Annotated in this window: 163 protein-coding genes and 2 pseudogenes; 81 read left to right on the top strand and 84 right to left on the bottom strand. The window is 70.9% G+C overall.

The features are described 5' to 3' along the window. The first annotated feature begins 11 nt into the window (after positions 1-11). Positions 12-974 (top strand): electron transfer flavoprotein subunit alpha/FixB family protein, encoded by a 963-nt coding sequence (locus ACFY1L_RS47915; protein ID WP_388840515.1) that lies wholly within the window; start codon positions 12-14, stop codon positions 972-974. 59 nt (positions 975-1,033) lie between these two features. Here ACFY1L_RS47915 and ACFY1L_RS47910 read toward each other — a convergent pair whose 3' ends face one another. Continuing rightward, entirely contained in the window at positions 1,034-1,981 is a 948-nt protein-coding gene (locus tag ACFY1L_RS47910; protein WP_388840492.1) for an endonuclease/exonuclease/phosphatase family protein, read from the bottom strand. Between the two features lie 211 nt (positions 1,982-2,192). Between ACFY1L_RS47910 and ACFY1L_RS47905 the strand changes: the two genes are divergently transcribed. Further along, a complete protein-coding gene (locus ACFY1L_RS47905) occupies positions 2,193-3,491 on the top strand; it encodes a DUF6986 family protein (protein ID WP_388840489.1) in 1,299 nt (432 codons plus the stop codon). 96 nt (positions 3,492-3,587) lie between these two features. Next, the gene (locus ACFY1L_RS47900) at positions 3,588-5,582 is read left to right on the top strand and encodes a protein kinase (protein ID WP_388840486.1); all 1,995 of its coding nucleotides are present in this window, start codon (positions 3,588-3,590) and stop codon (positions 5,580-5,582) included. On the opposite strand, the pseudogene ACFY1L_RS47895 reads toward ACFY1L_RS47900, so the two are convergent. Further along, positions 5,528-6,349: pseudogene (locus tag ACFY1L_RS47895) on the bottom strand (hypothetical protein). The gene ACFY1L_RS47900 and the pseudogene ACFY1L_RS47895 sit on opposite strands and share 55 nt — an antisense overlap. A 7-nt stretch (positions 6,350-6,356) precedes the next feature. Next, positions 6,357-7,466, bottom strand: a complete 1,110-nt coding sequence (locus tag ACFY1L_RS47890) for a LacI family DNA-binding transcriptional regulator (RefSeq protein ID WP_388840483.1) — start codon at positions 7,464-7,466, stop codon at positions 6,357-6,359. A 187-nt stretch (positions 7,467-7,653) separates the two neighbouring features. On the opposite strand from ACFY1L_RS47890, the gene ACFY1L_RS47885 reads away from it, so the two are divergent. Beyond that, complete coding sequence (locus ACFY1L_RS47885) at positions 7,654-8,601, top strand: ROK family protein (RefSeq protein ID WP_388840480.1); 948 nt, start codon at positions 7,654-7,656, stop codon at positions 8,599-8,601. A gap of 73 nt (positions 8,602-8,674) precedes the next feature. On the opposite strand, the gene ACFY1L_RS47880 is transcribed toward ACFY1L_RS47885, so the two are convergent. Continuing rightward, positions 8,675-10,696 carry an NPCBM/NEW2 domain-containing protein gene (locus tag ACFY1L_RS47880; RefSeq protein ID WP_388840477.1) on the bottom strand — a complete coding sequence of 674 codons (2,022 nt, stop codon included), beginning with the start codon at positions 10,694-10,696 and terminating at the stop codon, positions 8,675-8,677. Positions 10,697-10,963: 267 nt separating this feature from the next. Here ACFY1L_RS47880 and ACFY1L_RS47875 point away from each other — a divergent pair, with 267 nt between their 5' ends. From ACFY1L_RS47875 to ACFY1L_RS47865, 3 genes are read left to right on the top strand one after another with little or no spacing between them, the layout of a single operon-like run. Next, positions 10,964-12,232: an ABC transporter substrate-binding protein gene (locus ACFY1L_RS47875; protein ID WP_388840474.1), complete on the top strand. Its 1,269-nt coding sequence runs from the start codon at positions 10,964-10,966 to the stop codon at positions 12,230-12,232. A gap of 19 nt (positions 12,233-12,251) precedes the next feature. After that, complete coding sequence (locus ACFY1L_RS47870; protein WP_388840471.1) at positions 12,252-13,169, top strand: carbohydrate ABC transporter permease; 918 nt, start codon at positions 12,252-12,254, stop codon at positions 13,167-13,169. Beyond that, a complete protein-coding gene (locus ACFY1L_RS47865) occupies positions 13,166-14,098 on the top strand; it encodes a carbohydrate ABC transporter permease (RefSeq protein ID WP_388840467.1) in 933 nt (310 codons plus the stop codon). Before ACFY1L_RS47870 ends, ACFY1L_RS47865 begins: the two co-directional genes overlap by 4 nt. Before the next feature lie 10 nt (positions 14,099-14,108). On the opposite strand, the gene ACFY1L_RS47860 is transcribed toward ACFY1L_RS47865, so the two are convergent. Beyond that, positions 14,109-14,453, bottom strand: coding sequence for a hypothetical protein (locus ACFY1L_RS47860; RefSeq protein WP_388840464.1), 345 nt, complete (start codon positions 14,451-14,453; stop codon positions 14,109-14,111). Between the two features lie 82 nt (positions 14,454-14,535). On the opposite strand from ACFY1L_RS47860, the gene ACFY1L_RS47855 reads away from it, so the two are divergent. Both ACFY1L_RS47855 and ACFY1L_RS47850 read left to right on the top strand, forming a co-directional pair. Beyond that, positions 14,536-14,751, top strand: a complete 216-nt coding sequence (locus tag ACFY1L_RS47855; protein WP_388840512.1) for a hypothetical protein — start codon at positions 14,536-14,538, stop codon at positions 14,749-14,751. A gap of 138 nt (positions 14,752-14,889) precedes the next feature. Next, a complete protein-coding gene (locus ACFY1L_RS47850) occupies positions 14,890-15,933 on the top strand; it encodes an NUDIX domain-containing protein (protein WP_388840460.1) in 1,044 nt (347 codons plus the stop codon). 4 nt (positions 15,934-15,937) lie between these two features. Here the strand turns inward: ACFY1L_RS47850 and ACFY1L_RS47845 are convergent. The 3 genes and pseudogenes from ACFY1L_RS47845 to ACFY1L_RS47835 form a co-directional block, all read right to left on the bottom strand. Further along, positions 15,938-16,930, bottom strand: a pseudogene (locus tag ACFY1L_RS47845) (protein kinase family protein); the annotation flags it as partial. Positions 16,931-16,940: 10 nt separating this feature from the next. Continuing rightward, the gene (locus ACFY1L_RS47840; RefSeq protein ID WP_388840457.1) at positions 16,941-17,645 is read right to left on the bottom strand and encodes an MBL fold metallo-hydrolase; all 705 of its coding nucleotides are present in this window, start codon (positions 17,643-17,645) and stop codon (positions 16,941-16,943) included. Positions 17,646-17,706: 61 nt separating this feature from the next. Next, on the bottom strand, positions 17,707-19,062 hold the full coding sequence (locus ACFY1L_RS47835; protein ID WP_388840454.1) for a dipeptidase: 1,356 nt from the start codon (positions 19,060-19,062) through the stop codon (positions 17,707-17,709). 132 nt (positions 19,063-19,194) lie between these two features. Here ACFY1L_RS47835 and ACFY1L_RS47830 point away from each other — a divergent pair, with 132 nt between their 5' ends. Beyond that, positions 19,195-20,436: a geranylgeranyl reductase family protein gene (locus tag ACFY1L_RS47830; RefSeq protein ID WP_388840451.1), complete on the top strand. Its 1,242-nt coding sequence runs from the start codon at positions 19,195-19,197 to the stop codon at positions 20,434-20,436. A 6-nt stretch (positions 20,437-20,442) separates the two neighbouring features. Here ACFY1L_RS47830 and ACFY1L_RS47825 read toward each other — a convergent pair whose 3' ends face one another. Next, positions 20,443-20,949 carry a nitroreductase/quinone reductase family protein gene (locus ACFY1L_RS47825; RefSeq protein ID WP_388840447.1) on the bottom strand — a complete coding sequence of 169 codons (507 nt, stop codon included), beginning with the start codon at positions 20,947-20,949 and terminating at the stop codon, positions 20,443-20,445. Continuing rightward, positions 20,946-21,413 (bottom strand): nitroreductase family deazaflavin-dependent oxidoreductase, encoded by a 468-nt coding sequence (locus tag ACFY1L_RS47820; protein ID WP_388840444.1) that lies wholly within the window; start codon positions 21,411-21,413, stop codon positions 20,946-20,948. The genes ACFY1L_RS47825 and ACFY1L_RS47820 overlap by 4 nt, the downstream gene beginning before the upstream one ends. Before the next feature lie 171 nt (positions 21,414-21,584). Here ACFY1L_RS47820 and ACFY1L_RS47815 point away from each other — a divergent pair, with 171 nt between their 5' ends. The 3 genes from ACFY1L_RS47815 (at position 21,585) to ACFY1L_RS47805 (ending at position 24,302) form a co-directional block, all read left to right on the top strand. Further along, entirely contained in the window at positions 21,585-22,295 is a 711-nt protein-coding gene (locus ACFY1L_RS47815) for a TetR/AcrR family transcriptional regulator (RefSeq protein WP_388840441.1), read from the top strand. A gap of 103 nt (positions 22,296-22,398) precedes the next feature. Next, positions 22,399-23,640, top strand: coding sequence for a sensor histidine kinase (locus tag ACFY1L_RS47810; RefSeq protein WP_388840438.1), 1,242 nt, complete (start codon positions 22,399-22,401; stop codon positions 23,638-23,640). Then, on the top strand, positions 23,637-24,302 hold the full coding sequence (locus ACFY1L_RS47805) for a response regulator (RefSeq protein WP_388840435.1): 666 nt from the start codon (positions 23,637-23,639) through the stop codon (positions 24,300-24,302). Before ACFY1L_RS47810 ends, ACFY1L_RS47805 begins: the two co-directional genes overlap by 4 nt. Here the strand turns inward: ACFY1L_RS47805 and ACFY1L_RS47800 are convergent. Further along, positions 24,263-24,547 carry a DUF6332 family protein gene (locus ACFY1L_RS47800; RefSeq protein ID WP_388840432.1) on the bottom strand — a complete coding sequence of 95 codons (285 nt, stop codon included), beginning with the start codon at positions 24,545-24,547 and terminating at the stop codon, positions 24,263-24,265. The genes ACFY1L_RS47805 and ACFY1L_RS47800 overlap by 40 nt on opposite strands. Positions 24,548-24,618: 71 nt before the next feature. Beyond that, the gene (locus tag ACFY1L_RS47795) at positions 24,619-26,109 is read right to left on the bottom strand and encodes an MFS transporter (protein ID WP_388840429.1); all 1,491 of its coding nucleotides are present in this window, start codon (positions 26,107-26,109) and stop codon (positions 24,619-24,621) included. A gap of 85 nt (positions 26,110-26,194) precedes the next feature. Here ACFY1L_RS47795 and ACFY1L_RS47790 point away from each other — a divergent pair, with 85 nt between their 5' ends. After that, complete coding sequence (locus tag ACFY1L_RS47790; RefSeq protein ID WP_388840426.1) at positions 26,195-26,596, top strand: MarR family winged helix-turn-helix transcriptional regulator; 402 nt, start codon at positions 26,195-26,197, stop codon at positions 26,594-26,596. A gap of 17 nt (positions 26,597-26,613) precedes the next feature. On the opposite strand, the gene ACFY1L_RS47785 is transcribed toward ACFY1L_RS47790, so the two are convergent. Further along, complete coding sequence (locus tag ACFY1L_RS47785) at positions 26,614-27,354, bottom strand: maleylpyruvate isomerase family mycothiol-dependent enzyme (RefSeq protein WP_388840423.1); 741 nt, start codon at positions 27,352-27,354, stop codon at positions 26,614-26,616. Between the two features lie 275 nt (positions 27,355-27,629). Between ACFY1L_RS47785 and ACFY1L_RS47780 the strand changes: the two genes are divergently transcribed. From ACFY1L_RS47780 to ACFY1L_RS47765, 4 genes are all read left to right on the top strand, one after another. After that, complete coding sequence (locus ACFY1L_RS47780) at positions 27,630-28,238, top strand: DJ-1/PfpI family protein (RefSeq protein ID WP_388840420.1); 609 nt, start codon at positions 27,630-27,632, stop codon at positions 28,236-28,238. A 107-nt stretch (positions 28,239-28,345) separates the two neighbouring features. After that, the gene (locus ACFY1L_RS47775) at positions 28,346-28,945 is read left to right on the top strand and encodes a sulfite oxidase-like oxidoreductase (protein ID WP_388840509.1); all 600 of its coding nucleotides are present in this window, start codon (positions 28,346-28,348) and stop codon (positions 28,943-28,945) included. Between the two features lie 2 nt (positions 28,946-28,947). Further along, the gene (locus ACFY1L_RS47770) at positions 28,948-29,673 is read left to right on the top strand and encodes a ferredoxin reductase (protein ID WP_388840417.1); all 726 of its coding nucleotides are present in this window, start codon (positions 28,948-28,950) and stop codon (positions 29,671-29,673) included. 12 nt (positions 29,674-29,685) lie between these two features. Continuing rightward, positions 29,686-29,958, top strand: a complete 273-nt coding sequence (locus ACFY1L_RS47765; protein WP_388840414.1) for a DUF6510 family protein — start codon at positions 29,686-29,688, stop codon at positions 29,956-29,958. Between the two features lie 30 nt (positions 29,959-29,988). Here the strand turns inward: ACFY1L_RS47765 and ACFY1L_RS47760 are convergent, their stop codons facing one another. From ACFY1L_RS47760 to ACFY1L_RS47750, 3 genes are all read right to left on the bottom strand, one after another. Then, the gene (locus ACFY1L_RS47760; protein ID WP_388840410.1) at positions 29,989-30,951 is read right to left on the bottom strand and encodes a MerR family transcriptional regulator; all 963 of its coding nucleotides are present in this window, start codon (positions 30,949-30,951) and stop codon (positions 29,989-29,991) included. Positions 30,952-31,037: 86 nt separating this feature from the next. Continuing rightward, complete coding sequence (locus tag ACFY1L_RS47755; protein ID WP_388840407.1) at positions 31,038-31,592, bottom strand: hypothetical protein; 555 nt, start codon at positions 31,590-31,592, stop codon at positions 31,038-31,040. Positions 31,593-31,663: 71 nt separating this feature from the next. Further along, on the bottom strand, positions 31,664-32,866 hold the full coding sequence (locus ACFY1L_RS47750) for an Ig-like domain-containing protein (protein WP_388840404.1): 1,203 nt from the start codon (positions 32,864-32,866) through the stop codon (positions 31,664-31,666). A gap of 145 nt (positions 32,867-33,011) precedes the next feature. Here ACFY1L_RS47750 and ACFY1L_RS47745 point away from each other — a divergent pair, with 145 nt between their 5' ends. Then, positions 33,012-33,374, top strand: coding sequence for an alpha-hydroxy-acid oxidizing protein (locus tag ACFY1L_RS47745; RefSeq protein WP_388840401.1), 363 nt, complete (start codon positions 33,012-33,014; stop codon positions 33,372-33,374). Here ACFY1L_RS47745 and ACFY1L_RS47740 read toward each other — a convergent pair. Next, positions 33,349-34,521, bottom strand: coding sequence for an MFS transporter (locus ACFY1L_RS47740; RefSeq protein WP_388840506.1), 1,173 nt, complete (start codon positions 34,519-34,521; stop codon positions 33,349-33,351). The two genes, ACFY1L_RS47745 and ACFY1L_RS47740, sit on opposite strands and share 26 nt — an antisense overlap. Positions 34,522-34,669: 148 nt before the next feature. On the opposite strand from ACFY1L_RS47740, the gene ACFY1L_RS47735 reads away from it, so the two are divergent. Beyond that, a complete protein-coding gene (locus tag ACFY1L_RS47735) occupies positions 34,670-36,208 on the top strand; it encodes a CHAD domain-containing protein (RefSeq protein WP_388840398.1) in 1,539 nt (512 codons plus the stop codon). Positions 36,209-36,237: 29 nt separating this feature from the next. Here ACFY1L_RS47735 and ACFY1L_RS47730 read toward each other — a convergent pair whose 3' ends face one another. The 5 genes from ACFY1L_RS47730 to ACFY1L_RS47710 form a co-directional block, all read right to left on the bottom strand. Then, complete coding sequence (locus ACFY1L_RS47730; RefSeq protein WP_388840395.1) at positions 36,238-37,404, bottom strand: ABC transporter substrate-binding protein; 1,167 nt, start codon at positions 37,402-37,404, stop codon at positions 36,238-36,240. Between the two features lie 68 nt (positions 37,405-37,472). Continuing rightward, positions 37,473-39,998, bottom strand: a complete 2,526-nt coding sequence (locus ACFY1L_RS47725; protein ID WP_388840392.1) for an ATP-binding cassette domain-containing protein — start codon at positions 39,996-39,998, stop codon at positions 37,473-37,475. A 12-nt stretch (positions 39,999-40,010) separates the two neighbouring features. Next, on the bottom strand, positions 40,011-40,880 hold the full coding sequence (locus tag ACFY1L_RS47720) for a branched-chain amino acid ABC transporter permease (RefSeq protein WP_388840389.1): 870 nt from the start codon (positions 40,878-40,880) through the stop codon (positions 40,011-40,013). A gap of 163 nt (positions 40,881-41,043) precedes the next feature. Next, complete coding sequence (locus tag ACFY1L_RS47715; protein WP_388840386.1) at positions 41,044-42,402, bottom strand: FAD-dependent oxidoreductase; 1,359 nt, start codon at positions 42,400-42,402, stop codon at positions 41,044-41,046. A gap of 119 nt (positions 42,403-42,521) precedes the next feature. Then, the gene (locus ACFY1L_RS47710) at positions 42,522-43,532 is read right to left on the bottom strand and encodes an NAD(P)-dependent alcohol dehydrogenase (RefSeq protein ID WP_388840383.1); all 1,011 of its coding nucleotides are present in this window, start codon (positions 43,530-43,532) and stop codon (positions 42,522-42,524) included. A 127-nt stretch (positions 43,533-43,659) separates the two neighbouring features. Here ACFY1L_RS47710 and ACFY1L_RS47705 point away from each other — a divergent pair, with 127 nt between their 5' ends. From ACFY1L_RS47705 to ACFY1L_RS47625, 17 genes are all read left to right on the top strand, one after another. Continuing rightward, entirely contained in the window at positions 43,660-44,454 is a 795-nt protein-coding gene (locus ACFY1L_RS47705; RefSeq protein ID WP_388840380.1) for an SDR family NAD(P)-dependent oxidoreductase, read from the top strand. Positions 44,455-44,572: 118 nt separating this feature from the next. Beyond that, positions 44,573-45,706 (top strand): acyl-CoA dehydrogenase family protein, encoded by a 1,134-nt coding sequence (locus tag ACFY1L_RS47700; RefSeq protein WP_388840377.1) that lies wholly within the window; start codon positions 44,573-44,575, stop codon positions 45,704-45,706. Between the two features lie 104 nt (positions 45,707-45,810). Continuing rightward, entirely contained in the window at positions 45,811-46,599 is a 789-nt protein-coding gene (locus ACFY1L_RS47695) for an enoyl-CoA hydratase/isomerase family protein (protein WP_388840374.1), read from the top strand. Further along, positions 46,584-46,955, top strand: a complete 372-nt coding sequence (locus ACFY1L_RS47690) for a Zn-ribbon domain-containing OB-fold protein (RefSeq protein WP_388840371.1) — start codon at positions 46,584-46,586, stop codon at positions 46,953-46,955. The genes ACFY1L_RS47695 and ACFY1L_RS47690 overlap by 16 nt, the downstream gene beginning before the upstream one ends. Next, the gene (locus ACFY1L_RS47685) at positions 46,952-48,100 is read left to right on the top strand and encodes a thiolase family protein (RefSeq protein ID WP_388840368.1); all 1,149 of its coding nucleotides are present in this window, start codon (positions 46,952-46,954) and stop codon (positions 48,098-48,100) included. Before ACFY1L_RS47690 ends, ACFY1L_RS47685 begins: the two co-directional genes overlap by 4 nt. 10 nt (positions 48,101-48,110) lie before the next feature. Then, positions 48,111-49,322, top strand: a complete 1,212-nt coding sequence (locus tag ACFY1L_RS47680) for an acyl-CoA dehydrogenase family protein (RefSeq protein ID WP_388840365.1) — start codon at positions 48,111-48,113, stop codon at positions 49,320-49,322. Next, positions 49,319-50,290 (top strand): phosphotransferase family protein, encoded by a 972-nt coding sequence (locus ACFY1L_RS47675; RefSeq protein ID WP_388840362.1) that lies wholly within the window; start codon positions 49,319-49,321, stop codon positions 50,288-50,290. The genes ACFY1L_RS47680 and ACFY1L_RS47675 overlap by 4 nt, the downstream gene beginning before the upstream one ends. A 12-nt stretch (positions 50,291-50,302) precedes the next feature. After that, on the top strand, positions 50,303-51,517 hold the full coding sequence (locus ACFY1L_RS47670) for an acyl-CoA dehydrogenase family protein (protein WP_388840359.1): 1,215 nt from the start codon (positions 50,303-50,305) through the stop codon (positions 51,515-51,517). Continuing rightward, positions 51,514-52,290 carry an SDR family oxidoreductase gene (locus ACFY1L_RS47665; protein ID WP_388840357.1) on the top strand — a complete coding sequence of 259 codons (777 nt, stop codon included), beginning with the start codon at positions 51,514-51,516 and terminating at the stop codon, positions 52,288-52,290. The genes ACFY1L_RS47670 and ACFY1L_RS47665 overlap by 4 nt, the downstream gene beginning before the upstream one ends. After that, positions 52,287-53,057, top strand: a complete 771-nt coding sequence (locus ACFY1L_RS47660; RefSeq protein ID WP_388840354.1) for an SDR family NAD(P)-dependent oxidoreductase — start codon at positions 52,287-52,289, stop codon at positions 53,055-53,057. The genes ACFY1L_RS47665 and ACFY1L_RS47660 overlap by 4 nt, the downstream gene beginning before the upstream one ends. Beyond that, positions 53,054-54,067, top strand: a complete 1,014-nt coding sequence (locus ACFY1L_RS47655; protein ID WP_388840351.1) for an enoyl-CoA hydratase/isomerase family protein — start codon at positions 53,054-53,056, stop codon at positions 54,065-54,067. The genes ACFY1L_RS47660 and ACFY1L_RS47655 overlap by 4 nt, the downstream gene beginning before the upstream one ends. 477 nt (positions 54,068-54,544) lie before the next feature. Beyond that, on the top strand, positions 54,545-55,171 hold the full coding sequence (locus ACFY1L_RS47650; RefSeq protein ID WP_388840348.1) for a TetR/AcrR family transcriptional regulator: 627 nt from the start codon (positions 54,545-54,547) through the stop codon (positions 55,169-55,171). A gap of 109 nt (positions 55,172-55,280) precedes the next feature. Then, entirely contained in the window at positions 55,281-55,631 is a 351-nt protein-coding gene (locus ACFY1L_RS47645) for a nuclear transport factor 2 family protein (RefSeq protein WP_388840345.1), read from the top strand. Next, positions 55,628-56,008 carry a hypothetical protein gene (locus ACFY1L_RS47640; protein ID WP_388840341.1) on the top strand — a complete coding sequence of 127 codons (381 nt, stop codon included), beginning with the start codon at positions 55,628-55,630 and terminating at the stop codon, positions 56,006-56,008. The genes ACFY1L_RS47645 and ACFY1L_RS47640 overlap by 4 nt, the downstream gene beginning before the upstream one ends. A 9-nt stretch (positions 56,009-56,017) precedes the next feature. After that, positions 56,018-56,338 (top strand): EthD domain-containing protein, encoded by a 321-nt coding sequence (locus ACFY1L_RS47635; protein WP_388840338.1) that lies wholly within the window; start codon positions 56,018-56,020, stop codon positions 56,336-56,338. A 79-nt stretch (positions 56,339-56,417) separates the two neighbouring features. Beyond that, positions 56,418-57,971: a class I adenylate-forming enzyme family protein gene (locus tag ACFY1L_RS47630; protein ID WP_388840335.1), complete on the top strand. Its 1,554-nt coding sequence runs from the start codon at positions 56,418-56,420 to the stop codon at positions 57,969-57,971. After that, positions 57,968-59,020, top strand: coding sequence for an MBL fold metallo-hydrolase (locus ACFY1L_RS47625; protein WP_388840332.1), 1,053 nt, complete (start codon positions 57,968-57,970; stop codon positions 59,018-59,020). The genes ACFY1L_RS47630 and ACFY1L_RS47625 overlap by 4 nt, the downstream gene beginning before the upstream one ends. A 22-nt stretch (positions 59,021-59,042) precedes the next feature. Here ACFY1L_RS47625 and ACFY1L_RS47620 read toward each other — a convergent pair whose 3' ends face one another. The 3 genes from ACFY1L_RS47620 to ACFY1L_RS47610 form a co-directional block, all read right to left on the bottom strand. After that, on the bottom strand, positions 59,043-59,792 hold the full coding sequence (locus tag ACFY1L_RS47620; protein WP_388840329.1) for an SDR family NAD(P)-dependent oxidoreductase: 750 nt from the start codon (positions 59,790-59,792) through the stop codon (positions 59,043-59,045). Between the two features lie 46 nt (positions 59,793-59,838). Then, on the bottom strand, positions 59,839-60,642 hold the full coding sequence (locus ACFY1L_RS47615) for an SDR family NAD(P)-dependent oxidoreductase (protein ID WP_388840326.1): 804 nt from the start codon (positions 60,640-60,642) through the stop codon (positions 59,839-59,841). 247 nt (positions 60,643-60,889) lie between these two features. Beyond that, positions 60,890-61,216 (bottom strand): antibiotic biosynthesis monooxygenase family protein, encoded by a 327-nt coding sequence (locus ACFY1L_RS47610; protein WP_388840324.1) that lies wholly within the window; start codon positions 61,214-61,216, stop codon positions 60,890-60,892. On the opposite strand from ACFY1L_RS47610, the gene ACFY1L_RS47605 reads away from it, so the two are divergent. Then, positions 61,215-61,901 carry a formylglycine-generating enzyme family protein gene (locus ACFY1L_RS47605; RefSeq protein ID WP_388840321.1) on the top strand — a complete coding sequence of 229 codons (687 nt, stop codon included), beginning with the start codon at positions 61,215-61,217 and terminating at the stop codon, positions 61,899-61,901. The two genes, ACFY1L_RS47610 and ACFY1L_RS47605, sit on opposite strands and share 2 nt — an antisense overlap. Positions 61,902-61,907: 6 nt before the next feature. On the opposite strand, the gene ACFY1L_RS47600 is transcribed toward ACFY1L_RS47605, so the two are convergent. The 16 genes from ACFY1L_RS47600 to ACFY1L_RS47525 all read right to left on the bottom strand — a co-directional run bounded on the left by ACFY1L_RS47600 (position 61,908) and on the right by ACFY1L_RS47525 (position 78,740). Next, the gene (locus tag ACFY1L_RS47600; protein WP_388840318.1) at positions 61,908-62,855 is read right to left on the bottom strand and encodes an NADP-dependent oxidoreductase; all 948 of its coding nucleotides are present in this window, start codon (positions 62,853-62,855) and stop codon (positions 61,908-61,910) included. 52 nt (positions 62,856-62,907) lie between these two features. Next, a complete protein-coding gene (locus ACFY1L_RS47595; RefSeq protein WP_388840315.1) occupies positions 62,908-63,204 on the bottom strand; it encodes a DUF2218 domain-containing protein in 297 nt (98 codons plus the stop codon). 46 nt (positions 63,205-63,250) lie between these two features. Beyond that, positions 63,251-63,925, bottom strand: coding sequence for a GTP cyclohydrolase II (gene ribA / locus ACFY1L_RS47590; RefSeq protein ID WP_388840312.1), 675 nt, complete (start codon positions 63,923-63,925; stop codon positions 63,251-63,253). A 135-nt stretch (positions 63,926-64,060) separates the two neighbouring features. Then, the gene (locus tag ACFY1L_RS47585) at positions 64,061-65,131 is read right to left on the bottom strand and encodes a Gfo/Idh/MocA family protein (protein ID WP_388840309.1); all 1,071 of its coding nucleotides are present in this window, start codon (positions 65,129-65,131) and stop codon (positions 64,061-64,063) included. 2 nt (positions 65,132-65,133) lie between these two features. Next, positions 65,134-66,147: a Gfo/Idh/MocA family oxidoreductase gene (locus ACFY1L_RS47580; protein ID WP_388840307.1), complete on the bottom strand. Its 1,014-nt coding sequence runs from the start codon at positions 66,145-66,147 to the stop codon at positions 65,134-65,136. 24 nt (positions 66,148-66,171) lie between these two features. Beyond that, positions 66,172-67,122, bottom strand: a complete 951-nt coding sequence (locus ACFY1L_RS47575) for a TIM barrel protein (protein ID WP_388840304.1) — start codon at positions 67,120-67,122, stop codon at positions 66,172-66,174. Positions 67,123-67,154: 32 nt separating this feature from the next. Continuing rightward, the gene (locus ACFY1L_RS47570; protein ID WP_388840301.1) at positions 67,155-68,651 is read right to left on the bottom strand and encodes a CoA-acylating methylmalonate-semialdehyde dehydrogenase; all 1,497 of its coding nucleotides are present in this window, start codon (positions 68,649-68,651) and stop codon (positions 67,155-67,157) included. Positions 68,652-68,680: 29 nt separating this feature from the next. Beyond that, entirely contained in the window at positions 68,681-70,564 is a 1,884-nt protein-coding gene (iolD, locus tag ACFY1L_RS47565; RefSeq protein WP_388840297.1) for a 3D-(3,5/4)-trihydroxycyclohexane-1,2-dione acylhydrolase (decyclizing), read from the bottom strand. Next, positions 70,561-71,448 (bottom strand): 5-deoxy-glucuronate isomerase, encoded by an 888-nt coding sequence (iolB, locus tag ACFY1L_RS47560; RefSeq protein WP_388840294.1) that lies wholly within the window; start codon positions 71,446-71,448, stop codon positions 70,561-70,563. Before iolB ends, iolD begins: the two co-directional genes overlap by 4 nt. Next, positions 71,445-72,317: an aldolase gene (locus ACFY1L_RS47555; RefSeq protein WP_388840292.1), complete on the bottom strand. Its 873-nt coding sequence runs from the start codon at positions 72,315-72,317 to the stop codon at positions 71,445-71,447. The genes iolB and ACFY1L_RS47555 overlap by 4 nt, the downstream gene beginning before the upstream one ends. 4 nt (positions 72,318-72,321) lie before the next feature. Next, a complete protein-coding gene (gene iolC / locus ACFY1L_RS47550; RefSeq protein ID WP_388840288.1) occupies positions 72,322-73,296 on the bottom strand; it encodes a 5-dehydro-2-deoxygluconokinase in 975 nt (324 codons plus the stop codon). Positions 73,297-73,437: 141 nt separating this feature from the next. Beyond that, a complete protein-coding gene (locus ACFY1L_RS47545; RefSeq protein ID WP_388840285.1) occupies positions 73,438-74,355 on the bottom strand; it encodes an ATP-binding cassette domain-containing protein in 918 nt (305 codons plus the stop codon). Positions 74,356-74,359: 4 nt separating this feature from the next. Next, positions 74,360-75,436 (bottom strand): ABC transporter permease, encoded by a 1,077-nt coding sequence (locus tag ACFY1L_RS47540; protein WP_388840282.1) that lies wholly within the window; start codon positions 75,434-75,436, stop codon positions 74,360-74,362. Continuing rightward, positions 75,436-76,440 carry a substrate-binding domain-containing protein gene (locus ACFY1L_RS47535; protein WP_388840278.1) on the bottom strand — a complete coding sequence of 335 codons (1,005 nt, stop codon included), beginning with the start codon at positions 76,438-76,440 and terminating at the stop codon, positions 75,436-75,438. Before ACFY1L_RS47535 ends, ACFY1L_RS47540 begins: the two co-directional genes overlap by 1 nt. 382 nt (positions 76,441-76,822) lie before the next feature. Beyond that, positions 76,823-77,839 (bottom strand): zinc-binding dehydrogenase, encoded by a 1,017-nt coding sequence (locus tag ACFY1L_RS47530; protein WP_388840275.1) that lies wholly within the window; start codon positions 77,837-77,839, stop codon positions 76,823-76,825. A 76-nt stretch (positions 77,840-77,915) separates the two neighbouring features. After that, positions 77,916-78,740, bottom strand: coding sequence for an IclR family transcriptional regulator (locus ACFY1L_RS47525; RefSeq protein WP_388840272.1), 825 nt, complete (start codon positions 78,738-78,740; stop codon positions 77,916-77,918). Between the two features lie 50 nt (positions 78,741-78,790). Here ACFY1L_RS47525 and ACFY1L_RS47520 point away from each other — a divergent pair, with 50 nt between their 5' ends. Further along, the gene (locus ACFY1L_RS47520) at positions 78,791-80,503 is read left to right on the top strand and encodes an IlvD/Edd family dehydratase (RefSeq protein ID WP_388840269.1); all 1,713 of its coding nucleotides are present in this window, start codon (positions 78,791-78,793) and stop codon (positions 80,501-80,503) included. Between the two features lie 20 nt (positions 80,504-80,523). Here the strand turns inward: ACFY1L_RS47520 and ACFY1L_RS47515 are convergent, their stop codons facing one another. Then, on the bottom strand, positions 80,524-81,150 hold the full coding sequence (locus ACFY1L_RS47515; RefSeq protein WP_388840266.1) for a LysE family translocator: 627 nt from the start codon (positions 81,148-81,150) through the stop codon (positions 80,524-80,526). A 102-nt stretch (positions 81,151-81,252) separates the two neighbouring features. Between ACFY1L_RS47515 and ACFY1L_RS47510 the strand changes: the two genes are divergently transcribed. Next, positions 81,253-82,209, top strand: a complete 957-nt coding sequence (locus ACFY1L_RS47510) for a LysR family transcriptional regulator (RefSeq protein ID WP_388840263.1) — start codon at positions 81,253-81,255, stop codon at positions 82,207-82,209. Positions 82,210-82,231: 22 nt separating this feature from the next. Here the strand turns inward: ACFY1L_RS47510 and ACFY1L_RS47505 are convergent, their stop codons facing one another. The 9 genes from ACFY1L_RS47505 to ACFY1L_RS47465 all read right to left on the bottom strand — a co-directional run bounded on the left by ACFY1L_RS47505 (position 82,232) and on the right by ACFY1L_RS47465 (position 90,666). After that, positions 82,232-82,867, bottom strand: a complete 636-nt coding sequence (locus tag ACFY1L_RS47505; RefSeq protein ID WP_388840260.1) for a CoA transferase subunit B — start codon at positions 82,865-82,867, stop codon at positions 82,232-82,234. Further along, entirely contained in the window at positions 82,864-83,619 is a 756-nt protein-coding gene (locus tag ACFY1L_RS47500) for a CoA transferase subunit A (protein WP_388840257.1), read from the bottom strand. Before ACFY1L_RS47500 ends, ACFY1L_RS47505 begins: the two co-directional genes overlap by 4 nt. Before the next feature lie 19 nt (positions 83,620-83,638). Next, positions 83,639-84,382, bottom strand: a complete 744-nt coding sequence (locus ACFY1L_RS47495; protein ID WP_388840254.1) for an SDR family NAD(P)-dependent oxidoreductase — start codon at positions 84,380-84,382, stop codon at positions 83,639-83,641. Then, the gene (locus ACFY1L_RS47490; protein WP_388840251.1) at positions 84,379-85,350 is read right to left on the bottom strand and encodes a fumarylacetoacetate hydrolase family protein; all 972 of its coding nucleotides are present in this window, start codon (positions 85,348-85,350) and stop codon (positions 84,379-84,381) included. The genes ACFY1L_RS47495 and ACFY1L_RS47490 overlap by 4 nt, the downstream gene beginning before the upstream one ends. Before the next feature lie 100 nt (positions 85,351-85,450). Continuing rightward, positions 85,451-86,389, bottom strand: coding sequence for a VOC family protein (locus tag ACFY1L_RS47485; RefSeq protein WP_388840248.1), 939 nt, complete (start codon positions 86,387-86,389; stop codon positions 85,451-85,453). A 14-nt stretch (positions 86,390-86,403) separates the two neighbouring features. Next, the gene (locus ACFY1L_RS47480; protein ID WP_388840245.1) at positions 86,404-87,414 is read right to left on the bottom strand and encodes an amidohydrolase family protein; all 1,011 of its coding nucleotides are present in this window, start codon (positions 87,412-87,414) and stop codon (positions 86,404-86,406) included. Next, on the bottom strand, positions 87,411-88,547 hold the full coding sequence (locus ACFY1L_RS47475; protein ID WP_388840242.1) for an FAD-dependent oxidoreductase: 1,137 nt from the start codon (positions 88,545-88,547) through the stop codon (positions 87,411-87,413). The genes ACFY1L_RS47480 and ACFY1L_RS47475 overlap by 4 nt, the downstream gene beginning before the upstream one ends. Positions 88,548-88,723: 176 nt before the next feature. After that, positions 88,724-89,686 carry a cyclase family protein gene (locus ACFY1L_RS47470; protein WP_388840239.1) on the bottom strand — a complete coding sequence of 321 codons (963 nt, stop codon included), beginning with the start codon at positions 89,684-89,686 and terminating at the stop codon, positions 88,724-88,726. Continuing rightward, the gene (locus tag ACFY1L_RS47465; RefSeq protein ID WP_388840236.1) at positions 89,683-90,666 is read right to left on the bottom strand and encodes a fumarylacetoacetate hydrolase family protein; all 984 of its coding nucleotides are present in this window, start codon (positions 90,664-90,666) and stop codon (positions 89,683-89,685) included. The genes ACFY1L_RS47470 and ACFY1L_RS47465 overlap by 4 nt, the downstream gene beginning before the upstream one ends. Positions 90,667-90,788: 122 nt before the next feature. Here ACFY1L_RS47465 and ACFY1L_RS47460 point away from each other — a divergent pair, with 122 nt between their 5' ends. Beyond that, entirely contained in the window at positions 90,789-91,700 is a 912-nt protein-coding gene (locus tag ACFY1L_RS47460; protein ID WP_388840233.1) for a LysR family transcriptional regulator, read from the top strand. 108 nt (positions 91,701-91,808) lie between these two features. Here the strand turns inward: ACFY1L_RS47460 and ACFY1L_RS47455 are convergent, their stop codons facing one another. From ACFY1L_RS47455 to ACFY1L_RS47440, 4 genes are all read right to left on the bottom strand, one after another. Then, the gene (locus ACFY1L_RS47455) at positions 91,809-93,080 is read right to left on the bottom strand and encodes an MFS transporter (protein ID WP_388840230.1); all 1,272 of its coding nucleotides are present in this window, start codon (positions 93,078-93,080) and stop codon (positions 91,809-91,811) included. 249 nt (positions 93,081-93,329) lie between these two features. Then, on the bottom strand, positions 93,330-94,601 hold the full coding sequence (locus ACFY1L_RS47450; protein ID WP_388840227.1) for a sugar ABC transporter permease: 1,272 nt from the start codon (positions 94,599-94,601) through the stop codon (positions 93,330-93,332). Positions 94,602-94,605: 4 nt separating this feature from the next. Then, positions 94,606-95,379: an ATP-binding cassette domain-containing protein gene (locus ACFY1L_RS47445; RefSeq protein ID WP_388840224.1), complete on the bottom strand. Its 774-nt coding sequence runs from the start codon at positions 95,377-95,379 to the stop codon at positions 94,606-94,608. Positions 95,380-95,436: 57 nt separating this feature from the next. Beyond that, entirely contained in the window at positions 95,437-96,528 is a 1,092-nt protein-coding gene (locus ACFY1L_RS47440; protein WP_388840221.1) for a substrate-binding domain-containing protein, read from the bottom strand. A gap of 472 nt (positions 96,529-97,000) precedes the next feature. On the opposite strand from ACFY1L_RS47440, the gene ACFY1L_RS47435 reads away from it, so the two are divergent. Genes ACFY1L_RS47435 through ACFY1L_RS47420 form a run of 4 tightly spaced genes read left to right on the top strand, consistent with a single transcriptional unit; the run spans position 97,001 to position 101,920 of the window. Next, the gene (locus ACFY1L_RS47435) at positions 97,001-99,544 is read left to right on the top strand and encodes a SpoIIE family protein phosphatase (RefSeq protein ID WP_388840218.1); all 2,544 of its coding nucleotides are present in this window, start codon (positions 97,001-97,003) and stop codon (positions 99,542-99,544) included. Then, positions 99,544-100,623 (top strand): sugar ABC transporter substrate-binding protein, encoded by a 1,080-nt coding sequence (locus ACFY1L_RS47430; RefSeq protein WP_388840504.1) that lies wholly within the window; start codon positions 99,544-99,546, stop codon positions 100,621-100,623. The genes ACFY1L_RS47435 and ACFY1L_RS47430 overlap by 1 nt, the downstream gene beginning before the upstream one ends. A 59-nt stretch (positions 100,624-100,682) precedes the next feature. Beyond that, on the top strand, positions 100,683-101,531 hold the full coding sequence (locus ACFY1L_RS47425; RefSeq protein ID WP_388840215.1) for a bifunctional methylenetetrahydrofolate dehydrogenase/methenyltetrahydrofolate cyclohydrolase: 849 nt from the start codon (positions 100,683-100,685) through the stop codon (positions 101,529-101,531). A gap of 26 nt (positions 101,532-101,557) precedes the next feature. Continuing rightward, positions 101,558-101,920, top strand: a complete 363-nt coding sequence (locus ACFY1L_RS47420; RefSeq protein ID WP_388840212.1) for a cupin domain-containing protein — start codon at positions 101,558-101,560, stop codon at positions 101,918-101,920. A gap of 26 nt (positions 101,921-101,946) precedes the next feature. On the opposite strand, the gene ACFY1L_RS47415 is transcribed toward ACFY1L_RS47420, so the two are convergent. The 10 genes from ACFY1L_RS47415 to ACFY1L_RS47370 form a co-directional block, all read right to left on the bottom strand. Further along, entirely contained in the window at positions 101,947-102,648 is a 702-nt protein-coding gene (locus ACFY1L_RS47415; protein WP_388840209.1) for a gamma-glutamyl-gamma-aminobutyrate hydrolase family protein, read from the bottom strand. Next, positions 102,645-104,135: an aldehyde dehydrogenase gene (locus tag ACFY1L_RS47410; RefSeq protein ID WP_388840206.1), complete on the bottom strand. Its 1,491-nt coding sequence runs from the start codon at positions 104,133-104,135 to the stop codon at positions 102,645-102,647. The genes ACFY1L_RS47415 and ACFY1L_RS47410 overlap by 4 nt, the downstream gene beginning before the upstream one ends. Before the next feature lie 129 nt (positions 104,136-104,264). Next, a complete protein-coding gene (locus ACFY1L_RS47405) occupies positions 104,265-105,722 on the bottom strand; it encodes an APC family permease (RefSeq protein ID WP_388840203.1) in 1,458 nt (485 codons plus the stop codon). Positions 105,723-105,938: 216 nt separating this feature from the next. Then, the gene (locus ACFY1L_RS47400; protein ID WP_388840201.1) at positions 105,939-106,568 is read right to left on the bottom strand and encodes a TetR/AcrR family transcriptional regulator; all 630 of its coding nucleotides are present in this window, start codon (positions 106,566-106,568) and stop codon (positions 105,939-105,941) included. Positions 106,569-106,603: 35 nt separating this feature from the next. After that, a complete protein-coding gene (locus ACFY1L_RS47395) occupies positions 106,604-107,449 on the bottom strand; it encodes a fumarylacetoacetate hydrolase family protein (RefSeq protein ID WP_388840198.1) in 846 nt (281 codons plus the stop codon). Between the two features lie 11 nt (positions 107,450-107,460). After that, on the bottom strand, positions 107,461-108,366 hold the full coding sequence (locus ACFY1L_RS47390) for a 3,4-dihydroxyphenylacetate 2,3-dioxygenase (protein ID WP_388840195.1): 906 nt from the start codon (positions 108,364-108,366) through the stop codon (positions 107,461-107,463). Continuing rightward, positions 108,359-109,822, bottom strand: a complete 1,464-nt coding sequence (locus ACFY1L_RS47385) for an aldehyde dehydrogenase (protein WP_388840193.1) — start codon at positions 109,820-109,822, stop codon at positions 108,359-108,361. Before ACFY1L_RS47385 ends, ACFY1L_RS47390 begins: the two co-directional genes overlap by 8 nt. Before the next feature lie 99 nt (positions 109,823-109,921). Then, the gene (locus ACFY1L_RS47380) at positions 109,922-110,734 is read right to left on the bottom strand and encodes an acetoacetate decarboxylase family protein (RefSeq protein WP_388840190.1); all 813 of its coding nucleotides are present in this window, start codon (positions 110,732-110,734) and stop codon (positions 109,922-109,924) included. A 12-nt stretch (positions 110,735-110,746) separates the two neighbouring features. Next, complete coding sequence (locus ACFY1L_RS47375) at positions 110,747-111,955, bottom strand: NAD(P)/FAD-dependent oxidoreductase (protein ID WP_388840187.1); 1,209 nt, start codon at positions 111,953-111,955, stop codon at positions 110,747-110,749. Positions 111,956-111,960: 5 nt separating this feature from the next. Beyond that, the gene (locus ACFY1L_RS47370; protein WP_275774798.1) at positions 111,961-112,149 is read right to left on the bottom strand and encodes a ferredoxin; all 189 of its coding nucleotides are present in this window, start codon (positions 112,147-112,149) and stop codon (positions 111,961-111,963) included. A gap of 211 nt (positions 112,150-112,360) precedes the next feature. Here ACFY1L_RS47370 and ACFY1L_RS47365 point away from each other — a divergent pair, with 211 nt between their 5' ends. From ACFY1L_RS47365 to ACFY1L_RS47315, 11 genes are all read left to right on the top strand, one after another. Beyond that, entirely contained in the window at positions 112,361-113,716 is a 1,356-nt protein-coding gene (locus ACFY1L_RS47365; protein ID WP_388840183.1) for a glutamine synthetase family protein, read from the top strand. 16 nt (positions 113,717-113,732) lie between these two features. Beyond that, entirely contained in the window at positions 113,733-115,016 is a 1,284-nt protein-coding gene (locus ACFY1L_RS47360; protein WP_388840180.1) for a cytochrome P450, read from the top strand. Positions 115,017-115,110: 94 nt separating this feature from the next. Next, the gene (locus ACFY1L_RS47355; protein ID WP_388840177.1) at positions 115,111-116,070 is read left to right on the top strand and encodes a LysR family transcriptional regulator; all 960 of its coding nucleotides are present in this window, start codon (positions 115,111-115,113) and stop codon (positions 116,068-116,070) included. A 155-nt stretch (positions 116,071-116,225) separates the two neighbouring features. Beyond that, positions 116,226-118,142 carry a collagenase gene (locus tag ACFY1L_RS47350; RefSeq protein WP_388840174.1) on the top strand — a complete coding sequence of 639 codons (1,917 nt, stop codon included), beginning with the start codon at positions 116,226-116,228 and terminating at the stop codon, positions 118,140-118,142. An 80-nt stretch (positions 118,143-118,222) separates the two neighbouring features. Next, the gene (locus ACFY1L_RS47345; protein ID WP_388840171.1) at positions 118,223-121,429 is read left to right on the top strand and encodes an amidohydrolase family protein; all 3,207 of its coding nucleotides are present in this window, start codon (positions 118,223-118,225) and stop codon (positions 121,427-121,429) included. 68 nt (positions 121,430-121,497) lie between these two features. Then, the gene (locus ACFY1L_RS47340) at positions 121,498-123,909 is read left to right on the top strand and encodes a SpoIIE family protein phosphatase (protein ID WP_388840168.1); all 2,412 of its coding nucleotides are present in this window, start codon (positions 121,498-121,500) and stop codon (positions 123,907-123,909) included. Positions 123,910-123,911: 2 nt separating this feature from the next. Then, positions 123,912-124,865 carry a LacI family DNA-binding transcriptional regulator gene (locus ACFY1L_RS47335; RefSeq protein ID WP_388840166.1) on the top strand — a complete coding sequence of 318 codons (954 nt, stop codon included), beginning with the start codon at positions 123,912-123,914 and terminating at the stop codon, positions 124,863-124,865. A gap of 60 nt (positions 124,866-124,925) precedes the next feature. Then, the gene (locus ACFY1L_RS47330; protein ID WP_388840163.1) at positions 124,926-126,176 is read left to right on the top strand and encodes an extracellular solute-binding protein; all 1,251 of its coding nucleotides are present in this window, start codon (positions 124,926-124,928) and stop codon (positions 126,174-126,176) included. Beyond that, a complete protein-coding gene (locus ACFY1L_RS47325; protein WP_388840160.1) occupies positions 126,173-127,135 on the top strand; it encodes a carbohydrate ABC transporter permease in 963 nt (320 codons plus the stop codon). The genes ACFY1L_RS47330 and ACFY1L_RS47325 overlap by 4 nt, the downstream gene beginning before the upstream one ends. Further along, complete coding sequence (locus ACFY1L_RS47320; RefSeq protein ID WP_388840157.1) at positions 127,132-127,959, top strand: carbohydrate ABC transporter permease; 828 nt, start codon at positions 127,132-127,134, stop codon at positions 127,957-127,959. The genes ACFY1L_RS47325 and ACFY1L_RS47320 overlap by 4 nt, the downstream gene beginning before the upstream one ends. An 8-nt stretch (positions 127,960-127,967) precedes the next feature. Beyond that, entirely contained in the window at positions 127,968-130,040 is a 2,073-nt protein-coding gene (locus ACFY1L_RS47315; RefSeq protein ID WP_388840154.1) for a TIM-barrel domain-containing protein, read from the top strand. Positions 130,041-130,123: 83 nt separating this feature from the next. On the opposite strand, the gene ACFY1L_RS47310 is transcribed toward ACFY1L_RS47315, so the two are convergent. The 5 genes from ACFY1L_RS47310 to ACFY1L_RS47290 all read right to left on the bottom strand — a co-directional run bounded on the left by ACFY1L_RS47310 (position 130,124) and on the right by ACFY1L_RS47290 (position 135,034). After that, positions 130,124-131,038 (bottom strand): helix-turn-helix domain-containing protein, encoded by a 915-nt coding sequence (locus tag ACFY1L_RS47310; RefSeq protein ID WP_388840152.1) that lies wholly within the window; start codon positions 131,036-131,038, stop codon positions 130,124-130,126. Positions 131,039-131,104: 66 nt separating this feature from the next. After that, positions 131,105-132,337, bottom strand: a complete 1,233-nt coding sequence (locus ACFY1L_RS47305) for a CynX/NimT family MFS transporter (RefSeq protein WP_388840149.1) — start codon at positions 132,335-132,337, stop codon at positions 131,105-131,107. Between the two features lie 78 nt (positions 132,338-132,415). Next, complete coding sequence (locus ACFY1L_RS47300; RefSeq protein ID WP_388840146.1) at positions 132,416-133,534, bottom strand: hypothetical protein; 1,119 nt, start codon at positions 133,532-133,534, stop codon at positions 132,416-132,418. Between the two features lie 181 nt (positions 133,535-133,715). Then, positions 133,716-134,453, bottom strand: coding sequence for an isochorismatase family protein (locus ACFY1L_RS47295; protein ID WP_388840143.1), 738 nt, complete (start codon positions 134,451-134,453; stop codon positions 133,716-133,718). Between the two features lie 2 nt (positions 134,454-134,455). After that, on the bottom strand, positions 134,456-135,034 hold the full coding sequence (locus ACFY1L_RS47290; protein ID WP_388840139.1) for a cysteine hydrolase family protein: 579 nt from the start codon (positions 135,032-135,034) through the stop codon (positions 134,456-134,458). Between the two features lie 152 nt (positions 135,035-135,186). Between ACFY1L_RS47290 and ACFY1L_RS47285 the strand changes: the two genes are divergently transcribed. Continuing rightward, positions 135,187-136,182: a GlxA family transcriptional regulator gene (locus tag ACFY1L_RS47285; protein WP_388840136.1), complete on the top strand. Its 996-nt coding sequence runs from the start codon at positions 135,187-135,189 to the stop codon at positions 136,180-136,182. A gap of 75 nt (positions 136,183-136,257) precedes the next feature. After that, entirely contained in the window at positions 136,258-137,628 is a 1,371-nt protein-coding gene (locus tag ACFY1L_RS47280) for a Fic family protein (RefSeq protein ID WP_388840133.1), read from the top strand. A gap of 45 nt (positions 137,629-137,673) precedes the next feature. On the opposite strand, the gene ACFY1L_RS47275 is transcribed toward ACFY1L_RS47280, so the two are convergent. Both ACFY1L_RS47275 and ACFY1L_RS47270 read right to left on the bottom strand, forming a co-directional pair. Next, positions 137,674-139,122: an arabinose isomerase gene (locus tag ACFY1L_RS47275; protein WP_388840130.1), complete on the bottom strand. Its 1,449-nt coding sequence runs from the start codon at positions 139,120-139,122 to the stop codon at positions 137,674-137,676. Positions 139,123-139,156: 34 nt separating this feature from the next. After that, positions 139,157-140,455: an MFS transporter gene (locus tag ACFY1L_RS47270; protein ID WP_388840127.1), complete on the bottom strand. Its 1,299-nt coding sequence runs from the start codon at positions 140,453-140,455 to the stop codon at positions 139,157-139,159. 267 nt (positions 140,456-140,722) lie between these two features. Here ACFY1L_RS47270 and ACFY1L_RS47265 point away from each other — a divergent pair, with 267 nt between their 5' ends. Next, positions 140,723-144,664, top strand: coding sequence for a glycosyl hydrolase (locus tag ACFY1L_RS47265; protein WP_388840124.1), 3,942 nt, complete (start codon positions 140,723-140,725; stop codon positions 144,662-144,664). On the opposite strand, the gene ACFY1L_RS47260 is transcribed toward ACFY1L_RS47265, so the two are convergent. Then, complete coding sequence (locus tag ACFY1L_RS47260; protein WP_388840121.1) at positions 144,647-145,666, bottom strand: LacI family DNA-binding transcriptional regulator; 1,020 nt, start codon at positions 145,664-145,666, stop codon at positions 144,647-144,649. The genes ACFY1L_RS47265 and ACFY1L_RS47260 overlap by 18 nt on opposite strands. 203 nt (positions 145,667-145,869) lie before the next feature. Between ACFY1L_RS47260 and ACFY1L_RS47255 the strand changes: the two genes are divergently transcribed. The 5 genes from ACFY1L_RS47255 to ACFY1L_RS47235 all read left to right on the top strand — a co-directional run bounded on the left by ACFY1L_RS47255 (position 145,870) and on the right by ACFY1L_RS47235 (position 151,593). Next, on the top strand, positions 145,870-146,283 hold the full coding sequence (locus ACFY1L_RS47255) for a DUF6069 family protein (RefSeq protein WP_388840118.1): 414 nt from the start codon (positions 145,870-145,872) through the stop codon (positions 146,281-146,283). A 79-nt stretch (positions 146,284-146,362) separates the two neighbouring features. Continuing rightward, positions 146,363-146,686: a putative quinol monooxygenase gene (locus ACFY1L_RS47250; protein WP_388840115.1), complete on the top strand. Its 324-nt coding sequence runs from the start codon at positions 146,363-146,365 to the stop codon at positions 146,684-146,686. Between the two features lie 61 nt (positions 146,687-146,747). Beyond that, positions 146,748-147,545 (top strand): hypothetical protein, encoded by a 798-nt coding sequence (locus ACFY1L_RS47245; protein ID WP_388840113.1) that lies wholly within the window; start codon positions 146,748-146,750, stop codon positions 147,543-147,545. Next, complete coding sequence (locus ACFY1L_RS47240) at positions 147,542-148,918, top strand: alpha/beta hydrolase (protein WP_388840110.1); 1,377 nt, start codon at positions 147,542-147,544, stop codon at positions 148,916-148,918. The genes ACFY1L_RS47245 and ACFY1L_RS47240 overlap by 4 nt, the downstream gene beginning before the upstream one ends. Positions 148,919-149,181: 263 nt before the next feature. Beyond that, the gene (locus ACFY1L_RS47235) at positions 149,182-151,593 is read left to right on the top strand and encodes an MFS transporter (RefSeq protein WP_388840501.1); all 2,412 of its coding nucleotides are present in this window, start codon (positions 149,182-149,184) and stop codon (positions 151,591-151,593) included. A 139-nt stretch (positions 151,594-151,732) separates the two neighbouring features. Here the strand turns inward: ACFY1L_RS47235 and ACFY1L_RS47230 are convergent, their stop codons facing one another. Continuing rightward, complete coding sequence (locus tag ACFY1L_RS47230) at positions 151,733-152,716, bottom strand: Lrp/AsnC family transcriptional regulator (protein WP_388840107.1); 984 nt, start codon at positions 152,714-152,716, stop codon at positions 151,733-151,735. A gap of 43 nt (positions 152,717-152,759) precedes the next feature. Next, a complete protein-coding gene (locus ACFY1L_RS47225; RefSeq protein ID WP_388840104.1) occupies positions 152,760-153,218 on the bottom strand; it encodes a MarR family winged helix-turn-helix transcriptional regulator in 459 nt (152 codons plus the stop codon). 93 nt (positions 153,219-153,311) lie between these two features. Here ACFY1L_RS47225 and ACFY1L_RS47220 point away from each other — a divergent pair, with 93 nt between their 5' ends. Next, positions 153,312-154,106, top strand: a complete 795-nt coding sequence (locus tag ACFY1L_RS47220) for an SDR family NAD(P)-dependent oxidoreductase (protein ID WP_388840102.1) — start codon at positions 153,312-153,314, stop codon at positions 154,104-154,106. A gap of 38 nt (positions 154,107-154,144) precedes the next feature. Here the strand turns inward: ACFY1L_RS47220 and ACFY1L_RS47215 are convergent, their stop codons facing one another. The 3 genes from ACFY1L_RS47215 to ACFY1L_RS47205 form a co-directional block, all read right to left on the bottom strand. Then, positions 154,145-155,968, bottom strand: a complete 1,824-nt coding sequence (locus tag ACFY1L_RS47215; RefSeq protein WP_388840099.1) for an RICIN domain-containing protein — start codon at positions 155,966-155,968, stop codon at positions 154,145-154,147. Positions 155,969-156,006: 38 nt separating this feature from the next. Further along, the gene (locus ACFY1L_RS47210; protein WP_388840096.1) at positions 156,007-156,150 is read right to left on the bottom strand and encodes a hypothetical protein; all 144 of its coding nucleotides are present in this window, start codon (positions 156,148-156,150) and stop codon (positions 156,007-156,009) included. Positions 156,151-156,313: 163 nt separating this feature from the next. Beyond that, the gene (locus ACFY1L_RS47205) at positions 156,314-156,886 is read right to left on the bottom strand and encodes a hypothetical protein (RefSeq protein WP_388840093.1); all 573 of its coding nucleotides are present in this window, start codon (positions 156,884-156,886) and stop codon (positions 156,314-156,316) included. Positions 156,887-157,164: 278 nt separating this feature from the next. On the opposite strand from ACFY1L_RS47205, the gene ACFY1L_RS47200 reads away from it, so the two are divergent. From ACFY1L_RS47200 to ACFY1L_RS47175, 6 genes are all read left to right on the top strand, one after another. Beyond that, positions 157,165-158,205 carry a LacI family DNA-binding transcriptional regulator gene (locus tag ACFY1L_RS47200; RefSeq protein WP_388840090.1) on the top strand — a complete coding sequence of 347 codons (1,041 nt, stop codon included), beginning with the start codon at positions 157,165-157,167 and terminating at the stop codon, positions 158,203-158,205. 141 nt (positions 158,206-158,346) lie between these two features. After that, positions 158,347-159,588, top strand: a complete 1,242-nt coding sequence (locus ACFY1L_RS47195) for an extracellular solute-binding protein (protein ID WP_388840087.1) — start codon at positions 158,347-158,349, stop codon at positions 159,586-159,588. A gap of 10 nt (positions 159,589-159,598) precedes the next feature. Then, positions 159,599-160,570: a carbohydrate ABC transporter permease gene (locus tag ACFY1L_RS47190; RefSeq protein ID WP_388840084.1), complete on the top strand. Its 972-nt coding sequence runs from the start codon at positions 159,599-159,601 to the stop codon at positions 160,568-160,570. After that, positions 160,567-161,397, top strand: a complete 831-nt coding sequence (locus ACFY1L_RS47185) for a carbohydrate ABC transporter permease (protein ID WP_388840081.1) — start codon at positions 160,567-160,569, stop codon at positions 161,395-161,397. The genes ACFY1L_RS47190 and ACFY1L_RS47185 overlap by 4 nt, the downstream gene beginning before the upstream one ends. 49 nt (positions 161,398-161,446) lie before the next feature. Continuing rightward, positions 161,447-163,207, top strand: coding sequence for an amylo-alpha-1,6-glucosidase (locus ACFY1L_RS47180; protein WP_388840079.1), 1,761 nt, complete (start codon positions 161,447-161,449; stop codon positions 163,205-163,207). A gap of 127 nt (positions 163,208-163,334) precedes the next feature. Next, on the top strand, positions 163,335-164,813 hold the full coding sequence (locus tag ACFY1L_RS47175; RefSeq protein ID WP_388840076.1) for a glutamate--cysteine ligase: 1,479 nt from the start codon (positions 163,335-163,337) through the stop codon (positions 164,811-164,813). Between the two features lie 14 nt (positions 164,814-164,827). Here ACFY1L_RS47175 and ACFY1L_RS47170 read toward each other — a convergent pair whose 3' ends face one another. Further along, complete coding sequence (locus tag ACFY1L_RS47170; protein WP_388840073.1) at positions 164,828-168,169, bottom strand: BTAD domain-containing putative transcriptional regulator; 3,342 nt, start codon at positions 168,167-168,169, stop codon at positions 164,828-164,830. Positions 168,170-168,252: 83 nt separating this feature from the next. Between ACFY1L_RS47170 and ACFY1L_RS47165 the strand changes: the two genes are divergently transcribed. After that, on the top strand, positions 168,253-168,621 hold the full coding sequence (locus ACFY1L_RS47165) for a hypothetical protein (RefSeq protein WP_388840070.1): 369 nt from the start codon (positions 168,253-168,255) through the stop codon (positions 168,619-168,621). A gap of 49 nt (positions 168,622-168,670) precedes the next feature. On the opposite strand, the gene ACFY1L_RS47160 is transcribed toward ACFY1L_RS47165, so the two are convergent. After that, positions 168,671-169,564: a DUF1963 domain-containing protein gene (locus ACFY1L_RS47160; RefSeq protein ID WP_388840067.1), complete on the bottom strand. Its 894-nt coding sequence runs from the start codon at positions 169,562-169,564 to the stop codon at positions 168,671-168,673. A 265-nt stretch (positions 169,565-169,829) separates the two neighbouring features. Here ACFY1L_RS47160 and ACFY1L_RS47155 point away from each other — a divergent pair, with 265 nt between their 5' ends. Next, positions 169,830-170,336, top strand: a complete 507-nt coding sequence (locus tag ACFY1L_RS47155; RefSeq protein ID WP_388840064.1) for a SigE family RNA polymerase sigma factor — start codon at positions 169,830-169,832, stop codon at positions 170,334-170,336. On the opposite strand, the gene ACFY1L_RS47150 is transcribed toward ACFY1L_RS47155, so the two are convergent. After that, positions 170,317-170,538, bottom strand: coding sequence for a hypothetical protein (locus tag ACFY1L_RS47150; RefSeq protein ID WP_388840061.1), 222 nt, complete (start codon positions 170,536-170,538; stop codon positions 170,317-170,319). The genes ACFY1L_RS47155 and ACFY1L_RS47150 overlap by 20 nt on opposite strands. A 393-nt stretch (positions 170,539-170,931) precedes the next feature. Here ACFY1L_RS47150 and ACFY1L_RS47145 point away from each other — a divergent pair, with 393 nt between their 5' ends. Beyond that, positions 170,932-172,164, top strand: a complete 1,233-nt coding sequence (locus ACFY1L_RS47145; protein WP_388840498.1) for a glycosyltransferase — start codon at positions 170,932-170,934, stop codon at positions 172,162-172,164. An 83-nt stretch (positions 172,165-172,247) separates the two neighbouring features. After that, positions 172,248-173,432: a hypothetical protein gene (locus ACFY1L_RS47140; RefSeq protein WP_388840496.1), complete on the top strand. Its 1,185-nt coding sequence runs from the start codon at positions 172,248-172,250 to the stop codon at positions 173,430-173,432. On the opposite strand, the gene ACFY1L_RS47135 is transcribed toward ACFY1L_RS47140, so the two are convergent. Further along, complete coding sequence (locus ACFY1L_RS47135; RefSeq protein WP_388840058.1) at positions 173,429-174,589, bottom strand: FAD-dependent monooxygenase; 1,161 nt, start codon at positions 174,587-174,589, stop codon at positions 173,429-173,431. The two genes, ACFY1L_RS47140 and ACFY1L_RS47135, sit on opposite strands and share 4 nt — an antisense overlap. A gap of 116 nt (positions 174,590-174,705) precedes the next feature. Beyond that, the gene (locus ACFY1L_RS47130; protein ID WP_388840054.1) at positions 174,706-176,700 is read right to left on the bottom strand and encodes a helix-turn-helix domain-containing protein; all 1,995 of its coding nucleotides are present in this window, start codon (positions 176,698-176,700) and stop codon (positions 174,706-174,708) included. Positions 176,701-176,833: 133 nt separating this feature from the next. Here ACFY1L_RS47130 and ACFY1L_RS47125 point away from each other — a divergent pair, with 133 nt between their 5' ends. The 3 genes from ACFY1L_RS47125 to ACFY1L_RS47115 all read left to right on the top strand — a co-directional run bounded on the left by ACFY1L_RS47125 (position 176,834) and on the right by ACFY1L_RS47115 (position 180,006). Then, positions 176,834-177,193 carry a VOC family protein gene (locus ACFY1L_RS47125; RefSeq protein ID WP_388840051.1) on the top strand — a complete coding sequence of 120 codons (360 nt, stop codon included), beginning with the start codon at positions 176,834-176,836 and terminating at the stop codon, positions 177,191-177,193. Positions 177,194-177,304: 111 nt separating this feature from the next. Then, positions 177,305-179,062, top strand: a complete 1,758-nt coding sequence (locus tag ACFY1L_RS47120) for an FAD-dependent oxidoreductase (RefSeq protein WP_388840048.1) — start codon at positions 177,305-177,307, stop codon at positions 179,060-179,062. A gap of 32 nt (positions 179,063-179,094) precedes the next feature. After that, positions 179,095-180,006 (top strand): YceI family protein, encoded by a 912-nt coding sequence (locus tag ACFY1L_RS47115; RefSeq protein WP_388840045.1) that lies wholly within the window; start codon positions 179,095-179,097, stop codon positions 180,004-180,006. 23 nt (positions 180,007-180,029) lie between these two features. Here ACFY1L_RS47115 and ACFY1L_RS47110 read toward each other — a convergent pair whose 3' ends face one another. Continuing rightward, on the bottom strand, positions 180,030-180,620 hold the full coding sequence (locus ACFY1L_RS47110) for a TetR/AcrR family transcriptional regulator (RefSeq protein WP_388840042.1): 591 nt from the start codon (positions 180,618-180,620) through the stop codon (positions 180,030-180,032). Between the two features lie 129 nt (positions 180,621-180,749). Between ACFY1L_RS47110 and ACFY1L_RS47105 the strand changes: the two genes are divergently transcribed. The 3 genes from ACFY1L_RS47105 to ACFY1L_RS47095 all read left to right on the top strand — a co-directional run. Beyond that, a complete protein-coding gene (locus tag ACFY1L_RS47105) occupies positions 180,750-181,655 on the top strand; it encodes an NAD(P)-dependent oxidoreductase (RefSeq protein ID WP_388840494.1) in 906 nt (301 codons plus the stop codon). After that, positions 181,652-182,434 (top strand): enoyl-CoA hydratase/isomerase family protein, encoded by a 783-nt coding sequence (locus tag ACFY1L_RS47100; RefSeq protein WP_388840039.1) that lies wholly within the window; start codon positions 181,652-181,654, stop codon positions 182,432-182,434. Before ACFY1L_RS47105 ends, ACFY1L_RS47100 begins: the two co-directional genes overlap by 4 nt. A 164-nt stretch (positions 182,435-182,598) precedes the next feature. Further along, on the top strand, positions 182,599-183,227 hold a 629-nt coding region (locus ACFY1L_RS47095), incomplete at its 3' end, for an MBL fold metallo-hydrolase (RefSeq protein ID WP_388840036.1).

Raw genomic sequence — 183,227 nt, 5'->3', positions numbered from 1 at the left:
GTTTCGTTCCCATGGCTGAAGTTCTCGTCTACGTCGACCACGTGGACGGTGCCGTCCGCAAGCCCACCCTGGAGCTGCTGACCCTGGCCCGCCGCATCGGCGAGCCGGTCGCCGTCGCGCTCGGCGCGGGCGCCGCCGACACCGCCGCCGCGCTGGCCGAGCACGGCGCCGTCAAGGTGCTCACCCACGAGGCGTCCGAGTACGCCGACTACCTCGTCGTACCCAAGGTCGACGCGCTGCAGGCCGCCGTCGCCGCCGTCTCCCCGGCCGCCGTCCTGGTCCCCTCCTCCGCGGAGGGCAAGGAGATCGCCGCCCGCCTCGCGCTGCGCATCGGCTCCGGCATCCTCACCGACGCCGTCGACCTCGAGGCGTCCGACGAGGGCCCGGTGGCCACCCAGTCGGTGTTCGCCGCCTCCTTCACCACCACCACCCGGGTCAGCAAGGGCACCCCGGTCATCACCGTCAAGCCCAACTCCGCCGCCGTCGAGGCCGCCCCCGCCGCCGGTGCGGTCGAGGCCCTGACCGTGTCGTTCTCCGAGCAGGCGACCGGCACCAAGGTCACCGCCCGCACCCCGCGCGAGTCCACCGGCCGCCCGGAGCTGACCGAGGCCGCGATCGTGGTCTCCGGCGGCCGCGGCGTCAACGGCGCCGAGAACTTCCCGCTCATCGAGGCCCTCGCCGACTCCCTGGGTGCCGCGGTGGGCGCCTCCCGCGCGGCGGTGGACGCCGGCTGGTACCCGCACACCAACCAGGTCGGCCAGACCGGCAAGAGTGTCTCCCCGCAGCTGTACATCGCCAACGGCATCTCCGGCGCCATCCAGCACCGGGCCGGCATGCAGACCTCCAAGACCATCGTCGCGGTCAACAAGGACCCGGAGGCCCCGATCTTCGACCTGGTCGACTACGGCGTCGTCGGCGACCTCTTCGACGTCGTCCCCCAGCTCACCGAGGAGATCAACACCCGCAAGGGTTGATCACCCCCGCACCGGGCCGAGGCCCCCGCGACTGCACGAACAGTCACGGGGGCCTCGGTTCATTCCAGGCTGAGCGACGCCTCCACCGGCAGATGGTCGCTGGGGAACTGCCCGTTCACGGAGAAGGTGTTGACCGACGCCCGGTGCGTCGTCACCCACGGCGAGGTGAGGATCCAGTCGATGCGCTCGCCGTTCGGCGTGAGCCCCTTGTAGCCGTGGAACGTCCCGTACAGGGCACTGCGCCGCGCCGCCGCGTCCCAGGCGTCGACGAGTCCCGAACCCGTCAGCGTGTCGTAGACCGGGTTCTCGTGCGCGGCGACATTGAAGTCACCCGTCACCACGACCGGCAGCGAGTGGTCGAGCTGTGCGATCCGCTGGATCATCAACGAGGCGCTGCGCTCGCGCGCGTACTGGCTCGCATGGTCGAAGTGCGTGTTGAGGACGTAGAACTCCCGTCCGTCGTCGGCGAGATCGCGGAAGCGGATCCAGGTGACGATGCGGGGGAAGGCGGCGCCCCAGGTGTTCGACCGGATGACCTCCGGGGTGTCGGAGAGCCAGAAGGTGTAGTGCTCGACCGGGGCCAGGCGCCGGGTGTCGTAGAAGATCGCCGTGGACTCGTCGCGGCTGCCGCCCTCCCGGCCGGTGCCGATCCACGCATAGTCCGGTCCGAGGTCGTAGTCGATGTCGCGCAGTTGCTGATAGAGGCCCTCCTGCGTGCCGATGATCTGGGGGTGCGCGCGATGCAGCAGTTCGCGCATCACCGGTCTGCGGTCGCGCCAGCTGTTGGGTTCGGTGGTACTCGCGAAACGCAGGTTGAAGGTCATGACATGGAGACGGGGCGCCCGGCGTCCCTTCGCCGAGGGGGACGGGTCGGACCGGGCGGGCGAAACCCATACGGGCGAGGCGGACGAGGCGGGGATCGCGGCACTGGAGAGGGGCACCGTGACCGCCGCGGCTAAGAGGGCCTGGAGACCCAGACGGCGGGTGACTCGGCGGTGGATCGGCACGGCGGCTCCTTCGGTGGCGACAGCCGGACGAGTCGTGTGTGGGGCGAGTTGTGCGTAGGGAAGTGTCATACCCGTGTGTGAGATGAGCGTGAACATGCCGAGATCACAGCCTTGCTGCCCGTGGACATGGTGTTGACCATCCGGAAGGTGCCCGGATAACTTCGTTCTACGGATTGTTGATTCCGTACAGTGGAAAACAGGAGGGTATGGGATGGGCCAGCAGGAGAAGGTGGCGACGAGCCTCGCGGGTGCGATCAGCGAGGAGATCAGCGCCTCCCTCGCGCCGGTCGACGCCGAACTGGAGCGCCGCTACCCCGGTGACCCCGGCACCCGGCAGCCCGTCCACACCGTCTATGTCCCCGGTGACGTCTTCGCCGCCGACACCATCCGCTCCTGGGGCGACCAGGCTCTCGCCGCCCTAGACGAACACGCCCCGGACGCCGCCTCCTTCGCCGCGGTCCTCGGTCTGTCCGACGAGCTCGCCGAGCCCGTCTACGCACGCGTGCGCGCCAAGCTGGAGCGCGAGCCCATCGAGGACCTGCGCGTCGACTTCGAGGACGGCTACGGCCCGCGCCCGGACGCCGAGGAGGACGAGACCGCGGCCCGCGCGGCCCGGCTGATCGCGGAGGCCTACGAGAAGGGGACCGCGGCCCCGTACATGGGCATCCGTATGAAGTGCATGGAGGCGCCGGTACGCGACCGGGGCATCCGCACCCTCGACATCTTCCTCAGCGGCCTGATGGAGGCCGGTGGTCTGCCCGACGGGCTGGTGCTGACGCTGCCCAAGGTGACCTACGCCGAGCAGGTCACCGCCATGGTGCGGCTGCTGGAGGAGTTCGAGAAGGCGCGCGGCCTGGAGCCCGGCCGGATCGGCTTCGAGATCCAGATCGAGACCAGCCAGTCCATCCTCGCCACCGACGGCACCGCGACCGTCGCGCGCATGATCCAGGCCGCCGAGGGGCGCGCCACCGGACTGCACTACGGCACCTTCGACTACAGCGCCTGCCTCGGCGTCTCCGCCGCGTACCAGGCCAGCGACCACCCGGCCGCCGACCACGCCAAGGCGATCATGCAGGTCGCGGCGGCGGGGACCGGGGTCCGGGTGTCGGACGGTTCGACGAACGTGCTGCCGGTGGGCCCGACGGCGAAGGTCCACGACGCATGGCGCCTGCACTACGGCCTCACCCGCCGCGCCCTGTCCCGCGCCTACTACCAGGGCTGGGACATGCACCCCGGCCACATCCCCACCCGGTACGCGGCCGTCTTCGCCTTCTACCGCGAGGGCTTCGAGCAGGCGGCCGAGCGTCTCGCCCGGTACGCGAACCAGGCCGGCGGCGACGTCATGGACGAGCCCGCCACCGCCAAGGCCCTCAGCGGCTACCTGCTGCGCGGCCTGGACTGCGGTGCGCTGGACATCGCCGAGGTCGCCCAGGTGACCGGTCTGACCCGGGCCGATCTGGAGGGTTTCGCATCGCCCCGGCGCGGCGACCTGACCGTCTCCGGCAAGTAGCGGGCCTGTCACAGCCGTCGCCGACGGCTGGCGTTGTCACCCCCGCCCCGTAGTGTGTACGGCACGCATTGACATGTCACAGGAACGGGGCGGGCGGTGTCTTCGGGGGAGACTTCGGCAGGAAAGGGCCAGGGCGACGGGACCGGTCGGCTGCTGGTCGGGCGCTATCGCGTCGTGTCCCAGCTCGGGCGCGGCGGCATGGGCGTGGTGTGGAGAGCAGTCGACGAGGTCCTCGGCCGCGAGGTCGCCGTCAAGGAACTGCGCACCTACACCGACGCCGCCGGGCCCGAACTCGCCGATCTGCGGCTGCGGATGCAGCGCGAGGCCCGCGCGGCGGCCCGGGTGCGCCATCCCGGAGTCGTGGCCGTGCACGACGTGGCCGAGGTCGACGGCCGCCCGCTGATCGTCATGGAGCTGGTCGACGGGCCGTCCCTGGACGACGTGCTGCGCGAGCGCGGCACGCTCGACGCGCGCGAGGCCGCCGACATCGGCGCCAAGGTCATGGACGCGCTGGCCGCCGCCCACCGGGCCGGCGTCCTGCATCGCGACGTGAAGCCCGGCAACATCCTGCTCGACCGCTCCGGCCGCGTCGTCCTCACGGACTTCGGCATCGCCACCATGGAGGACCCGGGCGACGGCTCGGCCACCCACCTCACCCGCAGCAGCGAACTCGTCGGTTCCCTGGACTACCTGGCCCCGGAGCGCGCACAAGGCTCCGATCCCGGCCCGGCCTCGGACGTCTGGGCGCTGGGGGCCACGCTGTACGCGGCGGTCGAGGGCTCCTCGCCCTTCCGCCGTACGTCGACGTACTCCACGCTCGCCGCGATCGTCACCGAGCCGCTGCCGGAACCCCGCCACGCCGGTTCCCTCGCCCCCGTCCTGCGCCGCCTGATGGACAAACGGCCCGACGCCCGCCCCGAGGCCGAACAGGCCCGTGAGCTGCTGCAGGCGGTGGTCGACAGGGCGGGTACGGACACGCCGACGACGATACTGCGCGGCGCACCAGCTCCGGTGCGGGAGGAGACCGAACGGGGCGTTCCGTCGATGCCGCCGGGGTTCGGGCCGGTCGAGCCTGCGGGGCAGGGCTTCGGGCCGCCGGGGACAGAGGTCGCCGGCGCGCAGGGGGAGCAGGCCGATCAGGGGGCCGGTTCCGCCGAGCGGGACGGACGGACGACGCCGGGCTTTGATTCCGCGGAGCAGGCCGGACAACAGGCATCCGGTTCCGCGGAGCACCCCGGGCAGGGCGCCCAGGGTTTCGGGCCCGCTCAGCAGGGCGTGCAAGGCTTCGGTGCTGCGCAGCAACCCGGCCGAGCAGGGCCGGACTTCGGTTCCGCGGAGCCCGCCGCGCACGCGGCCGGGGGCTTTGGTCCGCCCGTGCCCGCAGGTCCGACCTCGGCTTCCGCCCCCACCGACCTCATCCCCACCCAGAGCTCACCCCGCCGCAAGGGCCGTGCCTTCCTCGCCGCCGCAGCCGTCACCGTCGTCCTCGCGGCGGCCGGTGCCACCGTAGCTCTGATGAACAACTCCGGGGACGCGGAAGCGAATGCGCAGCCCTCGTCCAGTACGCGCACGGAGAACTCCTCGTCGGCGTCCGGCCGTACCGACGCGGACCGCTCCGACGACGCCAAGCCCACTCAGCAGGGCCACGAGAAGACCCCCACGGCGACGGAGAAGACGCCGAGCCACCAAGGGGCAACCACGCCCGCGGGCAAGGCCACCTCGTCCGCCCCGACCAACGCCTCGGGCGGCGGTTCCGGCAACGGCGGTACCCCGACGGCCGGGAGCTCCGGCGGCGCGACCACCCAGGCGCCGGCCTGTCAGTCCATCGGCGGCGGCAAGTACAACTGCACGGTCTGGCGCACCGCCAAGTCCTACACCGCCTCCGGCACCGAGGTCGGCGTACTCGGAGCGGGCACCAACTACTTCTTCTGTCAGCAGAACCTGGGCCGCCGCGAGACATACGGCCAGTGGACCAACGTCTGGTGGGCGAAGACGGACGACGACAGCGGCAACACGAACGTCTACGTCAGCGACGTCTACATCAAGGGCGGCGACAACGACGAGCCGGTCCCCGGCCTGCCGGTCTGCTGACGCTCACGCGTCCGCCACTCTCACATCTCCGCCACGTACCGCTCCAGCCCCGAGGTCGTCACCAGCTTCTCCTCGGCGAACACCCGGGTGCCCCGCTCGCACAGCGCCGCGTCGGCCCGGGCCCGCGCACAGAACTCCTCGGGCGTGGCACCGAACAGCTCCCTCAACCGGGGCGACTTGACGAGGAGTTCGGTGATCAGCGGCCGCTGGCCGGGATGCGTGCGCGGGGTGCCGCTGCCGTTGCGCAGCACGCCCCGGCGGTTGACGTAGATGTACGCACCGGGCAGCCGAGTACCGTCCGCCAACTCCACCCGCACCTCCGGCGCCGGCAGCCAGGCGCGCCGGAAGTTGCCGTACGGCAGCGGCACGCCCTCGCTCGCGTCGATCACCGCGAGCTGCTCGGCGTCGAGCCAGGTGAGGAACAACTCCCGTACGGCGCCGGGCGCTTCGACCGGTGATGCCGACACGTATCCGAGGCGGCTCACATGCCCGGAGACGCCCACCCCGATCCCGGCGACCCTGGTGCGCACCATCGGGATGGGCGAGGTGATGCCGGACTCGGCCATCTTGTTGCGCAGTTGGCCCGGGCAGGCGTTGGAGCCGACCGCCAGAACGGGGGCGCGGTCCTCGTACACCAGGCGGTCGAGGGGCAGCAGCCGGTCGCCGTCGAGGAGCCCGGACTCCGACGGCCAGGCACCCGGGTAGAGCAGCGGATGGTCCCGCGGGGCCTCGGCCAGGCCCAGTGACTCCAGTGTGCGGTCGGCCACGGCCGGCTCAGTCCGCCGGCGGCAGCTCGCCCGAGCCGCGCGTGATCAGCCGCGTCGGCTGCTCGATGCGTTCCGGAGTGATCAGGGTCCCGTCCAGCTGCCGGAAGAGGCGCTCGGCGGCGGTGCGGCCGAGCGCCGCCGCGTCCTGGGCGACGACGGTGACGCCCGGCTGCAGCAGGTCGGCGAGCTCGAAGTCGTCGAACCCGACCAGGGCGACACGGCGGGACTGCTCGGCGAGCACGCGGACCACGGTGACCGTCACCCGGTTGTTGCCCGTGAAGATCGCGGTGACGGGATCCGGTCCGGAGAGCATCTCCTCGGCGGCCCGGCGCACCCGCTGCGGGTCCGTGACGCCCAGGGACGTCCAGGAGTCCTCGACCGCGATGCCCGCGTCCTCCATGGCGGCCCGGTAGCCGCGCAGCCGCTCGGCGGCCGTGTGGATGCGGGGCATGTCGCCGATGAAGCCGATCCGGCGGTGGCCGTGGGCGATGAGATGGGCGACGCCGTCGCGGGCGCCGCCGTAGTTGTCGGCGAGGACGACGTCGGCGTCGATCTTCCCGGCCGGGCGGTCGACGAAGACCGTGGCGACGCCCGCCTTGATCTCGGGCTCGAGATAGCGGTGGTCGTCACCGGCGGGAATGATCACCAGGCCGTCCACCCGCCGTGCGCACAGGGCCAGCGCCAGCTCCTGCTCGCGGTCCGGGTCCTCGGCGCTGGAGCCGTTGATCAGGAGGGCGCCATGCGCGCGGGCCACTTCCTCGACGGCGCGGCTGAGGGGGCCGTAGAACGGGTCGGCGAGGTCCTCCAGGACCAGGCCGATGCTGGCGGTGCGGCCCTTGCGCAGGACCCGGGCGCTGTCGTTGCGGCGGAAGCCCAGCGCGTCGATGGCCTCCTGGACGCGGCGCTCGGTCTCCGGTGTGACACCGGGCTCGCCGTTGACCACACGGGAGACGGTCTTCAGGCCGACTCCGGCGCGCGCCGCCACGTCCTTCATGGTCGGACGGTTGCCGTAACGCGTTCCGGTGAGGGGGGCTGTTCGGCGAGCGGTCTCGGGCACGATGCGCTGTCCTGTCCTGTCTCGTCCACGGGTCTCGTTCACGGGGATGCGTCGGACCATGAGTTTGTATGAGGATGTGGCGTCGAGCATAGAGCCTGGACAACGTTGTCATATGCAAGAGAGACTGTCCACCGCAATCTCCGGCCTGCGCCCCCACCGCCAGACCGGCTCACCTTCTCCATGGTTGAAGGGGGAACTTCCCCTGGCTGACCGGAGATCCGATGGTTGACGGGGAGATCCGACACCGATGCAGACCGACCTCGTGGCAGCGCTCGACATCGGCGGCACCAAGATCGCCGGGGCGCTGGTGGACGGCCACGGCCAGATCGTGGTGCGCGCACAGCGTGCGACGCCCGCGCAGCAGGACGGCGAGACCGTGATGGGCGCCGTGGAGGAGGTCCTCGGCGAGCTGACCGTCTCGCCCCTGTGGGGGCGGGCCACGGCCCTCGGTATCGGCAGCGCCGGTCCGGTGGACGCCTCCGCGGGCACGGTGAGCCCGGTGAACGTGCCGGGCTGGCGCGACTACCCGCTCGTGGCGCGGGTCCGGGCGGCGGCCGGCGGCCTGCCCGTCGAGCTGATCGGCGACGGCGTGGCCATCACGGCGGCCGAGCACTGGCAGGGCGCGGCCCGCGGCCACGACAACGCCCTGTGCATGGTGGTCTCCACGGGTGTCGGCGGCGGCCTGGTCCTGAACGGCCAGCTGCATCCCGGCCCCACCGGCAACGCGGGCCACATCGGCCACATCAGCGTCGACCTCGACGGCGACCCGTGCCCGTGCGGTTCGCGCGGCTGCGTGGAGCGCATCGCGAGCGGGCCGAACATCGCCCGCCGGGCGCTGGAGAACGGCTGGCAGCCCGGCCCCGACGGCGACACCTCGGCCGCCGCGGTCGCTGCCGCCGCGCAGGTCGGCGACCCGGTCGCGCTGGCCTCCTTCGAGCGGGCGGCCCAGGCGCTGGCGGCCGGTATCGCGGCCACGGCGACCCTCGTCGAGATCGACATCGCGGTGATCGGCGGGGGAGTGGGCAAGGCGGGCGACGTACTGTTCACGCCGTTGCGCAAGGCGCTCGGCGACTACGCGACGCTCTCCTTCGTGCAGCGCCTGGAGATCACGCCGGCCCAGATGGGCACGGACGCCGGGTTGGTCGGGGCGGCCGCGGCCGCGCTCGCCAAGCGGGCGGACACGGCCGCGGTCTGAGCGCCTCGGCAGCAGCGGAGGCGCTCAGCGGTGCAGGAACGTTCAGGCGGGCTGCTGGGCCCTTCGGTGGGGCTCAGCAGGTCAACTGTGCGTTCGCCCAGTCCGCGTGGTCCGAGTCGATGCCGTCGCCGCCGTCGGTGACGACCAGGCGGACGACCTGGGCGCCGGTCACGTCCGCGGTGAGTGGCTGGGCCGGCATCGAGTTGGTCAGGACGCCGGTCGAGGCGACCTTGGTGCCGTCGGCCCAGATCTCGAAGGCGACGGTGCCGTTGGCGCCCTTCTCGTCGTCGACGCCCACGTCGGCGGTGACCGTCCTGCACGCCTTGCCGGTGTAGTACTCGACGGCGCTCTCCGCGTGGACGCCGAGCCCCTTGCCGTACACCACTCCGCCGATGGTGATCGGATGGCCGTCGCCCGCGGCGCTCTCCCCGTTGCTGGTGTTGCGCTCGACCGGACCGTAGCCGTTGGTGGCCGACAGCCAGGGCAGGTCACCGAGCCCGGACGTCCCCGAAGGCGGCGGTACGACGACGGATGCCGTCAGCGGCACGGTGCTGTCGACACGGACACCGGTCGGCGAGCGGTAACTCGCCTTCAGCGTCAGGTCGTACGAACCCGTCGGCGTCCCTTGTGGAGCGGTGACGGACCACGTGGTGCGCAGGGAGTGGCCTGTCGGGACCACGGCGGAGGTGGTCCGCGAAGTCGCCTTCACCGTCCAGCCCTCGGGGCCCGACAGCTTCGCCGAGACGTGCAGAGCGGGTGAACGGCCGAGGTCGGTTACCGCAGACGTCAGCGTGGCCGGCTTGCCCGCCTCCATCAACGGGCTGCCGTCCAGGCCGAGTTCGACGGCGGGCGGGTACGCGGCCCACTTGCGGTCGGCGGAGACCCGTACGAGAACCGTTCCGTGGGCGGGGACGGTCGCCGAGATGGTGCCCGCGGTGTTGTAGCTGTTGTGCTGCCACAGATCGCGCAGGGTGTAGGCGGGGGTCTCGGGCAGGCCGATTGCCTTGGCGGTGGTGGCGATGCGCTGGGCGGTGCCGGACTCGTTGAAGAGGGCGACCGCGCGGCTGCCGTCCTTCATCTCCTTGGCGACGACCCAGCGTCCGCCCTCGGAGGAGACGACCGCGCCCTGCTTGCCCAGCGGGTCCTGGTCGACGGCGATGACCTCCTTGTTGTCGAGGATGTCGAAGGTCGCCGGGGTCGCTTTGCGCAGGTCGGAGCCGATGAGCAGCGGGGCGGCCATGATCGACCACATCGAGAAGTGGGAGCGGTACTCGGTGTCCGTCATGCCGCCGTTGCCGACCTCCAGCATGTCGGGGTCGTTCCAGTGCCCGGGGCCGGCATACGGCGCGAGCGGCAGGTTCTTCTTCAGGATCCCCAGCATGGAGCCCCAGTTGTCGCTGATGTCACCGGTCGTGCGCCACAAGTGGCCCACATCCGCGGCCCATTCCCAGGGTTTGTTCTGGCCCCATTCGCAGATGCTGTAGACGATGGGACGGCCGGTCGCCTCGAGCGCGTCGCGCATGGTGGTGTAACGCAACTTGGCGTCCACACCTTGGTTATTGCAGTTGTCGTACTTGAGGTAGTCCACTCCCCAGTCGGCGAACTGCTGGGCGTCGCTGTACTCGTGTCCCAACGCCCCCGGGAATCCTGCGCTGTTGCAGGTCTTCGTGCCCGCGCTGGTGTAGATGCCGAGCTTGAGCCCCTTGGAGTGCACATAGTCGGCGACCGCCTTGATCCCGTTCGGGAAACGGACCGGATCGGGGACGAGTTTGCCGTCCGCGTCCCGGCTCGGCAGGGCCCAGCAGTCATCGAGGTTGACGTACTGGTAACCGGCGTCTTTCAGGCCCTTCTCGACGAAGATGTCCGCGATTCCCTTGACCATGGACTCGTTGAACTCGGCACGACAGTGCGTGGAGTTCCAGTTGTTGAAACCCATCGGAGGGGTCAGGGCGAGGCCGTCCGCCAGGGTCGGCGCGGCGGGCTCGGCGGTGGGTGCCGCCGCGGCCGGCACGGCGAGTCCGGCCGCGCACAGGAGTCCTGCGGTGAGCGCTCCGACCACTCTTCGGCGGGTTGTGCGGGTGTGAGGGTGACGCATCGTTACGTTCCTCCGAACACGCGAAAGGTGGGATGACGTCATGTCCGCGTCATCGGTGCGCGTTTACGGTAGGACGTGTCGGACTGTGTTGGAAGAGAACAGGTAACGGTTGTTCGATATGCCGTCAGAACCCTTGACGTCGAGGCCACACGGAGGTGAGATCCAAGCCACGCGTTCGGTTGTGTTGGGTGGCGCTCCTGGGAGGGGCACATGGCACAGTCATCGTTCCAGCGGATTGGTCCAGCCCAAGGATGGGCAGGTCATCCGATGTCCCGGCGAAATCTCTTGCGTGGTGCGGCTCTTGGCGCCGGTGTGGTCACGCTGCCCGCCCTGCTGTCGGGGTGCGGCGAGGGGCCCGGCGGCAACAAGAAGGAAGTCACCGTCGGCTCCAACGCCTCGGACGCCGTACCGAAGAAGGCGTACGCGGCGGCCTTCCAGGCGTACGAGAAGAAGACCGGAAAGAAGGTGAAGGTCAACACCAAGGACCACAACGACTTCCAGGAGAACATCAACCGCTATCTGCAGGGCACACCCGACGACGTCTTCATGTGGTTCGCGGGATACCGCATGCAGTACTTCGCGGAGAAAGGCCTGTTGACCGAGATCAGCGACGTCTGGAAGACCTTCTCGGGTTTCTCGGACGCCCTGAAGGCGCAGTCCACGCACGATGGCAAGCAGTACTTCGTGCCGTACTACTACTATCCGTGGGCGGTCTTCCACCGCAAGAGCCTCTTCGAGCAGAAGGGCTATCAACAGCCCGCGAAATGGGACGACTTCATCGCCCTTGCCAAGCAGATGCAGAAGGACGGCAATCCGGTCGCCTTCTGCGACAAGGACGGCTGGCCCGCGATGGGTACCTTCGACTACATCAATCTGCGGCTGAACGGATACGACTTCCACAAGTCCCTGATGGCGGGCGAGGAATCGTGGACCGACACGAAGGTGAAGAACGTCTTCGACACCTGGCGTGAGCTCATGCCGTACTACCAGAAGGGCGCGCTCGGCCGGACGTGGGAGGAAGCCGGGCAGAGCCTGCAGCAGCGCAAGACCGGCATGGCGGTGTTCGGCATGCCGCACCCCGGCACCCAGTTCCCGGCGAACGAGCGCGACGACATCGACTTCTTCGCCTTCCCCGAGATCGACCCGCAGTGGGGCCAGGACGCCGTGGAGGCGCCCATCGACGGGTTCCTCGTGGCGAAGAAGTCCAAGAACCTCACCGGTGCCAGGGACCTGCTGAAGTGGCTCGGCAAGCCCGAGGCCGAGGACGTCTATCTCAAGTACGACCCCAACAACGTGGCGGTCAACTCCGGCGCCGACACCTCCAAGTACAGCGCCCTGCAGAAGAAGTCCGCGCAGCTCGTCTCGGGCGCCAAGCAGATCTCGCAGTTCCTGGACCGCGACACCCGGCCCGACTTCGCCTCGACGGTGATGATCCAGTCCATCCAGGACTTCATCGGCAACCCGAAGGACGTCGACGGGCTGTGCAACAGCATCGAGCGGCAGAAGAAGACCATCTTCTCGCAGCCCGTCGGCTGATCACTGGGGGAAAAGTTCCGTGGCGCCCACCTTCCCGCGACGCGCCGGACGACGGCGGCGCCTCAGGCGGTTCACCCGCCGTGACGCCGTCGTCCTCGGCGTGCTGCTCGGCATCCCGATCCTGCTCGACATAGCCATCGTCTGGGGCCCGACGCTCGCCTCGATCGGCCTGTCCTTCACCGCTTGGGACGGCATCGGGGACATTCACTGGGTCGGCCTGGACAACTACAAGAACCTCGCCGACAACTACCCGCCGTTCTGGCCGGCCGTCCGCCACAACATCATGTGGCTGCTCTTCCTCGGCCTGATCGCCACGCCCTTCGGTCTGTTCCTGGCCGTCCTCATCGACCGGGGCGTCCGCTTCAGCCGCTTCTACCAGTCCGTGCTCTACATGCCGGTCGTGCTCTCGCTCGCCATCGTCGGCTTCATCGCCCAGCTGATCCTCGGCACGGACCAGGGCGTGGTCAACACGATCCTCAACAACCACGAGGACCCGATCGACTGGCTCGGCGACTCCCACCTCAACATCTGGATGATGATGATCGCGGCGAGCTGGCGGCACGTCGGCTACGTGATGATCCTCTACCTGGCCGGCCTGAAGGCCGTCGACCCCCAGCTGAAGGAGGCGGCCGCGATCGACGGCGCGAACGAGCGCCAGACCTTCTTCCGCGTGGTCTTCCCGACGATGCGCCCGGTCAACGTCATAGTCGGCGTCATCACCGTCATCGAGGCCCTGCGCGCCTTCGACATCGTCTACGCCGTCAACAAGGGCCGCAACGGCCTGGAACTCCTCTCCGTCCTCATCACCGACAACATCATCGGCGAGGCAAGCCGCATCGGCTTCGGCTCGGCGATCGCGGTCGTCCTGCTCGTCGTATCGCTCGGATTCATCGTGACGTTCCTGGTCCAAGAGCTGCGAGGTGCGCGCGACCGATGACCGCAGACATCCGTACCACCGCGTCCACCGTGCCCCACCGCCGGGCCGCGGCACCCGCCCGCAGCCCGAAGTCCCGTCCCCGGCGCGGCCGTTGGGGCGTGCACATCTTCCTGACGGCGGTCTCCCTAGCGTTCATCGCGCCGTTGCTCCTCGCCGTCTACGCCAGCCTGCGGCCGTACGAGGACACGGCGCAGCACGGCTACCTCTCCTGGCCGAAGCACCTGTCCTTCGACTACTACCGCCGGGCCTACACCGAGTCCGGCATGGGCAAGTACTTCACCAACACGCTGCTGATCGCGGTCCCCGCCGTCATCGTCACCCTCTTCCTGGCCGCGTTCGTCGCCTTCGCGGTCTCCCGGCTCAAACTCCGCGGCGGAATCGTCCTGTTGATGTTCTTCACGGCGGGCAACCTGCTGCCGCAACAGGTGCTCGTGACGCCCCTGTACGTCCTGTTCAACAAGATCCCACTGCCCTGGTGGATGTCCGACTCGCTGACGATGTACGACTCCTACTGGGCCGTGATCGTCGTCAACATCGGCTTCCAGATGGGGTTCTGCGTCTTCGTCCTCGCCAATTTCATGCGCACCCTGCCCCAGGAGATCCTGGAGGCGGCGATCGTCGACGGCGCCGGCGTGTGGACCCAGTTCTGGCGCATCACCCTCCCACTGTGCCGCCCGGCGCTGGCGGCCCTGGCCACCCTGGAATTCACCTGGATCTACAACGACTTCCTCTGGGCGCTGATCTTCATCTCCAACCCGGACAAGCTCCCCATCACCTCGTCCCTGAACAACCTGCGAGGCCAGTTCTTCACGGACTACAACCTGCTGGCGGCGGGCTCGGTCCTGGTCGCTCTCCCGACGATCCTCGTGTTCCTGCTGCTCCAGCGGCACTTCATCGCGGGGCTCACGCTGGGCTCGACGAAGGGGTGAGCGCGAGGGGTCACGGTCGGCCGTCGGAGAACCTCTGCGCAAGGTCACGATGGTGGGCCGCGACCTGCCGTACCTGCTCGTGGTCGAGGGTGGCCCCGGGGGACGAGCCCAGGCGCTCGAGCGACTCGGCGGCACGCAGATACTCGCGGACGGCATGTTCCCGGCAGGGCAGACACGTGACGCTCTCCGGGCGCCGCGAGGTCATCGCGTACGGCACCCGCAGGCCGCATCCCGTCGTGACGGCGCTCGGCGCGTCGCCGACGAGGCCGAAGGTGGTCGCGAGCATGCCGCGCACGGCGGCGTTGTCGAGCAGCAGTCTCGAGTCGACGTGGATGTGCCCGTCGGTCCCGTCCATCCGTCCTCCCCACGCGGCGGTTCTTCGGTGCAGCATGCCAGGCATGCGTTACCCCGACCCCGGTCCGGCAGTTGATCCGGTCATGAAGAAGCGCAGCATGATGGCCATCGCCTCCCTCGCCACCGGTTTCGCCGTCGCGGCGATCAGCCCGTCGCACGGCAGCAGCGATCACCAGGTACTCGGTGATCACCAGGCAATCGGCGACGTGGGGGTCGAGAACACCCTCGGTACGGTCACGGACGCCGTCGGCAAGAGCGGCCTCGCCACGACCGACAACGCCTTCGGGCAGCACGGCTGACCCAGTCGACAGAGTGCGGCGCCGGTGCCTCCGTTTCGGGGGCGCCGGCGCCGCCGTATGTGCGCCCTCACCTGGGCCTGGTTTCCGTGACAGGGTGGAGGGGGCAAGCCTCAGGGGGCCAACAGAAGAGGGGGAACCGTGACCGTCGTTTGGATCAACGGCGCGTTCGGTGCGGGGAAGACCACCGCCGCACGGGAACTGATCGACCTGATCCCGAACAGCACGCTCTTCGACCCCGAGGTCATCGGCGGCGGACTGACGCATCTGCTGCCCGCCAAGCACCTCGCCGAGGTCGGCGACCACCAGGACCTGCCCATCTGGCGGCGACTCGTGATCGACACGGCGGCCGCCATGATCGCCGAGCTCGGCGGGACCCTCGTGGTCCCCATGACCCTGCTGCGCCAGGAGTACCGCGACGAGATCTTCGGCGGCCTCGCCGCCCGCCGCATCGCGGTCCGGCATGTCCTCCTCGCTCCGGCCGAAACGATCCTGCGGGAGCGAATAGCCGGCCGGGAGGTCCCGCCCGACCTTCCCGACGGCGACATGCGGATACGGCAGTGGTCGTACGACCACATCGAGCCGTACCGCTCCGCCCTCGCGTCCTGGCTCACCGCCGACGCGTATCCCGTCGACACCGGCGCCCTCACTCCGTACGAGACGGCCGTCCGCATCGCCGAGGCCGTCGGCAGCGGTGAGGTGCCCGTCTGCGACATCGTGCAGACGCCCGAGCCCACCGCCGAGACCCTCGCCGCGGGTGTCCTGCTCTTCGACGAACAGGACCGGGTGCTGCTCGTCGACCCGACCTACAAGCCCGGCTGGGAGTTCCCCGGCGGTGTCGTCGAGCCCGGCGAGGCACCCGCCCGCGCCGGGATGCGCGAGGTCGAGGAGGAGACCGGCATCCGCCTCGCCGACGTACCGCGCCTCCTGGTCGTCGACTGGGAGGCGCCCGCACCCCCCGGGTTCGGCGGACTGCGCCTCCTCTTCGACGGCGGCCGCCTCGACTCCACGGAGGCGGCCCGGCTGCTGCTGCCCGGGCCCGAACTGCGCGAGTGGCGCTTCGTCAGCGAGGAGGAGGCGGCCCATCTCCTCCCACCGATCCGCTACGAGCGTCTGCGCTGGGCCCTGCGGGCACGTGAGCGGGGAGCTGCGCTGTACCTGGAGGCCGGGGTTCCCACACCGTGACCCGCTGCTGAAACCGCCGGCTGAAGTCGTCCATCACGGCGGCCGTCCGCGCGTGCCGTGAGATCACCTCGGCGGCGGCCTCCGGGACGCCCTCCGGCCGGGCGCCGTCGGCGCAGGCGCGGAGGAAGGCGGACCGTTCCTCGCCGCGGTGGCCGTACAGCTCGGTGACGAGCCAGAGGACCAGGTAGAGGGACGTGTAGTCGCGGTCGTAGGCGCGGTGCCGGTCGAAGAAGGCACGCTCGTCCGGGGTGAGGCGGAAGCGGGAGGAGAGGGCGAGGCCGTAGTCGGCGAGGTAGAGCTCGCGGCCGTCGGTGAGGATGTTGCCGAAGTGGGCGTCCATGTGCAGGAGTTGGCGGGAGCCCAGGAACGAGGTGGTGACCTCCAGGCCCTGCTCGACGAGGTGGCAGGCGGACTCCGCGTCGCCTGCGGCGAGTTGGGCGCGGAGCCAGTCGTGCAGGGTGTGGGGGATGTACTCCAGGAACAGCGCGACGCTCGCGGACGCCGTGCGCAGAGCCTCGATGCGTCGGCGCACGCCCGCTGAGCCGCCCCAGTAGCTGACGGCCGCCTCCACATCGGCCAGTTCATCGGGGAGGAGCTGCTGGTCTGGCTCGGGCAGCACTCGGCAGTGATACATCAGCGGAAAGCCGGAAGAATCGCCCGCCAGAACCCAGTTGGTGGTCATGGCGTGCACGGCGAGTTCCCGCCAGGCGCCGAAGCCCGGGCCGGGGATGCTGCCGATGCCGTAGTGGCAGTACGTCGGCAGCCCGAAGAGATCGGCCGTGGACCGGACGTTCTCCGGAAGCTGCTCGACGTCCGTGAGCGGCACCCGCTTCACGAACACCCGCACCCCGTCGACCTCGACCAGCGTCGCCCGCCCGCCGACTCCTGCGCCGGCCGGTGTGCCGGACGCGAGCAGCGCGCCGAGTTCATGGTCGCTGAGGAGGGCGAGGGAGGTGGCGGCAGTGCTGTGGTGGGCAAGGCGCTGGGCGCGGGTCATGATCCCATCTTCAGCGGGGCATTCGGTATGCGTCCGCCGAACTGCGGAGGTGCGCCGAGGCGTTGCCGGTCACGGCGTCTCCGTGGCCGAAACAGGCGACCTCCGTGTCGAGTTCGGCCAGCCGGTGGAAAGAGGCGATGGCCTGGGTGCGGTCGAGGTTGAAGACGCCCGGCATGACGCTGCCGTCCACCGGGGACGCCGCGATCGTGTCGCCGGTGAACAGCACGCCGTGGTACGGGAGACGGACGGCGATGCTGCCGTGCGTGTGGCCGGGGGTGTGCACGACATGGGCGCCGTCGCCGAAGTCGAGGACGTCTCCGTCGGACAACTCGGTGATATTCGTGGGACGTTGGAAGTCGCCTGTGGGTAGCTGCAGGGCGACCTCGGCATGGATCGGGCGCTCCCACTCCTCCAACACCGGGGATGCTCCCGGGAGTTCACCTCGCACGACAGGCGCGTCCCGGTGATGCGCCAGTACCTCCGCCCCGCTCAGGGCGGCGAGCTCACCCGCTCCGCCCACATGGTCCTCGTGGAAGTGGGTCAGCACGACGCGCCGTATCGTCCCGAGAGACTCCGCGACCGCTGCGATCGCGGCTGCCGACCCCGCCGGACCGGCGTCGATCAGCGTCAACTCGTCGCCGTCCCGCCATAGATAGGCCTGGCCGACGGGGAAGCGGAGGAGGTGGAGGCGCGGGAGGAGTTCGATGACGTCCATGGGCCGAACGTAAGGGCGCCCCGCCGGACCGCGAGGCGCCCTCTGCTGTCGGCAGAGCCGGTCAGCTACCCGCGTAGTTCCGCAGGAACAGCGCCTCCGTCACCGACAGGCGCTCGAGTTCGTCGGGGGAGACACTCTCGTTGACGGCGTGGATCTGGGCCTCCGGCTCGCTCAGGCCGATCAGGAGGATCTCCGCCTGGGGGTAGAGGGCGGCGAGGGTGTTGCACAGCGGAATGGAGCCGCCCTGGCCGGCGTACTGCATCTCCTGGCCGGGGTAGGCGACCGCCATCGCGTCGGCCATGGCCGCGTATGCCGGGCTGGTGGTGTCGGCGCTGAAGGCCTGGCCCTGGCCGACCTGCTCGGTGCGCACGCGGGCGCCCCACGGCGTGTGCGCCTCCAGGTGGGCCTGCAGCAGCTTGGTCGCCTCGGCCGCGTCCACGCCCGGCGGCACCCGCAGGCTGACCAGCGCACGGGCGCCCGCCTGCACGGACGGGGTGGCGCCGACGACCGGCGGGCAGTCGATGCCGAGGACGGTGACGGCCGGGTGGGCCCAGATGCGGTCGGCGACCGAACCGGAGCCGATCAGCTGTACCTCGTCCAGCACCTTGGCGTCCTGGCGGAACTGCTCCTCGTCGTACTGCAGGCCCTCCCACTGTGTTCCGGGGGCCAGCCCGTCGACCGTGGTCGAGCCGTCCTCCGCGCGCAGCGAGTCCAGTACGCGGATCAGCGCGGCCAGGGCGTCGGGGGCAGCTCCGCCGAACTGACCGGAGTGGAGGTTGCCCTGGAGGGTGTCGATCTGGATGCGGACCAGGGTCATGCCGCGCAGCGTGGAGGTGACCGTCGGCAGCCCGACGCGGAAGTTGCCCGCGTCGCCGATGACGATGGTGTCGGCCGCAAGGAGGTCCGGGTGGTCCTCGGCGTACCGCTCCAGGCCGCCCGTACCCATCTCCTCCGAGCCCTCGGCGATGACCTTGACGTGCACCGGGACACCGCCGTTCGCCTTGAGGGCACGCAGCGCCAGCAGGTGCATGATCACGCCGCCCTTGCAGTCGGCGGCCCCGCGCCCGTACCAGCGGCCGTCGCGCTCGGTCAGCTCGAAGGGCGGGGTGGTCCAGGCGGCCTCGTCGAGCGGCGGCTGCACGTCGTAGTGGGCGTAGAGCAGGACGGTCTTCGCGCCCTCGGGGCCGGGCAGGTAGCCGTAGACCGACTGCGTGCCGTCGGGGGTGTCGAGCAGGGCCACGTCCTGGAAGCCCTCGGCGGTGAGCGCGTCGGCGACCCAGTTCGCGGCGCCCTCGCTCTCGCTCTTCGGGAACTGGTCGAAGTCCGCCACCGACCTGAAGGCGACGAGCTCGGCGAGCTCGGCCTGCGCCCTCGGCATCAGCGAGGCGACGGTCTCGGCGACCGGATTCGACGACATGGGCACGCTCCTTGTGGGTGCGACGTTGTACGTGTGGATATCGGGATCCTCCCACAGCGGCCTGCGGTGATGTCCGCCGTAGGATGCGGGGGACAGGTGCGGCAGCGGCTTGATCGGGAGCAGTAGACCATCGTGAGCAGCGAGAACTCTTCGGGCGACGACGTGCAGCGGGTGTGGGACGTCGTCGTGGTGGGCGCGGGACCCGCGGGGGCCTCGGCCGCCTATGCGGCGGCGGTCGCGGGGCGCAGCGTGCTGATGCTGGAGAAGGCGGAGCTGCCGCGCTACAAGACGTGCGGCGGAGGGATCATCGGCCCCTCGCGCGACTCCCTGCCGCCTGGCTTCGAACTGCCGCTCAGGGACCGCGTGCACGCGGTGACGTTCTCCAACAACGGCCGCTTCACCCGTACCCGCCGCTCCAGGCACATGCTGTTCGGGTTGATCAACCGGCCCGAGTTCGATCAGCAGTTGGTCGAGCACGCGCAGAAGGCGGGCGCCGAGGTGCGGACCGGCGTCACCGTGCAGCGCGTGGAGCAGCACGGGTCGGCGGTGCCGGACCGGCGTACCGTCGCCGTGGTCCTGCAGGGCGGCGAGACGCTGCTCGCGCGGGCCGTGGTGGGCGCGGACGGCAGCGCGAGCCGCATAGGAGCGCATGTCGGGGTGAAGCTCGACCAGGTGGACCTCGGCCTGGAGGCGGAGATCCCGGTTCCGGAGACCGTAGCCGAGGACTGGAAGGGACGGGTCCTCATCGACTGGGGCCCCATCCCCGGCAGTTACGGCTGGGTGTTCCCCAAGGGCGACACACTCACGGTCGGCGTGATCTCGGCGCGCGGTGAAGGGGCCGCGACCAAGCGGTACTTGGAGGAGTTCATCGGGCGGCTCGGTCTCGCCGGCTTCGAACCGAGCATCTCCTCCGGGCACTTGACGCGCTGCCGGGCCGACGACTCGCCGCTCTCGCGCGGCCGGGTGCTGGTCTGCGGAGACGCCGCCGGTCTGTTGGAGCCGTGGACCCGCGAGGGCATCTCGTTCGCGCTGCGCTCGGGGCGGCTCGCGGGGGAGTGGGCGGTACGGATCGCCGAGGCGCACGACGCGGTGGACGCCCGGCGACAGGCCCTGAACTACGCGTTCGCGGTCAAGGCGGGGCTCGGCGTCGAGATGAGCGTCGGCAAGCGGCTGCTGACGGTGTTCGAGCGCCGTCCCGGCCTGTTCCACGCGGCGCTGACCGGGTTCCGGCCCGCGTGGAACGCGTTCAAGGAGATCACGCAGGGCAGGACGTCCCTGGGCGAGATCGTGCGCACCCATCCGATGGCCCAGCGTGCCCTGACCGCGCTCGACCGGCGTCCGGTGGGTGGCGAGGCCACCGAGGCCGGCTCGTGAGGGTGATCAGCTCGTGACGGTGATGCGGAAGACCGGGTGGTCGCCGGCCGCCGCGAGGATCTCCGCGTCGGTGGACCTGGCGGTCACGCCCTTGAAGTACTGGTTGACCTCCCAGCCCCATTTCTCCAGGTAGGTCCGCAGGACCGGGAGCTTCTCCGCGTCGGGCAGCTCCACCGCGGTGAACGCACGGACCTTGCGCCCGACCCGCAGCTCGCCGCCGCCGGCGACGCGCATGTTGCGCACCCACTGCGAGTGACCGCGGGCGGAGACGAGGTGCTGCGCGCCCTCGTAGGTGTGCGGGTTGACCGGGATGCGCTGCATCCGGCCGCTGGTGCGGCCGCGCACGGACATCTCCGCCGTGCCCATGAGGCTGAGCCCGTGCCGGGCCAGCAGACCGATCGCTCTGTTGAGGCGCACGGTCAGCGGACCGCCCTTGAGGTAGTACGGCGCGGACGAGGTCACGGGGACCTCCGGGTGCGCTGTGCGACGGTCGGCGGCATCAGGGGTGCTCACTTGGTGACCTCGATCCGGAAGACCGGGTGGTCGGGGGCGATGCGGCGCAGCTCGGCCTCGGGGGAGTCGGGGCCGACCCCGTTGAAGAAGACGCCGACCTCGGCCTTCCAGCGCTTGAGGTAGGCGCGCAGCAGCGGGACCTTGTCGTCGTCGGCGACCTCGGTGGCCGTGAACGCCTCCACGTTCTTGCCGAGGTGCAGCTCGCCGCCGCCCGCCGCGCGCATGTTGTGCGTCCACTGGACGTGACCGCGCGGTGCGACCAGGTACTGCTGTCCGTCCACGGTCAGCAGGTTGACGGGGGTGGTGCGCCACTCGCCGCTCTTGCGGCCGCGGACCGCCAGGACCCGGGAGCCCCAGACGCTGATGCCGCGGCGGGTCATCCACGCCACGATGCGGTTGAAGACGTTGACGGTGAACCAGCCGGGCTTCTGGACGTGCGCGGACGTGGACATGGTGACCCCCATCGGTTGGTGGAGCGATTGTGTGAGCGCTGCTCTCTTGTGTGAGCACTGCTCTCGCTCGCCTCGTGAAAAGTCTGCACCCGATCGGTGATCCAAAGCAAGAGCAGTGCTCTCTTTTTTGTGCGGTGCTCTCGTTTGTGTGCACTGCTCTGTTTTCGTGGGACACTGCACTGCATGAGCACCGCACACGGCGCCCGCGCCCGGGCCAGGATCGAGGTCACCGCAGCCATCAAGGACGAGGCCCGCAGACAGCTCGCGGCCGAGGGCGCCGCCAAGCTGTCGCTCCGGGCCGTCGCCCGCGAGCTCGGCATGGTCTCCTCGGCGCTCTACCGGTACTTCCCCAGCCGCGACGACCTGCTGACCGCGCTCATCATCGATGCGTACGACTCCGTGGGCGAGGCGGCCGAGTCGGCGCATGCCGCCGCGGCCGACGCCGGCCCCGTCCAGCGCTGGACCGCGGTGTGCGAGGCAGCCCGCGCCTGGGCCCTCGCGCACCCGCACGAGTACGCCCTGATCTACGGCTCCCCGGTCCCCGGCTACACCGCCCCCGACACCACCGTCCCGGCCGCCTCCCGTGTCGGCCTGGTGCTGCTCGCCATCATTCGCGACGCCATCAAGGGACCCGGCATGACCTTTCCTCCGCTCTCCGCCGAACTGCGCCCCGAGGCCGAGCGCCTGTCCGCCGACATCGCCCCCGATCTCCCCCCGGCCGTTGCGGCGGCGCTCGTCGCTGCCTGGGCCCAGCTGTTCGGGCTGATCGGGTTCGAGCTGTTCGGCCAGTTCAACCGGGTCGTGGAGGACCGCGAGACGTTCTTCCGGCATGCGGTGGGACAACTGGCGCGGGGAGTGGGACTGTCGGACCGTCCTCCTGCGATGCCGGGATGACGCAGCCCTTCGTGGCGCTCGGCGACGTACTTCCCGGGGAGTACGTGTGATCACCACGCCCGGCTGACGCCCACCAGGCCCGACGGCGTCTAGCGTGGCCGTCATGGAGGAGCAGCAGCGTGTACGCCGTGGCGGGCCGCCGCAGTGGTGGCGGCACGGGCCGCCGTGGCTGAGCCGCTGGGACGGTGAGGAGCGGCCGCAGGCCCGGTGGCCGTGGCGCTCCACCGTGCTGCTCACGGTCTTCGTGCTCGCCGGATCGAACTACGCCGCCCACCAGCAGGTGGGCGAGCGGGCCGCCCTTGACCTCTTCGCCCGCGTGCTGCTGCTCGTCGGCTCGGGGCTGCTGCTGTGGCGGCGGCGGTATCCGGTGGTCGTCGTGTTCGGCACGGCGGCCGCCGCGATGGTCTACCTCGGCGCCGGATACCCGTACGGACCGGTCTTCTTCACCGTCGCACTGGCCTGCTTCAGCGCCGTGGTCGCCGGACACCGCCGGGCCGCCTGGGCGGCGGTGGCGATGCTGTGGACCGGGCACGTACTGGTGGGCCACTGGCTGTACCGGTGGCTGCCGCCGTCCGGCGACCCGGCGGCCTCCTGGGCGCAGGAGGGGGTGATCGCCGCATGGGTGGTGGCGATCGTGGCGGTGGCGGAGCTCGTCCGGACCCGGCGGGAGCAGTGGGACCGCGAGCGGGCCGAGCGGGCGCAGGCGGCGCGGCGGCGGGCCGACGAGGAGCGGCTGCGCATCGCCCGCGAGCTGCACGACGTGCTCGCCCACAGCATCTCCGTCATCAATGTGCAGGCGGGGGTGGGTCTGGCCCTCCTCGACAGCGACCCGGAGCAGGCCCGCACCGCCCTCACCACCATCAAGGCCGCCAGCAAGGAGGCACTCGGCGAGGTCCGCCAGGTCCTCGACACCCTCCGCACGCCGGGTGACGCGCCGCGCGCGCCGGCACCCGGCCTCGACCGGCTGCCCGAACTGGTCGAGCAGGCCGCGAGCGCAGGCCTGACGGTGGACGTCGAGGGGGAGCAGCCCCGGCTCGCGCCCGGCACCGACCTCGCCGCCTTCCGCATCGTCCAGGAGGCGCTCACCAATGTCGTACGGCACTCGGGCTCGCGCCACGCGCGCGTGCACGTCGACCACGACCCGCAGGCGCTACGGCTGCGTATCGACGACGACGGGCCCGCGACCGGCGCGGATGCGGGCGGCAGCGGCAACGGTCTGGCCGGAATGCGGGAGCGGGCCGCGGCCCTGGGTGGCACGATCGAGGCGGGCCCGCGTCCCGACGGGGGGTTCCGGGTGCTCGCCGTACTGCCGTTGAAGGTGAAGGCCAAGGAGGACGACCGGTGATCCGCGTACTGCTCGCCGACGACCAGTCACTCGTGCGGGCCGGGTTCAAGGCGCTGCTGGACGCGCAGCCGGACATCGAGGTGGCCGGGGAGGCCGCCGACGGCGAGGAGGCGCTCGCCAAGGTGCGCGAACTGCGCCCCGACGTCGTCCTGATGGACATCCGCATGCCCGCGCTGGACGGGCTGGCGGCCACCCGCCGCATCACCGAGGACGCCGAGCTGGGCGGCGTGAAGGTGGTCATGCTCACCACCTTCGAGCTCGACGAGTACGTCTTCGAGGCGATCCGTGCGGGTGCCTCCGGCTTCCTGGTCAAGGACACCGAACCGGACGAACTCCTGCGCGCCGTAAGGGCGGTGGTCGAGGGCGACGCACTGCTCTCGCCCGGCGTGACCCGCCGCCTGATCGCCGAGTTCGCCGCCCGCTCCAAGGAACCCGCCGCCGAGGACGCCCTCGGTGAACTCACCGAGCGGGAACGGGAGGTAATGGCCCTGGTCGGCATCGGCCTGTCCAACGAGGAGATCGCCCGCCGCCTGGTCGTGAGCCCCCTGACCGCGAAGACCCACGTCAGCCGTACCATGGTCAAGCTGGGCGCCCGGGACAGGGCCCAACTCGTCGTCCTCGCCTACGAGTCGGGGTTGGTGCGGCCCGGCTGGCTGGGCTGATCCGGCCGCCGGAAACGCATCAGCACGCTGACGACCCGGGCGAAGAACACCACCGCCGCCACCGTGGCACCCGAGCCGACCAGCGTGCCTCGAGCGGCATCGGACAGATCGAAGGCGAACGCCGGTCCCGCCACCGCCCCGAAGACCAGCGCAGCCGCGAACACCGCGCTGCACAGCGCATATCCGATCTCGACGGTGATCGCGTCCCGCTCGGCCTGAGTGCGCCGTCCCCCGTATTCAGTCATACCGGGAGTTTCACAACAGTGTGCCCGGCGGGGCAAGCGGCCCCGCCGGGCACACACGTGGAGGCGTCCCCCTAGTCGCGTACGGGTACGCGCTCCGCCTCCAGGGAGGTGGACTTGGCGACCACGACGGACTGCTGCGGCGGCGTACGACGCCTGAGCAGACCCGTGAGCGTGATCAGCAACCCGGCGACCGCGATGCCCGTCACCACCACCAGCCCGGGCCGGTAGCTGTCCAACACGGCCTGCGGGGTGGCGTGTTCGGGGGCGCCGGCGGTCACCACGGCCGTCACGACGGCCAGGAAGATCGCACCGCCCACCTGCACCGAGGTGTTCAGCAGCCCGGAGACCATGCCCTGCTCGTGGTCCTCGACCCCGTTGGTGGCCTGGATGTTGAGCGAGGGGAAGACCAGCGCGCAGGCCGCGCCGATCAGCAGCATCGACGGCAGGATGACGGCGGCGTACACCGGGTCGAGGTTGATGCGCAGGAACAGCGCGTACCCGACGACCATCAGCGCGAAGCCCGCCGCGATGAGCCGCTGGGTGCCGAACCGGTCGACGATCGAGCCCACCTTCGTCGAGGACACCGCCACCAGCGCACCCGCCGGCAGGAAGGCGAGCGCCGTGTGCAGTGCCGACCAGCCGAGCAGCGACTGCATGTACAGCGTGGTCAGGAACTGGAAGCCGACGTACGAGCCGAAGAAGGCCAGCGCACCGAGCTGGGCGCGGATCTGGTTGCCGGAGCGCAGCACGCCGAGCCGGATCAGCGGACCGGGCGAGCGCCGCTCGACGACCACGAACACGGTCAGCAGGGCGGCAACGGCCAGGAAGGACAACAGAGTTCGGGCCGAGGCCCAGCCGACCTCCGGTGCCTGTACGACGGTGAAGACGAGCAGCAGCATCGACGCGGTGCCGAGGACGGCGCCGGGGATGTCGTAGCCGTTGTGGTCCTTCTCGCGCTCGCTGCGCGGCAGCAGCTTCAGGCCCGCCAGCAGTGCGATCAGGGCGATGGGGGCCGGCAGCAGCATGGTCAGGCGCCAACTGGCCTCGGTGAGCAGGCCGGAGAGCACCAGGCCCATCGAGAAGCCGGTGGCCGCGCAGGTGGTGTAGATGGACAGGGCCCGGTTGCGCAGTGGGCCCTCGGCGAAGGTCGTGGTGATGATGGACAGGCCGGCGGGCGCGGTGAAGGCCGCGCTCAGGCCCTTGATGAAGCGGCTGGCGATCAGCAGCGGGCCCGAGTCGACGAGACCGCCGAGCAGTGAGGCGAGCGCGAAGACGCCCAGGGCGATCAGGAAGACCTGGCGCCGGCCGAGCAGGTCGGCCGTACGGCCGCCGAGGAGGAGCAGACCGCCGTAGCCCAGGATGTAGCCGCTGACGATCCATTGCAGCGTCGAGGTGGACAGATCGAGGTCGGAGCCGATGGACGGCAGCGCGACGCCGACCATCGACACGTCCAGCGCGTCCAGGAACATCGCGGCGCAGAGCACCAGCAGGGTGCCCCACAGCCGGGGCGTCCAGCGGACCGCCGAGGACGGGGCCGCAGGGGTGGTGAGCGGAGAGGTCATGCCGAAGACACTACATGCGCATGCATCGAATGCAAATGCATTTAATTCCGATGCAACAAAGTCGTTTCTCTGCTACGGTGCGCCCATGGCGGCGAAAAGGGCCGAGCAGGCGCTCGTGGACCAGTGGCGGGACATCCTGGCGCTGCATGCGCGCACCCAGTGCGAACTGGACCGCGCACTGCACCAACACGGCCTGTGCGCCAGCGACTTCGAGGTGCTGGACGTGCTGTCCGGCGAGTCGTGTGCCTACCGTGTGCAGGAGATCTCCGAGCGGGTCCACCTCAGCCAGAGCGCGCTGTCGCGGCTGATCGCCCGGCTGGAGAAGGACGGGCTCGTCGAGCGCGCCATGTGCCAGGAGGACCGGCGCGGCGTCCGCGTGGCGCTCACCGTGAAGGGGCGCTCGCTGCACGGCGAGGTGCTGCCGGTGCAACGCGCGGTGCTGACGCGGATGTTGACGGCCGACCTCGGCTCCCACCAGCCGACCTGAGCCCCGAGTAGCCTTCCTCAGCTCCAGGTGACGGCGGACTTCGCGCGCCACAGGGCGGCGAGGGAGGCATCCCCGGTCACTTGCGGGAACGGCAGCCGGTTCCACAGCGCCAGGTACAACTGCCCGGCGGTTCCGGCCACTTCGCAGTCGGCGTCTCCTGCCGCGTCCTGGGTGGCCGCCGGGGGTTCCTGGGACAGCCGTACGGTCCACACCGCGCCGTCCGCGTCCGTCGCCCGCACCCGCAGCACCCGGGGCACGTCACTGCGGACCTTGCTCCTGCTGCGGGCGTGGAATCCGCGCAGCAGCTCGTCGATGCCGTCCGCGGCGAATCCGGGGGCGATCTCGGAGTGGGCTCCACCGCGGGCGGACTCCGCGTCGACGCGGTGCACGGTCGTCTCGTGGGCCTGCCGCCGCGCCCAGAACGCGAGCGGGGACGGCGCGGGCAGGAAGTGCCAGCACTGCACGTCGGACGGGGCGGACGCGAGGGTGTCGACGAGATGCCGGTGCCCCTCCCGGAACCAGGCCAGCAGCTCCTCGCCGTCGAGGTCGGGCAGCCCGCCGTCGGGGTGGTACGACGTGTGCCCCTCGGCGACGAAGGCGGCCGCCCACCGGTGCACCATCCCGGTGTGCCGCAGCAGGTCCTTCACCTGCCAGTCCGGACAGGTCGGCACCTTGGCCTCGGTCCCGGCGTCCTCCGCGGCCGCGGCCAGCAGCCGGCCCTCCCGGTCCAGGATCTCCACGAACTCCGCTGTGTCCATGGGGGGAGTGTGCCGGATGGAGTGCGGTCGAAGGGAAGCCCGGAGCGGGCATCCGGGGTGCGGGGCGGGCCGGCGGCGACGCATCCTGGCAGAGCGAGCATGCGGCTGCCGGAGACGGGCGGTCCCTTCGACGCGGAGGTGTGCACGGCGGTCGCCGTAGCTCAACGCGCGGGTGAGGTCATGCCACCGGCCGCTGATTGGCTCTCGACCCGCGGTGGCGCGTCAGGGAGGCTGCTGATCCCCTGCCGTGCTGGTGCCGTACTTGAGGAGTCGTGATGCAGGTCACCGTGGTCACCTTCGACGGGTTCAACGAGCTCGACAGCTTCATCGCATCCGCGCTCATCAACCGGTGCCGCAAGGACGGCCTGGAGGCCTTCATCACGACGCCGACGCCGGTGGTCACCTCGATGAACGGCGTCGAGGTGACCGGCCAGCGCCCCATGGAGTTCGTGACCGAGGCCGACGTAGTGCTGATCGGCAGTGGGGTGAAGGCGCGCGAGGTGGTCGCCGACGACCGGCTGATCTCCCGGCTCCGGCTCGACCCTTCGCGGCAGTTGATCGGCGCGCAGTGCTCCGGCGCGCTGGTGCTCGCCCGGCTCGGGCTGCTGGCCGGGATGCCGGCCTGCACGGACAGGAAGAGCAGGCCCTTCGTCGAAGCCTGCGACATCACCGTGCTGGACGTGCCGTTCCACGCCGAGGGGAACATCGCCACGGCGGGCGGCTGTCTGGCGTCGCAGTATCTCGCCACGTGGGTGATCACCCGAACTCTCGGGGCGGAGGCCGCGCGCGACGTCATCGACTACGTGGCTCCGGTCGGGGAGAACGAGGAGACCGTCGAGCGCGCGACGCGTGCCGTCGCCGAGGGCGAGGTGGCCCTGCGCTGAGTGCCGGGTCGGATGTATGTCCGAACGGCGTGCGGGCGCGGCAGGAGCGGCTCATGATGGGGGAATCCGGCCGTCTGGCCCTCCGAGCCGAGGAGACCGATGACGTCATGAGCTCCTTCTCACCCGGTTTCCGCGGGCGGGCCCGTTCGCTGGCGGACCGGCTGCCTCCCGGCCAGTACCCGACCGAGCAGTTCCCGGTGCTGTCCGCGGGGCCGACCCCGCGGGTGTCCACCGACACCTGGGCCTTCACCGTCACCACGGAGACCGGGGACACGCACTCCTGGACCTGGGCGGAGATGATGGCCCTGCCGCAGCAGGAGACCGTCACGGACATCCACTGCGTGACCCGCTGGTCCAAGTTCGACACCCCCTGGCGCGGGGTCTCCCTCGACGCCTTCTTCGAGGACGTCGAGACGTCCGCCGACTTCGTCGTCGCCCACAGTTACGGCGGCTACACCACCAACCTCCCGCTGGAGGACCTCCTCGACGGCAAGGCGTGGCTCGCCCACACCTACGACGGCTACCCGCTCTCCCCGGAACACGGCGGCCCGGCCCGGCTGCTGGTGCCGCATCTGTACCTCTGGAAGTCGGCCAAGTGGGTGCGCGGGCTGCGGCTCACGCACGAGGACGAGCCGGGCTTCTGGGAGTCCGTCGGCTACCACAATTACGGCGACCCCTGGCGCGAGCAGCGCAACTGGGGAGACTGACCATGGTGATGTCCACCGGTGTCGCATGGCGTCGGGCTCGCCTCGACGAGCGCCGCCCGCAGACCGCAACCGCCCGCACACTGCTGTTCACCGTGCCGGGGTGGCCCGGCCACCTGTCCGGCCAGCACGTCGACGTGCGCCTCACCGCCGACGACGGCTACCAGGCCGTACGCAGCTACTCGCTGGCCGCACCCGCCGACGGCGACCGGATCGAACTGGGCGTGCAGACCGTGTCCGACGGCGAGGTCTCGCCCTACCTCGCCGACGAACTGCCGCCGGGCGCCGAGGTGGAGGTGCGCGGCCCGCTCGGCAACTGGTTCGTCTGGCGCCCCGAACAGACCGAGCCGACGCTGCTCGTCGCGGGCGGCTCCGGAGTCGTACCGCTGGCCGCCATGATCCGGGCCCACCGCGCGGCACGCTCGACGAGCCCCTTCCACCTCCTGTACTCGGTCCGCACCCCGGCCGACATCTGGTACGGCGACGAGCTCACCGACCACCAGGACCCGCAGCTCGACGTGCACCTCCTCTACACGCGGCAGGCTCCGCCCGGCAGTCCCCGAGCTCCCGGCCGCCTCATGCCGACCGACCTGGAGAAGCCGACGGCCCGCCTCGAACCGACCAGCCCGGTCTACGTCTGCGGCCCCACCGGCTTCGTGGAAACGGCCGGCAACCTGCTGGTCGACCTGGGCCGCGACCCCGCCACCATCCGCACCGAACGCTTCGGCTGACCGGAGGTCCCGATGGCAGACGACACCGCCCACCTCGACGGCAACTGTCTCGCCGGCCCGCTCTCGGAGATCCTCTCCGTGGAGACGACGACGGCCTGGTGGCGCTGCCCGGAGTGCGCACAGTCGGGCCCGCTCGCCCAACTCCACGTCTACGGGCCGGAACCGGGCCTGACCGCGCGCTGCCCCGGATGCGCGTACATCGCCCTCAGGCTGGTCAAGGAGGGGGAGCACATCTGGCTCACTTTGGGCGGGGGCACGGGAGCGTTCCGCTTCCGCACGGCGTAGCGGGCAACGAGTGATCGAGGGGCAGGCACCTCAGGGGCGGTGAACGGAGTTGCTGTGCCGCGCGGTTCGGATCCTCAGAGCCTTGACGGACCAGTCGATCACCGGCGCCAAGGGTTCCGGGGCCGGCCAGCCGTTGATGACGGCGAGCAGGTCGAAGTACCGGTCCCTGCGTGGGTCGTTCGCGGTTTCCAGGCGGTGCAACAGTCGGCCGTGCAGCTGGGCTTCGTCGGAGTGGCCGAGGGCGAGTGCACACCCTGCGGTGAGCGTCGCGACCACGGGGTCGGCCTGCGGGGAGTCGGGGCTGATGCCGGACTGCACGGCCGCTCTCACGAGTTCCCGGGTGAGCGCCACGACGTCCGGGCGCGGTGGATTGGCGCTGCCTTCGGGTGGGTCGGCCACATGGCTGTCCACCAAGTTCCGCACGGCGACACGGAATTCGGGATCCAGGGAGAGTTCCGCAAGCTCGACCCATGCTGCGATCTGTTCCTCGGTGGGGTTGTCGGGCAGCTCGGGGGTCATGGAGCGCCGGACTCCGGCATGGCCGGATCCGCCGGGCCGGCCGTCGAAGACGACGTCGAGGAAGTCGTCGATCAGGCGGCGCCTCGCGGCTTCGGACAGGGTGGCGAGCTGGTGCATGCGTTCCATCTCCTCAAAGGTGGGGTCGCGCCTGGCCGCGGTGGTCAGCACCGCTCGCTGCAGCCGCAGGATGCCGATCTGCACGTCCAGGGCAGCGGCGTGCTCCGCGGCGACCTGGCCGAGCGTGCGCTCCCGATCCGTGACCCGCCGGATCGCATCGAGGCCGAGGCCCAGCTCGCGCAGAGTGCGCACGAGGGCCAGACGAGCGACTGCTTCCGGGCCGTAGCGGCGGTATCCGGCGGGTGTGCGATCGGTCGGCGTCACGATGCCGCGGTCGGAGTAGAACCGGATCGTCTTGACCGCCAGCCCGGTGCGCCGGGCCAGTTCACCGATCGAGTACAGGGTGCCGCCGTCCATGACCCCACCTTCATGTCTCCCCCTGCGGGAGACTCAAGTCTGCGCGCCCCCGCTCCCTCAGGTCACACGCGTCCCGAGTGCGTCCCTCACCCCTGCGTCGTGTACGGCACCACACTCACGCGCAGCGTGTAGGCGGCGCGGGCCGCGCCGGCCACGTCCGGGGCCTTCGCCAGCGCGGTGATCTCGGCCGTACCGCCCCGGGTGCCCGCGCAGCGCAGGGAGGCGTGGGCCGTGCCGTCGGGGGCCAGTCGCCAGGCGGTGACCTGGACGAAGACCGGCGCGGAGCTGTGCACCGCCGTCCAGCGCTTGTCGTCCGCCCGGGGGCGCAGGACCAGGGACACCGTGGTGCCCGGCCGTACGCACAGCCGCTGGTCGACCGGGTCACCGGGGGCGAAGCTGACGGAGGCGTGCCCGGCGGTGCAGTTGCCCGCGGAGGACGAGGGCGTCGTAGCCGATTCGCTCGGGGTTCGAGTCGCTCCGGTGGGAGTCGACGGGGACGCGCTGCGTGTCGGGGCGGTGGACGACGGCCGTGGCGAGGCGCTCTCGGACGGTCTTCCCGCGGCTCCGCCGCCCGCGGAGGTGCCGCACGCCGCCAGGACGACCGTCCCGGCGATCAGCCATGCCCCGGTCCACCACCGCATCGCGCACCTCCCGGCCCGCCGCTCGCACCGATACCAGCCGATGCTGATACCAGCATGCCGCCACCCTGCTCCTAGTTCAGGGCGCTGCCCTGTTTCCAGGTGGCCCAGTCGACGTTCCAGTCGCCGTAGCCGTTGTTGGCCGCCACGGTGTCGACGGAGTGGACGACGGTGACGGGGTCGCCGAGGTGGACCTGTTCGTAGAACCACTTGGCGTCGCTCGTGCTCATGCCGATGCAGCCGTGGCTGCCGTTGACCACGCCGAACTTGCCCGCGTTCCAGGGCGCGGCGTGCACATACGTGCCCGACGGGGTGAGCTGGACGTCCCACTTGACCTTGCCGAGGTCGTACGCCTCCTGGCCGAAGATGCGGACGGTGCGGGAGTTCATGCGGATGGTCGGGACCTTGCTCAGGACGACCATCGTGCCGTTCCAGGTCTCGTAGCCCTTCTTGCCGCTGGAGACCTTCAGGGTCCGCAGGGTCTTGCCGTTCCTCGCCACCGTCATCGTCTTGTTCCTGACGTCCATCGTGCTCGTCACGGCGTCGCCGATGCGGAAGTTCACCACGCGCTGCTGGGTGCCGTAGACCCCACCGCCGGTGTTCACGCCCGCGAGGTCCATCCGCAGGGTGACGTCGGTGCCGGGCTTCCAGTACCTCTCGGGGCGGTAGTCGATGCGGTCCTTGCCGTTGCGGTCCTTCATCCAGCTCCAGGCGCCGTCGACCGCGGGGGCGGCGGTGACGTGGAGCTTTCGCTCGACGGCCGCCTTGTCCTGGACCGGCTTGTTGAAGGTGATCGAGACCGGCATCGCGACGCCGACCGTCGTGCCCTTGTCGGGGAGGTACTCGCCGACGACGGCGTTCTTCGGCGCCCCGGTGGTGAAGGACGCGGTCTTGTCGAGCGCTGATCCGCTCTCCGCCTTGCCGTTCGCCTTCACCGTGTACGTGGCGCCCGGGGCGAGCGGCGTGGTCGAGGTCCACACGGACCTGTCCTTCGACCAGGAGCCGGAGACCTTGCCAGGCCCGGGAGCACTGACCTCGACGGACGTCAAAGCCCCACCGCGGGCACGCACCGTGACGTTCCGCCCGACCGGCACCTTCCCGCCGCCGTCACCGGGCTGCACGATGATCGCGGGCGGCCCGCTCTTCTTGCCGTCGCCGGCCCCGCCGTCCCCGTCACCGCCGGAGCTGCACCCGGCAAGAACGACGGCAGCGGCCGACGCGAGCGCGAGTGGACGCGCGATCCGCCGGACCGACCGAGCCGGCAGGCGCTGTGGCATGGGATCCTCCCCTTTCCCAGGGCTGGTTGCTTCGGCGTCGTTGGTTCCCTGGTACCCAGGAAGGCCGCTGGTCCGCTCAGCCGGCGGAAGTAAATAGGCCGGCCAGCCGTGTCGGCCTCGGGGCGGGCTGCGGTGGGAGTGGAGGTTGACGGCGACGGAGATCGGCCGCTGGACGGACGACCTGGAGGAACTGGCCGCGCGCACTCTGCCGACCGAGATCTACGGCTGCTTCCGCAGGGGCGCCGGTCAGGGCATCAGCGCGGCCGAGGCTCCCGCGAGCTGGGACCGGCCGCGGCTGCGGCCTCATGTGCTGCGCGCCATGTCCGCCTGCGACACCTCGACGACCGTGCTGGGTACGCCGGTTGGCACGCCCGTCCTCGTTGCGCCGAGCACTCTGCGCTGCCCAGAGGGCGACGCAGCCACCGCGCGCGGCGTCGTCGGCGCCGGGTCGCTGCCGGCGGTGACCTCGCTGTGCGCGGGAATCAGCGCTCTCCCGCACGCCGCGTGACGAGTCCGATGACCGCTGCCGTCGCCGCGAGGGCCGCCACGCTGGTGAGTGCCGCGGGCAGGGAGAACCAGTCCGCCATGAAACCGATCGCGGGCGGGCCGAGGAGCATGCCGCCGTAACCGAGGGTGGAGGCGATCGCAACGCCGTCGGGGCCGGCCAGCGTGCCGGCGCGTTCGACGGCGACGGGGAAGAGGTTGGCGAGCCCGAGCCCGGTGATCACGAAGCCGAGGAAGGCTGCCCAAAGGGAGGGGGCGAGCGCACCGAGCAGCATGCCGGCCGCGGCGGTCGTGCCGCCCGCCACGAGGGTGCGGGTCCGGCCGAGGCGTTCGAGGAGCCGTGTCCCGGTCAGCCGTCCGATGGTCATGGCGAGCGCGAAGCAGGAGTAGCCGACGGCCGCTGCACCGGGTGTGGCGTGGAGGTCCTGCTCCAGGTGCAGGGCGCTCCAGTCGGCCAGGGCGCCTTCGCCGTAGGCCGTGCAGAGAGCGATCAGGCCGAAGGTGATCACGACGCCGCGAGTTCGGGTGTCCAGACGGCGTGGTGCGGTCTTCTGTGTCGGTGAGCTCTCGGGTGGTGCCGGCGGTTGGAGGCGCAGCAGGGCGCGGCCTGTCACGGCGGTGACTACCAGGCCGATCAAGGTGAGGCCGAACAGGTGCTGTGTGGGGGACAGGGCCCCGGCGACGAGTCCGCCGACTCCGGCGCCGATCATGCCGCCGAGGCTGAACGCGGCGTGGAAGCTGGGCATGATGGGCCGTTGCAGGGCTCTGACCAGGTCGACCGCCGCGCTGTTGAACGCGACGTTGATCCCGCCGTATGCGGCCCCGAAGATCAGGAGTACGGCGCCGAGGGCGACAGCGGAGTGGGTGAGCGGGGGCAGCGCGACGCTCAGGGAGAGCAGGATGCCGCAGACGACGGTGACCCGGTGGCTGCCGTAGCGGCGGCACAGGCGGCCGGTGAGCATCATCGTGATCACTGCTCCGGCGGAGACGCCCAGCAGGGCCAGACCGAGGGCGCTGGCGGAGGCGCCGGTCTGGTGCTTGATCGCGGGGATGCGGACGACCCAGCCGGCGAAGACGAAGCCGTCGAGGGCGAAGAAGACGGTGAGGGCGATGCGGAGTCGGGTGAGGTCGTCGCCGTTGTTGCCCGGCACGACGTTGTGCGTTCGGGGTTTGTTTATTTGCGGCACAAAGTCAGGCTAGGCGGGGTGCCGTGATGGGGCAAGGTTCGTGAGGGCACCGGGCCTGCGAGGAACCGCTTCATATGTGTTTGAGTCGCCCTGAGGCGTGTACGCGATGGCTATGACCCGATCGAAGCGTGAGACAGAGCGAAAGTACGCTGCTCCGTCGGCCGACCACACCTCGTGGCTCCCGGAGCTCACCGGCGTGGACGGCATCGCGTCGGTTGTGGAACGAGGCATCGACGAACTGGACGCGGTGTACCACGACACCGAGGACCTGCGCCTGGCCGGTGCGTCGGCCACGCTGAGGCGGAGGACCGGTGGGGCCGATGCCGGCTGGCACCTGAAGCTGCCGCTGTCCGGGGACAGCCGGGAGGAGATTGAGGCCCCCCTGTCCGACACCGTTCCGGACGCCCTGCGTGACCTGGCCCTCTCCCGTACCCGAGGGGCGGAACTGACGCCCGTCGTCCGTATCCGGTCCACCCGCAGGACGTGGCACCTCGTCGATTCCGACCGTGCGGTCCTGGCCGAGCTGACCATCGACAGCGTCCGTGCGGAGCCCCTGCGCGGCACGACCACACTGGCCGCCTGGACCGAGATGGAGGTCGAACTCGCCGAGGACGCCGATCCCACGCTGCTGGACCTCGTGGACAAGACCCTGCACAGGAACGGCATCGACCGCGCCGACAACCCGTCGAAGCTGGCCCGGGCCCTGGAGTCCACCGGGGTGGGCGGGCCCCGCCTGCCGGACGCCCGCGCCCATAACGTCGAACCCGGCTCGGCCGGCGACGAGGTCCTCAAGTACCTCGACGAGCAGGTGCGCACGTTGGTGGACCTCGATCCCGCGGTACGCCGCGATCGGCCCGACTCGGTGCACAAGATGCGCGTCACCTGCCGTCGGCTGCGCAGCACCCTGCGCTCCTACCGCTCGGTGCTGGCCCGCGACGTCACCGATCCGATCCGTGACGACCTCAAGTGGCTGGGCGGTGAACTGGGCGCGGAGCGCGACCAGGAGGTCCTCATGGAACGGCTCGGCTCCCGCATCGGCGACGAACCGCCCGAACTCGTCCTCGGGCCCGTCGCCGCCCGGCTGAAGGTGTGGAACGTCGCCAACACCTCCGAGGCGCGTGTGCGCACCCTCGAGGCCCTGCACTCACCCCGCCATCTGGCCCTTCTGGACTCCCTGGCCACGCTCACCGAGCGGCCCCCGCTGCGGCGCAAGGCCGCGCGCAAGCCGGGGAAGGTGATGGTCAAGGCGATCCTCAAGGAGTACGACCGGCTGGCCGGCCGGATGGCGCATGCGCTGGAGCTCTCCCCCGGAACGGAACGGGACACGGCCCTCCACGAGGCCCGCAAGTCGGCCAAGAAGACGCGCTACGCCACCGAACCGGCACGTGCCTCGCTCGGCAAGCATGCGAAGCGGCTCGGTAAGCGCGTGAAGGCCGTACAGAAGGTGCTCGGTGACCACCAGGACAGCGTCGTGGCCCGGGACGCCCTGCGGAACCAGGCCCTGGCGGCGCACGCGGCCGGAGAACCTGGTTTCACCTGGGGCCTGTTGTACGGCAAGGAGCAGGCCGTGGCCGCGGAGCGCGAACGGGAACTGCCGACCGTGTGGGCCGATGCGTCAAAGCCCGGTCTGCGCAAGGCGCTCGTCCGCTGACTCCGGGGCCTCAGGCTCCGGCAGAACGTTCAGTCGCGCGCCGGAGGTGTGTAGAAGTCGCCGACGGACGTCCACACGCCCTTCTTCACGACCACCCGCTGCACGCTGCGCGTACCGAGATGGTCACTTGCGCTGAACTTCATCACCGGCGAGACGCCGGGATCCACCGAGGACGCCTTCTGGTACGCCGCGCTGAGGGCCTGGGAGGTGACGGGCCCCTTGACGGTCTTCGCGATCTCGGCGAACACCTTCGCGTTGCTCCAGCCCCACAGAGCGAGGAATCCGGCGGACTGACCGGGCTCGTACTTGGCCATCGCGGTCCGGAACTCCTTCACCGCGGGGTCGTCGTCGGAGGGCGCCTTCACCAGTTGCACGGCCTTGAGGCCCTCGGCGGCGTCCTTGGCCAGGGCGATCGTCGACTCGGCGGCGACGGGCGCGTAGGCGTAGGTGGGCAGCGACAGCCCCTGGAGCTTGGCCTCCTTGAGGAAGGCGGCCGCCTCGGGGGAGGTGAGGATCAGGACCACCGCCTGGGTCTTCGCGGCCTTCACCTTGCTGATCACGGGTGTGTAGTCGGTGGTCTGGTACTTGACCGGCAGCCGGTCGACCTCGACCGAGGGGTCCACCTTCTTCGCGACCGGCTCCACCTGCTTGGCCACGTTCACGAAGGCGGCCGGGTCGCTGTGCACGACGAGGATCTTCTTCGCGCCGTCCTGCACCGCCCAGGCGGCGACCGCCGCGGCCTGGTCCTCGTAGAGGGTCTGGGTGCCGAACAGGCCGGGGCGCGGCGGCTTGAACCAGGACTCGGTGCCGCCCACCTCGTTGAGGACCGGCACCTTGGACTGGTTGAGGACGAACGGGAAGGCCGCCTCCGCCTGGGAGGTGCCGTTCGCGTTGACGATGGCCACGACCTTGTCCTGGCCGACGAGTTCGCGTGCGATCTGCACGGTCTGCTGCGGGTCGGCCGCGTTGTCCTTGACGGTCCACTTGATCTTGCGGCCGTTGATGCCGCCCTTGGCGTTGAGCATCTTGAAATACGCGTCAGCGCCCGCCTTCTCGCCCACTCCGTACGTGGCGGTGGCGCCGGTGAGGGGGAGCCATGCGCCGATGTGGATCTCGGAAGAGCTGCCGCCGGCCGCAGCGGAGTCCTGGCCTGCGCAGGCGTTGGCGGTGAGCGCCACCGCGGCCATGACGGCCATCGCTCCCACGGTGCGGCGGGATTTTCTCGTCGTTCGGAACACGGTCCACCTCGTTCACAACGGGATTGTCAATTCACTGGGGAAGTCCGGGTGTCGGCCGCCGCGGTCGTGGCGGCCGCGTCCAGGCCGCCGCTGAAGTACGCCGCCTCGGCCAGCGCCGCGAACTCCGGGTCGCCCGGCCGCCCTTGGGCCGCGACGACGCCCTCGTGCAGCACGGCCACCTCGTGGCACACGGACATGGCGCGGCTGAGCAGTTGTTCGAGCAGTACGACGGTCAGCCCGTCGTGAGCCAGCCTGGCCAGCCGGTCGTACACCTCGTCGACCAGGGCGGGGGCCAGCCCGAGTGCCGGTTCGTCGACGATCAGGACGTCCGGCGCGACGATCAGGGCCCGGGCGATGGCGAGCATCTGCTGCTCCCCGCCGGACAGCCCGCCCGCGGAGGCGGACAGCCGGTCGCGCAGCCGCGCGGGCAGCCACTGGACGGTCTCCTCCAGCCGTTCGCGCAGCGGTGCACCGGTGATGCCCGCCGCGTAGGCGGCGACCTCGAGGTTCTCGCGCAGGGACAGCGTCTTGAACAGGGCCCGCCCCTCGGGCGCCAGGCTGGTGCGGACGGTTCCGCCCAACTCCCGGTCGCCGCGGGCCGGTTCGAGCGAGCCGTGCAGGATGCCGGCCAGTGTGCTCTTGCCCGCTCCGTTCGCTCCGGCGATGCCCAGCACGACCCCCTGGCGGACGTCGAGGTCGATGTTGCGCAGGGCGACCACGCCGCCGTACGAGTGGCCGACCCCGTGCAGGCGGATCATGCTCCGTTCGCCCACGTGCTCGGGCGGCCGGGTCCTGCCGTCGACCGTTCCCAGGTACGACGACCGCACCTTCGGGTCCTGCAGAACGGTGTCCGGGGTGCCCTCGCCGATCGTGCGGCCGAAGTCGAACGCGAGCACCCGGTGGGCGACGGAGAAGAGGTCGTCGAGGACGTGGTCGATGACCACGACGGCGGTGCCTTCGGCGTGCAGCCGCCTGATGTGCCGTGCCAGCAGCGCCCGTTCACCCGCGTCGAGGCCGCCGAACGGCTCGTCCAGGACCAGCAGTTTCGGATCCTCGGCCATCGCACGCGCCAGGTCGAGGCGCTTCTGCAGGCCGAACGGCAGCTCGCCGGGGCGGCGGTCGGCCACGTCCGCGAGACCGACGGAGTTCAGCAGCCGCGCGACCTCGGCCCGGTCCCGGGCCGTGATCCGGCGACGGGTGCACAACACGTTCTCCGCGACGGTGAGTTCGGAGAAGACCTCCGCGTGCTGGAACGTACGGCCGATGCCCAGCCGCCGTCGGGCGGTCGCCCTGGACTTGAGGAGAGGCCGTCCGGCGAATTCGGCGCTCCCGCTCACCCGGCCGTTGCCGGTCAGCCCCGACAGCGCGTTCAACAGGGTGGTCTTTCCTGCCCCGTTGGGCCCGATGACGGCCAGGATCTCGTTCTGCCGCAGGGACAGCGAGGCGTCCTCCAGAGCTTTGAGTCCGCCGTACGAGACCGACACGTGCTCCAGATGCAGCAGGACGGGGCCGTCGCCCGAGGGCCCGAGCGGCGCGAGTTCCGTCAACTCATCGGCGGGCAGCGGTACTTCGGCGTCCGGCCGTCGCTGCACTCGCCGTAGGAGGCTTCGAGCGGGCTTGGCGAGGAACGGTACGACCCCACCCGGCAGGAAGAGAAGCACCGCGATCAACACGAGGCCCTGCACGACCGGTTGGGGCATCCCGACGGCGGACGAGAGGGAAGGATTCCAGGTCAGGTAGATCCCGCCGACCACGGCGCCGACGACGGTGCCGACCCCACCGAGCACGCACGCCGCGATCAGCGAGATGCCGAAGCTCAGCGAGAACGGATCCGGGCTGACGAACCCGGTGAGCAGGCCCAGCAGCACGCCCGCGAAGCAGGTGCACGCCCCGCTCACCGCGAACGACAGCGACGACTGCGCCTCCGGCGCGATGCCGATCGTACGGGCGGCCAGGGGGTGCGACTTGGCGGCCACCAGCCGCATCCGCAGCCCGGAGGCGGCGGCCGGCACGGCCAGTCCGAGGACGACGGCGGCGGCGCCGACCGCGAGGTACTGGGCCTCGGTGCCACCACCCAGGAGGGTGCCCAGGCCGAGGGCGCTGCGCAGCTGGACGACCGGTACTCCCTGGTCGCCGCCGGTCACGCTGCTCCAGCGGTTGATCAGCTCGAGGGTCACCGTGGTGAACGCGAGGGTCAGCAGGGCGATGTAGAGCACCGAGAACCTGGCACCCGCGTACCCCAGGAAGGCGCCCAGGACGGCACCGGTGGCGACGGCACCGAGGACCACCGCTTCCAGCGGCCAGTCGTGGCCGCTGCCGTACGCCGCGAAGTAGGCGCCGATGGCGAAGAACGCGGGGTGGCCCACGGACCAGATGCCGGACCAGCCGGCGAGCAGCCCGACCGACAGCACGACGATCGTGTACACGGCCGCGAGGCCCACCGAGTACATCTGGTACGCGGGGATCGCGCCGGAGGCCATGAACGCCATGAGCACCGCGCCGGCGGCCGGGCCCAGGGCGGCCCTCGCCAGGAGGGAACGGTTGAAGACCATGAATGCGACCCCTCAGACCCGTTGGAAGGTGCGGGTGCCGAACATGCCCTGCGGACGGATCAGCAGCACCAGCACGGTGAACGAGAAAACGAATGTGTCCCGGAAGCTGGCGGAGACGTAGTTCGCCGCCATGTTGTCCAGGACGCCGATGGTCAGCCCGCCGAGGACGGCGCCGTACATGCTGGTCAGGCCGCCCAGGAAGATTCCGGCGAAGGCCCGGAACAGGGGTGCGACGAGCGCGGTCGGCACCAGGCCGGACCGCGGTGCGTACAGACAGGCGGCCAGCGCGGCGAGACCCAGCCCGAGCGCCCAGGAGATCCTGGCGAGCCGTTGCGAACTCAGCCCGACCACGCGGGCGGTGTCCGCCGACTCGGCCGCGGCCCGCATGGCCGAGCCGAGCGTGGTGCGGGCGAACAGATAGCCCACCAGAGCCATCGCCACAGCGGCGACGGCGATCGTCACCAGGCTCTGGACCGGCACCGCGGCGCCCGACCAGCGCACCGACCCGTCGACCAGGTTGGGGAAGTCCTTGGGCTGGTCGTCCCAGATCGATCCGGCCGCGCTCTCCGCGACCAGGGACACGCCCATCGTCACGACGAGCGCGGAGAACAACTGCCCCTGTCCCAGCGGTCGGATCACCGTCTCACGTACCACCAGGCCCGCCGCCACGGTGATCGCGACGGCGGTGAGGATGCCGAGCACCGTGGCCACACCGCGGTCGTGGAGCGAGAGCGCCACGTACAGGCCCAGGGTCGCGAGCGACGCCATCGCGAAGTTCACGACGTCCGTGGCCCGATAGATGATGACCAGCCCGAGACCCATGAGGCCGTACACGGCTCCACTGGCCACACCGCTGACCAGGACAAGCAGGAACTGACTCACAGTCCCTCCTTCGGATTAGAGCGCGTTCGCGCCACGCATGCGAGAAGCATGATCACCTCACGAACCGCAGAGTTAAAGTGAACTCAATTCAGTAAGCTAGATACTCCGGTACCGGACGGGCAAGACTCGTGCACGGGATTTGTGCCGAGCGGCCGGTCGGAGGTCAGTGACCGACGGTCGTCGGGGTCTCGGCGAGTGCCGTCCTTGCCGCCGCCAGGCCGAAGACCAGTGCCGGTGCGAGCCCACCCGCGTAGGCGCGCCGGTACAGTCCGCCCGCGTCCGCGCCGGCCGCGAGCAGGCCGGGTACCGGAGCCGGTCGGTCCGAGTCCGCGGACAGGGCGTGCGCCCCGGCGTCCATCAGCAGGCCACCGAAGGTGAACGTGATCGCCGGGGCCGCCTCGACGACGTAGTACGGCGGTTCGTCGAGCGGTCGGCGGTCGAGCAGCCGACCGGGCGTCGTCGCGCCGTTCGCGCCCACGGCGGCGTTGAACTCCTCGATGCGGTCGCGGATCGTGGCGCCGGGATAGCCCCACTCCTCGGGCATCGACGCGAAGTCCTCCAGGCCGTCCGCCACCGCACTGCGGGCGCCTGCGCGATGGCACAGCTGGAACTTGTCCACGCCGGGGATGCCCTCCACGTACGAGGCACTGATCCACTCGCGGTGCACCCGCGCGTCGGCGACCAGCAGACCGCGGGCTTCCGGTCGTTCCAGCAGCGCCATGGCGGTCAGATGGTCCCCGACCGTCTCGTCGACGAAGCGCTCGCCGGTGGTGTCGAACAGCAGGGCGTGCTCGCTGTAGTAGAGCGCCAGGTCGACGAAGCGTGCGGGATCGGCCAGGGAGACACCCGCCGGCATCAAGTGCCCGTAGAACCCGGCGTCCTTCTTGCCGAACGCCGCGCCCGCGCTGAGCCCGAGCCTGAGGCCGTCGCCCCGGCTGTGCGGGTTGGCGCGCAGTCCGATGTCCGCGGCCCGGGGGTGTACGTGCTCGGCGCGCAGGCCCGGATCCCCCTGGAAGCCGCCGGTCGCGAGCAGGGTCCAGGTGGCCTCGATCCGGCGCCGGGATCCGTCCGGCAGAAGGCAGTCGGCACCTTTGACCACGCCGTTCTCCGTCACGAGGGATCGGGTCCGGGTGGCGGTCAGTACTTCCTGGCCGCGGTCGCGGATCAGCCGCTCGCACGTGTCGAGGTAGTGGTTCGTGTCGACCTGGTGGCCGCGGCCGAAGCCGAGCACGGGCACCGGCGGCCTGCACTCCACGCCGAGCGACCGGATCCAGGCCACGCCGTCGGCGAACCCGTCCACCAGGGCGGTGGCCAGCTCCGGGTCGCCGTCCGGGTTGACCCGGCGCATCTCCTCGACGGTCGGGGTCGTCCATACGAAACCGGCGAAGCGGGCGGAGCCGCCGGTGCGTTCCGCCCGCTCCACCACAACCACCGAACCGCCCTCGGCCGCCACCCGGGCGGCGGCCGAGAGTCCGGCCATACCGCCGCCTATCACCAGCAGATCCACTGTCTCCGCATCCATAGCGGGTCCCTCCGCCTTCACGTCGCCGAGTGGAACAAGACGCTAATTGAACTCACTTCTGGAGTCGAGAGGGTGGTCGGCAAGTGGTGCGGCAGTACGGGTTTCGGCCGACTCGGCCGTCAGTCGGGGATGAGGACCGCACGCCCCCGTACGTCGCCGGTGCGGAGCCTCGCCATGGCCTCCGGTGCGTTCGACAGCGCGAACCGTTCGACTCCCACCTTCAGGACACCCTTGCGTGCCAGGGCGACGACCTCCTCCAGTTCGGGCAGGGTCCCCCAGAAGGGCAGCGAGATCCGCGTCCCGGGAGGGAGTGCGCCGGGCTTGCGGACCGCGAGTTCCCCGCCGCCGCTGCCCACCACGGCCAGTTCTCCGCCCGGCCGCAGCACGTCCACCGCCGGCCGCAGACTGGAGGAGCTGCCGACGAAGTCGAGCACGGCCACCGCCCCGACTCCGCCCGTGCGGTCCCGCAGGGTCGCCGCGGTGTCGGGCCCCAGGAGCGTGCCGAAGTGCGCTCCGCACTCGTCGGCCAGGGCGAGCGCCTCCTCCCGCACGTCCATGGCCAGCACCTGTGCGGTTGTCGTGGCGCGCAGGATCTGGACGGCCAGATGCCCCAGGCCGCCGATGCCGAGGACGACCACGCAGGCATCCGGTGTGTCGTCGCTCAATGCATGCCGAACCGTGGCCACGGCGTGGTAGGCCGTGAGCCCGGCGTCCGACAGGGGTGCGGCCTGTTCGGCGGCCAGGTCGCCGACCGGGACCAGCAGTCGCCCGGACGGTACGAGCATCAGGTCCGCCATCCCGCCGTCGCGGCCGAGTCCCGCCCCCGTGCCGACGCGGTCGGCGTCGAGAGCCGGGCGCCGGTCGCAGTAATTCTCCGCACCGACCGCGCAGCGCGCGCAACTCCCGCAGCCCCAGGGGCCGTAGACGACCACGCGCTCACCGACCGCCGGACCCCTGGCGAGCGGGCCGCGCTCCACCACTCGGCCCGCGACCTCGTGTCCGAGGGTGAACGGAATCCGGTACGGAAGGTCTCCCTGCCGGGCGTCGGCGACATGGAGGTCCGATCGGCAGAGGCCGGCCGCCTCCACCTGGATCAGCACCTCCTCGGCCGTGGGGGTGGGGCGCGCCACCTCTGTGAGGATCGGCGGGCCGCCCCACCGGGTCAGTCGTACTGCTCTCGTCCTGACTGTTGACATACCTGGGACATTAACAAAAATGAAGTCAGTTCAGTAGCCGACTATGAGGTGGTGGTCGTGCATGAGCGGTGAGCACTCGGGGCGCTTCGCCGGGCAGGTCGCCCTCGTCACCGGCGCGGGATCCGGCATCGGCGCGGCGGTCGTCCGGCGACTCGTCGCGCAGGGAGCCGAGGTGTGCGTCGCGGACGTCGACGGCCCGGCGGCGCGGGCCGTCGCGAAGGAACTGCCGCGAGCGCATTCCCTGACCGTCGACGTGGCCGACCCCGCGCAGGTCGACGAGGCCTTTGACGAAGTCGTACGGCGGCACGGGCGGCTCGACGTAGTGGTGCACGCGGCCGGGGTCGACGACCCTACGGCCAAGGAGTGGATCGCCGAGGCCCTGGTCGCGGAGCGGCCGCCGGAGGTGACGGCGCGGCTCGGCGACGACGCGTGGCGGCGCGTCATGCGGGTCAACCTGGACGGCACGTTTCATGTTCTCCGCGGCGCACTGCGGGTGATGGTGCCGCACCGGTCCGGAACCGTCGTGACCGTGGGCTCCTCGTCGGCCTTCGATGCACAGGCCGGCTATCCGCACTACGCGGCCTCGAAGGCCGGTGTTCATGCACTGAGCCAGTCCGTCGCCAAGGAGGCGATCGCGTTCGGTGTTCGCGTCAACGTCGTGGCGCCGGGGCCGACGGAGACGGGGATGGCGGCGCGGACACCTGCGGTGCTTCGGCGGGGGTTCGCCGATCCGCGGGTTCGTCCGTATGCGACGGCGGAGGAGATTGCCGACGTTGCGTTGTTCCTGGCGAGTTCTGAGGCGGCGAATCTCGTGGGTGCCGTGCTGCTGGCGAATGGTGGGCGGTTCACGGTTTGAGGGCTCATCCGGTGGTGGGCGGCTGCGGGTTGTTCGTGGCTGGCCGCGCCCACGCGGCGGAGCCGCACGATGTCACAGCCCCGCGCCCCCGAGGGTGGTGTGGGCGAGGGAGGATTTGATGTTCCGGCTCGATACCGATCCCGCGCTGCTGCTGGAGACCGATGAGCAGCGCCAACTACGAGGTGTCCTAAGGGACTTGCTCGGCGAGACCTGTGGGCCGGAGGAGATCCGCAAGCAGGCCGGGAGTCCGCGTGGATACGACCAGGCGCTCTGGGGCCGGCTCGCCGGTGAGATCGGAGTGCATGGGCTCGCCCTGCCCGAGAAGTATGGCGGGGGCGGGTACTCCTTCGGTGAACTTGCCGTCGCCTTGGAGGAGGCCGGACGCGTGCTGTGTCCCGTGCCGCTGCTGTCGACCGTCGTGCTGGCCGGACAGGCCCTGCTGAGCAGCGGCGATCGGTGGGCCTGCGAACGCTGGTTGCCCGGGATTGCCTCCGGAGCACTGACGGCCACCGTCGGCGGATTTCTGCATCCCGCCGACGTGACGGCCGAGCGCGGACCCGGCGGCTGGGTGCTGCGCGGAGAGGCCGACTTCGTGCCCGACGGGGAAGGTGCCGATCTGCTGCTGGTCGCCGCCCGCGCGCCGGACGGGGAGCGGCTGTTCGCCTGCGAGCCGGACGGTGCGACCTGCGACCGCACGGCTCGGCGGGTGCTCGACCCCACGCGGCGCCAGGCACTCGTCCGCTTCCGGGGGGCGCCGGCCGAGCCGGTCGGTGAGCCCGGGCAGGCGGCGGGAGTCGTCGATGTCGTCCTCGACGCCGGCCGGGTGGCTGTGGCTGCCGAGCACGTCGGTGGCAGTGCGCACGCCCTGGACGCCGTACTCGATCACGTGTCCCAGCGGACCCAGTTCGGACGTGCCATCGGTTCGTTCCAGGCCGTCAAGCACCGGCTGGCCGACCTGCTCGTCGAGGTCGAGGGTGCCCGGTCGGCCTCGGCGTACGCGAGTGCCTGCCTTGCCGCTGAGGCGCCGGAACTCCCACTCGCCGCGAGTGCCGCAGCCGTCGCCTGCACCGGTGCCCACCGCCTCGCCACCACGGAATACGTGCAGCTCCACGGCGGAATCGGCTTCACCTGGGAGCACCCGGCCCATCTGTATCTGCGCCGGGCACGGGCCGACGAGGCGCTGTTCGGTACGGGCGACGACCACCGCCTGCGGCTGGCCGGTCTGCTCGGTCTCACCGGCCGTACCGGCTGAACACACGCCGGCCGATCGGAGCGGTCACCGCCTCCCGATCCATTGACAGGGGCATCCATCTGCCCACAGAATCGAACTCAATTCAGTTCAGTTTGGAGGAGCTCATGGCAGTCGAGGACGAGATCCAGTTCGAGCGGGACGGGCATGTGGCGCGGGTTTGGCTGAACCGGCCGCACAAGAAGAACTGTGTGACCGTGCCGATCCTGAATCGGCTGGACGAGATCATCACCGAGGTCGACGCGGACCCCGAACTGCGCGTGCTGGTGCTGCGCGGGCGCGGCAACACCTTCTGCTCCGGGTTCGACCTGGACAGTCTCAAGGCCGACTTCGTCGGCAGGTCCAACGCGATCGACGTCGCCGTGCTGTCGGCGAAGGTCTGCGACCGGCTGTACTCGATGAAGACCCCGTCGATCGCGGTCCTCGAGGGCCATGTCACCGCGGGCGGCTTCGAGTTGATGATCTCCTGCGACTTCGCGATCGCCGCGGACGACGCCCTGATCGGCGACTTCCACATCCGGCGCGCACTGTTCGGCGGCGCCGGCCCGATCTACCGGGTGCCGCGCATGATCGGTGTCCGCAAGACCAAGGAGCTGATGCTCACCGGCAAGCTGCTCACCGGGGTCGAGGCCGCCGAGTTCAGCCTCATCAACTCCTCGGCGCCCGCGGACAAGCTCGACGCCACCGTGGAGGAGTTCGCCGACCAGCTCATCGACAAGAGCCCGTTCACCATGTGGATCACCAAGATGACCATCGACCGGAGCCTCGACGCGGACATCCAGTCGCTCATGGTCATGGAGCACCTCGCGGTCGGCGTGATGCTCAACTCCGAGGACGCGGCGGAGGGTGTGTCGGCGTTCCTGGAGAAGCGGGAGCCGCAGTGGAAGGGCCGCTGAGCGCGGTGCGGGAGACCGGGAGCCGGCTGCGCGGCTCCCGGTGCGCCGACTGCGCGGTGGCCACCTACCCCGCCGACCCGGCGTGTCCGCGCTGCGGGGGACCGGCCGAGCCGGTCGTGCTCTCCGGCACGGGCACGCTGTGGACCTGGACCGTGCAGCGGTACGCGCCCAAGTCGCCGCCGTACGTTCCGCCCGCCGCCGGATTCACACCGTTCGCCGTCGGATACGTCGAACTGCCGGAAGGAGTACGAGTGTTGGCCGTCCTCGACGTCCGGCCCGAGGAAGCGGAGATCGGCATGCCGCTCACGATCACGGCCGGGGACGGCGTGCCCCGGGCCGCGGGAGTCGCCGTATGAGCGGCGAGGAGGTGCTCGTCTGCGGCGCCGGGATCACCTCCTTCGGCCGTACGGAGGCGAGTGGCCGGCAGCTGGCCGTGCAGGCAGTGCGGTCCGCTCTCGCCGACGCCGGACTGCCGTGGTCCCGGGTACGGGCCGCGTACGGCGGCAGCGATGCCGCCGGCAACGCCGACACACTGGTCGCCGAACTCGGCCTGACGGGCGTGCCGTTCACCAATGTGCGCAACGGCTGCGCCACCGGCGGCAGCGCGCTGGTGGCGGCCGCTCATGCGATCCGGTCCGGGGCGGCGGACGTCGCCCTGGCCGTCGGTTTCGACAAGCACCCCCGCGGCGCCTTCGACCCACGTCCGGCCGACTGGGGGCTCGACGAGGCCTACGGCCGCGACGGGCTGATGGTGACCACACAGTTCTTCGCCATGAAGATCCAGCGGTACATGCACGACCACGGCATCAGCGCCCGCACCCTCGCGCTGGTCGCCGAGAAGGCGTACGCCAACGGGGTGCTCAACCCGCACGCCTGGCGTCGCAAGCCGCTCGACGCCGACGAGATCCTGGCGTCCGGCATGGTCAACGACCCTCTGACCCGGTACATGTTCTGCTCGCCCGGCCAGGGTGCCGTCGCCCTGATCCTGTGCAGCAGGGAGGTGGCTCGTGAGCTCGGCGGAACGCCGGTCACGCTGCGGGCGGCCGTCGTACGGACTCGCCGCTTCGGTTCCTTCGAGGTGTTCAGTCCCTGGGCGCCGCCCGGCACCCCGACGAGCGTGACTGCGGACGCCGCACAACACGCCTTCGAGGAAGCCGGGTTGGGACCCCACGACATCGACGTGTGCCAGCTGCAGGACACCGAGAGCGGCGCCGAGGTCATGCACCTGGCGGAGTGCGGGTTCTGCGAGCACGGGGAACAGGAGTCGCTCGTCCCGTTCGGGGCGACCGGGATCGGCGGCTCGCTGCCGGTCAACACCGACGGAGGGTGCATCGCCAACGGCGAGCCCATCGGCGCCTCCGGACTGCGCCAGGTCCACGAGGTCGTGCAGCAGTTGCGCGGCCGCACGGGCGAACGGCAGGTGCCGGGGGATCCGTCGACCGGCTTCACCCATGTGTACGGGGCACCGGGCGTCAGCGCCTGCACCGTGCTGACCCGCTGAAAGGAGGATCATGGACGGCATACCCGGCCCGGACGAGTTCCGCGCCGAGGCCCGCAACTGGCTGACCGGCGTGGCGAAAGAGCGCGCCGGACACCTGGAATGGGGCCGAGGCGACGACTCGGTGGCCGTCTTCGAGAACTGGACCGAGGCCGAGGAGCGCGCACACACCGACCGCACACGGGACTGGGAGCGCATCCGGTACGACCGGGGCTGGGGCGCGTTCGGCTGGCCGCCCGAGTACGGAGGGCGTGAACTGCCCTCGTACTACGAGCAGTTGTACCGCGCCGAGGAGGCCGCCTTCGACGTGCCGCGACGCACCGAGATCTTCCCGGTCACCCAGCAGCTCGTCGCCCCCGCGGTCCGAATCTGGGGGACGGAGGAGCAGAAGCGCCGCTGGCTGCGCGCCATGCTCCGCACCGACGAACTCGCCTGCCAGCTCTTCTCGGAGACGGAGGCGGGCTCGGATCTCGCCGCCGTCCGTACCCGGGCCGTCCGGGAGGGCGAGGGCTGGGTTCTGCGCGGGCACAAGATCTGGACGTCCGGTGCCCGGGTCGCCACCTGGGGCGTGGCCGTCTGCCGGACCGATCCCGATGTGCCCAAACACGCGGGCATCACGGTCTTCCTGGTCCGGATGGACGCGCCGGGCGTGACCGTGCGGCCGATCCGGCAGATGACCGGCGGCGCAAGCTTCAACGAGGTCTATCTGGACGACGTGTTCGTGCCCGACACCGACCGGCTGGGTCCCGTCGGCGGGGGCTGGCGGGTGACCCTCACCGTGCTCGCCGCCGAACGCCTCGACTCCGGCGGCCTCGGCCTGGACAACGCCGACCGCGCCCTGGACCTCGCCCGGCACCTGCCCCGCCCGCTCACCGGCGGCGAACGGCAGCAGGCGGCCGACCTGTTCGTGCGTGCCCTGGTGCAGCGGCTCACCGGGCTGCGTGTGACGTCGGCCCTGGCGGCCGGCCGCGAACCGGGCGCCGAGGCCTCGGTCGGCAAGCTCCACGCCACCGCGACCATGCGCGCCACCACTGACCTCGTCCAGCAGCTGCTCGGCCCGCGCCTGGTCGCCGACACGGGGGAGTGGGGCACGTTCGCCTGGACCGAGCACCTGCTCGGCGCCCCCGGCTACCGCATCGCCGGCGGCAGCGACGAGATCCAGCGCAACATCCTGGCCGAGCGGGTGCTACGGCTGCCCAAGGAGCCGAAGGGAGCGGGAAGTTGAGTACGACGACCGAGGTGACCGAACTCGGGCGAAGGGTCCGCGAGCGGCTTGCCGAGCGACACCCGGGCGAGCCGCTCGGCGACCTGCGCACACTGCCCGGCGGCCACTCGGGCCTCACCTACTCCCTCACGGCGGGACCGGTCTCGTACGTCGTGAAAGCGGTGCCACCGGGACAACGCCCTGTCGGCCGCAACGACGTGCTGCGTCAGGCCCGGGTGCTGCGCGCGCTCGCCGGATCGACGGTGCCCGTGCCGGGTGTCGTCGCCGTCGACGAGCGCGAACCGGCCTGGTTCGCCATGGAGTTCGTGGACGGCGAGGCGATCGAGCCGGTCCTCGACGAGCACCGGCTCGATCCGGGGCTGTGCCGTCGGCGGATGCTGGCCCTGGCCGATGTGCTGCGGGATCTGCACGGCACGACGGGGGCGGATGCCGCCGAACCGCTCGACCCGGCAGGGGAGTTGGACAGATGGAGCCGCACCATGCGTGCGGTTCCGCAGGAACTCCGCCCCGGGGCCGAGGCCGTGCTGGACGCCTTGGCCGCACGCATCCCCGACAGCATTCCCCCCACCCTCACCCACGGCGACTTCCGCCTCGGCAACGTCCTGTGTCAGGGCGAACGGCCGGCCGCCGTCGTCGACTGGGAGATCTGGGGATACGGCGACTCGCGCATCGACCTCGCCTGGTTCCTCCTCTTCGCCGACCACCGCAACTTCCCCCGGGTGGGCCGTGTCGTCCCCGGCCTACCCGGTGAGGAAGAACTGCTCACTGCCTATCTGGACGGCCGTCCAGAGCTCCCCGCCTTCGACTGGTTCCGTGCCCTGGCCCGCACCAAGATGGCCGCGATCATGGGCCACAACCTGCGTCGGCACCGCGAGGGCAAGCACCACGACCCCGACCAGGAGCGGCTGCCGCCGACCATCGCGGCGATGATCCGCACCGCCCGCGACATCCTCGCCCGACGGTCCTGAAGGAGCGCCACCATGGATTTCGGACTCTCCCCGAGGGCCGACGAACTCCGTTCGCGCATGGCCGCGTTCATGGAGGAGTACGTCCTGCCCGCCGAGCCCGTCTACGACCGGCAGCTCGCCGAGGCGGACGATCCCCATGAACTGCCGCCGGTGATGCGCGAGTTGAAGGAGAAGGCCCGCGCCGAAGGGCTCTGGAACCTCTTCCTCGCGCACGGCGACTGGGGCGCCGGCCTCACCAACCTCGAGTACGCTCCGCTCGCCGAACTGGCCGGGCGGTCGGTGATCGGACCGGAGGTGTTCAACTGCTCCGCCCCCGACACCGGCAACATGGAGCTGCTCGCCCTCTTCGGCACGCCCGAACAGCAGGACCGCTGGCTACGGCCCCTGCTGGCCGCCGAGATCCGGTCCTGCTTCGCCATGACCGAGCCCGAGGTGGCCAGTTCCGACGCGCGCAACATCCGCACCCGGATCACCCGCGACGGCGACGAGTACGTCGTCAACGGCCACAAGTGGTACACGTCCGGGATCCTCGACCCGGACTGCCGGCTGATCATCCTGATGGGGGTCACCGACCCCGACGCACCGACGTACCGGCAGCAGAGCATGCTGCTGATCCCGCGCGACACCCCCGGCATCACCGTGCTGCGCGACCTGCCGATGTTCGGCTACACCGACCGCTGCGGCCATGGCGACGTGCTCTTCGAGGACGTACGGGTGCCGGTGTCGGGACTGTTGGGCGGTGAGGGTGAGGGATTCGCCCTGGCACAGGGGCGGTTGGGGCCCGGACGGATGCACTACGCCATGCGCGCGGTCGGATTCGCCGAACGGGCACTGGAGTTGATGTGCCGCCGGACCCTGACCCGCACCGCCTTCGGAGGCAAGCTCGCCGAGCGGGGCGTCGTCCGCGAGTGGATCGCCCGCAGCCGCATCGAGATCGAGCAACTGCGGCTCCTGGTCCTCAAGTCGGCCTGGCTGATGGACACCTCGGGCAACGCGGCCGCCCGTACCGAAGTCGCCGCGATCAAGGTGGCCGCGCTGGAGGTAGCGCACCGGGTGGTCGACCGAGCCGTCCAGGCGCACGGCGCCGCGGGCGTCAGCGACGACACCGTACTGGCACGGCTGTACGCGATCACCCGGGCGCTGCGGATCGCGGACGGACCGGACGAGGTGCATCTGCGGACGGTCGCACGGCGTGAACTGGCCAAGTATCCGGAGGAGTCGGCGTGAACGGACAGGAACTGGGCGGCCGGGTCGCCGTGGTCACCGGTGGTTCCCGGGGCATCGGTCTCGGTATCGCCAAGGCGTACCGGGAGGCCGGCGCCCATGTGGTCATCGCCTCCCGGAAGGCGGAGGGACTGGCCGCGGCGCGCGAGGAACTGCTGCGGGTCAAGGGGGACGGCGAGGTCCACGAGGTGGTCGCCAACGTCGGGGAGCCGGAGGACGCCGAGCGCTGTGTCGAGGAGACCGTGTCCCGCTTCGGCAGCCTCGACATCCTGGTCAACAACGCGGCCACCAACCCCTACATGGGTGATCTCCTCGACCTGGACCTGCCGCGCGCGGAGAAGACGGTACGGGTCAACCAGTACGGCATGGTCGCCTGGACCCGGTGCGCCTGGCGGGCGTGGATGCGGGAGCATGGGGGAGCGGTCGTCAACATCGCCTCCGTCGGCGGGCTGGTCGTCGACCCGCACATCGGCTGGTACAACGCCACCAAGGCGGCCATGCTCCACATGACCCGGCAACTCGCCTACGAACTCGGCCCGAAGGCACGCGTGAACGCCATCGCGCCCGGGCTGATCAAGACCGAGCTGGCCCGGGCCGTCTGGGAGCCGAGGGAGCCGATCCTGACGGCGAAGCTGCCGCTGCGCAGACTCGGGACGGTGGAGGACGTGGCGCACGCGGCCGTCTTCCTGGCGTCCGAGGCCTCGTCCTGGATGACGGGGCAGACGCTGGTTCTGGACGGCGGGGCGACTGTGCTGCCGATCGGGGTGGAGGGGTGACTCGCGCCGAGGAGTTGTTTTCGCTGGTGGGGCGGACCGCCGTGGTCACCGGGGCGTCGTCCGGGCTCGGGGCCCGGTTCGCCATGGTGCTTGCCTCGGCCGGAGCCACCGTGTTCGCCGCGGCCCGGCGGCTGGAGAAGCTCAAGGAACTCGCCGACGCGGATCCGCGCATCCACCCCGTCGTCTGCGACGTCTCGCGGGAGGCGGACCGTGTGCGGCTGATGGAGACGGCGCTCGACGAGACCGGACGGATCGACGTGCTCGTCAACAACGCGGGCGCGCCCGGCGCGGTGCGCGCGGAGGACGAGAGCGCCGACGACTTCGCCGACGTACTCGATGTGAACCTGGTGGCCCCCTTCCACCTCGCGCGACTGTTGGCCGAGGCACCGGTGTCAGAGCGCGTTCGTACGCGATCGGTGGTGAACGTCTCGTCCGTCCTCGGGCTGGTCTCCGGCGCCCCGCTGGGCGGCGCCGCCTATGCCGCCTCCAAGGCAGGGCTCGTCGGTCTGACCCGTGAACTGGCGGGCCAGTGGGGCAGGTCGGGGGTGCGGGTCAACGCGCTCGCCCCCGGCTGGTTCCGCTCGGAGATGACCGAAGGGCTGTTCTCCGACGAGCGCTCCCGGCGGTGGGTCGAGCGCGGCACGATGCTGGGGCGCGGCGGTGAACAGGGCGAACTGGACGGGGCACTGCTCTACCTGGCCTCGGACGCGTCCTCGTACTGCACCGGACACGTGCTCACCGTCGACGGCGGATGGACGGCGCGATGAGGGCCACGGTCGACATCGACGGCGACGGGCTGGCACGGGTCGAGATGTGCCGCGGTTCGGGCAACGCGATCGACCTGGCGATGGCCCGGGCGCTGCTGGACGCCGCCCGGGAGTGCGAGAAGGCGCGGGCACGGGCGGTGCTGCTCACCGGACGAGGACGCTCGTTCTGCGTCGGCGGTGATCTCAAGGAGTTCGCCGCGCTGCCGGGCGAGCGCCTGGCCACACATCTCACCGACGTCACCGACGCGCTCCACGGGGCGCTGCGGATCCTCGCCGGGCTGGACGCTCCCCTGGTGGTCGCCGTGCAGGGGGCGGTCGCGGGGGCGGGCCTCGGGCTCGTGGGGGCGGCGGACGTGAGTCTCGCGGCGAGCGACGCCGGTTTCACGGCCGCGTACACCGCGATCGGGTACACCCCGGACGCCGGGGTCAGCTGGTCACTTCCCCGGCTCGTCGGGCCGCGTCGTGCCGTGGACCTGCTGTTGACGAACCGGCGCGTCACGGCCGCCGAGGCCCTGCAGATGGGTCTGGTGAGCCGGGTCGTGGCGCCTGAGCGGCTGAACGAGGAGGCCGTGCAGACGGCGGCCGCGCTGGCGCGCGGAGCCACGGCGGCATACAGGGCGACGCGTCGGCTGGTCGGGCGGGCACTCTCCGCCGACCTCGACGAACACCTCGACGCGGAGGCGCGTCAGCTGGCCGCCGCCGCGGTGTCCGCGGAGGGCCGGGAAGGCGTGGCGGCGTTCCTGGCGGGGCGCCGGCCGGAATTCGTGAGGCTCGAGGGCGCCGGGTCCGAAGCCGCGAGGTTCGGGGGTGTGGGGTCCAGCGTTGCAAGGTCGGAGGATGCGGTGTCCGACGTCGAAAGGTCGGAGGGCGTGGGGTCTGACTTCACGAGGCCGGACGTCGCGAGGTCGGAAGGCGCGCAGTCAGAGGGCGAGCGGACGGTGGACGCGAGTCCAGGTGCCGCGGGTCCGGCGTCGGCGAGACCCGGGGCCGCGCCGCCCGGTCCGCCGTGACCCGAGCCTGCGTGGCCTGGTTCCGGCCGGTCGGACCGTGCGTGACGCAACGACCGGCCGTGTGTCGGAGGGCTGGACGCCCGTGTCCGCGAGATCCGGGGCCGCGCCGCCCGGTCCGTCGCGCCCGGAACTCGCGCAACCTGGCTCCGCCCGGTCCGTCGCGACCCGAACTCGCGCGCCCCGGCCCCGCCCGGTCGGACGGCGAGTGACGGATCCGCCGGCTCCACGCCGGACGGCGCGACCCCGGTGGCTGCGAGATCCGGGGCCGTGCTGCTTGATCCGTCGGGCCCGGAATGCTCGTGCCCCGAACTCCGGCGGTCGGGACTCGCGCCCCGATCTCTCAAGCCCCCGCCCCGCGCAGCCGGACTGCACATGACGGATCCGCCCGATCTTCGATTCGTACCCGACTTGAACTTGGGTCTACTCTCGGACGACCGGACGGTGATCGGTACCGGCCGTGGAGGAGAGGGAGAGGCGATGGCAAGGGCGCGGATCGTGGATCCGGAGGAGGGGCCCAGGTCGAAGCGCAGCGCGATTCTCGTGGCTGCCGTGGAGCGGTTCGGGGAGGACGGCTACGAGAACACCAAGTGGTCCGAGGTGGCCGACCGGGTCGGCATCGGGCAGACGGCCCTGTACCACTACTTCGAGTCCAAGGCCCACTGCCTGCTCACCATCATGCGGCTGGAACTCCAGCGCTCCCACGACCAGTTCGTCGAGGCCACGACGGACGAGACGGATCCGGTGGAGGAGCTGCGCGCGGCGGTCCGGACGGCGTTCGCGGTCACCGAGCAGGAGATCCGCCAGATGCGCATCCTGCAGGCCAACATGTCCCTCCTCGCCACCCCGCGGAAGTCCAAGCGCGAGGAGACCGAGCGCGTCGCGGCCCGCCAACTGGTCCAGATGGTCGAGCGGGACTGGACGAACCTGCTGATGCGCGGCATGTCGAAGGGCGCGTTTCCGGTCCGGGACGCGCACACCCTCGGCCTCGCCGTCCTCGGCATGATCGTCAGTGTCTGGCGGTGGTATCGCCCGACCGGTGCGATTCCGCTGGCGGAGATCAGCGAGATGATCGAGGGATGCGTGGTGCGGATGGTCGCGGAATAGCCTCCGCCCCGCCCCTTGCCGGGGGCGGGGCGGCCGTCCTACAGTCAAACTGAACTGAACTCAGGTTGCTTCATATGGGCCTGATGACGCTGAGGGAGAGCGATCGGCAATGGTGCTTCGCGAATACATGGCCAGAATGGACGGCCAGGACCCGGAAAAGGCCCTCGAACTCCTGGAACCAGGCTTCCGGTTCCTCATCGCCCTCCCCGGCGGACAGCGGACCGGCACGTCCCGCGAGGACTTCGCCGGCTACATCGGCGGGCGGAACGCGGTGGACCGCAGGCACGAGATCGTGCGGTACTCGGTCGACGGCGACGTCGAGACGGTGTACGGCTTCGTCGTCGACGGGGGCGTGACGACCGGGGCCTTCCTGTCCGCGGCACAGGTCTCACCCGCCGGGCTGATGGCTCGCTACCAGTCCTTCTTCACCCCCGACTTCGACCTCGTGGACCGGCCGTGAGCGCGCCGTCCACGTCCGCCGCCCCGTTTCTGACCACCTGGTTCGGGATCCTGGACAGCGACGACGCCGACCGGATCCTCGACCTGATCAGCGACGACTTCTCCTTCTCCATCCTGTTCTCCACCGGGGGCGACGCCGGCACCGACTTCCACGGCGGCCGGGCCGAGATGGAGGGCTACCTCGCCCAGCGCGAGGTCGGCGTGCGCACCCATCACCTGCTCACCGCGTCCGCCGTCGGCCGGGACGAGCTGTACCTCGGTGAGGTGCGCAGGTCGGGCGTACCGGAGGCGACGTTCGTGGCCTCGGCCCGGCTGGACGACGAGGGCAGGGTACGGCGCCTGTTGATCGGGCGCTCGCCCGCAGTCCTGTTCACCTGAGGAGGCGCGATGTACAACCTTGTCCTGCTGGCCGCCCGGCCGCCCGAGTGGACCCACGAACGGTTCATCGACTGGTGGCGCGGCGAACACGCCGAACTCACCCGGCAGTTGCCCGGCCTCAGGGCCTGGCGGCACACCGATATCGACACGGCGCTCGAACCGCGCTCGGAGGGCTGGGACGGCGTCTCCGTCCTGAGCTTCGACACCGCCGACGACTTGCACAAGGCACTGCGGAGCCCGGAGTGGGCGGCGGCCGTCGCCCAGGTGGGCGACATGCGCGGTCGCCGGATCGCCGTCATGGGCGGCGAGATGGAGATGTACGGCGGCTGAGCCCGCCGGGGCACGGAACCGGGTCGACTCGGCCCACCCCTTCGCGAAGTGGGCCCTTCGCAACGAGGCGAGGAAGCGGATGCGACAGACAGTACGGGAGTTCTACGACCGGTCCGAACAGGCCGACTTCACAGCCGTCGTCGACGACCACGGACGCCACGGTGCGCGCGAGCTCCTGCGGCGTGCGACCGAGCTGGCCGACGTGATGACCTCGGACGGCACACCGGGCGGCACCGTGCTACTCCAGGCCGACAACTCGTGGCGCACTGTCGCGGCGACCCTTGCCGTGGGGCTGACCGGAGGGGTGCTGGCCCTGGTCAACCGGCACACGACGCCTGCCGAGTTCACCGCTGCCGTGGAGGACATCCGGCCGGACGTACTGATCGCCGAACCGTCCGCGATCGAGGAGTGGGGCGGCGGCCAGGCCCTGCCGGACACGCGCACCGCCGAGGCCCTCGACGGCTGGACGGTCCGTGCCGGCCGCGGCCCGCGCGATGTCTCCCGCTGGGCCGGCGGCACGGTCATCGGTCTCACCTCCGGTTCCACCGGTCGGCCCAAGGGCGTCGTCCAGTCCGAGAGCGCCTTGCGGTACGCGTGCTCCTGCACGATCGACGTCAACGGCCTGCGCGACGGGGATGCGGTGGCCGCCGTCGTCCCGCTCTCCTCGACCGCCGCCTACTGCTTCGGGGTCTGTCTCTCGCTCATGCTGGGCGGACCACTCGTCCTGTCCGGTCGCTGGGACCCTGAGGCGGTGCCGGCGCGGATGGTCGCCCATGACGTCCGGTGGACCATGTGCGTGCCGACCATGGCTCTGCAGATGGGCTCGGCCGCGGCCGGCTCGCAGGTCCTCGACGGGGTCCGCTCGATCACTGTCGGCGGCGGCCCCATGGACCGCGGGGCCCTCGCCCGCGCCGAACGCTCGCTGGGGACGACGATCCTGCGCGTCTTCGGCATGTCCGAGTGCCTCGGACACACCTCGCCCCGGCCCGACGACCCCGAGGAGATCCGCCTCGGCCGTGACGGACGGCCCTTCCCCGGCACCGATCTGAGAGCCGTCGCCGCCGACGGGACGATCCTCGGGCCCGGGGCGAGCGGCCGCGCCCAGGTGCGCGGCCCGTCCCTCTTCCTCGGTTACGCCCGCGACGGCAAGGTCGAGCCGCCGGCCCTCACCCCGGACGGCTACTTCCCCACCGGCGACCTGCTGGTGACCGGCGAGGACGGCACGGTCACCGTCATGGGCCGGGAGAAAGACGTCATCATCCGCGGCGGACGCAACCTCGACATCACCGAGATCGAGCGCGCCGTCGCCGCCCATCCGGCCGTGGCCCGCGCCTGCGTGGCCCCCGTACCGGACCCGCTCCTCGGCGAACGCGCCGCCGTGCTGCTCGTGGTCGAGGACGGCAGCGGCGAACTCGGTCTCGACGAGATCACCGCACACCTCGCCCGCACCGGCCTGTCCAAGGCCAAGTGGCCCGAATTCGCCTTCACCGTCGGCGAGTTGCCGCAGACCACCGTCGGCAAGCTCGACCGGTCGGGAGCCCGCAGGCTCGCCCACGACCTGCATGCGGGGCTCGCCGAACACCCCGAAGAGCACGGGCAGCACCCCGAACAGCACCGGCAAGGAGACGCATGACCGCCCCCACGACCCGCACCACCCGTTTCGACCGCGGCCGATGGGCGCAGGGCGGACCCGAGACCGTACGACCCGGGGTCCACCGCATTCCGCTTCCGCTGCCGGAGGACGGACTGAGGGCCGTCAACGTCTACGCCCTGGAGAGGCTGACGGAGGGCCTGGTCCTGATCGACGGGGGCTGGTCGATCCCCGAGTCCCGCAAGGCACTTGAGGACGCATTGGCCGAACTCGGCCACGATCTGGGCGAGATCAGCCACATTCTGGTCACCCACATCCACCGCGACCACTACACCCAGGCCGTCGAACTGCGCAGACTGATGGGCTCCCGGGTCTACCTCGGCGCGGGCGAGCGGCGCGGTCTGGAGCTGCTCGGCGAGCTGCGCACCGACGAGCCGGTCGGCTCGCTCGAGACCCTGCGCCGGGCCGGGGCCCACGAACTCGCCGAGCGTGTCGCCGCGATGTACGACGGCGGCTTCGACGCCACCGTCTGGGAGGCACCGGACCGCTGGCTGCAGGCGGAGGAACTCCGCTTCGGCGACGCGCGGTTGACGGTCGTCCCGACCCCCGGCCACACACAGGGGCACGTCGTCTACCTCGACCAGGCGCGGGGCCTGCTGTTCTCCGGGGACCACGTCCTGCCGCACATCACCCCGTCCATCGGCTTCGAACTCGGCGGCCCCGCCCTGCCGTTGGGCGACTACCTCGACTCGCTGCACCTGATGACCACGCTCGCCGACGCACGCCTGCTGCCCGCGCACGGCCCGGTCGGCGACAGCGTGCACGCACGGGTCGGAGAGCTCCTTGCCCACCACGACGACCGGCTCGCCGAGACGCTGGCCGCCCTCGGCGACCGTACGCGCACCGCGCACGATGTGGCGGGAGAGTTGGGGTGGACCCGGCGCAAGGTGCCCTTCGCGGACCTCGGCCCCTTCGATCAGATGCTGGCCGTCAACGAGACGGCGGCGCACCTGGACGTGCTGGCGGCCCGCGGACGGGCCCGGCGCGCACTAACCGACGGAGTCAACCGGTATACGGCCGCAGCGAGTTAGAGCCCGGGTCCCCCCGCCGGACTCAGCGCGCCGTCCAGCCTCCGTCGACGTAGAGCTCGGACCCGGTCATGAAGCTCGCGTCGTCGGAGGCGAGGAAGGCCACGGCGGCCGCCACCTCCTCGGGCGTGCCGAGCCGGCCGAGCGGCGTCCCTTCCACCATCGCGGTCAACCGGGGCGTGTCGCGCCACAGTTCGCGCGAGCGGGGCGTCTCGATGAAACCGGGGTGCAGGGAGTTCACCCGGACACCGCGCTGCGCCCAGTGCAGCGCGGCGTTCTTGGTCATGAGGCGTACGGCACCTTTGGCCGCGTGGTACGAGAACTGGGCGCCGAATCCGCCGACCGTGCCGAAGATCGACGCGACGTTGACGATCGAGCCGCCGCCGGAGCGTTCGATGGACGCGCCGGCGTACTTCATGCCGAGCCACACGCCCGTCTGCGTCACGCCGAGGACCTGCTCCCAGGAGTCCATGGTCTCGGTCTCCACCGTGTGCATCGTGGCGATGCCGGCGTTGTTGACCAGCACGGACAGCTCACCCAGCGCCGCGGTTGCCGTGGCGACGACCTCGTCCCAGGCCGACTCGTCCGAGACGTCCAGGGCCAGCCCCAGTGCGCCGCCTCCGACCTCCTCGGCGAGTTTCTCGCAGCGATCGGCGTCGAGGTCGGTCACCACGACCGCCGCACCCTCGGCCGCGAGCCGTCGCACGACGGCGTCGCCGATGCCTCCCGTGGCACCGGTCACCAGCGCCGTCTTCCCGGACAGCCTCGATTGCATCGGATCCCCTTACTTCTCGATGGTCGGCAGTGCTTCTCGGCGGGTCTCAGTCCCGTACGCCGAGCCAGGCGAGGGCGCCGCCGTCGATCACGTACGACGATCCCGTGATGAACGCGGCGTCGTCGGAGGCCAGGAAGCACGCCAGCCTGGCGACCTCCTCCGGGCGGCCGAGCCGCTCCACCAACTGCGGTGCGGTCAAATCGTGTTCCATGGCGTCACGGTCCGCTGCGGCGGCAAAGAAGTTCTGGGCGAGCGGTGTGTCGATGACACCGGGACAGAAGCAGTTGCAGCGCACCGGGGCCAGATCGACGGCCGTGACCTTGGTCAGATGGATGACGCCGGCCTTGGTGACCCCGTAGGCGGGGGCGTTGGGGAAGCCGGTGAGGCCGGAGACGGAGGCGGTGTTGACGATGGCGGGCCCGCGCGGCGAGCGGCGCAGATACGGTGCGGCGAACTTGGTCGTCAGCCACACCGCCTTCAGGTTGACCTCGTAGACCGCGTCCCAGACCTCCTCCGGGAGCGAGTCGACGCCGCGGGCCGGTTCGGACGTGAACGCGGTCTCGATCACCCCGGCGTTGTTGACCAGGACGTCGAGCCCGTCGAAGCGTTCCGCGGCACGCGTGACCATCTCGGCGATGCTGTCACGATCGCGCAGATCGCAGACGATCGCCTCGGCCTCGGCCCCGGCGGCGCGCACCAGTTCGGCGGTCTCGGCGGCGGTGCCCTTGTTCCGGTCGGCGACGGCCACCGCGGAAGCGCCCTGCCGGGCCATCTCCACGGCGATCGCCCTCCCGATCCCCTGCCCCGCACCGGTGACGAGCCCGATCTTGCCGTCCAAGGAACCCATCATGAGTCTGCTCCCGAGCGCTCCATCGCGTGACCTGAACTGAACTTACTTCATTTAGGTCGAGTCTAAGGATGCCGGGCAGAGGCGACAAGGCTCGGGACAGACCCACCTCCGGCCCGCTCCGCCTCTGCGGAGTGGTTGAGCTCGGGTGATGGAGACTGAACTTGGTTCCACATGCGGGCGAGGCGCTGAGCGTCCACCGCCGCGGCGCCCTGTCGCGGGATCTTCGCCAGGGCGCCGCGGCGTGTCTTCAGTCCTGCTTGGGGGCGGCCTGCTGAACCACCTCGAACGTCCACAGCGTGGCGTCCGTCGCGGCGGGCTTCGGCCGGTCGCCCGCCGCGGCCCCGCCGCCGTGCGCGGACTGTCCACGGCCGGACATCCAGTTCTGGAAGTCCTCCTCGGTCCGCCAGCGCGTGTAGACGAGGTAGGTGTCGGTGCCCTCCACCGGGCGAAGCAGCTCGAACCACTCGAAGCCGTCCGAGCCCTCCACTGCGCCCGCGCGGGCCGCGAACCGCTTCTCCAGCGTTTCGCGCTGCTCCTCGGGAACCGTGAGTACGTTGATCTTGACGATGCTCATGGCGTCCATTGTGACCAAGTCCTGCTCGGATCCGGGCGCCCACCCCGGTGTCGCCCTCCTCACCGCCCGCACCCTCACGGGCGCGACAGCCCTGGTACGCCCGGCCCGCGCCTCCGCAGCCGCCACCGTCGCAGGCCAGGAGCTGGCCGCGATCGCCGCCAACCCGTCCTTCGTCTTCGCCACCGACCTCGCCGGAACGGCCGGCGCCGGCGAGGCCTCGCCCATCGACACCGCCTACTGGCTCGGCGTCCACGAGGTCACCAACGCCCAGTACCTCGACTTCGTCACCGGCACCGGCCAGGACACCCCCGCCTACTGGGACGACGAGTCCGGCACCACGTACAAGGCTCCCGTCCTGACCAGCAACTACAACTACAACGCGGTGTGCGCCGCCTACGAACTGGCCTACCACGGCTCCGAGTCGGCCACATACACCGCCACCGGCGGCTACACCACCCCAGTCACCGCCTACCCCGGCGGGGCCAGCACCGACGGCGTCCTGGACCTGTGCGGCAACTGCTGGGAGTGGACCACACAGCAGGTCAACGCCGTCCGCGGCGGTTCCTGGTACGCCAACCTCAACAGCTGCTGCACCGCCGTCTACCGAGGCGAGGGCCGCGACCCGTCCGGCCGCTGCTCGACCGTCGGCTTCCGCGTCGCCGCCACCGGTCAGACGTCCGGCTGACGTCGGTCAGAGGAGGATGACCGTCTTGCCGCGGGCCGGTCCGGTGCGGGCGCGGGTCACCGTGGCCGGAGCGTCGGCCAGCGGGACCTCGGTGTTGATCGTGACGCGGAGCTTTCCGGCGGCGGTGAGGTCGGCGAGGGCTTCCAGTTCCGCCCGAGTGGGGTTGTTGGAGAGGTTCACCCCGCGGATCTCCCGGGCGGCCAGGGCCTCGGGGTCGGCGGCGTGGTTGGTGCTGACGAAGATGCCGCCCGGCTTCAGCAGGCCTGCCAGGGCGCCGATGTCGTCGCCGGGGTGGGTGACCAGGTCGAGGACGGCGTCGATGCCCTCGGGGTGTGCGGCCAGGACCTGTTCTGCGGTGGGAGCCGTGGTGAAGTCGACGGTCTCGTGCGCGCCCAGTTCGCGGAGGTGGCCGGCGATGTCGGCGGTCGCGGTGGCCAGCACCCGGGCCCCCTGCAGAGCGGCGAACTGGACGGCGGACTGCCCCACGCCCCCCGAGGCCCCGTTGATGAGGATGACGTGCCCGGTGTCGAGCCGGGCCGCCTCGATGGCCTGGTAGGCGGTCGCACCGGCGGTGGGCAGGGCCGCGGCGACGGCGAACGGCAGGCTGTCGGGCATGCGGGCGATCTTGCCGTCCTCGGTGGCCAGGACGTACTCGGCGTAGGAGCCTCGCCCGTGCTGGACGCTCATGAACTGCCCGTAGACGGTGTCGCCGGGCCTGAAACGATTGACACCGTCGCCGATGCTCTCGACCACACCGGCGCCGTCCGAGCCCATGACAAGGGGGAAGGAGTGCTCGGCGACGTCCTTCAGGGCGCCGTCGGCGACTTTCCAGTCGAAGGGATTGAGCGCGGCCGCGTGCAGCCGCACCAGCACCTCACCCGGACCCGGCTGCGGTACGGGCAACTCGGTGAGCTGCGGCTCGGCTCCGAATCCGGTGATGACGACAGCCTTCATGGCGTTACCTCTCTTCACGTGCAACAGCTCGCTACGTGTCCGGATCTCGGGGTCAGTCGGCGGACGGCTCGTCCCAGGTGACGGTCAGCTCGTTGCGGCGGCCGAAGCGTTCGAGATGACTGCCGATGACGTCCTGGATGGCGGTGAGGGCGGACGCGTCGGGTGCCGTGACCCGGATCAGGAGGTGGTCGTCCGCGGGCTGCAGTACGACATCGGTCGCCTGGAAGGTGAGGCGGTGGCCGCCGTCCGGCGTCTCCCCGACGGGGATCTTCCGGCCGAAGTGCGAGGCGACCTGCTTGGCGTAGCGCGGGGCGGCGTCGGTGGCGGCGCGGCCGAGGGAGGTGGGCATGGAAGGACTCCGATGAAAGTGGGCGGGCGGGGTGCGACCGGGCGGGTCAGCCCGCGAGCGCGGTGAGAGCGGCGGTTGCGGGCAGCTCGATCGTGTGGTGGGTGTGCTCGGCCTTGGCGTGCAGATAGCGGACGTTGCTGTCGGTGGCGAACACGCCGGTGGGACGGACGAAGCGCACCGCGACCCCCAGGTCCCTCAACTGCCGTGCCTTGTCAGGGTTGTTGGTGAGCAGGTCCAGCTCGGTGACGCCGAGGGCGGTGAGCATCTGGGCGGCGGCGGTGTAGTCGCGGCCGTCCTCGGGCAGGCCGAGGGCGGTGTTGGCTTCGTAGGTGTCCAGGCCCGCGTCCTGCAGGGCGTAGGCGTCCAGCTTGTTGTAGAGGCCGATGCCGCGGCCCTCCTGACGGAGGTAGAGCAGGACGCCGCCGGTCTCGGCGATGCGCTGCACGGCCTCGCGCAGCTGCGGACCGCAGTCGCAGCGCGCCGAGCCGAACACGTCGCCGGTCAGGCACTCGGAGTGCAGTCGCACCAGCGGTGCCGGGGATGCGCTCGGGTCGCCCAGGACGAGTGCCACATGTTCCCCGCCGTCGGCCAGACCGCGGAAGGTGACGGCCTCGGCGGTGACCTCGTAGCCGTCGGCGAAGCGCAGCGGGATGGTCACGCGAGTGCGTACCGAAGCGCCGTCGAGAGGGGTGTGGCCTGCGGAAAGGGTGGTGGTATCCATGGCTGCTCCTGGAGGACGGGGCAAGTGTCGTGGCAGGGTTCAAATTTGAACCGGACCGGATGCTTGGACGATACCCTGTGCTTCAAATTTGGAACAAGCGGATGCATGGAAGTGTGCGGTGATGCCGGTCACATCTCAGGCAGAAGCGGCAGCAGTACGAAGGTGCTGTTCCGTCTCTCCGGGGAAGACGATGCCGCACTGCCGCCGGATCTCGTCCATCACCCGAAGCGTGGTCACCGACTCCTCCAGCGGACGGAGCGGGGACTGGAGCCGGCCGGCGACGATGCACCGGGCCACCTCCGCGGCCTCGTAGTGCAGGGCGTCGTGTGCGATGTGCGGTTCGGTGTACGTCAGTTGCGTGCTGCTGCCCGCCAACGTGAGGACGATGTCGCCGGGCTGGTAGAACGGGCCCGGCAGGCTCAGCGTGGCGTGGGTGCCGGCGATCGTGGCCGTGGTGGGAGTGTCGCTGAAGAGCGTGGTGTGGACGACGCCCTGATTGCCGTCGGCGTAACGGAGGAGGGCGGCGGCCTGGCCGTTGACGCCCGCGGGGTGTGGCTGGGCGGAGGCCAGCACCTCGACCGGGGCGCCGAGGATCCACGTGGCCAGGGACAGGGGATAGGTGCCGAGGTCGAGGAGGGGGCCACCGGCCAGGTCGGGCCGGAGGATGCGGTGGCCGGCGCTGAAGTGCTCGCCGAATTCCGCCAGTACGGTGCGGATGTCGCCGAGGACGCCGGAGTCGAGGATCTGCCGGACGACGTCGAACCTGGGAAGGAAGAAGGTCCACAGGGCCTCCGCGCAGAACAGGCCGCGGTCCGCAGCGAGTTGGGCGATCTGCGCGGCCTGGACGGCGTTCAGGGCGAGCGGCTTCTCCACCAGCGTGTGCTTGCCCGCCTCGAGCGCCGTCCGGGCACAGTCGAAGTGGGCGGTGTGCTCGGTGGCGACGTAGACGACGTCCACGTCTGCCGCTGAAGCCAACTCCTCATAAGAACCATAGGAGTTCGGGATGCTGTGACGGTCCGCGAAGTGCTTGGCGCGAGCGGCGTCGCGGGAGGCCACGGCCGTGAAACGCTGCCGGGTGTGGCGCTGCACGGAGCGTACGAAGCGTTCGGCGATCCAGCCGGTGCCGAGAACGCCCCAGCGCAGTGCGGGAGCGTCCATCGGGTCCGGGGTGCGCGGGGCGGGCAGGGAGGCGGGGAATGCGGACATGCTCAGACCTCCGGGACCTGGACCGCGACGGTACGGCCGCCGTTCTTCATGGACGAGATGACGGCCTCGGCCACCGCGCCCGCCACCAGGCCGTCGTGTGCCGTGGCCAGGGGCGACGGACTCCCGGTGGCCAACGCGTCGATCCACGCCTGGAGTTCGAGGCGATAGGCGTCGGCGAAGCGGGGGCGCCAGTCGGCCGGGTAACCGACGGAGCGGGCACGCGCCGAATCGGTGACCAGGCGGGCGGGGTTGGCGAGGGCCAGCGTGCCACGCTCGCCTGCGACCTCGCAGCGGACGTCGTAGCCGTAGCCCGCGTTGAGGAACACCTCGAGAGTGGTCAGCGCGCCGTCGGCGGTGCGCAGCAGCATGAGCTGCGGATCCTGCAGACCCGTCGCCGCGGTCGTGGCGCGGGGCGCATGCCAACTGACCTCGGTGATCGGTGAGTTGAGCAACCAGGGCACGGTGTCGAACTCGTGGATGGCCGACCCGGTGATGCTGAACTCGTCGGTGGCCCCGGGCGCGGAGGAGACCCCTCGGCTGACACAGTGCAACAGCAGCGACGCACCACAGACACCGGCGGCCAGGGCTTCCTTCAGCTCCACGTACGCCGGGTCGAAGCGCCGCATGAAGCCGAGCGAGATCAGTCCTCCGCCGGCCCGCTGTTCCTCCCGTACGACGCGGACGCATTCGTCGAGCGTGGGGGCGAGGGGCTTCTCGCAGAGCACGGGCTTTCCGGCCTGTACGGCTGCGAGGGAGAGATCGGCGTGGGTGGTGTCGTGGGAGGCGATGACGACGGCGTCGACGTCCGGGGCGGTGATCAGGGCGTACGGATCGCTGGTGGCGCGCGTGTCGGGCAGGGCGCCGACGACCGCGGAGGCGCGCTCGTGGTCGATGTCGGCGACTACGGTGACCACGGCGCCGGAGACATGGCGGTGCATGGTGTTCACGTGGTCGGCGCCCATGTTTCCGGCGCCGATCACTCCTACGCGAATGGTGCTCATGCCGAGCTCACCCATGCTCTCTCCTCCGCGGACCGACTTCTATCGGGGGGTGTTGGGGCGTCGGGTGCCCGTCAGGCCGTGTTCTGCGAGGTGTTGGCGGGTGCTGATGGCGATGGGCAGGGGGACTTCGGGGGCGCAGGGGTAGAGGTCTTGTTCGACGATGACGAACAGCTCGGCGTCGAGGGTGGTGAGTGCGGTGACGATGTCGGCGGGGTTGGGGACGCCGGCGGGCGGGGAGACGCAGACGCCGCGTTTGACGGCCTCGCCGAAGGAGAGGTTTTCGGCGGTGACCTGGGCCAGGACGGTGGGGTCCATCTGTTTGATGTGGACGTAGCCGACGCGTTCGCCGAAGCGGCGGATGAGGTCGAGGTTGTCGCCGCCGCCGTAGGCGACGTGGCCGGTGTCCAGGCAGAGGTTGGTGTAGCGGGGGTCGGACTCGTTGAGGAGGCGTTCGATCTCGGGCTGGGTCTGGATGTGGCTGTCGGCGTGCGGGTGGAGGACCAGGCGGATGTCGTAGTCGTCGAGGAGGAGGCGGCCGAGGCGGTCGGCGGCGCGGCCGAAGCCGGCCCATTGGGTGGCGGTCAGTTCCGGTGGCTCGGTGTGGGTGCCGGTCTTCTCGTCGCGGTACATGGGCGGGATGAGGACGAGGTGGTGGGCGCCGGTGGCGGCGGTGAGGGTGGCGACCTGGCGGACGTGGGCGAGCATGTCGTCCCAGGCCTCGGGGCGGTGCAGGGCGCCGAACGCGGTGCCGCCGGAGACCTGCAGGCCGCGGGCGTCGAGTTCGTCCTTGAGGCGTTGCGGGTCGGTGGGGAGGTAGCCGTAGGGGCCGAGCTCCAGCCACTGGTAGCCGGCCTGGGCGAGTTCGTCGAGGAAGCGGGTGTAGGACACCTGCTGCTCGTCCTCGGGGAACCAGACGCCCCAGGAGTCGGGGGCGGAGCCGAGGCAGAGGTTGCCGGCGGTGGTCCGGAGGGGGGATGGCGCCATTGCCATGGTGAGTCCTTGCGGGGAGGGACGGGGAGCCGTCAGCTGGAGGTGGGGAAGTTGAAGCCGGCGGTGATGTGGTGGGTCTGGTGCGGCCAGCGGGTGGTGACGACCTTGGGGCGGGTGTAGAAGCGGATGCCTTCGGGGCCGTGGATGGGGGAGTCGCCGATGAGGGAGTCCTTCCAGCCGCCGAAGGAGTAGTAGGACATGGGGACCGGGACGGGGACGTTGATGCCGATCATGCCGATGTTGATGTGGCGCTGGAAGCGGCGGGCGGCTTCGCCGGAGGCGGTGAACAGGGCGGTGCCGTTGCCGTAGGGGTTGGCGTTGATCAGCGCTATCGCGGCGTCCAGGGATTCGGCGCGGACGACGGCCAGGACGGGGCCGAAGAGTTCTTCCTGGTAGGCGTCCATGGCGGTGGTGACGTGGTCCAGGAGGGAGGGGCCGGTGAAGAAGCCGTCCTCGTGACCGTCGACCTTGAGGCCGCGGCCGTCGACGACGACGGTGGCACCCTGCATGGCGGCGGTACCGACGGCGTTCTCGACGCGTTCCTGGGCGGTCTTGGTGACCAGGGGACCCATGTCGGTGCCGGGCTGGTCACCGGGGCCGACCTTCACCTCGCGGGCCTTGCGCTCCAGGACCTCGACGAGTCCGTCGGCCGCGTCGCCGACGGCGACCGCTACCGATACCGCCATGCAGCGCTCGCCGGCGGAGCCGTAGGCGCCGGCGGTGATGTGGTTGGCGGCGAATTCGAGGTCGGCGTCCGGGAGGACGACGGCGTGGTTCTTGGCGCCGCCGAGGGCCTGGACGCGCTTGCCGTGCGCGGTGGCCTGCTCGTGCACGTACTTGGCGATCGGAGTCGACCCGACGAAGGAGACCGCCTGGATGCCGGGGTGGGTGAGGATCGCGTCGACCGCGTCCTTGCCGCCGTGGACGACGTTGAAGACGCCGTCGGGCAGGCCTGCGCGCTGGTACAGCTCGGCGACGAAGTTCGCGGCCGACGGGTCGCGCTCACTCGGCTTCAGGATGAAGGTGTTGCCGGTGGCGATGGCGATGGGGTGCATCCACAGCGGCACCATCGCGGGGAAGTTGAACGGGGTGATGCCCGCGACAACTCCCAGGGGCTGGCGGAAGTTGTGCACGTCGATGCCGCGGGAGACCTGGTCGGAGAAGCTGCCCTTGAGGATGTCGCCGAGGCCGCAGGCGTATTCGACGACCTCGCGGCCCCGGGTGATCTCGCCGCGGGCGTCGTCGACGGTCTTGCCGTGCTCGGCGGAGATGATCCGGCCCAGCTCCTCCTCGTGCTCGAGGAGGAGTTGGCGGAGGTTGAACATGACCTGGGTGCGCTGGGTCAGGGAGGACTCCGACCAGGTCGCGAAGGCGGCGGTGGCGGCGGTGACGGCGGTGTCGATGTCGGGGGCGCCACCGAGGACGACCTGGGCCTGTGCGGCGCCGGTGGCCGGGTTGAACACCGGCTGGGTGGCGGTGGCGGTGCCCTGGGTGGGGGAGCCGTTGATCCAGTGCTGGATGGTGGTCACGGTGCGGGTTTCCTTTGCGGGGACGGGAGTTACAGGTAGTGCCGTTGGGCGCGCTTGTTCGCGGCGTAGGTCTCGTGGGCGGTGCGGGTGGTCTCCAGGGCGGAGACTTCGCTGACCGGGACGTCCCACCAGCCGTGGCCGGGCGGGTTGGGCCCGTAGAGATCGGTTTCGACGTGGACGACGGTGGTGCGGGTGGCGGCCTTGGCCTTCTCCATCGCCGCCCGGAACTCCTCCACGGACGTGGCGTGCAGGACGTCCGCGCCCAGCGAGGAGGCGTTGGCGGCGAGGTCGACCGGGAGGACGTCGCCGTCGAGCCGGCCCGAGGTGTCGTCGCGGTAGCGGTACTTGGTGCCGAAGCGCTGCGAGCCGAGCGCTTCCGACAGCGAACCGATGGAGGCGAAGCCGTGGTTCTGGACCAGGACGATGATGACCTTGAGGCCTTCGGAGACCATGGTCACGATCTCCTGGGCCATCATCAGATACGAGCCGTCACCGACGAGGACGACGACCTCCCGCGTGGGGTCGGCCATCTTGGCGCCGAGGCCGGCGGCGACCTCGTAGCCCATGCAGGAGTAGGCGTACTCCACGTGGTAGGCCTTCGCATCCCTGGCCCGCCACAGCTGCTGCAGGTCACCCGGCATCGACCCCGCGGCGTTGATGACCACGGCGCGGTCATCGAGGCTCTCGTTGAGGGCGCCGAGGATCTGCGTCTGGGCGGGCAGATCACCGGTGTTGCGGTCGGGGGCGAAGCACTCCTCCTCGATCTCCCGGGTCCGGGCGATGAGCTGACGCGTACGGTCCCGGTACTCCGGCTCCACTTCCCAGTCCGTGAGGGCTCCGGCGAGGGCCTGGATGCCGAGGCGGGCGTCGGCGACCAGGGGTTCGGCGGAGTGCTTGACGGCGTCCAGGCGGGCCACGTTGAGGTTGACGAACGTGACGTCGGGGTTGCCGAAGACGGTGTGACTGGCGGTGGTGAAGTCCGAGTACCGCGTGCCGATACCCACGACGACGTCAGCCTCACGCGCCAGTTCGTTCGCCGCGTACGACCCCGTCGATCCGATGCCGCCAGCGGCGTAGGGGTGGTCCCAGGGGACGGCGCCCTTGCCGGCGTGGGTGTCGGCGACCGGGATGCCGGTGGCTTCGGCGAACGCGCGCAGCACGGTCTCGGCACCGGAGTAGACGGCGCCGCCGCCGGCCACGATCAGCGGCTTCTTCGCGGTGCGCAGTAGGCGGGCGGCGCGTTCGACGGCGGCCGGCTCGGGGATGGGGCGGCCGACGTGCCAGACCCGGCGGCGGAAGAAGTCCAGCGGCCAGTCGTGGGCCTCGGCCTGCACGTCCTGGGGGAGTGCCAGGGTCACCGCGCCGGTCTCGACCGGGTCGGTGAGCACCCGCATCGCGGCCAGCGCGGCGGGGATGAGCTGTTCGGGCCGCGAGATGCGGTCGAAGTATTTGGATACGGCGCGGAAGGCGTCGTTGACGGTGACGTCGCCGCCGCGGGTGTCCTCCAGTTGTTGCAGGACGGGGTCGGCGGCGCGGGTGGCGAACATGTCGGAGGGCAGCAGCAGGACCGGGATCCGGTTGGTGGTGGCCAGGGCGGCGCCGGTGATCATGTTGGTGGAGCCGGGGCCGGTGGAGGCGGTGCAGGCGAAGGCGGCCAGCCGGTCGCGCATCTTGGCGTAGGCGACGGAGGCGTGGACCATGCCCTGTTCGTTGCGGGCGAGGTAGTAGGGCAGGTCGGCCTCGCGGGTCACCGCCGCCTGGAGGAGGGCCTGGCCGATGCCGGCCACGTTGCCGTGGCCGAAGATGCCCCACACGCCGGGGATGAGGCGCTGCTCCTGGCCGTCGCGCTCGCTGTACTGGTTGGCCAGGAAACGCACCAGGGCCTGGGCGGTGGTCAGTCGGACGGTGTTCATCGCTCGTTGAGTCCTTCGAAGGGAAGCCGGTCGTCGACGTCCTGGGCGTCCCAGGTCGAACGCACCCAGCCGTGGGCGGGCTCGTCGCAGATCAGCCAGGCACGGTCCTGGCCCGGGCCGGCCATGACGTTGAGGTAGTACAGGTCGTAGCCGGGCGCGGCGATGGACGGGCCGTGCCAGCCGTGCGGGATCAGCACCGTGTCCCCGGAACGCACCTCGGCCAGCACATCGATCGGCCGCTCTTCGGTGCCGTAGACCCGCTGGTAGCCGAAGCCGTTCTCGCCGCCGGAGACCTCGAAGTAGTAGATCTCCTCCAGCTCCGACTCGACCGGATTGCCGTCGTCGTCCGTGCGGGCCTGGTCGTGCTTGTGCGGGGGATACGACGACCAGTTGCCGCCGGGTGTGAGGACCTCGCAGACCAGCAGCTGCTCGGCCTCGAAGGTGCCCGGCAGGCAGTAGTTGTTGACCTGCCGTGAGCAGGCCCCGGCACCGCGCAGCTCGACGGGCACGTCCTCCTTGGACCCGTACCGGGCGGAGAGTGAGCTCCGCCCGGTACGGGCGCTGGGCAGTGCGAACCGGCCGCCGGCCGCGCTGCTGATCAGGGCCTCCGACTCGCGGGGGAGGTAGGCGAAGTCGGTGACCGAGGCGAACACGCCTGTCCGGCCGGTGAGTTCGAAGACGCTGCCGTCCGTGGTGACGGTGCAGGAGCCCGTCAGCGGCAGGACCAGGAACTCGGAGTCTTCGGTGGACAGGGCGTGTGCCTCGCCCGGCTTGAGGGTCAGGATCCTCAGGCCGGAGTATCCCCAGCCCGCCGATTCCGGCGTGACCAGGAGGTCATAGGGGCCGTCGGCGGAAGTCCCCGCGGGCAGGTGGTACTTGCTCACAGCAGGCTCACCGCCCGGTCCACCGCACCGGCGACGTCGCCGCTGGAGGGGTAGAGCAGCGAACGCCCGACCACCAGGCCCTGCGCGGTGGGCTGCTTGAGCGCCTTGCCCCAGGATGCGAAAGCCTTGTCCGGGTCCTTGACCTCGCCGCCCAGCAGCAGCGCGGGCAGGGTGGAGGAGGCCAGCACCCGCTCCATGTCGTCGACGACGGGCAGCTTCAGCCAGGTGTAGGCGGTGCGCCGGCCCAGTCCGGAGGCGATGGTGATGGACTTGATCACCGCGTCGGTGGACAGGTCGTTGCGGATCTTCCCGTCCTGCCAGGTGGACAGGAACGGTTCGACCATTGCGACGAGTTGACGGTCGTTCAGCTCGTCGATGGCGCGGGCGGTGTTCTCCAGGACGGCCGGGGTGGCGGGGTCGTCGAGGGCGATGCGGGTGAGCATCTTGCCGCCGTCGAAGCCCATCGCGGCGATCGTGTGGGCGTCGTAGCCGGTGAACCGGTCGTCGATCTCGAACACCGACCCGGCCAGGCCGGCCCGGTTCATGGAGCCGAAGACGCTCTTGCCGTCCAGGACGCCGAGCAGCAGCAGGTCCTCGAGGATGTCGGCGGTGGCCAGCACGCCGGTGACGCCGGGCCGGTCCAGGGCGGTGCACAGGCGGTCGAGGAGGCGGGCGCGGTCGGCCATGGCGGTGGGGTCGGTGCCGATGCCGTTGGCGCCGCGGGCGGGATGGTCGGCGGCGATGATCATGGCTTTGCCGTGCTCGCCGAGCAGCGAGGTCGCCTTCACCCGGCGGGTGGCGGCGGCCGCGATGGCGCCGGGGTCGGTCACCCGGGCGTTCACGATCCGGCTCAGGTTGTCGGACAGCACGGCGTCACGCCTTTCCGTCAGTGGTGGGTGCGAGAGCGGCTTGGCGCAGCTTGGCTTCGACCTCGGTCTGGGTGGGCATGGCGTCGGAGCAGGCCAGCCGTCCGGCGACGATGGCGCCGGCGGCGTTGGCGAAGGCCACGGTGCGGCGGGTGTCCCAGCCGGCCAGCAGGCCGTGGCACAGTGCCCCGCCGAACGCGTCCCCCGCACCCAGCCCGTTGACCACGTCCACCGGCACCGGCGGCACCTCGGCGACCGCACCGTCGCGGTCCATGGCCAGCACCCCGCGGGGGCCCTGCTTGACCACGGCCAGCTGCACCCCGGCGGCCAGCAGCGCCTTGGCGGCCGCGTACGGCTCGCGCTCGCCGGTGGCGACCTCGCACTCGTCGAGATTGCCGACCGCCACCGTCGTATGGCGCAGGGCCTCGGCGTAGTACGACCGGGCCCGGTCCGGGCCGTCGGCCCAGAACATCGGCCGCCAGTCCAGGTCGAAGACCGTCGTGCCCGCCTCGGCTCGGTGCGCCAGCGCCGCCAGGGTGGCCGAGCGGCTCGGCTCCTCGCTCAGCCCGGTGCCCGTGAACCAGAAGATCGCCGCGTCCCGCACCGCGTCCAGGTCCAGCTCGCCCGCGCTGATGTCCAGGTCGGGTGCCTTGGGCAGGCGGTAGAAGTACAGCGGGAAGTCGTCCGGCGGGAAGATCTCGCAGAACGTCACCGGTGTCGGCGCGACATCCGAGACGCCCACGAACCGGGCATCGACCTTGTAGCCCGCCAGCGCGGTGCGGACGAAGTCGCCGAACGGGTCCCGCCCGGTCTTGGTGATCACGGCCGCGGAATGCCCGTAGCGGGCGGCGGCCACCGCCACGTTCGTCGGGCTGCCGCCCAGGTACTTGCCGAACGAGGTGACCTCCGCCAGCCCCACACCCGTCTGGAGCGGATACACGTCCACCCCCACACGGCCGATGGTCAGCACTTCGAACGGCATAACGCTGGTTTCCCTTCGTTCCAGAGACCTGTTGAGAGACCTGGAGATTCCTGGATGGAATGCTGGATTCGATGTCTTGGGACGGTGGGCGCGCCTGCGTCCCGGCGGGGGGTGCGCAGGCTGCGCCGTCCGCCACCGTCGTCAGGAGGCCGCTTCGCCGCTGGTCGCCACGGGTGCGGTGAGGTCGGCCTCTTCGGGGAGTTCTTCGACGTCGACGCCGCGGACCTGGGACAACTCGTGCTTGAGGGCGGCGAGTTCGGTGCCGCCGGCCATGTGGTTGGTCAGCTCCTCGAGGCTGACCTGGTCACGCGAGGCGGAGAGTTCCATGGTGCCCAGGCGCAGCACGCTGAAGTGGTCGCCGACCATGTAGGCGTGGTGCGGGTTGTGGGTGATGAAGATGACGCCCAGGCCCCGGTCACGGGCGGCGGCGATGTACTTCAGCACCACACCCGACTGCTTCACACCCAGCGCCGCGGTCGGCTCGTCCAGGATCAGCACCCGGGCGCCGAAGTAGACCGCGCGGGCGATCGCCACGCACTGGCGCTGACCGCCCGACAGGGTGCCGATGGGCTGCTCGAGGTCGTCGAGGACGATGCCCATCTCGCGCAGCTCGTGGTCGGCGGTCTTCTTCATCCGCTCGATGTCGAGGCGGCGGATCGGCCAGGGGCCCTTGGTCATCTCGGAGCCGAGGAAGAAGTTGCGCCACACCGGCATCAGCGGGACCGTCGCCAGGTCCTGGTAGACGGTGGCGATACCGCGGTCCAGGGCCTCGCGTGGCGTGGAGAAGCGTACGGGGGCGTTGTCGACGAGGAACTCGCCCTCGGTGTGCTGGTGCAGCCCCGAAATAATCTTGATCAGCGTCGACTTGCCGGCGCCGTTGTCGCCCAGCACACAGGTGACTTGGCTGGGGCGGACCTGGAGGCTCACGCCGTGCAGGGCGCGGATGTTGCCGTACGCCTTGCCCGCGTTGCGCAGTTCGACGATCGGGGCGTCGTCCGTCTCGGGGGTGGTGTCCGCGAGGATCTCGCCGTGGGTGCCGATTCCGTTGGTGGATGTCATGGGGTCACCTCCGGGTCGCCGACTGGCGGACCCACAGATTGATGAGCACGGCGCCGAGCAGCATCACGCCGAGGAAGGCCTTGAACCAGTCCGGGTTCCAGCCGGCGAAGACGATGCCCTGGTTGACCATGCCGAACATGAAGGCGCCGAAGACCGGGCCGATCGCGGAGCCGTAGCCACCGGTGAGGAGACAGCCGCCGATGACGGCCGCGGCGATGTAGATCAGCTCCTGGCCGACGCCCTCGCCCGACTGCACGGTGTTGAAGGTGAAGAGCTGGTGCATGCCGACGAACCAGGCGCCGACGCCGACCAGCATGAACAGCGAGATCTTGGTGAACGTGACGGGCACACCGACGGCGCGGGCGCTGTCCTTGTTGCCGCCGACGGAGAAGATCCAGTTGCCGTACTTGGTGCGCAACAGCACCCACGTCGCCAGTGCCGCGAAGGCCAGCCAGTAGAAGACGGTGATCTTCACCTGGACGCCGCCGATGTCGAAGCTGGAGGCGAAGACCTTTCTGGCCTGGTCGAAGCCGTCCATGTCACTGATGTCGTCCGTCGCGACGTTCCCGGTGACCAGCTTGGTCACGGCCAGGTTGGCGCCCTGGAGGATCAGGAAGGTGCCCAACGTGACCAGGAAGCTGGGCAGTCCGGTCTTGACCACCATCCAGCCGTTGAAGAAGCCGACTGCCAGCGACACCAGGAGCGCGAAGAGCACGCCGACCCAGACGTTCACGCTCAGCTGGTAGGCGAGCATGCTCGCGGTGAGGGCCGAGGTGATGACGGCGACGCCGGACGAGAGGTCGAACTCGCCGCCGATCATCAGCAGGGCGACCGGCAGCGCCATGATGCCGATGGTCGACGACTGGTACAGGACGGTGGCCATCGAGCTGCCGTCGCGCACCGGCGGGGCGGCGATCAGGAAGAACACGTATACGGCGGCGGCACCGAGGAAGACGCCCACTTCGGGCCTGGCCAACAGCCGCAACGCCAGGGGGCGTTGGGCGGTCCGACCGTCACTTTCCTTGGGGCCGGGGGCCGGCGGTGCGGACACCGCCGGTTCGGCATGCTGGGTCATGCTCATCACCGGGTTCCCTTGGCGGCGAACTTGGCGACCTGGTCGACGTTGTCCTTGGTGATGAAGGCGGGGCCGGTCAGGACGGGGGCGGTGGAGCCGCCGCTGAAGTTGCCGTTGGTCTTGTACAGCCACAGGGCGTCGACGGCGAGGTAGCCCTGGAGGTAGGGCTGCTGGTCGACGGCGAACTCGACGCTGCCGTTCTGGACGGCCTTGACCAGGTCCTTGTTGAGGTCGAAGGTGGCGACCTTGGCCTTGGAGCCGGCGTCGGCGAGGGACTGCACGGCGGTCAGGGCGATGGGGGCGCCGAGGGTGGCGACCTGGTCGATGGAGGAGTCCTGCTTGAGTTTGGCGGTGATGGTGGACTTCACGCTGGGCATGTCGGTGCCGTTGACGTAGAGGATGTCGGTCTTGCCGGTGAAGCCCTTCTTGAGGCCGGCGCAGCGGGATTCGAGGGCGACCTGGCCCTGTTCCTGGATGACGCACAGGGCGTGCTTGGCGCCGAGCTGGTTGAGGCGTTGGCCGAAGGCCTGGCCGGCGATGTTCTCGTCCTGGCCGAAGTATTCGAGCATGCCGAGTTTCTGCCAGTCGCCGACGCCGGAGTTGAAGCCGACGACGGGGATGCCGGCGGTCTTGGCCTTGGCGATGACGTCCTTCATGGCGGTGGGTTTGGCGGCGGTCAGGGCGATGCCGTCGACCTTCTGGTCGATGGCGTTTTGGACCAGGTTGGCCTGGTTGCCGGCGTTGGGGTCGGAGGAGTAGACGAGTTTGATGTTGTCCTTGGCGGCGGCGGCCGTCGCGCCCTTGCGGATGAGGTCCCAGAAGGTGTCGCCGGGGGAGGCGTGGGTGACCATGGCGACGGTCATGCGGGGGGTGGTGGCCTTGCCGGCGGAGGCGGCGGCGTCCCCTTCCTCGGACTTCTTGCCGCCGGAGCTGCTGGAGCAGGCGGTGGCGAGCAGGGCGCCGGTCAGGGCGACGGCGGTGAACGCGGCGGCTCGGTGGTGTCTGTGCATAGTCCCTTGCACCTCGCTGTGCGGTCGGGCGGAAACGGAGTTCTCGGCCTTGGTTCAGAGGCCTCGTCCGGCCTGGCGGAACCGGGCGAGCAGTTTGGGAACGCCGTGTGTGGCGGAGGGTGTTGTCTGCGGCAGCCAGGGGTGTGGGCCGTTCGGGAGGTTGCTAGAGCGCGTTACTAGCGCGCTCTAGGTGCTCGTACTATGAAACGGCCCAGTGGTGATGTCAATAGGTTTGTCAGGACGTATCGACAAGGTTTCCTGCCGCTTGCGCTCCGGCGTGGGATCGCCGCTGTGACCCTCGCCGTTGATCATCCGCATCGTCTCGGAACAGGCCGACCTGACCGGCGCCTGAGGCTGTGGCCGGACGCCGGGGTGAGCCTGCTCAAGCCAGTCGGGGATCCACGTGGATCTTCGGTCCGGGCCCGGCGTCCGTCGGTCGCTCGCCCGCGAGCACGGGGCCGACCTCGTCCAGGCTCACCGTGGCGGCGACCAGTGGGCGGGGGTCGACCGAGCCGGCGGCGTACGCGCGGATGGTGGCGTCGAGGCCCGGGGAGGCGGACAGGACGCCCACTGCCGTGACGTCCTTCAGAGCGAGTGTGCGGGTGTCGATCCTGCTGGGCTCGCCCGCCAGTCCGATGCACACGATGCGGCTGCCCGGCTCGACCAACTCCAGTGCTCTGCCTGGCAGGTGGGAGGCGTTCGAGGCGTCGACGACCGCGTCGAACGGGAGGTCCGGTACGGCGTCCTCCGCCCAGACATGGTCGAAGCCCAGACCGCGGGCGAAGGCGAGGGAGCTCTCGGTGCAGCCCATCAGGTGGACCTCCGCACCGGCTGCACGCAGGAACATCGCGACCAGCAGCCCGATCGTCCCCGGACCCAGGACCAGAGTGCGGTCGCCCGGCTGCAGCGCGGCGGCCCGTGCGGCGCGCAGGGCGTTGCCGCCCGGCTCCACGAGCGCGCCGAGCACGGCGTCGACCGAGTCGGGCAGCGCGTGCAACGAGGAGGCGGGCACCGCGAGTTGTTCCGCCAGCGCACCGGCGCGGGCACCGCGGATGCCGACCTCCTGTCGCTTCTCGCACACGTGCTGGTGACCCCGCAGGCAGCGGCGGCAGCTGCCGCAGCCGAGCATCGTGTCGCCCATGACCCGGCGGCCGAGCCAGCCGGCATCGACACCCTCGCCGACCGCGGCCACACGGCCCGCCCACTCGTGGCCCGGCCGCATCGGGTAGGCGGAGTGTCCCTGGTGGAGATAGGCCATCTCGCCGGTGAAGAACTCCACGTCGGTGCCGCACACACCGACCCGTTCGACGTCGACGACCACCTCACCGGGGCCGGCCACCGGCGCCGGGAGCTCCTGGACCTCGTACGCGCCGGGGGCGGTCAGTACGAATGCGCGCATGGAAGGCTGCTTTCTCCGGACGGGGCGGCGGGACGGGCGGTCGGAGCGGCGGTTCAGTAGTAGGGCCGGCGGCGGTTCAATGGTGCGGCTCGCCGAGAGGGCCGAGCAGGGCGCGGAACTCGTCGAGCGCGTCGATCAGGGTCGGCAGGGGCGTCCGGTAGGCCAGCGCGCTGACGCTCACGGCTCCGGAAGGGGACGACGGAGAGGTCAAGTACACGGGCAGGGCAAGGCAGTTGACGCCGGTCTCATTCTCCTGGTCGTCGGCCCCGAAGCCCCGTTCGCGGGTGACCTCCAGTGCATGCTGCAGGTCGGCGGGCGTGCACAAGGTCCTGGGCGTACGACGTTCCAGCGGTGCGGTGCCGATCCATGCCTCGGTCTCCTCCAGAGTGCCCAACTCCCGTGCGAGCAGCAGCTTTCCCACGGCCGTGCTGTGCGCGGGGTTGCGGCCGCCGATCGCCGACGTCAGCCGGACGGCGCCGGTCGGCGGATCGACCTTGGCGCGGTAGACGACCTCGTGGCCGTCGAGGACCGCGTAGTGCGCGGTCTCGCCGAACCGGTGCGCCAGCGCCTCCAGGACGGGACGGACCCGGACGTGGTCGGGCCGCGCCTCGTGGTGCGCGAAGGCCATGCGCAGGAACTCGTCCCCGAGGACATAGCGGCCGCGGGTGTCCTGGTCGGCCAGACCGGCCCGGCGCAGCGCACCGAGGGCCCGGTGCACGGTCGTCTTGGGGCTGCCGATCACACGGGTCAGCTCCTCCAGCCCCACGCCGCCGGGGTACCGCGCGAGCTCCTTGAGGACCGCGAGCACCCGGTCCGAGCCCACAAGCCGGCTGCCCCGGGCGCCGGTTGGGCCGTCCTCGCCGGGGTCTGTCGGTCCGCCGTACGTCTCCGTATGCTGCATGGGATTCCAGAATCTAGACCGCCGTACCGATTGTCGGAAGGGGCTCGAAGATGACGCTCCGCAGCGCTCACTGGTACGCGGGTCAGGACCGCAATGCCTACATCCACCGGGCGTGGATGCGACGGGGCGTGCCCGGCGATGCCTTCGCGGGGCGGCCGCAGATCGCCATCGCGAACACCGCGTCCGACCTGACCCCCTGCAACGCACATCTGGACGAGGTCGCGACCTCGGTGCGCAACGGCGTGTACGAGGCGGGCGGCATCCCGCTGGACCTGCCCGTGGTGTCGCTCGGCGAGACGAACGTGCGGCCCACCGCCATGCTCTGGCGCAACATGGCGGCGATGGCCACGGAGGAGATGCTGCGGGCCAACCCCGTCGACGGCGTCGTCCTGCTCGGCGGCTGCGACAAGACGATCCCGTCGCTGCTCATGGCCGCCGCCTCGGTGGACCTGCCCGCGGTCGTCGTGCCCGGCGGTCCGATGCTCACCGGGACCTTCCGTGGCACACCGCTGGGCTGCGGCACCGATGTGTGGCGGCTGTCGGAGGAGGTCCGGGCCGGCACGCTCTCCCAGGAGCAGTTCACCCGCTCCGAGTCGGCGATGATCCGCAGCCGCGGGCACTGCAACACCATGGGGACCGCCTCGACGATGGCCCTCGTGGCCGAGGCGCTGGGCACGGTCGTCCCCGGTACGGCCGGGACGCCGGCCCCCGACAGCCGGCTGCTGGAGGCCGCGCAGCACACCGGCCGGCTGGTGGTGGACATGGTGGGCGCCGACCGACGGCCGGCGACCTTTCTCACCAAGGCCTCCTTCCACAACGCGATCGTGGCGCTGGCGGCGATCGGCGGCTCGACCAACGCGGTCGTCCATCTCCTCGCGATCGCGGGCCGGTTGGGCATCGATCTGACGCTGGACGACTTCGACCGCATCGGCTCGCGCGTGCCGGTCCTGGTGGACCTCCAGCCCGCCGGCCGCTTCCTGATGGAGGACCTCCATCGCGCCGGAGGCCTGCTCGCGGTGCTGCGCGAGGTCCGCGACCTGCTCGATCCCGACGCGCTGACGGTCACCGGCCGGCCTCTGGCCGACCACCTCGACGACGCCCTGATCTGGGACGGCGAGGTCATCCGCACACGGGACAAGCCGCTGGTCGCCGAGGGCGGCATCGCCGTCCTGCGCGGCAATCTCGCCCCCGACGGCGCCCTGATCAAACCTGCGGCCGCCTCCCCGCACCTCCTCAAGCACCGCGGCCGGGCCGTGGTCTTCGATTCCATCGAGGACTTCCACGCCCGTATCGACGACCCCCAACTCGACGTCGACGCCGACTCGGTGCTCGTCCTGCGCGGCTGCGGTCCCAAGGGCTACCCGGGCATGCCCGAGGTCTCCAACATGCCGCTGCCGAAGAAGCTGCTCGAACAGGGCGTCCGCGACATGGTCCGCGTCTGCGACGGCCGGATGAGCGGCACTGCCTACGGCACGGTGGTCCTGCATGTGGCCCCGGAGGCCGCGGCCGGTGGCCCCCTCGCCCTCGTCCGCACCGGCGACGTCGTCAGCCTCGACGTCGAGGCCCGCCGCATCGACGTCGACGTACCCGCCGACGAACTCGCCCGCAGAACCCCCGGCGAGGCAACCGTCACCGGCTTCGCCAACCCCCGCCGCGGCTGGGAACGCCTCTATGTCGACCACGTCCTGCAGGCCGACACCGGCGCAGACCTGGACTTCCTCGTCGGCTCCAGCGGGTCGGAGGTGACTCGCGAGTCGCACTGACCATCGACACCGGGACCGGATCAGGCACCCGCCGCGACAGCCACACCCAACAGCAGCAGTACGACTCCGGTGACCACGCTCAGCTTCTGCTGTACGGCCGGCCTGGAGACCAGGGCCCGCCCCCGGTCGACGAGCCAGGTGAACAGCAGGTACCAGCAGGCGTTCACCAGCGCCCACACCGCACCCAGGGCCGTGCTGGACAGGAACACGGGGCCGGAAGCTGTGACGAACTGCGGCAGCACCGACACGGCGAAGACGCCCGCCTTGGGATTGCCGAGAGACGTGGCGAGCCCCATGACGTACCCGCCCCGGAAGCCGGTGCGCTCCTTGCCGCCCCTCTCTCCGGCGGGTGAGGACCCGCTCGAACGCGCGGCGCGCAGCGTGCTGAGACCGAGGACCACCAGGACGATCCCGCCCACGATCCGCAGGGCCGCGTACGCACGAGGACTCGCCACCAGAACCGCCGACAGCCCGGCCGCCGCGGCGAGGGACCAGACCAGCAGCCCGCTCGCAGTGCCGAGGATGGTCCCCCGGGCCGTGCGCAGACCGCCGGTCAGGACCTGTCGGATCATGAGGGCTTGACCGGGCCCGGGCAGCATGGTCAGCAGCCATGTGGTGATCAGGAACGCGGCGAGGTGCGTGGGCAAGGGAACGGCCTTCCGGAGTCTGGGGCGGTGCACGACCCAGCCTGTCCCGGAAGGGGATTTAAAGGAATTTAAGGTCTACGCATGCAGCATTAAGATGAGTTCATGCTCGTGGATCCCGGACAACTGCGGCTTCTCGCCCTGATCGAGGAGTTCGGGTCGCTCACCGCGGCCGCCGAGGTGCTGCGGCTCACCCCCGCGGCGGTGACACAGCAGGTGGCCCGGGCCGAGCGCCAGTGGCAGGTGCCCCTCGTCGTGCGCGGACCGCGCGGAGCGCGGCTCACCGAGGCCGGCGCCCTGCTCGCCGCCCACGGACGGGTTGTCGACGAGACGGTGACGAAGGCGGCGGCGGACATGGCCGCGCTGCTCGGGCACCTGTCGCTGCGGCTGCGGGTCGGCGCATTCCAGGCGGCTGCCCTGCACCTGGTGCCGCCCGCGCTCGTGGCACTGCGCCACCGTCATCCGGGAGCCGACGTCTCCGTCGTCGACCTGGTGTCCGAGCACGGCCCGGAGGAGATCGTCGCGGGACGGCTCGACCTGGCGGTCGCCGCGGCGTGGAGCGACCCGCCCGCGTTCTCCCCGCAGGTCGCCGCGCACGCGTTGCTGCGCGATCCGCTGGTCGTGGTCCTCCCCGCCGACCATCCGCTGGCCGACACGTCAACTGCCGCCGACGGGCTTCGACTTGAGCAGCTGCGGGACGAGTCGTGGGTGACGATCGTGGCCGGCCACGGCGCCCGGGAACAGTTCGACAGGGCCGCGAGGGAAGAGGGCTTCACCCCCAGGGTGCGCTTCGAGACGGAGTCCTACGACGTCGCCCAGGCCCTGGTCGGCGCGGGCAGCGGCGTGGCGCTGGTCTCCCGCCTGGCCCTCACCCGCGTCCCCGGAACCACCCACCGCCGGCTGACACGACCGCATCTGCACCGACGGATCCATGTGCTGACCCAGCCCGACACGAGCGCGACCCCGCTGGTGAAGGTGTTCCTCGGGCTGCTGAGCGACGTGGCGCGGGAACGAACCGAGGCCTGGCGGGAGGCCGGTCAAGGGGCCTCGCCCGACGACTGACGCATCGCGGCGTCTGCGGGGCTCATCGCCTCCGGATCAGCGGTGCCTCCGTGCGGTCGGCGATGTCCTCGGCGGTCACACCCGGTGCGCACTCCACGAGAACGAGGCCCTCCGGGGTGACGTCGAGGACGCCGAGATCCGTGATGATCCGGTCGACGCACCGCTCACCGGTGAGCGGAAGCGTGCACTCCTTGACGATCTTCGGGCAGCCGTCCTTCGCCGTGTGTTCCATCAGCACGACGACCCGGCGTGCGCCGTGGACCAGGTCCATCGCACCGCCCATGCCCTTGACCATCTTGCCGGGGATCATCCAGTTGGCCAGGTCGCCGGCGGCGGACACCTGCATGGCGCCGAGCACCGCGGTGTCGATGTGACCGCCGCGGATCATGCCGAAGGACAGCGCCGAGTCGAAGAAGGACGCGCCCGGCAGGACGGTCACCGTCTCCTTGCCCGCGTTGATCAGGTCCGGGTCGACCTCGGCCTCGGTCGGATACGGGCCGGTGCCGAGGATGCCGTTCTCGGAGTGCAGGACCACCTGCACGCCGGGCGGGAGATGGCCGGGGATCAGGGTGGGCAGGCCGATGCCGAGGTTGACGTAGGAGCCGTCGGTGAGTTCGGCGGCGGCGCGGGCGGCCATCTGGTCGCGGGTCCAACTCATGCTCGTACGGTCCTCTTCTCTATGTGCTTGTCGGCGGCCTGAGTTGGCGTGAGGCGCACCATCCGCTGGACGAAGATGCCCGGCAGATGGATCTCGTCGGGGCTCAACTCGCCGGGCTCCACGAGTTCTTCGACTTCGGCCACCGTCACGCGACCGGCCATCGCGGCCAACGGGTTGAAGTTGGCGGCGGATCTCCGGAAGACCAGGTTCCCGTGGCGGTCGCCGCGCCAGGCCCGTACGAGGGCGAAGTCGGTGGTGATGCCGTGCTCCAGGACGTGGCGGCGGCCCTGGAAGGTGCGGATCTCCTTCGGCGGAGAGGCGAGGGCGACCGATCCGTCGGGGGCGTGGCGCCACGGCAGGCCGCCGTCGGCCACCTGGGTGCCCACTCCCGCCGGGGTGTAGAAGGCGGGGATACCGGCGCCGCCCGCGCGCAGCCGTTCGGCGAGAGTGCCCTGCGGCACCAGTTCCACCTCCAGTTCGCCGGAGAGGTACTGGCGGGCGAACTCCTTGTTCTCGCCCACGTACGAGCCCGTGACCCGGGCGATCCGGCCATCGGCCAGCAGGACGCCCAACCCCCGTCCGTCCACACCGCAGTTGTTCGACACGACCTCCAGGCCGGTCGCGCCCTGGGCGTGCAGGGCCTGGATGAGCACCTCGGGGATGCCGCTGAGACCGAAGCCGCCGACGGCCAGCGACGCGCCGTCGGGGATGTCGGCGACCGACTCGGCGGCGCTCGCGCGGACCTTGTCCATGGGGGCCTTTCTGCTGGTGCTAGGGGCGTACGGCGTCCGAGATCGACTTGACGCCGCCGTGCGCGGTGAGGCCGCCGTCGACCGGGATCTCCGCGCCGGTGATGAAGGACGCCTCGTCGGACAGGAGGAAGACGACGAGAGGCGTGATCTCGTCGACGGTTCCGGTGCGGCCCAGCGGGGTCTCGCGGATGTTCGCCTCACGGAAGGCGGGGGCGGCCGAGGCGGTCATGTCCGTCTCGATGAACCCCGGGTGGATCGTGTTGACCCGGATGCCGCGCGGGCCGAGCTCCAGGGCGGCCGTCTTCGACACGCCCCGCAGCGCCCACTTGCTCGCCGTGTACGCGACCGGGTAGTGGCCGGTGAGCGCGGCGGTGGAGCCGACGTTGACGATGGAGGAGCCGGGCGGCATCAGCGGGGTGAGGTGCTGGATGCCGAGGAGTGGACCGGTGACATTGACCTCGTGGACGCGGGCGAAGTCCTCGGGGCGTACGTCGTCGAGGCGGGCGCGCCAGGTGATGCCCGCGTTGTTGACCAGGCCGTGGACCTGCCCGTACGCCTCGCGCAGTTCGGCGGCGAGCTCCGCCCACTCCTTCTCGCTGGTGACGTCGAGACGGCGGCAACCCGGCGCCCGCGTCACGTCGGTGGCGATGACGCGGGCGCCCTCGCGGGTCAGTGCCTCGGCCTCGGCGGCGCCCTGGCCGCCTGCCGCGCCGGTGACCACCACGACCTTGCCGAGGAGCCGCTTGGGGTCCAGGCTGGTCACGGCCGCTCCCGGGTGCGGCGCCGGGCGGACGGTATCGGCACCGGATCGGCGCCTGCCACCACGGTGTTGGAGACCGTGCCGATGCCCTCCACGGTCAGGGTGACCGTGTCGCCGGGCCGCAGGGGTCGAGGCGACTGCTCCCCTCGTACGCCCCAGAGCTCCGCCAGACAACCGCCGTTGCCGCAGGTCCCGGAACCCAGTACGTCGCCGGGGCGGACGACGGTGCCGCGGGAGGCGTAGGCGACCATCTCCTCGAAGGTCCAGCTCATGTTGGACAGCAGGTCCTTGCCGACGACCTCGCCGTTCACCGCGGCGGTGAGCCCGAGCCGCAGGAAGCCGTCCGCGTCGCGGTACTTCTCCAGCTCGTCCGCCGTGACCAGACAGGGGCCCAAGGTGGTGGCGGTGTCCTTGCCCTTGCACGGGCCGAGGCCCACCCTCATCTCGGCGGACTGCAGATCGCGCGCGGACCAGTCGTTGAAGACGGTGTAGCCGACGATGTGCTCGCGGGCCTGCTCCGGGGTGAGGTCGCGACCCTCCTTGCCGATCACGGCGGCGACTTCGAGCTCGAAGTCGAGCACGCTCGAGCCGGGCGGCACGGGAATGTCGTCGTGCGGGCCGTACACGGCGTAGGGGTTGGTGAAGTAGAACGTCGGGGCCGCGTACCACTGCTCGGGCACACCGGCCGCCCCGTCCACGGACCGTCGTACGCCCTCGACGTGCTCCTCGAAGGTGACGAAGTCCCGCACGGTGGGCGGCTGCAGCGGTGGCAGCAGCCGTACGTCCGAGATGTGCGGGCCGGCCGGGACGTCGAGCATCCCGGAGCCCGCGTCGAGCAGTTCGGGCAGGCCGCCTCCCTCGGCGAGCAGGCCGGTCAGCGAGGTGACGCCGGGCAGGGGGTAGAGCGTGCCGTCTTTTTCGACGACGGCCACCTGGCGTCGGTTGCGGTACTCGTACGTGGCGAAACGCATGGGAGGGGTCCTGTCGGCGGGCGGACGGGTGGAACGGGACCGGGGACGCGGCGGGGAGTCAGGGCATGACAGGGCTGCCGCGCCCCCGGAATTCGGGGGATCAGACCGGTGGCGCGACGAAGCAGCCGTGGTCGGGGTCGTTGAAGGACTCCTTGGTGACCAGTTCGTTCATGGGGTTGGCGGTGCCCCACTGGTCGGTGACCTCCGGCTTGGAGAAGTCGTAGACGTGCGGGTGCCAGGTGTCCTCGTCGAGGAGCTCCAACTCCGTTGTGTACTCGACGGTGTTGCCGTGCGGGTCGAGGAAGTAGGTGAAGGTGTTGTCGCCCGCCATGTGCCGGCCCGGCCCCCAGATCTTCCTGAAGCCGGCCCGCATCACCCGGCCGGAGCCGCGCATGTACTCGTCGATGCCGCGCATCTCGAAGGAGATGTGGTGCAGGGCGGTGTGCGGGCCCTTGGCGATGGCCATGGAGTGGTGCTGGTTGCTGATCCGCATGAAGTGCATGACGTCGCCGATGTGCGGATGGCCGAGCGTGTCGGAGAGGCGGAAGCCGAGGTGGCGCTCGTACCACTCGCGCGTCTTGTCGAGGTCCGGCGAGTTGAGGACGACGTGCGACAGCTTGACCGGGATCGACTCCTTCTCCTCGATCCTGCGGTGCTGCCGGACCTCGACGTCCGCCGAGACCTCGATGGTGCGCCCGTCGACGTCGAAGAAGCGGAAGCCGTAGCCGCCGCCGGGGGTGTCGACCTTGCCCGGCTGCGAGATCAACTGCACGCCACCGGCGAGCAGTTGCTCGGCGAGCGCGTCCACGTCGGACGCCGAAGCCGCACCGTAGGAGACCAGGTCGAGGCGCTTCTCGTCGGCCTTGCGCAGACGTACGACGTACTGCTCGGGGCTGCCCTCGGCGGCGAGGAAGGAGATGCCGGAGTCCTCGGCGACCTTGGTCAGGCCCCACACGCCGGAGTAGAAGTCGAGCTGCTTGTCGTAGTCGGGCACGGCGAGGTCGACGTGCCGAAGGTGTGTGAGCAGGCGGTTGCTCATGGGGGGTTTCCTCCTCAGGCGAGGTTGAGCAGGGCGGCCGCGTTGCCGCCCCGCACCGCGTGGAAGTCGTCGTCGGGCAGGTTCGCGGCGCGCAGTGCGTCCAGCGGGTCGTCCGTGCCCATGTCGAAGGGGAAGTCGGAGCCGAGCAGGACCCGGTCCGGGCCCGCGGCCCGCAGCAACTCCCGCAGTACGTACGGGTCGTGGACCAGGGAGTCGAAGTACAGCTGCTTCAGATAGCTGCTCGGCTCCCGTGCGCAGACCCGCGCGTCGGGGCGGACCCGCCAGGCGTGGTCGGAGCGGCCGAGGTGGGTGGGCAGATAGCCGCCGCCGTGCGCCGCGATCAACTTCAGGCCCGGATGGCGGTCCAGCACTCCGGAGAAGATCAGGTGGGAGAGGGCGATCGCGTTCTCGCTGGGCTGGCCGACGGTGTTGGACAGGTACCACCGGTCCAGGCGCTCGTCGAGCGTGCAGCCGAACGGGTGCAGGAAGACCAGCGCGCCCGTCTCCTCCGCGCGGGACCAGAAGGGCTCGTACGCGGGATCCGACAGCTCGCGGCCGGGTGCGTGCGAGGAGATCTCCACGCCCTTCAGGCCCTGTTCCAGCGCGTGGTCGAGCAACTCCACGGCCAGGTCGGGGTATTGGAGGGGGATCAGGCCCAGGCCGTGCAGCCGGTCGGGGGCCTTCGCGCAGTGCGCGGCGGTGCCCTCGTTGGCCAACCGGCAGACCTGCTGGGCCAGTCGGAGCCCGGCCCAGTAGTGGTAGTGCGACGGGGACGGGCTGATCAGTTGGATGTCCACGCCCTGCGCGTCCATCGCCGCGAGGCGTACTGCGGCCTCCGTCAGCTTCGGCACGCGCGCGCCGACCATCGGACCGTTCACAGTCAGGGCCGCCGGGCCGTTGCGCCGCGCGTCGAGTTCGCGGGCCTCGGCGAGGCCGGGGTGACCGGCGACGGCCTCCTCGACCTCCGGCAGCAGGAGATGGGCGTGGACGTCGATCGTCGGCGCGGAGGATGCGGTGGCGGTCACGGGCGCTCCTTGAGGAGGTTCATGGTGCGGCCGACCAGCCCGGCCATGTCGGCGTCGCGCACACCGTCCAGCTGCCACTGACCGATCTGCACGGACGCCTCGACGACGGTGCGCACCCGGGGAATGCGGCGGTCGTGGTAGGCCTGGAGCAGGTCGTCGTCCCAGTCCCGTCCGCCGGTGAGCAGCTCGGCCAGGACCAGGGCGTCCTCCAGGGACATCGCGGCGCCCTGGGCCATGGTGGGCGGGCAGCAGTGGGCGGCGTCGCCGATGAGCACGACCCGGCCACGGTGCCAGGAGCCCTCGACCAGCAGGCGGTCGAACCAGGTGTAGTTGACCTTCTTCGGGTCGGTGATGTGCTCGGTGATCTCCGGCCAGACGCCGCCGTAGCCCTGCGCCAGGCGGCGCATCTCGTCGGCATAGGTGGCCGGGTCGATGGAGGCGCGGTCGCGACACGCCTCGACGACGTAGGCGTAGATGGTGTTATCGCTGGTGGGGCAGTAGCCGGCGATGTAGGCGGGGCCGCCGTAGGCGAGGTCGGTGCGCGTCACGCTCTCGGGCCGTGGGGCGGCGATGCGCCAGATGGCCATGCCGGTGGGCTCGGGTTTGTCGGGGATGCCGACCGCGGCGCGGGTGGTGGAGTTGAGACCGTCGGCGCCGATCACCAGGTCGTAGCGGCCCTCGCTGCCGTCGCTGAAGCGCACCGAGACGCCGTCGGCGTCCTGCTCCAGTGCCTCGGCGGTGGTGCCGAGGCGAACGCGGGCGCCGGAGGCGCGGACCGCGTCGATGAGGATCTGCTGCAGCCGGGGGCGCTGCATGCCGAGGGTGGCGGGCAGCTCCGGGCCGCCCGTCTGGATGTCCTCGGCGACGAACAGGACAGTGCCGTCGGGGGTGGTCACTCCCAGCGAGCCGAAGGCGTATCCGGAGGCTTCCACCTGTTCCCACACACCCAGTTCGCGCAGGACCCGCAGGGCGTTGCCCTGGAGGGTGATGCCGGAGCCGGTGGTGGCGTTCCAGTCGGGTTTGGCCTCGATCAGGTCGACGGCGATGCCGGCGCGGCGCAGCAGAAGGCTGACGGCGTTGCCGGAGGCGCCCCCGCCTATGACCAGGACGGAACGTGCGAGGTTGTCAGCCATGCGGGGATACCTCCCGGGGTTGGGCCGCGCGACTTCGGGCGGCTGGGGTGCGGCTCGCCCGCTGGGAGCGCGGGCCAGGAGTGGGGACGGGGGTGCGGGCCGGATGCGCCGCTGCTGTCCGGGGAGGGGCGCATCCGGCGGCTGAGCGGACCGGCTCAGCGGGTCGGCCGGGCCGGTTACTTGATGGCGATGGGGTTCACCGGGGAGCCCACGGCTCCCGTGATGGGCAGTGGCGCGGCGGTCAGCCAGAACTCGTACACGCCGTCGGTCGCGCAGTCCGCGGCGAGCGCGTCGAGGTCCCACATCTCGCCGATCAGCAGGCCCACATTGGGGATGACGACCTGGTGCAGCGGCTGGAAGGCGTTCTCGAACTCGTTCGGCCGCACCTCGAACCCCCAGGTGTCGGTGGCGACCGCGGCGATCTCGGTGCCGTGCAGCCAGCCGGCGGTGGTGAACGACAGCCCCGGCGCGGGCCCGCCGGCGTAGTCGCCCCAGCCCTCGCGCTTGGCGCGGGCGAGGTGACCGGTCCGCACGAGGACGATGTCGCCGCGGCCGACGCCCACCCCGTGGGCCGCGGCGGTCGCGGTCAGATGCTCCTCGGTGATGGCGAAGCCGTCGGGCAACTCACCGTCCTCTCCGACCACTTGGCCGACGTCGAGGAGCACCCCGCGGCCGGCGACGTACGGCGCCATGTGCTCGATGCCGGTGACGAGGTCGCCGTCGGAGGTGACCACCTTGTCGGCGCGCCGTCCGTTCCAGGCGAAACCGTGGTCGAAGATGTGCCCGAGCCCGTCCCACTGCGTGGAGCACTGCAACGGCATCGCGATCACGTCGTCGGCGCCGCCGATGCCGTGCGGGAAGCCCTGGTTGCCGAGGGCCGCGTCGGTCCCGGTGTCGAGCATCGTGTGCACGGGGTTGGTCCGCCGGCGCCAGCCCTTCTGCGGCCCGTTCATGTCGAACCGCTGCGAGAGCGAGAAGCTCACGCCCCGCCGCACCAGCGCGGCGCCCTCGCGCCGCTTGGCCTCGTCGAGGAAGTTCAGCGTGCCGAGCACGTCGTCCTCGCCCCAACGGCTCCAGTTGGAGCAGGCCTTGGCGGCCTCGGCGATCGCACCCTCCGGGTTGTGGCGGTCCAGGCTCATGCCGACGCCTCCGCCACACAGCGGGTACGCTGCGCCCCCAGACCGGTGATGGACCCCTCCATGACGTCGCCGTCGCGCAGCAGCCGTCCCCAGTGGATGCCGTTGCCGGCCGGGCTGCCGGTCAACACCAGGTCTCCGGGCAGCAGTTGGGCGGTCTGGGAGATGTACGACACCAGGCGCGCGACCCCGAACAGCATGTCCTTGGTGGACTCGTCCTGCATGGTCTCGCCGTTGAGCTTGAGCGTGACCCGCAGGTCGCCGGGGTCGGCGATCGACTCGGCCGGGACGAGCCACGGGCCCAGCGGGGTGAACCCGGGGGCGTTCTTGCAGCGCAGCCAGTCGGTGCCGATGGCCTTCATGTCCCGGCGGAAGACGGTGGCACGGTCGGTGAGGTCGTTGGCGATCGTGTACCCGGCGACGTACTCCAGGGCCTCCTCGACGGACACCCGGTGGGCCGGCCTGGCGATGACGGCTGCCAACTCCAGCTCCCAGTCAGGCTGTTCGGCCCACGCGGGCAGTACGACGTCGTCGTACGGTCCGGCGACGGTGCTGGGCAGACCGATGAACACGTACGGCAGGTCCTCGGCGGCCCGGCGGTCCATGACCGCGGCGATCTCAGCTCGCGCCTCCTCGACGGTGCGCGGGTCGTCGGGGGAGCGGTGGGCGACCTCCAGGTCGATCACGTGCTGCCGGTAGTTGGCGCCGGACTGGAAGATCTGGCGCGGCTCCAGTGGGGCGTGCACCCGCAGCTCCTCCACCGGCCGCCAGTCCAGGGCGTCCTCCTCCGCCAGGACGTGCAGGACGGGCAGGGCCTCCTCCCACCGCTCCACCACGGCGCGCAGACCGCACGGTGCCCAGGCCAGGGCTCTGGTCAGGTCGAGAACCCGGCCCTTCGCCAGGAGACCGGGGAACGGCTCCGCGTCCGGGAGCGAGAACGTGCCGAGCGCGAACGGGCCGGCAGGTTGCGCGAGTGTTGCCATGAGATGTCCTCCTGCTGGGATGCGGTCTACTCTGACCCTGATCGGCCAATCACGGAAATCAATCCTGTGGATGCGCACGATCCATGGTGTGGATATCCGTTGGTGTGCATTGGTGGTGCCCGGTGAACCTGTCCCGACTCGACCTGAACCTGGTCCTCGCGCTGCGTGCGCTGCTGGAGGAACGCAACGTCACCCGGGCCGGCGAGCGCGTCGGGCTGAGCCAGCCCGCGATGAGCGCGGCGCTGTCCCGGCTGCGCCGCCATTTCGACGACGAATTGCTCGCCCGCACGGGCAACAGCTACGAACTGACCCCGCTCGGGGTCGCCCTGCGGGACCGCAGCGCGACCGCGTGCGATCTGCTGGAGCGCGTCTTCGCCAGCCAGCCCGACTTCGACCCGGCCGCGGAGACACGGGAGTTCACCCTGCTCTGCTCCGACTACGGCGCGGCCGTCTTCGGCTCCGCGCTCGCCCGCGCCCTGCACCGGGAGGCGCCCGGCATCCGGCTCACCTTCCAGCATTCGACGCCCGCGGTGGTGGAGAACACCGCCACAGCGCTGAGCACCGTCGACGGCCTGCTGCTGCCGCGCGGCATCATCGACGGCTTCCCCTCCGTCGACGTCCACCAGGACCGCTGGCTGTGCATGGTCGCCGACGACAACCCCGAGGTCGGCGACGAACTCTCCCTCGACCAGCTGTCGCAGCTGCCCTGGGCGGTCTACCAGCGCCCGTACGACGCCCCGGCCGCACGCCAGCTCAGCATGATCGGCATCAGCCCACGGGTGGAGATCTCCGTGCAGACCTTCCAACTGCTGCCCCACATGGTCGAGGGCACCCGGCGGATCGCGATGATCCAGGAACGCCTGGCGCGCAGAGCGGTGCGCTCCGCGGCCGTACGGGTCCTGCCCTGCCCCTTCGAGGCGGTACCGGTGCAGGAGGCGATGTGGTGGCACCCGGTGCACACCCAGGACGCGTCGCACATCTGGCTACGGCAGAAGGCGGCGGAGGTCGGGGCGACGCTCAGCGCAACGCCCTGAGGGGGCGGGGCGGTATCGACATACGGCTCCGCCGCGCGGGCGCGACAAGCCACGATGGAGCCGCAGCCGAACGACGGCCCATCGTGGCACTCACAGGGGAACGTCGGCTCAGACCAACTGCTCGGGCAACGGCCGAGTGTCAACAGCCCCGACCCGACGCCGGGCAGCAGCCCAAAGCCCACCCGCAACCACAGCCGCCGCCAACCCGAGCAACCCCACCGCCCCGGCGAGACTGCCCACCGCGGACTCCCCGGCAAGCAGCACCAGCGGACAGACGAACTCCCCACCGAAGAACGCCGCCATCCACAGCCCCGTCCCACGCCCCCGGTCCTCGAACGCCAGCCGGGACATGGCGCTGGTGAGAAGCGCCGGCAGCAACATCCCCGTACCCACACAGTTGACCACCGCCCCCACGACCAGCAGCGGAGCGCTCCCCGCCAGGAACATCGCCCCGAAACCGACCGCGCACACCCCGAAGACAGCGGGCAGCATCGGTTCGGGAGAGCGCTTCAGCCGTGCGAAGGTGATCGCCCCGCCCACGGTCGCCGCACTGGCGATCGCGGTGGCCAGACCGATGACACCGGAGTTCTCCACCCCGAGGTCGTCGAGCAGGTACGACATCTCGACCGGCACCGTGTAGAAGACCATCGCCCCGAAGAAGGTAAGGGCACAGATACCCCCCAGCTGCCGCCAGGGGAACAGACGTCGCACCTCGACAGCAGGCGCCTCGTCCACCGCCGCGCCGACCGCCGGGTTCGGCAGCGAGGCGACCATCATCGGCGCCAGCAGCAGGCTCACGGCGTACACGAAGAACGGCACACGCCAGCCTGCGGATCCGGCGGCGCCTCCGAGCACGAAGAACACCGTGGCCGACGCGGACGCACACATGGTCTGCAGGGCGAGGTACTTCACCCGCCGCCGGCCGCTGTAGTAGTCCCCGATCAGCGTGGTGCAGCACGTCATGATCGCGGCCTCGGTGACCCCGACCAGGGCTCGGCTGGCGATGATGGCGCCCAGCGAGTCCAGCCACAGCGGGGCGGTGCCGAACACGGCGTACAGCAGGGTCGCCCCGATCAGCAGTCGCTTGCGGCCCAGCCGGTCCACGATCACGCCGGCGAACGGCGCAAGGAGCGCCAGCGCCAGCGCCGGAACGGTCAGCGCGAGCGGCACCAGCGCCTTGGCACCCGGGACGGAGGCGAAGTGGTCCTGCATCTTCGGCAGCACCGGGGCGATGAGCACCGCCCCAAGAATCGGCAGACAGCTTCCTGCCATCAGCAGGGTCACCCGCAGCAGATGGGCGGGACCCGTGACGGCCAGGGGTGACGGAGCGGCGTCGTCGTCGACCGCGGCGGGGGACGGCGGCGGAACGGAACCGGGCATGGCGACTCCAGGGGACGGTGTTCGGGAGCGGGCATGCCGTTCACGGGCGCCTGGGGCGCACAGCATGCTGAGGACACGGCCGCACGTCGGCGGCTGGTCCGGACAGCGACGTGCGGGTAGGGACGACTATGGGTCGTCGGGCGCCCGGCCGCCATCCTCTGCGCGATCCGAATCCCGTATCCGGCTCATCCACGCCGTGGATGAGCTGCCCCCGCGCCCAAGGGCACGCGGAGGTCGGGGAGTTGGCGCTCAGGCCCGCCCGTGTGCCTCCTGCGAGCGCCGTGACAGCGCGTCGATGAGCACCGCCGCGAAGAGGACGCCGCCGGTGATGACGAACTGGATGGCGGTGGGGGTGTCCGTGATGGCCATGCCCGAGGCGATGGACTGGATGACCAGCATGCCGAGCACTGCGGACCAGGTCGTACCGCGTCCGCCGAACAGGCTGGTACCGCCGATGACGGCCGCCGCGATGGCGTTGAGGAGCAGGACACCCGAGCCCGAACTCTGGCTGACGGAGCTGATCCGCGAGGCCAGGAACAGGCCGCCGACCGCGGCCATGGTGCCGGAGACGGCGAGCACCGCGGTCTGGATCCCGGTCACGTTGAGGCTGGCGCGCCGGGCCGCCTCGACGCCGCCGCCGAGGGCGTAGACCTGCCGTCCGTAATGCGTACGGCGGAGCAGGATGTCGAGGCCGGCCACCACCACGAGGAAGATCAGCAGGGCGAGCGGCAGTCCCTGGAAGCGGTTGAGCAGGTAGGCCGTCGCGAACGCGACCACCGCGAGCGCCCCGGTGCGCACCCCGATCTCGCGGAGCGAGCGGTGCGGCATGCCGGCTGCCGTGCGGCGGCGCAGGTCCAGGTACGACACGAGGAAGACCGAGCCGCAGGCGAGCGCCGCCAGTCCGTAGGCCACGGCGTCGGCGGTGAAGTAGTAGCTGGTCAGGTCGGCGACGAAGCCGTTCTCGTCGAGGTTGATCGTGCCGCTGGTGCCGAGGATGTAGAGCATCAGGCCGTTCCAGGTGAGCAGCCCCGCGAGCGTGACGACGAACGCCGGCACCCGGGTCTTGGCGCAGGAGAAGCCCTGGACGGCACCCGTCACGGTGCCCGTGAGCACCGCGACGATGAGGGCGAGCCATTCCGGCACGCCGTTGTTCACGTTCAGCACGGCGAAGACGGCCGCCGCGAGACCGCTGATCGAGCCGACCGACAGGTCGAGTTCACCGATCAGCAGCACGAAGACGATGCCGACGGCGATCAGACCGGTGCCCACGATGTCCACGCTGAGGTTGGACAGGTTCCGGGGCGAGAGGAAGTTCTCGTTGAGGGACTGGAAGATGATCCACACCGTGGCGAGGACGAGGACCACGGGCAGCGATCCCAGTTCGCCGGCGCGCAGTCTGCGTCGGAAGGAGGCGACTCGCCCCTTCAGCACGTGCGCGAGGACATGCCCGAGGGACGGCCGGCGGGTCTCGGCGAGGGGTGGGTCGGGTTCGGTTCGCCTGTTGTCCTCCATGCGACGCATCCCTTCACCACCCCGCCTCGTGGGCGGCCGTCCGGCGGGGCACGTTCTCCGTGGCGCCGGTGATGGAGGAGATGATCTGTTCCTGGGAGGCGGTGTTCACGTTGAAGAAGCCGTTGTTGCGGCCGAGCCGCAGCACGGCGGCGCGGTCCGCGAGCGCCTTCACGTCTCCCATGTTGTGGCTGATGAGCAGCACTCCCATGCCGCGGTCGCGCAGCGCGTCGACGAGGTCGAGAACCTCGGTGGTCTGCTCGAAACCCAGCGCCGCGGTCGGTTCGTCCAGGAGGAGCACCCGGGGCTCGCCGAGGAGCGAGCGGGCGATGGCCACCGCCTGTCGCTGGCCGCTGGACAGTGAGACGACCGGGGCGCGCAGGTCGGGGATGGTCCTGGTCAGGCGTTTCAGCAGGTCGATGGTGCGGCTCTCCATCTCCATCTCGTCGAGGAAGCCGAACCTGCGGATCTCCCGGCCGAGGAAGAGATTGCCGACGACGTCGAGGTTCCCGCACAGCGCGAGGTCCTGGTAGACGGTGGCGATGCCGAGGTCCCGGGCGTCGTGCGGGCGTCTGATGTGGACCGGGCGGCCCTCCCACTCGATGACGCCCTTGTCCGCGGGGGCGACGCCGGAGATCACTTTGACGAGAGTGGACTTGCCGGCCCCGTTGTCGCCGAGAAGGGCGACGACCTGGCCGGCGTGGATCTCCAGATCTACGTCCCGCAGCACCTCGACGACACCGAAGCGCCTGCACACGCCGCGCAGCGCCAGCAACGGGGGTGCCGACACGACATCATCTCCTTCCCGGGGTGCGGAGCCGGCCGGAACCGGTCACGGGAGGCCGGGTCAGGTCAGCCCGGCCTTGCTGCAGGCGGTCTCGAGCCGGGGCACGCAGATCTGCTCGACCGTGTAGATGCCGTCCTTGACCAGCGTGCCCTTGATGTTGCCGGCGGTCACGGCCACCGGGGTGAGCATCACGGCCGGAACCTGCTTGCCGCCGATGGGCCGCACGGTGTCCTTGCCGACCTGGTCGAGGGCCTCGCCGCGGGCCGCGGCCACGGCCATGGCGGCACCCGCGGAGGCCTCGGGTCCGAAGGGCTTGTACACGGTCATGTACTGGTCGCCGCCGACAATGCGCTGTACGGCTCCGAGTTCGGCGTCCTGCCCGGTCACCGGGGGCAGCGGTTGGACCTTGTTCGCCTTCAAGGCCGAGATGCTGCCCGAGGCCAGGCCGTCGTTGGCGGCGTAGACCCCGTGGATGTTGCCGACGCCGAGGGCGGCGAGCGCGCCGGACATGTTCATGTTCGCGGTCTCCGGCCGCCACTGCAGGGTGTCGTACGCCTTGCCGATCTTCACCCTTCCCGTCAGCACGGACAGGGCGCCCTTCTTGAACTGCGCCGCATTGGGGTCGCTGGGATCGCCGTTCATCATGACGATCTGGCGGCTGCCCGCGCTGTCGTCGCCCATCGCCCTCAGCAGCGCCCTGCCCTGGAGCCTGCCGACCTCCTGGCCGTCGAAGGAGACGTAACCCGCGATCGGGCCCTGGGCGAGGCGGTCGTAGGCGATGACCGGGATGTTCGCCTCGGCCGCGTCCCTGACCTCGGTGGCGAGCGATCTGGCGTCCACGGCCACGAGCACGATGGCGTCGACCCCCTTGGTGATCATCGAGTCCATCTGCTCCTGCTGGATCGCCACATCACCCTTGGCGTTGGCGTGCTCGATCGAGCAGTCGCCGCACAGTTCCTTGATCTCCTTCTCCAGCAGGGGTCGGTCCTGCGCCTCCCAGCGGGCCGTGGTGGCGTCCGGCAGCAGCAGACCGATCGTCGGCGAACTCCCGCCGTCGGGGTCGCCACCGCCGCCCGAGCCGCAGGCCGCCAGGGCTACGGCCGTCGAGAGCGCGGTCATCGCCAGCGCCGTGTGCCGCATGCAGGTCTTCATCCGAGCGACCTCCCTCGGCGGCGTCGGGCGCGCAGGGCAAAGGGGCGCGGCGTCACGGATGCGTGCGTGGTTCGGGCGGGCCGCACGGACCACGACCGACAACCTGCGACGGTACGAGCCCGCATGGGCCGGACGGCCACGACGGCATGGACACCCGTCCCGGCGAGGTGGGGCCTGCGCCCGACCGGCCCGGCACCGGCGGCTACATCGTCGAGCATGGCGATACCCGGCCTCCTCACATTCCACGGGTACGGCCGGGCAGCGGAGGGGCGCCCGCAACACGGGCTCGATGCCGAAGCTAGCGATCCGCCCGGGAAGTGCCGCGTGGACGTGGCAAGACGACCATGTCGCCAGTGTGGCACCGGGCGGAGCGAACTGCGACTCTGTGGGGTTTGCCCGCATATGCAATTCTGGTGTGGGGGTGCCCGATCTCAGTCGCTTCTGCGGCACGGACGGGAAGTAGGTTGCGGACATGCCTCATGACGGCCGTGCCCGGGCCGGAGTGTCTCAGCCGGCGGCATCCGGAGCCGACACCCAGGACACCGGTGTCACCGGTGTCACCGGTGCACTGTCCTCGGTATGGGCGGCGGGCGATCGTGCCCTGTCCTTCGCCGGAGTTGCCCTGGCCGCGGTCTATGTGATCGATGCCGAGCAGCAGGAACTCCGGCTGGCGGAGACGGCCCGGTGCGCCGCTTCCGAGTACCGGCTGCCCGAGCATCTGCCCCTGCCCGGAGGCTCACCCGCGGAGCACGCCTTCCGCACCGACCGGCCGCTGTGGCTGACCCCCGCGGCCCTGGCCTCCTACCCCGAGGGCGGCCCGACGCCGCGAGGAGAGGCGTCGCTCGGTGCGCTGCCGCTCCGGAAGGAGGGCAACAGGCTCGGCTGCCTCCTCGTCGTGGGCGCCGGCGCGGACGGCTTCGCCGCCGAGCAACGGCACTTCCTCGAGCGGTACGCCGACGAGGTCGCCCGTCTGCTGCCGCCCGGCACCGGCGGTTCCGTGCCCTCGCCGCTGCTGGCTCCCGCCCTGCGCAGTCTGCGCGTCGGCTCCTTCGTGCTGCTGCCGGACACCGGCCGGGTCGAGGCGGACGAGACCCTCCTCGAACTCGTCGGCATCACCCCGGACGAATTCGACGGCAAGGCGGACACCCTCCTCGCACACGCCCTGCCGGAGGACATGCACGCCCTGGTGTCGGTGCTGGAGCCGGCCCCGCAGGCGTTCGGCCGGCGCGAGCTGGAGTTCCGGGTCCGCGGCCCCACCGGTGAGATGCGCTGGCTGAGCCTGAGCTGCCGGGTGGTGGAAGGCACCGCAGACCGGCCGGAGCAGGTGCTGGGCGTGGTCACGGCGACCTCGGTCCTGCGCCGCGCCGCCGACGAGGTGTCCAGGATCCAGTGGCTGACCGCCGCTCTGGACGAAACCGAGACGGTCCGTGACGTCAGCCGCGTCGTGGTCACCGCGCTGCGTGAGCCGCTGGGCGCCGACCGGGTGGCGCTCGCCGAGCTGCAGGGCGAGCGGCTCATGGTCACCGTGCTCGACCCGCCGCAACCCGCCGCCTGGCCCAAGACCTGGCGCGACGAGTGGCGCACCGAGTGGCCGGACGCACCCGTCGGCGCCCTGCCCACCCTTCAACTCGCCCTGCAGGACGGGCGGACGGACCTGTGGCCCGCCGGCACCGCCTTCGAACCCGGGCTCGAAGGCATCGGCACCGGCGGCCTGGCGGTGCTGCCGCTCCCGGCCAGGGGACAGGTCGCCGGCGTGTGCCTGGTCGGCTGGGACAAGCCGCACGAGTTCGTGCCCGACGAGCGCTCCCTGCTCACCGCCACCGCGGCACTGGTCGGACAGGCCCTCAAGCGCGCCCACGAGCACGACGCCGAGCAGCAGCTCGCGACCATGCTGCAACGCAGCCTGCTGCCCCGCCGTCTGCCCGAACTCCCCGGCGGAACGGCCGTGGCCCGCTATCTGCCCGCCCGGCGGGGCCTGCAGGTGGGCGGCGACTGGTACGACGTCATCGCCCTGTCCGAGGACCGGGTGGCGCTGGTCATCGGGGACGTCCAGGGCCACAGCGCCGGTGCCGCCACGATCATGGGCCAGATGCGTACGGCGGTCAGGGCGTACGCGGTCGAGGGGCACCCGCCCGACGTGGTCGTCTCGCACGCCAACCGCCTCCTCGTCGGCATGGAGACCGACCTCTTCGCCACCTGCTGCTATGCCGAACTGGACCTGGAGGAGGGCAACACCCTGTTCGTCCGGGCCGGGCACCTCGCCCCGCTGCTGCGCCTTCCCGACGGCAGCACCGAGGAGATCGAGGTCGAGGGCGGCCTCCCGCTCGGCATCCTCCAGGAGGCCGAGTTCCCCATGACGGCCGTCGCGCTGAGCCCCGGCACGGTGCTCGCCCTGGTCACCGACGGCCTGGTCGAGGCCGTCGGCCTGCCCGTGGACGAGGGCATGGACCTGACGCGCGCCGCGCTCGCCGCGGCCGACCCGGCGGACCTGGGCCGGATGGCCGACGAACTGCTCGGCGACGTCGGCCGCCGCGAGGACGACGTGGCGCTGTTGCTGCTGCGCTACGACGGCATGGGCATCCGCCCGACCCGGGCCGGCTGGGTGGTGTGGCGACTGCCCGACGCCGTCATGCACGCCCGCCGCTTCACGGCACGCACACTGCGCCACTGGAAGGCCGAGGACGTGGCCGACGCCGTACTGCTCGTCGTGTCCGAACTGGTCACCAACGCCCTGGTGTACACCCAGGGCCCGGTCCGCCTCGACCTGATGCTGCGCGGGGACCGGCTGCGGGTCGGCGTGAGCGACGCCTCGCCGCGCGCGCCCGCCAAGCCGGTGATCGTGGACTGGGAGTCGACCGGCGGCCGGGGCCTGCTGCTGGTGGAGGCGATGTCGGAGTCCTTCGGCTCGACCCCGGTGGCGGGCGGCAAGCAGGTGTGGAGCGAGATCGCCGTACCGCCGCGGGAGCCGGCTCCCGCGGCCTCCGAGCCCGGGACGGTACGAGGAGGCCCGCCGTGATGCTGCGTGGGCGGCACGTCCTTGCGGTCCTCGCCGCGGGGCTGCTGACGCTGTCCCAGGCGGCTTGCGGCGGCGACGGCGAGGCCGACACCAGCAGCTTCACGGTCGGCCTGCTGCTTCCGAGCCGGTCGCTGCCACGCTGGGAGCAATCCGACAAACCGCTGATCGAGAAGCGGCTGAAAGAGCTCTGCCCCCGCTGCAGGATGGAGTACGCCAACGCCGAGAACGACGCGACCAGACAGCGGCAGCAGCTGGACTCCATGATCACCAAGCGGGTCAAGGTCCTGATCCTCGACGCCGCCGACACCAAGGCCCTGCGCTCCTCGATCCGAGCGGCCCACGAGGCGGGCGTACCCGTCGTCGCCTACGACCGGCTCGCGGAGGGCCCGATCTCGGGCTATGTCAGCTTCGACGGCGGCGAGGTCGGCAGACTCCAGGGCCAGGCGCTGCTGAAGGCCATGGGCGACACGGCGCAGAGCAAGCAGATCGTCATGCTCAACGGCGACCCCACCAGCCCCAACGCGGCCTGGTACCGCAAGGGCGCACTCTCCGTCCTCGCCGGCAAGGTGAAGATCGGCAGGTCCTACGAGACCCAGGGCTGGAGCACCGACAACGCCCACGCCCACATGTCCGCCGCCATCGCGGCCCTCGGCCCGAACCGCATCGGCGGTGTCCTCGCGGCCAACGACGCGATGGCCGCGGGCGCCATCGCCGCGCTCAGGAGCGCCGGGGTCAGGGACCTGCCTCCGGTCACCGGTCAGGACGCGGACCTCGACGCCGTACGCCGCATCGTCAAGGGCGAGCAGTACATGACGGTCTACAAATCCTTCCGCACGGAAGCGGCCGCGGCCGCCGACATGGCCGTAACCCTGGGCCGCGGCCACGACCCCCGCACCGTCGCCCCGACCACGACCGACAGCCCCACCACCAAACGCATCCCCGCCGTCCTGCTCGAGCCGAGCGCCGTGACGAAGGACGACATCGAGCAGACCCTCGTCGAGGACGGCGTGTACACCGTCGACGAGATCTGCGGGCAAGGCCTCCGGGCGGCCTGCGAGAAGGCCGGGCTCACCGAGTAGCCGGCTCCCGCACCGTCGTATTCTCCTGACGCGCCCCGCACCGAGAGGTATGTACGACCATGACCACCGCAACACTGCTCGACGGCAAGGCCGCCGCAGCCGAGATCAAGAGTGAACTCGCCGCCCGTGTCGAGGAGTTGAAGAGCACAGGCATCGCGCCCGGCCTCGGCACCATCCTCGTCGGCGACGACCCCGCGAGCCGCTCCTACGTCGGCGGCAAGCACCGCGACTGCGCCCAGGTCGGCATCGCGTCGATCCGGGTGGAGCTGCCCGCCACGGCCACCCAGGCCGACGTCGAGGCCGCCGTGCTCAGGCTCAACGCCGACCCGGCCTGCACCGGCTTCATCGTCCAGCTGCCGCTGCCCGCCCACATCGACACCCACGCCGTACTGGAGCTCATCGACCCCGCCAAGGACGCCGACGGGCTGCACCCGACGAGCCTGGGGCGACTCGTGCTCGGCATCCCGGGGCCGCTGCCCTGCACGCCCCGCGGCATCATCGACCTGCTGCGCCGCAACCAAGTGCCCATCACCGGACGGCAGTTCTGCGTCATCGGCTGCGGGATCACGGTGGGCCGTCCGCTCGGCCTGATGCTGACCCGCAGCACCGAGCACGCCACCGTCACCCTGTGCCACGAGGCGACCCAGGACGTCGCGGCCCACACGCGCGTCGCCGACGTGGTGGTGGCCGCGGCCGGTGTGGCCCACCTCGTCAGGCCCGACTGGGTCAAGCCGGGCGCCACGGTCCTGTCCGTGGGCATCACCCGCACCGTGGAGGGCATCCTCGGCGACGTCCACCCGGACGTGGACCAGGTCGCCGGCACGCTCGCCCCGCCGGTGGGTGGCGTGGGCCCGATGACCCGGGCCATGCTGCTGACCAACATCGTCGAGGCCGCCGAGCGCGGCTGACGGCTCAGCCGGCGAGAGGAGAACAGGTGCCCCCGAGGAAGTACCCCTCCGCTCCACTGGAGCCCCGTGACGGGGTCCCGCGCGGGCACGCCCTCGTCCCGCCCGGTGACGGCCCCCGTCCGGGACCCGCCCTCATGGAATGGGAGTTGCGAGGCGAGTCCTGGACGGACGAGCATCCCCACGACGAGTTCAACTACGTCCTGGAAGGCCACCTGTTCGTCGCGTGCGACGGGGAGACGGTCGAGGCCCGGGCGGGAGACGTCGTCCAGGTCCCCGCCGGCGCCGTCGGCCGCTACTGCGCGCCCGAGTACGCCCGCATGCTGGCGGTCTACGGCCCCAACCCGGAAGGCCTGCCGAGCCGCACGCACGGTTTCACGCGGCTTCAGTAACGGCCGCGCGCGCCCGACGAGCGGCGTCAGTGTCCGTCCCGGGCGGCTCTCACGAGCGCGTCGAACAGGCCCTGCTGGGCGGCGTCCTCGTGGGCGGTGTCCTCCGGGTGCCACTGGACGGCCGTGAACCACCCATGGCCGCCGGGGAGTTCGAGCCCCTCGACGGTTCCGTCGGCGGCCCGCGCCGTGATGGCGAGCCCTGCCGCGATGCCGCTCACCCGCTGGTGGTGGTAGCAGGACGCCTCCACCTTCTGCACGCCGGTGGCCCGCTCCAGCAGCGTGCCGCGCCGGATCGCCACCGGGTGCACGACGTGTCTGTGCTCGCTGTCCGGGCCGCCCATGTCCTGCTCCAGGGTGCCGCCGAGGGCGACGTTGACGACCTGCAGGCCGCGGCAGACAGCCAGCAGCGGCAGGCCCGACTCCAAGGCGGTACGGGCGACTTCGAGGTCGAAGGCGTCCTGCACCTCGTCCACGTCGTAGACGCTGGCATGTGTGTCGATGGCGTCGTAGCGATGCGGTGCGAGGTCGCCGCCGCCGGGGAGCAGGACACCGTCGAAACGGGCGAGGCGGGCCGCCACGTCGTGCTCGGCCGGGTGGATGCTCGCCGGTTCGCCGCCGGCCCGCCACACCGCCTCGATCAGGGTGCGGGCGTTGACCTCGGCGGCGTACCGCAGTGCGGAGGTCGTGGCGGAGAAGCGGGCCGGGACGGCGATGAGGGGCCGCGTCACAGCTGGATCCAGGTGGTCTTGAGCTCGGTGTACTTCTCGATGGCGTGGACGGACTTGTCGCGGCCGTTGCCCGACTGCTTCATACCGCCGAAGGGGACCGTCAGGTCGCCCTCCTCGTAGCAGTTCACCCAGACCGTCCCGGCCCTGAGCGCGCGCGAGACCTTGTGGGCCGTCGACAGATCGGAGGTCCACAGGCCGGCGGCGAGGCCGTACTCGGTGGCGTTGGCCAGCCGTACCGCCTCCTCCAGGTCGTCGAAGGTGAGCACGGACAGGACGGGGCCGAAGATCTCCTCGCGGGACAGGCGCATGCCCGGGTCCACCTGGTCGAAGACCGTGGGGCGCAGATAGCTGCCGCCGGTGTCGGCCAGCATGCGCCCGCCGCCTGCCCGCAGTCGTGCGCCTTCCTCGACGCCCGTGCCGATGTGGCCGAGGACGCGTTCCAGGTGGCTCTCGCCCACCATCGCGCCCATCTCGGTCGCCGGGTCCAGCGGATCACCGACCCGCAGTTCCCCGGCCCGGGTGACGATCGCCTCGGTGACGCGTTCGGCGACGGAGGAGTGCACCAGCAGCCGGGAGGGGGCGGTGCACATCTCGCCCTGGTTGAAGAAGATGCCCCAGGCGGCGGTGGCGGCCGCCTGCTCCAGGTCGGGGGCGTCCGGCAGGATGATGTTGGGCGACTTGCCGCCCAACTCCAGCCAGACGCGCTTGAGATTGGAGTCGGCGGCGTAGCGCAGGAAGTGGCGGCCGACCGCCGTCGAGCCGGTGAACGCCAGCACATCGACGTCGGGGTGCAGGCCCAACGCCCGCCCCGCCACCGGACCGTCACCGGTCACGACGTTGAGCACGCCCGGCGGCAGTCCGGCCTCGCTCGCGATCCGGCCCAGCAGCAGAGCCGACAGCGGGGAGTTCTCCGACGGTTTGAGTACGACCGTGCAGCCCGCCGCCAGCGCCGGTGCGACCTTCCAACTCGCCAGCGTCAGAGGGAAGTTCCACGGAACGACCGCGCCCACGACGCCAGCCGGCTCGCGGGTGATCAGCGCGAGGGCGTCCGGGGCGGTGTGGGGCGACTCGTCGGTGAGCTTGTCCGCCAACTGGCCGTACCAGCGGAAGGTGTTGATCGCAGCGCGCAGTTCGATCCCGTACGCGTCGCTGATCGGCTTGCCCATCTCCAGGCTGATGGTCAGCGCGAGCAACTCCCGCTGTTCTTCCAGAAGTTCGGCGATCCGCAGCAGGATGCGACCGCGGTCGGCGGGTGCGAGGCGCGGCCAGGGTCCGGAGTCGAAGGCCCGGCGCGCGGCCGCCACCGCCAGGTCGACCTCGGCGGGCCGGGCGTCGGCCACCTCGCGGAGGACCTGCCCGTCGCGGGGCGAGACGACCGCGAACGCGGTTCCCCCGCCCGGCTCGTCCGCCCCGTCGATGTGGTGCCCGCCGGGCAGCTCCAGATCCTTGGCGCGACGCAGCAGGCCGTCGTGGGTGAGGGCCGACATCAACTCTCCTCTTTTCTAAGGGTCGTGGCGGTTCGTAGGCACTTGTATGGATGACTGGGCCGACGGCGGCACCCGGCGAGTGGTGCCGCCGTCAGCCGTGTGCGGTACGTCGGATGTCGCGCGGCGGGGTCAGTCCGTGGCGGTGTGCCGGGTGCGGGTCAGCCGTGCCACCGCGAGCCCCAGGACCAGCACCGCGGGGACGGTGAGCTGGAGCCAGACGGCGGTGGTCCGGTCGCCGCCGATGAGCGTCGTGAAGTTGTCGATGATCAGCCAGATCGCTCCGGCGATGCCGAGCGCGCCCAGAACCGGCGCGACCAGCGTGTTCCACGGCCGGGTGTCGGCGCGCGAGCGGCGGAAGAAGAACACCACCGAGACGGAGGTCAGGAAGTACAGGAGCATGATCGCCAGTACGGCGACTCCGCTGAACCAGGAGAAGAGCGTCAGCACCGGGTCCTTGCCCAGGATCGCGAACGGCATGACCAGGGCCACCGCGATCACCGTCTGGACGATGCCGGCCAGCCAGGGGGAGTGGCGGCGGTTGAGCGTGGTCAGCCCGTGCGGCAGCAGACCCTCGCGACCCAGGGAGAACAGGTAGCGGTTGGCCGAGTTGTGGAAGGCGAGGATGCCGGCGAACAGCGAGGTGGCCAGCAGGATCGGCAGCACGTCGCCCGCCCAGCCGCCGAACTGCGCGGTGATGGGGGCGAAGACGAAGGACGTGGCGTCGCCCGACTCCAGCGCCTTGCCCGCCTCCGCGGTCGCCTTGGAGGCGCCGTGCGCGGAGACCAGCATCCATGAGGTGAAGGCGAAGAACCCGGTGATCACGGCGACCGACAGGTAGGTGGCGCGCGGGACCGTCTTCTTGGGCTCCCGGGCCTCCTCGCCGTAGATGGCGGTGGCCTCGAAGCCGAACATCGACGCCACCGCGAACATCAGCGCCACGCCGGGGGCGCCCTGGAGCGCGGCGTGCGGCGAGAAGCTGTCGCCGAAGCCGAGCCCCTCGGGACCGCCGCCCTTGGCGAAGGTCACCAGGGCGAAGGCGATCAGGATGCTGAACTCCGCCAGGACGAAGACGGCCAGCACCTTGGCGCCCATCTCGATCCCGGCCGCGCCGAGGATCTGGACGATCACCATGGTGACCAGCGTCCACACCCACCAGGCGATGTGTACGCCGGCGTAGTGCTCGACCAGGCCGCTCACCGTCGCGCCGTAGAGCCCGTACATGGCGGCCTGGACCGCGCAGTAGGCGAAGAGCGCGACGCCGGCGCTGCCGGAGCCGGTCGAGCGGCCCAGCCCCTTGCCGATGTACGTGTAGAAGGCGCCCGCGTCCACGACGTGGCGGCCCATGGCGACGAAGCCGATGGAGAACAACAGGACCACGACGCCGGCCGCGAGATACGCGGCGGGGGTGCCGGCGCCGTTGCCTATGGCGACGGCGATGGGGACGGCTCCGGCGATGCCGGTCAGCGGGGCCTGGGCGGAGAGGACGAAGAAGAGGATGCCCAGGACGCCGAGGGAATCGGGCTTGAGCCGGCCTGTCGTGGATGAATCTTGCGCGGTGTGCGGGGTGACCGCCGTCTGACTGTCCATTCGGATCACCTGTCGGGACGGGGAGGGAGGGTTTCGTTTAGGGTCAAACGAGTTGCCTTATCGTGGGATGGAACTATCCGTTTGGCAAGGGGCTGCGTGAAGATTTTCCGGCGCTTGGTGGTTTCTTACAGGGCCGTAACCGGGCGCCCATGTGCGCAACAGCGAAAGGCCCCGGGCGAGGAACGCCCGAGGCCTTGAAATACGCAGCTCAGAGGGTCACGTGCGAGACTCGCCGCTGCCGTCGCCATCGGCGTCGAGCAGGCGCAGCAGGGCCCGCAGCTCCTCCAAGGCGGCGTCCGTGACCTCGGGCTCGCCGAGAACGAGCTGGTGCAGGACGAGTCCGTCGAGCGCGGCGAAGACCAGCCGGGTCAGCGCCTTGTCGGCGCCGGCCGGCAGCATACGGCTCAGCTCGCGCTGCGTGGCGTCGAAGTACTCGTCGTACAGCTCGCGGAGATGCGGCAGCAGCTCCGGCCGGCGGCGCGACTCCAGCAGCAGCTCGTACTGGAATGCCTGCGTGTCCGGATCCGCCGTGACCATCTCGGACAGCCCTGCCGAGAAGTCCGCGACCTTGCCGGTGCCGGGTTCGAGGGAGCTGGTGCTCAGCGACGTGCGGATCGTGTGGGTGAGGGCCTCCTCGATCAGCGCGTCGCGCGAGCCGAAGTGGTGCACGACGAGGCCGTGGGTGACCCCGGCCTCCTCCGCGACGGCCCGGTAGGTGAGCTTGCGCAGCCCGCCGCGCGCCACGACACGTACGGCGGCGTTGAGCAGCGCCTCGCGCCCCTCGCCGTAGTGCAGGCGCTTGCGGGGCCGGCGTCGGCTCTCGGGGGCGTCGGCGGAGTCGGTCATGCCGGTGACCCTACCTGCCCCATGCGTCCGGGATGTCAGCGCTTGGGTGGGCGGATGCCGCGGAACTCCCAGTCGCCGCCGAGTGCGGTGGACAGCACCTCCTCGGACTCGGTGGGCTGGGCGCCGACGTCGGTGCGGATCGCGGTGGGGCCGGTCACGATGTGGTTGGTGAGCCTGCCGAGGCCCTCCACCTCGACCTCGACGACGTCGCCGGGCTGCACGGGGCGGGAGTTGGCCGGGGTGCCGGACAGCAGCACGTCGCCCGGGTGGAGGGTGATGGTGCGGGCGATGTCGGCGACGAGGTAGTGCATGTCCCACTTCATCTCGTCGGTCGAACCGTCCTGCACCACCTGGCCGTTGACGTACGTCTTCAGGCTCTTGCCGCGGAAGTCCCAGTCGGTGACCAGGCCGGGGCCGAGCGGGCAGAGGGTGTCGGAACCCTTCACGCGGAGCATCGAACCGGCGTCGGTGTCGCGGAAGTCGTGCAGGCCGTAGTCGTTGGCGATCGTGTAGCCCGTGATGAACTTGCCCGCCTCGGCAGGGGAGATGTTCCGCGCCGTCTTCCCGATGACGATGGCGACCTCGCCCTCGTAGTTGAGCCACTTGCAGCCCTCGGGGCGGACGATCGCTCCCTTGTGGGAGTTGAGGGCGGAGGTCGGCTTGTGGAAGTACGTGGGTGTGTCCGGGAGTTGGATCCGGAACTCGTCCACGCGGCTCTGGTGGTTGAGGTGGACGGCGATCACCTTCGACGGCACGACCGGCGGCAGGTGCTGCGCCTCCTCGATCTTGACTCGGCGGCCGTCCCCGGCGACGAGTTCGTCCCCGTCGACGGTGACCTGGACGGCGGCGCCGTCGAGGAGGATGCGGCGGTATTCGGGCATGGCGGGCCTTCCTAGGGGAGTCGGTGAGGGGTGCCGGTCCAGCCGGCGGCCGGGCGGTCGAACCACAGGTGCACCTGGCCGGTGCCGACGGAGTTCTCGTACTCGCCGTACTGGCGGGCCTTGGCGACGCAGGCCCGTTCGCCCAGCGCGCCGGCCATCATCAGGTAGTGGAAGAACTTCGCCTCGGGCTTGTGCTTCCAGAACTCGTCCATGGTGTCGAGGACTTGGTCGTGCCGGCCCTCCCTGAACCAGGCGATGCGTTCGTAGTCCGCCTCGCGGGCCTCGGGCGTGCGGATGTGCACCGGGTCGCTCGCCTCGTGGTCACGCAGCTCGCGCAACGGCCAGAACGTGTGCGACAGCGCGCCGGAGGCGATGAGCAGCACGCGCCGCCCGGGAGTTGCGGCGATCCCGTCGGCCAGCGCACGCCCCAGCCGCAGATGGTCCTCCATGTCGCCGGTCTGGCAGACACCGATGGTCACCCACCGCTTGTCCGGCAGCCCCTCGCCGAGGAACTTCCACAGGTTGATGGTGGCGTAGTAGATCGGCAGGTACTCGTCGTCGATCGCGGTGATCCAGGTGCCGTGCTTGTCCGCGAACTTCTCGACGTTACGGGCGAGTTCGGGATCGCCGGGGAAGTCGTACGGCATCCGGCACATGCCGCGCGGCAGCTCCTCGGAGGTGAAGAGCCCGGCGCGCCGCTGCTGGGCGGTGACGACGAACTCGACCGTCGTGGCCCAGTGGGAGTCGAGGACGACGACGGTGTCGTAGTCGTCCCGCTCGAAGACGTCCCTACGCAGTTGCTGCAGCCCGGTGACGAGGGTGATCTCCTTGCCCTCGTTGAGCTCCAGCCGCTCGGTCTCCGGCAGGACGATGGTGGGGACGTGGGCGAGCAGCCCGGCCCCGACGATCTCACCCATGGTTCCGGCTCCATCCGTTCGGGGCGGTCACGGTGTTCTTCAGGTCGCAGTAGAAGTCGAAGCTCCAGGTGCCGCCCTCGCGGCCCACACCGGAGAGGCGGGAGCCACCGAAGGGCGCCTGAAGGTCGCGTACGAAGAAGCAGTTGACCCAGACCGTGCCCGCGACCAGCTGCGCGGTGACTCGTTCGGCGCGCTCCCGGTCGCCGGTGGCGAGCGTGGCGGCCAGGCCGAAGCGGGTGTCGTTGGCGAGACGGACGGCCTCGTCCTCGCTGCTGAAGGTCTGCAGGGTCAGGACCGGCCCGAAGACCTCCTCCTGCACGATCTCCGAGTCCTGGGCGACATCGGTGAGCAGGGTCGGCGCGTAGTACTGGCCGTCCTTGCGATGCCCGCCGATGACGGCGCGCGCCCCGGCCGCGACCGCCCGCTGCACGAAGCCGTCGATCTTCTCCAGCTGGCGGGGGTGAATGTTGGGCCCGATGTCGGTGCCCTCGTCCCGTGGGTCTCCCTGCTTCAAACTGGTCGCCTTGTCGACAAAGCGCCGAGTGAATTCATCCATGACCGACTCCTCGACGAGGAAGCGCGTCGCGGCCAGGCAGACCTGCCCGGCGTTGTCGTACTGCTCCACCGCGAGGTCGACGGCGAGGTCCAGGTCGGCGTCGGCGAACACCAACAGCGGTGACTTGCCGCCTAGTTCGAGGCTGAGCGGGGTGAGGTTGGCGGCGGCCGACTCGGCGATCCGCCTGGCCGTCGGCACCGAACCGGTGAAGCTGATCCGCCGCACGTCCGGGTGCGAGGTGAGGGCGTCGCCGATCTCGGCGCCGTAACCCTGGACGACGTTCAGCACTCCGGCGGGCAGCCCCGCCTCGGCGGCGATGTCCGCGAGGAGAGAGGCGGTCAACGGCGACCACTCGGCGGGCTTCAGCACCACGGGGTTGCCGGCGGCGAGCGCCGGGGCGACCTTCCAAGTGGCCAGCATCAGTGGGGCGTTCCACGGAGTGATCAGCACAGAGGGCCCCGCCGGGTCCCACGAGACGTGATTCGTGTGCCCGCGCGTCTCGAAGTCCTCGTGCTCCAACTGCAGCAACCAGTCGGCGAAGAACCGGAAGTTGTGCGCCACCCGCGGCATCACACCCCGCCGGTGCGAACGCAACAGAGCGCCGTTGTCGGTGGTCTCGACGATCGCCAGCTCTTCGATCCGCTTCTCCACACCGTCGGCGATGGCATGCAGGATGCGGGCGCGCTCGGCGCGAGAGGTGGCGGCCCAGGCGGGGAAGGCGGCCTTGGCGGCGGCAACGGCGGCAGCGGCCTCCTTCGGCGTGCCGCGGGCGATGTCGCCGAGGGCACTGCCGTCAATGGGCGAGTGGTCGGCAAAGGTTTCGGCGGAGGCGACGCGCGAGCCACCGATCCAGTGCCGGGTGTCGACGGAAACACCGCCGACGATGATCTTGTCAGGCATGAGAAGGGCTCCTATCGGACGAAGGGGATGGGCGACCTACTTAGGGGGCGCGGGGAACTGCGCGATCAACCACAACGAACCCGCAGCCGCTCACCGGGCTCACTCGGCAGACGCTCCGGACGTCCCCGACTCCAACAACCGCCCGCCGTCCCAGACCACGCCGACCTGCCGGTAATACGCGGCTATCGGCTCCCGAATCTCCAACCGGGCCAACTCCTCCGTAGGCGCCTCAAAGAGCTCCAACTCGGCGTCCCCGACCCACGGTTGACCGCCCTCGAAGGAAGCGGCCCCTGACTCGATCAGCTCATCGAGAGCAAGCCCCTTCCCCTTCTCGATCGACGGCAGCCACCGGTGATGGACCATCGGATGCCCGTTCACGAACCCGTTCGTCTCCGACGGCTCCCGCAGGGTGACGACGGCCTGGGCGAGCCGCCGGTCGGCGGCGGCCAGGGTGGCACCGAACCGCGCACCGGCCTCGATGCGGGGTGCGGGACCGTACGGGTGCGGCCGCGTCTGGTGGATCGACCCGAGCTTCTTCGGATACCCCTGGTGCAGCCCGCGCGCGATGGCGAAGTCCTTGTCGACCCAGATGTACACGCACCGCGAGTACGTCTGCCCCCGGTACTTGCAGCGCACGACCGCGAAGGCCTCCTTGTACTGGGAGAGCACCGGGTCGAGCAGCTCGTCGCCGGAGGCCGAGCAGGACTGCCAGTCGGCCCAGATCAGTGCGACCGCGCCGGGGTCCTCGTCGGCCAACTCCAGGGGCCCGGGCAGCAGTTCACGCACCCGCGCCGGATCGGTCCGGTACTCGACGGTGAGCAGGTCGCCCGAGTAGCGCCATGGCGGCGACGGAATCAGCGACGAGGCACCGCTCGCCGTCTTGGGATGGAAGTAACCACGGAGACTGGACATGGCGGGCGTTCCTTACGCGGTGAGGGCGGGCTGCTCGAGCAGTTCGGCGCGATGGCGGGCGGCGGCGGACACGGCGGCGGGACCGCCCAGCGCCACGACGCCGACGAGCCGGCCGCCGTGGTGGTAGCCGACGAGGACGTCCGTGGACGGGTCGCCGTGCAGGATCCGTACGTCGTCCTTGCCCAGCACGGGCGCGCCGAAGGACTGGAGCCGGAAGTCGTGCTGGTCGCTCCAGAAGGTGGGCAACGGCGAAAAGGGCACCAACTCGGCCCCGGCGCCGGTGAGATGGGCGACCAGCACCTTCGCCGCGTGCTTGGCGGTGTCGGTCGGGATGCACCAGTGTTCGACCCGGCGCGGTACGCCGTCGTAGCGGGCGTTGGGGAAGCGGGCCACATCGCCCACCGCGACCACCTCCGGCCTTCCGCCGACCCTGAGCTGTTCGTCGGTGAGCACGCCGTCGGACAGATCGAGCCCGTTCCCGTCCAGCCACTCGGTGTTGGCGAGCGAGCCGACCGATTCCACCACGACGTCGGCGGGCAGCACGGTCCCGTCGTCGAGCACCACACCCGTGACACGGTCCTCGCCCTCGAACCCGGCGACTCCCGTGCCGAGCGCAAAACGCACCCCGCGCTGTTCGTGCCGCTCGAGCAGCGTGCGTCCGAGCAGCTCGCCGAGCGGGCCGACCATGGGCAGCGGCAGCGGATCGACGACGGTCACCTCCGCGACGCCGAGTCCTACGGCGGTGGCGGCCACCTCGCAGCCGATGAACCCGGCGCCGACCACGACCACCCGGGCACCGGGCCGGGTCAGCTCGTCCCGCAGGCCCTGCGCGTCGGCGAGGGTGCGGACCGTGTGGCGGCCGGTGAGCGGGCCGGGGCAGCTCAGCCGCCGCGGGCGCATACCGGTGGCGACGACGAGACCGTCGTAGGAGAGCGACTCGCCGTCGTCGAGCTCGACGACCCGTTCGGCGAGGCGGGAGGCGACGACCTTGGTGCCGAGGCGCCACTCCACGTCGGCCACGCTCGCGCGGGGGCGGAAGGCCAGCGACTCGAAGGGCGCCTTTCCGGCGAGCACCTCCTTGGAGAGCGGGGGCCGGTTGTAGGGCATGTGCGGTTCGTCGCCGACGAGCGTGATGGCCCCTGTCCAGCCGGCCGCGCGCAGCTGCTCGGCGGCGCGCAGGCCGGCCATGGAGGCGCCCGCGACGACGATGCGTGCGGTCATGGGGGTCAGTCCTCGATCCGGATGGCCTGGAGCGGGCACACGTCGGCGGCTTCCTCGACCTCGTCGCGCAGCGCGTCGTCCGGGTCGGAGACGTAGGCCAGGTGCCCGTCGTCGTCCAGCGAGAAGACGTCCGGGGCCGCGAAAACGCACTGGCCGTGGTCCTGGCACTTGTTCATGTCGACGACGACCTTCATGGCCGGTCCTCCTGGGAGTGAGGGCGTCGGGGGCGGGGGTGGAGAAGGAGCTCGAGCTATCTCGTTTGGCTTCAAACAACATAGGAAGCCGCGTGCCCCTGGTCAATAGCTGTCCAGGTGGATAATTTTTTGACCCCACCCCCTTGCGGGTGGACGGAGCCCTTCTTATCGTTTGGCTTCAAACAATCCGTCGGCCACCGAGGAGATCACGGTGAGCGCACCAGAAACACCGGACGTCCGTCAGTACCAGGAGCGGCTCGCCGCCGAGGGCATCGACGTGGTCCGCGTGACCTATCCCGATCTCATCGGCACCGACCGCGCCCGTGACGTCCTGGTCGAGCAGCTACAGGCGGCGAGCGAGCACGGGCTGGCCTTCTGCCGGGCGGTCTACCACACCTCGCCCCAGGGCGACGTCGTCCCCGTGACCGGCGGCCTGGACGCCGGCCTGCCCGACATCCATGTACGCCCGGACCTGGACACCCTGGTCGCGCTGCCCTGGGAGCCCGGGGTCGCCGCCTGTCTCGGCGAGACCACCGACCCGGCGACCGGGTCGCCCGCGCCCGAGTCGCCCCGCGACCTGCTGCGCTCGGTCCTCGCCCGATGTGCCGAGCAGGGGCTGCGCCCGATCGCCGGCCCCGAGCTCGAGTACTTCCTGTGCGACCAGGACCCGGCCTCGCCGAGCGGCTGGCGGCGCTACTCGGAAGCCGCCGGTGTCGTCTACACGGCCGGCCTGCGCGCCGACCCCGACAACCACCTGCTGCGCACCCTGCGCGGGCTGCGCGACCTGCGCATCGGCGTCACCAACGGCAACCACGAATTCGACGGCGGGCAGTTCGAGATCAACCTGACCCACTCCGAGGCGCTGTCGGCCGCCGACCGCTCCTTCCGGTTCAAGGCCGCCGTCAAGGAACTCGCGCGCAAGGAGGGCCGGCTCGCCACCTTCATGGCCAAGCCGTTCAACGACGCCGGCGGCTCCGGCTTCCACCTCCATCTGTCCTGCGACGACGAGCAGGGCCGCAACTCCTTCGACGACCCGACGGGTGCGTACGGCCTCTCGGCCACCGCGCGCCACGCGATCGCCGGCATCCTCGCGCACGCCCCGGCCCTCGCCGCCCTGGCCAACCCGACGGTCAACTCGTACAAGCGCTTCGGTCCGGACACCCTCGCGCCCTGGCTGATCGACTGGGGCCTGGACAACCGCAGCGCCATGGTCCGCATCCCGCCCGAGCGGGGTTCCGGCGCCCGTCTGGAGCTGCGGCTCGGCGACGCGAGCGCCAACCCGTACCTGCTGATCGCGGGCACCATCGCCGCCGCCCTGCTCGGTGTCCTGGCGGAGGAGGAGCCGCCCGCCCCGCTGGAGGGCTACGGCTACGACACCGCACGCGCGGCCGTACTCCCGATGAGCCTGCCCGCGGCCCTCGACGCGCTGGAGGCGGACACCGCCCTGACCGAGGTGCTCGGCAAGGACTTCACCACCTCTTACCTCAGCTACAAGCGCAACGAGGTCGAACGCTTCCAACGGCACGTCACCGACTGGGAGTTCACCGAGTACGCCTACCACCTGTGACGTTTGGGAGCCACCGATGACCGAGATCCTGACCCCGGCCGTGAACGAACCGATGCCGCTCGCCGACGTCGACCTCGCGAACCTCGACAACTTCACCGACGGCATCACGCCCTGGCGGATGTTCCACACCCTGCGCCACGAGGACCCGGTGCACTGGCAGCCGGAGGAGGCGCCCAACTCCGGTTTCTGGGCGGTGACCCGGCATGCCGACATCGCCCGCGTCGACCGGGACGCGGAGACCTTCACCTCGACGAAGTTCGTCAACCTCGAAGAGGTCGACGAGGACCAGATCAAGAAGCGGGCCTCCATCCTGGAGATGGACGGGGTCCGCCACCGTGCCCTGCGCAGCGTGATCCAGCGGCAGTTCGGCGCCGGCGTCATCAACAGCTACGGCGACTTCCTGCGCGGCCTGACCGCGAAGACCCTCGACTCGGCGCTCGCCAAGGGCACCTTCGACTTCGTCGCCGACGTCTCCGCGGACTTCCCGATCAACGTCCTCGCCCGCCTCCTCGACGTGCCGCCGGAGGACAACCAGCAGCTCATCGACTGGGGCAACCGCATCATCGGCAACACCGACCCCGACTACGCGGACGTCCTGCTGCACAGCGCGGAGAGCGAGAAGTACCGCGACCTGCCCTTCCGTTCCCCGGCCTCGATCGAAGTCTTCGAGTACGGACGGGAGTTGGCCCGCCAGCGGCGCGGCGGCGACGGAACCGACCTGGTCTCCAAGCTGGTCAACACCACGCCGCGGGACGGAGTGCCGCTGTCCGCGCAGGACTTCGACAACTACTTCCTGCTCCTGGTCGTCGCCGGCAACGAGACCACCCGGCACACCATCACCCACTCCATGCTGGCCCTGCTGCAGCACCCGGAGCAGCTCGCCCGCCTCCAGCAGGACCCGTCCCTGATCCCGGGAGCGGTCGAGGAGTTCCTGCGCTGGGCCTCGCCCGTCTACCACTTCCGCCGCACCGCGACCCGGGACGTGGAACTCGGCGGCAAGCAGGTCAAGGAGGGCGACAAGGTCGTCATGTGGTTCGCCTCCGGCAACCGCGACGAGGAGGTCTTCGGCAACCCGTACGACTTCGACGTCACCCGCACCGACAACGACCACGTCACCTTCGGCAAGGGCAGCCCCCATCTCTGCCTGGGCAACCTGCTGGCCCGCACCGAGATCCGCATCATGTTCGAGGAGCTGATCCCGCGGCTGGCCGACATCCGCCTGGTCGGTGACGTCCCGCGGGTGCGGTCCAACTTCGTCAACGGGATCAAGAAGCTGCCGGTCGAGGTGACCCTGGCCTGAGACTTGCCACTTGTCCGTGGCTGACCTGCGTCTTGTCTGTACGACGCCTCGATGGAACGCTCCTGTCCGGGCGACCGGACGGGGGAGCGGACCGATGGAGCTGGAGCTTCGGCATCTGCGCGTGCTGTGCGCGATCGCCGATGCCGGGAGCGTCAGCCGGGCCGCCTCGGACCTGGGTTACTCCCAGCCCGCCATGAGCACCCAACTCCGGCGCATCGAGCGGTACTTCGGCCAGGCGCTGTTCGACCGCGGGGCGACGGGAGTGAGGCTGACACAGTACGGCCTCGAAGTCGTCGCCCAGGCGCGCGACGTCCTGGCCGGTGCCGCCGCGATCGGCTGCCGTCCGGCCGCCGGGGCCACGGGATGCCGTAGGACCCTGCGGGTGGCGGCGACCAACTCCCCGGTGCTGTCCGGGCTGGTCTCCCGGGTCCGTGCCCGGCTGCCGGACGTCTCGCTCGCGGTCAGCAGTGTGTACTCCTCCGCGCGGATCGTCGAGCTCCTGGAGCAGGGCGCGCTGGACGCGGCCGTCGCCGCGGACTACCCCGGCATGGAGCTGAAGCACGCGGACACGGTGACACATCGCGGGATCGTCACCGAGCCCACGTTCGTGGCCCTCTCCTCCCGCCATCGCCTCGGACAGCAGGCCCAGGTCTCGCTCGCCGACCTGGCCGGGGAGGCGTGGTTCCTGACACCGGACGACGGAGCCGGCTGGCCGGGTGTCTTCTACACCGCCTGTGCGGCGGCCGGTTTCTCGCCGGTCGCCGTGCACGAATTCCTCGGCGACCAGGCGCAGTTGCAGAGCATGATCGCCGACGGTCTCGGGGTGTCCGTCGTCCAGGCGACGCTGCGGCCGATCCCCGACGTGGTGATCAGACCGCTGGTCGGTACGCCGCTGTGGTGCCGTTATGTGCTGGCCTGGCGGCCCGACGCGGTGGCCGGGGACGTGGCGGAGACACTGTTCCAGTCCGCCGCCTCCGCGTACCGCGAACTCGCCGGGCGGTCACCGCACTTGAGGGCTTGGGCGGCGCGGACCTGGAGCGCCGGTGGGGCGTAGGCGGTAAGGCAGAGAACCCTCCGGATCCCGATGTTATGGCTCGTCGGGGCACAGTGCTATGTCACACACCATTGTTGGCGCGGGCCCGCGTTGAGAAGGTGCCTCACACGCCTCACCACCCCAACCGAGGCGCATCCATCCGTGGAGGAGTCCAGATGCGCTACCGCTCCGCGCTGCCCAGACGCGTGCCCGGCGCCCTCACCATCTGCATCGTCCTCGCCGGCCTGCTGTCCACGCCGGCCCTTGCGGCACCCCAGGTCCAGCACACCACCGCTTCCGTGACCGGCGCCCGGAAGGCGCCGCCGCCGACCGGCTCCATCGCAGCTGCCACCGACCGTCCCGCCGTACAGCAACGACCCCTCACCGCAGCCCAGTTGCCCCCGTTGGCGCCGCCACCCACCACACACCACGCAACGGCGGCCGCACCGAAGCCGGCCGCGTGCAGCGCCGCCGACTTCGGCCGCAGGACCGGCTCCGCGCTCGTCGCGTTCGTGCAGGCCTCGACCACGGGCTGCGTCAACACCCTGTTCGCCGTGACCGGCACCGACGCCCGTGACGTCTTCCGCCAGTCCCAGATGGTCACCGTGGCGAACGCGTTCACGCGCGAGGCGCAGCGCTACCGGGGCGACAACGCGTCCGGGGTGCGGCAGCTCGTGCTCTTCCTGCGCGCCGGCTACTACGTGCAGTTCAACCACCCCGCCGACACCGGCCCCTACGGCGCATCGCTGACCCGATCCACCACCCGCGGGCTGGACGCCTTCTTCGCCAACCGCCGTTCCGGGGACGTCACTTCGGCCAACGGCGACGTGCTGGGAGAGGTGGTCATCCTCACCGACAGCGCAGACCAGCAGGCCCGTTACCTGAAGGTCTACCAGCGCCTGCTCAACGCCTACGACAGCTCCTACGACACCGTCGCCAGCATGCTCGCGGCCGTCAACGACGTCTACACCCCGCTGTGGCGCGGCAATTGGAACACGGACTACGTCAGCGCGGTCGCCGCCGACCCGGGCGTCATCCGCACCCTGCGCGCATTCGCCCTCGCGCACCGGGACCTGCTCGGCACCGACCGCGCCTACCTGGACTCCAACGCCGGGATGAACCTTGCCCGTTACGTCGAGCACCCCGCCCTGCAGTCCACGGTCCGACCGCTGATCAGGGAACTGCTGGCCGCCTCCCGCATCACCGGCCCGACCGCCGCCCTGTGGGTCACCGTGGCCTCGCAGACCGACTACTACGACCGTGCCCAGTGCTCGTACTACGACATCTGCGACCTGACCGCCCGGCTGACGAACGCGGCGCTGCCGATCACCCACACCTGCGACGCACAACACACCATCCGAGCCCAGGCGTTGACCGCCGCCGACCTCGCCGCCGCCTGCGCCAGCGTGCTCGGCCAGGACCCGTACTTCCACGCTCTCGTCAAGGACGACGGGCCGATCCCCGGCCAGTACGCGTCGACCATCCACCTCGTCGTCTTCTCCAGCCGTGCCGACTACCAGACGTACGCCGGAGCGATCTACGGCGTGAACACGGACAACGGCGGCATCACCATGGGCGGAGACCCCGGCGACCCCGCCAACCAGCCAATGTCGATCATGTACCAGAAGAGCGTCGACAACGGCTTCCCGGCCCGGATCTGGAACCTCAACCACGAGTACACCCACTTCATGGACGCCCGCGACGACATGAAGGGCGACTTCGCCACGCAGACGTCCGTGCCGGACGTGTGGTGGATCGAAGGCATTGCCGAGTACGTCTCCTACGGCTACCGCGGCATCGCCGACACCCAGGCGGTCGCCGAAGCCGCCAAGCACACCTACAAGTTGAGCACGCTGTTCCAGAACACCTACGCCAACAGCGATGTGACCCGCACTTATCCCTGGGGCTATCTCGCGGTCCGCTACATGTTCGAGAAGCACCCGGCGGACATCCAGCGCATGCTCGCCCGCTTCCGGGTCGGCGACTACCCGGGCGGCCACGCCGTCTACAACTCCGGCATCGGCACCCGCTACGACGCCGACTTCGACCAGTGGCTCACGGCGTGCGCCTCCGGCGCATGCGCCACACCGTGAACCGATCCGCTGCGATCACCGAACGTGTTGGCCGGGGAACTCGTTGAGGACGTGGCGGCAGGTGCGCCAGTGTTGCGGCCATGGACCGCGACCGGATCACCCCCCACCGTCCGACCCGCCGTCAACTCCTCGCCTTCGCAGGCGCCTTGCCCCTGGTGGGCGCGGCCCCTGCGGCGGCTGCACCGTCCCGCAGCGGCACCCCCACCCTGTCGTTCACCCGGGCCACCAACGGCTCGGCGACCCTCGCACCCTCCGGCGGCCACCTGGTCGCCGAGGTGCAGGGCACCCTGTGGTCCCTGCCGCGCACCGGCGGCCCGGCCCGCCCCCTGACCCCGGCGGACCTCGAACCCAACCGGCCCACCCACTCCCCGGACGGCGAACTGGTCGCCTTCTGCGCCTACCGCGATGGTGGATTCCACCTCTGGACCGTCCGTCCCGACGGCTCCGACCTGCGCAGGCGCACCGACGGCCCCTGGGACGACCGCGGCCCGGCCTGGTCACCCGACGGCACCCGGCTCGCCTTCGCCTCCGAACGCGGCGGTGACCCGGTCGCCGGCAGCCCGTACCGCATCCACGTCCTGGACCTGCGAACCGGCCGCACCACCCGCGTGACCGGCCTGCCCGGCCAGGACGGCCCCTTGCAGGACGGCCCTTGGGAGGACTTCGACCCCACCTGGTCTCCGGACGGCACCCGCATCCTGTTCGTCCGCGCGAAGACGGTCACCACCGCCCTGGGACCGACCGTCGAGGCCCGCACCATCGCAGCCGTCCCCACCGACGGCACCGGCCCGGTCGTGGTACGGCACACCGAGACCGAGGCCGCGCAGGTCATGACCCCCGCCGTCGCCCCCGACGACCGCCTGGCACACCTGCGCACCACCGCCTCCCCGAACGGCTCCTGCACGCTCGTCGTCGACGGCCACCCCGTCCCGCTCACCGGCGACATCGCCCCGGTTCCCCCGCGCTGGACGCCGACGGGCGAACTGCTCCTGACCCTCGACGGAGCCTTCACTCTCGTACGACCGGAAAGCCCCGAGCAGCCGGAGACCATCCCTTTCGAGGGCGTGCTGCCAGTGCAGCGGCCGCGGTACCGGACCAAGGAGTACGACCTGGGGGAGGCGGGCCGGGCCCGACCGGTGCGCGGCATCCATCTGCCCGCGCTCTCGCCCGACGGCCGGCAGATCGCCTTCGCGGTCCTCAACTCGCTGTGGCTCGCGGGGAGTTCGGGCGGGCATCCGCCGCGGCGACTGCGCAAGGCGTCCGCCACCAGTTATCTGCTCGCGCCCGCGTGGGCGTCCGACGGGCGGTCTCTCGTCTACGCCGACGACCGCGACGGGCTCCTCGGCGTGTACCGGCACGATCTCGCCACCGGCGAGGAGACCGCCCTCGCGACCGGCGGCCGGGTCCATCCCTCGCTCTCGCCCGACGGGCGGCGGCTCGCCTGCCTCGACCTGACCGGCAAGCTCCTCGTCCGCGACCTGGCCTCCGGCGCGGAGCGCGTCCTGGCCGCACCGCTCGGCGGGGGCGGGCTGCCCGGCCGCCCCAGCTGGTCGCCGGACGGCCGCCACCTCGCCCTGTGCGACCGAAACCGTCTCAACTCCCGCTTCCGGGAGGGCTACAACCTCGTCCGCATCGTCGACACGACGAGCGGCACCGACCGCCTCCACCTGGTGGCACCCCACACGTCGATCGCCGACCGGTACGACTCCGGGCCCGTCTGGTCGCCCGACGGCCGCTGGATGGCGGTGATCGTCGAGTCGGCGCTGTGCCTGCTGCCGGTCGACCCCGATGGCACCCCGAACGGCGACCTGCGCACCCTCACCACCGAACCGGCCGACCACCCTTCCTGGTCCGGCGACTCCACCACACTGCTGTATCTGTCCGCCGGGCGGTTGCGGCTCGTCGGCGTCGACGGCGGCGACGCCCGCACCGTCCGCGTCCCCCTCGACGCCCCCAGACCCACACCCGCGGATGTGGTGGTGCACGCCGGACGGCTGTGGGACGGCACGGGCGAGACCACCCGCGACGACGTGGACGTCGTCGTAAGTGGCGGACGAATCACGGCAGTTGAGCCCCACCGATCCGCGCGGCGATCCGCTCTCCGCCGTGTCGACGCCTCGGACCGCACCGTGATCCCGGGCCTGTGGGACACCCACACCCACCCCTGGCAGAGCACCTACGGCGGCCGCCAGACCGCCGGCCAGCTCACCTACGGCATCACCACGGCCGTCTCCCTGGGCGGCTTCGCCTACGAACAGGCCCGTATCCGCGAGGCGGTGGCCGCCGGGCAGCTCGCCGGGCCCCGGCTGCTGACCACCGGCGAACTCCTCGACGGGGCCCGCGTCGCCTACAGCATGGGCCGTGCCCACCGGACCCGGCAGGGGCTGCGCCGCTCGCTCGAGCGGGGCGCGGCGCTGGACTGGGACTTCGTCAAGACGTATGTCCGGGCGCCAGGTTGGGTCATGGAGGAGGCCGCTCGTTTCGCGCACGACCGGCTGGGCGTACGCACCGGAGGGCATCTGCTCTCGCCCGGCGTGCAGCTCGGCCAGGATCTGACGACCCATCTGCAGGCCACGCAGCGCGCCGAGTTCGGGCACGCCATCACGGCCAGGGGCCGTGCGTACCAGGACGTGGTGGAGATCTACACCGCGCGCGGCGTGAACTTCTCGCTGATCGCGACCCCGTTCACGGCCGCACCGCTCCTCGGCGCGGATCCCGCCCTCGCCGACGATCCCCGGGTCACGGTGGTGATGCCTCCGTGGGACACGGCCGCGGTCCGGCAGGCGGCCGGTGTTCCGCCCACCGCCGACCAGCTCGCGACCGTGCGCACGGAGACCGACATCTACCGGCGGATCCTGGCCGCCGGCGGCCTCGTCGCCCTCGGTACCGACCAGCCGCTCGTGCCCGTCGGCCTCGCCCTGCACCTGGGCCTGCGCGCCCTGCACCGGGGCGGTCTGTCCCCGGCCCAGGCCCTGCGCACCGCGACCGTCCTGCCCGCCCGGCTCTTCGGCCTCGACCGCGATCTCGGGACGGTGGAGGAGGGCAGGCTCGCCGACCTGACGGTCGTCGACGGCGATCCGTTCACGGACTTCGCCACCCTTGTCCGTACCGTCGCCGTCCTCAGGGGCGGTATGGCATACAGCACCGAGCAGTTGGTCGCCGCCTTCGAGCCCTCGGCCCGCCGCACGACCGCCGCCGGCGACTGGCTCGAGACGGGACGCCTGATGCGAAGGGACGGCTGCTGTGACGCCCACGGAATCCAGGAGGCTTCTGTTCCCTTGATCTGACTTGTCCGATTCCGGTGCGGCGCGCACGCTGGGTCTGTGAGGACCCTCACCGCGCGAATAGAGCAAGAATGGCCACTTTTGTTCAGGGAAACGGTCACTCCGGGTGGTCAGGTGGCGTCGCGACAGTAACCGTCGGCCTGGACGGCATCGTCACGGGATGGAGCGAGGGCGCTCGGCGGCTGCTGGGCCATCCGGCGCCGGAGGTCGTGGGGCGCGCCGCGGCCGACCTGGTCCTCGACCGGGAGGCGCCCGAGGCCGCCGGGCTCTCCCTTGCCGGATCCCGGGAATGGAGCGGTACGGCGGCTCTGCGGCACCGCGACGGCCATCGAGTCGACGTGACCCTCCATGCCCATCCGTCCCTGGGTGGCGACGGCTCGCCCCAGGGCTTCGTCGTGACCGTCACCACCGGTACCGCCGACTCGGAGCACGACCGGAGGATGGTGGAGTGGGCGTTCGCGCAGGCCTCGATCCCGCTCTCCACATACAGCACCACGTCCGGCTCCTGGCATCCGAACGCGGCCGCCGAGGGCGACGAGCGGGCCGTCGAGATCGCGGGTCCCGACGAAGACCTCCTGAGCTGCGTGCACCGGGTCGCCGAGGAGGGCACCCCGATGCGCTACGAGCGGATCGCCCCGGAGCCGTCCGCCGTCTTCACCCCGGCCTCCGCACGGCACCGCGCCTGGATCGTCGAGCTCTGGCCCGTCCGGGATCCCGCCACCGGTGAGGTCGTCGGCGTGGGCACCGCCGCCTTCGACAGCACCGACCACCACGCGGCCCGTCAGCGGCTGGCCCTGCTGCAGGAGGCGGGCAGCCGCATCGGCACCACCCTGAACGTGACCCGCACCGCGAAGGAACTCGCCGATCTGGTCGTCCCGCGGCTCGCCGACTTCGTCAGCGTGGACCTGCTCGAGTCCGTGCTGCGCGGCGAGGAGCCGACGGCGGGTCCGGTCGACGCGGCCGTGGTGCTGCGCAGGGTCGCGCACCAGTCCACCGCCGAGGGGGACAGCGTGCCGGAGGCGGCCATCGAACTCGGCGGGATCGACACCTACCCGCCGTTCTCGCCGCCCGCCCGCAGTCTCACCGGCGGGCGACCCGTGCTGAGCGGTGCGGACGATCCCGACTTCGCCCGCTGGATCGCCGGGGACAAGACCCGCACCGCGCGCGTCGAGGAGTACGGGTTCCACTCCGTCATGGCCACCCCGCTGCGGGCTCGCGGCATCACCCTCGGCGTCGCGGTCTTCGCCCGCGCCGACGGCTCCCCACCCTTCGAGCAGGACGACCTGATCCTCGCCGAGGAGCTCGCAGGGCGGGCCGCCGTAGGCGTGGACAACGCCCGCCGCTACACCCGCGAACGCAACAACGCCCTCACCCTCCAACGCAGTCTGCTCCCGCGTGACCTGCCCAAACAGGCGGCCGTCGAGGTGGCGTCGCGCTATCTGCCGGCCGGCCGGGGCGCCGGAGTGGGCGGCGACTGGTTCGACGTCGTGCCCCTGTCCGGCACCCGTGTCGCCCTGGTCGTCGGCGACGTCGTCGGGCACGGCATCCACGCCTCCGCCACCATGGGCCGGCTGCGCACCGCCGTACGCACCCTCGCGGATGTGGACCTGCCCCCGGACGAACTCCTCACCCACCTCGACGACCTGGTCATCCATCTCGCCACGGACAGGGACGAGGTCGCACCGAACGAGCCGTACGTCGTCAGCGGTGAGATCGGCGCGACCTGTCTGTACGCCGTCTACGACCCGGTCTCCCGCATCTGCACCTTCGCCAGCGCCGGCCACGTCCCGCCCGCCGTGCTGCTGCCCGACGGCACGGTCAGCGTGGTCCGCCTCACCCCCGGTCCGCTGCTCGGCGTCGGCGGGCTGCCCTTCGAGTCCACCGAGCTGGAACTCCCCGAGGGCAGCCTGCTGGCCTTCTGCACCGACGGCCTGATCGAGGCCCGCGACCGTGACATCGGGCTCGGCCTCGACCGGCTCTGCGAGGCGCTGGCCAGCCCCGTTCCCTCCCTCGAGGTCACCTGCGACACCATCCTCAAGGCCCTCCTGCCCGAGAGCCCCGCCGATGACGTGGCCCTGCTCCTTGCCCGCACCCGCGCCCTGCACGCCGACCAGGTCGCCGCCTGGTCCCTGCCCTCCGACCCGTCGATCGTGGCCGACGCCCGCGCCCAGGCCTCCCGCCAGCTCGCCGCCTGGGGGCTCGAGGACGCCTCGTTCGTCACCGAGCTGGTGGTGAGCGAGCTGGTCACCAACGCCATCCGCTACGGCGCCGTACCCATCGGACTCCGGCTGATTCGGGACCGCACCCTGATCTGCGAGGTGTCCGACGCCAGCAACACCGCCCCGCACCTGCGCCGGGCCCGCACCTACGACGAGGGCGGGCGCGGGCTGCACATGGTCGCCCAGCTCACCCAGGGCTGGGGCACCCGGCAGACCCCCGTCGGCAAGACCATCTGGGCCGAACAACCCCTTCCGGTCGGCTGACCATGGCAGCACGGACCAGGGACCCGACGACTGCGCGCACCGCGGGCACCGGCGGCGCGACGCACACGCTCGGACTGCTCTACCCGCCCGCCGGCCGGCTGCAGGACTACACCACGATGCAGCTCGCCTTCGTCGGCGGCATCGCCGAGGCCGCCGCCACCCACGGCTACGACCTGCTGTTCTCGCCCTGCGCCCGCCACGACGAACCCTCGCTGCGGCGGATGGTGGACGAGCCCCGCGTCGACGGCATCATCGTCATGGAGATCCGCCGGGAGGACGACCGCGTCGAGTATCTGGCCGAGGCGGGCTTCCCCTTCGTGGCCATCGGTCACAACCACCGCACCGACGCGGCCGGCTGGGTCGACCTGGACTTCGCCGGCCTCGCCGGCAGGTGCGTCCAGCACCTCGCCGACCTCGGCCACACCCGGATCGCCTTCGTCAATCGGTCGGAACAGCTCTTCAACAGCGGATACGGCTTCGCCCGCCTCGGCGACGAGGGCTACACCGAAGCGATGAAGAAACTGCTGCTCACCCCGCGCCCGTACCTCTGCGGCGACGACGTCGCCTCCGGCGAGCAGGTCGTCGAACGGATCCTGCTGGACGATCCGGCGACCACCTCCCTGGTCACCCAGAACGAGGCCGCCCTGGAGGGCATCTACCGGGGGCTGAACCGGCACGGCCGCGCCGTCCCGCGCGACTTCTCCGTCGTCGGCGTGGCGGCCAGCCCCTGGGCCGAGCAGGTGACCCCGCCGCTGACGGCCGCGGAGATACCCGCCAAGGAGATGAGCCGGGCCGCCGTGGACCTGATGATGCGGCGCCTGCGCTCACCCGACACGCCTCCCCGCCACGTCCTGCTGAAACCCCTGATCACCCTGCGCGCCAGCACGGGGCGCTGCCGACCGATACCCGGTTCGGAACCCGAGCCGGAATTCCCGGATTTCGACCTTGATTTCTGATACGTCGGTTTCGGCAATCCCGATCACCGGCCCCGATCTCCAACCCCTTGGGAGCAGCTCATGTCGTCGACCCTCGACCGCCGCGGCTTCCTGCGTACGTCCGGAGCGGCAACGGCCGCTGCTACCGTCGGCCTCGGCCTCGGCGGAGCCCTCACCTCGTGCAGCTCGTCGGAGCCGGGCCCGGTCACCCTCAAGTGGTGGGACTACTTCACCCTGGACAACTTCCAGCCCGGAATGAACCGCCTGATCAAGGACATCGAGTCCGGCGTCCCGGACGTGAAGATCGAGCGGCGGACCTTCCCCTTCGCCGAGCTCGACCGGCAGATCGCCCTGGCCGCGATCTCCGGCGACCTGCCGGACATCGCCATCGTCGACAACGTCGCCATGAACACCCTCGGCGGCAACAACCTGCTCGCCGACCTCACCGACAAGGTCGAGAAATGGGGCCAGGCCGACCAGTACTACAAGGGCCCATGGGACGGCTGCCAGGTCGGCGGAAAGACGCTCGGCATCCCCAACAACAGCAACTGCCTCGCCCTCTACTGCAACACCGCGCTGCTCAAGTCCGCCGGCCTGAGACCCCCCACCACCTGGGACGAACTCGCCTCCACCGCAAACCGGCTGACCAGCGGCGACCGCTACGGCCTCGCCCTGAGCGCGATCAAGACGGAGGAGGGCGTCTTCCAGTTCCTGCCGTTCCTGTGGCAGGCGGGCGGCGACCTCGACACCTTCAGCACGTACGGCGCGACGGCGCTCGCCTTCCTCGACGACCTGATCGCCAAGGGCTCCCTGTCCGAGCAGTGCGTGGGCTGGACCCAGCAGGACGCCAACACCCGGTTCCTCAACCAGCGCGCCGCCATGCAGATCAACGGCCCCTGGCAGATCCCCACCCTGAAAAAGGCGAACTTCGACTGGAACGTCGTCGCCCTGCCCCGCGACAAAGAGGCCGCCACCTGTCTGGGCGGCGAGAACTGGGTGCTGATGAGGAGCAGCAAGCACGTGGACAAGGGTTGGGAGGTCCTGGAGTACACACAGCGTCCGTCGGTGCTTGTGCCGTATCTGGTGTCCTTCGGTGAACTCCCTGCCCGCAAGGACCTCGCCGACAAGGGCACCTGGGCGTCCGACCCGGCCCTGCGGCTCTTCCTCAGCCAGCTGCCGCTCGCCCGCCCGCGCCAGTACGGCGCCCACTACGCCGAGGCCTCGCAGACGGTCGCGGAGGCGGAACAGGCCGTACTCGCCGGGTCCGCGTCCCCCTCGGCGGTGGCCAAGACCGCGGCCGTCAAGATCGACAAAGCTCTGGGCAAGCAGTGAAAAGCTCCGGGCAAGCGAAGAGGCGACGTCCCTTCCGGAGGAGAAGCCCGCTCCCGCCGTCCGCACGCCGTCGACGCGAGGGCTACCTGTTCTGCCTGCCGGGCCTGACCTTCCTCGCCCTCTTCCTGGCCTACCCGCTCCTCTACAACGTGTGGACTTCCGTCCACGACGTCGACCTGGGCCAACTCCTCGGCGGCGCCGAGCGGTTCAACGGCCTGGACAACTACCGGGCCGTGGTCGACGACCCGGCCTTCTGGCACTCCGTACGCCTCTCGCTGGTCTTCACCGTGGGCTCGCTGCTGCTCCAGTTCACCCTCGGCTTCGCCCTGGCGCTGCTCTTCGCCCGCCCGTTCCCCTTCAACGGCCTGCTGCGTTCGCTGCTGCTGGTCGCCTGGCTGCTCCCGCCGGTCGTCAGCGGCACCCTCTTCCGCTGGCTGCTGGATGCGGAGTCCGGCGCCTACAACGCCCTGTTGGAGGCGGTCGGCCTGGGCACCCTCTCCCACGACTGGCTCACCGACCCGTCCACCTCGCTGGCGGGGGTGGTCTTCGCCAACGTCTGGGTCGGCGTGCCCTTCAACATGCTGCTGCTCCTGGTCGGACTGCACACCATCGACCCGGAACTCCACGAGGCCGCCGCCATCGACGGCGCGGGCGCCTGGCAGCGCTTCCGCCACATCACGCTCCCGCTGATGCGGCCGGTGTCGGTGACGGTCCTCCTGCTCGGCCTCGTCTACACGTTCAAGGTCTTCGACATCGTCTTCGTGATGACGGGCGGCGGCCCCGTCGACGCCACCCGCGTCCTCTCCCTCTACGTCTACGAGGTCTTCTTCACGTTCTTCCGCTTCGGCCAGGGTGCCGCCGCCGGCCTGCTGCTGCTCGTCGTACCGCTGCTGGCGGGAGTGTTCTACGTACGACGGCTGCGGCGGGAGGAAGAGGCGTCGCCGGGAGGTGCCGTATGAAACCGAGAGTCCACCCCTGGCTGCTCACCGCGGCCGCCACCGTCGTCACCGCGGTCTTCCTGCTGCCGGTGTACTGGATGGCGAAGACCAGCGTCACGCCGCCGGACCGCATCGAGGCCCCGACTCCGCAATGGGTGCCCACCCCGGTCACCGGCGAGAACTACTCGACGGCGCTGGGCTATTCGGGACTGCCCAGGGCCCTGCTCAACAGCCTGGTCATCTCCTGCGGGGTGGTGGCGCTCACCCTGCTGCTCGGCGTCCCGCTCGCCTACGCGCTGGCCCGGATCCGGATGCGGGGTTCGGGCACGATGGTGCTCGCGCTCCTGGTCGCCCAACTCCCGCCCGCCATCGTGCTGGCGGCACCGCTGTTCATCCTCGAACGCCGGGCCGGGCTCGCCGACAGCTACCTGGGTCTCGTCCTCGCCGACACCACGATCACCCTGCCCTTCACGGTGATCGTGCTGCGTCCCGTACTGCGCAGTGTGCCGCCCGAGTTGGAGGAGGCCGCCCAGATCGACGGCTGCGGACTGCCGGGCGTGCTGCTGCGCGTCGTGCTCCCGCTGATGGTGCCCGGCGTGGTCGCGGCGGCCGGGCTGTCCTTCCTGATCGCCTGGGGCGAGTTCCTGTTCGGCCTCACGCTCACCCAGGGGCCGGACGTCCAGCCCGTCACCGTCCTGCTCAACTCCTTCGTCGGCCGGCACGGGACGTCATGGGGCGCCCTGATGGCCACCGCCACCCTCATCAGCATCCCGGTGGTCTGCGTCTTCGCCGCCTTCCAGCGCTTCATCGTCGGCGGGCTCACCGCGGGCAGCGTCAGGGGCTGACGACCGCCATGTCCTCACTGCACCCCCGGGACCACACACCCTTCGTGGCACCGCCCCCGCACCTGACCCCCGTCGGGCCCACCGCACTCGACCCGGTGGTCAGCGCCTCCGTCACCCACGCCGACAAGGACGGTGCGACCCTCGACGTACGCACCGCGGCAGGACGCACCGGCACGCTCCGCCTGCGCCCCGCGACGGCCGGCACCGTCCGCATCACGCTACGGATGGCCGACACACCGACGGCCCCCCGAGTCCCGCTCGTCACCCCACCCACGGACACCGGCTGCACGGCCGAGCGGTCGCCGGACACGCTCACACTGTATTTCGACGCCCTCCGCGCGGACATTCAACTCTCGCCATTCGTCATGGAATTGACGGATGCCCAGGGCGCGGCTCTGCGCCAGGCGACCGACGTGAGCGACCCCAGCGACCGTACGACCGTGCTGCCACTCGGCGTCACCGAACTCACCGACGGCCGCCTCGTCCACCACGACAGCTGGATCACCGAACCCGACGAGCACCTCTACGGCCTGGGCGAGCGCTTCACCGGCCTCGATCTGCGCGGGCAACGCGTCGACTGCTGGGTGGCGGACGCCCAGGGCTCGACCGGCACCCGCTCCTACAAGGCGGTCCCGTTCCTGCTCTCCAGCCGGGGCTACGCCGTACTCGTGGACACCACGACCGCGGCGTCCTTCGACCTCGCACACAGCAACACCGGCGCCTGGTCGCTGACCGTCCCCGACGAGGTTCTCGACTACTACGTCATCACCGGGACGCCGGCCGAGTGCCTGACCGCCTACCGCGATCTGACCGGCCCCGCCCTCCTGCCGCCCAAGTGGGCCTTCGGCCCATGGATCTCCGGTGGCTTCCGCCCGGACAGCGCGGCCGAGGTGCGCGAGCGCGCCCGCATCATCCGCGAACGCGGCTTCCCCTGCGACGTGTTGCACATCGACACGTACTGGCAGCGGCACGGCTGCTGGTCCGACATGAGCTGGGACACCGAGGCGTTCCCGGACCCCCGCGGGCTGATGGCCGACCTGGCCGGACAGGGTTTCCACGTCTCGCTCTGGATGAACCCGTATGTGAGCGTCGACAGCCCGTACTTCACCGAGGCGGACGCCAACGGCTGGTTCCTGCACACGACTTCCGGCGACACGCACGTCGCCCAGGTCTGGGGCGGCGCGCACCCGGACTCGGCGGTACTGGACCTGACCCACCCCGGGGCCGCCGACTGGTTCCGCTCCCGCATCCGCCAGGCCGTTGAAAGCGGCGCGTCGGTCCTGAAGACCGACTTCGGCGAGGCGGTTCCGGCCGACGCGGTCGCCCACAACGGCATGACCGGCGACCGCCTGCACAACCTCTACCCGCTCCTCTTCAACGACCTGGTCGCCGAGGTCACCCGGGAGGTGGGTGCGGGCCACGGCCTGACCTGGGGCCGCTCGACCTGGACCGGCGGCCAGCGACACGGCGCCAAATGGACCGGCGACCCCAACGCGAGCTGGCCCGACCTCGCCGGCACCCTCCGCGCGGGCCTGTCGCTCTCCCTCTCCGGCCACCCCTTCTGGAGCCACGACATCGGCGGCTTCCACGGCACACCGGAACCCGAACTCTTCGTCCGCTGGGCCCAGTTCGGCCTGCTGTCACCCCTGGCCCGCTTCCACGGCATGACGTCCCGCCTGCCCTGGGACTTCGGCGAGGAGGCCTACGAGGCCGTCCTGCACGCGGCCCGCCTCCGCACGACCCTGCTGCCCTACGTCCACTCGGCCGCGGCCGACGCGGTCCGCACCGGAGAGCCACTGGCCCGCCCCATGCCCCTGGACCACCCCGACCGCCCGGACGCCCACGCCGCCGACCTCCAATACCTGCTGGGCCCGGACCTGTTGGTCGCCCCGCTGTACGCGCCGGGAGGCCGGAGGCAGGTCTGGTGCCCGCCGGGGGAGTGGCTGCCGTACACGGGAGCCGGAGCCCCGATCACGGGCCCGGCCTGGCATCGCGTCGACATCCCGCTCGCCACCGCCCCGCTCTGGGTACGAGCCGGTGCCGATGTCCAGGAACTGTCGGTTGCCGCCGAGCTGGCGTAGCGCCCGGCCGATCGGACGGTCCCCCGTGCCGCCCGACCGGCCGTCGGCTGTACAGACCGGACGGCGGCTGTACCAGCGGGACGCTATCGGCCGGTGGTCGACCGGGTCTTGGACGAATCTGCACTCGGCGAGAGGGCCACCGCCCCTTCCACCCGGCGCGCGGCCACCATCTGTCCGGGTGTGGTGCCGGCGATGGCACGGAAGTCTCGGTTGAGGTGCGCCTGGTCGTAGAAGCCGCAGATCGTCGAGATCTCGGTCAGGCTCGCGGTCCCGTGGTTGAGGAGTGCCACGGCACGGCGGAAGCGGAGGACGCGGGCGGACGCCTTGGGTGCCAGGCCGACCTGCTGGGTGAAGCGCCGGGTCAAGTAGCCCTGGCTCCAGCCCACTTCGGCGGCGATGCGGGCGATCGGGAGCGCCCCCGCGCTGCCGGAGAGCAGATGCCAGGCGTGGGTGACCTCGGGTGTGGGTTCCGGGCCGAAGTCGAGGCGGGCGAGCAGCGCCGCGTCCAGCAGGTCGAACCGGGCCGCCCACTCCCGGGTGGACGCCAGCCGCTCCACCAGGAATCCGGCGTCGGGCCCCAGCACGTCCTGGATCTCGATGGCCAGGTTAGTCAACTCGCTCATCGGCAGGCCGAACAGCCGATAGGCGCCCAGCGGTGTGAACTCGACCCGGATCGCTTCCTGGCCGCCGGGATGCACACAGATCGCGGGCCGGTCCTCCACCCCCACCACCAGCGACCCGATCCTGCCGCTGTCCCCGCCCGGCACGCCCAATCGCCGGACCTGGGAGAACGGCTCCGCGAGGTTGATCAGGAGGGTCGCGTGCCCGGTCGGCACCAAGCGTGCCCGATACGGCGAGGCCACCGCCTCCCAGTAGCCGACGTAGCTGCGCAGGAACGGCCGTAACCCCGGATGCCAGGGGCGCGTGACCCGCCACAGACCACCGAGCCGCGCGACCTCGACCGCACCCGTCATACCGCCGAGTGCACCATGAACCACCAAGAGGCTCCCCTCAGCTGCCTCCCCGTGCTTCTCAGTATCCCTGCCGTCGCACTCAACTCGCGACTACTGACGGACGAGTTCGCCGTCGGTGCGCGAAGCAGTGTTCGCCGGGTCGTCTTCGCCGCTGTGGGGGCGTACGTGGCCCGGGCGGGCGGCGAGGAGTCCTGCGAGCGCCTCCGGTACGACCAGAGCGATCAGTACAGCGAGGGGCACGCGCCAGCCGGCGGTGGTGTTGTGGAGGACCCCCATGGCCAGGGGGCCGAGGCCGGCCAGCAGGTAGCCGATGGTCTGCGCCATCCCCGACAGGTCGGCTGCGGTCCGCGGGCCGTCCGTGCGCAGCCCGAGCAGTGTGATCGCCAGGGGGAAGGCGCTGCCGGTCGCCGCACCGAGCAGGCACACCCACACCCAGCCGAAAGCGGGGGCCAGCATCAGACCGGCGAGGGAGACCAGCTTCGCCACGATCACGGCAACGACGAGGAGTTGCTGGCTGCGCATTCGGGCGGCGACGAGGGGTACGACGAACCCCAGTGGGATGCCGACGGTCAGCATCACGGACGTCATCAGTCCGGCCTGGGCGGGTGTGTAGCCGTACGCCTGCATGATCTGCGGCAGCCACGCCACCAGGACGTAGAACATCAGCGACACCAGCCCGAGGAACGCCGACACCCACCAGGCGAGCGCGCACCGCAACAGTGATCCGCCCGCCATCCTCGGCGTCGGCGGTGGTGTCCTGCGATGCCGTCCGTCGGCTCCTGGGGCAGCCAGCAGCCCCCAGACCGCCGCGGCCGGCACCGCGGGCACCGCCCACACCGCCAGGGCGAACTGCCACCCGGCAGCGGTGCACAGCGGTACCGCGGCTCCGGCGGCGAGCGCGCCGGAGAGGGCCATGAGGGTCATGGTGAGGCCGGTCAACAGGCCGATGCGGTGGGCGAAGTGGTCCTTGATGAGCGCGGGCAGCAGTACGTTCCCGACCGCAATGCCCGCTCCGGACAGCACCGTTCCGGCGAACAGGGCCGCCGGCCACGGAAGTGCCCGTACGGCGGCGCCGAGCGCCAGCACCCCGACGGCGGCGCACACGGCGGCCTGCGCTCCGAACCGGCGGGCCAGCCGGGGCGCGAGCCAGGCGAAGGCGCCCAGGCACAGCACCGGCAGCGTCGCCAGCACGCTGACCTGGGTGCCGGACAGGGCCAGTACGCGCTGCAACTGCCCGATGAGCGGCGGCATCCCGGTGATCGCCGCGCGGAGATTGATGGTCAGCAGAATCAGGCCGGCGAGGAGCCACAGCCTGGTTTTCACGTTTCCCCCCAAGGACGTGACGGCGGCCCCCTCCTCGGTCCCAGGAGAGGGCCGCCGGGCTTGCAAGGTGTGGTCCGGTCAGATGCTCACGCCGTGGTCGACCGGACACTTCGCCTTGCCCGCGCTGCGGAACGCCGCACCGGAGACGGGCGTGCCGAGCTCCTTGAGGATCTCGTCCGACAGCAGGTCCTCCTTGCCCTTCAGGGCGTCGGCGACCTTGGTGTCGGAGACGAACACCAGCTCAGCGGCGATGTTGTCCTGGACGATCCGCGCCAGGTTGTCCAGCGCCACCCCGATCGGGTCCGACGGCAGCTGCGCCGTGGGGATGTCGATCAGGTGGGTGTCCACCTTCTTCTGGTTCATCATCGGCCTGATGATGATCTCCGCCTGGTTCAGCACCGACGTCGTCCATATCGACAGCACCACCGTGTACAGATCGGCCCAGGCGGCCTCGCCGATCTGTGCCCGCCACTTCTTGCACAGGCCCTGTACGCCGGAGATCTGCGCCGCGGCGGCGTGCTGCATGTTGATCCGGATCGACGGATAGACGCGCCGCGCGAAGTCCTGGAAGGAGGAGATGTCGAAGGCGCGGGCGCGGATGGAGTCGGCGATGAACGTCAGCGCCTCGTCGAGGATCTTCGCGCACGAGTTCTGCAGTTCCTGCGGCAGGTTCGCCGCGGCGAGGTTGTTCCTCGCGGTGGTCAGCTTGTCCGCGAACGCCTGCAGCGGCGTTGTCCAGGCGTCGGTGCCGGGGCCCTTCATCGCCACCATGTCGAGGTCGTGGGCGTCGATCCGGTCGGCGTTGGAGACGTTGGGGACCTTGCCCGACAGGTACTCCGCGATGGTGGAGTAGACGCCCAGCGGGACGTGGGCGATGGACTTCGCCAACTCGAAATCCTCCGCCACCGGGTGCTCGACGTACTGCTTGCCCTTGTGGACGAGGGTGAAGGTGCCGCCCTTCGCGTCGTTCTGCACGATGATGACGGGCCCGAGATTCTTGACCAGGTCGGCCTTGAGTGCCGCGTAGTTGGTGCGCATGGCCGCGTTCACCGCGCGGATGGAGTCCCGGGCGGTCTGGGTGTCCACCGCCGCCGCGACGGGAGCGGATGCCGCACTCGACTCGGCAGCCGTGTAGCCGAGGATCGTCGCGGCGCCGATACCGCCCGCACCACCAATGAATTTCCGGCGTGTCGCCATTGCTTGCTCTCCGTGTCGGATTGATCGTCGGGTGTTCCCGCCGTGGGGGAAGCGGTGGTGTGGGGGGAACAGACCCGCCGGGAGCCGCGAGGGCCGGGACGCGGGAGCAAGATGGGGGAGGTTCCCTCTCCGGCAGCACAGCGGCCATGGGGTCGCCGGAGAGGGAGAACCGCCGGGCGTTCTACGCCAGCGCGGTGCGGGAGGGGACGACGACGCCGTACAGGTCGGCGATCGTGGCCAGCGCGCTCTGGTGGATCTGCTCGGCGGACAGCCCGCCGCCGACCGATGGCAGCGGCCGGGTGGCGCAGGCGTCCGCGACCACGGTGGGCTTGTTCCCGCGCAGGAACGCACCCTCGGCGGTGAACGTCACGCACATGTGCGTCATGAACCCGGCGATGACCAGGTTGCCGTGCCCCGCCCGGTCGACGAGCCTGCCGAGATCGGTGTTCACGAAGGCGTTGGGGGCCCTCTTCACCACGGTCGGCTCGCCCTGCGCGGGCCTGACCCGGTCGTGGATCCGGCCGATCTCCGCGCGGATGTCGTACGGGGTGTCCTTCCCGCCGTCGTTGACGACGTGGATGACCTTCGCGCCCGCCTCGCGGGCCGCGCCCAGCAGTTCGGCAGCGGCGTCCAAAGCGGCCTGCCAGCCGGTCAGTTCCATCACACCGCGGGTGTAGGTGTTCTGGTAGTCGACCATGATCAGAGTGGCGGAGGCGAGTGAAGCCGGCCTGTCGGCAAGGCCGCCCAGCCTGCGCAGCGTCGTCGTGCCCGACGCGTCCGCGGCCGCCGCCTGCGCCGGAGTGTCGCCCAGGCGGGTCGCGCCGAACACCGCCGCGCCGCCGACGACGGCCGCACCGCCGGCCTTCAGGAACCCGCGGCGGGATCTCCCGCCCGGCTCCTGCTGGTCCTGCTCCGTCATTGTCAGGCCAGCTCTTTGCCGGAGGCGACGACGACGCCGTACGCATCGGCGATGGCAGCCAGCGCACTGCGGTGCAGCTCGTCGGCGGACACGTCCACGATCGACCGGGTGGCGCACGTGTCCGCGGGGACTGTGGGCTTGTTGCCGCGCAGGGCCGCGGACGCCGACGTGTAGGCGATGCACATGTGGGTCATGAACCCGGCGACGATCACGGACTCGTTCCCGGCCTCGTCCACCAGCTTGCCGAGGTCGGTCCCGTGGAAGGCGTCCGGGGCCTGCTTGACGACCACGGGCTCACCCTCGACCGGGGCCACGCTGGGGTGGATCTCGCCGATCTCCGCGCGGATGTCGTAGGGCGAACCCTCGCCGCCGTCGTGCTGGACGTGGATGACCGCGGCCCCGGCCCTGCGGGCACGGGAGAGCAGGTCCGACGCCGCTTCCAGGGCGGACTGCCAGCCGTCGAGCTCCATCGCACCGCGGGTGTAGGTGTTCTGGTAGTCGACGAGGATCAGCGTCGAGGACGCGAGGGCCGCGGGGGTGTGGTCGGCGCCGCCGAGTTCGCGCAGCGTCTTGCTAGCCACAGATCTTCTCCAAAATTCCGGGAACTTGAACAGGTCGTTCAACACTCTGTTGAACTGAATGCGACGCTATGGCCCGGACCGGGGCGTCGGCAATGTCGCACTACTTGCAGAAACCGACACCCGGGTGTGCGGGCGAAACAGGGGGATACAGGGTGGGGACCGTGAACCGGTTGATCGTGATCGTGCTGTTCGAAGGCGTCGACCTCCTCGACGTCACCGGACCACCGGAGGTGTTCTCCCTCGTCCCGCGCGAAACCACGCAGCGGGTCGGCTACGAGGTCGTACTGGCCGCCGAGACGACGGAGCCGGTGACCACGGCGGCCGGCGTGCGGATCCTGCCCGATGCCACATTCGACGAAGTCGGCGCCCGGGCGATCGACACCCTGCTGGTGCCCGGCTCCGTCGAGGTCGACGGCGAGGACCGTGTCCACCCCGTCGTCGAGCCCGGCACGGTGACCCGGGTGAAGGCGCTGGCCGGCCGCGCCCGGCGGGTGGCCTCGGTGTGCGTCGGCGCGCACATCCTCGCCGCGGCGGGGCTCCTCGACGGCAAGCGCGCCACCACGCACTGGTCCACCGCGCAGCGCCTGGCCGCCGACCATCCGGCGGTGCGGGTCGACCCGGACCCGATCTTCATCCGCGAGGCGGGCGAGGTGTGGACCGGCGCGGGCATCAGCGCCTGCCTGGACCTGTCCCTCGCACTGGTCGCGCAGGACTTCGGGGAGCCGGTCGCGCTGCGCGTCGCCCGCCAGCTCGTGATGTACCTGAAGCGGCCCGGGGGACAGTCCCAGTTCAGCGTGCCGCTGGAGCGGGTGTCCACGACACGGCGCATCGAAGACCTCCGGCACCACATCCTGAACAACCTCGGCCGGCGCCTGACCGTCCCGGACCTGGCCGCGTACGCGCATGTCAGCGACCGGCAGCTCACCCGAATCTTCAAGACCGAACTCGGCACGACACCGCACGCCTACATCGAGTCGGCCCGGGTCGAGATGGCCGGCAACCTGCTGGAGACCACCGACGACACCCTCGAACGGATCGCCTCCGCATGCGGGTTCGGCACCGTCGACACGCTCATCCGGGCGTTCCATCGCCGCCATGCCACGACGCCGAGCGAATACCGGGCGAGATTCCGCGCCACCCCCGTCTAGAGGACGTCTGTCAGGGACACCGGCCCTGCGGTAATCCGCTTGAACCACGGGCCGGTTGACGTGCAGGCTTGCGCGGTGATTGTCGAGCGGTCCCCCCGCTATCTGACCTGGGATGATGTGGACCCCGCACGTCACCCCTTCGACAGTGGGTCGGCGCCACGGGTGGTGCGCTCACTCGGGCCCGCCCGGGGGGTGCCCAGCCGGCCCGACATCCCCTTCGCCGACCAGGCGATGAGCGCCTGGAGTTGGGACACGGCCGAGCCCTGGGCCGACGCCATGTCGTACGCCCTCGCCGAGCACTACGGCCGCTGGACCGCTGGCTGGCGCTGGGCGCACGACGAAGGGGACTTCGACGGAGGACCGGTCGGCAACTGGTGCTGCCCTCGGGACTCGATCACCATCCCGGAGGAGACGCTCGACCGCGTCGTCGCGGCACTCTGCGAGTGGCGCGAGTGGGTGGAAAGCCTCTCCGGGTGGTTCGAGGCGTACCCGCTGGACCTGGCCGGCGTCGAGGACCAGCGGATCCTGTGGGAGCGCGCCGCCCGCAACCTGATCCTTCAAGTGACCGACCGTACCGGCTGCGGCAGCGGCTGGTACGGGCACTGTCACCAGGTGCTCACCTGGTTCCTCAGCCGCTGGAACGTCGCACCCGACGTCGCGGAGAAACTCGTCGACGAGGCGATCGGCGGGCGGTTCGGGAGCTGGACCGGCCCCGACCCGGTGCTGGTCGAGGACGTCGCCGAGCGGCTCTCGCTCTCGCTGCGGCCGGACGACGCCGTACGGGCGGCCGGGCCCGCGCAGGACCACCTCGCGCGCTGGCTCGCGGTGCGCGAGACCGTGCCCTGGCACGAGGCCCCGGACGGTGGCGGCGACGAACCGGTGACCCCCTCGCGCGACGGCGCGGTCGAGGACATCCGCGCCTTCGACGGCGCCATCGACCCTGCCCGCGCCGAGGGGCTGCTCGCCGCCGTGGCGCTGCTGCGGGCCGACGCGGCGCGCGGCGCCTCCCTCGACTTCGAGCTGCTCCGGCGCTGGCAGCAACACGTCCTGGGCACGGCGCAGTTGCCGCCGTTCCGCGAGCTGCCGGCCTTCGCCAAGGGAGGCCGGGAACGCTACGGCATCGGCCCGGACACCCGGTCCCGCCTCGACGCCTGCCTGGCCGAGAGCGTGCGGGACGCCGAGCAGCCCCTTCCGCTCACCGCCCGGGCGGCACGTGCCTGTCTCGACGTCTGCTTCTTCCATCCTTTCGACGACGGCAACGCCCGGTCCGCCCTCCTCGCCCTCGTCTTCGTCCTCGCCCGCGAAGGCGTCGCGCTCGACGGGGTCAGCCTGCTGCGCCGCATCACCTTCCAGGCGGACAAGCCCCAGGACGCGATGGCGCTGGCCCGGTACGTCGACGTCCACCTGGCGGAGACCCGACGGGGCGCCGGTCTGCTCGGCTCCTAGGGGAGAGAGCGCCAGGCTGGGGGCCAGGCGTCCAAGCCGCTGCCGTCACACCTCCCGATGCTCGATGCCCAACAGACTCGCCGCGGCCCGGAAGTCGGCCGTGTGGTGGCCGACGGCGAGGGACCAGTGGTGGCCGACGCCCGTGGCGCTCCACGCGTCGACCCATTCGCCGGGGTCGCGGCCGAAGTCGACACGGCTGGTGGTGTTGCCGATCTCCAGGAGCGGGCCGGGGACGACGGTTCCCTCGGAGGAGATGAACGACAGGCTGCCGTCCGCGTCCTGGCCGAGCCCGAGGAGAGTCACCGGCCCGTGCTGGACGTCGAACTCCACGCTGACGCCCCAGCCGCGCTTGCCGTGATAGACACCCAGCCCGCGCAGCAGCGGGTCACGTGCGCTGACGGCGAGATGGGCAGGACCGTCGTGCCCCATCTCCACCACGTCGTCCTCGAAGTTGAGGGCCTGGATCTCGGTGAAGGAACCTCCCGCGCCGATGCTCTGCGAGGCCAACTGCGCGACGCTGGTGCGCAGTTCGTACTCCCCGGCCGCGGGCACACCCTGCGCCGTGAGCAGAGAGGCGCCCAGGATCATGCCGGCGCCGAGCCGCTCGTGGAGTTCTCCGCCGAGACCGCGGTGGTAGTACGCGAGGGAGTCGAGACCGAAGTCCTCGACGAGCCGGTCCAGGGCCACCGACACGGTCGCGCCCCACGCGAAGTCCTCGTCCACCACGCTGTCGTCGAGCGTGAACACCCGGCGGGCGAGCGTCATGCGGTCGCGGGTCTCCGCCTCGGTCACCTGCTCCACGCGGTGCCGCAGATCGTCCAACTCCAGCACCTCGACGTGCGAGCCGAACGTCGCAGGCAGCAGGGTCAGATCGGTGGACACGTCGAGCATGCCTGGATACAGGTGCCCCATCAGCCCGTGCCGGGCGTGCCGGAGCGCCGCTCGTACGTGCGCGGCGCGGATCCACTGCTCGATGCGCCGCCAGGCGGACTCCTGTCGCAGCCAGCCCGACACCGACCGGAAGGGGATGCCGGCCCGTCGGAAGACGTTGCCGACCTCGGGCACCGAGCACTGGGCGCAGTACGCCAGCCAGGCACCCGTGTCGAAGGTGGCGTGGTCCATCCGCTCCGACGGCTGCAGATCGATGACCAGCACGGGGGTGTGCGAGCGCTGGGCGATCGGCAGCACCATCGACGAGGTCAGATACGTCGTCAGGAACAGCACGATCAGATCGCAGTCCGTACGGCGCAGCTGCTCGGCCGCCGCCGCGCCCTCCTGCGCGTCGGAGATGAAGCCGACGTCGGTCACCTCGGCGTCCATCCGCTGCAGGCGCTCGGTGACGTAAGCGGCCGACTCCTTCAACTGCGGCAGGAGACCGGGGAATTGGGGCCAGTACGTGCCGAGCCCGCCGGCGACCAGGCCGATTCGGGTGCGGCGGCGGATCACCGGGGGCAGCAACTCCCGTAGGGACATGGAGTGTTCGGCAGTGGTCATGACGCTGGAGGCTCCTTCGGAGATCCGCTTCGGTTCACGCTCGGGCCACTCCCAGATCCGCGGGAGCGGAAGCGGCGTGAGGGGAACGGCGGATGAGGACTCGGACGATGTACACGCCTGCGACCGCCGAGGCCGCCATGCAGGCGGTGATCGACCAGAGCAGGGCGGAGGCGCTGTACTCCATCAGCGCGGGCGTGACGAACGCGACGCCGGCGAAGACCCCGCGCGAGAGGGCGTAGGTGAGGCCCTGGGTGGTGCCGCGGGTGTCCGGGGGCAGTGTGAGCTGCGACCACACCTTGTAACTGGCCTCTCCCGCAAAGGGGTTGGAGATCTGGTAGAGCACGAAGAAGACCAGCATGCCGACCAGGGCGCCGGCCGTGAGGGAGGCGATGCAGAAGGCGAGGATCTGGACGACCGTGAACACGTAGAACAGCCGGTCGCGCAACGGGGTGTCGGCGATCCGCACGAAGACGAAGGTCAGCACCAGCGCGATCGGCAGGAAGGCCAGGTTGATCCCGGTGGCCAGGCTCTGCGAGGCGCCGCTGACCGTGACCAGCAGATACGTGCCGAACTGGCCGAAGGTGTTGGCGCCGATGCCCCAGGTGACGTAGTAGGCGAAGGTCGCGGCCATCGGCAGCAGCGCGGCACGGTTCAGCACGTTCTTCAGCTCGATGCCGCGCGGGGCGGCCAGCGCGGCCGCCTCCTGGGCCACCTCCCTGTCCGACGGCTCGTCGGCCAGATTGAGCCGGGAGCGGAGCTGCCAGGTGACCAGCGCGGCGACGGCCAGATGGCCGGTGATGAGGCGCGCCCCGGTCATGCCGGTGTCCGACAGGAGGTAGCCGAGGAAGATGACCACGACGATGCCCGCCACCCACATGACCTGCGTGAAGGACACGAGACGTGCCCGGCCCTCGGCGGGTGCGGCGTCCGAGACCACGGCCAGCGAGGTCGGCAGATCGGCACCGGCCGCCAGGCCCGCCACGAGCACGCCGGCGAAGAGCACGATGTCGTTCGGGGCGAGCGTGATGACGACCGCGCCCAGCGCGAAGCAGAAGATGTCCCAGTTGTAGACACGGCGGCGCCCGAACATGTCGGCAAGGCGTCCGCCGACGAGGGAGCCGACGGCGATGCAGCCGGTGACGATCGCGCTGATCGCGCCCGCCATCCACACGCCCATGTCGTAACTGTCCCGGTAGATGGCCAGGTTGACGGCGATGCTGACGATGAGAGCGGCGTCGAGGTAGGAGGCCATGCCCGACAGGGCCGCCACCTTCCACAAGCGCCAGGGGATGGGTTGTTCCGAGCGTTCGGGGACAGTGGGGGTTCGGACCATGATGCGACTCCGTCGTCGTCTGGGGATGGGCCGAGGGGATGGGTCGAGCGGAGGGGGGACGTCGCGGCTCTGAGGCCGATTTGCAGTGAATATAGGGTCGGAAAAACGTTCCAACAACCCCTCATGCGCCCATTTGCAGGAAGCCGCGACAGCCTCCTTCCCGCCCCTCGGATCCGGTGCCAACATTGCAGGTTGTCGACGACTTGGTCCGTGTAAAACGTTTTGATCCGTGAGGGTGCCCCGGCCGTACTCGGAAGGACCGTATTCGTGATCTCCTCCGCGCTGCAGCAGCTGTTCGACGACCCGCCCCGGGACTTCGGCCCCACCCCGCTGTGGTGGTGGTCGGGTGCGAGGGTCACCCGCGAGCGCCTCGCCTGGCAGATGCGCAGGTTCGCCGACGGAGGCGTCCACAACCTCGTGGTGATCAACCTGGCGCCGGCCGGCCCGGGCTTCGGCGCCCGGGCCGATGAACCGGCATGGTTCGGCGAGGAGTGGTGGGCCCGCTTCACCGACGCCTGCGAGATCGCCCGGGACCTGGACATGCGCCTGTGGTTCTACGACCAGATCGGGTTCTCCGGCGCCAACGTCCAGGGCGCCGTGACCCGCCTGCACCCCGAGGCGGCCGGCCTCGCGCTGCGCTCGCGCACAGCCACCGTCTCCGACGGTGCCGTCGAACTGCTCGACTCCGAGACCCTGGTGGGCGCCTACTCGGTGGAGGGCAGTCGCCTGCTCGTCACCGCCACCGCGCGGATCGCGGCCCCCGAAGGCAGCGAGGTGCACCTCGTCACCGCGGCCCCCACGGCGTTCGACTACCTGGACCCGCACGCCGTCGGCCTGTTGATGGACACCGTCCACCACGAGTACGACCGCCGAGTCCCCGAGTACCTGGGCAACGTCGTCGCGGGCAGCTTCCAGGACGAACTGCCCGGCACCAACGCGTGGAGCCACCGCTTCCCCAAGGAGTTCCTCGCCCGCCGCGGCTACGACCTGCTCGACCATCTGCCGGCCCTGTTCCGTGATCTTCCGCAGGCGGCGAAGGTCCGCGCCGACTACTACGCGGTCCGCGCCGAACTCACCGAAGAGGCCCTGTTCAAACCCCTCGCCGCCTGGCACGACGAGCGCGGCATGCTCCTGGGCTGCGACCAGAGCCACCCCGCCCGCTCCGGCTACCCGGCCCAGTCCACCCAGATCTACTCGGACTACTTCCGCACCCACCGCTGGTACAGCGCCGCCGGCAGCGACCACCACGGCGACTCCAAGGTCCACTCCTCCATGGCCCACCTCTACGGACACGAGCGCGTGTGGATCGAGGCGTTCCACTCCTCCGGCTGGGGCGGCACCCTAGAGGACACCTACGACTGGCTCCTGCCGTTCCTGCGCAGCGGCGCCAACCTGTACAACCCGCACGCCAGTTACTTCGGCACCGCGGGCGGCTGGTTCGAGTGGGCACCGCCGTCCACGGACTGGCGCCAGCCCTACTGGCCGCAGTACCCGGCCTTCTCCCGGGCGGTGGCCCGCATCTGCTCGATCATGTCCTGGGGCACCTACAGCGCCGACGTCGCGGTCCTGCACCCCACCGCCACCATGCAGGCCCTCATCCCGCTGGACGCCCCCGTCAAGCACTTCGGCGACGGCCGCCTCGGCGACGGCCACGCCGACGTCGACGAGACCCAGCGCCACTACCTGGACCTGTGCGGCACGAACAACTGGCTCGGTCCCAGGGTCGGTTCCCTGGACCGGCACCGCATCTCCTACGACGTCGTCGACGACGCCTCGGTACAGCGGGCCACCGCCGCCGACGGCGCCCTGCGGATCGCGGACCTGGCGTACACCGCGGTCCTGCTGCCCTCGGCGAGCATCCTGGAGGAGGGCACGGCGCGACGGCTGACCCAACTCCTCGACGCCGGCGGCCGGGTGGTCGCCGTGGGCCGCCCGCCCACGGCTGCCGCCGGACTGGCCGGTGACGACTCCGTCGTAGCGGAGCTGACTGCACATCCGCGGCTGGAGCGAGCCAGTGACGCGGAGGCGGGCGCGGCGGCCGTGGCCGATGGCGCCGGGTACGCGACGGGTGAAGTGCCGCTGCTGGTAAGGAGAAAGGGCGAGGAAGCGGTCGCCCTGGTGACCGGCGCCTTCCCTGATGCCCGCAGGCATCCGCCCCGGGGCAACCACGACGTCGACCCCGCACGCTACGCCCGCACCACGACCGTCACCGTCCGCGCCCCGGTCGCCCGGGCCGAGGCCTGGAACCCGGCGACCGGCACCCGATTCCCCGCGCCGGTCACCGTCTCCGACGGCGTCTCCACCATCGAGGTACCGCTGCAAGGCGCCCCCGCCGCCCTTGTCGTATGGCGCGAAGGCACGCCGGAGGCCGCGAAATCCGCACCACCGCCCGACGATCCGGCCCGGACGACCGACATCTCGACCGGGTGGGAGGGCCGCCTGGTTCCCACCATGGACAACACCTGGGGCGACCTCGCGCTGCCCGAGGGGGCAGCGGTCGACGAGCCACAGATCTGGACCATGAAATGGACCGAGACCGACGCTCCCTGGCAGCGGACACGCGCGACCTACGGCAACCGGGTGCGCATCCTGCCTCCCGCGCCCGCCGCGAAGGCCCCCGCCCCGCTGGACCGCGCCTCCGTCGTACAGGTGCTGGCCGGAGAGCTGCCATTCGTCCCACCGGACGAGGACTGGGCCGTCTCGCTGTACTCGTCGAGCCGCGGGATCCCCGATCCGGACGGGTTGCTCGGCAACAAGGGCTTGGTGACCGAGGAGTTCGTACGCGTCCCGGTTCCCGGCAGCGGAACCGTCGCCCGCGTCCGGGCCGTCGTCGAGACCGACCACCGCGGACCCGCCGACCTGCATGTCGGTGCGGCTGCGGTCAAACGCGTGTGGTGGAACGGCGAACGGCTGGACACCGGCAGCGGATATCTGGCGTCGGCCCGTGTGGCGGTGGAACAGCCCCGCAACGTCCTGGAGTACGAACTGGCCGACGCCCAGGACCGGCCGTCGCAGATCTCCGCCAAAGCCCATGCCCCGCTGGGGAGTTACTTCTGCCTCTCTCGTCCGGACGGGTTCGGACCGCGTCCACAGTTCATGTGCCTGCCCGACGATGTACGACCGGACGGCGGCGTGACCTACCGGGGCCGGCTTCGTCTTGCGCACGACGAGGCGCGGGCAGTGCTGGTCGTGGGGGCCGCGGCGGGCGTCACCGTGCTGCTCGACGGCGTCGTCGTGGCGCGGCAGGAGAAGGTCGAGTACTACGAGTCCGACTGGGGCGCGGTCCCGATGTTCTTCCGCCACGAACTGGCCCTCGGGGCGGGCGATCACGTGCTCGAGGTCGTCGCCGACAGCGTCCGTACACGGGAAGCGGTGTTCGTCGATCTCGTGGCGGGCGTGGTCGCGTTGGTCAGCGGTGCGGGCTGGGCGGCCGAGACGGGGGAGTGGCGCGGACATACGGTCGAACACACAGGCAGGTGGGGGGAGTTGCAGCACTGCCATGCCGCCGTACGACCGCACCCGCTGCCGGAGGCCGAGTGGCTCGCAGGCACACCGATGCTGGGTGCGGCCGTCCTGCCGCTGCGATCCACGGACGACGTCAACGAGCGCGCCCAGCGCTTCCGCTTCACCGTGCCGGCGGGCACCGTGTCGCTCGATCTCCCGCTGGAGCTCCCCGCACGGGTGAGGGTCGCCAATGGCGCCGAACATCCCCTGGACGGCCGGGTACTGACGCTGCATCAACCCCTACCGGAGCCCACCGAGATCGAGATCGTCACCGCTCCTACGGCTGTCCTGCGCGGCGGCTCCGCCTGGCGCGGTCCGGTGCGCGTCCGCACTGTGCCGGCGCCGCTGCCGCTCGGGGACTGGGGGTCGCTGGGGCTGGGCAGTTGGAGCGGAGGCGTGACGTACTCGCGGGACCTGGAGGTGCCGGCCGGGCCCGATCCGGTGCTGGACCTGGGCCGGGTGCGCGGCAGCGTCGCGCTGTTCGTCGACGGGGAACGGATCGGTGAGGCCTTCTGCGCGCCGTACCGCTTCGAGCTGCGCGGTGTCGCGGGCCGCACCGTGCGGATCGAGGTGACGGTCCACAACACCCTCGCCCCGTACCTCGCCGAAGCCACGCCGACCGCCTGGGCGTTCGCCTCCCAGCTCTCGTCGGGGCTGCTGGGGCCGGTGACCCTGCGGGTTCCGGACTCAGGCGACGGCAAGTGACCGGGTGGAGTCCCGCAGCACGAGTCCGGGCGCGAACACCCTTGCCTCGTGGGCGTGTTCGGCGCGGGCCTCCACCTCGTCGAGGAGCATCTCCACGGCCGCCCGGCCCAGGTCCTCGACAGGCTGCCGAACCGTCGTCAGGGTCGTCCCCACGAAGCTCGCGATGTCGAGGTCGCCGTAGCCGACGACCTGTACGTCCTCGGGTACCTTCACGCCGCGCTCGGCCAGTCCGCGGCACAGCCCGGCGGCGAGGAAGTCGTTGGTGCAGAAGGCCCCGTCGGGCAGTTCGTCGAGGCGACGGGCGATCTCCATGCCGTACGCCACCGTCATCTCCTCGGCGACGACCTGGCCCAGCCGTGCCTCACGCCGGGTGCGCACGGCCTGCCGGGCGCCCTGGTAGCGGTCGGCGCACTGCCGTATCGACCGGTCGCCGTTCACCACGAGGATGTCGCGCGCCCCGCAGTCCAGGAGGTGCTGCACGGCGATACGGCCGCCGGCGATGTCGTCGACGGACACGGAGCAGCCGTCCTGGGCCGGCATCGCACGGTCCGCCAGGACCAAGGGGATGCCGCGCTCGCGCAGCCGCGTGAGCCGGGTGGGGTCGGCGCTGAGCGGGACGACCACGGCCCCGACGGCGCGCTGTTCGACGAGCATCGTGAAGTAGCCCTGCTCGCGCTCCGGGGCGTCCCCGCTGTGGCACAGCACGAGGGAGTAGCCGTGGTCGTACGCGGCGTCGGCGGCGCCCCGAGCGATGCGCGCGTAGAAGGAGTTGGTCACGTCGGGCAGCACCAGGCCGATCGAGGACGAGTGGCCCGTGCGCAGCCCGGCGGCTCCCGGGTGGGGGACGTAGTCGAGCGCCGCGACCGCGTCGCGGACCCGCTCGGCGGTGCGGGCGTTGACGCGCTCGGGGCGGTTGAGCACGTTCGAGACCGTCGACACCGAGACGCCGGCGGCGGCTGCGACGTCCTGAATGCGGGCGGGGCGAACCGGAATGGCGTCCACCCCCTCGTTATGACAGCCGTGCGACCAGGCACGACCAGGTCCTGACAGGCGACGCAAGTCTAACGCGAGAGGTCTTAAATCGTTTTCCGGTATGTGGGAATCCTGATGGCCGCTTGAAGTTTCAAGCTCGCTGCGCCATCTTTGTGTTTGATGTTTCAAACTACTGCTGGGTCCCCTGCAGTTCCTTCCGCTCTGGAGTCGCCATGTCCGCAGTTGCCGAGAACACCTCCGTCCGCCGTGGCCCCCTCGTCGTGGCCGGCGGCGTAGTCGCCGCCATCGTGCTGTCCTCCCTGGTGAACGCGGTGATCGCCGTCCTGGCCCAGGCCGCGGGCGCGCCTGACGATTTCCGGCCGCTGAAGCCCGGGTCGTACATATTCCTGACCGCGGTGGGCGTGGCGGCGGGCGCCGCCGGATGGGCCGCCGTCCGCAAGCTCTCCGGGAAGCCCGAGGGCCTGATCCGGTGGCTCGTCCCCGTCGTCGTGATCGTCTCCTTCGTCCCCGACTTCTTCCTCTACGGCGACGGCGGCGCCACCGGCGTCGTGGCGCTGCTCGTGATGCATGTCGCCGTCGCGGCGATCGCGGTGACCGCGTACCGCAAGGTCATGCCGCTGACCTGAGCCGGCCGCACCGAAGCGCGCTCGGGCGCTCGGCGTCATGATGATGGGGAGCCGATCCGACTCCGACAGGGGAGCCCAGATGATCTTCATCACCGCGAAGTTCCGGATCCAGCCCCAGCACGCCGACCGGTGGCCCGAGATCGCCGCCGAGTTCACGCAGGCGACGCGCAGTGAGCCGGGCTGCCTGTGGTTCGACTGGTCCCGCAGCGTCGAGAACCCGGCCGAGTACGTCCTGGTGGAGGCCTTCCGGGACGACGAGGCCGGTGCCGCGCACGTCAACTCCGCCCACTTCAAGGCCGCACAGCAGACGCTGCCGCCGTACCTCGCCGAGACCCCGAGGATCGTCAACGCGAGCATTCCGCAGGAGGACTGGTCCCTGCTCGGGGAGATGGCCGTGGAGTAGGCGCCAACTCCCCGACAGACAGGCTGTGTTACGCCTGTGACGGGTGTTGCACACTGTCCCCATGACACGCATGAGGAAGATCGCAGCGTCGCTGCTGGCCACCTCGGCCGCGTTGCTCGCGATATCCCCCACCGCCTCCGCATCCCCCTCTGCCACCACCGCCCCGGCCCCGCACGGGACCCTTTTCAAGGACAACTTCGACCGCCTGCCCCTGGGGCCGGTCACCGCGGGCCGGGGCTGGACCACCGACACCTCCGACGGTTCACTGACCGTCGAACCCAGCAGCACCGGGCGCGGCCGCGAACTCCGGCTCCATACGGAGGGCAACGGCCGCGCCTTCCTCGTTCTCTCCGACCTCGCACCTCCCGGCAACAGCTTCTGGGCCCGGCTGCGGCTGCGCGTGGACCGGTTCCCCACTGCTCCCGACTGGGCGCACTGGACCATCGCGGAGGCCTCGGGCTCCGATGTCCCCACGCTGGTACGGCCGTTGGGCGGACAGTACGTCCCGACCTCCCAAGCCAACTTCTGGGGGGTCGGCTCCGACCTCGGTCCCACCGGGGACTGGACGGCCTGGAAGACCTCCGCTCCCGCCACGGCCGCGACCTGGCAGTGCGTGGAGTTCCACCTCGACGCGACCGACAACCGCGTCACCGTCTATCTGGACGGCAGGGAGCAGAGCGAGCTGACCGTCTCCACGAAGCAACACGGCGGTACGGCCGACGACTTCGCCTTCCCGCACTTCGACAAGCTCAAGCTGGGCTGGCAGTTGTACCAGGCCGACCCCACGCCGTCGTCGTACGACCTGCGTCTGGACGACGTGGCGCTGAGCACCCGTCGCGTGGGTGGGTGCGACTCATGACGAGAGATCTGACCAGGGCGCTGTCGCGGCGGGCGCTGCTGGGCGGGATGGCCGGCGGGCTCGTCCTCGCCTCAGCGTCGGGCGGTGTGGCCGTCGGGGCCGGGCGCAGCCACGTGGCCGGATGGGAGCCGTACGTTCCATTGGGCGTCGGCAGTGGCGGCGGTCCCGTCGGGACGGACCGTGTGCATGTGCTCAAGGTCGGCCCCGATACCGCACGCACGGTACTGGTGCTGGTTCCGGGCATGTTCGGGGCTGCGGGCGACTTCCGCCTGCTCGGCCGGGACCTCGTCGAGGCCGTGCCCGGGGTGCAGGTCTGGGCGTTCGACCGGCGCGAGGAGAACCTGGCCGACCGGTCCGGGTTCGCCGCACCGGACGCCGTCGGGTACTACCTGGACGGCCACTACCGCTCGCAGGACCCGGCCGCCTCCGCCTTCGCCGCACGGTGGGGTCTGGCCCGCACCCTGGAGGATCTGCGCACGGTCGTACGGGCCGCCGGTCAGGGAGGCCGGCGGGTCGTGCTCGGCGGTCACTCCTGGGGTGCCACCACGGCGATGACCTACGCCGCCTGGGACTTCGACGGCCGTCCCGGGTACCGGGATCTCGCCGGGCTCGTGGTGATCGACGGCGGGGTGCGCGGCGCGTTCGACGGGACGGGGGAGCCGGTGCAGGACTCGCCGGAGGAGGTGCGCGAGCGGCTCGCGGACATCGACGGCGGGGCGGTCTTCGACATGACCCTGAGCGCCGTCGGGCTGGGCAGCCGGGCGGAGAGCACCCAGATCTGGTACCAGCTCGCCGGCAGGTTCGCACACCGTGACCCGGACGGCGGCTCGGTCCTGCAGCCCCGGATGCCCGATGCCCTGCGGCCGCCCCAACCCGTCACCAACGCCGGGCTGTTGGGCACCTTGGTGGACGCCGGCTTCGGCTGGCCGAACGACATCAGCGTCCACTCGGGGCACCTCGCCGACAGCGGGGACCTGCGCGGTTGGGTCGACACCGGCATCACGCCCATCGCCCGGGTCGCGGCGGCGTACGCGGGCGGCCCGCAGCCGGCCGTGTGGGAGTGGTACTGGCCCGCCCGTCTCTCGGTGGACCTCGACGTCGCCGACGCCTACGCGGAAACCGACCTGACCCGCACGCTCGGACTGCGGCTGCGCCACGCCGCGGACCTGGACACCCCGCTCTACGCCTTCCAGACGAGCTACGCCAAGGGGACGATCGTGTCGGCCGCCCGCGAGGTCGCGCACAACTCGCGTATTCCGTACGCGACCTACCAGACCGACAACGGCATGAACCACCTCGACCCGCTGTTCGCGGCTCCCGCGCACAACACCCTCACGCGCACCCTTGCACCCTTCCTCGCGGGACTGCACTGACGCGTGACGACGGCTTCGGCGGGGCATCGGTGCGGTGTCCCGCCGAGGCCGGACAGCGCTTCTGTCGGAAATCCCTCGCAATCCCCCTCCCCCTGTCGGATTTCCCGGATCCGGAGGCTGTGGCTGGCCTCGAAGAAGGAGGTGGCCGGAAGCTGTCGGCGCTGTAAGCCGCGTGCGGTTCTGCCGCGCCACAAGGGGAGAAATTCGTGAACGTCGCGCCAACGGTGAACGCGCCCCGAGAACGGCAGGTGGCCACCCTGGTCATGGCCTGTCTCGGCATGTTCGTCGCCTACCTGCCAGTGACCACCGTCTCGGTGAGCCTGCCCGCCATCCAGAGCGCCCTGCACGCCTCGACCTCCCAGCTGACCTGGGTGCCGTCCGCGTTCCAGCTCCCCATGGCCGCCTTCATCCTGACCGCCGGCGTCTTCGGCGACGTACACGGCCGTAAGAAGGTGTATCTGGCGGGGCTGGCGCTGGCCGCCGTGGGTGCCGCCGTCGCGCTGTCGGCGCAGTCGGTCGAGGTCCTGTGGGTCGGCCAGGCGTGCGCCGGTCTGGGCGCGGCCGCGCTGCTGCCCTCGACGCTGGCGCTGATCAGCCATGCCGTGCCCGACCCGCGCAAGCGGGCCACGTTCGTCGGACTGTGGGCGGCGTCCCTGATGGCCGCGCTGGCCGTCGGCCCCATGGTCGCCGGCGTCATCCTGGAGCACACCACCTGGCGCTGGATCTACCTGCCGGCCATACCGGTGGCGGTCCTCACCCTCGCGGTCGCGGCACCGCTGGTGACCGACTCCCGCGCCCCAGGGCAGCGGCGGCTGGACTGGCCCGGTCAGATCACCGCGGCGGTGACGATCACCGCGCTCGTCTACGGTGTCATCGAGGGCGGCGGCGGCTCCTTCACCGAGGGCCGGGTGATCGCCGCGCTGTCGCTGGCGGCGGTCGGTGTCGTCGCCTTCGTCCTGGCCGAGCGGCGCAGCGCCGGCCCGATGCTGGACCTGTCGCTGTTCCGCAGTCCGGCCTTCAGTGCGACGACCCTGATCGCCATGATCACGTTCCTCGGGCTGATCGGCTTCTTCTTCGTCCTGAGCCTCTACTTCGGCCTGGTGCAGCGCCTCGACACCCTGCACGCCGGCTACCGGCTGCTGGTCGTGTGTCTGGTCTCCCTGGTCGTGGGCGCGCTGGCGGGGCGCCTGATGCACCGGGTCTCCCCCCGCGTCATGATCACCAGCGGCCTGCTGGCCGCCACGGGTGCGCTGCTCTCCCTGACCGCGATCGACGCCGGGACGGGCTTCGGTCCGCTGGCCTGGCGGCTGGGCGTGCTCGGCCTCGGGCTCGGCCTGGTGATCACTCCCATGACCGCGACCGCCGTCGCGTCGGTGCCGCACCACCTGGCCGGTATGGCGTCAGCGGGCAACAACGCCTTCCGACAGGTCGGCGGCGTCCTCGGCCCGGCCGTCCTGGGCACGCTGCTGACGACCAAGAGCGTCGACGCCCTGCCAGGCCACCTGCGCGACGCCGGCGTCACCGGACCGGCGGCCCAGCGGATCACCGACGCCGTGAACGCCCACGGCCTGGGCGCGGCGGCCCGGATGAACCTCGGCCAGGACACCGGCCGGGCCATGGGCGCGCTGGGCGAGGCCTTCCTCGACGGCCTCCACCTGTGCCTGATCGTCGCCGCGGGCCTGACCCTCCTCGCCGCACTCGTCGGCGCCGTACTCCTGCGGACGCCGCAGCGCACCACGGCACCGGCCGCCGGCTCCGCCGATCTGCCGGCACCCCAAGACGCCGAGCCGACCGTCGAGTTCGAGCCGGTGCCGGTGCTGGTCGGCGCCCACGCCGCGGGGCGGTCGGGACACCGGACGGGCGCGGTCGGCGCCACAACCGGCGGCGACACATTCACCTCTGACGGCGGCTCAGGTCCCGTACTGTACGGCCGTATTCGCGACGCGGCGGGAGAGGCCGTCGAGGGGGCCACGCTGACGCTGATCTCTCTCGCCGGGCGGCAGCTGGGCCGGGCGGTGGCGCATACCGAAGGCCGCTACCGGCTGAGTGCGCCGCATGCGGGGTCGTACGTGCTGATCGCTGCGGCGGAGGGCCACCAACCGCAGGCGTCCACCGTGGTGGTCGGCGAGGAGCCGCTGACCCACGACGTCCTGCTGTCCGTGATCAGCGGACTGGTCGGCACGGTCGTCTCGGCCGGCGACGGCACGCCCGTACGGGGCGCGACGGTGGCGGTGACGGATGTGCGCGGCGAGGCGCTGGCCGCCGAAACGACCGACGCGGACGGCGAGTTCGCGTTCGGTGAGCTGCCGGAAGGCGATGTCACCGTGGTGGTGAACGCCGCCGGATTCCGGCCCGTCGCACGGCCGGTACGGGTGTCCGGGCCCCGACTCGCCCGGCTGGACGTGGAGTTGTGGCCGGGCGCGGTGGTCCGTGGCACCGTGCGGGCGGGCGCCGACGGCCTGCCGCTCGCCGACGCGCGGGTCACCCTGGTGGACAAGGCGGGCAACGTGATCGGCACGGCGACCACCGGACCTGACGGTGCCTATGCCTTCGCCGACCTGGACGAGGGCGACTACTCACTGATCGCGAGCGGCTATCCGCCGGTGGCCGCACCGGTGGCCGTGGACGGGGCGGGAGCCGAGTTCGACGTGGAGCTGGCTCATTCGGAGAGCTGAGGCGTCGGAACTGCCGGACCGGGCTGCCCGGGGCTGAGTGGCCCGGTCCGGTAGGGGGCGCGTCCGTGGGGACGGGAGCGCGCCCGCGCGTGGTCCGGGACCCACATCCCCCGGGGTCCCGGACCACGATGTGCCGCGGTCAGCGGCTCGGTTCGTAGGTGAGCTGCTTGACCTGGCGCAGGATGAGGCAGGTCTCGACCGCCTGGATGCCGTCCAGGGCGCCGATCTTCTCGCTCAGGTAGGTGTACAGCTCGTCGGTGCTGCGGAAGCGGGCGGACAGGACGACGTTGGCCTGGCCGGTGGTGGCGGAGGCGAAGTGCACCTCCGGATGCCCGGCCAGGCTGCGGCCGACGTCCGCGAGCGCGCGGGGCAGCACGGTCAGCCAGAGCATGGCGCTGACGTCGAGGCCGAGCGGCTCATGGTCGTACTGCACGTCGAAGTACAGCACGCCACTGGAGATCAGGGCCTCGAGCCGCCGTTTGACCGCGGACTCCGTCTGGCCCGTGGCCTTCTGCAGCTCGGTGAGGGTGGCCCGGCCGTCCTGGCGGAGCACCGCGAGGAGCGCCTCGTCCTCCGCGTCCAGGATGACGGGGCCGTCGAACGGCTCCGGAGCCGGCGGACGCAGCGCGGACTGCTGGTCGGCAGTGAGTGCGTTGGACTTGTGGAGCCAGCCCAGCGAGCCGCCGTAGAAGGGGTGCAGCAGACAGTGGGCGGTCACCGAGACGATCTGCCGGGTGCGCTGGAGCCGGTCGAAGAGCAGCTCGTCCCGCTCTTTCCGGCTGCGGGGCTTCATGCCGCAGATGACCTCCGTACCGCCGGAGATCAGTGTCACGTAGAGGGTGTCGGGGCGTTTGGCGAGTGCGTCCGCGAGTTGCTCCGCCACGTCCGGGATGCAGCGCAGCCGTACGATCCAGGTCTGCCGGCCGAGCCGGTTCTCGTCCGTCATGCCGAGCACGCGCACATGGGCGCTGCTGTGCAGCCGGCGGTACCGCCGGGCCACCGTCTGGTCGGAGACCCCGAGGACATCGGCGATACGGCTGAACGGTGCGCGCCCGTCGACCTGCAGTGCCTGGAGCACCTGCAGGTCGAGGGGGTCGAGCGAGGGGAGTGTCGGAAAGTCCACCGGTTCTCCTGGGACGGGGGAGTGCGCCGGACCCGGCGGTCCGTCACGCCTCCCTGACCACGTCGGCCACCTGGTCGAGCAGCGCCGTCAGCTCTGCGGCCTTCTCGGGCCCCAGCTGCTCGGCGATCCGCTGCTCGATCTCCACGATCACGCCGTCGGCCCGGCCCAGCACCTCACGGCCGGCGTCGGTGAGATGGAGCTCCTGCACATGGCGGTGGCGCGGATGCGCCCGGCGTTCCAGGAGCCCTCGCTCCTCCAGGCGGGCCACCTGGGAGGCCACTGCCTGCGGAGTGACGTTCAGGCGGCGGGCCAGCTCCGCGCCCGTCAGCCCGGGATCGCTGTGGACGGAGATCAGCAGGGAGTACTGAGCGGCCGCCATGCCCAGCGGCCGCAGCCGCTGCTCCTTCCGCGCCTGCACGGCCCACTCCGCCCGCCGCAGCGCCCAGGTCACCCGCGACAGGGCATCGGCGGCGACCGGTCCGTCGTCGTCTTCGTGTCTCACGCGCCGAGAATACGACACCTGGATGAGTGCCAAGCTATGTGATAGGTATCAAGAAGCTTGACACTCACCAATGGGCCGAACAACGATGAGCCCATGTCTCGCTCTCCTGCTCTCATCACCGGTGCCTCGTCCGGCATCGGGGCCGCCTACGCCCGTCTCCTCGCGGACGACCACGACCTCGTGCTGGTGGCCCGGCGGGTCGACCGTCTCTCCGGCCTCGCGGACGAACTCCGTACAGTCGGCGCAGCAGTTGAGGTGCTGCCCGCGGATCTCGGGACGCCCGAAGGGCTCGCCGCGGTGACCGACCGTCTGGCCGCCGACGACGTCCGGCTGCTCGTCAGCAACGCCGGAGTCGGCGGCTATGCCCCGCTCGCCGACGTCGCCCCGGACGAGGTCACCCGGCTGCTCGCCCTCAACGCCGTCGCCCCCGTGCAACTCGCCCGCGCCGCTCTCCCCGGCATGCTGGCCGCCGGAAACGGCACGATCGTCACGGTCGCCTCACTGCTCGCCTTCAGCGCGGGACAGGCCAACCCGCACATACCGTCCCGCACCCTGTACGCGGCGGCGAAGGCAGCCACCGTGGCCTTCACCCGGACCCTCGCCCACGAGCTCACCGGCACCGGTATCCGTGTCCAGGTGGTCTGCCCGGGGCTGGTGGCGACGGAGTTCAACGGCGGTGCCGCACGCAACGTCCCCGTCGCCATGACCCCGGAGGACGTGGCGCAGGCCGGGCTGGCCGGCCTGCGCCTGGGCGAGACGGTGTGCGTCCCCGGCCTCGAGGAACGCACCGCCGCTCTCGAAGCCCTGCTGGCCGCCGAGACGGCGCTCATGGCGGGCGGCAACCGGCCGACTCCCGCTGCCCGTTACGGGCGGGCGCAGGTCCACTGAGGGGCACGTCGTCACCGGCCCCACAGTGGGCCGCTCGATCAGGCCTTGCCCTGGAGCCGCCAGATCTGGTTCTTCTTCGTGCTGAGAACGCTCGCCGCGTCGCAGGTCCACTGGTGGACCAGGGCGCCTGCCGCGGTCGAGACGTTGCTGACGTCGACGCACTTGCCGCTGTGGACGGCGACCAGTTGGTAGTCGTGGCTGTTGCCGAGTGCGGTGACGGGGCTGAGGGTGAACTGCTGGTTGGTGCCCCCGCTGCAGGTGTACTGGATGACGGCGGCGCCGTCGGCGGTGGAGGCCCCGGAAACATCAAGGCACTTGCCGCTGAGCTCGTTGACGACCGTGTAGGTGTTGGTCTTGCCGCTGACCGGCTTGAGGTCGAGCATCTGCTGGTAGCCGCCCTCGCAGTAGTACTGCTGGTACTGCGTGCCGTTGGCGGTGCTGAGGTTGGTGTCGTCCAGGCAGTGGCCGCTGTTCTGGCTCACGGCGACCGTGGAGACGGTGGTGTTGGACGGCGGCAGCAGGGTGACGGTGTAGCCGTCCTTGGCGCTGGACCAGGGTATGGACAGCGAGGCGGCGTTGTTGCCGACCGTCAGGGTGGTGTCGGAGATGGTCTCCGGGCCGGTCACCGCGGCCCCGTTGTTGTACGGGACGCGCTGGACGACCGCGCGGACCTTGCCGCTCTCCACCACCGAGGTCGTGTTCAGCCCCGTGAGGTTGACGGTGACCGTGCCCGTGTTGCCGCTGCTGCCGAGCAGGATCTTGGCGTTCTTCGCGGTGTTGTCCTTGGTGGCCAGGCCGTCCGTGCCGGTGCCCGGGACCAGGTTGACGATGTTGCCGGTCTGCGAGCCGTAGTAGCGGTACATGAACCACTCGCCGAGCGGCAGGTACTGCCCGGCGCTGTTCTTGGTGAGCAGGTTCGCCTCGTAGTCGTGCAGGTTCGTGCCCGAGGCCCAGTTGCCGCGCAGCCCGTCCGCACCCGCCCGCTCGAGCCGGCCGATGAACCAGGCGCCGCCGCCCGGGGACTGCATGGACAGCGTGGCGTACTCGTTGATCTGGTACGGGCGGGTGTTCGTCAACCCCGCTGCGGCGAGGGTGGAGTTGGCGCGGCCGACGTCGGTGACCGGGTCGCCCGGCTCGTCGTGCCAACTCCAGATGTCCGGCGCGACGTTGTTGGCCTTGACGTAGGAAAGGAACGTCGTCCACCAGGAGTTGGCGGAGTTCGGCTGGCCCGCGATGCTGGGCCCGACGATCAGCTGGCCCGGGAACGCGGCCCGGACCCTGGCGTAGAACCGCGACCACATCTGCAGGTACTGGCTCTGCGAGGCGCCCCAGAAGCCGCTGCCGTTGGGCTCGTTCCACAGGTCCCACTGGACCGTCATGTTGTTGGCCTTGACGTCACCGATGAGCTGGGTGACGAAGGCGTCGAACTGCGTCCAGTCGCCGTTGTCACCGGGCCAGCCCTGGCTGGTGGTGCCGTCGGCGCCCCACAGGTCGTGCGGCAGCAGCACGAACGTGCCGCCCAGGGCCGCGGTCCGCTTGTACTGGGCCAGCGTGGAGTTCCAGCGCGTCTGGTAGTCGGCGAGGCTCGTGGCATAGCCGCCACTGTTGAGCTGGGCGCCGCCGGCCCGCATGAAATGCCACTTGATGTCCTTGAAGAAGTGGTCCTGCGGCAGCGAACCGTCCGGGGTCATCCCGTAGATCATCCCGGAGGCGTGGTAGCTCGGGGCGCCCCCGGCGGTGGCGAAGTCCACCGTGACGCTGGTGTCGGCGGCGTGCGAGGCGGTGGCGGGCAGCAGACTCGCCGCCAGAGCGGCCAACAGGACGGCGGTTGTCGAAACTGGGCGTGCTGAACTCAGGCGCATGTGCGGCTCTTTCGTGTGTGGAGGGGGAGGGGCGCCGACTACTTCTCGGCGAGCGGGGTGACGGCGATCCGGTCGACGACCGGCGCGTACGGCGACCGCTGGTCGTACTCGTTGTAGGTGTCGCCGTTGAAATCGGGCAGTTCCTCGGCGGTGAAGATGAGCCGGTTCGTGCCCCTCTTCAAGCTGAGGGGGACGGTCGGTTCCCAGTAGTTGTCGAAGTGGAAGGTCGGCGGAACGGCACCCTGCGGGCCGGTCCGCCGTTGACCCGGAGGTCGGCGTGCCGGCCGATCGGGTCAGGGTTGTAGTGCGTGGCGGGCGCCTGTGCGGCGTTGGAGTAGCGGATGGTCACCGCGTGCCGGCCTGCGTGCCGCGCGGCGACTTCGACGCTGAGGCCGTCGGCCTTTCCGCCGCCGATGTCCGTGACCGCGTTGCCGCCGAGGCGAAGGTGTAGGCGTCGGTCACCTTGGCGGCGCCGGTCAGGGTGCCGTCCTCCGCCTGATACACCTCGGTCTGCAGGGTGCCGCCGGCGGGCGCCACCCGCAGCCGGTGCAGGGCCGGTCGGCCTGAGGCGCCGGTGGCGGTGATCTTGTTGATGCCGCCGGAGAGGAACATCCGGACCCGCTCGGTGCCCTTCTTGGCACCCCCGACAGCGGTCACCTTCTCGCCGTTGACGGACAGGCTCGGCCGGCCGCCGCCCAACCGGTCGACGGACACGGCCGATTCACCGTCGGTGCGGGAGTGGGCCCAGAAGGTCGAGGAGTCGCCCTTGGCCGGCCGTACGGCGCCGGGGCCATCGACGGTGAGCTTTTCGGGGTCCGCCGCGCGGGCCGTGCCGGTGGCGGCGGGGACGGTGAGCCGGGCGGCGGGGACCGTGGTGGCGGTGACGCCGGCTCTGGTTCTGCTGCGGATGCGTGGCAATGAGGTCTCCGTGGGTCTCCGTGCGGGATGGAACACGTGACTCGAACCGGTTCGATGAAATCGTCGGCGGACGCTAGCAGTGCCGAAAGAGCGCCAGCAATACCCTGGACGTCGATTGGATGGGGATTTCCCGGAAGTGGGCGCAAGGCATTGACACCCGCTTCGGTGGGCTCCTACCTTCCCCTCACGCGAACCGGTTCGACGATCGGGCTCGCGCTCGAACCGGTTCGACCCTTTCAATGCATGTCGACGAAGACCGAGGAAGACGAGGGAGCCCCGTGAACATCGGTGAGATCGCCCGGCGGGCCGGTGTCTCCCGGAGCACCGTCTCGTATGCGCTCAGCGGCAAGCGCCCGGTGTCGGACGACACCCGGCAGAAGATCCAGCGGGTCATCGACGAACTGGGCTACCGCCCGAACGCGAGCGCCCGCGCCCTGGCCAACGGCCGGACCAGCACCCTCGGCCTGGTCTTCCCGCCGGCCGGGAGCCACTACACCGGGATGCAGCTGGACTTCATAGGCAGCGTGGTGGAGGCGGCCGCGGCCTACGACTACGACGTGCTGCTCTCCCCGAGCGGCGTGGACAGCGACCGTTCCTTCCAGCGGCTGCTGGCCGAGCGGCGGGTCGACGGCGCGATCCTGATGGAGATCAGGCTCGAGGACGACCGGTTCGATCACCTGGTCGCCGAGAACTTCCCCGCCGTCTGCATCGGCCGCACCGCACAGCCGGACGGCGACTGGTGGGTGGGCCTGGACCACACCGCGCTGGCCGCCGCCTGCGTGCACCACCTCGCCGACCTGGGCCACCGCAGGATCGCCCTCGTCAACCGCCCCGAGCGGATGCTCCGCGCCGGCTACGAGTCGGCGCACCGGGGCCTGGACGGCTTCACCAAGGCCGCCGCCGAGCGCGGGCTCACCGTACGGACGTACTGCTGCGGCGACGACGCGCCCTCCGGTGAGGCCTGCCTGGAGCGGATCCTGCACGACGACCCGGCCACCACGGCGCTGGTCACGCTCAACGAGGCGGCGCTGGGCGGCATTTACCGCGGCCTGTCGGTCGCGGGCCGCCATGTGCCGCGCGACTTCTCCGTCACCGGAGTCGTGGCCGGCCGGTGGGCGGAGACGGTGACCCCGCAGCTCACCGCGGCGGACGTACCGGCGGAGCAGATGGGACGTCTCGCCGTCGAACTCCTCGTCGAGCGGCTCGACCACCCCGACGCGGCACCGCGCCACCACCTGCTCGCCCCGCCCATCTCGCTGCGCGCGAGCACCGGCCCCGCCCACATCCACCCGAACCCGGCGCCCGGCCCGAACGCCTGACGCCCACTCACTCCACCTCTCCGCAGCACCACTTCACCTTCACCGGCCGCAGCCCGGCCGGTTCGCCTCCCGACCCGCGACCCGCATCGTCGGCATGCCTTTCTTCGGCATGCCCTGCCGAAAAACACGAAGGAACGCGCCATGAACGCATCTACCGGACGGCGACTCACCGCCGCGGCCCTGACCGTCGTCGCCCTCGCCACGGGCACCACCGCATGCTCGTCCGGCGGCAGTTCGTCCGCGAAGGGGGAGGGCGACGGGACGTACACGATCTGGGACCCCTACCCGCAGTTCGCCAAGGACTCGGCCTGGGCGAAGCTGCTCGACGGCTGCGGCACCAAGGCCGGCGTGAAGATCAAGCGGACCGCGTTCGACACCAGCGACCTGGCCAACAAGACGCTGCTGGCGGCCCAGCAGGACAACTCCCCGGACGTGCTCATCGTCGACAACCCCGTGGTGTCGACGCTGGCGGAGGCGGGAGTGCTCACGACCACGGCCGACAACAAGGTGGACACCTCGAAGGTCGACCCCAACCTGCTCGCGGCCGGCCAGTCCGGCGGGAAGACGTACGGAACTCCCGTCGGCGCCAACACCCTTGCCCTCTACTACAACAAGAAGGTCCTCAAGGTCGCGGGCGTCGACATCGCCTCGGTCAAGGACTGGAAGTCGCTGACGGCGGCCCTGGAGAAGGTCAAGAAGGCCGGCAAGAAGGGCATCACCTTCTCCGCGATCGGCACGGAGGAGGGCAGCTTCCAGTTCTTGCCGTGGCTGTGGGGCTCGGGCGCGAAACTGACCCAACTCGACTCCGCCCAGGGCGAGTCGGCGCTGTCGCTGTGGTCCGACTGGCTGAAGCAGGGCTACGCCCCCAACTCGGTCATCAACAACACGCAGACCACCAGCTGGCAGGAGTTCGCCACCGGCGACTACGCCTTCGCGGAGAACGGCACCTGGCAGCTCGGCAACGCCGAGAAGGCCAAGCTCGACTACGGCGTGCTCCCGATACCCGGCGTCGACGGCGGCAACGCCTCCGCCCCCACCGGCGGCGAGTTCGTCACCGTCCCCGTCCAGGGCGACACCGGCCGCTACGCCACCGCACGCAAGATCGTCTCCTGCCTGACCAGCGACACGAACCTCTACGACACCGACACCACCCTGTCCTACGTCGCCCCCACCAGCGCCGTGCAGGCCAAGCAGGTCGCCGCCAACGCCGAGTTGAAGCCGTGGGTCGAGGCGGTGAAGGCGGCCAAGGGGCGCACCAGCGACGACCTCGGCACCAAGTACCCCAAGATCTCCGAGCAGTTGTGGAAGGCGGTCCAGTCCGCTCTCAGCGGCTCCAAGTCCCCCAAGGACGCGCTCACTTCGGCGCAGGCAGCGGTCAAGTGACGTGGGTCCGATGAAGCAGACGACCTACCCACCCGATCGACCGCCGGTGCTCGAACAGAACAAGGGGACGACGACCGGGGCCCCTCGGCCCCGGCGCCGCCCCCGCTCCCCGCAGTGGGCGGCCTGGGCCTTCCTCACCCCGGTCACCCTCTACCTCGGCCTCTTCTACGCCTATCCGCTCTACCGCAACCTCGACCTGAGCCTGCGCCACTACACCGTCCGCTCCTTCGTCCAGGGCGACGCGCCCTTCACCGGCCTCGCCAACTACCGCACCGTCTTCGACGACCCGACCTTCGGCCCGGCACTGACCCACACCGTGGTGTTCACCGCCGTGTGCCTGTTCTTGCAGTACGCCATCGGCCTGGTCCTCGCGGTCTTCTTCAACCAGAGCTTCCGGCTCTCCGCGACCCTGCGCGCGCTGTTCCTCGTACCGTGGCTGCTGCCGCTGATCGTGTCGGCGTCCACCTGGTCGTGGATGCTCAACAGCGACTCCGGCATCGTCAACGCCGCCCTGCACGTCATCGGCATCGACCCGGTGAACTGGCTGACGTCACCGTCCTGGTCGCTCACTTCGGTGATCATCGCCAACGTCTGGATCGGCATCCCGTTCAACCTGGTCGTGCTCTACAGCGGACTGCAGTCGATCCCCGCGAGCCTCTACGAGGCCGCCGCGCTCGACGGCGCGAACGCCTGGCGGCGCTTCTGGCACATCACCTTCCCGTTGCTGCGCCCGGTCTCCGCCGTCACGCTGCTGCTCGGCCTGGTCTACACGCTCAAGGTCTTCGACATCATCTGGATCATGACCAAGGGTGGCCCGGCCGACTCCTCCACCACCTTCGCCACCTGGTCCTACCGGCTCGGCTTCGGCAACCTGCTGCCCGCCTTCGGCCCCGGAGCGGCCGTCGGCAACCTGCTCGTCGTCGCCGCCCTGGTCTTCGGCCTGGTGTATCTCCGGGTCCAGCGAAAGCAGGCACTGGCATGAACTCCCCGACCCGGAGAGGCCGTTCGGGATGGAGGACGCCCGTCGGCCTCGCGCTCACCGCCGTCATGCTCTTCCCGGTCTACTGGATGCTCAACGCCTCCTTCACCCGCGACCAGGACCTGCGCAAGAGCCCGCCCGACCTGTTCCCCGTGCACGGCACCCTGGAGGGCTACCGGGCCGTCCTGGACGACCAGTTGCCCTACCTCGGCACCAGCCTCGTCATCGGCCTCGGCACGGTCGTACTGACGGTCGCGCTCGCCGCACCCGCCGGCTACGCGCTCGCCAAACTCCGCCCGCGCGGCGGCGGTGTGCTCGGCTTCCTCTTCCTGGTCGCCCAGATGATCCCCGGCATCATCATGGCGATGGGCTTCTACGCCATCTACCTCAGCCTCGGCCTGCTCCAGTCCGTGCCCGGCCTGATCGTCGCGGACTCCACGCTGGCCGTCCCCTTCGCCGTGCTGATCTTCACGGCGTTCATGTCCGGGATCCCCGGCGAGTTGCTCCAGGCCGCGCAGATGGACGGGGCCGGACCCGCGCGCACCTTCCGGTCGATCGTGCTGCCCATGAGCCGCAACGCCGTCGTCACGGTGTCCCTGTTCGCGTTCCTGTGGTCCTGGTCCGACTTCGTCTTCGCCAGCACCCTCGACGGCGGCGGCGCCCATGAGCCGATCACCCTCGGCATCTACCACTACATCGGCAACAACAACCAGGAGTGGAACGCCATCATGGCCACCGCCGTCGTCGCCTCGCTGCCCGCCACGGTGATCCTGGTCCTCGCCCAGCGCTATGTCGCCGCCGGCGTGAGCGCCGGAGCGGTGAAGGACTGACCTCTCCGTCGAACGCCGTCGCCCCCGTCGAAGAAACGAGTACCGCTTGATGACCGCCGACCGACCCGGCCCGGCCTTCTCCCTCCACGACATCCCGTTCAGCACGCACGGCTCCTGGTTCGGCATCTCGCCCGTACTGGGGGAGCACCGGCGCGCCGACGACCTCCACCTCGTGTCGCACCAGAACGGCATGCACGCCGTCCTGCGCCTCGTCCCGCTGGACGCGCAGACGGGCGAGCGCGTCGACAGCCGCGTCGAGGCGACGCCGAGCCTGCTCCGCTGGGTCCACGACCGCGGGAGCATCGACTGCGCCTACGAGACGCCGGACACGGTCCGGATATGCGGCACAGGACTGGGCCTGCGGATCGCGGCGGCCGCGGAGGTCCTGACGCCCTTCACCGGTACGTACTTCTACCGCGACCCGGTGGCCGGGGCGTACGTCTTCACCTCGTACGAGACCGGCCGCCGCTACCGGGTGACCGTACTGTCCGGCGTGGTGGACGAGGTCTCCGGCGGCCAGGCCCTGGGTGCCGCCGACCGCGGTCTCACGATCACCGCCGAGGACGGCGGAACCTGGGAGGCCGCCGTCGAGGAGCTCGACACGGCACGCCGCCCCTACGCGGGGACGGAGGGGTTCGGCCAGGTCGTCACCGCGGCGGAACGAGCCTTCGCCGCCTTCGCCGACGCGGTCGCACCCTGGCGCTCCTCGCGCACCCCGGCCGCCGAACTCGCCGCCTACGTCCTGTGGTCGGCGACCGTCGACCCGGCGGGCCTGGTCACCCGGCCCGCCGTGCTGATGTCCAAGCACTGGATGGACAAGGTGTGGAGCTGGGACCACTGCTTCAACGCCCTCGCCCTGGCACCCGGAGCACCCGCGCTGGCCTGGGACCAGTTCTCACTGCCGTTCGACCACCAGGACGAGAGCGGGGCCCTGCCCGACTCGGTGACCCACTCCGAGGTCCTCCACAACTTCGTCAAACCCCCCATCCACGGCTGGACCCTGGGCCTGCTTCGCCGTCGCCTCGCCACACCCCTCACTCACGCCGAACTCACCGAGACCTACGCCCGATTGAGCCGCTGGACCGACTTCTGGCTCACCGCGCGCCGCGCACCGGGCGACGCCCTGCCCCACTACCAGCACGGCAACGACAGTGGCTGGGACAACGCGACCACCTTCGACCCCGAACGCGTGGTGGTCAGCGCCGACCTGGCCGCGTTCCTGACCCTCCAGCTGCACGAACTCGCGGGCGTGGCAGGCGAGTTGGGACTGTCCGACGAGGCGAGCCGATGGAGTCGTACGGCAGAGGCGACGCAAGCCGCGATGCTCGACGAACTCTGGACCGGGGAGCGGTTCGTGGCCCGTGGCGTCGACAGCGCGCAGACATGGAGCACCTCCAGCCTCCTGGACCTGCTGCCGATCACGCTGGGCGAGCACCTGCCCGAGAGTGTCGCCAAGGCCCTCGCCGTCCGGATCGAGGCACACCTGACCCCGTACGGCCTGGCCACCGAACTGCCCGACTCCCCGCACTACCGCCCCGACGGCTACTGGCGCGGCCCGATCTGGGCCCCCGCCACCGTCCTGGTCGAGGACGGTCTGCGCCGCGCCGGCCACCACCGCCTCGCGGACGAGATCAGCGCCCGCTTCCGGGCCCTGTGCGAGACCCACGGCTTCGCGGAGAACTTCGACGCCCTCACCGGCACGGGCCTGCGCGACCGCGCCTACACCTGGACGGCCGCCGCCTATCTCCTCCTCGCCGAGGCCTACGAACGCGGAGATGCCGCACCGGGGTCATCACCCTCCGCCGTATAGGTGTGCACGATCTGTAAGTGGGAAGTCGGTGCGCAGGCCTTACAGCTGCGCACTGACTGTCCGAGATCGGCCGGAGGTGCGACGCTGGGACGAGAGGTGACCGCCGAGGGGAACTCGGGAGGGCCCGATGGGACGTGATGTGCCGGCTCTGGTGTTCACGCGAGAGGACCGCCGGCGGTACCGGGAAAAGATGCACACCTGCCTCGACGTGCTCGCGCAGATGCTGCGCGAGTCCGGCTTCGAGAGCGAGCGCCCACAGGTGGGGCTGGAGATCGAGCTCAACCTGGTGGACGGCGACGGACTCCCGGTCATGCGGAACACCGAGGTGCTGCAGGCCATCGCCGACCCCTCCTGGGCGAGCGAGCTGGGCCGCTTCAACCTGGAGATCAACATCCCGCCCCGCCGGCTCACGGCCGGCGGCCCCGGCTCCTGGGAGCAGGAGATCCGCGACGCCCTCAACCACGCCGAGGAACGCGCCGCGGCGGTGGGCGCGCACCTGATCATGGTCGGCATTCTGCCGACGCTGGGGGAGTCGGACGTGGGCGAGGCCGCCCTGTCGGGCGATCCGCGCTACAAGCTCCTCAACGAGCAGATCTTCGCGGCACGGGGCGAGGACCTGCGCATCCGGGTGGACGGCGTGGAGCGCCTGTCGATGTACGCCGACGCCATCACCCCGGAGGCCGCCTGCACCAGCACCCAGTTCCATCTCCAGGTCGCGCCGAAGGAGTTCGCGGACTACTGGAACGCGGCCCAGGCCGTCGCGGGCGTGCAGATCGCCCTCGCCGCCAACTCGCCCTTCCTCTTCGGGAAGGAACTGTGGCGCGAGACCCGCATCCCCCTCTTCGAGCAGGCCACCGACACCCGCCCCCAGGAGATCAAGGCCCAGGGAGTCCGCCCCCGGGTGTGGTTCGGAGAGCGCTGGATCACCAGCGTCTTCGACCTGTTCGAGGAGAACGTGCGTTACTTCCCGGCGCTCCTGCCGCTGTGCGACGACGAGGACCCGCAGGAGGCACTCGACAGCGGCGGCGTTCCGGAACTGGGCGAACTGACCCTGCACAACGGCACGATCTACCGCTGGAACCGCCCCGTCTACGCCGTCACCGACAGCGGACCGCACCTGCGCATCGAGAACCGCGTCCTGCCCGCCGGCCCCACCGTCGCCGACATCATCGCCAACGGCGCCTTCTACTACGGCCTCACCCGCGCCCTCGTCGACGAGGACCGTCCGGTGTGGACACGGATGTCCTTCTCGGTCGCCGAGGAGAACCTGCACACCGCGGCCCAGGACGGCATCGACGCCCGCCTCTACTGGCCCGGCGTGGGCGAAGTCCCGGTCACGGAACTGGTGTTGCGGCGCCTGCTGCCCCTTGCCCACCGGGGCCTCGAACTGGCCGGCATGGACGCGGCCTGGCGCGAGCCCCTGCTCGGCGTCATCGAGCAGCGCTGCGTCACCGCGCGCAACGGCGCGCTGTGGCAGGCGGAGATGGTCCACCACCTGGAGAAGACCGGTGTATCCGACCGCCAGGAGGCACTGCGGCGGATGACGAAGACGTACATGGACTACATGCACATGAACGCGCCGGCGCATACGTGGCCGGTGGACTGAGACAGCACCTCAGGTCACCGGTCGGGATGCTTGAACTCCGACTCGGGTAGGCCGACGTCCGAGAAGATGTCCCATGCCTGCTGTCGCATTACGTCGGCGGTGGCGCGGTCGGTTCTGCGGTGGGCGCGGGCGAGTGCCACGAGGGTGCGGGCCTCGCCGAGGCGGTGGCCGGTGTCGCGGTGGAGGGCCAGGGCGTCCTGACCGAGGGAGACGGCGGTGTCGCACGCCGACTCGGCCTCCGCCAAGCTGCACAGGACGGTGAGGGCTTGGCCCTCTACCACCCGGAATGAGTGCTCGCGGGCCAGGTGCAGTGCCTGTTCGGCATGGGTGCGGGCTTCGTCGTAGCGGCCCAGTTGCATGTGGGTCAGGGAGACGCTCACCAGGCCGTCCGCCTCGGCGCGCTTGAACCTCGCCTCGCGGGCCAGGGCGAGAGCCTGTTCGTCAGCCCGAAGAGCTTGTTGCGGATGTGACAGTCTGCGGTGGGCGGCGGCGACCGTGTTGAGGATGCCGGACTGAATCCACAGGCGTCCTGTGTGTTTGACGGTGGCGAATGCATGCTCGGCCAGCATCAGTGCGTCGTCGTGGCGGCCGAGCTCGATATTGATCTTCGCGATGGCGTCGAGCATCATCGCGCGGCCGGGGCGATAACGGGCTCGCTTGCCGGAGGCCACCGCGGGGCCGAGGATGTCGAGGCCGTCGGCGAGCCGGCCGAGTTCCCAGTAGACCGAGCCGAGAATCTGCAGGGCCCCGCTCTCGTTCGACCAGGCGAGCTCTTCCCCGGGGTCGATGGCGCGTTGGAGGTGATCCGCGGCCTCGTGCAGCCGGCCCAGATCCCGGCAGGTCATGGCGAGGCCGACCACCCCGAACCCGTCGAAGTAGCGGTTGCCCGCATCCCGGAAACCGCGCAGACCGGCGGTGAAATGCTCGTGCGCACTGTCGAGGCGCGCCATGCTCCAGTCGATGAAGCCTCTGATGCCGAAGCCCGCTGCCTCGCCGGTTGCCCAACCGAGGTGCCGACTGATGTCCAGTAAGCGTGCGCCGTGATCCATCGCCTGCCGGGCACGCCCCCGGTCCCACGTGATCACTCCAACGCTGAGGTGCATGGCGGCCTGGCCGAACAGGTCGCCTTCGGCCGTTGCAGCGTCCAGCGCCGTCTGTGCCGTGGTCTGCCATGTCGCCCGCGGCAGGTGGAGCCAGAAGTGGCCGAACAGCGAGTTGGCCAGGTGCCAGGCGATCGGGCGTGGCCCGTGGCGACCGGCGTGGTTGATGACAGCGACAAGGTTCGCCATCTCCGCCTCCAGCCATTGGTTGGCTCCGGGGACGGATGGCATGCCTGCGCGCCCGCTCGGGTGAAGGTCGGGGGGCAGCTCCGGGAAGAGCCAGCTGCCGGAGACGGTGCGGGTGGCGTTCAGGTACCAGATCAGGAGCCGTTCCAGGGCGGAGTCACGATCCACCGCCGTCTCCTCCACCAGCGCACACTCCTGCGCGTACTCACGCAGAAGATCGTGGAACCGGTAACGCCCCACCGCCACCGGCTCGACGAGATGCGCGGCGGCCAGCGCGCCGAGCAGCCGCCGGGCGTGCGGCAGCGGCGCGTCCAGGAGGGCCGCCGCGACCTCGGCGGTGAACTCCGGCCCGGGAAACAGGCCGAGCAGCCGGAACAGCCGGCGCGCCGCGGGTGCCAGCACCCCGTAGGACACGGAAAACGCCGCTCGCAAAGGGGAGTTGGGCTCCCCCTCCGGCTCCAGCGCAGCCAGCCGGTTGCCCTCGGACATCTCGGCGACCAGGTCGGCCAGACGGAGACCCGGATCGCCCGCCAGCCTTGCGGCGGCCACACGCAGGGCGAGCGGAAGGCTCCCGCACAGCCGGATCAACTCGTCGGCCGCGTGCGGTTCGGCGGCCAGCCGCTCCGCGTCGAGGGCCTCGCTCAGCAGGGCGTGGGCCTCGGCGGGCAGCAGCAGGTCCAGCGGCAGCGCATGCGCTCCGTCGCGGGCGACGAGGTCGCCGAGCCGGTTGCGGCTGGTGACGACGACGCAGCAGGACGGGCTGCCCGGGAGCAGCGGGCGGACCTGCTCCGCCGAAGCCGCGTTGTCCAGCAGGACGAGCAGACGTCGGTCCGCCAGCAGCGTCCGGTAAAGGCGTGCCTGCGCCTCGTCGTTGGAGGGGATGTCCGAAGCCTCCAGGCCCAGGCTGCGCAGCAGCAACTCGAGCGCCTCGCCGGGTGCGAGGGGCTGCCGGTCGTGGTCGAAGCCGTGCAGGTTGACGTAGAGCTGGCCGTCCGGGAAGCGGTCGCGCACCTGGTGCGCCCAGTGCACGGCCAGCGCGGTCTTGCCGATACCGGCGGCGCCGCCGATGGCGGAGATGACGACGGCGTTCGTCGGTCCCCGGTCCTGCTCGGGCGGAAGCAGGGCGTGAAGCCGGGCGAGTTCACCGGTACGGCCGGCGAATCCTGCGGTGTCATGGGGCAGTTCGGCCGGGGCGGCTGTTGCCGGACCATGGGGGAGACTGGGCCTGGAGACCGTTTGCACGGACGGAGCCGGCGGCCGCAGTAGATGCTCGTCGTCCTGCCGCAACACCGCTTCGTACACCCGGCGCAGCTCCTCACCGGGATCGACTCCGAGCTCGTCGCGCAGCCGTACACGCATGTCCTCGTACGCGTTCAGCGCCTCCGCCTGACGTTCGCAGCCGTAGAGGGCCCGCATGCGCAAGGCCACGAGCGACTCGTCGTAGCGGTCGGACGCGGACAGCCCGGCGAGGTCGTCGAGGGCATCGCCGAACCGGCGCAGCAGTACAAGGCACTTGAGCCGTTCCAGCCGCAGCGTCCGCCGCCGCTCCTCCAACCGCTGCCGCTCGTCCTGAGCGAAGGGTCCCGGCAGGTTGGCCAGGGGTTCACCTCGGAACAGCTCGATGGCCGCGGACAACTGACCGGCCGCAGCGGCCAGATCGCCCGACGCGACGGTGCGCATCGCGGCGTCGGCCTGCTCACCAAGATCCGCCGTGTCGAGCCGAACTCCTTCGACGACGAAGCCGTACCAGCCCTTGCCGCTGCTGATCACCGACTCCGCGGGCGGGGTGCCCGCCGGATCGAGCGCCCTGCGCAGCGAGTTGACGTGCGTCGGCAGCACCTTGCGACCGCCCGCGGGTGGCTCCGTCCCCCACACCGAGTCGAGCAGTTGCCCATGACTCACCACAGCGCCTTGGCGCAGCAACAGCGCGGCAAGCACGGCCTGCCGCTTGAGCGGCCCAAGATCCAGGGGCGTTGGGCCCCGCCAGGCCCGTAACGGCCCGAGCACCTCGATCCGAAGCGGCTGAGGAGTTCCCCCGTTCACCGTGCAACCTCCGCTGCCGTACGTCATCGGAATTTCATCAGCATTGCAGCACCTCGGGCCACGGTGATGAACACGACATCGCACAACCCGCACAACCGAAGGGGGTCCGAGTGACCGAAGTGGAGCTGCTGGCCACGGCGTTGGCCACGGGGGCGGCTACGGGGCTCACCGATACGTCGACTTCACGTGGGGTCGTCCACGACCTGTACGCGGCGCTGAGAGAAGCGGTCCGCCGCCGTTTGGCCGATGCCGGTGGCGACGGCGGCGTCCGGGGCGGCTATGGCGTACGGGTGCTGGACGCGTACGAGACGGACCCCGACGTGTGGCGGACCCGACTGCTCCAGGTCCTGACGGCCTCCGCGGCGGACACGGACGAGGAACTCCGCGCAGCGGCCCGCGCCGTGCTCCGCGCGGACCGCCGGGGAACGGGGCACATCGGCGTGTACGCCGGCACACGGCACAACGCGGTCGCCTCATGACGCAGTTGACCAACACCACACGAGAAGTCCCCGCTCAGGTGGTGGGCAGTCAGGGGCAGTCGGAGCGGTAGGCGAAGGGCCTGTCGGGGCAGTTGGTGCATTCGAACAGGTAGATGCCGCCCATGTCGCCGAGCATGAGGCCCGGCGGGCATTGGATCCGGGTCCGTTCCTCATAGGGAAGGTCCCAGATCGTGCCTTCGGCCGGGGTGTCCTCGGTGGGCAGCCATGTACGCCAGGTTGCGCCGTCGAACTCGGAGCTGTTGATCGTCAGAAGATGCTCCATGCGCAGCGAGCACGTCGGACATGTGGGCCAGTTCGGCTCCTGGGTCCACGTCGGGTAGCCGCCGACCTTGATGCCGTCCGACACAGACAGGTGCGACCAGTACGACCAGCCGGTTGCCTCCTCCACCTGCTCGAACCTGGCTTCGAGCGCGTCGGCGACGTCGTCCGGCAGATCCCAGTTCGGGTAGTCGGTGACGCGTTCCGGGTGAAGGACGCACGCGTCCGGAAGGTAGTCGCTGTCGGCGCCGGTCGGGCGGGGCGGACCGGACGGTCGGAGGTCGCTCTGGGAGCTGTCCCGCCAGAAGATCTCCGGGCGGGGCACGTATCCGTCCTCGTGGTCGAAGGGGCACCACAACACTTGCAGCAGATCGGTGCCGGTGGGGAAGTCGAGGTCAGGCACGTCGGCGGCGAAGAGCTGGAGGACTGGAACGAGCGGGATCGGGCCCCCGGTGGGCGGGGAGAACGCGGTGCGTGGATGGTCGTCCTCGCAGTGCGGCCAGGGCTGCGAAAGCGGCCACAGCACGGGCCCGCCGAGCGAACTGTCTTCCGCGCTCGGGTCGCCGCCGCGCGGATGCAGACGAACGGCCGTCCTCCGGTAGGCGGCCACCTCGGGAAACAGCGTCTCGACATCGAGGGGACGCGGCGGGGTGGTGCGAGCCATCGGATGCGCTCCTCGCGGGCCGGTTCGTTGTTCGCGCCACAGCCGGAGCCGCAGCCGGCCTGAAGAGTAGCGTCACCTCATCCGGCTGCGCCGACTGTCCGGTGATCAGTCGGTCCGGGGCTGAGTGTCATGGCCTTCTGAAGCCGCGCAGCTCCGCGCAGAGCGCGGGCGGTGTAACCCGGATCACACCCACCAAGTGCAGCGTCACAACCGCCCCACCGCCTTTCTCTAGGTGTCGGGAGCTGGGCGGACGGGGACGGTGCGGATGGAGCAGGGTCGAGCCGAAGGGTTCGACGGGTTTGTGGCGGCGCGCTGGTCGGCGTTGTTCCATCTCGCCCGTCTGCTCGTGGGAGGCGATCGGCACCGGGCCGAGGACCTGCTCCAGGAAGCCCTGGTCAAGCTCTGGTTCGTCTGGCCCAAGGTCGCGGACGAGGCCCCCGAGGCGTACGTACGCAAGGTGTTGGTGCGGGCGGCGGCACGGTCTGCACGGCGGCGGTGGTGGGGTGAGCGGCCGGTCGAGAAGCTGCCGGATCTGGCGGATACCGGTGACGTGTCGGCCGTCGTGGCCGAGCGGTCGCGGTTGGAAGCCGCCTTGGCCCAACTGCCGCCGCGGCAGCGGGCCGCCGTGGTGCTGCGCTACTACCAGGACCTGCCCGACAGACAGGTCGCGGAGATGCTCGGGTGCCCGGTGGGCACCGCTCGGTCCCATGCCTCGCGTGGTGTGGCGCGGTTGCGCCGGATCCTGTCCGACGTCATCGAGCCGGTGGGGTGAAGGGGAGTTGATGGATCACTTCGAGCGGGAGTTGGCGCGGATGATGCGCGACGCCCAGGAGCACACCCCCTTCGAGGGCGAGCACCAGGCGCGTCTGAGGAATGGGGTGCGTGCCCGGCGTCGTGTTCGCGTGGTGCAGAAGGCCCTCGGCTCGGGCCTCGTCGTCGCCGGATTCGGCATCGGGTTCCTCCTGCTGCCCCACGGCCCCGCTGAGAACCGGCCGCAGGCTCCCCTTCCACGGCCTGCCATGAGCCCGGCGTCCCCGAGTCCGACATCGAGTCCGACATGGACTCCGACTTCGAGTCCGACGGGGGGGCCGGACGGCAGCCCCACCGGAACCACCGAGTCGGCCTCCCCTCCGCCCACCGCGACCGGGAGTTCGATCACCGGGTCCTCGGACCCGACCCCGACCAGGACCGAGACGGCACCACCCTCCGACACCGGGACGCCGACCGCCCCGACGACACCGTCAAGCACGCCTTCGACGGAGGAAACGGCGACCGGCCATCCGTAAGCCCTGATCGCAGCATTGCCACGAGTGACTTCGGCATGCCCTGCCACGGAACCCAGACATGGATAGAACGTGACAAAGTTGATGGACCCGCTGAAGGACCGACTGCCACTCCGTACGCCGCTGTCGGCGCACCACCACCACGATCCCGTCCTCGACGTGGTCGTCCCGGTCTTCGACGAGGAGCGGGATCTGGAGCCGAGCGTGCGGCGGCTGCACGCGCACCTGCGTGAGACCTTCCCGTACCCGTTCCGGATCACGGTCGCGGACAACGCCAGTGCCGACGCGACCCCGCTGATCGCCGCCCGACTGGCCGCCGAACTGCCCGAGGTGGAATGGCTGCGGCTGGACGAGAAAGGGCGGGGCCGGGCGCTGCACGCGGCCTGGTCGGGTTCTACGGCGCCGGTGCTCGCGTATCTGGACGTGGATCTGTCGACCGATCTGGCCGCGCTGCTGCCGCTGGTCGCCCCGTTGATCTCCGGGCACTCCGACATCGCCATCGGCACCCGGCTGGCCCGCGGCTCGCGGGTGGTGCGCGGCCCCCGGCGGGAGGTCATCTCCCGTTGCTACAACGCCCTGTTGCGCTCCACCCTCGCCGTGGGCTTCTCCGATGCTCAGTGCGGATTCAAGGCGGTGCGGCGCGATGTCGCCGAGCGGCTGCTGCCCCTGGTGCAGGACTCCGCGTGGTTCTTCGACACCGAGCTGCTCGTCATCGCCGAGCGGGCCGGGCTGCGCATCCACGAGGTACCGGTCGACTGGGTCGACGACCCCGACAGCCGCGTCGACGTCCTCGCCACGGCCCTGGCCGACCTGCGCGGCATCGCCAGGATCGGCCGGCACCTGGCCCGCGGCACACTCCCGACGGCCGGACTGCGCCGCAGCGACGACAAGCCGCCGAGCGACCTGACCGGCCAACTGCTGCGCTTCGGTGCCGTGGGAGCCGTCAGCACCATCGGATACGTACTGCTGTACGCGCTGTTGCGCCCCGCAGCCGGACCCCAGCCCGCCAACGCACTCGCGCTGCTGACCTGCGCCCTCGCCAACACGGCCGCCAACCGACGGCTCACCTTCGGGCTCCGCGGCCGTGGCGGGGCGCTCCGCCACCAGGCCAAGGGCCTGCTCGTCTTCGTCGTCGGACTGGCCCTCACCAGCGGGTCGCTCGCAGCGCTGCACCACCTCGCGCCCGGGGCTGCACGTTCCACGGAGGTCGGGGTGCTCGTCGCCGCCAACCTGGCCGCGACTCTCGTCCGCTTCCTGCTGCTACGGGCCTGGGTGTTCCCCAACCGCCGCCGCGGGACGGGATCCACGGCCGCATGAACCACACGATGACCCCGATCGACCGCACCGGCACCACAGTTGACCGCCCTGACGCGGGCTCCCTCCTCCACGCCGACCGCTGGATGAAGCTGCGCAGTGCGGCCAGGCACCACCTCCCCGTACTGGCCATGTACGGCGTACTGAAGCTCATCGGCTTCTCCGTCTTCATGTACCTCCTGGACGCCGCCGGGGACTTCCGCAAAAAAGAGCCGCGCTTCGGCGGCGGCGCCCACGCCTGGGACGTGCTGGCCAGCTGGGACGGCTGGTGGTACCAGCAGATCGCCGCGCACGGGTACGACCCCGCGCTCGTCCGGATCCCCGGAGCCACCGGACTGATCACGCTGGAAGGCAACTCGGCGGCGTTCTTCCCGCTGTATCCGGCGACGATACGGCTCGTCTCCGAGTGCACGGGCCTCGGGCTCCACGGCGCCGGCATGCTGGTCTCGGTCGTCGCCTCCTTCGTCGCCGCCCTCGGCATCCATGCGGTCACCGCCCGGTTCGGCGGCCGACGTGCCGGGCTGGCCGCGGCCGGACTGTGGGCCGTCTGGCCCGGCTCCGGCACGGAGTGGTCCGGGTACTCGGAGTCCCTCTACGTGGCCCTCGCCGTCTGGGCCTGCCACGCCGTCATGAGCGACCGCTGGCTCACCGCGGGCATCCTGACCTTCACCGCCGGTCTCGGCCGTCCCACCGCCGTTGCGCTGATCGCCGCCCTCACCGTCGCCGCGCTGCGGACGCTGCACCATCGCCAGGAGGACGTCGCGCGCCCGATGACCGCGATCCTGATCGCGCCGCTCGGACTCTTCGGCTATCTGCTCTGGGTCGGCAACCAAATGGGCGACCTCGGCGGCTACTTCGCACTGCAGAAGGGCGCCTGGGCGCACACCTTCGACTACGGCAGGCAGACGCTCGACGTCTTCTCCTCCCTCGCCGTGGGCCGCTCCGACTATCTCTTCGCCTGCCCCGTCGAGGACTTGATCGGTGCGATGACCGTCCTGCTGGGGCTGCTCCTGATCCCTCTGCTGATCCGGCTGCGCCCGCCCGCCGTGCTGACCGTCTACACGGTCCTCACCTTCGTCCTGGTCCTGGGCAGCCAGCAGATATTCGGCAACGTCTCCCGCTATCTACTCCCGGCCTTCCCCCTGTTCATCCCGCTCGCCGTCCGCCTGCGCACCCTGGGCCTGCCCTTGCTGTGCGCGCTTCTCGGCATCACGGCGGTGGCTTCGGGCTCGTACGCGGGGTACGTGCTCTTTGAACTGGGGGTTCCTTAAGGAGCGTCGACCGCCCACGCGGCCGCCACGGGCAGGAACCTGTTCTCGGCCGCGTGCGCCGCCATGCGGGCGTTCCGGGCCCGCGCCTCGGGTCCGTCCGGCAGATGGAACTCTTCGCCCGCCTGTGAGGAACGTGCCTGCATGCCCGTGGCGGCCGTCAGCCGTCGGCGGACGTACCGGTCGAGCGCGTCGGGTACGTCGGCCGATGCCGCATCCGCCAGGCAGGCGCCGAGTACGGCCGCGTCCAGGATCGCCTGTGCCGCACCCTGGGCCTGGAACGGCACCATCGCGTGGGCGCTGTCGCCCAGCAGCGTCACTCGCCCGATGTTCCACCGGTCCAGCGGGGTGCGGGTGTAGATGCCCCAGCGGAACACCTGCCCCGTGCGTTCCAGGACGCTGAGCACCCGTGGGTCCCAGCCCTCGAACGCGCGCAGTTGCTCTCCGGGCTCCGCCTGCGCGGTCCACGACTCCTGTGCCGTCTCCGTCCCGAACACGGCGACGACGTTGAGGAGTTGCCTGCGACGCACCCAGTAGTGGACGAAGTGCCGTCCCGGCCCGAGCCAGATACCGGTGTCCGGCAGGTCCAGGTCGGCCACCTCCTCGGCCGGGAGCAGGGCCCGGTAGGCGGCGGTCTTCGAGAAGACCGCCGCGTCGGCACCGAAGAGCCGCTGGCGGGCCGCGGAGCGTATCCCGTCCGCGGCCACGACCAGGTCCGCGGTCAGCCGCTCACCGCTCGCCGTCGTCACATACGCGGACTTGTCGTCCTGGTCTATTCCCACGACCACGGTGTTCAGGCGTACGGACTCGGGCGGCACCGCAGCGGCCAGGGCCTGTTGCAGATCGGCCCGGTGGACCTGCAGATACGGCGCCCCGAACTCGTCCTCGACCTCGCGTCCCAGGGCGTAGCTGCAGATCTCGGCCCCGTCGGACCAGGTGCGGAAGCTCAGGTCGGCCGGGCGGGCGGCCTGGGCGTCGACCGCGTCGAGCCGGTCCAGCCTGCGCAGGACCCGCGTGGCGTTGGGCGCGAGCTGGATCCCGGCGCCGAGCTCGGTGAACCGCGGTGTCTGCTCGACGAGCGTGACCTCATGGCCGGCGCGACGCAGACTCAGTGTCGCGGCGAGTCCGCCGATGCCGGCTCCCACGACGATCGCTCTCATGGCACGACCTCACTTCGACAGACGCGCGCCCACGCTCGACGGTCGGCCCGGACAGGGTACGGAGACAACTCGGCCGCTGTACAAGGTGTTTCCGGTCAGTTGAGGGACGCTGGTCGTCAGCCGCGATAGCCCCGCAGCTTCCGGTACAGCGTGGCGCGGGCAATGCCCAGGGCCGCCGCCGTGCGGGCCTTGTTGCCGCCGTGCAGTCGGAGGGCCTCCAGGATGGCGGCGCGCTCGGCATGCTCCATCGGGCTGAGCGGCCGGGGCGCGGGGCCCTCGCGCACCGGGTCGGGCAGTTCGGCGCGCTGGACGGGGCCGGTCGCGCGACGCTGCTCGGCCAACGCCCGTACCAGATGGGCGAGTTCGGTGACATTGCCGGGCCACGGATGCTGCTCCAGCGCACGCAGTGCGTCCAGCGTCCAGGTGAGCGGGGGCCGTCCCGGTGCCGGCTTGGGGATCAGGGCCGTGGCCAACTCCCTGACGTCTTCGGGCCGTTCGCGCAGGGCGGGGAGGGTGACCGAGCGTGCGGCCAGGGTGTCCAGGAGCCGTTGGAGACACGGGCCGGGCGGCGCTCCGGGGGTGTACGTCACCAGCAGAGGTACACCGGGATGCGATTCCAGCAGCGAGTTGAGGGTCGCCGTGTCGGGCTGTGCGAGACGCTCGACATGACGGATGAGGAGCGGACGGCCGTTCACCAATTCGTCGGCCTGGATGCGAAGTTCGCCCTCCGCCGCGTCCAGGGTCAAGGGGTTCGCGGCCAGTTCCCGCGCGAGCGAGGTCTTCCCGGTGCCGCGCTCGCCGACGAGCAGTAGCGGCTCGGCCGATCCGGCCAACTCCACCGCCCGGGCGACCGCATGCCGCCACGGCACGGATCGCCCGGCGAGTCCCACGACGGTCCGCGCGGCCGAGGTCACGGCCGCATGCCCCGCCTGCTCCAGCACGGCGACCACCCCGACGACCGAGCCCAGGTGGGGCACGGGGGTGAGCACCGCCGTACGGCCCGTGCCGTCCGGAAGCCGAATGCGGTACGACGCCGAGGGTGCAGGGGCGGCAACCAGTCCTGGCCTGGCCGAGCTGCTCGCGGAAACCGCGACTGGTCCCGAGCCGACTGGTCCCGAGCCGACCGGTCCCGAGCTCGCCGGTCCCATCGATCCCGAGCCCATCGATCCCGAGGCAGCCCAGCCCGACGCACCCGAACCCAAGGCCCCCGAACCCAAGGCCCCCGAACCCAAGGCCCCCGAACCCAAGGCCCCCTCGAACGCCGCCTCCACCTCCACCTCCGCCCCCGCCAACGTCTCGGCTTCAGCCCCGCGCCCCCACCCCCGAAGCACTCCCACCGCCGCCCGCTCCAGCGCCTCCACCCCCTCCGGCGAAAGCAGCCGCCCCGCGGCTTCACTGACGAGCCGGTTCCGCCCGTCGACGGCGGCGACCGCACGCCCCCGCTCACCCGCCGCCCGCAAGTACGCATCCAGCAGCACCCGCTCGGCCGCCCGTGACCGCGAAAGAAGCTCCGCCTCGACGGCGGTCGCCGTGGCCTCCGCGAGCGGGGCCTGCGGATGCGGCCCGCACTCGGCGCACAGTCCGCAGGTCACCGTCACCGTGCCCAGCAACTGCCCGGTCTCCGGCGCCCGCACCGGCACGCTGACCGCGGAGACGTCCTGCCACAGGTCGAGGAAGTGCTCGGGGCCGTGCACCTCGGCGCGACGCCGGGTGTGCAGCGCGAGGGCCGCGCTGTTGTGGCCGACGACCTGCTCGGAGAGGTCGTGGTGGGGGTGGCCCGGCGGGAATCCCGCGGTCCACAGCACTCGCAGCCGCTCGTCGGTGAGCACGAGCGACGTCTGCCCGGTGCCGAGCGTGGGGGCGAGCCGCTCGAGGACCGGACGGGCCGCGGCCAGCAGAGGGGACTCGAGGAGTCGTAGGGGAGGTGCCGGAACCCCCGGCGCCGGGTCTGTCACGTCGTGCCGTACGCCGAAGAAGCGGGCGCGCTTCCAGGCGGCGAGGACGTCTTCCGGCACCCCGTCGGGCAGCTGCTGCCCCAGCAGGAACAACTCGCGGGCCCTGCGCAGCGAAGCGAGGGTGGGGCGGACGGAAGGGCGCTCTGCGGTGGTCACGGCATCGCTCACCCTACCGGGAACGGTTGAACACACAACAACCTCCGCTCCGTGCGTTACCGGCGCCGGTGCCGCTGCCTGGTGGCAGAGTGCGGAATCCATGCGGAGCAATGAGGAGCAACGAGGAGTGACGATGGAACCCACCGGCATCACAGCCAACCTGCTCGTCCCGGACATCGCGGCCGCCCGCGACTTCTACACCGGCTATCTCGGCCTGAGCGTCGAGGGCTTCAACATGGGCTGGGTCGCCCAATTCCGTTCGCCCGACGGCCGCGCGCAGATCCAGCTGCTCACGCACGACGCCACCGCGCCGGCGAACCCCGTCGTCTCGGTCAGGGTCGGCGCGGCCGTCGACGAGGCCTACGCCGAGGCGCTGCGGCGCGGATACGAGATCCCGCATCCGCTCACCGAGGAACCGTGGGGCCTGCGCCGGTTCTTCGTCCGCGCCCCCGACGGCAACGTCCTGAACATCGTCAGCCACCGGGACGACTGAACTGTCTCGTAGGACTGTCTCGAATTGAGACACCCACGCTCCGGCTCCCGCCTACATGATCTTGAACAGTAGGTGCCTGTTCGCATTCCCCGGAGCCCTGGAGCGTTCCCCGTGCAGACCGTCGAGCCCGATGTCGTGACCGACGTACTCATCGTCGGCAGCGGTCCCGCGGGCGCCTCCGCCGCGCTCGCCCTGAGCACCTACGGCGTACCCAACATCGTCGTCACCCGCTACGCGAGCCTCGCCGACACGCCCCGGGCGCACATCACCAACCAGCGCACCATGGAGGTGCTGCGCGACCTCGGCGTCGAGGACGAGGTGATCGCCAAGGCGACCCCGCAGCACCTCATGGGCAACACGACGTTCTGCACCAGCCTCGCCGGCGAGGAGCTCGGCCGGGTCCGCTCCTGGGGCAACGACCCGCTCGTCCAGGCCGCGCACGACCTCGCCAGCCCCACCCGCATGTGCGACATGCCCCAGCACCTGATGGAGCCCGTGCTCATCGACGCGGCCGTCGCCCGCGGCACGCAGCTGCGCTTCAGCACCGTCTACAAGTCCTTCGTCCAGGACGCCTTCGGCGTGACGGTGACGGTCGAGGACCGGCTGCGCGGCGACGAGTACACCATCCGCGCCAAGTACCTGATCGGCGCCGACGGCGGCCGCAGCCAGGTGGCCGAGGACGCCCAGCTGCCGATGGGCGGCCAGATGGGCGTGGCCGGCAGCATCAACATCGTCTTCGACGCGGATCTCAGCAAGTACACCGCTCATCGGCCGTCCACCCTCTACTGGGTGCTGGCTCCCGGCGCCACCGTCGGCGGCATCGGCGCGGGGCTCGTGCGCTGCGTGCGGCCCTGGAACGAGTGGCTGATCGTGTGGGGCTACGACGTCACGGCCGGCGCCCCCGACCTGACCACCGAGTACGCCGAGTCCGTCGTACGGCAGCTGATCGGCGACGACGAGATCCTGGTGACCGTCAAGTCGTCCTCGGCATGGACCGTCAACGAGATGTACGCGGAGACGTACTCCAACGGCCGGGTCTTCTGCGCCGGAGACGCCACGCACCGTCATCCGCCGTCCAACGGGCTCGGCTCCAACACCTCCATCCAGGACTCCTACAACCTGGCCTGGAAGCTCAAGCTCGTCCTCGACGGCACCGCGTCCCCGAAGCTGCTGGACACCTACACCGCCGAACGCGCCCCGATCGGCCGGCAGATCGTCACCCGCGCCAACAAGTCCATCGGCGAGACCGCCCCCATCTTCGAGGCGCTCGACGGACTGTCGCCGCAGACCCCCGAGCAGCTGTGGGCCAACATCGCCGCCCGCAAGGAGGATTCGGAGGCGGCCGAGAAGCAGCGGGCGAAGTTGCGGGAGGCGATCGCGTTCAAGGTGTACGAGTTCAACGCGCACGGCGTCGACCTCAACCAGCGCTACGCCTCCGCCGCGATCGTCCCCGACGGCACCGACGACCCCGGCTTCGACCGCGACCCCGAGCTGTACCACCAGCCCACCTCCCGCCCCGGCGCCAAGCTCCCGCACGCCTGGATCACCTCGGGCACCCGCACCCTGTCCACGCTCGACGTCGTCGGCCAGGGGCGCTTCACCCTGATCACCGGTGTCGGCGGGGCGAGTTGGGTGCGGGCCGCTGCGGCCCACGACCTGGAGATCGCCACCGTCGTCATCGGACCCGGCCAGGAGTACGAGGACCCTTACGGCGACTGGGCGCGGCTGAGCGAGGTGGCCGACGCGGGGGCGCTGCTCGTACGGCCGGACGGGTACGTCGCGTTCCGGCACGCGACGGCGGCCGCCTCCGGCGAGGACGCCGAGCAACTGCTGGCCGAGGCCGTGCGGCGGATCCTCGGGCACGCCTGACGGCGATCATTCAGAACTGAAAGGTGAACCACATGCCCCTCGGACTGCTCCGGCGGCGACTGAAGAATGCCTCCGGAAGCCCCGCGGGCCTCACGCTTCCCGTCCCGGCAGGCGCGGGCGTCGTCGTCCGCGAGGTCCTGGACCCGGTGAACCAGCCCCTGGGCGCCGCCGATGTCACGGTGACGGAACTGCGCAGCCACCAGGTCGCCGCGCGCGGCACCACGGACCCGTACGGACTGTTCATGGCCGTGCTGCCGCCGGGCAGTTACAGCCTGATGGTCATGGCCGAGGGGCTGGAGCCGCACCGCGAGACCGTCGACGTCGTCGCCGACGCAGGCTTGGCCTCGCAGCGCATCTGGCTCCAGCCGGGCCGGCAGGCCGACCTCCCGGTGCCCGGCACCTGGCTCTTCGACCCGCCGCACACGGCGATCCGTTTCATCGCCAAGCACGTCGGCATGGCGAACGTGCACGGCCGCTTCGAACGCTTCGAGGGCGGCATCCAGGTCACCCAGGACGTGGCCGACTCCCGCGTCCATGTGCGCATCGACGCGTCGAGCATCACCACCGGCAACAACACCCGGGACACCCACCTGCGTTCGGCCGACTTCCTCGACGTCGAGCACTTCCCGTACATCGACTTCAGAAGCACCCGCTTCGCCTACCGCGGCGGCAGCAAGTGGACCCTGCTGGGCACCCTGACCATGCACGGCGTCAGCCGGTCCATATCCCTGGACACCACCTACCTGGGCATGGTCAACGGCGGCTACGGCGAGGAACTGCGCTGCGCCGCCCTGGCCAAGACGGAACTGCACCGCGAGGACTACACGTTGAACTGGCGCTCCATGCTGGCCCGCGGCATCGCGGTGGTCGGCCCGACGGTCCAGCTGGAACTGGACGTCCAGGCGATGTACCGCACGCACGACACGCCCACGCCGCCGGAGTAGGAGCGGCCTGGTCCGGGGGGAGTTCAGTCGCCCCTGCGCACCGCGGCGTCGAGCAGAGGGCCGAGTTCCCCGGCCACGGTCGTCAGGGCGCGCACGTCCTGTTCGGCCCGGGCCATCAGGATCGCCCCCTCCAGCGTGCTGATCATGAGCGTGGCCAGCGCACCGGCCCGCTCCTCGGGCACCCCCATGTCCACCAGGGCCCGGGCCACGGGTCCGGTCCAGGTGGCGAAGGCGGCGGCTGCCGCTTCCCGCGTGGAGGGGACGGCCTCCGCGCAGTCCACCGTGGCGGCGGCCACCGGACAGCCGCCCGCGAAGCCGGCGCTCTCGTACTCGTCGGTCCACTGGCGCACCATCTCGGCGAACAGCCCGCTGGGCGTGGGTTCGGGCAGCGCGGCCAGGAAGCGGGCGACGCGGTTGCCGGCGTACCGGCCCGCCCAGCCCACGGCCTCGTTGACCAGCTGTTCCTTGCCACCGGGGAAGTAGTGCTGGAGCGAGCCGCGCGGCGCTTCGGCATGGGCGGCGACCTCGCGCATGCCGGTGGAGGCCACCCCGTCGCGCCGGATGAGCTGGGCCGCGCTGAAGACCATCCGCTCGCGCGGCACTCGTTCGGACATCCTCGGTCTCCCCATTCATCGAGCTTTCCGAGCTCCATCTTATGACCACTGTCATAGGGCTCGGCTACTATGACCGCTGTCATAGTCCGTGGCCCGTGGCCCGTGGCCGGTCGTAAGTGGTGGTGTGTCGTGTACGTCGGTTTCGTCGGCCTCGGTGTCATGGGGCAGCCCATGGCCCTCAACCTCGCCCGTGCCGGGACGCCCCTGGTCGTCTGGAACCGCACGCCGGACCGGTGCGATCCCCTGCGCGCCGCCGGAGCCGCGGTCGCGGCGAGCCCCGCCGAGGTCTTCGAGCGGGCGGAGACCGTGATTCTCATGCTGGCCGACGAGGCCGCCATGGACGCGGTGCTGGGGCGCGGTACCGCGGACTTCGCCGCGCGCGTGGCCGGCCGCACCGTCGTCCACATGGGCACGACCTCGCCCGAGTACTCGGCCGGTCTGGAGGACGCCGTCCGAGGCGCGGGCGGTAGATACGTCGAGGCCCCGGTCTCCGGCTCCCGAGTCCCTGCGGAACAGGGGAAGTTGGTGGGGATGCTGGCGGGGGAGGAGGACGCCGTGGAGGTCGTACGGCCGCTGCTCGCACCCCTGTGCCGGGAGACGTTCGGCTGCGGTGCGGTGCCGGGCGCGCTGCTGATGAAGTTCTCGGTGAACCTGTTCCTGATCACGCTCGTCACCGGGCTGACGGAAGCGTTCCACTTCGCCGACCGGTACGGGCTCGACCAGCGGCTGCTTCGGGACGTCCTCGACGCGGGGCCGATGGCCAGCGCCGTCTCCCGGGTGAAGGGACCCAAGCTGCTGGCCCGCGACTTCAGCGTGCAGGCGGGCGCCGCGGACGTCCTGAAGAACAACCGGCTGATCGCGGAGGCCGCCCGCAAGGCCGACCTGGCCTCCCCGCTCCTCGACATCTGCCACGCCCTCTACGCCGAGACCGTGGCGCGGGGGCATGGTGGCGAGGACATGGTGGCCGTACTGCATGCGCTGGAGGCGCGGACCGACGGCGATCCCGTCCCCGTACGACTGGAGGAACGAGCATGAGCTGGACGATCGAGCGGCGCGGCCGGGTCGCCGTCGTGACGATGACGACCAACCCCGTCAACGCGCAGAACCGCGCCTTCTTCGCCGACCTGCACGACGCCTTCGACCGGCTCGAACGCGACCACGCCGACTCCCCGGTCGTCCTGACCGGCACCGGCTCCCGCTTCTCCGCCGGGCTCGATCTCGGCGAGCACTTCCCGCTCTTCGCCGGTGACACGGCGGCGGTCGCGTCATGGTTCCAGGAGTACCGGGCGACGAACATGCGCCTGTTCACCTACCCGCGGCCGACGGTCGCCGCCGTCAACGGGCATGCGTTCGCGGGCGGGTTGATCACTGCCGCCGTGTGCGACCACCGGGTGGCCGTCGACGACGAGTCGGCGCGCTTCGGGCTCAACGAGGTGCCGATCGGTATCCCGATGCCCGCCGTGTACGTCCGCATGCTCGCCTACGCCTGGGGCGAGCCGGTGGCCGCGCGTACGTGCCTGCGCGGGGAGATCTTCACGCCGCGGCAGGCTCACGAGCTGGGCATGGTCCAGGAGTTGGCGTCGGCCGAGGAGCTGCTGGAGCGGGCCGTCGCCGTCGCCGGGGAGACGCCCGAGGACTCCATCGAGCCGTACGCGTTCACCAAGCGGGCTTGTCAGGCCGCCGCCCTGCGCGACATCGCCGAACTCTCGGACCCGTTGGACAAGGAGCTTGCCGCCGTGATGTCGAGCGAGGGGGCCCGGCACGCCCATCGGCGCTACTGGCAGCAGCTGAAGGGCCGTCCTGCGGATTGGTGAACTGCCCAACCACCGTGCGGGCAAGGGGGGGGGTGGTGATGGTGGCTGGTGACTACGAGCGACCGGGGGGCGGCATCCGAACCGGTGCGACGGACAGCCCCTCAAGGGGCGCCACCAGACTGGTGAGCCCGCCCCAACCGCCCACGCCGACAAGGAGGTTGTCGATGACCGCCGGTGACGACGAGCGGCCGCCGCCCTGGGTGACGTGGCGGCGCAGACCGTTTCCCGACGCCAACCTGCTTCTGCTGCACGGCCGTCAACCGGCCCTCGTCGACAGTGGGTTCGTCGGCCATGCGGAGGAGACGGCCACCTGGGCCCACGCCCGCGCCGGGAGGCAGGTCGCGCTCGTCGTCAACACCCACTGGCACTCCGACCACGTCGGCGGCAACGCGCTCCTGCAGGCGTCGGGTGCCCGCATCGCGGCCGGCACCCCGGAGGCCCGGGCTGTCGCGCTCCGCGATCCCGGCTGTTGCCAGGCTGAATACCTGGACCAACCAGTCGCCCCCTACACCGTCGACGAACCCCTCGAAGACGGCCGGATCCTCCAACTCGGCGACACCGACTGGCAGATCGTGCGCACCCCCGGGCACACCCCCGGCCACCTGGCCCTGTGGCAGCCGGAGCAGCGACTGCTGGCGGTCGGGGACGCGCTGTCCGACTACGACGTCGGCTGGGTCAACCTCGCCCTCGACGGCCCAGAGGCGGCCACCACGGCCCTGGCCTCCCTGCACCGCCTGGCCGACCTCGCCCCGCGCGTCCTGCTGCCCGGGCACGGTCCGATGCCCGCCGACCC

Origin of the sequence: Streptomyces sp. NPDC001663 (genome assembly GCF_042893105.1) — a bacterium.
In the GTDB taxonomy this organism is placed as follows: Bacteria; Actinomycetota; Actinomycetes; order Streptomycetales; family Streptomycetaceae; genus Streptomyces.
Note: the sequence above shows the minus strand (reverse complement) of the source record. Positions and strands in the feature narration are given on the sequence as shown.

What these genes read in the sequence shown, in the direction of transcription:
- iolC (WP_388840288.1), bottom strand. Translation starts at nt 73,296, where the DNA reads ATGCCGTTCGAAGTGCTGACCATCGGCCGTGTGGGGGTGGACGTGTAT.
- ACFY1L_RS47625 (WP_388840332.1), top strand. Translation starts at nt 57,968, where the DNA reads ATGACCGCCCCCACGACCCGCACCACCCGTTTCGACCGCGGCCGATGG.
- ACFY1L_RS47815 (WP_388840441.1), top strand. Translation starts at nt 21,585, where the DNA reads ATGAGCACCGCACACGGCGCCCGCGCCCGGGCCAGGATCGAGGTCACC.
- ACFY1L_RS47490 (WP_388840251.1), bottom strand. Translation starts at nt 85,350, where the DNA reads ATGCGTTTCGCCACGTACGAGTACCGCAACCGACGCCAGGTGGCCGTC.
- ACFY1L_RS47330 (WP_388840163.1), top strand. Translation starts at nt 124,926, where the DNA reads ATGTCGTCGACCCTCGACCGCCGCGGCTTCCTGCGTACGTCCGGAGCG.
- ACFY1L_RS47470 (WP_388840239.1), bottom strand. Translation starts at nt 89,686, where the DNA reads ATGAGCCTGGACCGCCACAACCCGGAGGGTGCGATCGCCGAGGCCGCC.
- ACFY1L_RS47450 (WP_388840227.1), bottom strand. Translation starts at nt 94,601, where the DNA reads ATGCGTCGCATGGAGGACAACAGGCGAACCGAACCCGACCCACCCCTC.
- ACFY1L_RS47535 (WP_388840278.1), bottom strand. Translation starts at nt 76,440, where the DNA reads ATGCACAGACACCACCGAGCCGCCGCGTTCACCGCCGTCGCCCTGACC.
- ACFY1L_RS47715 (WP_388840386.1), bottom strand. Translation starts at nt 42,402, where the DNA reads ATGGATGCGGAGACAGTGGATCTGCTGGTGATAGGCGGCGGTATGGCC.
- ACFY1L_RS47235 (WP_388840501.1), top strand. Translation starts at nt 149,182, where the DNA reads ATGGCCTGTCTCGGCATGTTCGTCGCCTACCTGCCAGTGACCACCGTC.
- ACFY1L_RS47700 (WP_388840377.1), top strand. Translation starts at nt 44,573, where the DNA reads ATGTTCCGGCTCGATACCGATCCCGCGCTGCTGCTGGAGACCGATGAG.
- ACFY1L_RS47500 (WP_388840257.1), bottom strand. Translation starts at nt 83,619, where the DNA reads ATGGACAAGGTCCGCGCGAGCGCCGCCGAGTCGGTCGCCGACATCCCC.
- ACFY1L_RS47705 (WP_388840380.1), top strand. Translation starts at nt 43,660, where the DNA reads ATGAGCGGTGAGCACTCGGGGCGCTTCGCCGGGCAGGTCGCCCTCGTC.
- ACFY1L_RS47340 (WP_388840168.1), top strand. Translation starts at nt 121,498, where the DNA reads ATGGCCACTTTTGTTCAGGGAAACGGTCACTCCGGGTGGTCAGGTGGC.
- ACFY1L_RS47600 (WP_388840318.1), bottom strand. Translation starts at nt 62,855, where the DNA reads ATGAAGGCTGTCGTCATCACCGGATTCGGAGCCGAGCCGCAGCTCACC.
- ACFY1L_RS47345 (WP_388840171.1), top strand. Translation starts at nt 118,223, where the DNA reads ATGGACCGCGACCGGATCACCCCCCACCGTCCGACCCGCCGTCAACTC.
- ACFY1L_RS47510 (WP_388840263.1), top strand. Translation starts at nt 81,253, where the DNA reads ATGCTCGTGGATCCCGGACAACTGCGGCTTCTCGCCCTGATCGAGGAG.
- ACFY1L_RS47615 (WP_388840326.1), bottom strand. Translation starts at nt 60,642, where the DNA reads ATGATGGGTTCCTTGGACGGCAAGATCGGGCTCGTCACCGGTGCGGGG.
- ACFY1L_RS47315 (WP_388840154.1), top strand. Translation starts at nt 127,968, where the DNA reads ATGTCCTCACTGCACCCCCGGGACCACACACCCTTCGTGGCACCGCCC.
- ACFY1L_RS47145 (WP_388840498.1), top strand. Translation starts at nt 170,932, where the DNA reads ATGGACCCGCTGAAGGACCGACTGCCACTCCGTACGCCGCTGTCGGCG.
- ACFY1L_RS47180 (WP_388840079.1), top strand. Translation starts at nt 161,447, where the DNA reads ATGACCGCCGACCGACCCGGCCCGGCCTTCTCCCTCCACGACATCCCG.
- ACFY1L_RS47140 (WP_388840496.1), top strand. Translation starts at nt 172,248, where the DNA reads ATGAAGCTGCGCAGTGCGGCCAGGCACCACCTCCCCGTACTGGCCATG.
- ACFY1L_RS47580 (WP_388840307.1), bottom strand. Translation starts at nt 66,147, where the DNA reads ATGGGTGAGCTCGGCATGAGCACCATTCGCGTAGGAGTGATCGGCGCC.
- ACFY1L_RS47295 (WP_388840143.1), bottom strand. Translation starts at nt 134,453, where the DNA reads ATGACGGAGCAGGACCAGCAGGAGCCGGGCGGGAGATCCCGCCGCGGG.
- ACFY1L_RS47780 (WP_388840420.1), top strand. Translation starts at nt 27,630, where the DNA reads ATGCAGGTCACCGTGGTCACCTTCGACGGGTTCAACGAGCTCGACAGC.
- ACFY1L_RS47370 (WP_275774798.1), bottom strand. Translation starts at nt 112,149, where the DNA reads ATGAAGGTCGTCGTCGACATGAACAAGTGCCAGGACCACGGCCAGTGC.
- ACFY1L_RS47795 (WP_388840429.1), bottom strand. Translation starts at nt 26,109, where the DNA reads ATGACCTCTCCGCTCACCACCCCTGCGGCCCCGTCCTCGGCGGTCCGC.
- ACFY1L_RS47155 (WP_388840064.1), top strand. Translation starts at nt 169,830, where the DNA reads ATGGAGCAGGGTCGAGCCGAAGGGTTCGACGGGTTTGTGGCGGCGCGC.
- ACFY1L_RS47610 (WP_388840324.1), bottom strand. Translation starts at nt 61,216, where the DNA reads ATGAGCATCGTCAAGATCAACGTACTCACGGTTCCCGAGGAGCAGCGC.
- ACFY1L_RS47530 (WP_388840275.1), bottom strand. Translation starts at nt 77,839, where the DNA reads ATGCGCGCATTCGTACTGACCGCCCCCGGCGCGTACGAGGTCCAGGAG.
- ACFY1L_RS47270 (WP_388840127.1), bottom strand. Translation starts at nt 140,455, where the DNA reads ATGGTCCGAACCCCCACTGTCCCCGAACGCTCGGAACAACCCATCCCC.
- ACFY1L_RS47860 (WP_388840464.1), bottom strand. Translation starts at nt 14,453, where the DNA reads ATGGACGGGACCGACGGGCACATCCACGTCGACTCGAGACTGCTGCTC.
- ACFY1L_RS47335 (WP_388840166.1), top strand. Translation starts at nt 123,912, where the DNA reads ATGGCAGCACGGACCAGGGACCCGACGACTGCGCGCACCGCGGGCACC.
- ACFY1L_RS47885 (WP_388840480.1), top strand. Translation starts at nt 7,654, where the DNA reads ATGCAGACCGACCTCGTGGCAGCGCTCGACATCGGCGGCACCAAGATC.
- iolD (WP_388840297.1), bottom strand. Translation starts at nt 70,564, where the DNA reads ATGAACACCGTCCGACTGACCACCGCCCAGGCCCTGGTGCGTTTCCTG.
- ACFY1L_RS47135 (WP_388840058.1), bottom strand. Translation starts at nt 174,589, where the DNA reads ATGAGAGCGATCGTCGTGGGAGCCGGCATCGGCGGACTCGCCGCGACA.
- ACFY1L_RS47275 (WP_388840130.1), bottom strand. Translation starts at nt 139,122, where the DNA reads ATGACCACTGCCGAACACTCCATGTCCCTACGGGAGTTGCTGCCCCCG.
- ACFY1L_RS47485 (WP_388840248.1), bottom strand. Translation starts at nt 86,389, where the DNA reads ATGAGCAACCGCCTGCTCACACACCTTCGGCACGTCGACCTCGCCGTG.
- ACFY1L_RS47175 (WP_388840076.1), top strand. Translation starts at nt 163,335, where the DNA reads ATGGGACGTGATGTGCCGGCTCTGGTGTTCACGCGAGAGGACCGCCGG.
- ACFY1L_RS47220 (WP_388840102.1), top strand. Translation starts at nt 153,312, where the DNA reads ATGTCTCGCTCTCCTGCTCTCATCACCGGTGCCTCGTCCGGCATCGGG.
- ACFY1L_RS47240 (WP_388840110.1), top strand. Translation starts at nt 147,542, where the DNA reads ATGACGAGAGATCTGACCAGGGCGCTGTCGCGGCGGGCGCTGCTGGGC.
- ACFY1L_RS47425 (WP_388840215.1), top strand. Translation starts at nt 100,683, where the DNA reads ATGACCACCGCAACACTGCTCGACGGCAAGGCCGCCGCAGCCGAGATC.
- ACFY1L_RS47190 (WP_388840084.1), top strand. Translation starts at nt 159,599, where the DNA reads ATGAAGCAGACGACCTACCCACCCGATCGACCGCCGGTGCTCGAACAG.
- ACFY1L_RS47670 (WP_388840359.1), top strand. Translation starts at nt 50,303, where the DNA reads ATGGATTTCGGACTCTCCCCGAGGGCCGACGAACTCCGTTCGCGCATG.
- ACFY1L_RS47430 (WP_388840504.1), top strand. Translation starts at nt 99,544, where the DNA reads ATGCTGCGTGGGCGGCACGTCCTTGCGGTCCTCGCCGCGGGGCTGCTG.
- ACFY1L_RS47735 (WP_388840398.1), top strand. Translation starts at nt 34,670, where the DNA reads ATGACCCGATCGAAGCGTGAGACAGAGCGAAAGTACGCTGCTCCGTCG.
- ACFY1L_RS47355 (WP_388840177.1), top strand. Translation starts at nt 115,111, where the DNA reads ATGGAGCTGGAGCTTCGGCATCTGCGCGTGCTGTGCGCGATCGCCGAT.
- ACFY1L_RS47405 (WP_388840203.1), bottom strand. Translation starts at nt 105,722, where the DNA reads ATGGACAGTCAGACGGCGGTCACCCCGCACACCGCGCAAGATTCATCC.
- ACFY1L_RS47875 (WP_388840474.1), top strand. Translation starts at nt 10,964, where the DNA reads ATGTCCCGGCGAAATCTCTTGCGTGGTGCGGCTCTTGGCGCCGGTGTG.
- ACFY1L_RS47185 (WP_388840081.1), top strand. Translation starts at nt 160,567, where the DNA reads ATGAACTCCCCGACCCGGAGAGGCCGTTCGGGATGGAGGACGCCCGTC.
- ACFY1L_RS47775 (WP_388840509.1), top strand. Translation starts at nt 28,346, where the DNA reads ATGAGCTCCTTCTCACCCGGTTTCCGCGGGCGGGCCCGTTCGCTGGCG.
- ACFY1L_RS47255 (WP_388840118.1), top strand. Translation starts at nt 145,870, where the DNA reads ATGTCCGCAGTTGCCGAGAACACCTCCGTCCGCCGTGGCCCCCTCGTC.
- ACFY1L_RS47110 (WP_388840042.1), bottom strand. Translation starts at nt 180,620, where the DNA reads ATGTCCGAACGAGTGCCGCGCGAGCGGATGGTCTTCAGCGCGGCCCAG.
- ACFY1L_RS47630 (WP_388840335.1), top strand. Translation starts at nt 56,418, where the DNA reads ATGCGACAGACAGTACGGGAGTTCTACGACCGGTCCGAACAGGCCGAC.
- ACFY1L_RS47195 (WP_388840087.1), top strand. Translation starts at nt 158,347, where the DNA reads ATGAACGCATCTACCGGACGGCGACTCACCGCCGCGGCCCTGACCGTC.
- ACFY1L_RS47695 (WP_388840374.1), top strand. Translation starts at nt 45,811, where the DNA reads ATGGCAGTCGAGGACGAGATCCAGTTCGAGCGGGACGGGCATGTGGCG.
- ACFY1L_RS47115 (WP_388840045.1), top strand. Translation starts at nt 179,095, where the DNA reads ATGCCCCTCGGACTGCTCCGGCGGCGACTGAAGAATGCCTCCGGAAGC.
- ACFY1L_RS47320 (WP_388840157.1), top strand. Translation starts at nt 127,132, where the DNA reads ATGAAACCGAGAGTCCACCCCTGGCTGCTCACCGCGGCCGCCACCGTC.
- ACFY1L_RS47835 (WP_388840454.1), bottom strand. Translation starts at nt 19,062, where the DNA reads ATGTCGTCGAATCCGGTCGCCGAGACCGTCGCCTCGCTGATGCCGAGG.
- ACFY1L_RS47160 (WP_388840067.1), bottom strand. Translation starts at nt 169,564, where the DNA reads ATGGCTCGCACCACCCCGCCGCGTCCCCTCGATGTCGAGACGCTGTTT.
- ACFY1L_RS47215 (WP_388840099.1), bottom strand. Translation starts at nt 155,968, where the DNA reads ATGCGCCTGAGTTCAGCACGCCCAGTTTCGACAACCGCCGTCCTGTTG.
- ACFY1L_RS47905 (WP_388840489.1), top strand. Translation starts at nt 2,193, where the DNA reads ATGGGCCAGCAGGAGAAGGTGGCGACGAGCCTCGCGGGTGCGATCAGC.
- ACFY1L_RS47785 (WP_388840423.1), bottom strand. Translation starts at nt 27,354, where the DNA reads ATGGACACAGCGGAGTTCGTGGAGATCCTGGACCGGGAGGGCCGGCTG.
- ACFY1L_RS47520 (WP_388840269.1), top strand. Translation starts at nt 78,791, where the DNA reads ATGACGCTCCGCAGCGCTCACTGGTACGCGGGTCAGGACCGCAATGCC.
- ACFY1L_RS47390 (WP_388840195.1), bottom strand. Translation starts at nt 108,366, where the DNA reads ATGGGTGAGATCGTCGGGGCCGGGCTGCTCGCCCACGTCCCCACCATC.
- ACFY1L_RS47790 (WP_388840426.1), top strand. Translation starts at nt 26,195, where the DNA reads ATGGCGGCGAAAAGGGCCGAGCAGGCGCTCGTGGACCAGTGGCGGGAC.
- ACFY1L_RS47100 (WP_388840039.1), top strand. Translation starts at nt 181,652, where the DNA reads ATGAGCTGGACGATCGAGCGGCGCGGCCGGGTCGCCGTCGTGACGATG.
- ACFY1L_RS47585 (WP_388840309.1), bottom strand. Translation starts at nt 65,131, where the DNA reads ATGTCCGCATTCCCCGCCTCCCTGCCCGCCCCGCGCACCCCGGACCCG.
- ACFY1L_RS47755 (WP_388840407.1), bottom strand. Translation starts at nt 31,592, where the DNA reads ATGCGGTGGTGGACCGGGGCATGGCTGATCGCCGGGACGGTCGTCCTG.
- ACFY1L_RS47680 (WP_388840365.1), top strand. Translation starts at nt 48,111, where the DNA reads ATGGACGGCATACCCGGCCCGGACGAGTTCCGCGCCGAGGCCCGCAAC.
- ACFY1L_RS47820 (WP_388840444.1), bottom strand. Translation starts at nt 21,413, where the DNA reads ATGGGGGTCACCATGTCCACGTCCGCGCACGTCCAGAAGCCCGGCTGG.
- ACFY1L_RS47410 (WP_388840206.1), bottom strand. Translation starts at nt 104,135, where the DNA reads ATGTCGGCCCTCACCCACGACGGCCTGCTGCGTCGCGCCAAGGATCTG.
- ACFY1L_RS47730 (WP_388840395.1), bottom strand. Translation starts at nt 37,404, where the DNA reads ATGGCCGTCATGGCCGCGGTGGCGCTCACCGCCAACGCCTGCGCAGGC.
- ACFY1L_RS47435 (WP_388840218.1), top strand. Translation starts at nt 97,001, where the DNA reads ATGCCTCATGACGGCCGTGCCCGGGCCGGAGTGTCTCAGCCGGCGGCA.
- ACFY1L_RS47635 (WP_388840338.1), top strand. Translation starts at nt 56,018, where the DNA reads ATGTACAACCTTGTCCTGCTGGCCGCCCGGCCGCCCGAGTGGACCCAC.
- ACFY1L_RS47125 (WP_388840051.1), top strand. Translation starts at nt 176,834, where the DNA reads ATGGAACCCACCGGCATCACAGCCAACCTGCTCGTCCCGGACATCGCG.
- ACFY1L_RS47750 (WP_388840404.1), bottom strand. Translation starts at nt 32,866, where the DNA reads ATGCCACAGCGCCTGCCGGCTCGGTCGGTCCGGCGGATCGCGCGTCCA.
- ACFY1L_RS47525 (WP_388840272.1), bottom strand. Translation starts at nt 78,740, where the DNA reads ATGCAGCATACGGAGACGTACGGCGGACCGACAGACCCCGGCGAGGAC.
- ACFY1L_RS47440 (WP_388840221.1), bottom strand. Translation starts at nt 96,528, where the DNA reads ATGAAGACCTGCATGCGGCACACGGCGCTGGCGATGACCGCGCTCTCG.
- ACFY1L_RS47540 (WP_388840282.1), bottom strand. Translation starts at nt 75,436, where the DNA reads ATGAGCATGACCCAGCATGCCGAACCGGCGGTGTCCGCACCGCCGGCC.
- ACFY1L_RS47725 (WP_388840392.1), bottom strand. Translation starts at nt 39,998, where the DNA reads ATGGTCTTCAACCGTTCCCTCCTGGCGAGGGCCGCCCTGGGCCCGGCC.
- ACFY1L_RS47350 (WP_388840174.1), top strand. Translation starts at nt 116,226, where the DNA reads ATGCGCTACCGCTCCGCGCTGCCCAGACGCGTGCCCGGCGCCCTCACC.
- ACFY1L_RS47455 (WP_388840230.1), bottom strand. Translation starts at nt 93,080, where the DNA reads ATGCCCGGTTCCGTTCCGCCGCCGTCCCCCGCCGCGGTCGACGACGAC.
- ribA (WP_388840312.1), bottom strand. Translation starts at nt 63,925, where the DNA reads ATGGATACCACCACCCTTTCCGCAGGCCACACCCCTCTCGACGGCGCT.
- ACFY1L_RS47465 (WP_388840236.1), bottom strand. Translation starts at nt 90,666, where the DNA reads ATGGCAACACTCGCGCAACCTGCCGGCCCGTTCGCGCTCGGCACGTTC.
- ACFY1L_RS47810 (WP_388840438.1), top strand. Translation starts at nt 22,399, where the DNA reads ATGGAGGAGCAGCAGCGTGTACGCCGTGGCGGGCCGCCGCAGTGGTGG.
- ACFY1L_RS47475 (WP_388840242.1), bottom strand. Translation starts at nt 88,547, where the DNA reads ATGGCTGACAACCTCGCACGTTCCGTCCTGGTCATAGGCGGGGGCGCC.
- ACFY1L_RS47650 (WP_388840348.1), top strand. Translation starts at nt 54,545, where the DNA reads ATGGCAAGGGCGCGGATCGTGGATCCGGAGGAGGGGCCCAGGTCGAAG.
- ACFY1L_RS47855 (WP_388840512.1), top strand. Translation starts at nt 14,536, where the DNA reads ATGAAGAAGCGCAGCATGATGGCCATCGCCTCCCTCGCCACCGGTTTC.
- ACFY1L_RS47890 (WP_388840483.1), bottom strand. Translation starts at nt 7,466, where the DNA reads ATGGTCCGACGCATCCCCGTGAACGAGACCCGTGGACGAGACAGGACA.
- ACFY1L_RS47840 (WP_388840457.1), bottom strand. Translation starts at nt 17,645, where the DNA reads ATGGACGTCATCGAACTCCTCCCGCGCCTCCACCTCCTCCGCTTCCCC.
- ACFY1L_RS47605 (WP_388840321.1), top strand. Translation starts at nt 61,215, where the DNA reads ATGGCGTCCATTGTGACCAAGTCCTGCTCGGATCCGGGCGCCCACCCC.
- ACFY1L_RS47400 (WP_388840201.1), bottom strand. Translation starts at nt 106,568, where the DNA reads ATGACCGACTCCGCCGACGCCCCCGAGAGCCGACGCCGGCCCCGCAAG.
- ACFY1L_RS47170 (WP_388840073.1), bottom strand. Translation starts at nt 168,169, where the DNA reads ATGACGTACGGCAGCGGAGGTTGCACGGTGAACGGGGGAACTCCTCAG.
- ACFY1L_RS47655 (WP_388840351.1), top strand. Translation starts at nt 53,054, where the DNA reads ATGAGGGCCACGGTCGACATCGACGGCGACGGGCTGGCACGGGTCGAG.
- ACFY1L_RS47800 (WP_388840432.1), bottom strand. Translation starts at nt 24,547, where the DNA reads ATGACTGAATACGGGGGACGGCGCACTCAGGCCGAGCGGGACGCGATC.
- ACFY1L_RS47545 (WP_388840285.1), bottom strand. Translation starts at nt 74,355, where the DNA reads ATGACATCCACCAACGGAATCGGCACCCACGGCGAGATCCTCGCGGAC.
- ACFY1L_RS47865 (WP_388840467.1), top strand. Translation starts at nt 13,166, where the DNA reads ATGACCGCAGACATCCGTACCACCGCGTCCACCGTGCCCCACCGCCGG.
- ACFY1L_RS47880 (WP_388840477.1), bottom strand. Translation starts at nt 10,696, where the DNA reads ATGCGTCACCCTCACACCCGCACAACCCGCCGAAGAGTGGTCGGAGCG.
- ACFY1L_RS47765 (WP_388840414.1), top strand. Translation starts at nt 29,686, where the DNA reads ATGGCAGACGACACCGCCCACCTCGACGGCAACTGTCTCGCCGGCCCG.
- ACFY1L_RS47685 (WP_388840368.1), top strand. Translation starts at nt 46,952, where the DNA reads ATGAGCGGCGAGGAGGTGCTCGTCTGCGGCGCCGGGATCACCTCCTTC.
- ACFY1L_RS47360 (WP_388840180.1), top strand. Translation starts at nt 113,733, where the DNA reads ATGACCGAGATCCTGACCCCGGCCGTGAACGAACCGATGCCGCTCGCC.
- ACFY1L_RS47575 (WP_388840304.1), bottom strand. Translation starts at nt 67,122, where the DNA reads ATGGCAATGGCGCCATCCCCCCTCCGGACCACCGCCGGCAACCTCTGC.
- ACFY1L_RS47505 (WP_388840260.1), bottom strand. Translation starts at nt 82,867, where the DNA reads ATGAGTTGGACCCGCGACCAGATGGCCGCCCGCGCCGCCGCCGAACTC.
- ACFY1L_RS47915 (WP_388840515.1), top strand. Translation starts at nt 12, where the DNA reads ATGGCTGAAGTTCTCGTCTACGTCGACCACGTGGACGGTGCCGTCCGC.
- ACFY1L_RS47620 (WP_388840329.1), bottom strand. Translation starts at nt 59,792, where the DNA reads ATGCAATCGAGGCTGTCCGGGAAGACGGCGCTGGTGACCGGTGCCACG.
- ACFY1L_RS47375 (WP_388840187.1), bottom strand. Translation starts at nt 111,955, where the DNA reads ATGACCGCACGCATCGTCGTCGCGGGCGCCTCCATGGCCGGCCTGCGC.
- ACFY1L_RS47250 (WP_388840115.1), top strand. Translation starts at nt 146,363, where the DNA reads ATGATCTTCATCACCGCGAAGTTCCGGATCCAGCCCCAGCACGCCGAC.
- ACFY1L_RS47395 (WP_388840198.1), bottom strand. Translation starts at nt 107,449, where the DNA reads ATGCCCGAATACCGCCGCATCCTCCTCGACGGCGCCGCCGTCCAGGTC.
- ACFY1L_RS47300 (WP_388840146.1), bottom strand. Translation starts at nt 133,534, where the DNA reads ATGGCGACACGCCGGAAATTCATTGGTGGTGCGGGCGGTATCGGCGCC.
- ACFY1L_RS47595 (WP_388840315.1), bottom strand. Translation starts at nt 63,204, where the DNA reads ATGCCCACCTCCCTCGGCCGCGCCGCCACCGACGCCGCCCCGCGCTAC.
- ACFY1L_RS47645 (WP_388840345.1), top strand. Translation starts at nt 55,281, where the DNA reads ATGGTGCTTCGCGAATACATGGCCAGAATGGACGGCCAGGACCCGGAA.
- ACFY1L_RS47385 (WP_388840193.1), bottom strand. Translation starts at nt 109,822, where the DNA reads ATGCCTGACAAGATCATCGTCGGCGGTGTTTCCGTCGACACCCGGCAC.
- ACFY1L_RS47245 (WP_388840113.1), top strand. Translation starts at nt 146,748, where the DNA reads ATGACACGCATGAGGAAGATCGCAGCGTCGCTGCTGGCCACCTCGGCC.
- ACFY1L_RS47380 (WP_388840190.1), bottom strand. Translation starts at nt 110,734, where the DNA reads ATGTCCAGTCTCCGTGGTTACTTCCATCCCAAGACGGCGAGCGGTGCC.
- ACFY1L_RS47760 (WP_388840410.1), bottom strand. Translation starts at nt 30,951, where the DNA reads ATGGACGGCGGCACCCTGTACTCGATCGGTGAACTGGCCCGGCGCACC.
- ACFY1L_RS47770 (WP_388840417.1), top strand. Translation starts at nt 28,948, where the DNA reads ATGGTGATGTCCACCGGTGTCGCATGGCGTCGGGCTCGCCTCGACGAG.